The organism is Bacillus sp. FSL K6-2431 (genome assembly GCF_038005165.1).
GTDB classification, from domain to species: Bacteria; Bacillota; Bacilli; order Bacillales; family Bacillaceae; genus Bacillus; species Bacillus pumilus.
In genome coordinates this window covers 2,071,627-2,302,312 of the sequence record NZ_JBBOSQ010000001.1, presented here as the reverse complement: position 1 = coordinate 2,302,312, position 230,686 = coordinate 2,071,627, and the positions used below count along the sequence as shown (strand labels likewise).

206 protein-coding genes, 7 tRNA genes, 4 rRNA genes, 1 other RNA gene, 3 pseudogenes, 3 riboswitches and 2 other annotated features (2 of these 226 running past the window's edge) are annotated in these 230,686 nt (G+C 41.4%); of the genes and pseudogenes, 90 read left to right on the top strand and 131 right to left on the bottom strand.

Annotation, left to right across the window (positions count from 1 at the left end; all coding sequences use genetic code 11):
* The 4 genes from MHH40_RS11430 to MHH40_RS11415 all read right to left on the bottom strand — a co-directional run.
* Window positions 1–208, bottom strand: partial view of a YwqH-like family protein gene (locus MHH40_RS11430; RefSeq protein ID WP_050944558.1) — the start only. It extends 218 nt beyond the left edge of the window; only the first 208 of its 426 coding nucleotides appear in the window; its start codon is at window positions 206–208; its stop codon lies beyond the left edge, outside the window.
* A gap of 297 nt (window positions 209–505) precedes the next feature.
* Window positions 506–1,912, bottom strand: a complete 1,407-nt coding sequence (gene nhaC / locus MHH40_RS11425) for a Na+/H+ antiporter NhaC (protein WP_044140314.1) — start codon at window positions 1,910–1,912, stop codon at window positions 506–508.
* Window positions 1,913–2,055: 143 nt separating this feature from the next.
* Entirely contained in the window at window positions 2,056–3,477 is a 1,422-nt protein-coding gene (gene aspA / locus MHH40_RS11420; protein WP_050944559.1) for an aspartate ammonia-lyase, read from the bottom strand.
* A 28-nt stretch (window positions 3,478–3,505) separates the two neighbouring features.
* Window positions 3,506–4,495 carry an asparaginase gene (locus MHH40_RS11415; protein WP_003215391.1) on the bottom strand — a complete coding sequence of 330 codons (990 nt, stop codon included), beginning with the start codon at window positions 4,493–4,495 and terminating at the stop codon, window positions 3,506–3,508.
* Between the two features lie 207 nt (window positions 4,496–4,702).
* Here MHH40_RS11415 and MHH40_RS11410 point away from each other — a divergent pair, with 207 nt between their 5' ends.
* The gene (locus tag MHH40_RS11410; RefSeq protein WP_003214932.1) at window positions 4,703–5,050 is read left to right on the top strand and encodes a helix-turn-helix domain-containing protein; all 348 of its coding nucleotides are present in this window, start codon (window positions 4,703–4,705) and stop codon (window positions 5,048–5,050) included.
* 57 nt (window positions 5,051–5,107) lie between these two features.
* On the opposite strand, the gene MHH40_RS11405 is transcribed toward MHH40_RS11410, so the two are convergent.
* The 5 genes from MHH40_RS11405 to MHH40_RS11385 all read right to left on the bottom strand — a co-directional run bounded on the left by MHH40_RS11405 (window position 5,108) and on the right by MHH40_RS11385 (window position 8,518).
* Window positions 5,108–5,575, bottom strand: a complete 468-nt coding sequence (locus tag MHH40_RS11405; protein ID WP_003214797.1) for a helix-turn-helix domain-containing protein — start codon at window positions 5,573–5,575, stop codon at window positions 5,108–5,110.
* 98 nt (window positions 5,576–5,673) lie between these two features.
* Entirely contained in the window at window positions 5,674–6,201 is a 528-nt protein-coding gene (locus MHH40_RS11400; RefSeq protein WP_050944560.1) for a YfjD family protein, read from the bottom strand.
* Window positions 6,202–6,222: 21 nt separating this feature from the next.
* Window positions 6,223–6,981, bottom strand: a complete 759-nt coding sequence (locus MHH40_RS11395) for a hypothetical protein (RefSeq protein WP_050944561.1) — start codon at window positions 6,979–6,981, stop codon at window positions 6,223–6,225.
* Window positions 6,982–6,993: 12 nt separating this feature from the next.
* Complete coding sequence (locus tag MHH40_RS11390) at window positions 6,994–8,190, bottom strand: DUF6861 domain-containing protein (RefSeq protein WP_050944562.1); 1,197 nt, start codon at window positions 8,188–8,190, stop codon at window positions 6,994–6,996.
* A gap of 4 nt (window positions 8,191–8,194) precedes the next feature.
* Window positions 8,195–8,518, bottom strand: a complete 324-nt coding sequence (locus MHH40_RS11385; RefSeq protein WP_034321782.1) for a WXG100 family type VII secretion target — start codon at window positions 8,516–8,518, stop codon at window positions 8,195–8,197.
* 226 nt (window positions 8,519–8,744) lie between these two features.
* On the opposite strand from MHH40_RS11385, the gene pepT reads away from it, so the two are divergent.
* Entirely contained in the window at window positions 8,745–9,977 is a 1,233-nt protein-coding gene (pepT, locus tag MHH40_RS11380; protein ID WP_050944563.1) for a peptidase T, read from the top strand.
* Between the two features lie 288 nt (window positions 9,978–10,265).
* Window positions 10,266–10,445: a hypothetical protein gene (locus MHH40_RS11375; protein ID WP_003215411.1), complete on the top strand. Its 180-nt coding sequence runs from the start codon at window positions 10,266–10,268 to the stop codon at window positions 10,443–10,445.
* 80 nt (window positions 10,446–10,525) lie between these two features.
* Here the strand turns inward: MHH40_RS11375 and MHH40_RS11370 are convergent, their stop codons facing one another.
* Window positions 10,526–11,203, bottom strand: coding sequence for a DUF3298 and DUF4163 domain-containing protein (locus MHH40_RS11370; protein WP_050944564.1), 678 nt, complete (start codon window positions 11,201–11,203; stop codon window positions 10,526–10,528).
* Window positions 11,204–11,364: 161 nt separating this feature from the next.
* Between MHH40_RS11370 and MHH40_RS11365 the strand changes: the two genes are divergently transcribed.
* The 5 genes from MHH40_RS11365 (at window position 11,365) to MHH40_RS11345 (ending at window position 17,519) form a co-directional block, all read left to right on the top strand.
* A complete protein-coding gene (locus MHH40_RS11365) occupies window positions 11,365–12,222 on the top strand; it encodes a MurR/RpiR family transcriptional regulator (RefSeq protein WP_170965960.1) in 858 nt (285 codons plus the stop codon).
* A gap of 198 nt (window positions 12,223–12,420) precedes the next feature.
* Window positions 12,421–13,314 carry a 2-hydroxy-3-oxopropionate reductase gene (gene garR / locus MHH40_RS11360; RefSeq protein WP_340901088.1) on the top strand — a complete coding sequence of 298 codons (894 nt, stop codon included), beginning with the start codon at window positions 12,421–12,423 and terminating at the stop codon, window positions 13,312–13,314.
* Window positions 13,315–13,321: 7 nt separating this feature from the next.
* Window positions 13,322–14,743 (top strand): four-carbon acid sugar kinase family protein, encoded by a 1,422-nt coding sequence (locus MHH40_RS11355; RefSeq protein ID WP_340901087.1) that lies wholly within the window; start codon window positions 13,322–13,324, stop codon window positions 14,741–14,743.
* Between the two features lie 51 nt (window positions 14,744–14,794).
* Window positions 14,795–16,114 carry a gluconate:H+ symporter gene (locus tag MHH40_RS11350; RefSeq protein ID WP_340901085.1) on the top strand — a complete coding sequence of 440 codons (1,320 nt, stop codon included), beginning with the start codon at window positions 14,795–14,797 and terminating at the stop codon, window positions 16,112–16,114.
* An 80-nt stretch (window positions 16,115–16,194) separates the two neighbouring features.
* A riboswitch (SAM riboswitch) is annotated at window positions 16,195–16,307 on the top strand.
* A gap of 87 nt (window positions 16,308–16,394) precedes the next feature.
* The gene (locus tag MHH40_RS11345; RefSeq protein WP_050944566.1) at window positions 16,395–17,519 is read left to right on the top strand and encodes a 5-methyltetrahydropteroyltriglutamate--homocysteine S-methyltransferase; all 1,125 of its coding nucleotides are present in this window, start codon (window positions 16,395–16,397) and stop codon (window positions 17,517–17,519) included.
* Between the two features lie 54 nt (window positions 17,520–17,573).
* Here the strand turns inward: MHH40_RS11345 and MHH40_RS11340 are convergent, their stop codons facing one another.
* The 11 genes from MHH40_RS11340 to MHH40_RS11290 all read right to left on the bottom strand — a co-directional run bounded on the left by MHH40_RS11340 (window position 17,574) and on the right by MHH40_RS11290 (window position 29,994).
* Entirely contained in the window at window positions 17,574–18,992 is a 1,419-nt protein-coding gene (locus tag MHH40_RS11340; protein ID WP_050944567.1) for a glycoside hydrolase family 1 protein, read from the bottom strand.
* The gene (locus MHH40_RS11335; RefSeq protein WP_050944568.1) at window positions 18,964–20,871 is read right to left on the bottom strand and encodes a beta-glucoside-specific PTS transporter subunit IIABC; all 1,908 of its coding nucleotides are present in this window, start codon (window positions 20,869–20,871) and stop codon (window positions 18,964–18,966) included. Before MHH40_RS11335 ends, MHH40_RS11340 begins: the two co-directional genes overlap by 29 nt.
* A 326-nt stretch (window positions 20,872–21,197) precedes the next feature.
* A complete protein-coding gene (gene licT / locus MHH40_RS11330; protein ID WP_044140329.1) occupies window positions 21,198–22,031 on the bottom strand; it encodes a BglG family transcription antiterminator LicT in 834 nt (277 codons plus the stop codon).
* 233 nt (window positions 22,032–22,264) lie between these two features.
* Entirely contained in the window at window positions 22,265–23,080 is an 816-nt protein-coding gene (locus tag MHH40_RS11325) for a YwqG family protein (RefSeq protein ID WP_050944569.1), read from the bottom strand.
* A 172-nt stretch (window positions 23,081–23,252) separates the two neighbouring features.
* On the bottom strand, window positions 23,253–23,708 hold the full coding sequence (locus tag MHH40_RS18890) for a methyl-accepting chemotaxis protein (RefSeq protein ID WP_267885144.1): 456 nt from the start codon (window positions 23,706–23,708) through the stop codon (window positions 23,253–23,255).
* 534 nt (window positions 23,709–24,242) lie between these two features.
* Window positions 24,243–24,977 (bottom strand): energy-coupling factor transporter transmembrane component T family protein, encoded by a 735-nt coding sequence (locus MHH40_RS11315; protein ID WP_050944571.1) that lies wholly within the window; start codon window positions 24,975–24,977, stop codon window positions 24,243–24,245.
* Entirely contained in the window at window positions 24,967–26,565 is a 1,599-nt protein-coding gene (locus tag MHH40_RS11310) for an ABC transporter ATP-binding protein (protein ID WP_050944572.1), read from the bottom strand. The genes MHH40_RS11315 and MHH40_RS11310 overlap by 11 nt, the downstream gene beginning before the upstream one ends.
* On the bottom strand, window positions 26,540–27,139 hold the full coding sequence (locus MHH40_RS11305; protein ID WP_050944573.1) for an ECF transporter S component: 600 nt from the start codon (window positions 27,137–27,139) through the stop codon (window positions 26,540–26,542). The genes MHH40_RS11310 and MHH40_RS11305 overlap by 26 nt, the downstream gene beginning before the upstream one ends.
* A complete protein-coding gene (gene tenA / locus MHH40_RS11300; protein WP_050944574.1) occupies window positions 27,136–27,822 on the bottom strand; it encodes a thiaminase II in 687 nt (228 codons plus the stop codon). Before tenA ends, MHH40_RS11305 begins: the two co-directional genes overlap by 4 nt.
* An 87-nt stretch (window positions 27,823–27,909) precedes the next feature.
* Window positions 27,910–28,013, bottom strand: a riboswitch (TPP riboswitch).
* A gap of 56 nt (window positions 28,014–28,069) precedes the next feature.
* Entirely contained in the window at window positions 28,070–29,197 is a 1,128-nt protein-coding gene (locus MHH40_RS11295; RefSeq protein ID WP_050944575.1) for a hypothetical protein, read from the bottom strand.
* 140 nt (window positions 29,198–29,337) lie between these two features.
* Complete coding sequence (locus MHH40_RS11290) at window positions 29,338–29,994, bottom strand: type 1 glutamine amidotransferase domain-containing protein (protein ID WP_003215149.1); 657 nt, start codon at window positions 29,992–29,994, stop codon at window positions 29,338–29,340.
* 253 nt (window positions 29,995–30,247) lie between these two features.
* Here MHH40_RS11290 and MHH40_RS11285 point away from each other — a divergent pair, with 253 nt between their 5' ends.
* A complete protein-coding gene (locus tag MHH40_RS11285) occupies window positions 30,248–30,412 on the top strand; it encodes a hypothetical protein (protein WP_003214630.1) in 165 nt (54 codons plus the stop codon).
* 34 nt (window positions 30,413–30,446) lie between these two features.
* On the opposite strand, the gene MHH40_RS11280 is transcribed toward MHH40_RS11285, so the two are convergent.
* The 12 genes from MHH40_RS11280 to MHH40_RS11225 all read right to left on the bottom strand — a co-directional run bounded on the left by MHH40_RS11280 (window position 30,447) and on the right by MHH40_RS11225 (window position 41,343).
* Window positions 30,447–30,818: a DUF1304 domain-containing protein gene (locus tag MHH40_RS11280; protein WP_050944576.1), complete on the bottom strand. Its 372-nt coding sequence runs from the start codon at window positions 30,816–30,818 to the stop codon at window positions 30,447–30,449.
* A gap of 5 nt (window positions 30,819–30,823) precedes the next feature.
* On the bottom strand, window positions 30,824–31,078 hold the full coding sequence (locus tag MHH40_RS11275) for an ORF6C domain-containing protein (protein WP_012011773.1): 255 nt from the start codon (window positions 31,076–31,078) through the stop codon (window positions 30,824–30,826).
* A gap of 207 nt (window positions 31,079–31,285) precedes the next feature.
* Window positions 31,286–33,667: an immune inhibitor A domain-containing protein gene (locus MHH40_RS11270; protein WP_137054169.1), complete on the bottom strand. Its 2,382-nt coding sequence runs from the start codon at window positions 33,665–33,667 to the stop codon at window positions 31,286–31,288.
* Window positions 33,668–33,856: 189 nt separating this feature from the next.
* Window positions 33,857–34,150, bottom strand: coding sequence for a putative quinol monooxygenase (locus MHH40_RS11265; RefSeq protein ID WP_050944578.1), 294 nt, complete (start codon window positions 34,148–34,150; stop codon window positions 33,857–33,859).
* Window positions 34,151–34,175: 25 nt separating this feature from the next.
* On the bottom strand, window positions 34,176–34,814 hold the full coding sequence (locus MHH40_RS11260; protein WP_003214802.1) for a nitroreductase family protein: 639 nt from the start codon (window positions 34,812–34,814) through the stop codon (window positions 34,176–34,178).
* Between the two features lie 14 nt (window positions 34,815–34,828).
* Window positions 34,829–35,272, bottom strand: coding sequence for a MarR family winged helix-turn-helix transcriptional regulator (locus MHH40_RS11255; protein ID WP_003215380.1), 444 nt, complete (start codon window positions 35,270–35,272; stop codon window positions 34,829–34,831).
* 181 nt (window positions 35,273–35,453) lie between these two features.
* The gene (locus MHH40_RS11250) at window positions 35,454–36,755 is read right to left on the bottom strand and encodes a pyrimidine-nucleoside phosphorylase (RefSeq protein ID WP_050944579.1); all 1,302 of its coding nucleotides are present in this window, start codon (window positions 36,753–36,755) and stop codon (window positions 35,454–35,456) included.
* Between the two features lie 25 nt (window positions 36,756–36,780).
* The gene (locus MHH40_RS11245) at window positions 36,781–37,962 is read right to left on the bottom strand and encodes a NupC/NupG family nucleoside CNT transporter (protein WP_050944580.1); all 1,182 of its coding nucleotides are present in this window, start codon (window positions 37,960–37,962) and stop codon (window positions 36,781–36,783) included.
* 166 nt (window positions 37,963–38,128) lie between these two features.
* Window positions 38,129–38,800 carry a deoxyribose-phosphate aldolase gene (gene deoC / locus MHH40_RS11240; RefSeq protein WP_003215179.1) on the bottom strand — a complete coding sequence of 224 codons (672 nt, stop codon included), beginning with the start codon at window positions 38,798–38,800 and terminating at the stop codon, window positions 38,129–38,131.
* Between the two features lie 83 nt (window positions 38,801–38,883).
* A complete protein-coding gene (locus MHH40_RS11235; RefSeq protein WP_003214694.1) occupies window positions 38,884–39,828 on the bottom strand; it encodes a sugar-binding transcriptional regulator in 945 nt (314 codons plus the stop codon).
* Between the two features lie 60 nt (window positions 39,829–39,888).
* The gene (locus MHH40_RS11230; RefSeq protein ID WP_050944581.1) at window positions 39,889–40,764 is read right to left on the bottom strand and encodes an aldose 1-epimerase family protein; all 876 of its coding nucleotides are present in this window, start codon (window positions 40,762–40,764) and stop codon (window positions 39,889–39,891) included.
* 117 nt (window positions 40,765–40,881) lie between these two features.
* Window positions 40,882–41,343: a hypothetical protein gene (locus MHH40_RS11225; protein ID WP_050944582.1), complete on the bottom strand. Its 462-nt coding sequence runs from the start codon at window positions 41,341–41,343 to the stop codon at window positions 40,882–40,884.
* 260 nt (window positions 41,344–41,603) lie between these two features.
* Here MHH40_RS11225 and MHH40_RS11220 point away from each other — a divergent pair, with 260 nt between their 5' ends.
* Window positions 41,604–43,424, top strand: coding sequence for an acyltransferase family protein (locus MHH40_RS11220; protein WP_226804470.1), 1,821 nt, complete (start codon window positions 41,604–41,606; stop codon window positions 43,422–43,424).
* Window positions 43,425–43,453: 29 nt separating this feature from the next.
* On the opposite strand, the gene MHH40_RS11215 is transcribed toward MHH40_RS11220, so the two are convergent.
* Both MHH40_RS11215 and MHH40_RS11210 read right to left on the bottom strand, forming a co-directional pair.
* Window positions 43,454–44,551 (bottom strand): saccharopine dehydrogenase family protein, encoded by a 1,098-nt coding sequence (locus MHH40_RS11215; protein WP_340901075.1) that lies wholly within the window; start codon window positions 44,549–44,551, stop codon window positions 43,454–43,456.
* On the bottom strand, window positions 44,548–45,255 hold the full coding sequence (locus MHH40_RS11210; RefSeq protein ID WP_226804474.1) for a class I SAM-dependent methyltransferase: 708 nt from the start codon (window positions 45,253–45,255) through the stop codon (window positions 44,548–44,550). Before MHH40_RS11210 ends, MHH40_RS11215 begins: the two co-directional genes overlap by 4 nt.
* A 129-nt stretch (window positions 45,256–45,384) precedes the next feature.
* Here MHH40_RS11210 and MHH40_RS11205 point away from each other — a divergent pair, with 129 nt between their 5' ends.
* Window positions 45,385–46,392 (top strand): helix-turn-helix transcriptional regulator, encoded by a 1,008-nt coding sequence (locus MHH40_RS11205; RefSeq protein WP_106029426.1) that lies wholly within the window; start codon window positions 45,385–45,387, stop codon window positions 46,390–46,392.
* A gap of 36 nt (window positions 46,393–46,428) precedes the next feature.
* On the opposite strand, the gene yidA is transcribed toward MHH40_RS11205, so the two are convergent.
* Window positions 46,429–47,241, bottom strand: a complete 813-nt coding sequence (yidA, locus tag MHH40_RS11200; RefSeq protein WP_003215147.1) for a sugar-phosphatase — start codon at window positions 47,239–47,241, stop codon at window positions 46,429–46,431.
* A gap of 308 nt (window positions 47,242–47,549) precedes the next feature.
* Here yidA and MHH40_RS11195 point away from each other — a divergent pair, with 308 nt between their 5' ends.
* Window positions 47,550–47,909 (top strand): MerR family transcriptional regulator, encoded by a 360-nt coding sequence (locus tag MHH40_RS11195; RefSeq protein ID WP_340901073.1) that lies wholly within the window; start codon window positions 47,550–47,552, stop codon window positions 47,907–47,909.
* Between the two features lie 144 nt (window positions 47,910–48,053).
* Window positions 48,054–49,037, top strand: a complete 984-nt coding sequence (locus tag MHH40_RS11190) for a Gfo/Idh/MocA family protein (RefSeq protein WP_335365493.1) — start codon at window positions 48,054–48,056, stop codon at window positions 49,035–49,037.
* 41 nt (window positions 49,038–49,078) lie between these two features.
* Here MHH40_RS11190 and MHH40_RS11185 read toward each other — a convergent pair whose 3' ends face one another.
* Complete coding sequence (locus MHH40_RS11185) at window positions 49,079–50,593, bottom strand: methyl-accepting chemotaxis protein (protein WP_137054160.1); 1,515 nt, start codon at window positions 50,591–50,593, stop codon at window positions 49,079–49,081.
* A 319-nt stretch (window positions 50,594–50,912) separates the two neighbouring features.
* Between MHH40_RS11185 and MHH40_RS11180 the strand changes: the two genes are divergently transcribed.
* A complete protein-coding gene (locus MHH40_RS11180; RefSeq protein ID WP_003215349.1) occupies window positions 50,913–52,250 on the top strand; it encodes an amino acid permease in 1,338 nt (445 codons plus the stop codon).
* 31 nt (window positions 52,251–52,281) lie between these two features.
* On the opposite strand, the gene MHH40_RS11175 is transcribed toward MHH40_RS11180, so the two are convergent.
* The 7 genes and pseudogenes from MHH40_RS11175 to MHH40_RS11145 all read right to left on the bottom strand — a co-directional run bounded on the left by MHH40_RS11175 (window position 52,282) and on the right by MHH40_RS11145 (window position 59,586).
* Complete coding sequence (locus tag MHH40_RS11175) at window positions 52,282–53,388, bottom strand: DNA alkylation repair protein (protein WP_340901072.1); 1,107 nt, start codon at window positions 53,386–53,388, stop codon at window positions 52,282–52,284.
* An 80-nt stretch (window positions 53,389–53,468) separates the two neighbouring features.
* Window positions 53,469–54,797, bottom strand: a complete 1,329-nt coding sequence (locus tag MHH40_RS11170) for a GntP family permease (protein WP_251190606.1) — start codon at window positions 54,795–54,797, stop codon at window positions 53,469–53,471.
* 24 nt (window positions 54,798–54,821) lie between these two features.
* A complete protein-coding gene (gene gntK, locus MHH40_RS11165; protein WP_340901070.1) occupies window positions 54,822–56,366 on the bottom strand; it encodes a gluconokinase in 1,545 nt (514 codons plus the stop codon).
* 184 nt (window positions 56,367–56,550) lie between these two features.
* Window positions 56,551–57,408 carry a MurR/RpiR family transcriptional regulator gene (locus tag MHH40_RS11160; RefSeq protein ID WP_061410056.1) on the bottom strand — a complete coding sequence of 286 codons (858 nt, stop codon included), beginning with the start codon at window positions 57,406–57,408 and terminating at the stop codon, window positions 56,551–56,553.
* A 92-nt stretch (window positions 57,409–57,500) separates the two neighbouring features.
* Window positions 57,501–58,436: a nucleoside hydrolase gene (locus MHH40_RS11155; protein ID WP_212045735.1), complete on the bottom strand. Its 936-nt coding sequence runs from the start codon at window positions 58,434–58,436 to the stop codon at window positions 57,501–57,503.
* A gap of 98 nt (window positions 58,437–58,534) precedes the next feature.
* Window positions 58,535–59,021, bottom strand: a pseudogene (locus MHH40_RS11150) (DUF1433 domain-containing protein).
* Between the two features lie 58 nt (window positions 59,022–59,079).
* On the bottom strand, window positions 59,080–59,586 hold the full coding sequence (locus MHH40_RS11145; protein WP_050944594.1) for a DUF1433 domain-containing protein: 507 nt from the start codon (window positions 59,584–59,586) through the stop codon (window positions 59,080–59,082).
* Between the two features lie 129 nt (window positions 59,587–59,715).
* Here MHH40_RS11145 and MHH40_RS11140 point away from each other — a divergent pair, with 129 nt between their 5' ends.
* The 3 genes from MHH40_RS11140 (at window position 59,716) to MHH40_RS11130 (ending at window position 63,382) form a co-directional block, all read left to right on the top strand.
* The gene (locus tag MHH40_RS11140) at window positions 59,716–61,200 is read left to right on the top strand and encodes a lipase family protein (protein ID WP_309216100.1); all 1,485 of its coding nucleotides are present in this window, start codon (window positions 59,716–59,718) and stop codon (window positions 61,198–61,200) included.
* 12 nt (window positions 61,201–61,212) lie between these two features.
* A complete protein-coding gene (locus tag MHH40_RS11135; protein ID WP_050944596.1) occupies window positions 61,213–61,623 on the top strand; it encodes a hypothetical protein in 411 nt (136 codons plus the stop codon).
* An 82-nt stretch (window positions 61,624–61,705) separates the two neighbouring features.
* Window positions 61,706–63,382 carry a hypothetical protein gene (locus MHH40_RS11130; RefSeq protein ID WP_050944597.1) on the top strand — a complete coding sequence of 559 codons (1,677 nt, stop codon included), beginning with the start codon at window positions 61,706–61,708 and terminating at the stop codon, window positions 63,380–63,382.
* Between the two features lie 222 nt (window positions 63,383–63,604).
* On the opposite strand, the gene MHH40_RS11125 is transcribed toward MHH40_RS11130, so the two are convergent.
* Window positions 63,605–64,504 (bottom strand): LysR family transcriptional regulator, encoded by a 900-nt coding sequence (locus tag MHH40_RS11125; protein WP_003214942.1) that lies wholly within the window; start codon window positions 64,502–64,504, stop codon window positions 63,605–63,607.
* A gap of 171 nt (window positions 64,505–64,675) precedes the next feature.
* Between MHH40_RS11125 and MHH40_RS11120 the strand changes: the two genes are divergently transcribed.
* The 7 genes from MHH40_RS11120 (at window position 64,676) to MHH40_RS11090 (ending at window position 74,267) form a co-directional block, all read left to right on the top strand.
* Window positions 64,676–65,671, top strand: coding sequence for a LacI family DNA-binding transcriptional regulator (locus MHH40_RS11120; RefSeq protein ID WP_050944598.1), 996 nt, complete (start codon window positions 64,676–64,678; stop codon window positions 65,669–65,671).
* A gap of 172 nt (window positions 65,672–65,843) precedes the next feature.
* Window positions 65,844–67,109, top strand: coding sequence for an extracellular solute-binding protein (locus tag MHH40_RS11115; protein ID WP_050944599.1), 1,266 nt, complete (start codon window positions 65,844–65,846; stop codon window positions 67,107–67,109).
* Between the two features lie 105 nt (window positions 67,110–67,214).
* On the top strand, window positions 67,215–68,486 hold the full coding sequence (locus tag MHH40_RS11110; RefSeq protein ID WP_050944718.1) for a carbohydrate ABC transporter permease: 1,272 nt from the start codon (window positions 67,215–67,217) through the stop codon (window positions 68,484–68,486).
* Between the two features lies 1 nt (window position 68,487).
* Complete coding sequence (locus MHH40_RS11105; protein ID WP_003215217.1) at window positions 68,488–69,330, top strand: sugar ABC transporter permease; 843 nt, start codon at window positions 68,488–68,490, stop codon at window positions 69,328–69,330.
* A gap of 11 nt (window positions 69,331–69,341) precedes the next feature.
* Window positions 69,342–70,550 (top strand): glycoside hydrolase family 53 protein, encoded by a 1,209-nt coding sequence (locus MHH40_RS11100; protein ID WP_050944600.1) that lies wholly within the window; start codon window positions 69,342–69,344, stop codon window positions 70,548–70,550.
* A gap of 23 nt (window positions 70,551–70,573) precedes the next feature.
* Complete coding sequence (locus tag MHH40_RS11095) at window positions 70,574–72,640, top strand: beta-galactosidase (protein WP_050944601.1); 2,067 nt, start codon at window positions 70,574–70,576, stop codon at window positions 72,638–72,640.
* A gap of 298 nt (window positions 72,641–72,938) precedes the next feature.
* Window positions 72,939–74,267: a CitMHS family transporter gene (locus MHH40_RS11090; protein ID WP_003214912.1), complete on the top strand. Its 1,329-nt coding sequence runs from the start codon at window positions 72,939–72,941 to the stop codon at window positions 74,265–74,267.
* A 45-nt stretch (window positions 74,268–74,312) separates the two neighbouring features.
* On the opposite strand, the gene MHH40_RS11085 is transcribed toward MHH40_RS11090, so the two are convergent.
* From MHH40_RS11085 to MHH40_RS11055, 7 genes are all read right to left on the bottom strand, one after another.
* Entirely contained in the window at window positions 74,313–74,741 is a 429-nt protein-coding gene (locus tag MHH40_RS11085) for a DUF4064 domain-containing protein (RefSeq protein ID WP_003214965.1), read from the bottom strand.
* A 28-nt stretch (window positions 74,742–74,769) separates the two neighbouring features.
* Window positions 74,770–75,723: an ABC transporter permease gene (locus tag MHH40_RS11080; RefSeq protein ID WP_050944602.1), complete on the bottom strand. Its 954-nt coding sequence runs from the start codon at window positions 75,721–75,723 to the stop codon at window positions 74,770–74,772.
* Window positions 75,720–76,649: an ABC transporter ATP-binding protein gene (locus tag MHH40_RS11075; RefSeq protein ID WP_080984767.1), complete on the bottom strand. Its 930-nt coding sequence runs from the start codon at window positions 76,647–76,649 to the stop codon at window positions 75,720–75,722. Before MHH40_RS11075 ends, MHH40_RS11080 begins: the two co-directional genes overlap by 4 nt.
* 326 nt (window positions 76,650–76,975) lie before the next feature.
* Window positions 76,976–77,314, bottom strand: a complete 339-nt coding sequence (locus tag MHH40_RS11070) for a zinc ribbon domain-containing protein YjdM (protein WP_003215145.1) — start codon at window positions 77,312–77,314, stop codon at window positions 76,976–76,978.
* A gap of 92 nt (window positions 77,315–77,406) precedes the next feature.
* Window positions 77,407–78,546 carry a glycerate kinase gene (locus tag MHH40_RS11065; protein ID WP_050944604.1) on the bottom strand — a complete coding sequence of 380 codons (1,140 nt, stop codon included), beginning with the start codon at window positions 78,544–78,546 and terminating at the stop codon, window positions 77,407–77,409.
* 31 nt (window positions 78,547–78,577) lie between these two features.
* Window positions 78,578–79,849, bottom strand: coding sequence for a GntP family permease (locus tag MHH40_RS11060; protein WP_050944605.1), 1,272 nt, complete (start codon window positions 79,847–79,849; stop codon window positions 78,578–78,580).
* Window positions 79,850–79,966: 117 nt separating this feature from the next.
* Window positions 79,967–81,079, bottom strand: a complete 1,113-nt coding sequence (locus tag MHH40_RS11055) for a CdaR family transcriptional regulator (protein ID WP_050944606.1) — start codon at window positions 81,077–81,079, stop codon at window positions 79,967–79,969.
* A 161-nt stretch (window positions 81,080–81,240) separates the two neighbouring features.
* Here MHH40_RS11055 and MHH40_RS11050 point away from each other — a divergent pair, with 161 nt between their 5' ends.
* The 5 genes from MHH40_RS11050 (at window position 81,241) to MHH40_RS11030 (ending at window position 88,135) form a co-directional block, all read left to right on the top strand.
* Entirely contained in the window at window positions 81,241–81,891 is a 651-nt protein-coding gene (locus MHH40_RS11050) for a TetR/AcrR family transcriptional regulator (protein WP_050944607.1), read from the top strand.
* A gap of 69 nt (window positions 81,892–81,960) precedes the next feature.
* Window positions 81,961–83,214 carry an MFS transporter gene (locus tag MHH40_RS11045; protein WP_050944608.1) on the top strand — a complete coding sequence of 418 codons (1,254 nt, stop codon included), beginning with the start codon at window positions 81,961–81,963 and terminating at the stop codon, window positions 83,212–83,214.
* The gene (locus tag MHH40_RS11040; RefSeq protein ID WP_050944609.1) at window positions 83,211–85,538 is read left to right on the top strand and encodes an ABC transporter permease; all 2,328 of its coding nucleotides are present in this window, start codon (window positions 83,211–83,213) and stop codon (window positions 85,536–85,538) included. Before MHH40_RS11045 ends, MHH40_RS11040 begins: the two co-directional genes overlap by 4 nt.
* A gap of 13 nt (window positions 85,539–85,551) precedes the next feature.
* Window positions 85,552–86,316 (top strand): ABC transporter ATP-binding protein, encoded by a 765-nt coding sequence (locus MHH40_RS11035; protein WP_050944610.1) that lies wholly within the window; start codon window positions 85,552–85,554, stop codon window positions 86,314–86,316.
* A 640-nt stretch (window positions 86,317–86,956) separates the two neighbouring features.
* Window positions 86,957–88,135 (top strand): Rap family tetratricopeptide repeat protein, encoded by a 1,179-nt coding sequence (locus MHH40_RS11030; RefSeq protein WP_050944612.1) that lies wholly within the window; start codon window positions 86,957–86,959, stop codon window positions 88,133–88,135.
* A 101-nt stretch (window positions 88,136–88,236) separates the two neighbouring features.
* Here MHH40_RS11030 and licT (MHH40_RS11025) read toward each other — a convergent pair whose 3' ends face one another.
* The 4 genes from licT (MHH40_RS11025) to MHH40_RS11010 form a co-directional block, all read right to left on the bottom strand.
* On the bottom strand, window positions 88,237–89,085 hold the full coding sequence (gene licT, locus MHH40_RS11025; RefSeq protein WP_050944613.1) for a BglG family transcription antiterminator LicT: 849 nt from the start codon (window positions 89,083–89,085) through the stop codon (window positions 88,237–88,239).
* Window positions 89,086–89,115: 30 nt separating this feature from the next.
* The gene (locus tag MHH40_RS11020) at window positions 89,116–90,582 is read right to left on the bottom strand and encodes a glycoside hydrolase family 1 protein (RefSeq protein ID WP_050944614.1); all 1,467 of its coding nucleotides are present in this window, start codon (window positions 90,580–90,582) and stop codon (window positions 89,116–89,118) included.
* Window positions 90,583–90,586: 4 nt separating this feature from the next.
* Window positions 90,587–92,446, bottom strand: a complete 1,860-nt coding sequence (locus MHH40_RS11015) for a beta-glucoside-specific PTS transporter subunit IIABC (RefSeq protein ID WP_050944615.1) — start codon at window positions 92,444–92,446, stop codon at window positions 90,587–90,589.
* A gap of 343 nt (window positions 92,447–92,789) precedes the next feature.
* Entirely contained in the window at window positions 92,790–93,668 is an 879-nt protein-coding gene (locus tag MHH40_RS11010; RefSeq protein ID WP_050944616.1) for a hypothetical protein, read from the bottom strand.
* Between the two features lie 175 nt (window positions 93,669–93,843).
* Between MHH40_RS11010 and MHH40_RS11005 the strand changes: the two genes are divergently transcribed.
* Both MHH40_RS11005 and MHH40_RS11000 read left to right on the top strand, forming a co-directional pair.
* Window positions 93,844–94,395 (top strand): PadR family transcriptional regulator, encoded by a 552-nt coding sequence (locus tag MHH40_RS11005; RefSeq protein ID WP_050944617.1) that lies wholly within the window; start codon window positions 93,844–93,846, stop codon window positions 94,393–94,395.
* 4 nt (window positions 94,396–94,399) lie between these two features.
* Window positions 94,400–94,882 carry a DUF4188 domain-containing protein gene (locus MHH40_RS11000; RefSeq protein ID WP_212045756.1) on the top strand — a complete coding sequence of 161 codons (483 nt, stop codon included), beginning with the start codon at window positions 94,400–94,402 and terminating at the stop codon, window positions 94,880–94,882.
* An 11-nt stretch (window positions 94,883–94,893) separates the two neighbouring features.
* Here MHH40_RS11000 and MHH40_RS10995 read toward each other — a convergent pair whose 3' ends face one another.
* Complete coding sequence (locus tag MHH40_RS10995; RefSeq protein WP_003214959.1) at window positions 94,894–95,517, bottom strand: NUDIX hydrolase; 624 nt, start codon at window positions 95,515–95,517, stop codon at window positions 94,894–94,896.
* Between the two features lie 171 nt (window positions 95,518–95,688).
* On the opposite strand from MHH40_RS10995, the gene MHH40_RS10990 reads away from it, so the two are divergent.
* Together MHH40_RS10990 and MHH40_RS10985 are read left to right on the top strand one after the other, a co-directional pair.
* Window positions 95,689–95,895 (top strand): helix-turn-helix transcriptional regulator, encoded by a 207-nt coding sequence (locus MHH40_RS10990; protein WP_003215336.1) that lies wholly within the window; start codon window positions 95,689–95,691, stop codon window positions 95,893–95,895.
* On the top strand, window positions 95,892–96,572 hold the full coding sequence (locus tag MHH40_RS10985; protein WP_003215128.1) for a DUF3169 family protein: 681 nt from the start codon (window positions 95,892–95,894) through the stop codon (window positions 96,570–96,572). Before MHH40_RS10990 ends, MHH40_RS10985 begins: the two co-directional genes overlap by 4 nt.
* A 46-nt stretch (window positions 96,573–96,618) precedes the next feature.
* Here MHH40_RS10985 and MHH40_RS10980 read toward each other — a convergent pair whose 3' ends face one another.
* Complete coding sequence (locus tag MHH40_RS10980) at window positions 96,619–97,965, bottom strand: amino acid permease (protein ID WP_050944619.1); 1,347 nt, start codon at window positions 97,963–97,965, stop codon at window positions 96,619–96,621.
* A gap of 162 nt (window positions 97,966–98,127) precedes the next feature.
* Window positions 98,128–98,207, bottom strand: a riboswitch (glycine riboswitch).
* A gap of 264 nt (window positions 98,208–98,471) precedes the next feature.
* On the opposite strand from MHH40_RS10980, the gene MHH40_RS10975 reads away from it, so the two are divergent.
* The 3 genes from MHH40_RS10975 (at window position 98,472) to MHH40_RS10965 (ending at window position 102,036) form a co-directional block, all read left to right on the top strand.
* A complete protein-coding gene (locus MHH40_RS10975; RefSeq protein WP_050944620.1) occupies window positions 98,472–99,491 on the top strand; it encodes a LacI family DNA-binding transcriptional regulator in 1,020 nt (339 codons plus the stop codon).
* A gap of 442 nt (window positions 99,492–99,933) precedes the next feature.
* Complete coding sequence (locus MHH40_RS10970) at window positions 99,934–101,115, top strand: MFS transporter (protein WP_003215105.1); 1,182 nt, start codon at window positions 99,934–99,936, stop codon at window positions 101,113–101,115.
* 18 nt (window positions 101,116–101,133) lie between these two features.
* The gene (locus MHH40_RS10965; RefSeq protein ID WP_050944622.1) at window positions 101,134–102,036 is read left to right on the top strand and encodes a shikimate dehydrogenase; all 903 of its coding nucleotides are present in this window, start codon (window positions 101,134–101,136) and stop codon (window positions 102,034–102,036) included.
* A gap of 210 nt (window positions 102,037–102,246) precedes the next feature.
* On the opposite strand, the gene MHH40_RS10960 is transcribed toward MHH40_RS10965, so the two are convergent.
* From MHH40_RS10960 to MHH40_RS10940, 5 genes and pseudogenes are all read right to left on the bottom strand, one after another.
* The gene (locus MHH40_RS10960) at window positions 102,247–103,440 is read right to left on the bottom strand and encodes an MFS transporter (RefSeq protein ID WP_050944623.1); all 1,194 of its coding nucleotides are present in this window, start codon (window positions 103,438–103,440) and stop codon (window positions 102,247–102,249) included.
* A 328-nt stretch (window positions 103,441–103,768) separates the two neighbouring features.
* On the bottom strand, window positions 103,769–104,245 hold the full coding sequence (locus MHH40_RS10955) for a YxiF family protein (protein WP_050944624.1): 477 nt from the start codon (window positions 104,243–104,245) through the stop codon (window positions 103,769–103,771).
* A 197-nt stretch (window positions 104,246–104,442) separates the two neighbouring features.
* Window positions 104,443–104,694, bottom strand: a complete 252-nt coding sequence (locus MHH40_RS10950) for a hypothetical protein (protein WP_024427595.1) — start codon at window positions 104,692–104,694, stop codon at window positions 104,443–104,445.
* Between the two features lie 2 nt (window positions 104,695–104,696).
* A pseudogene (locus tag MHH40_RS10945) lies at window positions 104,697–106,288 on the bottom strand (ribonuclease YeeF family protein).
* A 204-nt stretch (window positions 106,289–106,492) separates the two neighbouring features.
* Window positions 106,493–107,728 carry a TerD family protein gene (locus tag MHH40_RS10940; RefSeq protein WP_050944625.1) on the bottom strand — a complete coding sequence of 412 codons (1,236 nt, stop codon included), beginning with the start codon at window positions 107,726–107,728 and terminating at the stop codon, window positions 106,493–106,495.
* Window positions 107,729–107,869: 141 nt separating this feature from the next.
* Here MHH40_RS10940 and MHH40_RS10935 point away from each other — a divergent pair, with 141 nt between their 5' ends.
* Entirely contained in the window at window positions 107,870–108,031 is a 162-nt protein-coding gene (locus tag MHH40_RS10935; protein ID WP_233421717.1) for a hypothetical protein, read from the top strand.
* A 52-nt stretch (window positions 108,032–108,083) separates the two neighbouring features.
* On the opposite strand, the gene bglA is transcribed toward MHH40_RS10935, so the two are convergent.
* Window positions 108,084–109,523: a 6-phospho-beta-glucosidase BglA gene (gene bglA, locus MHH40_RS10930; RefSeq protein WP_340901425.1), complete on the bottom strand. Its 1,440-nt coding sequence runs from the start codon at window positions 109,521–109,523 to the stop codon at window positions 108,084–108,086.
* Between the two features lie 185 nt (window positions 109,524–109,708).
* Between bglA and MHH40_RS10925 the strand changes: the two genes are divergently transcribed.
* On the top strand, window positions 109,709–110,419 hold the full coding sequence (locus tag MHH40_RS10925; RefSeq protein WP_050944627.1) for a GntR family transcriptional regulator: 711 nt from the start codon (window positions 109,709–109,711) through the stop codon (window positions 110,417–110,419).
* Window positions 110,420–110,465: 46 nt separating this feature from the next.
* On the opposite strand, the gene MHH40_RS10920 is transcribed toward MHH40_RS10925, so the two are convergent.
* On the bottom strand, window positions 110,466–111,029 hold the full coding sequence (locus MHH40_RS10920; protein ID WP_050944628.1) for an Imm64 family immunity protein: 564 nt from the start codon (window positions 111,027–111,029) through the stop codon (window positions 110,466–110,468).
* Between the two features lie 200 nt (window positions 111,030–111,229).
* Here MHH40_RS10920 and MHH40_RS10915 point away from each other — a divergent pair, with 200 nt between their 5' ends.
* A complete protein-coding gene (locus MHH40_RS10915) occupies window positions 111,230–112,126 on the top strand; it encodes a PhzF family phenazine biosynthesis protein (protein ID WP_050944629.1) in 897 nt (298 codons plus the stop codon).
* A 40-nt stretch (window positions 112,127–112,166) separates the two neighbouring features.
* On the opposite strand, the gene MHH40_RS10910 is transcribed toward MHH40_RS10915, so the two are convergent.
* The 3 genes from MHH40_RS10910 to MHH40_RS10900 form a co-directional block, all read right to left on the bottom strand.
* A complete protein-coding gene (locus MHH40_RS10910; RefSeq protein ID WP_233421718.1) occupies window positions 112,167–113,039 on the bottom strand; it encodes a LysR family transcriptional regulator in 873 nt (290 codons plus the stop codon).
* A 146-nt stretch (window positions 113,040–113,185) separates the two neighbouring features.
* Window positions 113,186–114,529: a TcaA 3rd/4th domain-containing protein gene (locus tag MHH40_RS10905; protein ID WP_050944630.1), complete on the bottom strand. Its 1,344-nt coding sequence runs from the start codon at window positions 114,527–114,529 to the stop codon at window positions 113,186–113,188.
* Between the two features lie 179 nt (window positions 114,530–114,708).
* On the bottom strand, window positions 114,709–115,215 hold the full coding sequence (locus MHH40_RS10900; RefSeq protein WP_050944631.1) for an LURP-one-related/scramblase family protein: 507 nt from the start codon (window positions 115,213–115,215) through the stop codon (window positions 114,709–114,711).
* Between the two features lie 149 nt (window positions 115,216–115,364).
* Between MHH40_RS10900 and MHH40_RS10895 the strand changes: the two genes are divergently transcribed.
* Entirely contained in the window at window positions 115,365–115,490 is a 126-nt protein-coding gene (locus MHH40_RS10895) for a hypothetical protein (protein WP_267885140.1), read from the top strand.
* 119 nt (window positions 115,491–115,609) lie between these two features.
* On the top strand, window positions 115,610–115,873 hold the full coding sequence (locus tag MHH40_RS10890) for a hypothetical protein (RefSeq protein ID WP_233421719.1): 264 nt from the start codon (window positions 115,610–115,612) through the stop codon (window positions 115,871–115,873).
* 60 nt (window positions 115,874–115,933) lie between these two features.
* On the opposite strand, the gene MHH40_RS10885 is transcribed toward MHH40_RS10890, so the two are convergent.
* The 11 genes from MHH40_RS10885 to MHH40_RS10835 form a co-directional block, all read right to left on the bottom strand.
* Window positions 115,934–116,782, bottom strand: coding sequence for an MBL fold metallo-hydrolase (locus tag MHH40_RS10885; protein ID WP_050944632.1), 849 nt, complete (start codon window positions 116,780–116,782; stop codon window positions 115,934–115,936).
* Between the two features lie 159 nt (window positions 116,783–116,941).
* Complete coding sequence (locus MHH40_RS10880; protein WP_050944633.1) at window positions 116,942–117,604, bottom strand: MAE_28990/MAE_18760 family HEPN-like nuclease; 663 nt, start codon at window positions 117,602–117,604, stop codon at window positions 116,942–116,944.
* Window positions 117,605–118,705, bottom strand: a complete 1,101-nt coding sequence (locus tag MHH40_RS10875) for a DUF262 domain-containing protein (RefSeq protein WP_050944634.1) — start codon at window positions 118,703–118,705, stop codon at window positions 117,605–117,607.
* An 11-nt stretch (window positions 118,706–118,716) separates the two neighbouring features.
* Window positions 118,717–121,203 (bottom strand): BsuBI/PstI family type II restriction endonuclease, encoded by a 2,487-nt coding sequence (locus MHH40_RS10870; RefSeq protein WP_340901066.1) that lies wholly within the window; start codon window positions 121,201–121,203, stop codon window positions 118,717–118,719.
* Window positions 121,204–121,542: 339 nt separating this feature from the next.
* Window positions 121,543–122,637, bottom strand: a complete 1,095-nt coding sequence (locus MHH40_RS10865; RefSeq protein ID WP_050944636.1) for a hypothetical protein — start codon at window positions 122,635–122,637, stop codon at window positions 121,543–121,545.
* A 31-nt stretch (window positions 122,638–122,668) separates the two neighbouring features.
* A complete protein-coding gene (gene rlmH / locus MHH40_RS10860) occupies window positions 122,669–123,148 on the bottom strand; it encodes a 23S rRNA (pseudouridine(1915)-N(3))-methyltransferase RlmH (protein WP_050944637.1) in 480 nt (159 codons plus the stop codon).
* A gap of 80 nt (window positions 123,149–123,228) precedes the next feature.
* Window positions 123,229–123,399: a CxxH/CxxC protein gene (locus tag MHH40_RS10855; protein ID WP_078061753.1), complete on the bottom strand. Its 171-nt coding sequence runs from the start codon at window positions 123,397–123,399 to the stop codon at window positions 123,229–123,231.
* Window positions 123,400–123,561: 162 nt separating this feature from the next.
* Complete coding sequence (locus MHH40_RS10850) at window positions 123,562–124,392, bottom strand: energy-coupling factor transporter transmembrane component T family protein (RefSeq protein WP_050944638.1); 831 nt, start codon at window positions 124,390–124,392, stop codon at window positions 123,562–123,564.
* Window positions 124,383–126,098 (bottom strand): ABC transporter ATP-binding protein, encoded by a 1,716-nt coding sequence (locus MHH40_RS10845; RefSeq protein ID WP_050944639.1) that lies wholly within the window; start codon window positions 126,096–126,098, stop codon window positions 124,383–124,385. Before MHH40_RS10845 ends, MHH40_RS10850 begins: the two co-directional genes overlap by 10 nt.
* 19 nt (window positions 126,099–126,117) lie before the next feature.
* Window positions 126,118–126,675, bottom strand: a complete 558-nt coding sequence (locus MHH40_RS10840) for an ECF-type riboflavin transporter substrate-binding protein (protein ID WP_050944640.1) — start codon at window positions 126,673–126,675, stop codon at window positions 126,118–126,120.
* A gap of 14 nt (window positions 126,676–126,689) precedes the next feature.
* A complete protein-coding gene (locus MHH40_RS10835) occupies window positions 126,690–127,550 on the bottom strand; it encodes an SAM hydrolase/SAM-dependent halogenase family protein (RefSeq protein ID WP_050944641.1) in 861 nt (286 codons plus the stop codon).
* A 109-nt stretch (window positions 127,551–127,659) separates the two neighbouring features.
* Window positions 127,660–127,930: a binding site (T-box leader), on the bottom strand.
* 192 nt (window positions 127,931–128,122) lie between these two features.
* Here MHH40_RS10835 and MHH40_RS10830 point away from each other — a divergent pair.
* Window positions 128,123–128,809: an ABC transporter permease subunit gene (locus MHH40_RS10830; protein ID WP_050944642.1), complete on the top strand. Its 687-nt coding sequence runs from the start codon at window positions 128,123–128,125 to the stop codon at window positions 128,807–128,809.
* Window positions 128,810–129,691, top strand: a complete 882-nt coding sequence (locus tag MHH40_RS10825) for an ABC transporter ATP-binding protein (protein WP_050944643.1) — start codon at window positions 128,810–128,812, stop codon at window positions 129,689–129,691.
* Between the two features lie 38 nt (window positions 129,692–129,729).
* On the opposite strand, the gene MHH40_RS10820 is transcribed toward MHH40_RS10825, so the two are convergent.
* The 11 genes from MHH40_RS10820 to MHH40_RS10770 form a co-directional block, all read right to left on the bottom strand.
* Window positions 129,730–130,194 (bottom strand): GNAT family N-acetyltransferase, encoded by a 465-nt coding sequence (locus tag MHH40_RS10820; RefSeq protein WP_050944644.1) that lies wholly within the window; start codon window positions 130,192–130,194, stop codon window positions 129,730–129,732.
* A 68-nt stretch (window positions 130,195–130,262) separates the two neighbouring features.
* Window positions 130,263–131,453, bottom strand: coding sequence for a S1C family serine protease (locus MHH40_RS10815; protein ID WP_411431631.1), 1,191 nt, complete (start codon window positions 131,451–131,453; stop codon window positions 130,263–130,265).
* A 78-nt stretch (window positions 131,454–131,531) separates the two neighbouring features.
* Entirely contained in the window at window positions 131,532–132,326 is a 795-nt protein-coding gene (locus MHH40_RS10810) for an MBL fold metallo-hydrolase (RefSeq protein WP_034660602.1), read from the bottom strand.
* Between the two features lie 6 nt (window positions 132,327–132,332).
* Window positions 132,333–133,196 (bottom strand): two-component system regulatory protein YycI, encoded by an 864-nt coding sequence (locus tag MHH40_RS10805; protein ID WP_340901062.1) that lies wholly within the window; start codon window positions 133,194–133,196, stop codon window positions 132,333–132,335.
* Window positions 133,183–134,562: a two-component system activity regulator YycH gene (gene yycH, locus MHH40_RS10800; RefSeq protein ID WP_050944647.1), complete on the bottom strand. Its 1,380-nt coding sequence runs from the start codon at window positions 134,560–134,562 to the stop codon at window positions 133,183–133,185. Before yycH ends, MHH40_RS10805 begins: the two co-directional genes overlap by 14 nt.
* Window positions 134,552–136,390 (bottom strand): cell wall metabolism sensor histidine kinase WalK, encoded by a 1,839-nt coding sequence (gene walK / locus MHH40_RS10795; protein ID WP_050944648.1) that lies wholly within the window; start codon window positions 136,388–136,390, stop codon window positions 134,552–134,554. Before walK ends, yycH begins: the two co-directional genes overlap by 11 nt.
* A 7-nt stretch (window positions 136,391–136,397) precedes the next feature.
* Entirely contained in the window at window positions 136,398–137,105 is a 708-nt protein-coding gene (gene yycF / locus MHH40_RS10790; RefSeq protein ID WP_003215017.1) for a response regulator YycF, read from the bottom strand.
* Window positions 137,106–137,455: 350 nt separating this feature from the next.
* Window positions 137,456–137,528, bottom strand: a tRNA-Phe gene (locus MHH40_RS10785).
* 27 nt (window positions 137,529–137,555) lie between these two features.
* A tRNA-Asp gene (locus tag MHH40_RS10780) sits at window positions 137,556–137,632 on the bottom strand.
* Between the two features lie 81 nt (window positions 137,633–137,713).
* Window positions 137,714–137,785, bottom strand: a tRNA-Glu gene (locus MHH40_RS10775).
* Between the two features lie 6 nt (window positions 137,786–137,791).
* Window positions 137,792–137,867: transfer RNA gene (locus MHH40_RS10770), tRNA-Lys, on the bottom strand.
* 342 nt (window positions 137,868–138,209) lie between these two features.
* Here MHH40_RS10770 and MHH40_RS10765 point away from each other — a divergent pair.
* Window positions 138,210–138,734 (top strand): peroxiredoxin family protein, encoded by a 525-nt coding sequence (locus MHH40_RS10765; protein ID WP_012011881.1) that lies wholly within the window; start codon window positions 138,210–138,212, stop codon window positions 138,732–138,734.
* Window positions 138,735–138,763: 29 nt separating this feature from the next.
* Here MHH40_RS10765 and MHH40_RS10760 read toward each other — a convergent pair whose 3' ends face one another.
* The 4 genes from MHH40_RS10760 to MHH40_RS10745 form a co-directional block, all read right to left on the bottom strand.
* The gene (locus MHH40_RS10760) at window positions 138,764–138,973 is read right to left on the bottom strand and encodes a hypothetical protein (RefSeq protein WP_050944649.1); all 210 of its coding nucleotides are present in this window, start codon (window positions 138,971–138,973) and stop codon (window positions 138,764–138,766) included.
* Between the two features lie 15 nt (window positions 138,974–138,988).
* Complete coding sequence (locus MHH40_RS10755) at window positions 138,989–140,122, bottom strand: DUF418 domain-containing protein (protein ID WP_050944650.1); 1,134 nt, start codon at window positions 140,120–140,122, stop codon at window positions 138,989–138,991.
* A 136-nt stretch (window positions 140,123–140,258) separates the two neighbouring features.
* Entirely contained in the window at window positions 140,259–141,548 is a 1,290-nt protein-coding gene (locus MHH40_RS10750) for an adenylosuccinate synthase (protein ID WP_050944651.1), read from the bottom strand.
* A 216-nt stretch (window positions 141,549–141,764) separates the two neighbouring features.
* On the bottom strand, window positions 141,765–142,346 hold the full coding sequence (locus MHH40_RS10745) for a TetR/AcrR family transcriptional regulator (RefSeq protein ID WP_050944652.1): 582 nt from the start codon (window positions 142,344–142,346) through the stop codon (window positions 141,765–141,767).
* Between the two features lie 136 nt (window positions 142,347–142,482).
* On the opposite strand from MHH40_RS10745, the gene MHH40_RS10740 reads away from it, so the two are divergent.
* Complete coding sequence (locus tag MHH40_RS10740; RefSeq protein WP_050944653.1) at window positions 142,483–143,688, top strand: cytochrome P450; 1,206 nt, start codon at window positions 142,483–142,485, stop codon at window positions 143,686–143,688.
* Window positions 143,689–143,720: 32 nt separating this feature from the next.
* Here the strand turns inward: MHH40_RS10740 and MHH40_RS10735 are convergent, their stop codons facing one another.
* The 3 genes from MHH40_RS10735 to MHH40_RS10725 all read right to left on the bottom strand — a co-directional run bounded on the left by MHH40_RS10735 (window position 143,721) and on the right by MHH40_RS10725 (window position 146,806).
* Entirely contained in the window at window positions 143,721–144,134 is a 414-nt protein-coding gene (locus MHH40_RS10735; protein ID WP_003214623.1) for a VOC family protein, read from the bottom strand.
* 129 nt (window positions 144,135–144,263) lie between these two features.
* Entirely contained in the window at window positions 144,264–145,628 is a 1,365-nt protein-coding gene (gene dnaB, locus MHH40_RS10730) for a replicative DNA helicase (RefSeq protein WP_003214779.1), read from the bottom strand.
* A 221-nt stretch (window positions 145,629–145,849) separates the two neighbouring features.
* Complete coding sequence (locus tag MHH40_RS10725; RefSeq protein WP_050944654.1) at window positions 145,850–146,806, bottom strand: DUF4885 family protein; 957 nt, start codon at window positions 146,804–146,806, stop codon at window positions 145,850–145,852.
* Window positions 146,807–146,915: 109 nt separating this feature from the next.
* On the opposite strand from MHH40_RS10725, the gene MHH40_RS10720 reads away from it, so the two are divergent.
* The 13 genes from MHH40_RS10720 to MHH40_RS10660 all read left to right on the top strand — a co-directional run bounded on the left by MHH40_RS10720 (window position 146,916) and on the right by MHH40_RS10660 (window position 166,288).
* On the top strand, window positions 146,916–147,773 hold the full coding sequence (locus MHH40_RS10720) for a hypothetical protein (protein WP_050944655.1): 858 nt from the start codon (window positions 146,916–146,918) through the stop codon (window positions 147,771–147,773).
* A gap of 568 nt (window positions 147,774–148,341) precedes the next feature.
* Complete coding sequence (locus MHH40_RS10715) at window positions 148,342–149,223, top strand: alpha/beta hydrolase (RefSeq protein ID WP_050944656.1); 882 nt, start codon at window positions 148,342–148,344, stop codon at window positions 149,221–149,223.
* A 7-nt stretch (window positions 149,224–149,230) separates the two neighbouring features.
* Complete coding sequence (locus MHH40_RS10710) at window positions 149,231–150,016, top strand: 2,3-dihydro-2,3-dihydroxybenzoate dehydrogenase (RefSeq protein ID WP_226804534.1); 786 nt, start codon at window positions 149,231–149,233, stop codon at window positions 150,014–150,016.
* Window positions 150,017–150,042: 26 nt separating this feature from the next.
* Entirely contained in the window at window positions 150,043–151,224 is a 1,182-nt protein-coding gene (gene dhbC / locus MHH40_RS10705; protein WP_340901058.1) for an isochorismate synthase DhbC, read from the top strand.
* Between the two features lie 24 nt (window positions 151,225–151,248).
* Window positions 151,249–152,868 carry a (2,3-dihydroxybenzoyl)adenylate synthase gene (locus MHH40_RS10700; protein ID WP_340901056.1) on the top strand — a complete coding sequence of 540 codons (1,620 nt, stop codon included), beginning with the start codon at window positions 151,249–151,251 and terminating at the stop codon, window positions 152,866–152,868.
* A gap of 19 nt (window positions 152,869–152,887) precedes the next feature.
* Window positions 152,888–153,796, top strand: coding sequence for an isochorismatase family protein (locus MHH40_RS10695; RefSeq protein WP_212046514.1), 909 nt, complete (start codon window positions 152,888–152,890; stop codon window positions 153,794–153,796).
* Between the two features lie 15 nt (window positions 153,797–153,811).
* Entirely contained in the window at window positions 153,812–160,960 is a 7,149-nt protein-coding gene (locus MHH40_RS10690; protein ID WP_340901055.1) for an amino acid adenylation domain-containing protein, read from the top strand.
* A gap of 20 nt (window positions 160,961–160,980) precedes the next feature.
* Window positions 160,981–161,208, top strand: a complete 228-nt coding sequence (locus MHH40_RS10685) for an MbtH family protein (RefSeq protein WP_003215360.1) — start codon at window positions 160,981–160,983, stop codon at window positions 161,206–161,208.
* Window positions 161,209–161,332: 124 nt separating this feature from the next.
* Complete coding sequence (locus MHH40_RS10680; RefSeq protein ID WP_340901054.1) at window positions 161,333–162,955, top strand: AraC family transcriptional regulator; 1,623 nt, start codon at window positions 161,333–161,335, stop codon at window positions 162,953–162,955.
* A gap of 98 nt (window positions 162,956–163,053) precedes the next feature.
* A complete protein-coding gene (locus MHH40_RS10675) occupies window positions 163,054–164,019 on the top strand; it encodes an ABC transporter substrate-binding protein (protein WP_003215121.1) in 966 nt (321 codons plus the stop codon).
* Between the two features lie 78 nt (window positions 164,020–164,097).
* Window positions 164,098–164,832, top strand: coding sequence for an alpha/beta hydrolase (locus MHH40_RS10670; RefSeq protein WP_050944662.1), 735 nt, complete (start codon window positions 164,098–164,100; stop codon window positions 164,830–164,832).
* Between the two features lie 72 nt (window positions 164,833–164,904).
* A complete protein-coding gene (locus tag MHH40_RS10665; protein ID WP_003214589.1) occupies window positions 164,905–165,051 on the top strand; it encodes a YycC family protein in 147 nt (48 codons plus the stop codon).
* Window positions 165,052–165,073: 22 nt separating this feature from the next.
* Window positions 165,074–166,288 (top strand): CynX/NimT family MFS transporter, encoded by a 1,215-nt coding sequence (locus MHH40_RS10660; RefSeq protein ID WP_050944663.1) that lies wholly within the window; start codon window positions 165,074–165,076, stop codon window positions 166,286–166,288.
* A 40-nt stretch (window positions 166,289–166,328) separates the two neighbouring features.
* Here the strand turns inward: MHH40_RS10660 and rplI are convergent, their stop codons facing one another.
* From rplI to MHH40_RS10645, 3 genes are read right to left on the bottom strand one after another with little or no spacing between them, the layout of a single operon-like run.
* A complete protein-coding gene (rplI, locus tag MHH40_RS10655) occupies window positions 166,329–166,778 on the bottom strand; it encodes a 50S ribosomal protein L9 (protein WP_044139055.1) in 450 nt (149 codons plus the stop codon).
* On the bottom strand, window positions 166,775–168,754 hold the full coding sequence (locus tag MHH40_RS10650; RefSeq protein ID WP_003214961.1) for a DHH family phosphoesterase: 1,980 nt from the start codon (window positions 168,752–168,754) through the stop codon (window positions 166,775–166,777). The genes rplI and MHH40_RS10650 overlap by 4 nt, the downstream gene beginning before the upstream one ends.
* 30 nt (window positions 168,755–168,784) lie before the next feature.
* Entirely contained in the window at window positions 168,785–169,723 is a 939-nt protein-coding gene (locus MHH40_RS10645) for a YybS family protein (protein WP_152908380.1), read from the bottom strand.
* Between the two features lie 302 nt (window positions 169,724–170,025).
* On the opposite strand from MHH40_RS10645, the gene MHH40_RS10640 reads away from it, so the two are divergent.
* Window positions 170,026–170,955 carry a manganese-dependent inorganic pyrophosphatase gene (locus tag MHH40_RS10640; protein WP_050944664.1) on the top strand — a complete coding sequence of 310 codons (930 nt, stop codon included), beginning with the start codon at window positions 170,026–170,028 and terminating at the stop codon, window positions 170,953–170,955.
* Window positions 170,956–170,999: 44 nt separating this feature from the next.
* Here MHH40_RS10640 and MHH40_RS10635 read toward each other — a convergent pair whose 3' ends face one another.
* The 3 genes from MHH40_RS10635 to MHH40_RS10625 form a co-directional block, all read right to left on the bottom strand.
* Window positions 171,000–171,857 carry a DUF3298 and DUF4163 domain-containing protein gene (locus tag MHH40_RS10635; protein ID WP_050944665.1) on the bottom strand — a complete coding sequence of 286 codons (858 nt, stop codon included), beginning with the start codon at window positions 171,855–171,857 and terminating at the stop codon, window positions 171,000–171,002.
* Window positions 171,858–172,352, bottom strand: a complete 495-nt coding sequence (locus tag MHH40_RS10630) for an RNA polymerase sigma factor (RefSeq protein ID WP_050944666.1) — start codon at window positions 172,350–172,352, stop codon at window positions 171,858–171,860.
* Between the two features lie 148 nt (window positions 172,353–172,500).
* A complete protein-coding gene (locus MHH40_RS10625) occupies window positions 172,501–173,157 on the bottom strand; it encodes a hypothetical protein (RefSeq protein ID WP_050944667.1) in 657 nt (218 codons plus the stop codon).
* Window positions 173,158–173,351: 194 nt separating this feature from the next.
* Here MHH40_RS10625 and katX point away from each other — a divergent pair, with 194 nt between their 5' ends.
* Complete coding sequence (gene katX, locus MHH40_RS10620; protein WP_233421725.1) at window positions 173,352–174,851, top strand: catalase KatX; 1,500 nt, start codon at window positions 173,352–173,354, stop codon at window positions 174,849–174,851.
* 48 nt (window positions 174,852–174,899) lie between these two features.
* Here katX and wrbA read toward each other — a convergent pair whose 3' ends face one another.
* The 10 genes from wrbA to MHH40_RS10570 all read right to left on the bottom strand — a co-directional run bounded on the left by wrbA (window position 174,900) and on the right by MHH40_RS10570 (window position 182,824).
* Window positions 174,900–175,568 (bottom strand): NAD(P)H:quinone oxidoreductase, encoded by a 669-nt coding sequence (gene wrbA, locus MHH40_RS10615; protein WP_034620302.1) that lies wholly within the window; start codon window positions 175,566–175,568, stop codon window positions 174,900–174,902.
* Window positions 175,569–175,586: 18 nt separating this feature from the next.
* Complete coding sequence (locus tag MHH40_RS10610; protein ID WP_034620304.1) at window positions 175,587–176,195, bottom strand: alpha/beta hydrolase; 609 nt, start codon at window positions 176,193–176,195, stop codon at window positions 175,587–175,589.
* Window positions 176,192–177,163, bottom strand: a complete 972-nt coding sequence (locus MHH40_RS10605; RefSeq protein ID WP_050944669.1) for a ring-cleaving dioxygenase — start codon at window positions 177,161–177,163, stop codon at window positions 176,192–176,194. Before MHH40_RS10605 ends, MHH40_RS10610 begins: the two co-directional genes overlap by 4 nt.
* Window positions 177,164–177,355: 192 nt before the next feature.
* The gene (gene opuFB / locus MHH40_RS10600) at window positions 177,356–178,873 is read right to left on the bottom strand and encodes an osmoprotectant update ABC transporter permease/substrate-binding subunit OpuFB (protein ID WP_050944670.1); all 1,518 of its coding nucleotides are present in this window, start codon (window positions 178,871–178,873) and stop codon (window positions 177,356–177,358) included.
* A complete protein-coding gene (locus tag MHH40_RS10595; RefSeq protein ID WP_050944671.1) occupies window positions 178,866–179,831 on the bottom strand; it encodes an ABC transporter ATP-binding protein in 966 nt (321 codons plus the stop codon). The genes opuFB and MHH40_RS10595 overlap by 8 nt, the downstream gene beginning before the upstream one ends.
* Window positions 179,832–180,042: 211 nt before the next feature.
* Window positions 180,043–180,282 carry a 30S ribosomal protein S18 gene (gene rpsR / locus MHH40_RS10590; protein WP_008347556.1) on the bottom strand — a complete coding sequence of 80 codons (240 nt, stop codon included), beginning with the start codon at window positions 180,280–180,282 and terminating at the stop codon, window positions 180,043–180,045.
* Between the two features lie 40 nt (window positions 180,283–180,322).
* Complete coding sequence (ssbA, locus tag MHH40_RS10585) at window positions 180,323–180,868, bottom strand: single-stranded DNA-binding protein SsbA (RefSeq protein ID WP_003215157.1); 546 nt, start codon at window positions 180,866–180,868, stop codon at window positions 180,323–180,325.
* Window positions 180,869–180,904: 36 nt separating this feature from the next.
* A complete protein-coding gene (gene rpsF, locus MHH40_RS10580; protein ID WP_003215073.1) occupies window positions 180,905–181,192 on the bottom strand; it encodes a 30S ribosomal protein S6 in 288 nt (95 codons plus the stop codon).
* 108 nt (window positions 181,193–181,300) lie between these two features.
* Window positions 181,301–182,401, bottom strand: coding sequence for a redox-regulated ATPase YchF (ychF, locus tag MHH40_RS10575; protein ID WP_003214682.1), 1,101 nt, complete (start codon window positions 182,399–182,401; stop codon window positions 181,301–181,303).
* Between the two features lie 216 nt (window positions 182,402–182,617).
* The gene (locus MHH40_RS10570; protein ID WP_012011910.1) at window positions 182,618–182,824 is read right to left on the bottom strand and encodes a DUF951 domain-containing protein; all 207 of its coding nucleotides are present in this window, start codon (window positions 182,822–182,824) and stop codon (window positions 182,618–182,620) included.
* 294 nt (window positions 182,825–183,118) lie between these two features.
* Between MHH40_RS10570 and MHH40_RS10565 the strand changes: the two genes are divergently transcribed.
* Together MHH40_RS10565 and MHH40_RS10560 are read left to right on the top strand one after the other, a co-directional pair.
* Entirely contained in the window at window positions 183,119–184,438 is a 1,320-nt protein-coding gene (locus MHH40_RS10565) for a hydrolase (protein ID WP_050944672.1), read from the top strand.
* 15 nt (window positions 184,439–184,453) lie between these two features.
* Window positions 184,454–184,864, top strand: coding sequence for a hypothetical protein (locus MHH40_RS10560; RefSeq protein WP_003215287.1), 411 nt, complete (start codon window positions 184,454–184,456; stop codon window positions 184,862–184,864).
* Between the two features lie 25 nt (window positions 184,865–184,889).
* Here MHH40_RS10560 and MHH40_RS10555 read toward each other — a convergent pair whose 3' ends face one another.
* Entirely contained in the window at window positions 184,890–185,945 is a 1,056-nt protein-coding gene (locus MHH40_RS10555) for a YkvI family membrane protein (RefSeq protein WP_003214632.1), read from the bottom strand.
* 72 nt (window positions 185,946–186,017) lie between these two features.
* Here MHH40_RS10555 and yyaC point away from each other — a divergent pair, with 72 nt between their 5' ends.
* Window positions 186,018–186,644 (top strand): spore protease YyaC, encoded by a 627-nt coding sequence (yyaC, locus tag MHH40_RS10550; protein ID WP_003215235.1) that lies wholly within the window; start codon window positions 186,018–186,020, stop codon window positions 186,642–186,644.
* 25 nt (window positions 186,645–186,669) lie between these two features.
* Here the strand turns inward: yyaC and MHH40_RS10545 are convergent, their stop codons facing one another.
* From MHH40_RS10545 to rpmH, 11 genes are all read right to left on the bottom strand, one after another.
* Window positions 186,670–187,524: a ParB/RepB/Spo0J family partition protein gene (locus MHH40_RS10545; protein WP_050944673.1), complete on the bottom strand. Its 855-nt coding sequence runs from the start codon at window positions 187,522–187,524 to the stop codon at window positions 186,670–186,672.
* A complete protein-coding gene (gene soj, locus MHH40_RS10540; protein WP_034620351.1) occupies window positions 187,517–188,278 on the bottom strand; it encodes a sporulation initiation inhibitor protein Soj in 762 nt (253 codons plus the stop codon). Before soj ends, MHH40_RS10545 begins: the two co-directional genes overlap by 8 nt.
* 236 nt (window positions 188,279–188,514) lie before the next feature.
* Complete coding sequence (locus MHH40_RS10535) at window positions 188,515–189,339, bottom strand: orthopoxovirus pf05708 family protein (protein WP_050944674.1); 825 nt, start codon at window positions 189,337–189,339, stop codon at window positions 188,515–188,517.
* Window positions 189,340–189,457: 118 nt separating this feature from the next.
* Window positions 189,458–190,333, bottom strand: a complete 876-nt coding sequence (gene noc / locus MHH40_RS10530; RefSeq protein WP_003214896.1) for a nucleoid occlusion protein — start codon at window positions 190,331–190,333, stop codon at window positions 189,458–189,460.
* A gap of 105 nt (window positions 190,334–190,438) precedes the next feature.
* Complete coding sequence (rsmG, locus tag MHH40_RS10525; RefSeq protein ID WP_003215161.1) at window positions 190,439–191,158, bottom strand: 16S rRNA (guanine(527)-N(7))-methyltransferase RsmG; 720 nt, start codon at window positions 191,156–191,158, stop codon at window positions 190,439–190,441.
* A 13-nt stretch (window positions 191,159–191,171) separates the two neighbouring features.
* Complete coding sequence (gene mnmG, locus MHH40_RS10520; RefSeq protein WP_050944675.1) at window positions 191,172–193,058, bottom strand: tRNA uridine-5-carboxymethylaminomethyl(34) synthesis enzyme MnmG; 1,887 nt, start codon at window positions 193,056–193,058, stop codon at window positions 191,172–191,174.
* 17 nt (window positions 193,059–193,075) lie between these two features.
* Window positions 193,076–194,455 carry a tRNA uridine-5-carboxymethylaminomethyl(34) synthesis GTPase MnmE gene (gene mnmE, locus MHH40_RS10515; RefSeq protein WP_050944676.1) on the bottom strand — a complete coding sequence of 460 codons (1,380 nt, stop codon included), beginning with the start codon at window positions 194,453–194,455 and terminating at the stop codon, window positions 193,076–193,078.
* A 402-nt stretch (window positions 194,456–194,857) separates the two neighbouring features.
* The gene (gene jag / locus MHH40_RS10510) at window positions 194,858–195,481 is read right to left on the bottom strand and encodes an RNA-binding cell elongation regulator Jag/EloR (RefSeq protein ID WP_003215074.1); all 624 of its coding nucleotides are present in this window, start codon (window positions 195,479–195,481) and stop codon (window positions 194,858–194,860) included.
* The gene (spoIIIJ, locus tag MHH40_RS10505; protein ID WP_095117972.1) at window positions 195,478–196,260 is read right to left on the bottom strand and encodes a YidC family membrane integrase SpoIIIJ; all 783 of its coding nucleotides are present in this window, start codon (window positions 196,258–196,260) and stop codon (window positions 195,478–195,480) included. Before spoIIIJ ends, jag begins: the two co-directional genes overlap by 4 nt.
* Before the next feature lie 158 nt (window positions 196,261–196,418).
* Window positions 196,419–196,778: a ribonuclease P protein component gene (gene rnpA / locus MHH40_RS10500; protein ID WP_003214983.1), complete on the bottom strand. Its 360-nt coding sequence runs from the start codon at window positions 196,776–196,778 to the stop codon at window positions 196,419–196,421.
* A 78-nt stretch (window positions 196,779–196,856) separates the two neighbouring features.
* Complete coding sequence (gene rpmH / locus MHH40_RS10495) at window positions 196,857–196,991, bottom strand: 50S ribosomal protein L34 (protein WP_008360908.1); 135 nt, start codon at window positions 196,989–196,991, stop codon at window positions 196,857–196,859.
* Window positions 196,992–197,611: 620 nt separating this feature from the next.
* Here rpmH and dnaA point away from each other — a divergent pair.
* The 12 genes from dnaA to rrf all read left to right on the top strand — a co-directional run bounded on the left by dnaA (window position 197,612) and on the right by rrf (window position 212,133).
* Complete coding sequence (gene dnaA, locus MHH40_RS10490; RefSeq protein WP_003214781.1) at window positions 197,612–198,952, top strand: chromosomal replication initiator protein DnaA; 1,341 nt, start codon at window positions 197,612–197,614, stop codon at window positions 198,950–198,952.
* A 196-nt stretch (window positions 198,953–199,148) separates the two neighbouring features.
* Window positions 199,149–200,285 (top strand): DNA polymerase III subunit beta, encoded by a 1,137-nt coding sequence (gene dnaN, locus MHH40_RS10485; RefSeq protein WP_050944677.1) that lies wholly within the window; start codon window positions 199,149–199,151, stop codon window positions 200,283–200,285.
* A gap of 150 nt (window positions 200,286–200,435) precedes the next feature.
* Window positions 200,436–200,651 carry a S4 domain-containing protein YaaA gene (yaaA, locus tag MHH40_RS10480; RefSeq protein ID WP_003215257.1) on the top strand — a complete coding sequence of 72 codons (216 nt, stop codon included), beginning with the start codon at window positions 200,436–200,438 and terminating at the stop codon, window positions 200,649–200,651.
* Window positions 200,652–200,667: 16 nt separating this feature from the next.
* Window positions 200,668–201,780, top strand: coding sequence for a DNA replication/repair protein RecF (gene recF / locus MHH40_RS10475; protein WP_003215341.1), 1,113 nt, complete (start codon window positions 200,668–200,670; stop codon window positions 201,778–201,780).
* Window positions 201,781–201,797: 17 nt separating this feature from the next.
* Window positions 201,798–202,043, top strand: coding sequence for an extracellular matrix regulator RemB (remB, locus tag MHH40_RS10470; RefSeq protein WP_050944678.1), 246 nt, complete (start codon window positions 201,798–201,800; stop codon window positions 202,041–202,043).
* Window positions 202,044–202,100: 57 nt separating this feature from the next.
* Window positions 202,101–204,017 carry a DNA topoisomerase (ATP-hydrolyzing) subunit B gene (gene gyrB, locus MHH40_RS10465; RefSeq protein WP_034620352.1) on the top strand — a complete coding sequence of 639 codons (1,917 nt, stop codon included), beginning with the start codon at window positions 202,101–202,103 and terminating at the stop codon, window positions 204,015–204,017.
* A gap of 232 nt (window positions 204,018–204,249) precedes the next feature.
* Entirely contained in the window at window positions 204,250–206,751 is a 2,502-nt protein-coding gene (gene gyrA, locus MHH40_RS10460; RefSeq protein WP_050944679.1) for a DNA gyrase subunit A, read from the top strand.
* Between the two features lie 365 nt (window positions 206,752–207,116).
* Window positions 207,117–208,665: ribosomal RNA gene (locus tag MHH40_RS10455) — 16S ribosomal RNA — on the top strand.
* Window positions 208,666–208,760: 95 nt separating this feature from the next.
* Window positions 208,761–208,837 (top strand) — tRNA-Ile (locus MHH40_RS10450).
* 14 nt (window positions 208,838–208,851) lie between these two features.
* Window positions 208,852–208,927: transfer RNA gene (locus MHH40_RS10445), tRNA-Ala, on the top strand.
* Window positions 208,928–209,025: 98 nt separating this feature from the next.
* Window positions 209,026–211,956 (top strand): 23S ribosomal RNA (locus tag MHH40_RS10440).
* A 61-nt stretch (window positions 211,957–212,017) separates the two neighbouring features.
* A 5S ribosomal RNA gene (rrf, locus tag MHH40_RS10435) occupies window positions 212,018–212,133 on the top strand.
* The 16S, 23S and 5S rRNA genes sit together here with 2 tRNA genes alongside, the layout of an rRNA operon.
* Window positions 212,134–212,144: 11 nt before the next feature.
* Here the strand turns inward: rrf and MHH40_RS10430 are convergent.
* Entirely contained in the window at window positions 212,145–213,113 is a 969-nt protein-coding gene (locus MHH40_RS10430) for a YaaC family protein (protein ID WP_340901045.1), read from the bottom strand.
* Between the two features lie 121 nt (window positions 213,114–213,234).
* On the opposite strand from MHH40_RS10430, the gene guaB reads away from it, so the two are divergent.
* The gene (gene guaB, locus MHH40_RS10425; RefSeq protein WP_003218109.1) at window positions 213,235–214,701 is read left to right on the top strand and encodes an IMP dehydrogenase; all 1,467 of its coding nucleotides are present in this window, start codon (window positions 213,235–213,237) and stop codon (window positions 214,699–214,701) included.
* Between the two features lie 160 nt (window positions 214,702–214,861).
* A complete protein-coding gene (locus MHH40_RS10420) occupies window positions 214,862–216,187 on the top strand; it encodes a D-alanyl-D-alanine carboxypeptidase family protein (RefSeq protein WP_003218098.1) in 1,326 nt (441 codons plus the stop codon).
* Between the two features lie 38 nt (window positions 216,188–216,225).
* Here the strand turns inward: MHH40_RS10420 and pdxR are convergent, their stop codons facing one another.
* A complete protein-coding gene (pdxR, locus tag MHH40_RS10415; RefSeq protein ID WP_340901044.1) occupies window positions 216,226–217,704 on the bottom strand; it encodes a MocR-like pyridoxine biosynthesis transcription factor PdxR in 1,479 nt (492 codons plus the stop codon).
* A 245-nt stretch (window positions 217,705–217,949) separates the two neighbouring features.
* Here pdxR and pdxS point away from each other — a divergent pair, with 245 nt between their 5' ends.
* From pdxS to MHH40_RS10390, 5 genes and pseudogenes are all read left to right on the top strand, one after another.
* A complete protein-coding gene (gene pdxS, locus MHH40_RS10410; protein ID WP_003218112.1) occupies window positions 217,950–218,834 on the top strand; it encodes a pyridoxal 5'-phosphate synthase lyase subunit PdxS in 885 nt (294 codons plus the stop codon).
* 20 nt (window positions 218,835–218,854) lie between these two features.
* A complete protein-coding gene (gene pdxT, locus MHH40_RS10405) occupies window positions 218,855–219,445 on the top strand; it encodes a pyridoxal 5'-phosphate synthase glutaminase subunit PdxT (RefSeq protein ID WP_340901042.1) in 591 nt (196 codons plus the stop codon).
* A 53-nt stretch (window positions 219,446–219,498) separates the two neighbouring features.
* Window positions 219,499–219,715, top strand: a binding site (T-box leader).
* A gap of 49 nt (window positions 219,716–219,764) precedes the next feature.
* The gene (serS, locus tag MHH40_RS10400) at window positions 219,765–221,039 is read left to right on the top strand and encodes a serine--tRNA ligase (protein WP_065097774.1); all 1,275 of its coding nucleotides are present in this window, start codon (window positions 219,765–219,767) and stop codon (window positions 221,037–221,039) included.
* A 597-nt stretch (window positions 221,040–221,636) separates the two neighbouring features.
* A pseudogene (locus MHH40_RS18885) lies at window positions 221,637–221,972 on the top strand (methyl-accepting chemotaxis protein); the annotation flags it as partial.
* A 128-nt stretch (window positions 221,973–222,100) separates the two neighbouring features.
* Window positions 222,101–222,193 (top strand) — tRNA-Ser (locus MHH40_RS10390).
* Between the two features lie 88 nt (window positions 222,194–222,281).
* On the opposite strand, the gene MHH40_RS10385 is transcribed toward MHH40_RS10390, so the two are convergent.
* The 4 genes from MHH40_RS10385 to MHH40_RS10370 all read right to left on the bottom strand — a co-directional run bounded on the left by MHH40_RS10385 (window position 222,282) and on the right by MHH40_RS10370 (window position 225,542).
* On the bottom strand, window positions 222,282–222,941 hold the full coding sequence (locus tag MHH40_RS10385; RefSeq protein ID WP_340901040.1) for a deoxynucleoside kinase: 660 nt from the start codon (window positions 222,939–222,941) through the stop codon (window positions 222,282–222,284).
* Window positions 222,938–223,561 carry a deoxynucleoside kinase gene (locus MHH40_RS10380; protein WP_003218080.1) on the bottom strand — a complete coding sequence of 208 codons (624 nt, stop codon included), beginning with the start codon at window positions 223,559–223,561 and terminating at the stop codon, window positions 222,938–222,940. Before MHH40_RS10380 ends, MHH40_RS10385 begins: the two co-directional genes overlap by 4 nt.
* Window positions 223,562–223,640: 79 nt before the next feature.
* A complete protein-coding gene (locus tag MHH40_RS10375; protein ID WP_229200378.1) occupies window positions 223,641–224,888 on the bottom strand; it encodes a glycosyl hydrolase family 18 protein in 1,248 nt (415 codons plus the stop codon).
* Window positions 224,889–224,987: 99 nt separating this feature from the next.
* A complete protein-coding gene (locus MHH40_RS10370) occupies window positions 224,988–225,542 on the bottom strand; it encodes an isochorismatase family cysteine hydrolase (protein ID WP_003218117.1) in 555 nt (184 codons plus the stop codon).
* Window positions 225,543–225,621: 79 nt separating this feature from the next.
* Here MHH40_RS10370 and tadA point away from each other — a divergent pair, with 79 nt between their 5' ends.
* The 8 genes from tadA to MHH40_RS10330 all read left to right on the top strand — a co-directional run.
* Window positions 225,622–226,098 (top strand): tRNA adenosine(34) deaminase TadA, encoded by a 477-nt coding sequence (tadA, locus tag MHH40_RS10365; RefSeq protein ID WP_003218102.1) that lies wholly within the window; start codon window positions 225,622–225,624, stop codon window positions 226,096–226,098.
* A gap of 76 nt (window positions 226,099–226,174) precedes the next feature.
* Window positions 226,175–226,439: signal recognition particle sRNA large type (ffs, locus tag MHH40_RS10360), an RNA gene on the top strand.
* A 329-nt stretch (window positions 226,440–226,768) separates the two neighbouring features.
* Window positions 226,769–228,481, top strand: a complete 1,713-nt coding sequence (gene dnaX / locus MHH40_RS10355; RefSeq protein ID WP_003218100.1) for a DNA polymerase III subunit gamma/tau — start codon at window positions 226,769–226,771, stop codon at window positions 228,479–228,481.
* A 26-nt stretch (window positions 228,482–228,507) separates the two neighbouring features.
* On the top strand, window positions 228,508–228,831 hold the full coding sequence (locus MHH40_RS10350) for a YbaB/EbfC family nucleoid-associated protein (RefSeq protein ID WP_008342011.1): 324 nt from the start codon (window positions 228,508–228,510) through the stop codon (window positions 228,829–228,831).
* Window positions 228,832–228,846: 15 nt separating this feature from the next.
* On the top strand, window positions 228,847–229,443 hold the full coding sequence (gene recR / locus MHH40_RS10345; RefSeq protein ID WP_050945828.1) for a recombination protein RecR: 597 nt from the start codon (window positions 228,847–228,849) through the stop codon (window positions 229,441–229,443).
* Between the two features lie 18 nt (window positions 229,444–229,461).
* Window positions 229,462–229,686, top strand: a complete 225-nt coding sequence (locus MHH40_RS10340; RefSeq protein WP_003218088.1) for a YaaL family protein — start codon at window positions 229,462–229,464, stop codon at window positions 229,684–229,686.
* Window positions 229,687–229,752: 66 nt separating this feature from the next.
* Window positions 229,753–230,016: a pro-sigmaK processing inhibitor BofA family protein gene (locus MHH40_RS10335; RefSeq protein ID WP_003218084.1), complete on the top strand. Its 264-nt coding sequence runs from the start codon at window positions 229,753–229,755 to the stop codon at window positions 230,014–230,016.
* Window positions 230,017–230,292: 276 nt separating this feature from the next.
* A 16S ribosomal RNA gene (locus MHH40_RS10330) occupies window positions 230,293–230,686 on the top strand; it runs 1,155 nt beyond the window's last position.

Genomic DNA, 230,686 nt, shown 5'->3' with positions numbered 1-230,686 from the left:
GCTCTGATTTGAAATCCTGGCTTCGCTCACCTTTCCAAGAGGTCCCAAGCTTTGGCTGCTTGATTTGCTTCAGGTCTGTCTCTGCCGCATCTTGTTCACGTTCGACCTTACTTTTCGCCTTTTTCAGTCGAGCGATTTTCTCTTCGATTTCTGCTTTTTTACTTGTAATGCCACCGTTTAGGGCAGACAGCATATCCGATAAGCTCATTATGGGTTCCTCCTCCTGACAAAAAATAAAAACGCTGCTTAGAGATCCTCTAAACGAGCGTAAGGTGAATAGCACTTTTTCCAATATTGTTATTATAAGGTTCAAAGACTCATGTTTGAATAGGTATTTGTGCCTTTTTTATGGGATAAATATGCTTTCATTCTGCTTCACATTACCCCTTAAGACCTCTTTTATAAGGGGTCTTAATTCCTGATTCTTGGCTATATGTCACATATAGTTATACAGACCTAGGACAAACAAAAGCCGCCCGGTTGAGGAGCGGCTTTTGTAAACGGCTTATGAAGCTGATTCTTCTGATTCTTGTGGATTCTTAACGTACCAGATGAATTTCCCTGTGTATCCGTAAATAATAGCAAGAGCAATGGCAACAAAGCTCAACCACATAAATGGTAAATAAGAGAATGTCGATACGCCTAGAATTCCCGCCATGTAAATCCCGTTATCTGACCAAGGAACCATTCCTGACGTCAGCGTACCACCGACCTCTGAGTTTCTGGATAAAACTCGTCTGTCTAACTTTAATTTATCATAGCTCTTTTCCATAATTTTCGGTGTAAGAATTAATGATACATACATCGCACAGCCAAAGATATTGGCGAAGAATGCAACAACAAGTGTTGATAGAGTCACATTACCTGCATTATGCAATTTCTTCTCGAATGTAGCGACGATGACTTTTAATACGCCCAAGTATTCAAGTACTCCACCGAAACCAAGTCCGAGAATAATCACCACTAGAGATCCTAACATATTGACAATACCGCCACGATTTAACAGCGTATTTAAGAAATCAACATCTGAATTAATAGAGAAACCATTATAAGCTGTACCAAGTGCATCGGCTGGATTCATTCCCTGGAATGCCATTGCCCAGACAGCGCCAAGAAGTGCACCAATAGCAATAACAGGCATTGAAGGTTTTTTCAAGACAAGTAATAGTACAACAATCAACGCCGGAATAATCATCCAAATATTAATGGTGAATGTGTCCTGCAGTGCTTGTTTCAAAAACTCTACTTTGCCTTGATCAATATTTTTTCCGCCATACATAAATCCGGTGATTGTAAACATAATGGCTGTAATAACAAAGGCAGGAATGGATAAGACCATCATCGCTCTAACATGTGCGAGCACGTCCACTTTTGAAAGTGAGGAAGCGAGCACCGTACTATCAGATAAAGGAGATAACTTATCACCAAAATAGGCTCCAGATAAAACGGCTCCAGCCACGATAGGTAATGGAATTCCCAATCCTTCACCAATTGCAATCATGGCAATACCTGCAGTTCCAACTGTCCCCCATGATGTACCTGTAGCAACAGACATAATGGAACAGATGATCAGCGTAGCTAGTAAGAAAATATTAGGATGAATAAATTCCAGTCCGTAATAAATTAATGTTGGTACCACTCCGCCGGCAATCCATGTTCCAACAAGTGCACCTACTGCAATTAAAATCAAAACAGCCTCTAAACCATTCGATATCCCTTTTGTAATGGCGTTTTGAAGGTCTTTGTATGAATGTCCTAATCGAATACCTAAAGCAATGACCATAAACCATGAGATAAACAATGCCAGTTGAATATCCAATTTGAAATAAAGAGTAAAAGATAAAACAATTGCTAAAAACAAGCCAAGTACAAACACGACTTCTAAAATAGACGGCAGACGTGGTGATTTCATTGTGTTTCCTCCCTTTGTGCGTGCGTTAAGCGTTTTCAAAATATTGTGAAAAAAGTGTGTCAATTCGAAAGAAAGTGAATTGCCTGTTTTTCTCTATTTCACAGGCAATTCTACATATTAATAAAATAAAATTTTTGATATTATTATCGCTCTAGGAGCTCTGCACCCGCAATGCCAGGCTTTGTCATCTCGAATGGATTCAAAATAATATCAAGTTCTTCTTCTGTTAACACATCATTTTGCAAGCAAAGATCTCTGATCGATTGTCCTGTTAAAATGGCTTCCCTAGCGATTCTAGCCGCGGCTTCATAGCCTAAGTGAGGGTTCACAGCAGTGATCACGCCTGCACTTTTTTCGACATATTCTTTCAAACGTATTTCATTTGCTTCAATGTCCACTAAGCAATGATCTGTGAATGAACGGAATCCGTTATTCATTATACTAATAGATTGAAGCAAGTTAAAGACCAAAACAGGCTCCATCACATTTAACTCAAGCTGACCTGCTTCAGAGGCAAGACAGATGGTGTGGTCATTCCCAATGACCTGGAATGCGATTTGGTTAATGAGCTCTGCCATGACTGGATTGACTTTCCCAGGCATAATGGATGATCCTGGCTGACGAGCTGGCAATGCAATTTCAGCAAGACCTGCACGCGGACCAGAAGCCATTAGGCGAAGGTCATTGGCAATCTTAGACATGTTCATCATGCATACTTTTAATGCAGCAGACACTTCTGTGTAAGCATCTGTATTTTGCGTTGCATCCACAAGATGCTCTGCGCCTACAAGCGGAAGACCAGAAATATCGGCTAGCTTCTTCACGACGATCTCAATATAACGAGGATCTGCATTTAGGCCTGTCCCAACAGCTGTTGCACCCATATTGACTTCATATAAATGCTGCTTTGATTGGTTGATCCGCTTAATATCACGGCTGAGCACGCGGCTGTAAGCCTCAAATTCCTGTCCTAAACGAATTGGAACAGCATCCTGTAGGTGCGTACGTCCCATTTTGATCACATGATCAAATTCTTTCGCTTTCTTTTTGAATACGTCCTGCATCGTTTGCATTGTCTCAAGCAGAATGTCTAACTGCTTCAATACAGCAATATGGATAGATGTTGGAAACGAGTCATTCGTTGATTGTGACATGTTTACATGTGTGTTTGGGCTTAAATGGATGTATTCACCCTTTTGATGTCCCATGATTTCTAGCGCTCTGTTTCCAATCACTTCATTGGCATTCATATTCATCGACGTTCCTGCGCCGCCTTGAATTGGGTCTACAATAAAGTACTCATGCAGCTTGCCTTCAATGACTTCATCAGAGGCTTGTACGATGGCATTTCCAATTCCTTCATATAAACGTCCAACTTCCATATTGGCTTGAGCAGCTGCTTTTTTCACGATGGCAAAGGCTCTAATCAGTTCCTCGTGCATACGATATCCAGTTATCGGGAAGTTTTCTTTTGCACGAAGGGTTTGAACCCCATAATACACGTCTGCCGGAATTTCTTTTTCTCCAAGAAAATCCTTCTCATAGCGATAAGTTGCTTGAACCATCTGATATGACCTGCTTTCTATAGAATAGTTAAATCACTAAATCTTCTGCGATTGGCGTTTCCATAATCTTTTTCACTTCTCTTGGGTCTGTTGTTTTACCTAGTGCCCACATGAGTTTCGGCACGATGGCCTCTGTGTTCATGTTTCGTGAACGTGCCACTAGTTCTTGATTGATTTTACGTCCTACTTCGTACACGCTCATGTCTTCTCCTTCTTCAAGACACTGAGTTGTGATGACAACAGAAATGCCTTCTTCGAGCAATTCGTTGATTTTCTCTAAAAGGTTTCTTCCTTCGAAAGGAATTCCGCCACTGCCGTAGCTTTCGATGACGACTCCTTTGTATACACCTTTGATTGCATCTAAGAACTCAGGCTTTAGACCTGGGTGCAATTTCAAGAGACAAACGTCAGTGTTTAAGGATGCATCTAATTTAAGCGGTTTCATTGACGATCTTTTTACTTTGCTATTGTATTCAATTTGATGGTTTTCAATCGATGCAATATATGGATAGTTAATACTTTCAAATGCATCATAGCTTTTCGTTCTTAGTTTGATTGCGCGTGTCCCTTGAATGACTCTGCCATCAAAGACAACATACACGCCGCCTACGCCGTCACATGCAAAGCGAATCGCATCGGTGATGTTTTTCTTCGCATCTGTTTTCTTGAACGTAATCGGGATTTGTGAGCCTGTAATGACAATTGGCTTATCCGGATTTTGCAGCATATAAGATAGTGCTGCTGATGTATAGGCCATTGTATCGGTTCCATGCGTGACGACAAAGCCGTCATATTGATCATAATTTTCATAAATGGCTGTTGCGATATCCACCCAGTATTCAGGCTGCATATTTGTACTATCTATACTCATTAGGGACTTTGTGTCCATTGTGTACTCTGCATTAATTTCGTTTAAATAGCTTAAAAGGTCCTCAGCTTTAACACCTGGAGCCAAACCATTTTCACTCTCTACAGATGCAATCGTCCCACCAGTGGTTAAAAGCAATAATTTCTTCAACAGGTCCACCTCTTTCAGTAAAATTACTTCGTTTGTCACACATATTATAAGCTAGCTTGTGCTATTCTATAATATACGCTTTACGCGTACCTTCATTGCCATTATAGTCACATAACGCGAATTAATCAAGAAATTATTACGCATAACGCGTACATTCTATCACAAAATATGATATACTGTTGTTGTATATAAAGGAGCGTTCATGTAATGATACTCGATCGTTTAACCACTCTTAGAAAAAAGAAAAAATGGTCTCTCCAGCATACGGCAGATCGCCTAGGTATCGCCAAAAGCACCTATGCCGGTTACGAATCTGGGTACCGACGACCTTCGCTTGAAGCAGTGAAGCGCCTGGCTGATTTGTATGATACGTCCATTGATTTTTTACTTGGTAGAACGGACGAGCCAGAGATACAACGTAAAATCTCTGACATCAAAATTGAACTGACGGAAGCAAAAGAAGGAACCATTCTTGTAGACGGCGTTCCCCTAAATGATGAAGAAATCAAACAGCTTGTTGCCTTTATTCGGGCGAAAAACACCCTAAAAGTATAAAAAACAGAAAAGAGAGGCCCCTATTAATCGGGTGCCTCTCTTTCCTTTTTCAGCTGCTTAAGAATAAGGAGAAGACAGCTGACTTAATTCCTCTAACCGCCGCTTCGCTTCTTCTTTATTAAATGAACTATAATAGCGATAATTCTCATCATCTAAGATGCGGTAATGCTGACTGAGCACATTTTGCTGAAGACGAAATGTACCTTTTTTGATAGAAGTCCGCCACCAAACCTTTCCGCCGATTGTCCGTTCCACCGATAGATGCAATTCATCATGTGCCACGACTTCCAGAATCTCAAGCGGATCATCCCCTAGTGTCCCTTTTAAAATGTCACTATCTCTGAATAATGCACATACGGCCGCCGTTTGCGTCCAGTTGAGGCGCAGCCTATTTTTTTCAACCTGATGCAAATGCCGTTTCGATAAACCAAGTACCTCAGCCATGCGGTCCTGCGTATAATTCTTTTCTTTTCGAATCCGTGTCATTTGTTCTGTGACGAGGTCGATTACCATCTCTTTATCCATCTCTCATCACCTCTCCGAGTGTTCAGTCTTTACTGACATCATACACGATTTCTTCGAAAAAGTGGCGCCTCATCCTTTAGAATATTGGCAAATACTATCTAATTGATCTGCTCTTCGACCTGACCATGCTGCTGTCTCCAATTCTCTTGGGCTGCCTGATTTAAATATGGATAGATCTCTTGTTTGACGGTTTGCTCGAATACTTCTTCATCTAAAATACTGTACGCTGGAATCTTGATCAATTTCCCATCCATTTTCCGAATGAGCACATCCATGAAGAGAAATCCCCTTACACTGTACCGATGCCTGCGCATATCAATGGATTGAATGTCATGAAAAGGGATCGTCCGCTCTCGATACAGTACAGCACCATTTTTTCCGCGCTGAATGCGAAAAATCACATTTCCCCTCTTCGTAAAAGCCGGCAGAATCATCAAAAAAGAGATCAAGCCATAGACAATGCCTAATAGTCCGCCTAAAAATAAAAACAATGTATAATTCGATTCAAATGTAAGAGCTTCTGAAAACAACCAAATACCAATGATACCGAAGCCGCCCGTTGCTAAGAATGCCCATACCCTTAAAAAGGCCCTGCTTCTCACTTCTATTACTTCACTTGGATTCAAGCGTCATTCTCCTTTTCTCCATTAGAATATAGAACGTAATCCGTCTCTATGAGCCGTCTCCACGCGAAATTCATTTTCTTTTATTCCCGACACAAGCCACGACTGTTTCTCACCTGGAATGACAAATAACATGGATTCCACATCAGGCGTATTATTTTTGTCGTAGACGACCTTCATGAGGGAGTCCACCTTTCCTTTTCTTGTCTGTACATCAGAAACAAATGCCTGCACGAGTTCTTCGTTCTCTGCTCGATGAAGGAAGGAGGGCCACTCATTCTTCGCCTCACTTGCTTGCTCTAATAGCTTTTCAAATTCCTCTGCTTGCAGTGTGACGACAGGTGCAGGGTGATCACTCATCTGTATATTGAAAAAGGCAGTCACTTGCTCCTCTGCCTGCTGGTCATCTTTCAGTTTTTGAATCTGATGGACTTGTTGATCATAAAGTGTATGGTGTGCATATACGCCCATCTGTGTCGTGTGAAAGGAGGTACTGACTTCTTCATCTTCATCCCCAAATCGAGATGCCTTGACGGTGTGAGATGCATCATTCATCGCCTGGATGAAATGACGGTATTCCGCTTTATAACGATATTGTCTGTTTCGAAATTCAAGTACACCTTTTGCGAGCAAAGAGCGGCATGCAATTTCAAATAAAAACCCTAGGCGCTCGTCCTCTACATCAGGATAATAGGCTTCCTTTAAGGACATGCCCTGTTCAAAATAGCCTTCACTGTAAAAACTAAAGATGAGTTCCTCAATACTTAGACTTAGCTGATCCAACTTGATCTCTCCTTATCCAAAAGAAAATGCACCCTTAAAGAAATCGCCTGCACCTTTTATGAGCGAATCTGCGGTTTCTTTTGTTTTTTCTATCCCTTTATGTATCACCTGATTTGCCTGATCAATGGTGTCATTGACTGCTTTCACACCTTTACCCGCCAGCTCGAATGCTTGTTTCCCTTTATCCACGACTGCATGAATTGGGTCCTTTAATTTCACTGCAACCTGCTCAGCAAAGCCTGATGTCAGCTTGGCAACTTTTTCTCCTATAAATCCACCGACTGCGGAACCAATGGCTCCTCCAACGACAGTTCCAATCGGTCCTGCAAAGCTTCCAAGAGCTCCTCCGACAACGGCACCTGCGACAGACCCGCCAGCGATAAAGACCGTATTGTTCACTGCATTTCCAACAGCCTTCGCATTTTCACGCTTCAGGACTTCTGGCTGATCACCGAATTCTGCATAGTTCTCAGCAATTTTCAAACCACAGCCGACCGTTTCCGTTGCGCCAGTGACAACCGTTGCAATGATGGCATTTCCTTTCGCGAATCTTGATCCATTTTTCAAAACAGACTTGATCGCAGCCGTGTCCTTCCAATTGATACTTCCTTTTGTAAAGTCACGGACACTATTCGTGAATGCAACTGTATCGTCAGGATAAAATTTTGTGAATTTCTTATGGACCAAATCAGCCATCGACCAGTTTGATCGTTTTAATAATTCTTTATTACTCAGCCAAATCCTTGCTAGCCGGTCAAATCTCGTTCCTTCTACCCGGCTGGTCAGATCAAGCAGCAGCTTTGAATGCTGCGCTGCATAACGGCCATTGTCTTTAATGAAAGTCGTCATCCCAAGCCCGTAGTATTTCGCCTGCATCATCACAATACCAGCTAAGCTCGTGAGTGTACCATATTGATCATAGATACTGTACAATTTCCGTAAAATATCATCTGCTTCGACCATTTTATCTTTTGCATGACGAATCGTAATATCATCACTGCTCAATTTACTGATCAATGCTTGTCCTGCTCCCCATGCATCCCCGACGCCTGAAAAACAGCTACTATACCGAGGATCACAGCCTAAAATGAGACCATCCAGTTCACTATGTAAATCGCGGTGCTTCGTTTCAATGGCAGAAAGTTCGCCTACAACATCATTCGCAAGCCCTGTCAGCTGATCTGGATCAACCACTATGTCACGTGCCATCACATCATCTCCCTTCTCGGTTTCTTTCTCTCCGTTCTTCTCGTCTCTTTCGCTCAAGCTCTTCCATTCTGGCTATTTCAGCTTTCCGTTCCTCGATTTTGACCGCTGCATCGCGCAGTTCCTGACTTGTTTCAAGCAAGTCCTTTTCGAATTGATCATAGCGTGCCGTTGTTTCCTCAAAGCTTTGATCAAATTTATTCCTTGCTTCTCCCTGCCAGCCTGATCCTACTGCCTTGAGCCGATTCTCCAGCAGCTGCTTTGACTGCCGAATCTCATCAGCTGCTTCCTGAAACTTTTGAGCGAGTGCCAGCGTTTGACTAGAATCCAACTTTCGCACCCCTTTCTCCCAATTTAACGTACAAATGGATGATTTTATATGTCCTCATTATAAATAAAAAGACACCCAAAAAAATCACCCTAAAGAACCATTCAACACATCACCAAATGAAAGTAGGTCTTTTTCCTCTCTAATTGCCAGAGAAAGCCTTTCTTGTTATGAAGCGCATTCAAGACATGATAAAATGAACGTATTCTACAAAAGGAGTGACGTATACATGAAAGAGGAAATGATTCAGCGTTTCACAAGTTATGTGAAGGTAGATACGCAGTCGGATGCAGATAAGGAAAGTTGCCCATCGACTGAAGGACAGTTGAACTTAGCGAGACAACTAGTTGAAGAAATGAAATCCATCGGGATTCAAGAAGTGACAATGGATGAAAACGGCTATGTCATGGGAACGATCCCATCTAACACAGACAAAGACGTGCCGACCATTGGCTTCCTGGCTCACATCGACACAGCTACTGACTTCACCGGCAAGAATGTGAAACCGCAGCTTCATGAAAACTATCAAGGCGGCGACATCACCTTAAATGAAGAACTACATATCGTTTTATCACCATCACAGTTTCCAAATTTACAAAAGTATCAAGGACATACGCTGATCACAACAGATGGCACAACCTTGCTTGGTGCAGATAACAAAGCTGGTATCGCAGAAATTATGACCGCCATGCATTACTTAATTGAAAATCCAGAAATCAAGCATGGAAAAATTCGCGTCGCCTTTACACCCGATGAAGAGATTGGCAGAGGGCCGCACAAATTTGATGTTGATGCCTTTGGCGCTTCCTATGCGTATACAATTGACGGAGGACCGCTCGGGGAGCTGCAATATGAAAGCTTCAACGCAGCAGGTGCGAAAGTATCCATTAAAGGAAACAACGTCCACCCTGGGACAGCAAAAGACAAAATGGTCAGCGCTGCGAAGATTGGGATGCTCTTCCATAACAAGCTTCCTTCTGATGAATCTCCGGAATACACAGAAGGCTACGAGGGATTTTTCCATCTCACGAAGTTTGTAGGAGAAGTCGAAGAAGCAGAGCTGCAATATATTATTCGTGATTTTGATAAAGACAAATTTAACGAACGCAAAGCACTATTTGAAAAAATAGCAAATGACTTAAAAGCCATTTACGGAGAAAACAGCATCAATCTCAAAATTCAAGATCAATATTATAATATGAGAGAAAAAATTGAGCCGGTGAAACATATTGTGGATATTGCCCATGAAGCAATGGAAAACCGCTCAGTGACACCTGTAATCGAACCGATCCGCGGCGGTACAGATGGCTCCCAGCTTTCATATAAAGGTCTTCCAACGCCAAACATCTTTACTGGCGGGGAAAACTTCCACGGTAAATATGAATTTATTTCTGTCGAGAACATGGTGAAAGCAACAGAAGTCATCGTTGAAATCGCCCGTCTATTTGAAGAAAAAGCATAAATATGTTTACAACCGTTCCTGTTCGGGAACGGTTTTTTAATAAAAGTTTACAATTTTCTGAAACTTTTATGACATTTATTCGTACTAATAGAGACAACCCCAGAAAAATTCTTCTTGACGAGTGCAATAACTGGAAATATAATAGTTAAAAACAACCAGTATTTTAGACCTAAATTAGCAGATCGCCTAAACCTTAAGAACTAAACCGATTCTGCTGCATATTTTCAGTTATAAACATCACTCACCCTGTCTACACTTAAAGAATAGGATGAATTGGAGGAATGTCATATGATGATTTTATTGATTATCGCTTCACTTTGCTGCTACTTACTATTCTCTTTCAAAAAAGATAACCGCACACCAAAACGAAAAAGCGCAGAGCTTTCGGAGTTTGAAATCTTTCGTATGCGCCGCCACTACAACGGAAAACGCCGTCACCCACTAAACGATGCACCTAAACAAGTATAAATCTGAAAAAGAGCCTCATATGGGGCTCTTTTGTGTGAGTACATAAAAAAAACGACCAGATTCATTGGTCGTTTTTCCTTTTATTTATACACCTTCGCAGGAACTTGAATCACAGGAATTCCTACATAGTAAGGTGAAATTTCATATGGCTGGAAGACAACAGCAATTCCCTTTTTCGTGAAGTAATACTGCGTGTTGTAGTTGATTTCAATGTCTCTTTTTTTCAGGTTCGCATAGAATTTACTTTTATGTTTCTTTGTATAGTTATAGACATAATCTCTCACTTTCGTACGCTTTTTCTTCGTTTTCACAACGTCTGTCAAGAACAGCTGCTTTGTCTTTTTCTTTGTCAACACATAGTTCATGCTGGAAACCATCGTATCCCCATGCATTCCACCATCATTCATGTAATCATAGTTTAAGATACTGAGCTTCTTCCCATTGTTAAATTTCGTTTTAAACGATCTCTCGTAAGTGATCTTCCCAAAGCCTTCCTTTTTCGCTTCGTCCTTTAAGAACAAGTACGTAGAATAAGAGAACGCGATGTCTTCTTTTAAATCACGATTGATGGTTTTCATATGCGCCTTGCTTAGGTTTTTCACCTGTGCATATTTGAATGTTTTTTTCTTTTTATAATAGTGTGTGCTTACTTTTGCTTTTTTTGCTTGTTTGGCATCCGCAGATCCAACTGGCGCAAACAACGAAACAATCAGTGAAAAAATGATCAGACTGATCGTTAGGCCTTTTTTCATTGTCATAGTAAAAACCCCCATTTTTGTCTATTACCAATTGAGTATACCATGACAAAAGAACCAAAAAAAGCAGTATTTACATTTTATTCTTTCTTTTCCCACTTCGGGTTTGTTTACCGTTTTCATAAGTTCCTGTATGCTTAATGTAGAATGCTAGATGAAGTGTGGTGTTTATCATAGAAGAGAATATTTTTAGTCACATTCGGACGACGTTTCATAGTTTGTCTCCGACCCAAAAAAAGATTGCCAATTACATTTTAGAAAATCCTCAGAAAGTTGTGCTTCATTCCATTAGTGCACTCGCTGCTGAATGCAATACTAGTGAAACGACGATCTTTCGGTTTCTACGAAAAATTGGCTATGAATCGTACCAAGTGTTTCGTGTCCATGTCGCACAGGATATTGCAACCAATACGCCTCAATCCATATACGGTGAGATCGAGGCATCCGATAGTGTAGCTGACATTAAACATAAGGTCATAGAGTTAACAACAAACTCTATTCAAGATATGAAGCATATATTAGAAGACCAAGCCGTCACACAATTCATTGAACAAATGAAGCAGGCACATAAAACCGTCTTCTTTGGAGCCGGTGCATCCAGCTTTATTGCTGGGGATGCTTATCATAAGTTCCTCCAGCTTGGTTTTGAAGTGAGTCTATGCAGTGATCCGCATATGATGAACATGATTGCTACTCACGCCACGGAACACGATTTTATCGTTGCGATCTCCCATTCAGGAGAGAGTAGAGAAATTCTTGATGCCGTGCAATTTGCTAAAGAAAAGGGAGCAAAGGTTGCCTCTATCACCAGCTATCCGAAATCAGAGCTCGCAAAGCGATCTGACTTTCATCTGCTCAGTTCTTCCAGGGAGACAACCTATCGATCTGACTCTATGATCTCCCGTATTAACCAGCTTGTAATCATTGATGTACTATACGTCGCCGCTGTTTTAGCACTAGGATCAGATGCCATTGAAAACGTGAAACAATCTCGATTAGCCGTAGCTAAAAATAAAACATGAACGCAAAAGGCCGAAGCTGATTCCGGTCTTTTTTTGTGACTTTTCTCATATTTTCCGTTGACACGTTCCTATCACGTCATGTACATTAAATGAACAATAGTTTATTTCCTACTATTAAAACAAAAAGATAGTATATATACTAACAAAAGAAAAAGAAAGCGCTTTTTATAAGGGTTTTCTATATAGGAGGCGTTCAATGTGACAAAGAAAATTGGATTCATTGGATTAGGTATTATGGGAAAGCCTATGGCACTCAACCTATTAAAAGCCGGTCATACTGTGACTGTTTTCGATCTAAATGAGGAAGCGATTCGAGCGTTACAAGAAGCCGGAGCAAAAGGTGCTGTTTCAGCAGCTGATGCCGCTTCTGAAAGCGATATCATCATCACAATGCTTCCTAAAGGAGAGCATGTAGAGGCAGTTGTTGCAGGTGATCATGGCATTTTAACTACAGCTAAACCTGGCACTGTTGTCGTAGATATGAGCTCAATTTCCCCTGTTACTTCTAGAGCTTTAGCTGCTCTTACAAAACAGCATCAGGTGGAATTTATCGACGCACCTGTCAGCGGCGGAGAACCGAAGGCAATAGACGGAACACTTGCCATCATGGCTGGCGGCGAAGAAGTCATCTTTGAGCAAGTGAAGGATGTCCTGCTTGCGATGGGCACAGAGGTCGTATTAGTTGGCACAAATGGAAGCGGAACAACAGCGAAGCTCGCCAATCAAATCATCGTCAACTTAAATATTGCCGCTATGTCCGAGGCGCTCGTTCTTGCCGCTAAATCGGGCATTGCCATTGACAAAATGTATGAAGCCATTCGCGGCGGGCTGGCAGGAAGTGCCGTTCTCGATGCAAAGGTCCCTCTCATCTTAGAACGAAACTTTGAACCAGGCGGACGTATCGACATCAACTTAAAGGATTTAACCAATGTGATGGAAACTGCTCATGATATCGGCGTTCCTCTCCCGCTTTCTAGCCAGCTGCTTGAAATCTTCCACGCCCTCAAAGCGGACGGAAAATCTGGGCTTGACCATGGCGGCATCGTTCAATATTACGAAAAAATGGCTCATGTCGAAGTGAAGAAAGGATGAGATGGTCATGAAGAAAAGCACTGACATACTGAATGCCATTCCGAAAGCGGATGCAAAGATCATTCAATCAGCATACGAACAAGCACTGAACAGCTTTCATCATAAAGTCATTGTATTAGATGATGATCCAACAGGGATTCAAACCGTACATGGCGTCTCTGTTTTCACCGATTGGTCAGAAGAAAGCATCGAAGCCGGTTTTCTTGAAGACAGCCGCATGTTCTTTATTTTGACCAATTCTCGCAGCATGACAGAGAAGAAAACGACTGCTGTGCACGAAACAATCGCTTCAACAATTGTGAAGGTAGCGGAACGGGTTGATCAGAATTTCATCATTGTCAGCCGAGGAGATTCCACTCTTCGTGGACACTTTCCGCTGGAAACTGAAGTACTCAAAACCACAATTGAACAACAAAGCTCACGCCAATTCGATGGAGAAATCCTTCTTCCTTTTTTCCAAGAAGGTGGACGCTTGACGATCAACAATATTCATTACGTCCAAGAAGGACACGAATTAATTCCTGCTGGTGAAACAGAATTTGCACGAGATCGCACATTCGGCTTTCAGTCATCTCATCTCGGAGAATGGATTGAAGAAAAGTCAGACGGTTCGTTCACAAAAGAGAACACCACCTACATTTCGTTAGATGATCTACGGGCTTTACGAATTGATCAAATAAAAAAACAGCTCATGAGTGTGACCGATTTTAAAAAGGTGGTTGTAAACGCTGTGGACTATGACGATGTCAAAGTGTTTGTCACTGCTCTCATTGAGGCCATTCAAGCAGGAAAGCAACTCATGTTCAGAAGTGCGGCGGCACTTACAAAAGTTCTTGGCGGTATAGGGGATCGTGCCTTATTAACAAGACATGACTTGATACAAGAACAAAGCCCGCACGGTGGTCTCATTATGATTGGTTCTCATGTGAAGAAGACAACAGATCAATTAAAAGCGCTTCAACAGAATAAAGAGGTAGCTTTTATTGAGTTTAATACACATCTCGTGCTGGAGCCTGAACTATTTCATCAAGAAATTGACCGCGTGATTCAGCAAACCGAGGCATTATTAGCATCTGGTCAATCTGTGGCGGTTTATACAAGAAGAGAACGGCTTGATCTTGGGGATGATCGTCAGGAGGAAGAATTAAAGCTCTCTGTAAAAATTAGTGATGCTGTGACAAGCATTGTCCAGCGTCTCACAATTCGCCCTAAGTATCTCATTGCCAAAGGTGGCATTACCTCCAGCGATATTGGAACTAGAGGACTTCACGTGAAACGCGCAACTGTGGCAGGGCAGATCAGACCAGGCATTCCCGTTTGGCAAACAGGCGAAGATAGTAAATTCCCTTTCATGTCTTATGTGATTTTCCCGGGAAATGTTGGTTCAAGGGATACGTTAAAAGAAGCTGTAGACATACTAGAAGGATAAGCATAGGGGGTGTTTTCGCGCCCCCTTATGCACCACAAAGGAGGAAAGATCATGTCGTTAGTGTTTATCGGACTTGGCGTTTTATTATTGCTTTTACTCATGGTTGTCTTTAAGTTAAACGCTTTCATATCTTTGATTATTGTTTCTTTAATTGTTGCTGTTTTAGAAGGAATGTCACCACTTGAAGCGATTGCTTCCGTCGAAAAAGGACTCGGCAGTACGCTCGGTCACCTCGCACTCGTTCTCGGTTTTGGGGCGATGCTTGGTAAATTGATGGCTGATTCTGGCGGAGCTCAGCGTATTGCGATGACACTCATTGACCGATTCGGTATTGGAAAAATTCAATGGGCAACGATGCTGACGGGATTTGTGATCGGAATTGCTCTATTTTATGAAACCGGATTCATTATCTTAATTCCACTAGTCTTTACGATCGCACAAGCTGCAAGACTACCTGTGCTTTATGTGGGTATGCCGCTCGTCGCTGCACTCATCACCACACATGGCTTCCTCCCTCCTCACCCAGGGCCGACTGCCATTGCAAATGTCTTTCAAGCAAACATGGGACAAACCTTATTAGTTGGGATTATTTTAGCGATTCCTGCTGTTTTAGTAGGTGGACTTCTCTTTACGAAACTATTTAAAAAAGATCAGTTGCACGCACATATTCCAAAGAACTTATTTAATCCAAAGGAATTTACAGAAGAAGAAATGCCAAGCTTCGGCATTAGCATTTTCACCGCTGTTTTGCCTGTATTGCTCATGACATTCAGAGCAGTTTTAGAAATTTTCTTCCCGTCCTCCCCATTACTGCCAACCGCTGAGTTTTTAGGTGAACCGGCGATTGCACTGTTAATCTCCGTGCTTCTTGCTATCTACACGTTTGGACTTGGCAGAGGCAAGAGCATGCAGGAAGTGATGAAGTCGATCACAGATTCTATCGGTTCTATTGCCATGATTTTATTAATTATTGCAGGTGGCGGCGCCTTTAAACAGGTGCTCATTGATAGCGGGGTTGATCAATACATTGCAGGAATCATGCAAGGAAGCACGCTTTCTCCACTGCTTCTCACTTGGTTGATTGCTGCGGTCCTTCGTATATCTTTAGGATCAGCCACCGTCGCCGGTCTCACAGCGGCTGGCATTTCTGCTCCTTTGATTGGATTGACAGGTGTGAGCCCAGAATTAATGGTGATCGCAACAGGTGCTGGCAGTATTACGTTCTCTCACGTGAATGATGCGGGTTTCTGGATTTACAAAGAATACTTTAACCTGTCCATGGCCCAAACCTTTAAAACGTGGACATTGATGGTGACCGTTCTTTCACTTGTCGGACTAGCGGGTGTTCTCGTCGCTGATTTGTTCATGTAGAAAATTAACTGTAAAAACCATTGACTTTCTCTCGGAAAAGTTGAATAATTATGTTTATTAAGAAAATTGAATTAAAGGTAACCTTATTAAGAGTGGTGGAGGGACTGGCCCTGTGAAACCCGGCAACCGCTGTTCCTCGGAACAGAATGGTGCTAATTCCTTAAGCAAGCAGATGCTTGTTTGAAGATAAGGCAGAGTTCTCTCAGTATATGATGCTCTTCCTTATCCAAGGAAGAGCTTTTTTATTTGATTTTTAACCTGTAGAAAGAAGGGATTCAGCATGACACAAGTACAAACCATTGGAAAGAAAACAACGAAACCGCCATTTCGCGCAGATCAAGTAGGCAGTTTACTTCGTTCAGAACGTATCAAGGAAGCACGCAAGCAAAAAGCAGACGGCACACTGACAGCAGAGCAGCTCCGACAAATTGAAAATGAAGAAATCACTCGTATTGTTGAGAAGCAAAAGGAAATTGGATTAGAGGTTGTCACAGATGGCGAATTCAGACGTGCTTGGTGGCATTTTGACTTTCTTGAGGGGCTCGATGGGGTCGAAGGATTTGAAGCAGATCAAGGTATTCAATTCCACAATACGACGACAAAAGCACGGGGCATCAAGGTAACGGGCAAGATTGATTTTACAGATCATCCAATGCTGGAGGATTATCGATTCCTTCACAGCATCGCTGGGGATCATACGGCTAAAATGACGATTCCAAGTCCGAATATGCTCTTTTTCCGTGGAAAGCTTGAAGAAGGAGTATACGACAGCCTAGAGGCATTCCACCATGATGTGGCACAGGCGTATAAGAAAGCCATCCGTGCTTTTTATGATGCAGGCTGCCGCTACTTGCAGCTGGATGATACAGCATGGGCCGTGTTCTTTTCTGAAAAAGGGCATGAACAAATCAAAGCCTTTGGCCGAGAAGAAGATGAACTGCGTGAGTCATTTGCGAAAACAATCAATGAAGCAGTTGCCGATCGTCCAGAGGATTTGGTGATCACTATGCACATTTGCCGTGGTAACTTTAAATCGACGTGGGCAGCTGAAGGCGGTTATGAAGCAGCGGCAGAAACGATTTTTGCCGGCTTAGATCTGGATGGTCTCTTTTTAGAATTCGACGACGATCGTTCTGGCGGCTTTGAACCCCTTCGCTATGTGAAGAACCCAAATCTCCAAATCGTACTAGGCCTTGTCACTTCAAAGTATGGTGAGCTTGAGCCGGCTGAACAGATTAAAAAACGAATCGAGGAAGCTGCTCAATACGTCGACATTAACCAGATTTGCTTGAGTCCGCAATGCGGGTTCGCCTCAACGGAGGAAGGCAATCTGTTAACAGAAGAGCAGCAATGGGAAAAGCTTCGTCATGTGATTGAGATTGCAGATCAAGTGTGGACTTCATAGTCCCCTTGACGAAAAAAAGACAAACCGCAGTATGAACGGTTTGTCTTTTTTCTTTTATGCATCTAAATGATCACCATTTGTCGCAATCACTTGTTTATACCAATCGAAGCTTTTCTTTTTCTTTCTATCTAATGTTCCTTTTCCTTCGTTATCACGGTCAACATAAATGAAGCCGTATCGTTTTTTCATTTCAGCTGTTGATGCGCTGACAAGGTCAATTGGGCCCCAGCTTGTATAACCCATCAAGTCTACTCCGTCTGCAATGGCTTCTCTCGCCTCTAGCAAATGGCTTCTGAGGTAATCAATTCGGTAATCGTCTTGAATGGAACCGTCTTCTTCTACTTGATCGACAGCTCCCAGTCCATTTTCTACGATAAACAATGGTTTTTGGTAGCGATCATATAGCTGGTTTAGTGTTGTACGAAGTCCTTTTGGATCAATTTGCCAGCCCCAATCACTTGCTTCTAGATAAGGGTTTTTCACGCCTTCGAATAGGTTACCACCAGTCACTTGTCCAAGAACCTCTGGATCTGTACTTGTCACAAAGCTCATATAATAGCTGAAGCCAATATAGTCCACTGTATGGTTTCTTAGGATGTCTTCATCACCATCTTGGATCTCAATATGAATTCCATTTTCGCGGAAGTATCGTTTCATGTAACCTGGGTAGTAGCCTCTTGCCTGTACATCTGAGAAGAACAATGTTTTACGGTCCTGATCCATTGCAGCAAACATATCTTCTGATCTTGAGCTGTACGGATAAGTTGTCATCGCTGCAATCATACAGCCGATTTTCGCATCAGGAATGATTTCGTGTCCTGCTTTGACAGCTAAAGCACTTGCAACAAATTGGTGATGCGCTGCTTGATATTGAATGCTTTTCTCGTCTTCACCCTCTTCAAATACAAGTCCGCCGCCAGTGAAAGGCGCATGTAACACAACGTTGATTTCATTAAAGGTCATCCAATATTTCACTTTGTCTTTATAGCGAGTAAACAACGTTTTCGCATATGTTTCATACAGATCGACAAGCTTACGGTTTTTCCAACCGCCGTAGTTTTTCACAAGTGCAAGCGGCATTTCATAATGAGAAATCGTGACAACTGGTTCAATTCCATGCTTATGCAGTTCATCAAATACTCTGTCATAAAAAGCAAGGCCTGCTTCATTTGGTTCAGCATCATCGCCATTTGGGAAAATACGCGGCCAAGAAATGGATAGTCTGAAGCATTTGAATCCCATTTCTGCAAAGAGTGCAATATCTTCTTTATAGCGATGATAGAAGTCAATCGCATCATGATATAAGTTCAAGTCTTTCATTGATTCATCGAATGGATGCATAATACCGTGCGGTGATACATCAGCTGTCGATAAGCCTTTTCCATCTTTATTATAAGCACCTTCAATTTGGTTGCCCGCAACAGCGCCGCCCCATAAGAAACCTTTAGGAAATGTTTTTTCTAACTTGTTCATGTTGAATGCCCCCCTCATTTTCTTCTACACTGACTGTGAGCAGTGTCTCTTGTACTGAAATCGTGCCTTCTGTTTTCGCATCAACTTGTGCAAAATCGTTTGTGTTGGTCACAATAATTGGTGTGGTGACATCATAGCCTTCTTGCTGAATGCCCTCGATATCAAATTCAACGAGCACATCTCCTGCTTGAACAAGATCACCTGACTCTACATGACTTGTGAAATGTTTTCCGCCGAGCTTCACCGTATCAATTCCAACATGAATGAGAAGCTCAGTGCCATGGTCACTCTTTAAGCCAATGGCATGCTTCGTTTGAAAAATGGTTTCAACCTTGCCGTTGAATGGTGCTACTACACGTCCAACTGCTGGGACAATAGCTGTACCTTTACCCATGATTTCATTAGAGAATGTTGCATCATTTACTTGATTTAGCGGCTTTAGTTGACCTTCAAGTGGGCTTTGTACCACTTCATTTTGAAGTGCTGCTGTGTCTTTCTTTTCTTCTGGTTTGTCTGCTTTTGTATCATCTTTCACTGGTACATCTTTGAATCCTAGGACAAGTGTCATGATCGTTGCTGCGACAAAGGCGATTACTAAGCCGATGATAGAGTAGACAAATGTTGGGCCAATGAATGTTGGGAGACCTGGGAGACCTGCTGATCCAGATATCACATATGATTTTACTTTAAAGATCGACATGAACACGCCGCCTGCTGCTGCACCAATGAGGGCTGCAAGGAACGGTTTTTTCAATCGCATGTTCACACCATACATAGCAGGTTCAGTAATACCCATTAATGCAGTGATACTTGTAGACATCGCCAATGATTTGAATGTTTTGTTTTTTGATCTTAAGAAGACACCGAATGCTGCGCCTGCTTGTGCCATATTCGCTACAAACATCATTGGAAGAATGAAGTCAAAACCGTTTAACGTAATGTTGTTGATCATGATTGGAAGTAGTGCATAGTGCATGCCCGTAATGATCAATGGTGACATGAAGCCGCCGATCAAGAGTCCGGCCAAAATACCTGCATGTTTGAACAATAAATCAATTCCACCTGAAAGGCCATTTCCGATAATCCCACCAAGCGGTCCTACTGCGATAAGCATAATTGGTACTACGACAAGAAGTGTAACCGTTGGAACAAGGATGATCTTCAATGATTTTGGGCTATATTTTTCCGCGAATCTTTCAACATATGAGCCGAGCCAGATGGTGAGTAGAATCGGAATGACCGATGAAGAGTACACAACGGCAACCACTGGTAGCCCTAGAAATTCTGTATTTCCTGCGCCTAGTAAAGCCGTTAACTGCGGGTGCAGTGCGGCGGCTGCAATGGCAGCGGCGATATACTGATTTGTGCCAATTTTTTTGGCGACGCTTACAGCAAGCAGAATCGGTAAGAAGTAAAAGGCTCCGTCGCCGATAGCTGTTAAAATTGCATATGTGCTGCTTTTATCCGATATCCACTGGAACGTAAGCATGAGTGCCAAGATCCCTTTGATCATACCGGCACCAGCAATGGCTGGAAGAATCGGTGTGAAGACACCAGAGATAAAATCGAAAAGCTTAGATATCACATTTTGTTTTGATGCTTCTTCTGTACCGCCTGATTTTACATCTGTTGACAGGCCTGAGTCAGCAATCATCGCTTGATAGACATTTGAAACATCATTGCCAATAATGACATGATATTGACCTCCGCTTTGATTCACACCCATGACCCCGTCTGTTGATTGCAGCTTCTCTTTATCCGCTTTGCCTTCATCGTATAAGTTGAAGCGAAGTCTTGTCATACAATGCGTGACTTGCTTGACATTCTTTTCACCGCCGACAAGCTCTAGAACTTCTTTTGCTGTTTGTTTGTGGTTCATTGTATTACCCTCCAATCGTTGATTACATCTTGATATAGAAAAAACCTAAACATCCATTAATGTCCGAAAAATAGCGATTCAGACATTAATCGATATTTAGGTTTTGCCTGCTTAACCAGTAACAATCCTTCATAGCGATTGATCGTTATTTAATTTTATAACTCTTTGGATACAAAAAAACCTAAATCACGCCTTATCAAAGATAGGGACAATGATTTAGGTTTTGCCTGCTTGACCAGTAACAATCCTAAAAGATTGTGGGTTATGTTGTTTATAGTTATAAAGTATCATGTTAATTTTATGATGTCAACGCTTTCTTTTTAAATTTATTTTCTTTTTATCACTCTGTCGATATGCAAAGTTAAGTATAACATCTCATCTTCTATGAGACTTCGGTTGTATTCTTTTTGAACATAATCATTAATTTTTTCGGCGCATTGGAAAGCTGCTGTGTTTTTTTCTTTTACCACTTCATACAGAAATTCATTTTGATTTTCCATTTGTGTTTCGTTAAACAGACGCTGCCCAAAAAACTTTAAATGCGTGACAAAACGGAAATAATTTAATGATTCCTCGTCTAAATCAATTTGAAAGTGATACTTGACGATATTTAAAATATCTTGAATGAGTTTGGTAATTTGAATCACGTTCGGCATTTCTTCATTTAGCTCTGCATTGACAATGTGCATCGCAATAAAACCGGCTTCATCCTCAGGAAGATGAATGTTGAGCTTGTCCTGAATAATCCGAATCGCTTCTACACCACACATAAACTCATCTTTATACAACCGCTTAATTTCCCAGAGCAAGGCATTTTTGATGTCCATTCCTTTTTGATGACGTTCAATAGCAAAGGTGATATGATCTGTCAGTGTCACATAGATGCTGTCATTCAAATTTTTATTAAGGGTTGTTCTCGCATGATCAATAATCGCCTCACACACTTGCATATACTCGATTGGAATATCATAAAGCAGGGTTTTGAATTTTTCTGATATATCTTTATTTTGAATGGAAAATACTTTTTCAATACGTTCTTCGTCAATCGGGTCTCCACTTTTCTTTTGAAAAGCGATCCCTCTGCCCATAATGACCAGTTCATGCTGCTCGTCATCATACGCACTGACCACATTATTATTGATTACTTTCGAAATGATCAATTAATACCCCCCAGTACATTCCGCTTTTTCGAGCATTTATTGTTGATTGATATGTCATTTTATTATTATTATCAAAAAAGAGGACTTTAAGATGATTTTACATTTTTTTTTGATACGGTCAACTAGAAAGAATGACATATTACCTCTCAAACATGACGAAATAGGGGCAAAAAGTCTAAAAACATACACAAAAACACTCTATAAAGAGAGTATAAAGAGTGTTTTTTACAAAATCAGGAGCAATCCCAATTATAGACGACATTCTCGAAATTTTTTCGTTTGAGGTCTTCTGGTTTGATAAAAAAGTTGGCGATTCCGCAGTCTCCCCACAACATATCCACTTCATCATCTGAGTCGATTTGTAATAGTAGAACGGTATGCTCTTGGTCTTCATAAGTACGCGGATCCTCTTGTGTAAAGCCTGGATATCCACCCAATTTGTGACCAAAACCACTCTCTGTCTCATAAAATTCATCTAGCAAGGCATCCGCTTCATCTCCATCAATACCTTCTACACCTTCGAATAGGTCCCAGCTTCGCTTACCTGTGATTTTCTCAAAACGGAAATCTTCTACACTAATCGTTTCACTTGATCGTTCACCTGTAATCGCGCCTTCTTTCATAACAGGAAAATAAAAATCATCTGGAATTTTTACAAAAGAAAAATCAGTTAATAACTCTTCTTCTGCTAAAAAAGGTTTTTCAATAAATTTGATCCGAAAATCTTTTTGCTCTGTTTTATGGTCAATATTCATCCCATAAAGATCATCATGCACAGAAATAAAAATTTGCAGAAGTCCTGTTTCTGGATAATCCTTCAGCTTCGGTAGCTGGCCAAAATTCATTTGTGCCAAAAGCTTCATAGGGTGTCCTGCGCCATCAACTGGATATTCGTCGTTTTTAGGGAAGTAAGGATCACCTGCTATTTTGCTGTCGTATGGCCCTGTTTTTCCTTGTTTCATATTTAGTTGAATCATTGGTTGTTCAGTTTGATCTAACATTTTACGGTAAGGTGCTATGATTTCTTGCAGCTTCGCTGATTGTGTCACGATGGTCTTCCTCCTTATGAATAGGTCTACTGACCAGGGTAGTATCTCTTTTTCTATCATACAGAAGTGTACACTGCCTGTCAGTGATCAATCGGTCAATATCCTAACAACTTCCCCACCTTAAAACGAAAAAAACCTCCGATTGATCTGGAGGTTTTGGTCGATCTGTTTTTTATTTCACTTGATAATTCACTAAGTCTTCTGCGAGTGATTTCATCGTTTCATTTGTTTCATGAAGACCTTCAATAACTTTTGTGAACGTGCTTACAAGCTCAGCTTGATGCTCAGAAGAAGCGACAATTTGTGCTATTTCTTCTTCCATTCCTTTAATCGATCCCTGCACATCTTTTAGCGCTGTTTCAATATCAGTCGTTGCTTGTTTTGCATGAGTTGACAGCTTTCTCACTTCCGTTGCGACCACTCCGAATCCTGCTCCTGCTTCACCTACTCTTGCAGCCTCAATTGATGCGTTGAGTCCAAGTAAGTTCGTTTGATCAGAGATACCTTTGATAAGATTGGACACTTGATTGATTTTAGAGGAATTTTCTACAGTGGTTTTCGTGTTTTGTAGAATTTGTTCACTTGTCGCTTGTAGTTCCTCTGAATGTGCAGCAACTTGCTGTACCATTGCGACTAGTTTTTCGGAAGCTTCGTTGCTCTCCGTCATGATGTCATCTAATCGTTGTTGATTGGTCTGATCATAGGCCACGCAGAAAGCAGCGACTACCTGACCCGTCTCATCTTTAATTGGAACGGCTACAATATCCATTGGAATTCCGTATACTTCTTTCGGAATTTGGATAAACGATGGCTCTCTCCCATTTTTCAACATCGAAAAGTTTTGAAACCCATCAGCCACTGAATCACCAGCTTTAAATCCTAAGTCAATGTTCCCATGTTGCTGATAATAAAGAACCTTCTCTTTCCCTAAAACAGAAAAGGTTAGTTGCTCTCTCATAGCTAGTCCAATGATTGGTAAAGCGTCTATTATGTTATCAATTCTCTGTGACATTCGCTCACGTTCATCCTCTCTTTTTCTCAGTACATCCTCTTTATCGGTTCGTTATAAGGTCTATTACAGCCTGTAATGTGCACTAATATCAATCAAAGGACCTAAGACATATAAAAAGCCCACATTCTATCAAGAGAATGTGGGGGGTTTTTAAGAAAAGGACATGCATATCAAGACACTGATAACGATGAGCAAAAGATACATATAGTCGATCCATGAAGTACTGATGACATGATAATACGTCCGCTCTCTCTCACCCGTGAAGCCTCTTGCTTCCATCGCAATGGCCAACCGTTCTGATTTTCGTACGCCCTGTGTAAAAAGAGGAAGTGCATAACGCATAAAGGCTTTCCAGCTGTTTTTTTGCTTATAGCCTCTAATTTTATGTGCCGCCTTCATTTGCTTTAATTCACTTTGAAATAACGGAATAAACCGGAAGCCAGCAAGCATCCCATACGCCCATTTTGGCGACATTTTGCACTGATGAATGAGACTCATCATAAATGCTGTCAAATCTGTTGTGGACGTAAACAGGAGACCGAACGTCACAAAGCCAAGCATTCTGAGAGCGATGGTGAGTCCATTTCTTAAACTCTCCTCTGTCATATGGAACCATGCCCATTTCCAAACAGTATGATCCCCCTTGCCAAAGGCCGCCATCATCCAAAACACGAGAATAAAAAAGAGCAGATAAGGGACAAGTCTTGTGAAAAGATACTTCAAATTCCATCCGCCTAAAACAAGTCCAATACCAAGTGCAAACAGCCAGATGATGAAGGTTGTTTTAGGATCAGATATCGCCATGAGACAACACATCGCAAGTAGATGAGTGAGTAATTTGATGACTGGATTCACAGTGGAAAGAAAGGAATGATTACTTTGCAATCGTCAGCACGTCCTTTCTTTCAGCCACATAGCGATAATGCAACGGGGCTCTCAGCTGATAAACATCGACAAGTTCCTGATTTGAAAACAAATCATAAGGCGTGCCATCATACACATGCTTTCCTTGATGAAAAAGAATGACTTGATCGGCACACTCATCGACAAGGTCCATATCATGTGTGACCATCAAAATTGTGGTGCCTTGGCGTTGACGCTCTTTCAAGCGCCTGATTAATTCCTTCGCTGTTCTTTCATCCTGCCCGAAAGTCGGCTCGTCTAACAATAGGACATCCTGATCAAAAAGGAGCATTGTAGCCACACTCAATCTTCTTTTTTGACCTAGGCTTAAAGTGAAAGGATGAGCTTTTGCATGCTTTTCTAAACCGAACTCTTTCAATAGCTGAACTGTTTTTTCTTGCACAACGGATTCTTGCCAATTACGCTGCCTTCCACCAAATGCAATTTCATCGAACACTGTATCTTGTATGAATTGAAGCTCCGGATTTTGAAACACAAAGCCTGCCTTTTCATATAGTTCTCGGTCTGACCACTTTTTAAGGAGTGTCTCTTTTAAAAAAATGTGGCCTTTTTTCGTTGGCTCTAAACGAACCAAATGTTTAAGACATGTGCTTTTCCCGCTTCCATTTTCCCCAATGATCGCCACCCAATCCCCTGCTTTGATATCAAGCTGAAGATCACTCATAATCCTCTTTTTCCCGTAGCTTAATTGAAGATCTTCTGAACGAATGATGGTCTTCCGCTTAGTCGAAGGCACTTTTTCATTCTGCTTCTTTCTTGCTTCAAAGGTTTGCATAAGCTTGTGACTCATTGGATGAAATGGATCTTGAAGGATCGTAGACCATTTCTCGGGAAATAATTTCGGCCTCCAAATTCCTGCCTCTTTCATTTCTTTTTCATATGTCGTCAATACATCTTTTGGAGACCCATCTGCTAAGATGCTGCCTTGATCGTCTAATAAAATCACCCGGTCCATCCATTCAATGACACCATCTAGCACATGCTCTACAAAAATCATGGTTTGTCGCTGATCAGCTGCAAGCTGCTGTAGAAGCTGAAATATCTCCATTCTTCCTGCTGGATCAAGCTGTGCGGTCGGTTCATCAAAGAACAGCACATCTGGCTCTAACGCTAGTAAACAAGCAAGCGCCAATCGCTGCTTCATGCCGCCAGATAATGTGTGGATGTCTGTATTCGGATCGACATCAAGTTGAACTTTTTGCATGAGCTGCTGAATGATGCGATCCATCTCGTCACGAGGGACAGAACGGTTCTCTAAGCTAAAGGCAATTTCTTCATTGACGCGATGCATACAAAACTGGGAATCAGGGTCCTGAAACATGACGCCTGTATGTCTTTGCAATATCACTTCGCCCTGCATGTCCGCTTCTAAATGTTCTGGAATGATGCCAGCCAGAACGGAGATGAGCGTGGATTTACCGCTGCCGCTTGGCCCTAAAATAAGCACCTTTTCTCCTTTTTGAATGGAAAGAGAGATTTGATGCAACACGGGCTGAGGCTGTTCATAAAAACGGACAGTGAGATTATTGCACGCGAGAAATGAATCCATGCTGTTCACCTTTGTTTCGTTTTTCTTTCATGATGGCATATTGATTCAATACACCGGTTTTAGATAATGCGTCCACCACTACTTTTGCTAAACATCCGCCCAGTATCATTCCGCTGATGATTTGAGTCATCAGTGTGATGAGTAAAACTTGAGGCGTGTAATAACCAAAGCCATTCGCAACGAGGCTGTAAGCCATTGCTCCAACAGCTGCAAAGGCACCTGACAGCATCAGTGTCCACATGCGATATCGTTTATAACCAAAAAGAGCAAAAGCAATTTCTGCCCCAAGCCCTTGGCATACACCTATCAGCAGGGCTGCAAGACCGAAGTGGCTGCCTGTTAGTAATTCCACTGCGGCAGCGGCTGTTTCTGCAATCAGGGCAGCTCCCGGCTTTTGGATGATATACGCGACGATTGGACTGGCAATCACCCAAATGCCAAACATGATGTTGCCTCCTGCTGGGCCAACAAGTGCTGTAATGGGTAAGTAAAGTGTGGACCACCCTAAATAGATGACACCACATGCAACGGATAAAATGACAGCAAGGACAACTTCTTTCATCTTCCATGTCATGATGAATGCACCTCCAATGGAACTGGCCAATCTTCCACCGTAAACGCCATATCCCAAAACTTGTACTCAAGCTGACAGCTTAAGATAAAGTGCTGTTTCATTTTTTCCTTTTCTTTCTCACTTGCTGCTTCCGCCAGCTGATCGAGCCGCTTGCAAAGCTCTACTGTAATAGAGTCGGTTAACCCTCCATAAAATGTGATCCACTCATAAAAAGGATGTGATGGGTCAGGCTGCACATCTGCGAGCATTCGTTTCCCGATTTCCCAATATGTCCAAGGGCATGGAAGCAGGACAGCGATGATTTCTCCAAGCGTGCCTTCCTTGGCAACTTGCAGCATATGATGAATATAGTGATGAGCACTCGGAGCAAGCGGGGCACCTTGGAGCTCATCATATGATACACCTGCCACTCGGCAAAGATTTTGATGAGGGTGTGTCTCACTATCTAGTACAAACGCAATCTGCTGATGGAAAAAGGCAATATCTCCTTTGTCTGTACATCTGCTAAGAGCCGCTGCATAAATTTTAATAAAAGCATGTAAATATTCTGCATCTTGTTTGACGTAATGAATGATCTGTTCCTTTTCCAGCTTTCCTGCTGCCAGCCCTCTGACAAACGGATGCTGATAAATGGCTTCAAATAATGGTTCTGTTTCTTCTCTTAATTGCGCTGAAAACGTCATAAAAAAAGCCTCCTCTTCTTCAGTTGAATAAATGAAAAAGCCACCCCAAATGGAGCGGCCTTCTTATCGATTCAATCATGAATAAGACGAGGTCCAGCTCCACTTCCCTCCGCTAGTACAAACTAGATCAGGTTCAAAGGGTCCAAGATTTTCTCTTGTCTCAGTCATACATGACTCCCCTAGTGGACTTTTGTCATTTAATTATCTTTACTCTACACATGTAGAGATTTGCTGTCAACCGCCTTTCTTAATTCAACGTTCTGATCGTAGGCAGCTTTTCGATCCCTGCAGCATAGTAAAAATTAAGGACACTGAAGAAATCAATTGGTTTTCCCGTTTTCAAATCAACAGCTAAAATATGATCGCCGTAATTTGTCATATCATCAATATCTAAACGCCTTGGCGTTGTCTTTCCAAGTGTATCAACAAAGCTACTATGGTAGTATTGCCCGCTAGCAAACGATGATTCATGATACATAAATAACGTCTCCACATCTAAGTAGACGAGAATAGCCTCAGATGAACTCGCATAAGGAGCAGAGTACGATACTGGTGCAGAAATACTTTTCACTTTCACACTTTCAACAGAATGGGTTCTCTGATCATATTTTCCGTCATATGAAAAATAAAATACACGCTCCCATTTATAATCGGCGGTCTTAGATTGTTTGTTATACACTTTTGTACCATTAGCGAAAACATCCCCATTCGCATACTCAGCTACAAAGTATTGCAGGGTGGAAGAGAGGGAAACAGCTCCTGTGAAATTGGGTGGGTTTTTTGCGTTCACTTGTAACGTGTAAGAGTCTCCGAAATTTCCACCGCTTGTGATACCGAATGCGTAGTCACCTGCTGGTAAATTGGTCAAACCAAGGAGACTGCCTGCTGGCTGAATCAAGTCCGTCGGATAAGCTTGTCCAGTTTCATAATCAACAACAAATAATTGTAAGAAATAATCGGGATTTGAAGAGGTAATTCGGCTGATGAGTGCCTGAGGTGAAGTCGTACTTAACAACCATAAATCGACTGGGTCGTCCTCTGATAAGACAACCGATTGGTTGATGGCTAGTCCATCAATGGAGCGAACGGAAGATGTACGCATCTTACCATCTTTAGCGGCTTTTCGTTTGATACTGATTCCATTTTTCTTATCTACTTTAAAAGATTTTTTTAGCTGCTTCTTTTGGATAGCGGTTCCTTCATCCTGTTTCAAAATCGAGTCTTGCACTTGCTGAATGGCTTTTTCCGTCAGTGGTGACAATTTCCCATCTAATTTCGGTGATTCTTCTGCTTTTAATACTGGTGAAAATAAACCTGTTGTGACGAGTAGAATGGATAATAAAGTTGCAGTGATTTTTCCATAAAATGCTCTCACAGGAACATCCCCTTTTTCCTCAATTGGGTTTTTTACCCTGTGAATATTTTACCATATTTCATTCGTTTTTTTGGTCTTTTTTAGGAAATCTTTATGACAAAAAACCAGCCGTATTTGCTACGACTGGTTTTTTGATCACTTTATGAAATGGTTTTAACAAACAGGCGTGCTGTTTCTGCACTAGAACCTGGGTTTTGTCCAGTAATGATTTGTCCGTCAACTACAGCGTATGGTGCAAAGGCATCTCCTTTTTCAAACGCTGCCCCTTGCTCACGAAGTTTTGTTTCCAATAAAAATGGAACTTTTGATGTCAGCTGAACAGCTTCCTCTTCTTCGTTTGTGAAGCCTGTGATTTTTTTACCTTCGATAAATGATTTGCCATCTTGATCCTTCACATCAATGAATGCTGAAACGCCGTGACAAACAGCTCCGACTGCACCATTTTTGTTTGAAATAGCTAAGATTGCATCGGCTACCAGTTGATTAGACGCAAAATCGATCATTGGGCCGTGTCCTCCCGCAAAGAAGATGCCATCATAATCAGCTGGGTTCACATCTGTAAGCGCCTTTGTGTCTTGAAGTAATTCATATACATCTTCATATTGCGCTGGAACACCTTCTGGAATTGAATTTTTATCAATAGGGACAGTTCCACCTTGAATAGAGACAATTTGAACGTCTAGTTCATTTTCTTTAAAAATATGAAATGGCTCTGCCAACTCTTCTAGCCATAAGCCTGTTGGATGTCCGTTCATTTCTGAACTGCTTGTCGATACTAATAACACTTTCTTACTCATCTTGATCATCCTTTCGATTTATCATGTTTTCATTTTACATTTTGCACAATTAAATATCAAGCAATCGAACTTCGGTGCAACTCTTTATGGTATACCCGATTTTCTGAAAAATATGGCATGTCATTAATCTAATCAATATGTCACATTCTATTGGTAGGGAATTTCATGTAAAATTGTCATTGAGTGATATCATATGAGGTAAGATGGATAGACCTCACGGATGTGAGGGGACTTTTAAAGGAGTGGAAAAGAGATGAAAACCTATTCGATTGTGATGATCATCATCACGCTCTGTATCATATTGGCCGTCTTTTTGATGAACTTAACAGGGGTCATGTATGGAAAAATTATTTTGGCTGTTGCCGTTGCGCTATGTCTGACATCCATTATTCGTCTAATGGGTCTTCGAAAAAGATAAAAGCCGCCCTTTACTCGGGCGACTTTATTTATGGTTAAATTGCCAGGATAAGCGCAATTAATGCAAGAAGCGCTGGTACTCCTTGCTTGACGATGATTGATTTATTAGAGGTCACACCGCCAAATACAGCAGCGATGATCACACAAATAATGAAAAATAGCTGAATCATATATCCAACAGTATTCGATCCAAGAATGAGCCCCCAAATCAGTCCTGCTGCTAAAAACCCGTTATAAAGCCCCTGATTGGCAAACATCACTTTTACATTTGGATCCTTTTGCAAGTGTTCTGGCAGCTTAAAGGATCTCTTTGCCATCTTTGATTCCATAAAAAACATTTCTAATAACATAATGACAAGGTGTTCTAATGCGACAATTCCTACTAGTATTATTGCCAAAATATTCAATTTAGTTAATTCCTTTCTGATAGACGATCACGAATCTCTATTTTATCCGTGTATAAATCAAAGTCTTGTATTAATTCAAGCGCTTCAGTAAAGCGGCTTTGTGGAATGTCTTTCATTTTCCTCACACCAAACTCCTTTTTAATAAAAGCCATGATGGTATTGATATGAAGCTTACCGTGACCATCATACTCCAAATGGCTGCAAAAAGTCTGCATCGTCCCTCTAATCACCTTTAATTGCTTAGCAGTGACACAACTCATTGGTAACGCTCATCCTTTCCTTTGTTTTAACAGCTAAAAAGAACCAAGTATGAAAGAAAAACCTTCCAGTCTCTATTATATAATGATTTCATTCGGATATCAAAATAAAAAAGAACAGACATTCGACCAAAAAGCCGCCCTTTTCATCAAAAACAGTTTATTACCATAGCAAAAAGCCGGATTCAATGGTAGAATCCGGCTTTCTGTTTAGTTACTTTTAGAAATTAATACCTTTCCAACAGAACGATCCTTACTTTGTCCAACAACTTTAAAGGATAGACCGTATGTTGGGACATCACGCCCTGCATCTGGATTATTTGGATTCACATAATTCTTTTTATCACTAAATGTACGAGTCGGGCGAATATAGCGATCTACCAACGTTAAGCCAGTTGTCGCTGTATAATCAATATTGAGCTTCGTACTTGGATTCAAAGAAAATGCTGCATCATGTACTTGGAAACCTGTGGCTGCAATGGAGCCGTCACTCCACTTCAATACTTGCTGATCTGCATCTACTACCCCAAGGAAACCGTTCCCTGGGTGTTTTCCTACCCAGTTATCACTGTAGGATTGATCGACATACCACACGACCAAACCGTTATTATAGCTCATGAGGCTTGCCCCTCGTTTGATATGCTTTAACCCTTTATCGACGTCAGCATATGAGCGCCACTCTAGTAAATAGTATTGAGCTGCATATTGTTTTCCATTCGATTTCGAGAATCCGTTAAAGGTGAAAGTAGATGTGCCCTCGGCATCATCTGACCACACTTTCGTCCCATCTGCAGTGATGTTTAAATCATCTACAAATAAGCCTGGCAGTGAATAGCCTGCATCGGTTGTATAGCGGAATTGCAGGTCAATTTTCTTCCCTGCATAAGCAGAAAGATCAAATGCTGCATCTACCCATCCGTCTGATTTTCCGTCAATTCCATTGCCTTCGTTCGCTCCAGCTTCATTTCGATCGTTCGTGATGTTACCAGCAATGGTCTTCCACTGATCAGTTCCTGTTTCACGAACTTCTACATACGCATAATCATAATCTTCTTCGATATCGTACCATGCTTTAAATGTCAGCTCTGCTTTGCTCCCTTTCGACAAATCGATACCTGTTGTCGTCATGGTCGCATTTAAATTGTCACCCGTTCCGCTGAAGTACGAATTTTGTCCTTGAGCAGGTTTTGTGACAACAATCTCTTTATCTGGTAAATCTACCCGAACCGCATCATGGTTCGTTCCTTTTGTTGCTGCTTCATCAATCAGCACTGTTTTGCTTTTCTTTAATGTTTTACCATCGATGGTTTGTCCAGTAAGCCAGTTACCGCCATGCAAGTTTTGAAGCATTTCTTTCGCATATGGACTAAAGCCTGTTGGTTCCGTTCCAGGGACTTTACCTGCCCAGCTTCCGCTTGACATGATCGACCAGTAGGAAACGGGCTCGCCTCCTCCTGTGTACTGTGTATCGTACTCATCAGGAAGACCAAGATCATGTCCGAATTCATGTGTGAATACGCCTGCCGCGCCATCTTCAGGCTCAATGGTGTAATCTAACGCGCCTAATTTCCCACCTTGTCCAACTTCAGATTCAGTGTTTGGAATTTCAAATACATCACCAAGTGACCAGCGGTGCGACCAAATCGCATTAGAGCCAAGTTGTCCGCCGCCAGCTTCTTCACCTACGCCAGCATGAACGACCATCAGATGGTCAATGATGCCGTCTGGTTCGTTATAAACGCCGTCGCCATCCATATCATAGCGGTCCCATTGATCATATTCACCGAGATCAATGTTCGGGTCCTTTGCTGCTGCTTCGAGTGCTTCTTTCACCAATTCACGCGGTCTGCCGTCACTGCCTGATTCATCAGGTACGTTCCCGCCATAATAGGCTGCTTCATGCTTCGCTGTATACCAGCCAGCCACCGTTCCACTGATCGTGTAACTGCCGCCAGACTGTTTCTCATAATATTGCTTCATGGATACTTTTCGTTTCCCATCTGGACCGATGTAGCCATTTTTTCCGAAAAGCATGTCTTGATAGTGCTGCTGATCGTACTTGTCATAGTACATATCAGTCTCTTCTTTTTTAATACTATTATGCTTATAATCTTTAAAATCTACTAATAAAACCAATACCTTATCATTGCGAACTTCGCCTTTATACTTTTCCTTTTTGACCGGTTTTACATGATTGCTTTCTTTTCCATTATGCTTCTTTAACTTTTTCTTTTTGGCTAATTTGTTATGTACCTTTTGTTTGTATTCTTTCAGAAATTCAGGCTCTTCTGTTAAGGTGCTTGCACCTTGTTTCATAGCAGATTCTTCTTTTTTCTTTAGATATTTCTTTAATGCTTTTTGGGTTTCTGCTTCATTGGCATTCTTTTTGATCTTTCCTTGTTTTTTCAAGGCTTTGATGAGACGGTCTTCATTCACAACACTTGCATCGAATGGAATACCTGAATAATGACCGCCGTCTGAGGATGTTGACTTTTCTGTAGTGTGGGCAGATAGTGGGGTGCTGAAAGCTGTCAATGTGCCTAAACCGAGGACAGCCGTTAGTGCTATGCTCGTCCATTTCCCTTTTTTCATTTTGGTTCCTCCCTAATTTGGTAATAAATAATATCTCATTCTAGCATATTCCAATATACTTAAGTCGAAAAACATTTTATTTTCAGAAATTTTGTGGAAAATGCACAATACGGGAATGAAATGGGTGGAACAAGGTGTCGAAAATAAAAGAACCCTAGACGATAAACGCCTAGGGTGTTTGTTGTTTTACTATGAAAGTTGCTGGCCTTGAAAGGCAACAACGTCAAGTGGAGCGGCTAAGAATTCTTTTGCCTTCGCTACGAAAGCTTGGAAATGTGCACTCGCATTATGGCTCTGAACCGCAGCGTCATCTTTCCACACTTCTACCATTAAGAAGGTATGTTCCTTACCTGTATCCTTGAACAGCTTGTAGGATACATTGCCTTCTTCGGCTTGTGAAGCTTTCATTAATGCATTGATTTCTTCTAGAAATACGTTTTCTTTTTCTGGATGAATGGTCATCCCTGCATGAATAATAATCATCTAATCGTCTCCTTTTTAAAAGATATTATTTCCACTCTGTAATGCGTTCAATCGGTAAGCGGTAAGAAGCATAACCTTCGTCAGCAGCTTTCCCAATTGATAACAGCATCACTGGTACATAACGTTCTTTATCCCAGCCAAATGTTTCAGCGATGACTTCTTTATCAAATCCGCCAATTGGATTTGTATCATAGCCGTGTGCACGTGCTGCAAGCATAAGCTGCATAGACACAATTCCACCGTCAATTAAGATTGTTTCGCGATTCACTTGCTCTGGAAGTACCTCAAAGTGTGCAGTTAGTGCAGCAATTTGTCTTTCTTTCACTTCTTGCGGCATGTAGCCATGCTCTACTGCTTTTGAATAAATTTCATCTAAGTATTCATTGCTTTTCATATCTGCAAATACTGCAATGACAGCTGCTGATGTTGACACTTGAGTTTGGTTGAATTTTGCAAGTGGTGCAAGCTTTTCTTTTCCTTCTGGGCTGTCAATGACCATGAAGCGCCAAGGCTGTGCATTCACTGATGATGGTGCAGTTGTTGCTTCTTCTAGAATCTCTGCCATTTCTTCTTTGCTGATTTTCACAGCTGGGTCATAGTTACGAATAGAACGGCGTCCTTTCAAAATTTCCATAAAATCGTTAGTTTTTAATGTTGTAGCCATGTTGAAACACTCCTTTAGGTTGTTTGAATCTTTTCGATGTTTTGTTGTATTCGGCTGAGCACATCAGTGAGAAGCTTTCGTTCTTCGTCACTTACGTTTTCAAGCATTTCTGAGATAAATCGTTCTTTTTCTTTTTTAGAAGCTTCGATTCTTGTTCTGCCTTCTTCTGTAAGACGAACAAGTGTGACTCGATTATCCTCTGGCTTTCTTCTGCGCGTGACCATTCCTTTTGCTTCTAACTGTTTTAAGTGACGCGTCACAGCCGCACTATCAATATTTACTTTTTTCTGCAAATCTGACTGGCTGATTTCGTCTGCTTGGAATAACAGTGATAGCAACTCTAGTCTTGATTGGCTGATGCCCGTGCATGCTTCGAACTTCACGCCCATCATACGGTTCACACACTGCAAACGGTATAATACCTCTGCTTCTTCAGAGCAAAATGCAGTCAATGCCATCCCCTCTTTTCTATTCAGATCAATTAGTTGATATATCAATCATTGACTCGTCAACTAATATACACCCATTATTTAATGAATGCAAGAGGTTTGTTTCATAAAGTGAAATTTTTTATCTCAATAGAAAAAGAAATGAACAAAAAAAGGACAAAAGCGGCGAAGCACTTTTGTCCTTTTTTCTTTATTCTGTGATCACAGTGTGAATGAGAGTTGGTGCATCAGCATGATCTGCGATGCGGATGTTGTCATAAATTTTCTCCACGACATTCGCAACATCTTCACGATTTGCATGAAGTGTCACGAGTGAATCTCCTTTTTCAACACGATCGCCGACTTTTTTGTTCAGCATGATGCCGACAGATAGGTCGATCTCGTCCTCTTTTGTCGCACGTCCTGCTCCAAGAATCATCGCTGCAACACCGATCTCGTCTGCGACGATTTCAGCAACCACACCTGATTCCTTTGCAGGAACGTCGATTTGGTAAGGGGCTTGCGGCAGTTTTTTCGGCTGATCTACAATCGAGCCGTCCCCACCTTGATTTTCTAAGAATTCCTTGAATTTCTCAAGTGCTTTGCCGTTTTTCATGACTTCAATTAGCTTTTCTCTTGCTTCATCAAGCGTTTCTGCTTTTTTCGCAAGAACGACCATTTGACTTCCTAAAGTGAGCACAAGCTCGTTTAAGTCTTCAGGGCCTTCGCCTTTAAGCGTATCAATCGCTTCTTTCACTTCAAGGGAATTTCCAATCGCTAATCCTAGCGGCTGAGACATATCAGAGATGACAGCCATCGTTTGTCTGCCAACGTTGTTTCCGATGCGGACCATGGCTTTTGCAAGCTTCTCAGAGTCTTCAGGTGTTTTCATGAAAGCACCTGCACCTGTTTTCACATCTAGTACGATCGCATCTGCGCCAGCAGCAATTTTCTTACTCATAATAGAGCTTGCAATGAGCGGGATGGAGTTAACGGTTCCTGTCACATCACGAAGGGCATAAAGCTTTTTATCCGCTGGTGTCAGGTTGCCTGATTGACCAATGACCGCTACTTTATGACGGTTCACAAGCTCGATGAATTCGTCTTTTGTAATTTCTACGTGGAAGCCTTTTACCGCTTCAAGCTTGTCCACTGTACCGCCTGTATGTCCAAGGCCGCGGCCAGACATTTTCGCAACAGGTACATCAAGTGCAGCCACAAGAGGAGCAAGTACAAGCGTTGTTGTATCGCCTACACCGCCTGTTGAGTGCTTGTCTACTTTAATACCTTCAATGGCAGAGAGGTCAATCGTGTCTCCCGAGTTCGCCATAGCGAGCGTTAAGTCAGCACGTTCTTGATCCGTCATATCTTGGAAGAAAATCGCCATAGCCAAGGCACTTGCTTGGTAGTCAGGAATTGTTCCGTCCGTATACTCTTTGACAAAGAAAGAAATTTCCTCTGAAGATAATTCTTTTCCGTCACGTTTTTTCGCAATGATATCTACCATTCTCATTGTTTTCACCATTCCTTTTCTTAAATTAGTAAATCAAACCGACAACGCCTGCTGTTAAGAAGCTGACAAGTGTTGCACCAAATAGAAGCTTTAATCCAAAGCGTGCGACAACGTTCCCTTGTTTTTCGTTTAAGCCTTTGACTGCTCCAGCAATGATACCGATAGAAGAGAAGTTCGCAAATGATACAAGGAATACAGAAATGATCGCTTCTGTACGAGCAGTGAAATGGAAAGCATCACCGGACAGGATTTGCATTGCCACAAATTCGTTGGAAACCATTTTAGTTGCCATAATGCTTCCTGCTTGTACTGCTTCGCTCCAAGGTACACCAACAATAAAAGCAAATGGGGCAAATACATAACCAAGTACATCTTGGAAAGAAACACCGATGACAGCTGTAAAGATTCCATTAATCATCGCAATTAATGCAACGAATCCAATCAACATCGCAGCGACAACAATCGCTACTTTGAAACCATCCATAATATATTCGCCAAGCATTTCAAAGAAGGATTGCTTTTCTTCTTCTACAATTTCAATCATGTCTTCGTCCTTAGCCACTTCATAAGGATTGATGATAGACGCAATAATAAACCCACCAAATAGGTTTAACACGAGTGCTGTTACAACATACTCTGGTTTAATCATTTGCATGTATGCACCGACAATGGACATCGATACAGTTGACATCGCAGATGCACACAATGTATAAAGACGTTGCTTAGGTAATAATCCGAGCTGTTTCTTAATGGAAATAAAGACTTCTGATTGACCTAAAATCGCAGACGCTACTGCGTTGTAGGATTCTAGTTTCCCCATTCCATTTACTTTACTAAGCAAATACCCGATTCCGCGTACGATAAGCGGGAGGATACGCCAATGCTGCAGGATACCGATCAATGCCGAAATAAAGACGATCGGCAGTAAGACATTGATGAAGAAAGTTGACGCCTTATCATTCATTAATCCGCCAAATACGAAGTTGATTCCTTCACCGGCATAGCCTAGAAGCATTTGGAATCCCCTTGCAAAGCCCCCGACTAGGAAATTTCCAACACCTGTATTGAGCAGAATATAACCTAAAATAAATTGCAGTACAATCATGACAATTACTGGACGGAATTTTACTCGTTTTTTGCCGTTACTAGCCAGCCATGCAATGGCGAGAATCACCAGCAAACCGATGATACCAATCACGTATTTCATGTTTTTCCTCCTCGAATGAATTCGTTTACATTAATGCGCTTGTATGGAACAAACCCTATTTCGCAAACAAAGTGCGGAAGAAATTCCCAGAAGTGAGATCCTTCCGCATATGACTTTTTCATCATTTATGAGTCACGAATGTTATCCTACCATAGGATCGTATGAATTAATAGTCTTTCGAAGGAGCTGATTGATCCCCTTTGATAATAGAAACGCCTGCACTCGCACCAATTCGGGTAGCGCCTGCAGCTAGCATTGCCTCAACATCTTCTTTTGTTCTCACGCCGCCTGATGCTTTCACACCGATGTCAGGTCCTACTGTTTTACGCATTAATGCGATGTCCTCAGCAGTTGCACCGCCTGTACTAAATCCAGTCGATGTTTTCACAAAATCAGCGCCAGCTTTCACTGAAAGCTCACAAGCTTTGACTTTCTCTTCATCTGTGAGTAAGCACGCTTCAATAATGACTTTCACAAGTGCCTTCCCTTTTGCTGCGTCTACAACTGCACGAATATCTTGCTCAACTGCATCATATTCGCCGTCTTTCAATGCCGCGATATTGATGACCATGTCCACTTCGGTTGCACCGTTCTCAATTGCATCCTTTGTTTCGAATGCTTTTACTGCTGTTGTGTTTGCACCTAGCGGGAAACCGATGACTGTACAAATATCAACGCCTGTTCCTGCTAGTTCTTTCGCCGCAAGAGACACCCATGTTGGATTGACACAAACAGATGCGAACTGATGAGTCTTTGCTTCTTCAAGTAACTGCATGATTGCAGCTTTCGATGTATCTGGTTTTAGTGCTGTATGATCAATAAGATTTGCTATCGTCATGCTTACACTTCCTTTTAATTATGATACTTTCATCATATATGACCGATGAACATTTGTAAACACAGTTATGAAATTTTGTTCATCTATTTTGTGACATTTAAAAGAGCCTTTGCTGTATGCTGATCAATCATCAATACGTTCGCATATTTTCCTCTTAGTGCACCGTGGATAGAAGCAACCTTGCGATGTCCACCAGCAACAAGAATAGAGCGTTCTTTTGTTCTTAAATCATCAAGCTCCACGCCAATCGTACGGTTGTTAATCGCTTCACTGCAAATGCGTCCTTCTTGATCATAAAAGCGCGAACAGATGTCCCCAACGCTGGATGCTTTGAGCAGTGCTTTTTCTTCTTCGCGGAAGTAACCAAGTCTAAACAAAAGGGCTTCATCTCTTACCGTTCCAACAGTGAACACAGCAATATTCGCCTGTTTGCCCATTTCAATGATACGCTGAATATGTCTGTCCTGTTCAACCATCTCCTTGACGGCAGCACTATCAAATACAACAGGAAGCGGTAAATAGCGCGGTGCTGTTTGAAAGGCCTCGGCAAACAGCTGGATGGTTTCCGCAGAATATGTATTCACATGGGAGTGGCTAATCCCACCCTTCAGCTGGACAACCTCTACACCTTTGACCTGTTTAGGTTGCATCTTTTGAGCAATTTGATACATGGTGGTTCCCCAGCTCACACCAACGATATCACCGTCTTTTACTGTGTTTTGCAAGTACTCAGCACCAAATTGGCTCAAGTATTCAGTGATCGTTGGATAATCATCTTTGGGCGAAAACACCACATGAGCTTCGAGCAGGTCATATTTTTCCTTGAGCAATGAAGACAGCTCATTCAAGTCTTCAAACGGGTCCATTACCGTTATCTGGACGTACCCCTTCTCCTTCGCATATTGAAGCAGCCGAGATACAGTTGGTCTCGACAGGTCGAGCTGTTTGGCAATTTCCTGCTGGCTGTAATCCGATAAATAATACAGCCTTGCCGCTTCAATACTCAGTTGTTGTTTCTCCCGATCCATTCGTACGCCTCCTTTTTTCTTCTATCATAACAAATTGTTCAACTTATCATGCACAAATGTTCATTTGAAAAAAATCGTATAGGCGGCTTGGAAGGTCTCATTCTTCTCTAAAGTTTGAATACCGAACTTTTCCTTGTACTGCCCATTCGTCCCTTCAACATCGGCAATACCGTACCAAGGCTCAATACAAACAAAAGGAGCCATTGTGCCCGTTTCTTGATGATAAGGTGACCAAATACCAACGAACGGAAAACCAGTGAGATCAACCTCAACCCCGTGACCTGCCTGAGACACCAATGACACTCGATTGATATGACTAAAGATCATCGCATCATGCTGAAAAAGCTCTGGTCGAAGCTGAATTGGTATAAGCTGAATGCTTTTTTCTTTCTCCCTGACAAGTGAATTTTTCAGTTCATATTGGACAGAAAGATGCTCAGTAGAAGGCGTCAATGTCAGGGAATAATCTGCTGTGCGCTCTCCTTCAATTAGCGGAACTTGAAATGCGGGGTGACCTCCGATGGAGAAATACATCGTGTCATCTCCGACATTATCAATTTCCCAGGAAATCATCAGACCATTTTCCGACAGCTCGTATCGAATACGGGCGGTAAATTCATAGGGATACTGCTCGATGTGGCGGCCTTTTGATTCATATTGAAAGGTCACTGTATGTTTCGTTTCTTCATGTAAATCAAAATCAACATCACGCAAGAATCCATGCTGCGTGAGCTCATAGGTTTGATCATCTATCTTGTATTGGTCATTCTTTAATCGTCCAACAATCGGGAATAAGACAGGCGACACCCTGCCCCAGTATGCAGGATCGCCAGACCACATATATTGACGTCCACTTTCCTTATGAAGCACCTCTCTGACCTCGGCACCCCTCTCATTGATCTGAATCAATAACTGATCATTTTCAATTGTTCTCATTTCACACATCCCCTTTCCATCTTCTTTTATTATGACAGGGATTTTGGTTTTGAGTATAAAAGAGTTATTTAGAATAAAAAAGACTTCTCCCTTCTAGGGAAAAGCCGTTAAAATTACTTATTCATCATCTTCTTGTATAGTCCATTTAAGACCTTTGATTTGTTTTAAACTCTCAATTTCTTCTTCGTTTTCAGGGAAAATATAGCTCTCCTCTTCATGTGAGCTTGAAACCATCCACTCTTTCCCATTTTTGAAGAATGATAAATCCTCCAGTAAATTAGGGTGAACCCACCCGTATAGAGAGTTCGAAAGTTCTTTTAACAAATTTTTTGTGTGTTCATTGGCATAATAATAATAAACATATGCTGTTTGACCATCTCCTAGAATCGTGGTAGCCCATTCAGACTCTTCCTTCATTTCTTTAAGAGATGGTGAAAGTTTATCTAGAATTTCACGATAATCAGCAAAATCAGCAAAATCTTTTCTAAAAACTAATTGGAACTCATCACATACTTTACAACATAAATCGATGAGCTCATTATATTCCTTCTTTTTTGGTTGACGATTTAAAAAAATCATCAAAACCCTCCTATATCTGAGCGTCTAATAAGGTTTACGTAACATATGTGCCCCAGTATCTCTCAATTGATTAATTCGATAGCACTTCCATTTTATATTGATGTAACAATATAATAAAGTGATATATGTTATCCGTTCATCTTAAAATTTTATTAAAAAACTCAAACTAAATGATATGGATACACGTCTATTATATATACTATCTATTAGTTTCCTTAATTTAAATACAGATGCTTGTCATTAATGGGGGATTCATTTTCATGAGCAGCAAGGAGAATCGTTTACGTTATATATTAGGACTAGATGGGCTAAGAGCCGTTGCTGTATTGGCGGTCATTGCTTATCACTTACATATTGGGCCTGCGAGCGGCGGGTTTCTTGGCGTTGATTTGTTTTTTGTGATTTCTGGTTACTTGATTACAACGATCTTGTTACATAAGCAGGATTTGGGTTATCAAGAGCTTTTACCATTTTGGATGGGCCGAATCAGAAGGCTCCTTCCAGCTGCTTACGTGATGATTTTCTTAACCGTCAGCTGGTGTGCAATTGCGGGTTCGAATGCACTATTGTCCATTCGTGGCGATGCCTTATCGTCCTTTTTTTATGTCAGTAACTGGTGGTACATTTTCCATCAGCTGTCTTATTTTGATAGCTTCAACGCTGTATCTCCACTGAAAAATTTGTGGTCTTTGGCGATAGAAGAGCAATTTTATATCATTTGGCCGGTACTATTGATTGCTGGGCTAAAATGGGTGAAAAATAGATCCCATCTGCCAATGATCACCTTTGGCCTTGCACTTGTCTCCGCCTTATGGATGGCAATCCTTTATTCACCCGATACGGACCCAAGCAGGGTTTATTATGGAACAGATACTCGTGCATTTGCGCTTCTGATTGGGTGCAGCCTAGCATTTGTATGGCCCATGCAAAGACTGTCCAGCAAAAAGCTCCTTCCTGTTGGCAGACGTATTTTACATATCGCTGGTTTTGGTTCGTTTGCGGTTTTTCTTCTATGTGTTTATGCAGTGGACGAATTTGACGGTTTCCTCTATCAAGGCGGCATGCTTTTATTCTGTCTTAATGCAGCGATTTTAATTGCGTGCATCTGCCACCCTGCAAGCCTATTGGGAAAATGGCTCTCCTATCAGCCGCTCGTCTGGATTGGAAAGCGTTCTTATGGTATTTACCTGTGGCATTATCCCATCATCGTGCTGACCACCCCTGTCATTGAAATTGGACAGCCTTCTATGGGGCGTGTCGCATTGCAGATCATTGCCATTTTACTTATCGCAGAGGCCTCTTACCGCTTCATCGAACAGCCGATTCGCCGGCTTGGCTTCACACAATATTTTGCCTCTTGGTCTATTTGGAAAAAGGGATTCAAACAATGGTCTACGTCTCATAAAGTGTTCCTTGGAATCACTGCAGCTCTTTTAATCTTATTTACCATTGGCATGTCCAGTTCGTCCCATACGTCTCCACATGCCAAGGAAGTGACACAAATTAAGACGGCACCGAAAAAAGCAGGAGACTCTACGGAATCGAAAACGAAAAAAAAGAAAGAAAAACACGAGAAGAAAGCAGCAGATCAGAAGCAGTTTCACCAAATTCTTGCTATTGGTGATTCCGTCATGCTGGACATAGCGCCGAATCTTGAAAAGACATATGCACAAATCACCATCGATGCAAAGGTTGGCAGACAAATGAACGAAGCCGTCAGCATCGCTCCTCAGTATGCTTCATTTAATCAATCTGATGCCGCTGTTATCATTGAGCTTGGCACGAATGGCTATTTTACTGAGGGCACATTGACAGCATTCATTCAGCAATTTTCAAAGGCGCACATTTTCCTTGTGAACACGAGAGTCCCAAGGTCTTGGGAAAGCGATGTGAATGCAGTCATTCAGCGAGTGGCCGATCAACATTCCAATGTGACCCTGGTCGATTGGCATTCAGCCGCTACTGGACAGCCTTCTTATTTTCAGCCTGATGGTGTTCACCTTTCAACAAAAGGCTCTGATACATTGACACAGCTCATTACAGCTAGCATCAAGAAAAAAGGAGATGTGTCATCGTCATAAAAAAGACTAGCATCCTGCTAGTCTTCTTTTTATGCCGTTAAAAGGCTGGCTTTCAGCGCTAACACACGCTTTTCCTTCGTTTTTTGATCCACCAACGCAAAATCACCATTCTCATACGCTAATGAAAATAATTGTTCGATATGAAACACACCTGTCTGAAACCGCCTGCCCAATAAATGCACTGCCGCAGCAGAGGCGACTTGAGCTGTTGCTTGAGACTCATCATGCCCTTTTATTCCAAGTGCTACGTGATGAATCTTGTTCCTCTCCATTCCTGTCGCCTCCACTTTCACTGCATATTGATCTGTTCCCATTTGAGCAGATTGAATCATAGAAATGGCTCGTTCCTTGATTTTCGGCACAGTGAGAAGGGACGTCATTCCAAGGCTCCTTGTGACAGCAAATGCCCGCGTTGCCGCGCGAGAATCAAAACATAGCCTTGTTGTCACAGAAGGCACGCTGAGCGTCAAAGGCAATGTCTGCTGATCAGAGAAGGGGAACTGATAGGCTTGCCGCTTTCCAAGTTTCACACCAAAATCTATACGCTTGCCTCCAGTAAAGCTTTTGACTCTTTTACGCTGATGATGCTCAGTAACCACATAGTCAGTATGGACATTGTCAAGCGTCCATTCAATGGCGGCTTTTCCATGCTGATCACCCAATCCAAGCATAATCCCTATATCTATTTGATTCACTGATGAGAGCATAGATGCTGCTTTCGCTGCCAATAAATTCGTAAGGCCAGGCGCAAGCCCGACGCTGAGTAAAGCCGTTGCACTGGTGTGCTGGTGATCCAGCTTTGCCATCTGTTCCATGTACGCCCCTTTCGCAGAAATATCTATATAATCAATGCCTGACCGCAGAACTGTTTCAGCAAATGACGGGTCTTCTTGATCAAGGCACATGATCACCAGTTTTGTTTGATCCACCCAGTCCGAAAATAACGGCTCACTGACATCTAGTTGATAGGGAAGAACTTTCCCTTTTGTCTGGCGTGAAAATTTCTCAGCTTTCTCATAGCTTCTGCCTGCCGCTACAATTTGTCCGGGATACACTTCGCTTAGCTCAAGACATATTTGCTGTCCAACATGTCCATAGCCGCCTATCACCATCACCTGTGATCTCATTTCTTATCCGCCTCTCTACGACCTCGCTTGCAAACAAGCCCCTTAATCATTCCTGCCTGAAAATAAGGTCTGATGTCTTCAAATCCTGCTTTGATTAAATGCTCTTTTATCTCTTCCTCGGGAACAGGGTGTGTCGCGCTTCCCAGCCTGTCTTTAAAGGACGTAAACACTTCTTTTTCTAGACCTTGCCGCTGCATGAAAAGAGAAAGCATGTGAAGCTCCTGTTGAAATGCTTGGGACTTCATCTCTCCCTGTATAAATGCCAACATAAACGGCGCATCTGGTTGAAGCCTGCGGGCAATCTCTTCTAAAAAGAGCTGGCGCTTTTCTATAAAATGAATGACAAGCAAGCTCACCGCTGCATCGTAAACAGGTTCAGCTGAAACCTTATCTAATGAGGCCTCATGCCATGTGACACGCGCCTCCATCTCAAGCTGTGCAACTCGCTGTTTCGCCATGTCCAGCATAGAAGGTGACGGATCGACCCCTGTGATGAGCCAGCCTTCTTTTCTTTGAAGCATATTGATGATCTCTTCGCCCCCACCCGCTCCAACAGTCAGGATGCGGGGAGCCGCTCCCTTTAATTCAGTTTCTAATACGTCTATTGTCAACTCATGCAATAGCTGATAGCCGGGTACTTTATGAGCAATCGTCGCTGCATATGACTCAGCAACGGGATCGTGCCAATGCTGGTTTCCTTTCATGTCCTTCTCCTCCAGTTCCTTTCCGCTTTACATCGTTTCCTGTACACTAACGGTATGACCTCTTTATTGTAAAAAGAGACACCAGAAAACACGATCCCTAAAAGTGGGGATTTTTGAGGAGGAGATCATGTGACCAATCCAGCCACTCATTTTCAGCAGCTGAGACAACACATTCGGGACGAGCTTGCTACCGTCCTTGATTTTGATGCCGCCTGTATCACGACCATTGATCCAGCCACTCTCCTCTCGACAGGTTCCTTCACAGATGAACCGATTGAAGACATTCATGACCAGCTGTTTCAAAATGAGTTCTTAAAAAAGGACGTACATCAGCATGAGTCTCTAGCCAAAGGTCCCGTTCATGCTGCGAGCCTAGTCCAAAGCGGAGAATACCTTAGCAGTGAGCGCTACCAAGACATTTTGTTACCTAAAGGATGGTCTGATGAATTGCGGGCAGCTCTTGTGATTCAAGGAGAATGCTGGGGCATTGCCAGCCTCTATCGTCTAAAGAACAAGGAACCTTTTCAAGAACAAGATATTCGAGCGGTCATCGAACAAACGCCTAGACTCGCAGCCAAGCTGAGAGATGAACTTTTCAGGAAAAGAGATACCGAAGAGGACGCGGCGGCGGAGCAGCAGGGCTTCCTCATTCTCTCGCACGATTACAACCTTCTTTATGGAAATGAGACGGGTCTTCATTGGCTTCAGACGTTTCAAGTCTTTGAACAAATCCATGACAGGGCGGTTATGCCGCGCCCGTTTAGAGCATTAGGGGCAAAACTTTTATACGGTGGCATCGACCAAACAGCGGCAAGCATGACGAGATTGCCTACGGGGCTGTTCCTCTCGCTTCAAGCATTTCGATTAGCGCAGGCAGCCGGTCAGGAAGAGGCTGTCATGATTCACATCAAGAGAGCCCAAACCAATGATATTCTTCCTTATGCGGCAAAAACGTACAAGCTGACAGAAAGAGAGATGAACGTCCTCGACTGCTTATTAAAAGGACAGTCTACAAAGGAAATTGCCAGCACTTTATTTATTTCAACCCATACCGTCCATGATCATGTGAAGGCGATGCTGCAAAAGACAAATTTGAGCAGCAGGCGGATGCTTGTTTACTTTTTCTCTCACATATAAAAAAGCGGCTACCTCACTGGTAGACCGCTTTTTCGTTTATTTCCCTAAAACTAACTCATGCAGGACATGTGCAACACCGGCTTCATTATTGGACTTTGTCACAACATCCGCTACTGCTTTGACATCATCAATGGCATTTCCCATGGCAACACCACAGCCCGCAAATTCCAGCATCGATACGTCGTTCCCATTGTCACCAATGGCCATGACCTCTTCACGAGCAATCCCCAGCTCTTTCGCTAGAAGCTTCACGGCATTCCCTTTGCTGACTTCAGGATGCAGGATTTCAAGGAAGAAATCTGTACTTTTCACCATCATGTACTTGTCTTTTACTTCAGATGGAATGGCTTGTATCGTCTTTTCCAACCGTTCTGGCTGATCAATATACATCATCTTCGGAAGTCTCATTGAAGGGTCTGCCTCTTCAACAGGTAAATATTTAAGCGGCAGCTTTGTTAAATAAGATTCAAGTACTGTGTACTCACTAATATCACGATTCGGTGTGTACAAATGAGCGGAATCGAAATAATGCATCGGTGTATCGAGCTCACGGCTCAGCTTATATAAAGAAGTTAAATCCTCATAGGATAACGTCAGTTCTGACACCACTTCATTTGTGTGACTGTTTTGGACGAGCGCCCCATTATAGGCAATCACATAATCTCCCTCTTGATTGAGCTGAAGATCATCTAAATAGCGATTCACTCCGCCAATAGGCCGTCCTGTACATAATACGATTTTAACACCCTCTGCTTTCGCCTGTTGAATGGCTTCAAACACCTCATCCGGCACCATATGTTGATCATTTAATAACGTACCATCCATATCAATTGCAACTAATTTATACATTCACTGGTCCCCTTTTCTCAGCAAAAAACGTGCTGCACTATTTTGAGCCATCATCTATATGATGACAGGTTATATCATTACTATTTACCTATTTTAGCCTATCGTTTTTTCATCACGCTGTCTACTTGTTCTCACTTTAACAAAATTGTCATATGTCTTCTCTATTATATCGCATTCTATTCATCCTGCTTTAAATAGAGTTTCTGCCCTTTTCAAATGAGGAAAATAAAACAAATGTTCACCACTGAACATTTTGAAACTAACAAATCTAATTGTATGATGGATAGCAAAGAAAGGAGGTGCAGGGAATGCTTACGTTTACTAGAGGTAAATTGTCAAAAATGTCTGGTGTGCATATTGAAACCATTCGTTTTTATGAAAATGAGGGTGTGCTCCCCGAACCAAAGAGAGCACATAACGGCTATCGTTTATATGATAAAAAATATGTACTCATGCTATCCTTTATCACAGAAGCAAGAAAGCTAGATTTCTCACTCAAAGAAATTCGTGAAATTATTAAATCGCTATTTGAAAAACAATCAAAGACAGAAGCTGAACAGCTGCTCGAACAAAAAGTTGAGGATATTCAACACTCCATTCAAGAGTTAAAGAAGAGGAAAGCTGCCATTCAATTATTAACAAAACAAACATTAGCGAACATCAACTAATTGTAAGGGTTGCCAAAGATGTGCCAGTGTTTGCCACTGGCGCCCCTCTACGCCCAGGTCTCAAGTGCGCGTACGATTCAAACATCAGTTATACTAGAGACAGCTTTACTTGATATCAAACGAGTGGAAGGGGTTTTGAATAGAATGAACATTGCAACCATTGGAACAGGTGTGATTGTGGAAAGCTTCTTGCAAGCGATTGAACAGCTTGATGGCGCTTCTTGTCACGCCGTCTATTCAAGAAAGGAAGCAACGGCAAAGAAGCTCGCAGACCAATTTGGTGTAAAAACGACTTATACGGATTTAACGGCTATGCTAGAAGATCCAAACATTGACGCTGTTTATATTGCGTCACCGAATCGATTACATAGCGAGCATGCCACGGCTGCATTAAGAAACGGAAAACATGTGATTTGCGAAAAGCCTTTCACCTCTAATGTCAAAGAGCTGGAAGCCTTAATCGCACTCGCAAAGGAAAAACAGCTTCTCCTCTTTGAAGCCATTACGACCGTTCATATGCCAAACTATCATTTAATCAAAAAACACCTTCATCAATTAGGTAAAATCAAACTGGTTCAATGCAACTATAGTCAATATTCAAGCAAATACAATCAGCTGCTAGCTGGCGAAACGCCAAATGTCTTTAACCCTGAATTCTCAGGAGGAGCGTTGATGGATATTAATATCTATAATGTCCATTTCATCATGAATCTCTTCGGATCACCGGAGCAGGTCCGCTACCAGGCAAACCGTCATCCCAATGGCATCGATACATCTGGTGTTTTGACTTTCACCTACAATGATTTCATTGCGACAAGTGTCGGCAGTAAGGATACAAGCAGCATGAATTTTGCATTGATTCAAGGAGAAAAGGGCTTCATTCATGTGAAAAATGGGGCGAATGGCTGTGAGGAAGTGCTGCTTCATGTGAATGACCAGGTGATCTCACTTAATGCACAAACAAATTCAAACCGCCTGTTTTATGAAGCAGAGGCTTTTCAGCACATCATTGAAACAAATAATCATGAACAGTGCTATGCATGGCTTGATGAGAGTCTTTCTGTGATGAAAGTCCTTGATGCTGCAAGAAAAGATGCAGAGATTGTTTTCCCAGCAGATCAATTTTAATGAAAAAACCGCCTTCTACACGAGAGGGCGGTTTCTGACGATTAAATACTCTTTGAATACGCCACAAGACGCTGAGACATGTGATTCACTTCATCGACTGCAGCATTTACTTGCTCTGTTAAAGCAGCCTGTGTTTGCGTAAGAGCTGTCATATTCGAGATATTTTCAAGAATTTCATCAATTTGCGTTTTCATTTCCGTCAAGCTAGATTCGATATTCTCCGTTGCATTGGCACTATGAAGCGCCAGCTTACGCACTTCATCTGCAACGACCGAGAATCCTCGTCCCTGCTCACCAGCTCTGGCCGCTTCAATCGCAGCATTTAGACCAAGCAGGTTCGTTTGGTTCGCTACTTCTTTAATCAAGTCAGAAATATTTTTCGTCTCATCTGCACTATTTTTTGCTAGATGGGCAGCAGATGTTGACTGTTCTTGTGCAACAGCCAGCTCCTGCGCTTGATTTGTCACAGAGCTAATGCCTGATACCATTTCGCTGATTGAACTTGAAAGCTGTTCTACTTGTGAAGCCATTTCATCGGCTGTTTTCTCTTTGTTTTTTTCTAACGTGATGTCACGAATGGTTCCTGCCACACGAAGAGGTACACCTTTTTCATCCCGAATGGTTTCACCACCAGCATGATACCAGCGATACTCGCCATTTTTACTCTGCAATCTGTAATCAATATCAAATGGTGTGCGTCCAGAGTGATCATTTAAATGATCTGCAAAAGCTTGTAGAGCTTTTTCTTGATCCTCAGGATGCAGGCGGTCGCTCCAGCTGCTTAATACGTTCGGGAAATCCTTTTCGTCTGTAAAACCAAGCGTTTTTCTGAACTGCGGGGACCACCAGAACTCATTGTATGGATTGACTGGATCGCCGGCCTCTACGACCATGTCCCAAGGAGCTTCCACAAGCGCACGGTTGATCAAATCATATCTCGTCACGAATGCTTGCAGTTCTTCTTCTTTTAATTTCTGATCATGAATATCAAAAAGAGCTCCCGCCACACGAAGAGGGACACCATTTCGATCACGAATGGTCGTGCCAGTTGCTTTGAACCAGCGATAATCTCCGTTTTTCAACTTCAAGCGATATTCGATATCATATGGTGTACGTCCCGAATGATCCGATAAATGCGAAGAGAATGCATTTAAGGTATATTCTTGTTCATCCGGATGAATTCGAGATGCCCAGCTGTCTAAAACGTTCGGAAAATCGTGCTCGTTTTGAAAGCCGATCATTTTGCGGAAATCATCCGTCCATGTGAATTCATTTTTTGGATTGACCGGATCTCCAGCGATCACGACCATATCCCATAAACCAACTTGAATGGCTTTTGTCACTAGATTCATCCGCATTTGAATATCTTCATTAACTTCCTGCATCTTTTGCAAAGCTTCATTTATTTGGGCTACTGCTTCAATCGTTTGACTTGAAGAGAATGCAGCAGTATCTATTCTTGCTGAAAGGTCTCCCTTCTCAATTCGTTCTACTAATCGACTGCTCTCATTTAAAAGGGTTCCCGACGATGAATCATTTGCTTTTCTCATAAACATCTTTCATAACTCCTTTCATTTCTTCATGCTTTTTTGAAATATTTTACAGTTATAAACAATTCTTTATTAGGACTTTAGTAATACAGTTGATATATCGACAAAAACTGAAAATTGTTTATGTCAGAATGAAGGCAAATGTTCATTTTTTCACGAAGTTTCAGATTTTGGGGATGGGTCATAGAAAGGACTTATGGAAGAAAACGGCTCATTTGATAGAATCAACCGACTTTTTTGTCTGAAAAATCTCTTTTTTTATATTGACACTGACGTCCCGAAAAAAGAAAATGGAACATAAGCATTTTTAAAAAAGGAGAACGTCATGAGCGCGAATCAGGAACAACAAGAATTAAAAAAGCTTTTATCACCGCGTCACATTCGCATGATTGCATTGGGCGGGGTCATTGGTACAGGAATCTTTAAAGGAAGTGCCGATACAATCGGTTTAGCAGGTCCTGGGGTCATCTTTTCCTATGTATTTGCCGGATTATTATTGCTCATCGTGATGGCAGCCTTAGCTGAAATGGCGATTGTCTATCCGGGAAATAACCTTCGCGACCTGATACAGATTGCGCTTGGTCAACGTTTTTCATTTGTCGTCGGCTGGGTTTACTGTTTCATGTGGCTCACTGTGTGTGTCATCGAGATTATTGCGGCAGGCAGCCTGCTTCAATACTGGTTACCGAACGTGCCACTATGGGCACTATGTTTACTCTGCTCACTCTTAGTCATTGGAATTAACTTAAATAATGTAAAATACTTTGGTGAAATTGAGTTTTGGTTCGCTGGAATGAAGATTTTCGTTATTATTGTGTTTATTATTCTTGGTGCAGCTCTATTATTTGGGATCATTCCGAACGAACAAAGCACATCTGCACTCACCAACTATCAAAACTTCGTCCCGAACGGATGGGGTGCGATCTTTGCCTCTTTATTAGTTGTTATTTTCTCTTATGGGGGCTCTGAATTGATCGGGCTGACTATTACAGAAACAAAGGATGCCGAAAAGGTCTTGCCTGGTGTTGTTAAAAGTATGATGTGGCGTATTATCTTATTTTACACTTTGCCGATTTTGATCATCTGTGGACTCATTCCTTGGAATCAAATTGATCCAAATAACAGCCCATTTGTTCAAGTCTTTTCAGCAGCCGGTATGCAAGGCGCCTCTCACTTCATTAATTTCGTATTGATTACAGCCGTTCTATCGGCGGCCAATTCTGGCATTTATGGCACGACGAGAATGATGCATTCTCTCTCTAAATCAGATGGCGGTCCGAAAAAACTGGCACAGGTCAATAAAAGAGGCGTACCCATTTTGAGTTTATGGGTGACCGTTCTGTTTCTTCTCATCGGGACATTCTTTGCTTACTTATACCCAGAGCAAATTTTCAGTTATATGCTAGCCATTCCTGGTTTTGCTGTTTCACTCATTTGGATTAGCATTTGCATGGCACATCTGAAACTTCGCCCAAAATATCCACAGGAGCCTTATTTTAAGGTGTGGCTGTTTCCGTATTTGACTTTATTTGCAGGTCTTGTACTAAGTGTGAGTTTTGTGATGTTTCTATTCAGACAAGAAAACTTGCCTAGCTCGATTATCAGCATCGGTTTCTTAGTCGCAGCCATCATCGCTTCATTCTTAATGAAAAAGAAGGCTTAAACGCTAAAACCCGCCAATGAGGCGGGTTTTTTCATGAGCTGCTGTCTTCTGTCACTTCAAAATCAACTGACGCTTTCGGGATGCCGTTGATGATGATTGTTAATGTATGGGTTCCTTCATAGTGTTTTCTTGTCGTCATATTTTGAAAAGACTGTGACCTGACGAATTCTCTATGTAACGTTGCGTCTGTTTCAAACTCTGTGATTTTAAATACCTTTTGATTGCGGGTCCCCCGAGCTTTGACGTAGTCTATGGCATACTCTACACGCAGCTTTAGCGGCTTATCGGCTTGTAGGGTAAAATGAAATGTCATTTTCTCACCGATCCGAATAGGATTTTGTATGATCTTCAAATCCGTTACCTGAACGGATGGATCGTCCCCATAGCCAAATAACGCCATAATATCTGGATCTCCTTTTTTGAGTAAGGTACGAGATGCATGTTTGACAATCCAGTTCGTATGTTTGTTGGTTCCATACCAGCTTTGAACCGTCTGTTTCATCATATCTGGCTGAATTGCAGAAATATCATTTAGATGATTCGCTACACTTTTTTGCACATACCGCGACGGGTCTGCCTTCAAGTTTTCCAAAATGGGCAGCGTGACCGAAGGATTCTTTTTTAGTGAAGGAACAGATAAGCCCCATGGCAGACGCGGTCTGCAGCCTTCACTAGCCAGCCTCCGCAAATGCTCATTTTGATCCTGAGACCATACGAGCATTTGCGCCAGCATTTTGTCCTGATCTTGAATCAGAAATGGCCGAACGGCAAATTCAGAAGTGGAAAAGGGTGTGAAGAATTCGAGCGCCTTGATCGAGAGGTCCCAGTGTGCAAGGCCGTACGTCTCGACGTAGTCTGGAAATACGAGCGCACTAAGTCCTGAAAAATGCGGGGCTGCCTGACGCAGTACCTCAATTGCCTCCTCATAATCCTCTGGTAGACAGGCATGCATCGATTCAGTGACTCGTCTCATCCGTCCTTTTAACTCAAGCTGCTGCCAATCCTCTTGAAATACGAGCCGCTGGAATGGCTCAGCATCAAATCCAGATGAAGCCTGCGTAAGTTTCTCCGCTAATTCTTGGATAAATAATTCATTGTACACATATTTTAATGGTTCGATCGTGTCCACCTCCCACATTTCAATATCATTATTTTACCCCAATCTGAAGAAAGTGGTATTAAAAAGAGCCCAATTCCAAAGAACTAGGCTGTTGTTCCCTATATAAACATATTAATGATCATAATAAATGCAATGGCACTAACGGAAATGATCGTCTCCATAGCCGTCCATGTCAAAAACGTCTCTTTAATGGTCATACCAAAATACTCCTTGATCAGCCAAAAACCAGAGTCATTGACGTGAGATAAAATTAATGAACCTGCTCCTGTTGCTAACACAAGCAGCTCCCTGCTCACATCAGGCATAGTTGCAGCTATTGGTGCTACAATACCTGCTGCCGTCATCATGGATACCGTCGCAGATCCTGTTGCCACACGAATCACTGCAGCAATCAGCCAGCTAAGCAAAATCGGTGAAATCGGCGAGTGTTTGGCTACATCTGCAATATAATCACCGACACCTGAATCAATAAGCACATTATTGAAAGCTCCTCCTGCTCCAATGACAAGCAAGATGGAAGCGATCGGACCTAAGCACTCATTACTAAAGGAAAGCACCCGGTCACGGCTCATTCCTTGCATAAAGCCAAGACTGAAAAATGAATAAACTGTTGCAATCAGCAGTGCTGTTATTGGATCTCCGATGTACTTGAATACCTGGAACCACATATTGTCCTCTGGTAAGATAATGTCCGCCAATGTGGCAAGAAGCATCAGAATCACCGGCACCAATATGGTAAACATCGTATTCGCAAAGCCGGGGAGCCTTCGATCTTCATTTCGTTCAGTGAATTGCTTTCTCAGCATCTCCGGAACGGGTTTATGTATCCGTTTTCCAATCCACTTACCGTACAGCGGGCCAGCAATAATCGCTGTCGGCAATCCCACAATAATAGAGAAGAAAATGGTTTTCCCCACGTTGGCATGATAGATGCCAACGGCTGCCATTGCCGCTGGATGAGGCGGGACTAGCCCATGCACGACAGACAAGCCAGCGATTAACGAGATCCCAATGGTCACGAGCGAGATGCCTGTTTCAATGGCAATTGTAAAAAGTAAAGGAATGAGAAGAACGAAACCGACCTGGAAAAAGACAGGTATCCCCACGATAAAAGCAACAAACATCATTGCCCAATGCACATTCTTCGTCCCAAACCGGCCGATTAAAGTTTGAGCTATTCGCTCTGCTCCCCCTGATTCAGCCATCATTTTCCCAAGCATGGTACCAAGCGCTAGAACAATGGCCAGCAATGATAACGTATTGCCTAATCCCGTTTTAATCGATTGAATGATTTCCTGCAAATCCATCCCCGTCGCAAAGCCCACTAGCATCGAAGTAATAATTAAGCTCACAAATGGATTCAACTTAACGACTGTAATGAGAATGAGTAAAAGGACAATCGCCGCAATCACGATGAATAAAAGCATGTTCTCCCACCTTTCCCCTGATGTTTAACGATTTTGTTTTAATTGCAGCGCACTAATGACATCAAATTCATCCTTCAGTTTGTCGTAGAGGCGCTCATATAAATAAAACAGCTCTATGTAAGTTTCATTGTTCTTCATATTAGGTTCATGACGAGCAGAGATTCGAATCCACTCTTGAACCTCTTCTATCTCTTCCATATGACCTAAACTATGAAGTGCAAGGACAGCAGCCCCCAGTGCTGACGCCTCGTAGCTTTCTGGAACAAGCACTTCTCTACCCATCGTATCCGCTAAAATTTGCCGCCACAGTGGAGATCGTGCAAATCCGCCCGAAGCTCTGACATCCTTTGCTGAACCGGTTAAATCTCTTAAGGCAACACCGATCGAGAAAACACTCATAATGACGCCTTCTAACACAGCTCTAATAAAATGCTCCCGCTTATGCTGAAGACCGATTCCAAAGAAGGTGCCTCTCGCATTTGGATTCCAATAAGGTGCCCGCTCACCTGATAAAAATGGCAGAAACAGCAGACCCTCAGAACCAGCTGGAACCTTTTCCGCGATGTCCATCATCAGATCGTAAGGGTCCACACCTAGACGCTTTGCTACCTCCACCTCTGATGACCCGAATTCATCCTTCAGCCATCTCAGCATGATCCCGCCATTATTGGTCGGTCCTCCTACAACCCAATGCTTATCTGTCAGGGCATAGCAGAACGTTCTTGATTGCTCATCTGTAATTGGTTTGTCTACAACCGTACGGACAGCACCGCTTGTCCCAATCGTAACAGCCACCTCTCCTTTGCCAATCGCGCCCACACCTAAATTCGCTAGAACGCCATCATTCGCACCAATGACAAATGGTGTATCTTCTTTAATGCCCATGCGCAGTGCAATCTCTGGCTGAAGTCCTTTCAGTTGATATGTCGTTGGGACAAGTTCAGATAGTTGACAGGCTTCAATTCCAGCAATACGAAGCGCCTTCTCATCCCATCGAAGCGTTTCCAATTGGAACAGTCCCGTTGCTGAAGCGATTGAATAATCGACGACATACTGACCGAAAAAATGATAAAGAATATATTCTTTGATCGAAATAAATTTTGCTGCCTTCTTGAAGACTTCAGGTGCCATTTCCTTGATCCAACGTATTTTTGAAAGCGGTGACATTGGATGGATCGGTGTACCTGTCCTTTTATAAATGTGGAAGCCATCCATATCTGATTTGATTCGTTTCGCTTGTTCTGCACTTCTGTTATCTGCCCAAATGATACTGTTCGTTAGCGTCTTTCCATCCTGATCCATCACAATTAAGGAATGCATCGCTGTGCTTATCCCGATGCCTATAAGATTTTTTTCATCAAATGCTGCTTTCGTCAATGCACCTCTTACACTCGCAATGACGGCTTCTAATATCTTCTCAGGGTCCTGCTCAACCCATGCTGGCTGGGGCTGAATGAGCTCGTAAGGAACTGAATGCTTCGATAATACCTTCCCCTGAGGTCCAAACAGAACCGCCTTTGTACTTGTTGTTCCTATATCCAAACCAATTACCGCCTGGTTCCCCTTCATCTGTATCACGCCCAATCATTGATTTGAAGTCACATATGTAGTTTTTGAATGCCTGCTAAATCCCATTATAAAAATAATTTTTTCGACATTCAACGACCGAAAAGAAAATTATTTTCAATAAAAAGCTCACAATCGTTACCACATCAGCATTTTTCATTATCAGAAAAATTTATTTTTGGAATCATTACACCCTTTTTTGTGAAATGGTTTCTCGCATTTGTTTTAAATTCGTTATTGTTTCCTGCTGCCTTAAATGAGCAAGTGCAAAATATAGAACGTCAATGACCGTCAGCTGAGCAAGTCTTGCGGACATTGCTTCTGTTCGAAAAGCCGTTTCTTGCGTTGCTGTATACAACGTGACATCTGCAAGCTGGCTCAATGGAGAGCGCTGATAGCTTGTAATGCCAATGGTTTTGGCTCCTTTTTCCTTTGCAGTTTTCATCGCATCAAGCAAATCTTTATTACGTCCAGAATGAGAAATACCGATCACTGTACTGTGCCGGTCAAGAAGACCAGCAGACATCGCTTGAAAGTGAGAATCTGTGTGAACAATACAGTTGATGCCTGTCCTCATAAATTTATGAAAAGCGTCAGTCGCAATGAGGCCAGACCCACCACTCCCATAAAACTCTAAGCGTTTTGCTTCATGAATGATTTGGATAGCCTTTTCTACATCCCCTGGATTCAATAATTGAAAGCTATCCTTTAATGCAGATATATTCGTCTGAAAAACCTTTTGCATAAAAACAGCCATATCATCATCAAGACTCATTTCTTCATCTACATAATTAGGCTTTGTTTGGTCTATTTCCTGGGCAATAGCAATCTTCAAATCTTGAAAGCCCTCAAATCCAAGCCTTTTACAAAGACGAAAAATCGTTGCCTCTGAGCTTGCGGTCTTTTTCGCAAGTTCCACGATAGACAAATGGATGATGTCGCGGGGCTCACTCGTAATATGCTCTGCAATTGCTTTCAGCTTTGGCGGCAACCCTCTGCTTGCTGCTCGTATTTTTTCAATACTACTTAAACTAACAGAAGCCAATTGACTTCACTCCTCCCTTATTCATGTGAACGCATACATTTCCTCATGTTCCCATCTTATAAAAAAGAAGCCTGTTTGCACAGACTTCTTTTTTAAGCGCTCATTGTTTTGATCAATAAATCAAAGAAAGCGTCAGCATCTACATCCGTACACACTTGAACGTTTCGCTCTTTCTCCCATTGATGCTGAAAATCACAGATCATCTGTCCATCACAAAACTCACTCTTCGTCTCGACATCCACATGAAAGGCCTGTGTGCTCACGAGCTGCTTGTCAATGGCAAGACTGACAGCAAGCGGATCATGCATGGCACACGCCCATACACCATTCCGCTCAAAATAGCGCTGACGGTAAATGCTTGTGCTCTCTCTAATATAATGGGCTACTGTTTCATTCTGAATCGCATCGATTCTTTCATCCGTAAGCAAGACCTGTCTCGTGACATCTAATCCCACTTGAGTTAATGTAGGGAACCCTGCATTCAGCACTAACTTTGCCGCTTCTGGGTCTGCATATGTATTAAATTCCGCAACCGGCGTGACATTCCCCTGTCCTTCAACGACACCACCCATAAAAATGACTTCTTTCACGTGATGAATCAGCTCAGGACATTTTTTCACTGCAAGGGCTAAATTCGTTAAAGGTCCTGTCAACACAAGCGTAACCTGCTTCGAATACTGCATCACCCGGTCGATGATAAAATCAGGCGCAAAACCAGCATCTGCTTTTTTCATAGGCTGAGCATCCTTTAAAGCACCGCCAATCCCATCCTCTCCGTGCACCCGATGTTCATAATGGGGCGCTCTTAAAAGAGGCGTTGCTGCACCTTTGATGACAGGAATATCATCTGCCTCAACCAGCTCAAGCACTTTACACGTATTCAATGTAGCCGCATCGACAGACACATTCCCACACACCGTTGTAATCCCCAACATATCAAACCGATTACTTTTCACTGCCAGCAATATCCCGATGGCATCATCTATTCCAGTGTCTACGTCCAAGATCAATTTCTTTTTATTTGCCATGGTTGAAATCTCTCCCTTATTTGAAAGTGTTGTTAGGGGAATGATAGCATATACCTTTTTCAACGATTTGAAGATAATCAGAAGTTGAACACTTGTAATTACTCTTTTTTTCCGATGTCTTTGAGATACTGTTCGCGTTCTTTTTCAGAGAGTCTCTTAAGATAGTTTTCCTTTATTTCAGGCTCATCTTTATATTTATCCCAGTCTTTAAATCGATAAGACAACTCTGGAGAATAGCTCATTGAACCAATTTCCTTAGATTTATGCATTAATGATGCTGAGAAATAAAATTTTTAAGGCTCATCATTTATATAACCATCAACTGTTACATATCCCATTGGACTTATGACTACCTTTTTTTTTGAATGTTATTTTCTCTATAAAATGATGGATATCTTTATTTTGTAATCGTTCTTCTATTTTGGATTTCATCTTCTCTGCATACTCTTCTGCTTTTTCTTGATCGCTTTTCTCTTGCACCGCATCATTCGATTGACTTTGCTTATTATGCTCAACGATTAATGAAGTTACTGAAAAAAAGATGATCACAATCAATACAGATACAAGTTTTATTGTATTTTTCATATCTAGCACTTCCACCTTTTTATGAATGAAACATAAAAAAGGCACGTAAATACCTGTTTTACTCTTTTTCTCCAATGTCTTTCAGATACTGTTCACGTTCCTTCTTGGTGAAACTTTTAAGGTAATTTTCTTTTATTTCCGGCTCATCTTTATATTCTTCCCAATCTATAAAGCGGTCGGATAAATCAGAGTCAAAACTCATTGAGCCTATTTTTTTAGCTCTATATTGTAAAGAAGCTGAGAATCCGTACTTCTCCGGTTCATCATTTACATATCCATCAATCGTAATATCTCCCATAGGGTTGATGGTCACATCTTTTTCAAATGTTATGGTTTTGATAAAATGATGAATATCTCTTTTCTGTAAGTGTTCTTCAATCTTGGGTTTCATCTTCTCTGCAAACTCTTCTGCTAATTCTTGATCACTCTTTACTCTTTCTTCCACGCTATTTTCACCCCCCACTTCGTTTGATCCTTTTCTTTTATCAAATTGTAGAATAATTAAAATCACAGAGATAACTATGATGAGAACTAGAATACATATAATTCTAATTACATTTTTCATTTATACAATATCCACCTTTTATTGATATAATACAGCTGTTTTTTGTATAATAAGCTATGGATTTATAATAGCTATTTATACCACTCTATAATATAATTACCAAAGATAAATATTACAGGAGTGTTAATATTGACCACAAAGTCAACTGGATTTAAGCTTACTGACGAAGACTATAAAGAAATATCATCAAAATCTTATGCTATTAAAAATTATAAGAACTATAAAGAGATAGAAATTAGCAATGGTAGAAAAATGTATGTCGTTGACTATAAAGAAACAGGAAAAGGGCTTAACTCACTAACTCTGGTATCAAAAGATGACTTTATTCGATCCGGTAAAGGCAAAGACCTCACCAAAATCAAAAACGCAGTCATCGCCTACCGCGGGTCAGAACCGATTGGCGCTGGCCAATATAAAGATACCATTAAAAAACATGGAAAAAAAGAGTCAGATGATCTTCTTTCTACCATTTTGACGAAGCTGCCTCCTTTTCGTCAGTCACAGACGTCAAAGGAAGTCACGACGAAGGTGGCGACAGGGACAACGACCTATACAAATGAGATTGTGCAAGATTGGCTGATATCAGATACAAAGTATTTGATTAAGAATATTCCCTTTGAACATGGTGCAGAGAATCAAATGGTTCAAGCGGATCGTTATGCGAAAGAAATACATAAGAAAATGCCAAATGCCAAGATGTATGTGACAGGGCATTCACTTGGCGGATCGAATGCGTCCTATGTTCTTGTTAAAAATGATTTTATTAAAGGCGGGGTCACCTTTGAGAATCCGAATATTTACCCCAATCTATCGGATGGCCTCCAAGCCAAAGCATTAAAAGGTGATTACCGCAGTAGATTAACAGAATATATCAATCTCAATGACGGGCTTTCTCTTTTAAATCGACATACGACAGAAATCGGTCGTGTGAAAGTGATGTATGATGCCGCTTTACCTGAAGGCGTCGATTACTCCGAGGATTCCTCCAAAGCCGTCCAATTCATGAAAGATCTCCTCAATCGGGCAATGAGTGTGAATCCTTCACTGGATGCGAATTTATTCCTTGAAGCCCTCGCCGGCAGCCATGGCTTAGATCGGTATGCCTTTTCATCAGATGGCTCCGTTGAAACCATTGATGATATGTTGAAAAAAAACCCTTCTCTCACTGCCGCCATGTTACATCAATTGAGTCAGTCGAATGTTCACCCGCAAAGTGTGGTGGCGATTTTAATCAAGTCGCATGTTCTCATGAACACAGGTCGTAAATTCTCGACATATGCCGAGCACCATATACAGCAAATCATTCGCAAAATCGAGAAACTCGATGACAAAGTGGATCAATCGGTAGAACGAGTTCGTTCGAGATACAAACAAATTGTCGGTTTTGGTTCGTATGACCAGCTGACGGCATCAGATGTGGATGCTGTAATTCGCCACTTAAAAACAGAGGGACTTGAGAATGAGTTCTATTCCGTCAAAGAGTATGATACAGCGATTGATAGCGCGATGAATATAAAAAGGTGGCTGGACTCAATATCAGATGATATGAGCCAGCTAGGAAAAGAATACCATGATGCAGATACAGCCCTGGCAAAGAATATGGGCATTTCTTAAGGAGAACGAGGAATGGAATTTTCAAAGAAACAACCAACAGATGCAGACCGTTTTTTGCAACGAATGACAGATACGCATACATCAAGCTCCGTCTTTTCTCAAACAAACTTTCGCACTGAAGACATGACACCAGCAGAGCTGGCTGCTTTGAAAGCAAAGATCAAAGAAGAACAGAAAACAGCGCTAATCAGAGCCATCCGGCATCAGCTTCAACATGAATTTGCAGAAGACCGCCAAGAAGCGGGAAAAATTTTAGATCTAATTGTTGAACTTCAGAACAAAGTGTATAAACATCAAAAGCGCATCCATACGCATATGTCAGGACAAGCCATTGACGCCTTAACAGAGAAAATCGAGCAAAGACTCAAGTTTTACGAACTGAAAGAAGATGTTCAATCCGCCATCGACTCGATTGGCATTTAGATGAACCTTCCGTCCGATGAATCTTTTCCTCGTCTCACTCGTATATACTAAAAGAGTGATTGATTTGAAAGGAGATCTGTTTGTGGGATATATTTTGTTGTTTTCGGTTGTGATCGGTCTTGTCTTGACCCTCTTGCTCACACCACTCAAGTTGATCGTTAGAAAGAAAGGGACAGAACAGCAGGTTCCGCTAATGTGGATTGCAGGCCTTGCTTTGCTGTTCATGGTCGGTATTTTTGTTTTCTATTATATGACCAATTTGGATCGTAACCCTTCATCCCTCTGGTTGATTGGACTTGTTGTGACAGCAGCAGGCGCCTTTTTGTCAGTTGGATTGGAGCGTAAGATCAAAGGCGTGCTGTTTCTTATTTTATTACTGCTCGGTGTTTATATGGCGACAGCTTTTCTATTCAATGCGAATGAGAAATTTGATGTCTCCAAAATGGATCAAAAGGTCGAAATCAAAGCGTTTGATGAGACGGAAACACCTGCAAGTGTCCCGCCTCAATTTGCTCGGAACAAAATGAAGAAATCGTTCGGACAGGTTCCGAACACAAGCTACTATGAGCTTGGCAGCCTGCAAATCCAGAAGGTCAACGGTGAGTATGTGTACATCGCCCCAGTGGAATTCTCGGATTTCTTTAAATGGATTCGTTCAGGGAGTACGCCGGGTTACTTTACATTAAGTGCGACCGACTCATCTGCCAATCCAAAGTTTGTGAAAACAGAGATGGTTTACACACCTTCCTCTTATTTCAACAAAGAAATTGAACGTCATATTCGCCTTCAATACCCTGATTTGATTTTCTACGGCGACACACAGCTGGAAATCAATGATGATGGAAAGCCTTATTACATTCGCACGTATGGCGATTTTATCTCTGCCCGAAACGGCTTTAAAGCTTCCGGTGTGGTCGTTGTTGATGCCAAAACAGGTGCAACGAAGAAATATGCTCTAGATCAAGTACCTGCTTTTATTGATGGGGCTGTTTCACCAGAAGCGGTCAGTCTGCAAAACAGTTATTTCGGAAACTATATTCACGGTTTCTGGAACAGTATGTTTGGAAAATCAGATGTGAAGCTGCCTTCAGATGAAGGAACAGAAGCCAATGTGAGTCCAGTGTTTGATTCAAAAGGAGATATGTACTACTTCACAGATTTCACAAGTCCGAAAGAGGGCGTTGATTCGATGCTTGGATATGCCCTGACAAATGCCCGAACAGGAAAAGCGACTTATTATACCGGAAATCTTGAAGCGTCCTACATGGATTCTCAAGGCGCTCTGCAAATTATCGAGAAACGTTTCATCGAGAAGAAATGGAAAGGTCGCATGCCGATTCTGTACAATTTCTATGGAGAAGCCAGCTGGCTCACGCCGGTTCTCGATTCAAATGGATTCCTGCAAAACTACTTTATCGTGTCTGCAGCCAATCCTGAAATCGCTGCGTACGCTTCTACACCAAACGAAGCACTGAGAGCCTATAAGACAGCTCTGCAAAAAGGCGGCGGTACCGTTAACAGTTCCTCTAAGCAGGAAAAGAAAGAAACTACAGGGAAAGTCAAACGAGTCTACAAAGAAAAGACCGGTGATTATACAACCGTTACCTTCCTGCTAGACGATGGGAAAAGCTACACCATGTCATCTGAAAAAGAACCTCTCGTCATTTATTTAAAAGAAGGCGATCAGGTCACCATGAAATACACAGATACGGGTGAAATCTTCCTTCCAGTTGATGAGATAAGCATTAAAGGGTTATAAAAAAGATGCTTCTCCTACTGAGGAGAAGCGTCTTTTCAGATTATTGACAAAGGGCTAAAATGATCTTGATTTTAGCCCTTTGTCTTCTTTTCAGCGTGATAGAAAACCTTTGCAGTCTAGGAAGGGCGAGTACCGGAGCGGAGCGAATTGGACATTCGTGAGCACCGGAGCGAAGACCTGACACCGAATGCGAGGGTTTGTCTACACGCTGAGATGCTTCTCCTACTGAGGAGAAGCGTCTTTTCTCTCTTTCCTTAACAATTCAACAAGCAATTCCTTATTTTTATTTCCCCCTGTCATCGGTGACTCGACATAGGAGAATTTACGTTTGAAATCCATTCCTCTCACAGAAATGACAGCCAATTCACCGCCAATGCTGCCTCGCTGGAGGACATATTTAGATAAAACAGAAAGCCCCATTCCATGAATCACAGCCTCTTTAATCGCTTGATTGCTGCTAAACGTCACAAATGTCCGTGCTTTCAGTCCATTTGATTTCAGGACGTGCTGTAAGTATTCTCCGGTACCTGATCCCTCTTCTCTCGTGATCCATGTTTCGTTTTGCAATTGATCAATCGTGACATCCTTTTTCTTAGCAAAGGGGTGATCTAATGGCGCGACGATATAGAGCTCGTCTTCTAGAAAAGTTTCTACTGTCAGTTCTTTGTCATTCGTCTGTCCTTCGATCAAACCGATGTCGACATGGAATAAGCGGACATGACTGGCGATCGCCTCTGTGTTATCAATGACCACCTCAATGTCCACATGCGGATAGAGCTGATGAAACTCTGCCAATATTTGCGGCAGCACGTACTCTCCAATGGTAAAACTCGCCCCGATTGTCAGCTTCCCTCTTGCCAGATGATGATGCTCATAAATATCCTGCTTCGCCTGTTCATATAAACGAATGATTTGTTTTGATCGATGGTACAGCATATCCCCAGTTGGTGTAACAGTTAATTGCTTTGGCGAACGATTCAGCAGAACGGTCTGGAATTCCTGCTCCAAGTTCTTAATATGAAGACTGACACTTGGCTGAGAAATCCGCAGCTTTTGGGCTGCCTTTGTAAAGTTTTTCTCTTCCACAACTGTCACAAATGTCTTCAGTGCATCGTAATACATCGGTCCCTCTCCTATCAGAAATCTTAATCCAAAACCTTTCATATATATATCTTACTAATTCCTTCCCAGTGCGTAAAGAAGCGCTCAACTGAAAAAATTTAATAAAAATATTTACTAATTTTTTTAAAGACTCTATACTAGAAGGAGATATTTTCTATAGGAGGTGCTGATTTGGCAGCTAAAATAAAGGACATTGCTGAAAAAGCTGGATTATCCATTGCGACTGTATCTCGCGTACTGAACCAAGATCCTAACCTATCTGTCACGGATCAAACACGCGAGAAAGTATACGCCGCCGCTGAAGCTTTGTCCTATCAAAAGAAAACATTCAAACATTCATTAAAAAAAATCGCCTTTCTCTATTGGATGACCGAAAAGGAAGAGCTTGAAGATATTTATTTTAAATCCATTCGTCTAGGCATTGAGGAACTTACCAATACTCGGAGTTTAAATGTCACCGCTTACAATCCATCTGATGGGCTTCACTCCATTGATCCTTCTACAGAAGGGATCATTGCCATCGGCCGATTTAAAACGTCAGAGCTTGACCAATTATATGAGATCACCCAGCATATCGTTTTTATTGATACGTCGCCAGATGAAGACCGTTTTGATTCTGTAAAGCCAAACCTGAAACGAATTGTTGAAAAGATCATCGATTCTTTTATTGAAAAAGAGCACACATCCATTGGATTCATTGGCGGCACAGACCTTGATCTGAATACGAATATGCATATTCCAGATATTCGAGAAACGACTTTCCGTGAATATATGATGGCTCACAATGTCCTTGATGAACGATTTGTCTATGTCGGTCACCATTTCTCAGTAGATGAAGGTTATGCGCTGATGATGAAGGCGATTGATGAGCTTGGTGATGACCTGCCTTCCGCTTTTTGTGTCGCTAGTGATCCTCTTGCCATCGGCTGCTTACAAGCATTAAACGAGCGCGGATTTTCTCTGCCGAACCGCGTGAGCGTCTTTAGTATCAACGATATTCATGTGTCTCAATATGTGTCACCACCGCTCACCACGTATCATATCCACACGTCTTTACTTTGTGAAACAGCAGTTGATTTACTGTTAGAAAGACTTGTAGACGGCAGAACATTACCGAAAACTGTGCTGATTGCCTCAGAACCTGTCTTTCGAAAAAGTACAATCTAAACAACTGGAAGCCCCATCCAATGTGGAGGGCTTCTTTTCTCTCTACATCAGTAAAAAATTTTACTTAATAAATTTAATAAAATATGTTTACTTTTTTTACTCAAGTTGATATTCTCACATTAAGAAAGCGTTTTCTTATCATCTGTGAAAAAAGAACGAGAGGGGATTACTAATGAAAAAGGGAAAATGGGCGACATTATCAGCAGTCGTTGGGACTGCTGTGCTTCTGCTTTCAGCTTGCGGACCGGGAGATGACAATTCAAGCGGAACACAGCCAGCATCTACAGGTACAAAGACCTTACTAGTGTGGGAGGATGTCAAAAAAACTGAGGGGATTCAAGACGCTGTAAAAGAATTCGAAAAACAACATGATGTGAAAATCAAAGTGGTCGAAAAAGCTTATGCCGACCAAATCGAAGCTCTCCGTCTAGATGGAGCAGCTGGGACAGGTCCAGACGTCATCACGATGCCTCACAATCAAATTGGATCTGCTGTCACTGAGGGGCTATTACAAGAAATCAAGCCAGATCAAAAAGTGATCAACTCCTTCACAGACGAATCGATTCAATCACAAACGGTAGATGGAAAACTGTATGGTCTGCCAAAATCCGTTGAAACCACTGTCCTTTTTTATAACAAAGATCTTGTCAAAAAGGCACCAACGACACTTGATGGCTGGTATAACCTTTCGAAAAAGCTGACAAAAGACGGAAAGTACGGTTTTGTTGCGAAATGGGATGAAATTTACTATGCACAAAGTGTTTTAGGCGGGTCTGGGGGCTATATTTTCAAGCAGAAAAGCGACGGCTCTTATGATGTTAATGACATTGGTTTGAACAACGATGGCGCCATCCAAGGCGGAGAATACATTCAAAAATTCTTTAGCGAAGGACTTTTCCCGAAAGGCATCATTGGTGAACAAGGAATCAATGTCCTCAACTCCTTATTTACAGAGAAAAAAGCAGCAGCCGTCATTTCTGGTCCTTGGTCATTTGGTCCATATAAAGAGGCGGGTATTGACTATGGTGTGGCCGAGCTGCCAACACTCCCTAACGGAAAACATATGAGCTCATTTTTAGGTGTAAAAAGCTACAACGTCTCCTCTTATTCTAAAAATAAAGAACTTGCTGAGAAATTTGTTGAATTTATCACGAACGAAAAAAATTCAAAGAAGCGCTTTGAATTAACAGAGGAAATTCCACCAGTGAAAAAACTGATGAAAGATCCAATCATTACGGAAAACGCAAATGCGGATGCTGTTTCTAAACAAACGAAATACGCCACACTGACACCGAACAATCCTGAAATGGAAGAGGTGTGGAAGCCGATTGATAGTGCATTAGGACTGATTGCAACTGGTCGTACAGATGTGAAAAAGGCACTTGATGATGCGGTCAATCAAATCGACTCTCAAATTAAAGCAAATCACTCCAAATAACCATCAAATGCGGGTAGTCTATCAAACTGCCCGTAGTTGATCTAATTTTATATGAAGTAGGTGTTAGACGTGACGGGTAACCTTGAACTAGACCGCACACACATAATGGAATCAAAGACACACCGGAGACGGGCGCTAATGTTCTCCTTTATACCCGGGATGGGGCAGATATACAACAAACAGTACGGCAAAGGGGCACTCTTTTTCCTGTTCGGCGCCGCTTTTTTGATTGTATTTTATGATTTATTCAATATTGGCTTCTGGGGACTGTTCACTCTTGGGACAATGCTGCCTCGTGACAACTCTGTTTTTCTTTTAGCAAAGGGGATTATTGCGCTGTTAACAGCTGGTTTTGGTATCGGCTTTTATGTACTCATGATGCGTGATGCTTTTATGAATGGAAAGAAACGGGATCAAGGGGTACCACTTCATTCCATCCGTGCTCAATATCATCAGCTCATCGATCAAGGCTTTCCTTACTTAATGAGCACTCCTGCTTTCTTTTTACTTCTATTTTCTGTTGTCTTTCCTATTATGTTCAGCTTTGCGCTTGCCTTTACGAACTATGATTTATATCACTCGCCTCCTGCCAATCTGATCGACTGGGTAGGAATCAAGAACTTTCAAAATATCTTTTCCATTGATATTTGGAGAGACACCTTCATTGATGTACTTGGCTGGACCGTCGTATGGACTTTGGCCGCGTCGACCCTTCAATGTGCCCTCGGCATCTTTTTAGCGGTTCTGCTCAATCAGAAGGATTTAAAGGGAAAACGGTTTTTTAGAACCATTTTGATTCTCCCTTGGGCTGTTCCGGGCTTTGTGACCATTTTGGTGTTTGCTGGACTGTTCAATGATACATTTGGGGCCATTAACAATACACTTTTTGCATCGATAGGGATTGATCCAAAACCATGGCTAACAGATCCATTTTGGAGCAAAATTGCCCTCATTGCGATGCAGACTTGGCTTGGATTTCCTTTCGTTTTCATTATGACAACAGGCGTTTTGCAGGCGATTCCCGAGGATTTATATGAGGCTGCGACCATTGATGGAGCCAATTTTTTTCAGAAATTCCGGTCCATCACGTTACCGCTTGTTCTCTATTCCATTGCACCCATCCTCATCACACAATATACGTTTAATTTTAACAACTTTAATATCATCTACTTATTTAATGGCGGGGGACCGCCTGTTGCGGGGTCAACCGCTGGGGGAACGGACATCTTGGTGTCTTGGATTTATAAACTCACGATGCAGTCCTCTCAATATGCACTCGCTGCGGCTGTCACGATTTTACTTTCAATCTTTGTCATCGCCATTGCACTCTGGCAGTTTAAGAGAACGAATTCATTCAAAGAGGAGGACATGATGTGATATGGGATCAAAACAAAACAAGCTCATTCGCCTGAGCATTACTTATTTTATCCTTTTCATTGCCTCCATTTGTATTCTATATCCACTGCTTTGGACGATCGGTGCTTCCTTTAATCCTGGAAACAGCCTTATGAGCACAAGTATGTTTCCGAAGAATCCAACGTTCAGTCACTTTACCGAGCTCTTCTTTGGCCCGGGAGCACTTTATGCAAAATGGTATTGGAACTCCATGAAGATCAGTATTGCCACAATGCTGTTAACGCTGATTCTTGTTAGCTTTACAGGCTATGCCTTTTCTAGATTCCGTTTCAAAGGACGGAAAAATGGGCTGATGCTCTTTTTACTGCTGCAAATGATTCCTCAATTTTCAGCGCTGATTGCGATTTTCGTTTTGGCTCAAATGCTTGGGCTGATTAACAGCCATCTTGCATTGATTTTGATTTATGCAGGCGGACAAATTCCGATGAATACGTATTTAATGAAAGGCTATCTTGATGCGATTCCGAAGGATCTTGATGAATCAGCCAGAATGGATGGCGCAGGGCATTTCCGAATTTTCATCCAAATTATTATGCCGCTTGCTAAACCTATTTTGGCGGTTGTCGCCATCAACTCATTTACAGGACCACTGGGTGATTTCATCATCTCCAGTGTCATTGTCCGCTCACCCGAAATGTATACACTCCCGATCGGTCTGTACAATCTTGTGTCAGACAAAATGGGGGCCAGCTACACGACCTTTGCAGCCGGGGCTTTACTCATTGCGATTCCAGTCGCTTTATTGTTTCTTGTGTTACAAAAACAATTTGTGTCCGGCCTCACACAAGGCGGGACAAAAGGATAAGGGGAGATTTGATGAAGAAATGGATGCTCGTCACGGTTGTCGTTTTCTTTTTGATGGGATTAGGGATTTTACCTGAAGCAAAAGCGGATGCAATTTCCGTTCAGCCGATCAATGGACTGCAAGGTGATTTCATTAAAGGAGCCGATATCTCCATGCTTGCGGAAGTGGAGAGAAGCGGCGGCAGATACTTCGACCAAAATGGAAAACAGGTGGACCCGCTCAAGCTATTAAAGGAAAAAGGCGTCAACTATGTGCGTATTAGACTGTGGAACCACCCATACGACAATCAAGGCCGTGCCTATAATGGCGGGACAAATGATCTCAATACAGCCATCGCTTTATCGAAACGCGCAAAAGCACAAAATATGAAAGTGCTGCTTGATTTTCACTACAGTGATTTCTGGACTGATCCTGGTAAACAGTTCAAACCGAAAGCATGGGCATCTCTTTCACAAAACGATTTAGTAAAAGCGGTTGGCACTTACACAGGGGATGTACTCAAAGCGATGAGAGCCCAAAATGCACTGCCGAACATGGTACAGGTCGGAAACGAATTGAACTCAGGCATGCTGTGGCCGAACGGCAAAAGCTGGGGTGAAGGCGGCGGTGAATTTGACCGGCTCGCCGCTTTGCTAAAGGCTGGCACAAATGCAGTCCGCTCTGTCGATTCAAATATCAAAATTATGCTTCACCTTGCCCATGGTGGGGACAATGGCGCCTCCCGCTGGTGGTTTGATGAAATCAACAAACGAGGCGTCTCATTCGATACGATCGGTCTATCTTATTACCCGTATTGGGACGGCGGATTTAGCGGTCTTACTAACAATATGAATGATATTAGCGTCCGCTATAACAAAGACGTCATCGTGGTAGAAACCGCCTACGGTTTTACAACAGCAAATGGCGACAACCTAGAAAACTCATTTAACCAAGATTCAGTCAATACTGCCGGCTACCCAGCTTCACCTCAAGGCCAGGCATCTTTTATACGAGATCTATCAGAAAAAATTTCACAAGTGAAAAACAATCGCGGGAAAGGTTTCTTTTATTGGGAGCCGCTTTGGATCCCAGCGAAAGGCGCCCCGTGGTCAAGTCAATATGGGCTGGCTTATATCCAAACAACCGGTACGGTCGGAAATGCTTGGGAAAATCAAGCGATGTTTGATTTCAACGGAAAAGCACTGCCTTCTCTAGACGTATTTAAACAAATGACACCGTAATTAATAGGATAGGACGTGACAAAATGGGAAAGCGTTACCCACTCGTTCACCCAAATGTAAACGGATTCTTACATGGTGGCGATTATAATCCAGATCAATGGCTTCATATGCCGGAGATCATTGACGAAGATTTTCGATTAATGAAGCTTGCACATTGTCAAACATTCTCCATCAACATTTTCGCATGGAGTAAGCTAGAGCCAAAAGAAGGTCAATATGATTTTACATGGCTGGATGACATCATGGACCGCTTGGCAGCACAGGGGGCACACGCCATTCTTGCAACGCCAAGCGGGGCACGACCTGCATGGCTCTCGCAAGCATATCCAGAGGTATTGCGCGTCGAAGCGAACCGTCAGCGTAACTTACATGGACTTCGCCATAATCATTGCTTCACCTCACCGGTTTATCGAGAAAAAACGAATACACTCAATCGTTTGCTCGCTGAACGCTACAAGGATCACCCAGCACTGATCATGTGGCACATTTCGAATGAGTACGGTGGCGAATGTCATTGTGATCTCTGCCAGGAAGCATTTCGAGACTTTTTGAAAGACAAGTACAATCATGACCTTGAAGCTTTGAATCAAGCATGGTGGACAGGATTTTGGAGCCACACGTATAGTGATTGGTCACAAATCGAGTCACCTGCACCGCACGGGGAGCACATGATTCACGGGATGAACCTAGATTGGAAACGCTTTGTCACAGCGCAAACGATCAATTTTTATCAAAATGAAATTGAACCGCTGCGGGAATTGACACCCCATATTCCAGTGACCACCAACTTTATGGGCGACTACCCGCATATGCGCCCATTTCTTGGACTGGATTATCATCAATTTGCAAAAGAGGTCGACGTAATTTCATGGGATAGCTATCCAGCATGGCATAGCGGCAGGGAAACAACCGCTGAATTAGCGTCAAACGTTGCCTTCGTTCACGACTTATATCGTTCATTAAAGGACGGTCAGCCATTTCTCGTGATGGAAAGCACGCCTAGCCTCGTGAATTGGCATGATGTGAATAAAGTCAAACATCAAGGAATGGCTCATCTGTCTGCTATGCAGGCGATTGCCCACGGATCAGACTCAGTGCTTTATTTCCAGTGGAGACAGGGTCGAGGTGCCTCTGAGAAATTCCATGGCGCGGTAGTCGATCATTCCGGACATGAACATACGCGAGTGTTTCAAGAGGTCGCTGATCTAGGGAAACAGCTGGAGCAGCTGCAACCCATCGCGGGGACATCCGTTCAACCAGAAGTCGCCATCATATACGATTGGGAAAACCACTGGGCCATTGATGATGCACAAGGCTTAAATAATACAAACAAACGCTATGTAGAGGCTTGTCAAACTCACTATCGAAGCTTTTGGAAAAAAGGCATTCCTGTTGACATTGTCGGCATGGAAAAGGATTTCTCATCCTATCGTGTGCTCGTTGGTCCAATGCTCTACATGATCAAACCAGGCGTGGCAGAAAAGATCGAAGCATTTGTCAAAGAGGGCGGCATTTTTGTGGCAACGTACTGGAGCGGCATGGTCGATGAAAACGACCTCTGTTTCCTCGGCGGTTTCCCCGGTCCTCTCCGCCATGTACTTGGCATTTGGGCTGAGGAAATCAACACATTGATGCCAGATGAACATGTATTAATGACCACAGGAAATGGACGCACCTACCATGTCGGGCAATATTGCGAATCCATTCATCCTGAAACGGCCTCTGTGTTAGGACATTTTGAGAACGGCTGCTACGAAGGACAGCCAGCCCTGACTGTCCATCCTTTTGGAGATGGAAAAGCATACTATATGGCTTCCGAAAATGAGGAGATTTTTTATGATGAGTTTTACGAGGAACTCATCGCAGAAATGGAGATACAGCCCGTCCTATCAGCGGTGATTCCAGAGGGAGTCAGTGTACAAAAACGAACAGATGGCACTCAGGAATATGTGTTTATGATGAATTTTACAGAAGAGCAGCAGAACATATCACTAGATTCAGCGGAAAGCTATGAAAATATCCTGACTGATGAGCAGGTGCCAGAGAAGCTTCAGCTTGATCCTTACGAGTACATCATCTTGAAAAAATAATTTAAAAGAAGTGTTCATTCATTGGACGCTTCTTTTTATTTAGATAATTCTAAATACCTATATAAATATATTTATTAGTAGAAATGTATATGAACCTTTATATTTTATCTAAATTTTTTGACATGTTTGATACCGCACCACGAATGGATTCACCATCCTTTTTTACCATTGTATAGGTATGAAAGCGGTTGCCTAATGCTCATATTTTTGATACCCTTTTTTTCAATGCAGCTGTGGGACTGCATTGTGATAAAAAGAGCAAACAAATGTAAACGGTTTATTGTAGGGGGAGGGTCTTATGTTAACGCTTGTTGGATTGTTGATTATTTTAACGATTGTTGTATTGCTGATTTGGGGGAAAGCAAGTCCAATTGTCGCCATGGTCATGGTGCCTTTAATAGGAGCACTGATTGCAGGATTTGGGATAAATGACATTCAAACCTTTTTTGAAGAAGGAATTATCAAAGTATTGCCGGTGGCGACCATGTTTATCTTCGCCATTTTATTTTTCGGCATTTTACAAGATACAGGGTTCTTTGAACCTGTAATTAAAGCATTAATTAAGCTGACAAAAGGAAATGTTGTCACAGTTGCAATGGGAACTGCTTTAATTGGGATCATTGCTCATTTAGATGGAGCAGGGGCTACAACCTTTTTATTAACTGTACCTGCACTGCTGCCGCTTTATAAAAAATTACATATGAGTCCTTACTTGCTGCTGTTATTAATTGGGACGAGTGCTGGATTAACCAATATGATTCCTTGGGCTGGTCCGACTGGACGGGCAGCAAGCGTCTTGAATATGGATCCATCTGAACTCTGGGTGCCGCTTATTCCGATCCAGCTCATTGGGGTGGTGCTCGTGTTAGGAATGGCGTTCTTTTTAGGAAAGAGAGAAGAAAAACGAATTCGGGTGAAAATTGCTGCAAACGAAGTAGCTGCTGTTCAACTAGAAGGCGCCGATTGGGATCGTGCCATTCAGTCTATTAGCGAAACAGGTGACGCTTCTTTAAAGCGTTATCATCTCATCTGGGTGAACCTTATTCTATTTGTCTGTGTTGTGGTACTTCTCGTGTTAAACGTGATTCCTGCTAGTTATATGTTTATGATTGGCCTGTCACTAGCACTGTTGATTAACTTTCCGAATGTGAATTTACAGATGGAAAGAATCAAGGCGCACGCACCTAGTGCACTGATGATGGCGGCTGTTATTTTCTCCGCAGGTTCATTTTTAGGAATTCTTGAAGGTACAGGGATGCTGAAAGCCATTGCGGTCGACAGTATTCATATTTTACCAGCTTTCTTACTGCCATTTTTACATATTATTGTCGGGATGCTTGGAGTGCCGCTCGATATGCTGACTAGTACAGACGCCTATTATTACGCCCTTCTGCCAATTGTTGAATCCATTACATCTGAGGTTGGCGTATCTGGTACTTCAGCGGCATATGCCATGATGATTGGGAATATTATCGGAACCTTTGTCAGTCCGCTTGCGCCTGCTGTTTGGCTCGCTGTAGGCCTGGCAGGGGTGGATATGGGGAAACATATCCGCTACTCCTTCTTTTGGATGTGGGGATTCAGTATTATCCTTCTGTTCGTGGCGATGCTAATCGGTATCATTTAAAAAAAGAAAGACATGCGTACAACGACGCATGTCTTTTTCTTTGTATTATGAAGGATATTCACTTGTGTGAATGTCTGTATTCGGCTTTCTAATAAGAGACATTAATCCAATGATAAACAATAGAACCATTGGAGCGAATGCAAGACCGATTGTTCCAATTAAAAGAGTCACAGCAGACACCAAGAAAAGAACACCTGAAATCACGGCACGGCGGTCTGTTTTCAAGAGAATAACACCGACAATCGATAGCACTGCTGCAATTCCAGAAACGACCATAAACTGCGTACCAAATGCATTAACTGAAGCTTGAAGCGTTTCAATCGGTAATGTTTCGCCTTCCTCTTGTAGCACTTCATTAATTTCATTATAAAATGATGGACCTACCGAGAGGATTAATGCTCCAAATCCAACACCAATGGCATTGAGGACAATACTAATAATCCCCATAATTTTTTCACCTTTACGACTAATCATGTGTAAACCTCCTAAAAATTTTTAAAATTTAACTGCCTGTTTTCACTTCTCGTTTTTGGAAGACAATTAAGGCAATGGCCAAGAAAATAGCCCAATAGATGACTAGGACGATTAATGAGAATCCTAGAGACATACCTTCGATAAGAGTAACCTGTTCCATAAAGTATTGGGATGGATCGTTTGCAAATAACAAATATTTTGACCAATCAAAGAAGAGCATTAAAATACCTGTAACTGATCCACCCACAATATAAGCTAACACACTAATGGCAATGGAGATGGCTTCACTTCTAAATACTGTAGAAATGGCGAACGAAAGGGTTCCCAAAACGACAAACATTGCACAATGAGCAAGATAATAATAGATCATATTTGCAAACTGCGAACGTTCAATCACTTCACCATTGTGATACACCAAATTCACATAATCAGTGCTAAGTCCAAAGAAAATAGCACCCAATATGAAGGACAAGATAAATAGCACCACAACAAGTAAAAGAGCATACAGCTGTACTGTAATATATTTAGATATTAGGATCTTTAGCCTTGATGGTGGACGAATCAATAATAATTTGATTGTACCATGCTTGTATTCAGCCGACACAATAGTGGAAGCAATAATGATCACAAACACACCTACTAGCTGAAGTAAATTGGCGTTTGTTTTCACATAATCCCATACACTGTGGCTAAACTGATCAGCTGGCGGCAAGTTATGCTTGATTCGATAATCATTAATAGCGATCTCTTTTTCAAGGTTTCTTTTAAAGAAACCAGTCTCTGTTTCTTTGAGCTCTTTCTTGTTTTCCGTATTCATCATTTCTAGCTGGGTTTTCCATTCACCTGAAGCTTGATCTTTGTCATTTGTTTTCACTACAAAGATCAGTGTAGCAATCATACCTAAAACAAGAAGTCCAACCATAATCCAAGTTCCAACACGATAACTGATCTTCATCCACTCGTTTTGAATGAGGCGTATCATACGTCTGCCTCCTTTTTACCTGTTAAGCTTAAGAACTTATCTTCTAAGGTTTGTTTTTCTATTTTGATTTCGTACAAATGAATGGACGCGCCGCTCAAATGACGAATCAATTCCGGCATTTTCTCTTCTGGCAAGGAGAAGAATAAATACTGCTCCTCTTCTCTTACAGTCGTGCCTTCCTCAAATGCGCCGATGAGCTTCTGCGCTTCTGCCAGCTCACCAGATGCGACCTTCATTCGGTAATTGACCAAATCGTCTTGATTCGTCTCTGCACGCTGATCCTCAATCGCAATCAGCTTTCCTTTTTGGATAATCGCAAAACGATCACACATCAGTTCCATTTCTGACATGAGGTGACTTGAAACAATGACAGCTAGCCCTTCTTCCTTTGCAAGCCTTCTCAAGTAATCTCGTATCATGCGAATTCCCTCTGGATCAAGTCCATTGGTCGGCTCATCTAATATCAGTAGTTTCGGTCTATGTATAAGTGCTTGCGCAATGCCTAAACGCTGCTTCATGCCTAATGAAAACGTTCGGACACGCTTATGTTTCACGTGCTGTAAGCTGACCAGCTCTAGCAGCTCATCAATTCGCCCTTCATCCACTTTCCCATTCATTCTGGCAAAGTGAACAAGATTTTGTCTTGCCGTTAAATGATTATACATTTCTGGGTTTTCAATAATGGCACCAACATCTTGGATGGCATGCTGATATGAGGATTGAATACTATGGCCATTAATCAGAATGTCACCAGATGTAATTGGAGAAAGACCGACCATCATACGAATGGTTGTTGTTTTCCCTGCGCCGTTTGGTCCTAAGAAGCCAAAGACTTCGCCCGCTTGGACAGAAAAGCTCAAGTCTTGAACGATCTTTTTCCCGTGAATATGCCTAGATACATTATGCAGTTCTAAAACGTTCGTCACGTTACCTCTCCTTCTTTGTCTAAGTATCATCTATCATCTATTTCCTGATAAACACCATGATCCGTTAAAAATAGAAGAACACTTCCATATGGTACAGCAATGCCCAAAAGTTGTGAAGGGGATTAGGCAAAATTTAGAGAATCCTCTGCCTTTTTTAAGGTAGGGTTAAGAAAACAACAATCTTTTATGTGAAAAGAGGCTTGATTTTTTTAAAATGAACCTTTTTTCAACAGGTATATATGTATGGAATTTTTTTTAAGATTATTCCTTTCACCTATAAATAAAGAAATGAAAAAGAGGCCTCTACTGACAGCCTCTTTTCGTTATTATACCTTTTTCACAAACTCTGATTTTAACTTCATTGCGCCAAAGCTAGGAATTTTACAATCAATGTTATGATCGCCTTCCACTAAACGAATGCCTTTGACCTTCGTTCCTATTTTTAAAACGGAAGAAGAGCCTTTTACTTTTAAATCTTTAATGACAGTGACCGTATCCCCATCACTTAATAGATTTCCATTCGCATCTTTGACCACAAGCTGCTCCTCTGCCGCTTGTTCTTGTTCAAGTGACCATTCATGCGCACATTCAGGACAAACCAGCAGACTGCCATCCTCATAAGTATACGTTGAACTGCATGAAGGACAATTTGGTAGATTAGACATTTGTGTTTCCTCCAACTTTCTATAGCATTTCATACAATTTTACCACATTTCTATAGAAAGAATGTGATAGAAAAGGAAACATTTTTCATCGTTTACTTATTTCTTCCAATTGATATAGCAGCCGCAATATTTCGAGCGGTTCTTTCTACATGAATAGCCCCATCTCTCATTGCCTCAGAAAGAGAAGTTACACCTGGAACGATACTAAAAAGTGCATCAATGCCATGCTCATGTACGACAGCACTGTCTTTTGAGAGGGAGCCCGCGATACCAATCACAGGCAGGTGATACTGCTTTGCTGCTTTGGCTACACCGATTGGGGTTTTTCCATAAATGGTCTGCTGGTCAATTCGGCCTTCCCCAGTAATGACTAGGTCTGCCTCCTTGATGACATCATCAAACCGAACAGCCTTCAGCACAATGTCAATTCCTCTTTGCAAATCGGCGTGTAAAAAGCCTAATAAACTCGCACCAAGTCCTCCTGCCGCTCCTGCCCCTGCTGCATCTTCAAAGGATACAGTAAACTGCTTTTCTGCTATGTGAGCAAAATGAGCTAAATTCTTGTCTAACACTTGAACCATTTCTTCATCTGCACCTTTTTGAGGACCAAATACGACAGACGCTCCTCTCTTACCTGTTAAAGGATTATCCACATCACAGGCTGCCTCCAGCCGAACGGATTGCAGTCTTGGGTCAAGTCCAGATAGATCAATAGAAGCTAGTTGATGAAGGGCTCCACCGCCTGGCGATAGCTCCTGTCCTGCTTGATCAAGAAAAGCCGCACCTAATCCTTGCATCATTCCAACGCCGCCATCATTTGTTGCACTCCCGCCAAGCCCAATGATGACATGCTTTGCTCCTTGATCTAGTGCCGCAATCATTAATTCCCCAGTTCCTTTCGATGTCGTAAATAACGGATTGCGTTTTTCTTGCGGAACAAGGTGTAACCCAGAGGCTGCGGCCATCTCTATAACGGCCGTCTCACCGTCTCCTAACATGCCAAAAAAGGCATCGACAGGGTCACCAAGCGGGCCTGTGACTACTTGATTGATCATGTACCCGCCGGTCGCATCAACTAGTGATTGAACAGTTCCCTCTCCTCCATCTGCCATGGGAAGTTTAATATATTCAGCGTCTGGCAAAATCGCATGAAATCCTCGTTCGATGGCACATGATACCTCATATGCAGATAAACTTTCTTTAAATGAATCTGGTGCAATCACAATTTTCATCCTAAAGTCCCTCGTTTCTTATCAAATGTCATCAGCCAAACAACTGAAAAACGCCGAAAATAATGGTCGACACGACAGTTAATGTCAAACCAATTAACGATTCAAAAGGCATGAGTTTCAACCGCTCTTTGATGTCCATTTGAACACTTCCTGCTGTTGCATGAAAAAAGCTCCCATGCGGCATATGATCAAGCACAGTTGCACCAGCATGAATCATGGCTGCTCCTGAAAGAGCCGATACACCAAGCCCAATGAGTGTACCGCTAAATACGCCACTCGCTACCGCCGTTCCTGCTGTTGTCGAAGCAGTGGCGGCTGACATAAATATCCCTGAAGCTGGTGCAAGTAAATACGGTGGTAATCCCGAAGCATCGAGTGCTTGAATAAACACATCTTTTAAGGAAGAATTCGATACAATTCCTGCTAGTGTGCCTGTCCCTAATAACATAATCGCTACACCCGACATTTTATGAAGCCCCGACATCGCATAATCATTGAGAAACTTCCCTTTTTTCATGAAAAGAGCGCCTATAATGCCTCCGATCGGTAAGGCGATCATTGGGTCTATATTGATTTGAAAAAGCGGTCTTAAAGCCAACAATAAAATGGTGACAAGCGGACCCGCAAGTGCTTGAAAAAAAGCTGGCACTTCACCTTTGCTTAACGCGGTTTCCTCTTCAAGAACAGGTGTCCCTTTTTTTGCAAGCTTTTTAGCTAACACATATGTAACAGCCAATCCAAACACAGCCGGAATGACACCCGCAGCCATCATTGAAGTAAGCGGTACACCAAAAACATCAGAAGCGGCAATGGCATTTGGATTCGGTGACATGATATTCCCTGCCTTCCCGCCTCCAATCATGGCGAGTAAAATCCCCGTTTTTGACAGCTTTGCCCGTTTGGCAATGGCAAGTGCGATAGGCGCTACCGTGATAACAGCTACATCTACAAAAACACCCACTGTTGTTAAAATCATGGTTGCCAGTGCAAGTGCTAATAACGCCCTCGCCTCTCCAAGCTTCTTCACGATCGCCTCGGCGATAGATAAAGCTGCACCCGACTCAATTAAAACGCCAGCCAGTACACCTGCCGCCATAATTCTGAGGACAGCTGGAATCATATCCTTAGCGCCTTCCATCATGACGTTGACGGTCTGAACAATATCTACACCGCCTACCAAGCCGCCTATGAAAGCACCTGCCAGCATGCCATATGCAGGTGATACTTTTTTTAGAATAAGAACAATCGCAACCACAAGTGCCGTCATGGCTCCTAGTGTACTTACTGTCACATCTCCACTCATTTTCGATCCCCCCAAAATGTCTTTCTTTAATTGTAAGCGTTTACTAACTGGGATCGGGTTGTGAATCTAGATGAACTTTTTTCATTTATCCCTTTATTCAATTGTGCATATGCACAATTAAGATAGTTGACTCATCAACTGCGCCATATAAAGCTCCATCAACTGTTTCACATGACGGGGATCTTTTCCGGTCAAAGCTTGTATTTTATCTAAACGATATCGCAATGTATTCCTGTGAATAAATAAACGATCAACAATTCTTTGTAAATCACCGCCTTCTTCAATGTAAATTCTTAATGTGTGGGCAAGCTCCGCTTCTTGTATTATTGGCTTGTAAAAGTCAACCCAACTACTGTTTTCTTCAACAGCTCCTGCAGTAATCAATAGCCTTTCCAGCTGATAAGATTCAAAAAAATAAATACTTTCCTTCGGATCAAGAGCCTTCCCCAACCTCAAGGAATCTCTTGCGTGCTCAAAGGACAATGACAGCTGGCTTATGTCGGCGGCGACAGTCCCTATCCCCACCAGCACCTGGCCTCCTACTGCTTTTTCCATTGTTCTTTGCAGTTGCCCAACCACATGCTTTAAAAAATGATCAGAAATCGGCTGCCTTAAAAGAACCAATTCATGACGAAAGGTCATGCCAAGCAAATCATCCACATTCTTATCGTATTGAATCGCATGAATCATTTTATGCACAGCGTCTTCTGAGGATGGAACTGGCTGAAAAATGATGGCCATTCGGCGTTTATCTAAATCCATTCCCAGCCATGCAGCTCGGTTCTTTAGCTGATGATCACCAACGTCCGAATCAGAAATTAACTGATTGACAATTTCACTCTCTATTCGCTGCCGCCACTGAACTCGTTCAAGCAGAAAAGACTGCTCTAACACCAGCTCAGCCGCCATTTTCACCAGCTCGGCATGATGCCGAATGTCCTCTGGCTCACCAGTAATGCCAATCACACCAACTACTTGTTCACGAAAGCAAATAGGCAAATTGATTCCTGGTCTCACTCCTTCTAAGTGTAAGGACGCCTCGTGGTCAATTTCCACACTGACCCCGCTTGTCAGAACAAGTCGTGCACCATCATGTTTCTGACCAATCCTGTTTCGTTCACCAGAACCAATGATGACACCATCCGCATTCATCACATTGATGTTTTTATCTAAAATACGCATCGTACGTTCAACCATTTCTTGTGCCAATTCAGTGGTTAAAAATTGCATGAGGCATCTCTCCTGAAGGTATTTTCATTCAATGTATCATAGTGTCATTGCACAATAAATGCAAAGTGTTTAAAAATGAGGCATTGACAAAGATACATTGAAAAGTGTTTAATCAAATCAAGAGACCGACCGACAGTCTAGTCAAAAGAAAGGATGGCTTTATGAGAACAGTTAAACATCCTGAAGAACGTAAAAATGACATCTTAAACGCAGCCGAAGAGCTTTTTTCTACCAAAGGCTATCAGCAAACAACGATTATCGACATTCTGAAAGCTGTTGGCATTGCAAAAGGCACTTTTTATTATTACTTTTCATCCAAAGAAGAAGTGATGGATGCCATTATTGACAGGATTATCAAAGCAGATATCATCGTGGCGAAGCGTATTGCGGCTGAGCCAGACCTTCCAGTCGTCGACAAACTATTTCGCATTATCATGGCGCAATCGCCTCAGCAAGGAAGCAATAAACAGGGCATGATTGAACAATTCCATCAGCCTTCTAATGCTGAGATGCACCAAAAAAGCTTAATCAAAGCGATTAAAGAACTATCACCCGTTTTAGCTGATGTCATTCAGCAAGGGGTGGAAGAAGGGACATTCAAAACAAAGTACCCGCAAGAAACGGTGGAATTCCTTCTTGCTTCTGCACAGGTCATATTTGATGAGGGCCTTTTTCAATGGACAGCCGAAGAGAGTATGCAGCGCGCGCTAGCTTTTATCGATATCCTCGAATCCTCATTACATGCAGAAAAGGGGAGCTTCTCCTTTCTTCTGAAACGTTTATCTGGAGAACTTGATGAACATAATCAGTGATTGGTCACTTCAATACCAATCCTGCATACACTATAGACTGACGGTCGGTCTAGAAGGAGAGTGATACCCATGGCTTTATTATCTAAAAGAGGTTCATCCCACTTTATTTACCTCGTGCTTGGACAGATTATTTCCGTTTTTGGGTCTTCCTTAATTCGGTTTGTTCTATCTTTACACGTGCTGGATATGACTCAGCGTGTTGACTTATATGCCTTACTGTTCGCTTTATCCAATGTCCCGCTCCTTCTTTCCCCCTTAGCAGGCGCAATCGCTGACCGGTTTAACAGAAGGAACTTAATGATTTTATTTGATGTTCTCACCGGCATCATGATTCTGGCTTTTTATTTTTGGTTATTCTCAGGCAATGATTCACTCTTTATGATCGGAGCGGTCATGGTGCTTCTTGGTGTGATGAGTACGTTCTATGCTCCCGCTGTGATGTCCAGCATTCCACAGTTAGTAAAACAGGAACAATTAGAACAAGCAAACGGGATCGTCAATGGCGTGCAGGCACTTTCAGGTGTTCTCGCTCCTATTATCGGCGGGGTTCTGTACGGACTGATTGGAAGTCAATCCATTATAGGTGCCAGTGCCATCGTGTTTTTTCTATCAGCATGCATGCTTTTACGGTTAAACATATCCTTCTCACCTAGCCCCCTAACGGAAACTATGGGCAAAGTGCTTGTAAAAGATATGAAACAGGGATTTTCCTATATTGGCAGTCAGCCATTTTTAAAAAGAGCCATGTTGCTTGCTGCAATGTTAAATTTCATCCTCACGCCCTTTTTTATCGTAGGTGGTCCAATCATTTTAAGGGTCACAATGAAAAGCAGTGACATCATGTATGGTGTAGGCATGGGCTTGATTGAGTTCGCTGTCATCGCAGGAGCTCTGCTAGTTGGACTTGTAGCAAAGCATTGGCGCATCCCTACTTTATATCGCTGGCTGATCGTCATCGCGATCATCTTGCTACCTGTGGCATTCTCTACATCCAACACAGCTCTTCAATTTGGCACTTATCCAGCTTATTTTCTCTTTCTAGCAGGATGTCTTCCGATTGCTATGCTGCTTACAATGATTTCAATCGTTGTGATTTCACATGTTCAAAAGAAAACGCCAAATAGTCAATTAGGAAAAGTGATGGCCAATCTGACAATGGTTTCTCAATGTGCTGCCCCGCTTGGTCAAATGATGTATGGGTTCTTGTTCAATACGTTTTCAGCAAACATGTATGTGACAGTACTAATAGTCAGTACTTTCATGTTTGCCCTTGCCTATTTAACAAAAAATATGCTGCAACATGAAGGAGAATCAGCCTCATGAGACTGACGTTTATAAAGAAGGACTTAACCCGCCACCGTCTCATTTCCATCGGTTTAACCATATGCATTATGATGACATCATTTCTAGCAACAAGTGCCGCTCAAATGACAGTACAACTGAATGGTTCCATTTCTAATCTGCTCCATTCAGCCAAGGCACCAGACTTTGTCCAAATGCATGACGGCAGCCTAAAGGAAAAAGATATTGAGGCATTTTCAAGCAAGCAGTCCATGGTAAAAGCACATCAAATCGTCCCAATGATTCCAATTGAACATGCAAATATCAAATTCGGAAACGAACCCGCCAAAGCAGGTGTGATGGATCATTTATTTGTGAAACAAAATCGTTATTTTGATTTTCTTTTAAATGAACAAAATGAAAAGCTCACTGTCAGTAAAGGTGAAGTGGCTGTCCCTATCTATTTTCAGCAAAGATATCATCTCAAAATAGGAGAAACGTTACTGATTGGGAAAGGGTCTAATCAATTCTCTTTCCGTATTAAAGCATTCTTGCGAGATGCACAAATGAACCCCAGTCTTGTTAGTTCGAAAAGATTCCTTCTTCATCACAAGGATTGGGACGCAATGAATCAAGTGTTTCATAAAAAGGAATATTTAATTGAATTTTTACTGCATGATGCCGCGCAGGCAGATGCCTTTCAAGCAATCTACCAGTCATCACAGCTTCCACAACAAGGTCCAGCTGTCACATTACCTTTGCTGCGTATGCTGAACGCATTGACAGATGGAATGGTGATTGCCATTCTCCTACTTGTTTGCATGCTGCTCATCGGTATAGCTCTTCTCTCTCTTCATCTTGCTATGACGGCTTCTATAGAAGAGGACGAACGTGAAATTGGAATATTGAAGGTGCTTGGGATTCCTTTAACAAAAATCAAGCAATTATACGTTGGAAAGTATGCCTTCCTTGCTGGTATAGGGTGTATAGCAGGATATGGGTTAACTCTTATATTTGGTGATATGTTTACAGCCAATATTCAGCGATACATGGGGAATCAGCCTTCTTTTACTTATTGGTTCATCCCGCTTTGTGTTTCTATTGTGATGGCAATGATCATCATTTCTTGCAGCTATACTGTCCTAAGGAAGTTTGGTCGAGTATCAGCCGCTCAAGCACTTCAAGGTAGCGTTATTTCAACGAATGATAAAAAACAAATACCCTTGCATCTCAAGAAAAACAGGTTCATATCAGTCAATATTTGGCTTGGTTTAAAAGATCTGTTATCACGAAAGAAGTTGTACACAACGATTACTTGTATTATGGCCCTTTGTACATTTTTGATGCTGCTGCCTATTCAGCTATGGTACACCTTACAATCGCCGGATTTCATCACATATCTTGGCTCTGGTCAAAGTGACCTTCGAATTGATATACGACAAGGAAATCATCTAAAGGAAAATACTAATAAAATAGAATCAATGATCCGTGAAGATCGAGATATTCATGCATCAGCCATATATGAAACAACTTCTCTTCAGGCAAAATCAAAGGAGAATTCATTAGAAACACTCTATTTAGAAACAGGTAATCTCTCAGTATTTCCTCTCACCTATTTACAAGGGAGACAGCCTTTAAAGAAAAAAGAAATTGCCTTATCAGTGCTCAGCTCAGATTCACTCCAGAAAAAGGTTGGAGAAAAAATTACTCTCGTAACAAACGGGCAGGAAATTCAAAAAACTGTGACTGGCATTTATCAGGATGTCACCAACGGCGGGAAAACAGCAAAAGCAATATCACAGCCATTTCCTCAAACAGCTCTTTGGAAAACTATTCAAATCCAACTAAACCAAGGAGTAGAAATTGCGAAGAAAAAGACAGTATTTGAAAAAGAGATATCTCCTGCAAAAGTGACAGATATGAAAGAATACGTTCATCAAACAATCGGCAGCACAGCATCTTTAGTAAAAGTCGTTGCATTTTTGTCTACATTAGCTGCTTTTGGAACCGCCAGTTTGATGTTATTCATGTTTCTGCACATGTTAAAAGCAAAAGATTCAAGCCGAAACCATTTATTACGAACGATTGGATTTTCTAAAAAAGATGGAACAGTACAATATATCACAAGTTTTATCGTCGTTATCTCTTTGGGCACATTTATTGGCACGATCGCTGTCCACACGATTGGGCCAGCTTTAATGAGTGTAGGTGGCGCATCCTTAGGGGCATCAAGCCTACAGTGGCTAGCACCACAATGGGTGTCAGTTGTGTACCCAATCACACTATTGATTGTCAGCTTAGCTTTAACTGCTTCGTTATTGAAGACGTTTTTTACTAGTCAAACTACACGTCATACACTTTCATAAGGAGATGTTTCACATGGAACACTTGATTGAAACAAAGCGATTGTCTTTGCAAATTGATTCTTTAAAAGGACAGAAACAAATCATTCTTAAAGATATCCATCTATCGATAAATCCTGGGGAGTTTGTGACCATTATGGGACCTTCCGGATGCGGGAAAACCTCCTTGCTTTATCAGCTTAGCGGGATAGAATCAGCCTCAACAGGAGAGATCAAATATAAAGGCAGTTTATTATCAGAAATGACAGATAAACAGTTAACTGCTCTGCGTTTAACAGATATGGGATTTGTCTTTCAACACAGCCACTTACTAAAAAATCTTACTCTATTTGATAACATCATTGCTGCAGCTTACTTAACAAAGAAAAAGCCAAGAAAAGAAGTGAATGAGCGAGCTAGATATTTAATGGAGAAACTTGATATTGATCATTTAGCAGATAGATATTTGTCAGAAGTATCAGGAGGTCAGCTTCAAAGAGCCTCTATCTGTCGAGCACTTATGAATGAACCAGACATTCTTTTCGCTGATGAACCAACAGGTGCTCTTAACTCCCATGCAACGAAGGAAGTGATGAATATATTTTCGAAAATCCATTCTGAAGGAGCGACACTACTGCTTGTCACACATGACCCAAAGGTTGCTCTTCGTTCTGAAAGAATCATGTTTATGAATGACGGAGAAATAACGGCTAGCTTACATTTAGGGAGATATGATGATGAGTCAACTGCCGAGAAACGGGAGACCAGATTAAATCAATGGCTTCAAGATTTAGGGTTTTAAGTTGGAATAAAACAGGCAGCCTTTCTGCCTGTTTTACTTTTCCTGGCACTCAAATGAATAATCCATAAACATACTATTAGTCTCTAGTATGATTTTGCCGCCTACTTGTTGACAAGATTCTGTCAGCAATTCGATTTCTTTGCTATAAAAGTATCTCTTTGACATATACAGAGTCACTAAAACAAGTAACAGCGTCGCCATAATCACTGTGATTTGCCAATCTAAGTTTTTAAATCTTTTTTTCATATCAACATCCTTTCCAACAGACTAATTTTTGTCTGCTTCTATCCGTTTCTATTCCAAATTTGATCTAGCATCATCATAACTGATTTTCTTTAATAGATCGACCTTCCAACTACCTAGCGATTAACTAAAATCTCTTTATTTGTAATATACCAGTGATATTTTTGATCATAATCATAAAATCCATTGTATATATTTCTTTTTTAGACGATTAAAAAAAGATTTTAATCATTTGTATAAACATTCAATCACCATTACAATTTCGTACATCACATGACCATAGGTCCTTTTTATTACCTCTTGGCAATCACCTCACAGAAATGATTATATTCTTCCAAAAATTGTGATATCGTTTTTTAGTGAAACAGGTGAAAGGATCTTAAAGAGGTGAAATTTCATGGCTATCATTTCTGCTGAACAGGTGGGGAACCGTTTAAATGATTGGCGAATTGCGATTCGCAAACATGATGTACAAAGTGCTAACGCAATGTACACAGAATTAAAGCAATTGCTTCAAGAAATGGAAGAGAATCAGGAGGTATTGACTTATTATTCATTGCTAGAAGGCAAGTATAAACTCATGATATATGAACGAAGAGGTAAAAAACTGAATGAACAGACAGAGCTAGATTGCCCCTCTAAAACAAACGACTTAATTGAATACTATTTTTACCTATACAAAGCCCTTTACGCTTCATATAACAGAAACTATGCATCAGCCATTGGACTGTTTAAAATTGCCGAGAAAAAACTGCAAAACATTCCGGATGAAATAGAAGTAGCTGAATTCCATACGAAAATCGCAAACTTATATATGCTACTTCGTCAAAGCCTAATTTCTCTTCACTATATTCAGAATGCTATAGATATTTTCAAAAGTCATGAAGGATATGAAAGAAGATTAGCGACAGCCATTGTCATCGCCGCTGCTAATTATATGGATATTGGCGACTTCACAAGAGCAGAAAACTACTACAAAAAAGCATTACACATCGCTGACAATCTAAATGATCATTTTCTAACTTCACAGCTTTTTCATAATATCAGTATTCTGTATGCCGAAGCTGGAGAATCGAAAAAATGTATCGATGCTCTAGAAAAGGCTCTAAGTGATGAAAACTACCTCTCATCGTGCTATTTCCATCACACCATGTTTATGTTAGTCAAAGAGCTGCTCTCTATTGATGAAAGAACACAAGCTCTCTATTACTTCGAATTGGTCAACCAAAAACACCAATCAGAGAAATGCCCCATCTATACAGCAAAAATGAATTTGCTTTACCATCTATATTTTACTGAGGATATGTCTCAAAAAGCTCAAGCCTGTTTCGAGGAAATCAGCATTCTAAAAGAATTAAAGGATGCTGAAGGTGCCTGTGAATTAAGTGCACTAGCTGCAAAACACTTTGAAGATTTAGGTGCCATTCATCAAGCCTATCTCTTTTTGAAGGAAGCCTATCACATGAACCATCCTATATTTGAATGGAGGAATTCTAATGAAAAAAATGAGTTTATTGATCCTCGCTTTAACCATCGTTGTTTTCGGACAAACAGTGTCTTTCAATTCGTTAAATGAGACGAATCCTGGCACAACAGAACGACCTATCGGAACTTAATATTAAAAATTGATCACAGCAAAGAACCACTTGCCTGATCACAAGGCAAGTGGTTCCACCATTATTTTAATTGCTGATAAGATATGAGGCGGTGTATATGTACCGCAAGATAAGTAAGCTCATCATTAGGAATGACGATACTATGCACCTGTTTAATATAATCTTTGATTTTAAAAGCAACATCCATCGCCTGAGGATACAAGTGTGCAATTTGTTCAAACAACTCATTTTCTTGATCCGACAGTAATTTATTTGCATACAACCTCTCTACAAAGAATTTCACATGTGTAATGAACCGACTGTAATGAATATTATCTTGGTCCATTTTCATATTCAATGTATAGCGCACAAGATTGACAATGCTCCCGATCATTTTGGCATATTTCATGCTATCTTTTGAATCGGATTCTTCACCTAATGCATTGATTAGGTGAAAGGCGATATTGGCAGCTTCTTCTTTTGGTAATTGTATGCCCAATGTATCATTTACTAACTCAAGAGCGTACTTCCCTACTTCAAATTCTTCAGTATAGTAATTTTTGATTTCCCAGTACACGCGATTCGTAATATTAATATTCTTTTTATGGCGTTCAACAGCAAAATTCAAATGATCCATTAAGGTAAAATAAACGCCTGAATTTAGATTTGAATTTAACCGTTTTTCTGCATATTGGACGATGCGCTGAGTTAAATCGATAAACTCTTGAGGCATAGAATCTAACAATTGAAGAAATTCTTTTGCTCTCATGTTATCGACTGACATAAAGACTTGGTCCGCTTTTTTCTCTTCTATCATTTGACCCGGTTTCTGTCCATAGCCAATCCCACGGCCAAACAAAACCATCTCCTGTTGGTTCTGATCTTCAGCCAGGACCACACTCGAGTTTAAAACTTTTTTGATTTTAAACATCGTCATCACCTATTTTCATGATTGTGGTGTTCAATCAAGCGCTTCACCATTTGTCTCAATGACTTTTTGGTACCAATAAAATGAGTCTTTTCGAGATCGTTTTAATGTTCCGTTCCCATCATCATCTTGATCTACGTGAATAAAGCCATAGCGTTTTGACATTTGTGATGTACCTGCACTAATAATATCAATGGAGCCCCAACTCGTATATCCAAAGAGATCGACGCCCTCTTCAATCGCTTCTCTCATCTGACGGAAATGCTCTTTAAAATAGTTAATCCGATAGTCGTCATGGATAGAGCCATCACTTTCAACTACATCCTTTGCACCCATTCCATTTTCGACAATGATAAGAGGTTTTTGATAGCGATCATACAGTTCGATTAAAGAAATTTTCAGACCAACCGGATCAATTTGCCAGCCCCAGTCAGTTGAAGGCAGATAAGGGTTTTTGACTCCTCGAATCGTATTTCCTTCTGTCTGTTCTAACCCTTCTTGAGCTGATTCAGTTAAAGACATATAGTAGCTAAATGAGATGAAATCGACTGTGTTTTCTTTTAGAATGTTGAGATCATCTGCTTCCATTTGAATATGAATATTTTTTCTCTCAAGCATCCGTGTAATCAGTGGCGGATATTCGCCAAACACCTGAACATCTGCATAGAAATAGTTTTCTAAGTTTTGTTTTAAGGCTTGTTCCACATCATTCGGGTGACACGTATGCGGATACGTTGTCAATTTTGTCAGCATACACCCAACTTGGCTGCCTGGAATAATACGATGGCAATCAGCTGTTACAAGAGCAGATGCAACAAATTGATGATGAAGCGCTTGATACACCGTCTCTTCTACTTTACCTTCTGGGCAACGATCAGGAATAATTCCTGCTGTAATAAATGAGTGGCGGTGAATACTATCAATTTCATTAAAGGTGAGCCAATATTTCACATCATGTTGATAACGTTCGAAACAAACATTGGCGAACTTCACAAAGAGATCGACCACTTTTCTTTCCACCCAGCCGTTATATTTCACACTAAGGGCTAAAGGCATTTCATAATGAGAGAGTGTCACAATTGGTTCTATATTGAGTTTTTTCATTTCGGCAAATACACGATCATAGAATTGCAGCCCTTTTTCATTTGGTTCAGCTTCTTCTCCAGTAGGGAAGATCCGACTCCACGCAATAGAAATGCGAAGTGTTTTAAAGCCCATTTCAGCAAATAGAGCCAAATCCTCTTTATAGTGGTGATAGAAATCAACACCTCTGCGTTTAGGGTACTTTTTATCATCTGGGTCTTTTATTGCACGTTCTATATTTTCAGAAGTCACAGCAAGATGTCCTTCATAATCTTCTACACTTAAATTGGAACGATACATTGCAATATCTGCAACTGATGGTCCCTTTCCATCTATATTCCAAGCGCCTTCTGCCTGGTTGGCGGCAATTGCGCCGCCCCATAAAAACCCTTTTGGAAAACCTTTAATTGTTGTCATATGTTTAGCCTCCTAATTGTGTGACAACCATCAATGTATCTTGACGATTGACCTCTTGTAATGGCTGTACCTTTATATCATATTGATCTGTATTTGTGATGACAGCAAGTGTAACTGGATCATAACCTGCAGCTATGATTTTTTCTACATCAAATTCAATCAGTAAATCTCCTGCTTGAACACGTTCTCCTGCCTGCACTTTTGGATGAAAATACTGTCCTTGCAGTTGAACGGTATCAATGCCAATGTGGAATAGTACTTCAACCCCTTGGTCCGTTTTCATACCAAGTGCATGATTTGTTTCGAACAGCATGGTCACCTCACCATCAACTGGTGCGTAAAGCGCTCCTTCTGAAGGGACAATGGCAATTCCGTCTCCCATGACCTTTGAAGAGAAAATATCATCTTTTACTTCAGATAGAGAGATCATTTGACCAATCACAGGACTTTTGAATGTTTCACCTGCTCCAATTTGTTCAGCAAATGCCGCTTGATCATTTGTCTTTTCTTCTACTGTTTTATCCTTACCTAATACAAAAGCAGCGATAAAGGCGACAATAAAGGAAATGACTGCTCCAATGACAGCAAACATTAGATTTCGTGGGAGCTCATCTGATATAAACATCGACATACTTGCTAATCCAGGGCCAACAAGTACAAAGGCTTGTATACCAACTAATCCAATGAAGATCCCGCCAACAAACGAACCAATCATGACACTTCCAAGGACTCGCTTATTTTGAAGTGTCACACCATACAAAGCAGGCTCTGTGATACCAAAAAATGCTGAAATCCCTGCCGAAATGGCTGTTGATCTGAGTACCTTGTCTTTTGTGCGTAGTGCTACAGCGAAACACGCTCCACTTTCCGCAATATTATGCGCAAGTGATGCTGGCAAATAAAGTGCTTCTTTCCCAAGGGTACCCATCGTTGTGACTGCATAAGGGACCATCGCTTTGTGCATACCTGATGCGACCATGAATGGAAGGACTGCTGCTAAAATCGCGACAGCTACCCATCCTACTGTATTAAACATTGCAAGAATGATGGATGAAAAACCTTGTCCTGCTGTAAAACCAATCGGTCCTAATAAAAGTAATGTAACTGGTACAGTAATGACTAATGACATCATTGGAACAAAGAAAATCCGAATTGGTTTTGGTGAAAATCGTGTGAAGAATTTTTCCATTTGAGCGTACAGCAATACAGAAAGGATTGCTGGGAACACTTGATACGCATAAGCTATATTTTTCACGTCGAATGACAGCAATTGCGCACCTTCAGTAAGCATAGCCGTCATGTTCGGAAGAAGAAGCGCACCGACTGCTGATAATGCGACCAATGGGTTTACCTTTAGTTTATTCGCCGTCGTTACAGCGACTAGTAAAGGCAGGAAGTAAAGAGGTGCGTCCCCTACCATGTTCAATATTTGATAGGTTTGACCCTTTGCATCCATCCAGCCTAATAGAGAGAAAAGGAGAAGAAATGATTTTAAAATCCCTCCGCCTGCGATAGCTGGAACAAGCGGCTGGAAGACACCGACAATGAAATCTAACAGAACTGTGCCTATTTTTCTTTTTTCTTTTGGCTGATTAGATGGCACGACTTGCCCCGATGAGCTGCTGCCCATTAGTCTTGTTACCTCTTGATACACTTCAATCACGTCATTCCCAATCACCACTTGGCATTGTCCTGACATTCTGACAGCTATGACACCTGGTGTTTTTTCTAGTGCTTGTACATCTGCTTTTTTCTGATCAATTAGTGTGAAGCGAAGTCTTGTGGAACAGTGCTCAAGATGCGCAATGTTTTCTTTACCACCAACATGCTTTAAAACGTCTTTGGCAACCTGTGTGTAATCCATTGTTTCTCCCCCTTTTCTCATACATGAGACCTATATTTCAGCAATAAAAAAAGGACCTAAAACGACAAATTAAAGAAATTCATCGTTTTTAGATCCTGCCTGCATGACCAGTCACATGTCTAATTTATTTATATTGGATTTGTTTTTAGTATATATCGATTATATGAAAGCGTCAACATTTATTTTTTGAAATTTATTAAGGTCTATATACCTAAATTGATTTTCTTTAATTTAATTGAAACAACCTTTCTCGCTTGTTTATACATCGATATCCTTTTATCATCAATAAGAACTATCTCCATGATAAAAAACCAGATAAGTTTACTCATCTGGTTTCCACCATCTATTTTTTTCTTTCTTCCGCCTGCTTTTTGAAAGCATTCGCTTGTTTTTGATATTCCTTTTTCGTGACCGCTTTTAACTCTACGGTACCGCCTGTCATTTTAAATGGAAGTTTGATTGATTTTACATCTCGATCAGTGGAACCTTGAATTATTCCATCTTCAATTGAGGGCTCATAGCCCATAAAAAAATTTCTTCCATCCGTTTCACCCGAAACTTCTAATCTCATTTCTTTATAAGGCTTACACTCTTTTTCAGGAACAGTTGTTATTAGAAGGGAGCCGGTCCATCCAAGCTCAATATGCATCGTTTTCACCTGTAAAAATAGTTGTTTGTCCTTTGCCGTATAGAGAAAACCATAGATCTTCGCCACTTTCTCCTTGAAGTTTCTCATACTATCATAAAACCTATTTTCCGCGGTATCGAATAGATAATCATATCGTTTTTGAATATCTTTATGATATTTATCTAGCTTTTTTTGATTGATTGCCTTATAAATCGTGCTTTTCTTTTCGCCTTGTTTTTTCACTGAAAGGTCTTTTCCTGAAAAATGAACTTCGTATACGATCGTTTCTTTACCTTGTGTGACTTTGAATTCATACCCGTTTTCTTTTGAACTGCCGGATAAGACAAATTGTTTTTTATAGATATGCGGATCCCATCTCACTTCTTCTACATACTTTTCATTCAAATGCCCAGTTACTTTCCCTTTACTCTCAGATACCTTAAACCAGCTCATTCTATCTTTCGTTTTATACGCAAATGCATAGGAATGGTTCAATGAATTTTTTTGTGCAATTGCTTGATATGCTGTCCAGCTGCCTCCACCAATGACTAGCACTGTTAGGATAGACACGATCCACATTTTCAATTTGCTCATACGTACCTCCTCTGTTAACATGTGTATTTTTTCTCCATTATCATGTCAAAACACAATGAACAAAATCTGTTATCTCATCACCTCCTTTATAAAATTTTAAAACCTGCTTGTATTTTCCACTGAATATCAATTATTATATATCTAAATGATATATCTTTTAGATAGGTGTGCTGATATGAAAAAATACAATGATACGACGTATGCGATTTTAGGTATTTTAACGACAGATTGTAAGTCTGGGTATGAAGTGAAGCAATTAATTGATAAGAGCTTGCATCATTTTTGGAAAATTAGTTATGGACAAATTTATCCAGCTTTAAAGTTAATAGTCGAGGAAGGCCTTGCTGAGGTTTCACCTACTTCTACGTCAGGTCGCTCCGACAAGCGGGAATATCATTTGACTGAAAAAGGGCTGGAGACGTTAAGAGAGTGGCTGGCAAAGCCTCTCGATCAGTTACCAACGGAACGAAATGAAGTGTTATTAAAGTTATTCTTCGGTCAATATCTTTCGATTGAGAAAAAGCTGGTACTGCTACAGGATTATGAAAGGCAGCTTCGTATCCGTTATGAGACCTATGTTTCGATTGAAGAAAACATTCAAGAGCTTTATCCAGATGAAGCAGATGCGAAGTATTGGCTGTTTACTTTAGATTACGGAAAAAGAGTGGCTCAAGCAGGAATTGATTGGTGCGTGGAAACATCCCACTTGATGAAGAAGGAAGGGTAAATGAATGAAAAAAGAGATACGTGCTGGCAGATTTACAACAGAGAATTCTGACTCGATTGTTGTGTTTATTATCGGCATGCGGATCAACAAACGCTGGGCGGTTCATCAATGGATGCCTGTGTTCATGGCGATGCCTGGCATGATCAAAGAGCTGTATACCCATCAAGATGAGCTTGGTTTCCTCGGAACAGAGAATTACTTTGGCTTACGTACGACAGCGATGATCCAATATTGGAAATCAACAGATGACCTTCTGGCTTATGCGAAGATGGAAAAACATTTGGCAGCTTGGAAGAACTTTCATCAGAGGGCTCAGAACAATGACGCAGTGGGTATTTATCATGAAACCTATCAAATTCAAGCCGGCTCGTATGAATCTGTCTATGTGAATATGCCTTCTTATGGATTGAGCCAAGCGAGAGCGCCTATTCCAATTGGTAAAGGAAAACAAACAGCGAAAGAACGGCTGAAAACAACAAATTCCTAGAGAGCGAATCTCTAGGAATTTCTTTTTGCAACGGTCACAAAATGTTTTAATATGCGGGCTGTTAATCCCCAAATGGTGTAGTTTTCATAATCATAAAACCATTCCTCTATCGAACGGCTTCCCCAGCGGTACTTCTCACCATTCATGATTTTTTCATAAGGGAAATCCTCAGCAGGAGTTGGCTGAACGGATACATGATGTAGGTACGGCTCATATTGACTTAGCCATGATAGAGGCACAGTAAAAGTCTCTTCTACTTCTTCTTGATTGAAGGAGTGTTTCACTTTTTGTTCATCAATGATCCCGACATATGGGTAGACCACGAAGGATGGAGACGCAATGTAAGGACTAAGCTGTCCAAGAATCTCCACCGATTCTGGCGGAATGCCCAGCTCTTCATGTGTTTCTCGCAATGCAGCTTCCTGTGCTGTTTCGCTGCCGTCGAGTTTGCCACCAGGGAAGCTAATATCTCCCGGCTGTTTTCTCATGATGAGCGATCGCACCTCAAATAAAATATGCCATTCTCCGTTTACTTGCACCAAAGGGACAAGGACTGCAGCTTTGAACGCTGTTTCTTCTCCAATAAATAACGGTTGAGATTGATGTAAGTCATTTTTTAATTGGTCAATGAACACGGGCATCACCTATTTTCTGTTTCTCTTTCTTTTAGCGTATCATGGTTCACCTTTTGAAGAAAGATGATCTTATCTGACAATTATTTTTATCAAATTGACAACTTTACTTGTCAATTTGAATAACATGTTTTACAATCAAAGAAAGATTCAGATCAAAATTGAGGTGACAGAATGAAAAATCGGCTAAAAGAGCTTCGTGCACGTGATGGTTTGAACCAAACTGAGCTTGCCAAGCGTGCAAAGGTTTCTCGTCAGACCATCAGCTTAATGGAACGCGATGAATTAATGCCGTCTCTCTTGCTCGCTGTTAAGCTTTCACGAATTTTTCAGGAACCCATTGAACGTATTTTTCTATTCGAGGAGGATGAACTATCATGAAAACTGTATACAAACTGCTCTCAGGTGCTCTCCTTGGCTTTCTTGGCGCTTACTGTCTGCTGGCTGCCGAATTTGAAATGACACTTCTTGATATTGCATTCGAAGCGACACTTGTCATCAGTGGATTGACGATTGTATTGATTGTTTATTGTTTTTCAGGGATTTCACGTATGAAGAAAAGAGTATCTCTTTCGGTATCTGGAGATGAAGAGGATGAACTCGAAGCAAAACAGTATCGCACCTTTACTGATTCGACTTTATCCAATACGGTGAGTACCATTTTGTCCATAATTGCCACCGGTATGGCTATCGTTACCGAACAGCCTATTTGGCTTATTCTCGTCAATGTTGCTTTATTTATCGTCACCATTATCAGTTCTTATGTAGCGATATCCGTTCTACAACTTGTCTACCCTAATCGCAATCTCCCAAGCCCGTCTGACAAAGATTATAGTAAAAAGCTGCTCGCTATTTCTGACGAAGGTGAAAAGCATGTGATGCTTGGCGGACTGTTTCACACGTATCAAATGATGAACATCTTATTGACCAGTGCCATGTTTATTCTGATTGTGTATTCCCTTGGAGCCAATCACTCTCAACTCTTCTCAATCATCGTGATTGGACTTGTTTTAATCATTTTGAATGCAAATTATATGTTCAGGATTAGAAATCGTTAAATGAACAAAAGCACAGCCTACTGCAAAGGCTGTGCTTTTCTGTCAGTTATGATGCACGGCGTTTCTTTCGTGCATAAATCAATAATAAGAAACCAAACCAAACCGGTGTTAACAAGAGCGCCGGGCGTGTTGCATCCGCAAACAGCATGATCACAAGAATGGCAGCAAAAAGGACAAGAACACAAATGTTTACAAAAGGTGTGAACGGTGCTTTAAAGGTAGATGCTGCATGCAGTTCAGGCTTTGTTTTTTTATATTTCAAATGGCAAATTAAAATAATACTCCATACCCAAATGAAACAAATGGCACTGATGGTTGTGACAATACCAAAGGCTTGTTCCGGAATTAACTTGCTTAAGAGAGCACCGACCGATACCACAATTGTTGAAACGAATAGTGCATTACTTGGAACAGCGTGCTTATTCAGACGTCCAAAGGAAGATGGGCCCTGTTTTTGATGACTGAGATTATACAAAATTCGGCTCGTCGAGAACATACCGCTATTACAAGCCGAAGCCGCAGACGTCAAGACAACAAAATTAATGAGTCCCGCTGCTACTGGAATTCCAATCAGCCCAAAGGTTTTTACAAAAGGACTTTCTGATGCACTGAGCTCAGTCCATGGGTTGATACATAGTAAGACAAAAATGGCGCCCACATAGAAAAATAGAATTCTTAATGGAATTTTATTAATCGCAGACGGGATGTTTTTTTGCGGATTGGCTGTTTCTGCTGCGGACACACCGACCAGTTCCACTCCCACATACGCAAAGATGACCATTTGGAATGACAGTAAGAAGCCTGTGACACCATGAGGGAATAATCCGCCGTGTGACCAAAGATTTGTTACCGTCACAGGCCCTGTATCTGTTTGAAAACCAATGATTAAAAGGACAATTCCAACGCCGATCAATAATAGAATCGTAATCACTTTAATGAGTGCGAACCAAAATTCCATTTCTCCGAAAAGCTTCACCGTTAATAAATTAAATCCTAGTAAAATCAACAAACAAATGATGGCAGGAATCCATTGCGGGATATCAAACCAATACTGCACATACACTCCGACAGCAATAACATCCGCCATCGCGGTCATAATCCAGCAAAACCAATACGTCCATCCTGTCACAAAGGATGCCCACGGACCAAGGTAGTCCTCTGCAATATCGGTTAATGACTGATAGCCTGTCTTCGATAAGAGCAGTTCACCAAGTGCCCTCATGACAAAAAAGATCGCCATCCCCACAATTAAATAAGCAAAAATGATCGATGGACCTGCCAATTGAATGGCCTTTCCAGAGCCTAAAAATAGCCCAGTTCCAATGGTTCCGCCAATTGCAATCAACTGAACATGGCGGTTTGATAAATCTCGTTTCAATTCTTGTTGTTCCAATGCTAACGCCCTCCTACGACACGATCTTATACTGAAATAATGAACTCTCAAAAAGTCCATAAAAAAAGAGATTGGATGCGCTCCAATCTCTCGGTCATAAAAGAATAGCAAAATAGCGAAAAGCAATACACGGCGTCATCCATGCATTACAAATACAATATTTCGTACTCTTCTGTCCTTTTGCCTGAGATTGTGAACCCTTCGGCGCCGCACATTCATGCGGTCTCTCCAGAAGCTGCTCCTGCCATAGTGTGACCCACAGCATTCATAGCCTTCGTTATTTAATTAAAATGTTGCTATTTCTGAATAATTTCATATTTTACGCCTCTAAAAGAAAGCTGTCAATGGAAATCTTTTATGATTGACGGTGGTAGCCATATAACTTCACTTCATCAATCCCTCTTGATTCATGTATAATAAATCAAAAGATGTTCGGCTCGTTTGCTGGAGAAATCCCTCTTGATCAAGAACAAAGTTAGGAAATCCATGGAAGTTGGTGAAAACAAATGAAAAAAATGAACAAACAGCGTGTCACATTACAGGAAGTCGCCAAGCATGCCGGTGTTTCGACTTCAACGGCATCACTTGTTGTTCGAAATAATCCTAGAATCTCTGAAGCCACTCGAAAAAAAGTACTGCAATCCATGGAGGACTTAGGATACGTATACGACCGCGTTGCTGCCAACATGCGGTCAAAAAGCTCAAATATCGTTGGTGTGATTGTCACGGATATTTCTAACACCTTTATTTCTGAGTTTTTAATTGGCGTGCAAACCACGCTTGAATCACTGGGCTATACTGTTTTACTTGGTACGACCTTTGACAGTGTCGATAAACAGGAGCGGCTCATTTCCACAATGGTAGAGCACCGAGTGGGCGGGATTATTTTAAACCCAGCTTCAAAAAGCTCTGCACGAACGGTCAAACAATTAAATCAAATTCGCACCCCAAAAGTACTGGCAAATCGTGAATTATCAGATGTGCAATGTGACTATGTCGGCGTTGATTATGAACAAGGTGCTTGGATGGCGATTCGTCATCTTCTTCAAAAGGGACATCGGCGTATCGCCTTCTTAGGCGGCATCAAGACCTCATCGACTTGGATTGAGCGGATGAAAGGTTTCAAAAAAGCCCATGACGAAAAAAATCTGACGATTGATGATTCTCTTATTATTGACATAGAACCTACTCGTGAAGGCGGGAAAGAAGCGCTTGCCCAAGTGATTGATCAGCCTGAGCCTCCTACTGCTATTTTTTGTTTTAGTGATCTAGTCGCATTTGGAGTCATTCAAGAACTGTCAGCACGGGACATCAAGCCTGGTGAAGATATCGATGTGGTTGGATTCGATAATGTTCCTGAAGCGGAGATGTACCACCCGCCGCTCACCACTGTTTCCTCCTTCCCCCGATCCATCGGGGTAAAAGCAGCGAACCTTTTATATCATAAAATGAACGAGCAGGATGAAGAGCTGCAGAGATTGATATTAAAGCCTCAACTTCATATTAGAGAAACCGCTCCCTCATGATGAAAAAGAGAATTGCATGCAGCAATTCTCTTTTTTTATTGATCAAGTCAACCATTTCTTTATTTCATTTTTCTTTTTTTAAATCACAAAGTCATAAACTTGACACATTTAAAACGCAGGAGTATATTTATCTCGTTGCTTCTTTTAGTATATCGTTATACCTATCTCGTCAGCTCGTTATTTTTCATTCAACAACAGTTAAATTGATCATTTCTGATTCTGATCAAATCATGAAGATCCACTTTCTTATTAAGACTGTCATTATTTTTTATATTTCAGTAGAACGATGTACTTAATTGAAAAACAGATGAATATTCATTATTTTTTTCATCAATTACACAAGGGGTGTTGTGATGGGCATCATATTATTTACTTTTAAGGAAATAACAAAGGGTGTACAAAGAATTTGACCCTAAAGGGTTTCAAATATAGGAGTGGGAACATGAAAAATCCTTATATTAAATCGTCTGTTGGCATGTATTTAAACTACTTCATGCTCGGCATGATCAATATTATTGTAGCTTCCAACATGGACAGCTTATCTGAACGCTACCATGTGGATATTCCGAAAATCAGCTTGCTTGTATCGGCGATCGGAATTGGTAAACTGGTTGCTCTCTTTTTCTCAGGCCGGTTAGCCGACCGCTGGGGACGTAAGCCTGTCATTATTACAGGAAACTTTCTTTACTTATTATTCTTAATCGGTATTCCAACGACAACGAGTTATACACTAGCATTTATCTTTGCGATTTCTGCTGGGATTGCAAACTCGTTACTTGATTCGGGAACATATCCTGCTTTGACAGAATCGTTTCCTAAAAAGGCAAGTTCAGCTTCTGTTTTAGTGAAGGCGTCCGTTTCAATTGGAGCGACTGTTCTTCCATTTATCCTGGCATTCCTTATTGCACATGACATCTTCTGGGGCTGGGCGTTCTTTGGACTAGGGCTTCTTTATTTACTTGTTGGGATTTACTTAATCTTTATGCCGTTCCCGAACCATAAGCAAGTCTCTTCACAAGGTGACCTTCCAGTACAGGAACAAATGAAGGAAGAACCTAAAATGCTTGGTGAAGGCTTAGCTGTTGTGCTCATGGGGTTCACGTCGACTGCATTGTTTGTCGTATGGCAGACATGGCTTCCGCAGCTCGGGTTAAAATTAATCGGACTTGGCACAGAACAAGCCACACAGCTTCTATCTTATTTTAGTATCGGTGCACTGGTGTCTGTTCTCTTGCTGTCGATCGTCTTAGATAAATTCATTTCACCTATTATGGTGGCAATTATTTATCCAATTGGAGCATTCCTTGCGATGCTTTCATTATTCCAAATTGAAACGTACAGCATTGTGATTGTCAGCACCTTTTTCTTAGGGCTATTTACAGCGGGAATCTTCCAGCTGGCGATGAGTATCATGATGAAACTATTCCCGACAAACAAAGCAACGGCTTCATCCTACGTCAACATTGCGGCAAGCTCCGCGTTTATTCTCGTGCCGCTCATTACAAGTGGGTTGGTCAGCACGTACGATATTAAAATGACGTTATTTTTCGATATGATCATTGCGGTTATGAGCGTATTGCTAGCGGTCTTTGTTCTTGGACGCATGAAAAAATTATTTAGATAATTAAAGGAGATGTCAATCATGACAAACATACATGAACGAAATATTGATGGGAAAACAAAATTAGTCGGTCTTCTTGCTACACCAATCGGGCACAGCCTATCACCACGGATGCATAACCTTGGCTATACACTAACAGGGATCAACTATGCTTACCTCGCATTTGAAGTAGGGAATGATGAACTAGAAGCAGCCGTATACGGTATGAAAGCAATGGGTGCTGCTGGATTTAACGTCTCTATGCCGAACAAAATGAAAGTATTGGATTACTTAGATGAACTAGACGATTCTGCAAGATACACACGTGCAAGCAACACCGTTGTGAACAAGGATAGCAAGCTGATTGGCTACAACACAGATGGTCTTGGCTACGTGAGAAACTTGATTGAGCATGGCGTTGAATTAGCTGGACAAAAGGTCACACTCGTTGGCTCAGGCGGTGCCGCTACTCCGATTGCGATTCAGCTTGCACAATCTGGTATTCGTGAAATTAGTATTTTTGCTCGTAATGATCAATATTTTGTTCAAGCTGAAGAAAATGTGACGTACATCAACGAAGAAATGAAATCATTTGGTGTCAAAGCGAACATTTTCCCACTTGAAGACAAAGACGCGTTCCGCCGTGAAGTAGCAGAAAGTGCAATCTTAGCAAACGGGACAAGCCTTGGCATGAAACCACTAGATCAGCTCAGCATCATCGATGATACGCTTGATGTTCTGCGTGAAGATTTAATCGTGACAGATGTCGTATACAATCCGCAAAAAACAAAGCTCCTTGCTCAAGCACAGGAAGCTGGCGCCAAAACCATTAACGGTCTTGGCATGATGCTATGGCAAGGTGCACTTGCTTACAAACTCTTTACTGGTGAAGATATGCCAGTTGATCAAGTGAAACAGATTCTTTTTGAAAACGACCGTTTCTAATACAAAAGAAAGACGACTTCCTAAGCGGAGGTCGTCTTAAATTATTGACAAAGGGCTAAAATGATCTTCATTTTAGCCCTTTGTCTTCTTTTCAGCGTGATAGAAAACCTTTGCAGTCTAGGAAGGGCGAGCACAGGAGCACAGCCCTGACAAAGAATGCGAGGGTTTGTCTACACGCTGAGACGACTTCCAGCGGAGGTCGTCTTTTTTTTAATCATGTACCATGATTTGGCGGTATCGATACAGGATATACAGTGCGCCGATAATGGCCCCAACAGCCACCACTGCATCGAACATAAAGATTTGTAAAATGGACAAGTGACTCTGAATTAAACCTGTTACGACCGGAATGACGATAGCCGACACACCGCCCGCTGTGGAGATAATTCCTGTCATCGTCCCTTTGTTTTTCCAGAAGAATTCAGCCATCACAGTTAACGTCAGCTGAAAAACTCCTGCTGTTGAAAATCCTAATACAAAAGCATTGACGGTTCCGATGACTGGGGATTTCACGACCAAGAGCACACAAATGGAAACAAGCGTAATGATTGGATAGATCAGCAGTACAGTGACCGGACGGACAAAACGGCGCAACAGAAATGCGAGCATCACGACAGACAGCAGCCCGCCCATGCTATAGTAACTGAGCAGTTTCACAGCACTGCCCGATGCCATCCCTAAGATGGCCTCACCGTACGTAGGAAGCCAAATTTGCGGCAACGCATACAGTCCATTTGACGTAAAGCTGATCACAATGAGTGCGATCCCTTCTCTCCAAAATGTAGGCTCTGTCGAGAAGCGCGGAAGTCCGTCATTCTCCGTTACCTGAACTTGCTCTACCTTGCGATGATTCGGAAACGGCAAGGTCCACAGCATCAAGACATTCACAAGATAGATCAGAGCAGGAACAAAAAATGCTATTCCATAAAACAAATCATGCTCTGCTAAAAAGAAAATCGCCAATGGCAAGATGGTTGCCCCAATGGATATAAAGGCCTTCACCATCACATTCGCAGATCCCGAGTTTTGCGGAAAAGCCTCCATTAATGCAGGATACGTCCCTGCATCCATCGCTGAATTCGCGACCCCTGCCAAAATCGCAAACGCAAACGCGATTTGGTAATTTGGAGACAACGGAATTCCGATGAGGAACACCGCCATCAGCACACCCGAAACCAAAATGACCGGCTTTCGCCCAAAACGATCTGACAGCACACCCGATAAACCATACGTGAGTACCCTACCAATGCCAAGCGCCGAAATCATATAACTAATTCCTGCACTATTGGTATTTAACTGTTTGATTAAAAATGGCATATTGGAAGCCAATATAATATTGACCATCCCTAATAAAAAATAATTGATATAAAGACTAGAAGCCGTTCTCACATACGGATTCCTCATCCTGACACACCCCTCAACACCATCGCAATGAAGTGATAAATAATGGTTACGCTTATAAGATCTCATATGTGAGAAAGAACAGCTTTGCAGCCTTCACGTTCATACATCTCATCATGTCATGCAGCTCACCGCTTACATGCCCTTCATGTATCAAGCATTTCTTCAATTTTTCACTGCTTTTATTTTATATGAATGTGAAAGGTAATGATAGTGAATTGCTTAAATTTGAGAGAAAATCATCGATCAAGCGTATGACTCCATCGTTAGAAAAAAAGAGTGGCTCATTCCACTCCCTAAAAGATGTGTCAACTCTATTCATCGTTAATTATTATAACCCCCAAATACCTAGCTCATAATAATATTCCGTTCGCTCTATGCATAAACCAAAACGAAAATCCTCTGCCACTAAAATAAAATCCCCATACCCACTTAAAAATTTTGTTTGCTCAAGAAGGCGATTTAAATGAATAAAGACTTCATTCACATTCACTTCAAGTGCTTCAATTTCATGCTCTCGAAAAAACATGAATCGCGCTTGTGCAGGAGTTACTTTCACCTGGCTGACCCATTCCTTTAACATTTGTACAGACTTTTCAATATGCTCTTGATAGTGTTCTCCATGTATTTGGATTTTATGTTCTCTCGATTGAAGGAAAGCAAACACCTTCTGACAAAACAATTGATTTTCTTCGATGTCTAAAAAGGGGTGTTGTGGAAGTGTCATATAGCTTAATTCGTTTATTAAGTGTTTTCTTCTGCTTTTTCTTTTTAAGGTTTCGATTTTTGATTTTCTGTTGTTATTCATACTAGTTACCTTTCTTTTTAAATCAAACAAAATGTTTACGTTTAAATTTGATCTTTTAAAATGTCTCCTTTCAAGTATCAAACAATTAAATAAAGTACGATCTTTTTTATTTAATTACCCTTTCAACCAAGATGAATTTTGTTTTTCTTAATAAAAAAACCTTGAAAGGATACTATCCATCAAGGTTTTTGTGGGTACTAAGATTCAAAAGCCGTTTTTTCTGGAAATATGCCACCTTCTCTTACAAGGCATACTGCCAACCTTTGAGCCGCTCGATCAAAATAAAACTCATTGGGAATATTTTGATCTGGCAAGCTCTCTAACTCTCTAAACTTCCTAGTTATTTTACTTAACTCTATTTTACCCATAACCTCTTCATTAGGTCCAAATTTGTAAACTACAGTTTCTTCATCCTCATATTCCTTTAATAATAAAACATACGAAGCCAATTTTATTCCTCCTTTGGTGGATACCATGGACGCCCAGATTCAACTGTTTTATCATGTGCGGTCCTGTAATCTGTCTTGAATATCCCTTCAAACTTTGATTCAAAAAGTTCGTGATTTAACAAGTCAATATCATTCTTTTTATAAGTACCTTTTTGTAATCTATCCCAGGCTTGTGCTATTTGATAATCTGAGTCAAAACGCCCAACCCCATGTTCTTTTATATGCTCTTTTATAAATAAATGCTCCTTTATTCTTTGTATCCTGTGTTCGGGCATTCCAGTATTCTTAGATATAGACTTTATATCAGCTTTTGTCTTTCTAAAAGACTCATACATTTCTTCTGCTTTATCAAGTTGTTTTAGATATGCATCTATTGAAAGTTCCCTGCCACCAGTTTGAACTCTATCAGCACTCTTAAATCCCATTTTACCATGAAACCCTTTCGCCCCAAACGGCAAAAGCATTCCCAACGCCGCGTTCATACTCGCTTCCTGCTGTTCTTTCGAGATCTTATTTCCAAACATGTCTCGGCCTGTAATCGCTTCGCTGAAGCCGTTGGTGGCGGTGAGGCCATATAGTCCTTTTTGCGATGTTTTTAAGGCGTCAAAGGATTTTTGTGATGTTTTGTAGATATCGACCGCCCTGACTGCGGCTGATGTGACTTGGGTCGTTTTATAGACGGCCTTCCCGCCTTTGAAAATGCGTCCTGCCCAGCCGACGATTGGGATGTAGCCTGCGGCCGCCATACCGCCTGCGGCGACGCGCTGACCTGCGGTGAGTTCTTCCCCTGTGATTGGATCAACGCCTGTTGCGGCACGTTTTGCATCGTTCACACCTGTCAGTTCATTCACGATGTTTCCGCCATAATCGAGTGCTTTTTCATACCAAGGGCGGTTGGCGAGGGCTTCTTGTTCCTTTGCGATCTCGCGGGCATCTTCTTGTTCTTTTTTGATTTTCAGATATTCAGAAGTTTGCTTTTCAATTTCGCTTTTTGCCTTGTAGATTTCGCTATTTTGATACGCTTTCTTGTCAAAATTCATAGGTGAAATCGCTTTTCCGTCATTTGTCGCATTCATCATTTCAGCGTACAATGCCATTGTAGCTTGCTGCTCCGTCTCTGACAAAGCATATTCATCTTTTAAATTTTGATCAAGCTCGCTTAGATCTTTAACCGTCTTTTTCCACTCGTCTTCTGCATCTGCGATTTTATCATCAAAGGTTTGACTATCAAATACTTCTAGCGAAATGAGGTCGTCAATGTCTTGAAAAATGGTTTTGAGTGCCTTTTTTTGATCCTTCACAATGCTTTTGGCGTTTTTGATGCCCATATGTACAGCGTTGTCTAAAAAGTGTTCTTCTACAAAGGTATCGCCACCAAAGTTTGTATCATCCAGTGTCCCAGAAACACCTTCATGAAAGGCTTTTTGCTTATCAATGAAGCTGATAAACATGTCTACATTTCCAGCCAGCTCTTTATAGAAACTTTTAATGTTATAGTGAAGTCATCACCGAGGTTGGCAACACCTTGTAATGCTTTTTTTAAATCTACCATTTGTTCACGGAGTTCCTGGTAGTGTTTTGCCCTTGCATTCATGGCACTTGTTAGTGCTTTTGCATCAAGTATCTTCCCCAGAAGAAGTCACTCCCTCTATTATTGATCATAAAGTCTATTTTACCGTGTCCACCAAAACGGAAAAATAGGTTAATTGACATAAAAAACGGAATAGACTCTCTATTTAACGGGCTAAATAAAATAAGCTAGACAAAGCACTTTGCTCTGTCTAGCCATACATCCGTTTTATTTATAATCATTGACAGGTCCTTTATCCATCAATACCTCAATTTCATTAGAAGACTTCATTTTTAATTTAGGTCTCCGCTCAGAGTTTGGTTTGCTATAAAGCTCAAGTGGGCGGATGATCACACCATCATTTGTATTTTGAAGCATACCTGGCACACAAGAATAAATACGATCATTGTCATTGGCATGTTTGGAATGAATCGTCACAGACGTTCCTTGATGATTATCGATACTCATAGATACTCTATATCTATAAAAAGAACCTGTCCCGTTTGATTGAGCAGAATAAACAACCGGAACGACAGCAAGGATATCATCATTTAACCGTAGTTTAATAACTTCTGTTTTCATTGATTCATGGTCTCTACCGACATCTCCCATATGCTCAACAGCTCCGTTGCCGTAACTTTTGAGAGCAGAAATTCCTTTCGCACCAAACATAGCCACATCTACTTGCTTTCCTGACTTTGTGTAGACCAATGCATAAATATCATAATCGGTGCCGGACTCCCAAGATACTGTCGCTGTGATCTCAGGCGTTTTCTCTATTATGATCGGTTTATGACCTTTGTCTAGACTAATTTTACCTTGAACTTTTTCTAAACTGATAGGTGCAACAACTTTCTCTTTAGTCATTGTCTTCGTTTGAGCAGGGCCATCAATTGGTTGTTTTTCAGGAGCCATTTGAGGTGTAGAAATATCCTGTTCATCAGGTTCAACCTCCACACCATAAAGCTTGCATAGCCCTTCCAGTCCAGAATCGAAACCTCGCCAGATTGATCGTGCTTTCGTATCACCATTTCTTATATACAGCTCTACCACGACAATGCCCTTTTCATTTGTAAAGTTTACTGGTGTTAGATAAAACACCTCGTCACCTGTTCGAATTTCTGCTTGCAAATGCTTCACTTGAGAAAAGCCCGTTCCTTGATCTTCTGTTAATGTAATAGCCATCTTTGTGATTCCAGCAGGCACTTTGCTCATATCAAAATTCAATTGATGCCTTTTCAATTGACCTGATACCTCTGCTGGTAAAAGTGCCGCTGCACCCGAAGCACTCTCTGGTTGATTGTAGAAAATAATGCCATGATCTCCTTCAACCTGATCCGAATCTGTTAAAAGAAACGCCGTTAAAGAAATATCAATTTCAGATGACACTTCATAGCTGATGGATACCTGTCCCTTTGGAGAGTTTAGTACGGTATTGGCTCCCATTTGCAAAGTATGATTCATTACAACAACTCCTATTCTTCATCTACCATTTAACGTTTTTATAGATCAATTATACCAAATCATGTAATGAAACCTATTCATATCTTTATCTCTTTTCAACCTCTGCTGCGATACCTAAAAACAAACCACTCTCGAAACAATGTGTATAAAAGAATCATTCCTGCTATTATGGTGATGTTCGGCCTTTGGATCCTTCTTCAAATATCCTTGAACATCAAGGTCTTTCACAATCCAACGAACTATTGTGTGGCCATTACTCTCTTTTTTCTTTGTATTCAGGCACTAATAAAACTTAAACGATGAAAAACCCGAACAAGCATATACCACGCTCATCCGGGCTTCTATTTTTTCTTTATTACACTTCTTCACCATTCGTGGCAATGACGTTTTGGTACCAAGAAAACGAATCTTTTTTAAGTCTCTTCATTGAGCCGTTGCCTTCGTTGTCGCGGTCAACATAGATCATGCCGTAGCGTTTTTTCATTTCGCCTGTTGTGAATGACACGATGTCAATGATCCCCCAAGGTGTGTAGCCAATCAGGTCAACACCGTCGTATTCGATGGCTTTTTTCAGTGCTTCAATATGAGAAGCGAGATATTGAATTCGTTCTGGGTCATGAATGGAACCGTCTTCCTCCACTTGATCTATAGCACCAAACCCATTTTCAACGATGAAGAGCGGGATTTGATAACGATCGTAAAAACGATTCAACGTATATCTTAAGCCAGTCGGGTCAATGGACCAGCCCCAGTCACTTGATTTGATATAAGGATTGTCTACACCATGCGGAAGGGCTCCGTTGACAATATCTCCGTCGTTATCAGACACTGCATCACTTTTAACTGTTGTCGACATGTAGTAGCTAAAGCCAAGATAATCTACTTTTCCTTTTCTTAAGCTTTCTTCATCGCCTTCTTCAAACGGAATATGATAGCCTTCGCGTTCGAATTCTTTCAGTGCATAGCTCGGATAGTAGCCTCGAACTTGTACATCTGGGAAGAAATAGCGTTGTCTCATATATTCTTCAGCAAGCATGACATCCTCTGGATTTGAGGAATACGGATAGATTGGTACGTGAGATACCATTGCACCAATTTGAAAAGCAGGATTGATTTCTTTGCCTTTTGCTACTACCCATGCACTTGCAAGTAATTCATGATGTCCTGCTTGATACATGATTTCTTTGGCATTTTCGCCTTCTTTGACTGATACCCCTGAGTTTGTCCATAGAAACAGCGGGTTGTTGACATCCATTTTGTTATTGATTTCATTAAATGTCATCCAGTATGTGACTTTGTCCTTGTAACGATTGAAGCACACTTCAGCGAATTTCGCGAAGTATTCAGCGACTTTTCGGCTTCTGAATCCGCCGTATTCTCTTGCCAAATGAAGCGGCATCTCAAAGTGAGACAGTGTAATCACAGGCTCGATGCCATGCTTGAGCAGTTCATCAAATACATCATCATAGAATTGTAAACCAGCTTCATTCGGTTCCGCTTCATCTCCCTTTGGGAAAATTCGGCTCCAGCCGATCGATGTACGCAAGCATTTTAACCCCATTTCGGCAAACATCGCGATATCTTCCTTGTAACGATGGTAGAAATCGATTGCTTCATGATTCGGATAAAATTTGCTGTCTTCTATCGACTCCGTAATTTGTCTCGGTACTCCGTGGGCACCAGCTGTCATTACATCCACAACACTTGGGCCTTTTCCTGCTTCATTCCATCCACCTTCGAATTGATGTGCAGCTAATGCTCCGCCCCATAGAAAATCTTTTGGTAATGTCATTATATATTCCTCCTATTTCACAATTGTGATCATGACGTCCGTTGGCTGTATCACCACTAGTATATGTACATTATAATTATACCGTTACAATTTATAAATACATATATAATTTTAATCAACATATCAAAGAAAAATCGGTATGTGCTATAATCAAAGAAAATAAATCGTGAAAACAAAGAGGAATGGCTATGTTAAAGTATCAACAAATTGCGAGCGATATTGAAAAATATATTGTCACCCATGAGCTGCAGCAAGGGGACAAGCTTCCTGTACTTGAAACCCTCATGAGCCAATTTGCTGTGAGCAAAAGCACCATTATCAAATCATTAGACCTACTCGAAAGAAAAGGAATTATCTATCAAGTGAGGGGCAGCGGCATCTTTGTTCGAAGACACAGACGCAAGGGCTACATCAGCCTTTTATCCAATCAAGGGTTTAAAAAAGATTTAGAGGAATTTCAACTGACTTCAGAGGTTTTAATGCTAGACACCATCAAACCGCCTGAAGAAGCAGCGCTTAATTTGAATATTGAACAAGATGAGGATGTTTTTTACCTCAAACGCATCCGTTACATCAATGGACAAACCTTATGTCTAGAAGAATCCTATTACAGAAAAACCATCATTCCCTATCTCAACACAGAAATTGCCGCCGATTCTGTTTTTAAATTCATCAGTGAAGGCCTTGGGCTCAAAGTCGGCTTTTCCGATATGTACTTACAAGTGGGCAAACTGAATGAAACCGAAGCAAAACACCTCGGCCTCAAACAAGACGATCCCGCTCTCCGCGTCGAAACCGTCTTTCATCTCACAAACGGCCAGCCTTTCGATTTCTCGAAAATCACATATAACTACATGCAATCCCAATTTTTTATTCAGGCGAATAATTATTATGGGTGATGGATGGAAAAAGCCTCCTGAGACAATCAGGAGGCTTTCTTACGATTTACCTTTCAATCTTTACACATTCCCTCCTTCTTTCTTGAGAAGAAATGCCGTCAATCGCCACATCACCATAATAAATGTCTATATGATCTCTTTTGCCAATTAGAGCAACCGGAAAAGCATGCTGTTCTTGCAGGCACTTTTCGAACTCATCTGGATGAATCTCTACTTCAATTTCATGTCCAGTGAAAGCATATTCAAACGTAAGCGTATGATAAAGATCCACAAGACAGCGTTTGATCCCCTGTTGAAGACGAATGACATCATGAGAAACAACCTCTGTCCACTTTAAAGAGATAACGAACCCTACGTAACCTGCTTCTTTTTGTATGTTGATGGTCATATCATTTAGCTTCGATCCCGACAATACAAACTCCATATAATAACCATCAAAGACATCGTCTTTGATGGTATTTTCTTTTATTCTGTGTTCAATCCACATTTCGCCATCAGGATCCTGACTAAACTTTACTTTGGTAATAGACATTTCTTTTTGAGCTAGATAATCAGACAATTGGCGAAAAGTATTTGGTAAATGAATGGCCTCATAAAAAACGATTCCCATATTGATGTATCCACCCATAGCTATCATGCATCCCTCGCTTTATTTTTTCTTTCATTATACTTTACTCAAACCTGTATTCTGAGAAAACTCATCCCCTTACATGAACACCTCCGATTTAAAGTATCAAAAAGATTCATTTTACGAATGCATTGAACAAACTTATGATAAACGTAACAAGAATGTACAGGAGGATTCATTATATGAGAGACATTAGAGTGTACCATGTCGATGCATTTACAACTGAGAAATTTGGAGGAAATGCTGCTGGGGTCGTGTTGGATGGTGATCTTTTAACGGAGGATGAGATGCAGAATATCGCCAAAGAGTTGAATTTACCGGAATCTGTCTTCTTGCTGCCTGCACATGATAAAGAAGCTGATTATCGGGTCAAATACTTCACACCGACGGAAGAGGTTAATTTCTGCGGGCATGCGACTGTTGGATTGACTTGGCTTTTGGCGACGGAGCTTGGGCTGGCAAAAGAGAAAACAGGGGTCGTGTTAGAAACGAAGATTGGCAATGTTCCTGTTGTATGGCACGAAGAAAATGACAAGGTCGTTGATGTAGAAATGACGCAGGTGACACCGAAGACGCGAGATTTTGTCATCGATTTAGAAGAGCTGAGTGACATGCTTGGTGTCAGCAGTGACCGCATTGATCCATCTTATCCTATCAAATTAGCAAACACCGGAAACTGGCATCTTCTCGTTCCGATGAAGCACCAACAGGACATTGACCAAACGGCACCGAACTTAGCCGCTTTAGGGAAAATGAATAAAGAACAAAATATCACGACGACTCACCTTTATTCATTTCACACCACAAAAGAGGTTGATCTTTACACGAGGGATTTTGCACCTGGGATCGGTATACCCGAAGATCCGGTGACGGGGGCAGCAAACGGAGCATTGGCTGGCTATCTTTATTTGGAAGGTATCATTTCTCAGCAAGAAACCACTCTCCTGCACATTGCCCAAGGGGATGCCATCGGCAGACCTGGCATCCTTCGTATCACGGTCATTCCGAATGAATCAAAGCCTGAGATCAAAGTGGCAGGCGCGGCGGTTATCACTATTCGCGGTGTGTTGACCTTATAAACCATCAGCTTGAATGGGAGGCATCTCGTTCAAGCTGATTTTACTTGAAATGATCTTTGACCACTTCGATCCATCTTTTAGCCGATGGGGATGCTGCTTTGAATGATTTGAACGCCAAGTTGATCTCACGATAGACGCTTGTCTCAAGTGGAATGACTTTCGTATGAGACATTTGCGGCGGCAAAATGAATGTCGGAATGATGGTCACTCCGAGCCCTTCTTGAACCATAGAAATGAGCGTATTGTTGTCTCCAATTTCAAACAAAACTTGAGGCTTCACGCCTCTTTCTTTTAATAATTTCTTAATGAGCAGATCACAGCCCGCTTTTGGCATAATGAATGATTCATCATGTAACGAGTCAACTTCTATCACTTTCTTCGTATGGAAGCGATGATCCTCTTGCATGAGCACCACCAATTCATCTTGGAAAAGTGGAACAGTTTCAAATTCTCTTGATGGCTGCGTTAAAAAACCGACATCAACCGTGCCAGACGCAATCCATTCCTCAATCTCCTCATAACCACCTTCATATAACTCTACCTGGATATTGGGATACCCTTTGGTAAAACGGTGAATCAGCTGCGGAAGCATTTTTGAAGAAAAACTAGAGAACGTTCCGATCTTGATAATCCCCACTTCCATCCCTTGAATCAACGCCGCCTCCTGCTCAAGCAATGCCGCATGGTGGATGATTTGCCGAATATGCGGCATCACCCGCTCACCTGCGTCCGTTAACGCCAGCCCATTTCGATTCCGCCGAAGCAGCACTACCCCTAACTCTGACTCAAGCTTCGCAATATTATGACTGACCCCAGACTGCGTTAGTCCTAGCTTCTCCCCAGCTTTTGTAAAACTGCCGCATTCGACGGCTGTTAGAAATACTTTGTATTGGAATGTGATCAGTTTGGTCACCTCTTTTATATTTATTTAGGCTTAATTAATTTTTGTAAGAACAATTATGATTTGTTCTAAAAGAACGGAAAAAGAGTGCTTTGAAGCACTCTTCTTCCGTTAAATAACCACAGAATGACTCTCTGTATATATTACAACTATCCATACTAAAAAGTTGTTTTTTCTACTTCTGTGCTAGTCATATATTCATCATTAGTTGAATAATCATCTTCAACACTACTTATTAACCATGTTTTTTTATCTTCCATATATTCCAAAGTAAGTTCAACTTCCGAAAATCCCTCTTCGCTTTCACTGTCAACGTATTCAAAAACTTCTCTTTCTTTAACATGAAACTCTACTGGAATATGTACCAAATGGGAACCGCCACTTCCTAATTCATAGGTGGCATTTGAAAAATCAATTCTCGTACCCAGTGCCTTTCCTTCATAATAATTATTTGCATCATAATCAGCAATTACTTTTATATATTCTTTTTTAAGATTATCAGACACGTTTTTTAACTTATTTGCATCCTTCGAATTTTTAGCCTCAACCCTCTGTTTTGCGAAATCATTTATCTCTTGTTTTATATTTTCTTTAAACGTTTTATCAATAATTGGATTGGGTGTTAAATCATACTGCTCCTTTGATCCACCAAAAAAAGAAGATGAGTCAGTATCTTCCTCAACTTTTACTTCGTATTCTTTACTCTTGCCCTCTCCCCAAGGAAATTCAGCCCTACCTTGTAGTGTAATACCATCTTTCACAGGACCAAATGTAGTACCTTTCTCTATTTTCTCTCCTGTTCCTTTACCATTTACTATTATTTCAGTATTAGGTATAGATGAAGAAACACCTACATTATCACCTGAAAAACTAAGGCTCACTTTTTTTTCAAAAGAATTCGCATCAAAAAGTGTGAATTCCTCTTCATCCTTTACTGTTGTATAGTTAAACTTCTTTTCTCCTTTTACTTCATACACACCTGGTCCATAATAGCCTAGAAGTTTAGAATGATTGTCTTCTAAATTGATTTTCTTGCCATTAAAAGAGAGCTCTGCGCCTTTCGTAGCTTCGACTTCTACCTTATAGGCTCTTGCTTTAAGAGTATATTTCTCTCGCCCAAATAGACCCTTCTCTTTATCTATAAAAAATGGCCCCATAGACAAGAAGGCTTTTCCAAATAGACTCTCAGTAAATGTACTATCTTCACCGTCTGAATTATAATACTTTGCTTGATACTCTAATAACTCTACTTGGTTTTCAAATTCTTTATTTTCATCTTTTAGATAGTTAATAATGCTCTCGGCATTCTTTTTATCCCATGACATCTCTTTTTTCTGAAGCTTTACTAATTTAACTAAGCCATTTGCATCTCCATTTTCTACTTTTTCCTTAAATTCTTTTGCCAAATCTGCTGGATTTGTTGAACGTCCAGCCACCAAAAAGATCATAATAAGTAAAAGAACTGCACTACTACCGATAATGAATAACGTCTTTTTCTTCATTTTTCAAACTCCTTAATCAATTTATTTGATTATTATAACACTAAAGTTAAATAATAGAGAATAACCTAAAAAATTCATTATATATGAATCATAAGGTTTATTAATTTTGACTCGTAAAAAATAAAATCCTCGATTGGCTTTAAGCTTATCGAGGATTTTATTTTTTTCCATATTCTCTTCTAATTCGTCGTTGTCGACGACGAAGACCTAGACGCTGCTTCATCAGCCTTCACACAATCAATCGCAACAACGAGCGCAATCATCACAGGCTCCATTTCTTCTTTCAAAATATCGACCTTATAACTATCTCCCCATGTAAACCATTCCTTCTTCACCTGGCCGATCACTTCGCCGCTTTGCAGCACTTGGAAATTCATATCCCACCAGTTACCCTGCACTTCTACACCCGCAGCATCAATAGAATATTTTGCTTTAAAGAACGTAAACTCTTTTTTGATCGTCAATACTTCTTGACCACCAACTTCTACTAAAAACTTCGGTAAAAAGCTAAACATTTTCTTCGTAATCACAGCAATTTCTTCTCGTTCTGTATTCAGAATGGTGAACGTCTTCGGCACCTTCATAAAGCTGCCCTCGACTACATACACATCGTTCTCCTGCTGATCCTTTACCGTAAACCTGCCGGTTAGACTGAATACTTTCTGCTTCATATATAGTTGCTTCATACGTACCTCCGATTAAATTCAAATTTTTATCAGTCATTTATCCATTCTTTATTTACATCTAATTATACCAAAAAATAGAATGATCAAATAACATGTCCGAACTCATGCAAGTTATAATGGAAATATAAACAAAATTGAGAGGGGAACTCATGAAAAAAATCACGTTTTTTGATTGGACCATTCAATTACAAGCAAACTTAACGGCAATAACAGATCATAATGAAAAGAAGATGGTCATTTTAGAGCCATCCATTGAATTAAACGGTGTGATCTGAATTGATGAAAACAACGAGCTACAAATCAAACCGACTTGGGATTGTGTCATTGCAATTGATCCAACCAACAAATCACTGACAATCCGGCAAACAGAAGAAGTATTTGGAGAATTGTACGAATGAAAACAACAGGAGGAACTATGAAGAAAACCACTTTTTATGATTGGACGGTTCACTATCCTGAACATTTAACAGCAGTCAAAGATGATACAGAAAAGAAAATGGTTTTTCTAGAACAGACCGTTGAATTTAAAGGAATTATCCGTATTGATGAGAATGATGAACTGCAAATGAAGCCGACATGGGATTGTGTCATTATTATTAATGCTAAGAATATGTCTGTCACAGTTTGTGATGCAGAAGATGTTGTAGGTTTGCCGTAGAAATTTAAAAGTCTCATTTGAGATGCATAACTCAAATGAGACTTTTTTTAGCGCATTTATTTAATAACCATTTACAAAATAAGCGATCGTCTCTAACTCATCTTCCTTCAGTTCTCTGTTCACATATGCTTGATATTCACTCACGATTCTCTGCCGATCTCCACCATAAAGATCAGTGTATTTCGCTATCATCCGAAGCTTGACTGTTTCCTGACGAAACTCCTCTTTTGTCCATGGCCTTTGGTGTGACGGAATATACGTATCTGCATCAAAAGCTTCTAACTCATCTAAAAGACGCAAAATTTCTTTCACCGTATAATGTACTTTTTCGGCATACATTTTCGGATAAATGCAATCACCAAGAAAAAGGATTTTTTCCTCTTTCACATATACGATCACTGAATCTACGGCATGATCGCCCCCAACATGTTGCACGACACAAGTAACCCCGCCAAGATCAATCTCCATCCGACGGTAAAACGTGACATCCGGTAAAACCACCTGAATATCTCGATGATCCTGATATTCTTCCTTGATGGCCTTCGCGCAGAACTCAATCTCCGTTCCTTCCCTCACCCGCTCATCAATCGCTTCATCTGACCAAGAAAACGGAAGAAGCTTCTCCATTTCCTTTCTGGTCTTTGCAGAAGCAATTGAAACCGTATCAGGCAGCGCAGACAGACCAAAAATATGATCCCAATGCCAGTGCGTGAGGACCACGAGATCTGGCTTGGCGTTCTCTTGTTTTAAGGTCTTTTGGATGAAATAGTTTGCATGATCTTCAGAATTGCCGGCATCGATCATTAATGATTTGTTATTGCCTACGACCATGCCTAGGATGGGGCGGTCGGTGAGTGATACTGGTGTGATGTAGGAGAAGGTTTTGCCTATTTTTTTGATTGTGTGCATGGTGTGCCTGCTTTCTATAATTGCGTATAAGATTTTATTAGGATGTAAATATCTATTCTAAAAAAGTTAATTTATAATTTAAGAAAGAAAACAACTTTTTAATTGATAAGTACTTTTTCTCCTTACATATCCGCTCGAATTATATGTTGAATCTCAAACTTATTTTAAATATGCCTTATTACGACCAGCCTTTATAATTTCTTCTTTGAATTCATCCATTAGTGCTAGAACTATATGGTATAATTCTTTGAATTCATTTTTGGCATCTTGCTCATTACCTTTATATGGTTCAAGATATTCTCCATGTGAAATCTTATTTCTTTGCTCTAATAGCTTTTGATTTATAAAAGCTTTTTTCAATTCGAAATTTTTTTTAGGAAGCGCTAAACTATAAAGTATCTCTTCTAATACTTCATACTTAAGATTACTCTCCGTGGTAATAATAATTTTATCTTTTTCCTTGACTTTAAAAATTTGCTCTTCGTTAGTTATTTTTTCAAATAATAATCCAAATTTAGTTGTGTTATTCGACGCTCTTGCGTCTATAATAGATTTTTTATGATGTAAGACAACAAAATTTTGCTTCAAATCAACCAATTTACATTCTAAACCATTTAAATATTTTAAATACTCTCTAGCTGCCATTTTTATATACCCTTCCCAATGAGCATATAGCAAGGTTATTCCTGACCTAAGTAAGGTCTTTAACATTGCCCCGTTAGAATTCTGTATCTGGCTCTGCAACAACGTAAGTTCTTGTTTTCTCCACGATATCTTACTATTTAACTTATCTTGAAGTCTCTCCAAATTAGATTCCAACATTTAGAAAATAACCTGACCAAAATCAACCATCTTTTTGAATCTATTTAGGGGTTTGGTACCTGGTCTAGTTGCTTGAGCAAATTCTTCTTTTTCATAAATACCTTTTAATATCTCTCTAACATCTTCCTCTGACTCAGCTTTAACTTGTTCAAGTTTATTACTAATACTTGTAATTAAAAGCTCAAACGATCCAATTAATAATGGTCCTACAAATTTTTGTTTATTTATATCATATTTCTTAAATACATCATCAGCTAATAAATTGTTCAAATAACTGAAAGTCTCTTTAAATACTTTTCCTTCCAACTCTCTATCAAAAGTACTATCATCAATAATCTCAATCATTTGTTCGGTAAGATATTCCCCGATATCATCTTGACCGTTTATTAAGGTAACATCACAATATCTGTATACTAAGAATCTAATGACATATTCCATATATTCTTGTTGTGAAGCTTGCTTTTCTGTAAGAGGTAAACAAGTTTTAAAGTTCTCATCCTCTTTTAAACCCGCTACCCATTCATAAAACTCTTTGTCTAACATAATCATTAAACAATTTCGAATCTCTTGAGGACTTAAAGCTGTTCCACCTGTATTCAATCTTTGAAATAACTCATACTTAGCATCTGCATCGCTGCTACGTTTTATAATATTTATATCCAACTTTGCTCTTTTAAAGTCTATTCTTTGTTCACTTGTAAAAGAGTTATCTGATACTTCAGTGTTGTTCCACATTTTCCCTTCAAGTGATGGGAGAAACTTAGTCTTTCCTAACACATTGGGAGGTTCTAGAATACCATCTTCATTTTTTAAGACACCTACAAACTCTAATATTGTAGACAGTCTCTGAAGCCCATCTATCACATCCCAGATTCCACCTTCTCCTTGTGCTACAAAAATAGGTGGAATAGGAATACCCAATAATATTGATTCAATTAATCTAGTCTTTTGATTATCATTCCATCTAAAAAATCTTTGGAAATCAGGTTGAACTTGTAGTTCGTTGTCCTTGTACATATTTATTAGCTCACCGATAGACATAGAATAACTATCCGTTTGAATCTCTTTTGATTTTTTTTCTATCTCATCTTTAAGAGTCATATTTTCACCCCTTAATTATTGTTTCTAGGTCCAAAAAATCTGTCACCATTTAAATGCATCATATGCTCTGGATTATCCGCAAACCATACCTCTGTCTCCCAGGCAATATCTGTTGCATACTTTTTAAAAACAGACATATCTGGAAAAGCAGTAACATATATACGACCAGATTTACAGTTTTCCAATATTTTTTCCAATTCGTAAACCCTTTTGTTAGAAATAGGACCATGAGAAGTTACGGCTTCGATAAGATATATCCAATCTTTAGATTGAGAATACAAGACAACATCTGGTAGCTTATCATGTAATAATGTGGGAATATTTAATTGTTCCGTTCTTTGCTCATCTAAGTACAATTTTTTGTTACTGGTATCTCCTACATACAACAGTTCTGATCCAGGAGCAAAAATTGCAGCAAAATCTTCTATAATGTGTTTTTGCAGTACATTATGTTCTCCTGATGACATGTATAAAGTATTATTTCTAGAAACTTTTACTGGAACCCTGTGGATCTCTTTTGTCTTTTTATATCTATCGGTCAATGTAGAAAATTGATTTTTAAATACAGATAAATTCTCTGCCCACTTTTCTGTATTATATGATTTAATAAGATGAAGAAATTCATCGGTTACTGCATATACAGTATTTCCACTGTTAGTAGGGCGTGTGGGATCATCGGGATTTCGATCAATAATTCTCGCTTGTTCAAATTGATGAATTGTTTGTCTTCTGATAGTTTCGCGACTATTGGGTGCATAAACCTTACCATACTGATTAGCCATAAACTCCATGATGTCTACAATTCTTAAGTGATACTTACCTGCATCTTCCCAAGAATCTTCCTCTTTTACTCCTAATAGAGCCAATAATGTTAGTGCTGAGCGAGTATTCTGCTGCTTAACAGGTAAACCTAAATCTTTTAATGCTTGTATAGCTTGTTGTTCTTTATTTTTATTTCCTTTTTCAGATATATCTGCTTTTTCCATTTTCTCACCTTCATACGTTTCCTTTATTAGAGAATCTATGTCACTGTATTTTATTTCTTCCTCAAGAATTTTTCTACCTATTTCCAATATAAATTCGTAGTTAGGAAAAGGTAACGGTCTAATATCAGAAGCATTGACTTGAGTATTACCATTAATTATACGAAAGAATTTATCTACATAAGAAGAATTTAAAAAAGCACAAATTCCCATAGCCTCTTCCTCACTTAAATCATCATTATATTTGTGTATATAATTCAAGTGATTTTCAATCCCTAAAAATTTGTAATCATAATGCTTTTTAAGATAAGATGCACAAACTATACGTTTAGTCTGTTCTTTAGAAGTAAACCTTTTCAATAGCACATAGTTTTTTGATGGAACCAGAACATTATGTCCACTATCCTTAACACCTAAATCTTTACCATTATCGGAAGGGAAATGCACTTTTTGATTTTTCAAATGCTGCATAAAGATTAAAGGATGATTCCTTTTAGGATTGTATTCCTCGATATTATCTTTATTTCTGAATGTAACTACACGGCCTGTGGAAATTTCCATGTCCATTAATGTAAGATTATTATTCCAACTATCAAACATGTGTAGAATCTCCTCGTCTTCTTCATTTACTGGAAGACGTATAAGATTAATTTGATCCGATGAGTCAATAATTAATTCTTTTTCAAAAGAGTGATGCTGATAACTATCAATTATATTTAAATCATCCGATGAACTTATTGTTATAAACAGAGGCCTTCTATCACGTTTGAAACCACTCAAAATTATACTTTCTTGAAGTACACTTTCACCCTTGAAATTACCTTTACGTTTATTGAATAGATGAAAGTGATCTGGATCAATATAATCAAAAAATTTTGTGCGAAACCTTTCAAAGTAGGCTCCTGAACAATAACTACGTGGAGTAATAAATATAAGTTGTCCTTCGTTAATTAAAAGTTTTGACGCAATAATCATAAACATGAAATACACATTAGGTTGACCATGTATATAATCTGCTAAAATCCTTGAATATACGTGATCTTTCTTAACTTTATAGTATGGAGGATTACTAATGATTACATCATATTTTTCATAATTCAATGATTCATTAAATAAGTCATTTTCAACCGTAAGTCTATTATCAAGAATAAAATCCTCTTCTAGGATTGTATATTCAAATTCATTACCACATTCATGCATCTTTTTTTTACATAATTCCATAACTGATCTTAAATGTGGAGTTACTTTCTTATCTTTTTCGTATAACACTAAATCAATATCTACTCTTATTCTCTGAGTGATAATTCTTTGAATTAAAGCCCCACTCAATGCTCCTAATCCACTACCAGGATCTAACACTCGCAACTTATCCTTTTTAATATTAACGTTTGAAGCTATAAAAGTTGCTATAGAGCTAGAAGTAAAATATTGACCCTTTTCTTTTTTTTCTGATGAAGAAAGAGACAAATTAACTTCACTTGTTAGATTTTCTATATATTCCATGATTTCATTCATAATGAACACACCTTGTATGATTTTTTGCAGTTAGAACAGCATTATAGTAATTTCAAGATTGTACCCCACCTTTTGTCATTCAATATCTTGACCTGCAAATTTTGTATTTATAACATAAAAATTCGAAGTGGAATTTCAACTTTTTAAACGAATTAAAAATTTACAATATTTTATATTCCGTATATATGAAATGTAATTTAACTTACTATTTAATTAGAATAAAAATAGTAATTTTAGAATAAATCTATAATTTCCCTATAAAAGATTATCTTTTATATCATGTTATTATTAATTAAGTATAGACTATTCATCTGCTTTTCTTCAATAGATAACAAATGTTTATTCATCTTTATGCACGTTATTTATGAAGAGTGGTAATCTTGAGAATTTATCCAATTCATTACGAAGTTTTTCCCAGTTTTTTTGAGTTGCTGTTACAAATTGTTTGTAATCTTCACTATTAATAGTTTCTTCTATACAATTATAATTTGTATAAAAACTTTCATTATAGCACCTCTCAGCATAACTAAACCCACTCATTAAGGATTGTAATAATTTATCTTTACTGTCTTTATCCCTATAGTTTATCTTATATATATCATTTTCTATACTATCTAAAATTGACTCTATTATTAGAATCCAGCGTGCTACACTTGGCAAATGAGTTTTATCGACTTCATATTCTTCATCTTTTAAAATTCTTTGCGTAATTAAAAAATTGCTTCTTACCGCAAATGACCACCAATAGAATAACTCAATCGGTTTAATATTTAAGTCACTATCTACCCTTTCTTCAAAAAGGTCGTAAAGTATTATTAAATTTCTGAAATTATCTGTGGCAGCAAAAGCATCTGCATCCATTTCTAAAGTTCTTAAGTCTAATGGAGAGATACTTCGTGATTTTTTATTATTATTTTTTTCAAACATCGAAATAAATTGGATGGAATTTCTATCTTTTGAATTTAGGTATTCGCAATGTCCATTGAGTAAATGTCCTAATTCATGTGTTATTATAAACCTTGATACAAATATAGTAAGCAATCCAGCTAATTTAGTATCTATAACTTTACTATCAAAAACATTAGCTTTTCCATTATCATCAAATTTAACCATTTCATAAGATAAATCATCAGTGACCTCCTCTTGGTTAAAATGTAGTTGTTTTATTAAAAGGTCGCTTCTCATCTTTGTAATACTATATAAATAATCAAAAAAATTATCTATAACACCTTTATTTATTATAATATTATCAGTAAATTTTTCAGACCATGCTTTTCCACCTAAATTTACATCTTCCTTAAGATAAAAATTTAGTTTATATTTAAAAGTGTTGGTTTTGTTCTTTGAAATTTCTTTTATAATAAATTGATACTGTTCATAAATAGCCAATGCTCTATTTTTAATATCAACGTAAAAATCTTCTTTATTCCTCAAATTACCACCTCATTAATTTCATAACCTACAATTACTTATGATAAGGCTCCCCCCGCACAATCCGAAACGCCCGATAAACCTGCTCAACCAACACCAGCCTCATCAACTGATGCGGGAACGTCATTTTCGAAAATGACAGTTTCTCATTTGCACGCTGCATCACAGCATCGCTTAATCCAAGGGATCCGCCTATGATGAAACACACCTTGCTTTTTCCGTATGTTGCCAGCTTATCTATTGTATCGGCTAATTCTTCGGAACTTTTCATTTTTCCTTCGATGGCGAGGGCGATGACATGGGCGTCTGGGTTGATTTTGCTTAGGATGCGTTCGCCTTCTTTGTCTTTGATGATTTTCATGTCTTGCTCGCTGAGGTGTTCGGGTGCTTTTTCGTCCGCGAGCTCAATGATCTCAAGTTTCGCATAGGCCTGTAATCGTTTTGTGTATTCGGCTATGCCTTGCTTTAAATATTTCTCTTTTAATTTTCCTACTGTGATAATTGATATATTCACAGGTCATCCCCACCTTAAGAACAAGTTATTCATATATGTTATCAACAATTGTGGATAAAATTTGTGTATTTTGTGTCCGATCATTCGTTCCCCACTATATATATTGCAGGTTCATCGCACAATTCACAGGTTGTGGATAAACTGTGTGTATGTTCGATTTTTCTGAATTCTGGCGGCGTTTCGTGATCATCTATGTACATGTCTAGTACGGTTTCTATATGTTCTGCACAAGCATAAAATATTTTGTTCATAAGTTTCTTATTCCTCCAATATGTTCTCCGGTTATTCACATTATTTCGCTCATTGTTCAATATAACCGATTTATTCACATGTTAATAGTCTTTTACTATTTTCCACACCTTTTATCCACAAACAAAACAAAGAAGCCTCCACTCCTGTGTGAAGGCTTCTTTCTATATAAACGGATTATAAAATCTCGTTCCTCTAACAAATGTAATCACTAACGACACGATCAGCACCACGCCAACAAACAATAACGCAGCATAATCTGCTTTTTGAAAGTCTTTCGCCGTAAACCATGTGCGTTTTTTATGCTTTCCAAAACCGCGCAGCTCCATCGCATTGCTGATGGTCTCAATCCGCTCTAGGCTAGAAAATATCAACGGCATCACAATCGACAGCGCATTTTTGATCCGTTTCCCCAGTTTTTCATTCTTCGATAAATCAATGCCTCTTGCTTGCTGAGAAATTGCGATCGTTCGAAAATCACGCTGAATATCTGGAATGTAGCGTAGAGCAATCGCAACCGCATACGAAATCCGGTAGCTGACCCCGATTCGGCTGAGCGATGAGGCAAATTCACTTGGATTTGTTGTCACGATAAATAAAAGCGCTGCTGGCATGACCGTCACATATTTGAGTGTAATATTCAACTGATAGAAAAGCTGTTCAAGTGTGACGTTGTACCAGCCGGCAATATGAAATAGTTCATGCTTTGCTCCGTAGATCGCGACTCCTTGCTGCGGCGCAAAGATGTAAATGGCGATGTTGTTAATCACTAGGAAAATCGCCAGGACAATCACCACGAAGGAGATATCACGAAATCGCACGTTCGACAATTGAAAGAACACGATACTGGCAACTAGCATAAACACTAAAACACCTGTATCATACGTGAGCATCGCTGCGGATGACCAGAGGATAAAGCAAATGAGTTTGGTTGCCCCTGTCAGCCGGTGAATCGGCGACGGGCGATCGATATAGGACAGCATGTCTACAGCCATGTCATTCGTTCCTTTCTGTCAACCTCAATGAAGCGATCCACGAGTTCATTTGGATTTGGCCAGTCTGCTTTAAGCGCCAGTTCATACAGCGATGTTTCCTTTAAGCTCGCCTTTTGGACAAGCAGTTGATCTGTCAGCACTTTGGCTGGTGTATCATCTGCGATTTTTTCTCCATCAGAAATGACAATGGTTCTTGTCGTATATTCGAGCATTAGATGCATATCATGGGTGATCATCAAAATCGTGACACCCTGCTGATTTAATTGCTCTAAAAACGTCATCATCTCTGTGTAATGTCTAAAATCCTGGCCGGCGGTTGGCTCATCTAAAATCATGATTTCTGGCTCTAATACAAGAATTGATGCGATCGTGACGCGCTTTTTCTGTCCAAAGCTGAGAGCAGAAATCGGCCAGTTCCGAAATGGGTATAAGCCGCATACTTTTAAGACTCGCTCCACCCGTTCCTTGATGTCTTCTTCCTTTACGCCTCTTAAAACGAGACCGAGTGCCACCTCATCAAAGATCATTTGTTTTGAAATCATTTGATTTGGGTTTTGCATGACGACTCCGATTCGTTCGGAGCGCTGTTTGATCGTATCTCCTGTGATGTCATCGCCATTTAGATGAATGGTCCCTTTTGTTGGCTTTTCGAATGCACAGAGCACCTTGGATAGTGTCGTCTTGCCTGCCCCATTGGCTCCAGCGATGCTGATCATTTCTCCTTTTTTGACGGTAAAAGAGATGTTGCTCAGCGTGTTTGGTCTTGTCGGATAGTCAAAGCTCAGTTCACGTACTTCTAGTAAATCCTGCGCTGCATTTTGCTCGACTGATGGCTCAGACGCTTCCATCCACTGCTCGATTTTCATTTTTTCCTCATCATTTAATGTAAGTTGCTGTAAATTTGCAATCTGATCTCCGGGTGTAACTGAAATACCTGCATATTTCATGGCTTTTACATATAAAGGCTCACGTAAATACGCCGCTTCTAATACATTTGAGGCAAGCAATTCATCTGGTGTCATATCCGCTGCTATCGTGCCGTCATTGACGACGATGATGCGGTCCACCTGGCGGAAGAGGACGTCCTCTAACCGGTGCTCAACCATCACGACGGTTTTTTTCGTTTGTTTTTGCAGTCGATCAATAAGATCGATTACTTCTTTGCCTGTAGCGGGATCAAGGCTTGCGAGTGGTTCGTCAAACAGCAAAATGTCGACTTCGTTGACAAGTACGCCTGCGATGGCGACACGTTGTTTTTGACCGCCTGACAGCTCATGTACAGACGATGCCAGCTTGCCATCTACCTCTGTTAATTTTGCCGCTTCTTCGACACGTGCTATCATTTCTTCGCGTGTGACTTGATCATTTTCAAGTGTAAATGCGATGTCTTCTCCAACGGTCAGCCCGATAAATTGTCCATCAGGGTCCTGAAGTACCGTTCCGACGAGCTGTGAGAGGGAGAAAATGTTCTCTTTCTCTGCATTCTTCCCTCCGATGTGAAGACTTCCTTCCATAGAACCTTTATAAGACGCAGGAACTAGCCCATTGATACAATGGGCTAGTGTGCTTTTTCCCGATCCAGACGGGCCTGCGATGAGGACTTTTTCGCCTTCATAGATGGTCAGGTTAATATCTTTCAATGTCGGTTCTGCCTGACTGCGATATTGGAATCCGAAATGTTCGAATTGAATCATCGGTTTCTTCATTTATGTGTTCCACCTTGCTTCATGATGTTTCTTTCGATAGACTGCCGCTTTTGCTTCTCGTTTTCGCATAAGCCGCAATGATGATGGTTCCTAGTACACCAACTGTGATGATGTTTGAGATTCCTGCGGTAAAGCCTTGGAAAAATACCTTTTTTGCTGGCTCAGCATAAATTGCTATGTCGAGTAATGGTGCAATAACAAACCAGCCAATTGCCTGCACACTGATTTGCACTACATTGAAGAACACGATTTTTTTCCAACCAAAGTCGCCCTCTTCTACTTTTAAACGGTTCGAAATGAAGCCGATCAATAACCCAACAACACCTGAAACGATAATCCAGCTCCACCAAGGGCCGAATGTGGTGGCATCTTTAATGAGATGCCCAATAAACCCAATCAGTGCGCCTGCAACAGGACCAAATAGCACGGCCATTAATGCAAGGAATGCATACGATGTTTCAATTTGTGTATTCGGAATCCCAGTTGGAATGGAGACGAAGCGTCCTAAAATGACAAAGACGGCTGCGCCAATTCCGATGGCAACGACAGTTTTCGTTGAAAGTTGTTTACCTGCCATGATGTATCCTCCTCTTATTCGTATATAATGCGCGGAGCTTTGCGAATCGAAAGGCGCCAGCCTGTGCCTGTACCGATGTTATAAGCCTTTGCAAATGACCCTTGATTGATCGCCACGCCTAAATGATCGAGTGAATTGACATATACGAGTGGTTCGCCTACCTTTAAATCGGCAAAAGATCGTCCATAGGTCATGATATTTTTATACACATTTTTTGGCCCGTTGGCAATGGTAACTTCTATTGCATCACCGTAATTAATTGAAAGTTGTTCAAATAACGTGTGATGAATGTTTGTCCAGAGGTTTCCGAATCTCACGTCTAAAATATCAATCGTCCCTGTGATGACTTCTTCTTTCGCATAAGCCTGTACGACTGGAAGGTGAATAATATCATCAATATCCGCCTTTGGCCCAACCTCTTCAAAAGAAATCACACCTGAAGCAATTCTCGCCCCTGTATACGCGTAAATATCTCTCCCATGGAAAGTATGTGATTTTCCCGACTTTGCCAGCCGGTTAATGGTTTCATCTAAATAACGGGCTTCCACTATGCCAATATCCTGTGCGACGTGCGTAAGTGTCCCGTTATCTGGGGTAATGATGTAGTGCGAGCTTGTGGTTTTGACGACAAGACTCTTTCTTTCTGACCCAACGCCTGGGTCAACGACGGATACGAATACCGTCTCTTCCGGCCAGTACGTGACGGTTTGGAGCAGGCGGTAAGATGCCTCCCAAATGTCATACTGCGGTATATTGTGTGTTAGATCAAATAGGCGGATGCTGCTGCTGACCGTATTTGCCACTCCGTACATGGCGCTGACTGCTCCATCATCAATACCGAAATCTGATTGTAAAACCAATGCATGTTCACTCATGTCAATCTCCCTTTCATTTGAAAAAATGGATGTGGTGTTTCACGTGGAACATTTGAACATTTGTATGAAAAAAGTGGACAATAAAAAATACCCCATCCTTATCTTGAATCATAAGGACGAGGTATTTGTCTCGTGGTACCACCTTTATTTACTGTTTGCTCGCGCTAAACAGCCTCTACAAGTACAAAGCTCCAATCTGGCTCATATACTGTGGTTTTGATAACGAGTACCAACTCTCGTCGTGTCCTACTAATATCATAGATATGTTCAGCACGAGGCTCAGAGACCATTTTTCGAATCATTATTTTTGCTTCTTTTCAGCTGCCGAAGCTCTCTGTGGAAAAATTGATGATTGTACTTTCTCTCGTCATTGCCTGTTTAACTATCTTGAATTAAAGCTATCATACATGATGTTTTTTGATAAATCAAGATATTTTTCTGAACATTTTCAAAAATGAGTCAACTGGTGTTGAAAGAGTCTTCTTTTGATAAAATTTAAACAAATGTTAAAGAGCAAGATATGGTGTCTTTCCTTTCTAGCGGTATAATAAAGATGAAGGGAGGTACAGCGTGTGTGGACCATCTGTATGAATGAGTTTAAGCAGCTCTTCAAAAGCACAAAATCCATTTTAACAATTGTTATTATTTTCATTTTATCTACTTTTGTTTCAACTCTACCGTTTATTGCTGCTCATCAGGACAAATGGGAGGCAAAGGATCCTTATTCCATTGGGAATGAACTGGTGATGTCGTTATTTGGTTTCTTCCTTATTTTCTTATTGTCTCACGATATTTTAAGCCGAGAAATTCATTTGAAAACCATTCGTTTTCTCGTCAGTAAAACCACTCGTTTGAACATTATTATCGGGAAATATCTTGGACTGATGCTGTTTTGGCTTAGCTGTATCATGACGACATACGTACTGAATATGGTGATTTCACATCGTTTCCTGTTCTCTGATGCGTTAAAAATCTTAACCTTTATCAGTGTCGGTATCTCATGTGCTTTATTTTTGTCCATGCTCTTTCCAACCCCACAGAAATCAATGTTTGTTGGGATGTTGTTTTCCTTTCTTTTCCCAATCGTCAGTATGATATCTGTTCTTTCTTCAGAACGATTGATTCATTGGTTCCAATATATGACGCCTTATTATTATGTGCGCTTGAGTGAGCCGCTGACCTATGTACTCTTGAATACAGCATTGACCGTTATCTTACTCATTGGAACAGCACTCCTATTTCAAAGGAGGGATGTCTAAATGCTACATACAAAAGAACTCACAAAAAAATATAGGACAAAAGTCGCGATAGATCACATTACCCTTGATGTCAATCAAGGTGATATTTTCGGGCTCATTGGACCGAAGGGTTCTGGTAAGACGACGTTTTTCAATATCATTACGGGAATTTCCCGGCCAACCTCTGGGACGTTTACGATGATGAATATGCCTTCATTAAAAAAGGTGAGGCAGCATATCGGTGTTCTGCCTGAATATACGGATTTATATGAAGGGCTTACGGCACTTGAACATATTGCCTACTTATCAAAAATCACCGGAACGCGCCAGAAAACGAGTGATTATGAAGAACTGCTCGAATTTGTCGGCTTAGATCGCTATCATCAGGAAAAGGTCGGTTCCTTCACACCTGGTATGAAGAAACGGCTCGGCATGGCGCAGGCTATCGCCCATCGACCCGAATTTATTTTACTCGACGAGCCTTTTGCTGATATTGACGCAGATTCGATCTTGCACATCCAGCAGGTCATTGACACGTTAAAACATGAAGGGAAAACCGTCTTATTAACGGCTGACCACCCAAGGTTCACAAATAGTATTTGTACAAAAACTGCTTTTATTTCTGAAGGAAAATTAGTGTCCCCCCATACACATCCTCAAGAGAAAACCATCACATCCTCAAACATACGTGCAACCTTCAAGCATGCGTGGATTGATGATGAGGTGAAGCCTGTTCTCACGCAGTACTTACAAACTGTTGGAACAGATCTTGTGATCAGTGATGACGAGACCTCATTGTTGATTCGTTCAGAAGCCCAAGTCCCATCGATCATCCGCGCTTTCGTGAAATGCAAAGTTGATTTATACAGAGTCACGGCTCAGGATGCCATGAGCACCTCATAAAAAAGTACCGTAGCGATCCGCACGGTACTTCTTCTTTTTTATAAAGGTTTACTCATATAGATTCCGGTTTCTGCAAATCCGGTCTTCTCGTACAGTGAACGGGCAATTTGATTATGAGCAAAGACATGAAGCGAGAGTTTCTGCACGCCTAATGCCATTGCTTGCTCCTCTAATGCAGCAATGGCCTGCTTTGCAAAGCCTTTGCCTCGATAAGCTTCGAATAAGAAAAAGTTATAAATGAATCCTTCCTTCTGCGGATGATTGGGGTCATAACAAAGCCAAACCCAGCCAATCGCTTCTTCCCCATTTAAGAAATCCCAGAGCTCATGATGCTCTGTCTGCAGACCTTCAGGAAGGAGCCGATCAAATTGTTCTTCGGCGTTTGCAAGTGATTCTTCCTTCTCCCAAGTCCCTGCGAGTACCTTTTCTTCTGCGTACCGCTGAATGGCCTTCTCCATCAATACATCGTAATCTGTTTGTGACATTGGTTGTAGTGTAACCAATCGTACCGCCCCCTTTCCTCCATCATATGATGAGCATGCAAAAAAAACCAGTCCCATCAATGAACTGGTTAGTCGCCGAATCGGTCGGTTTGAGAAAGTTTGATCTCTACTGATTTTTTCTTTCCACTTCGGTAAAACTGCACCTTTACCTTGTCGCCGACTTTCTTTTGATATAAATACTTACGAAGGTCTACGATATTCTGTACACTCTTGCCATCAAAGGAAGTGACGACATCCAGCTCTTTTAGTCCCGCTTTTCCTGCCGGAGACAAAGGCTCGACACTCATCACGACAACCCCTGATGTGACGTTAGACGGCAGCTTCAGCGTTTCCTGCCAGTGATAGCTCGCAATATCAGCTAATGATTTCATGCCAACGCCTAGATACGGACGCTTTACCTCTCCGTAGCGCTCTAAATCCTCTATGACAGGGATAACGAGATTCGCCGGGATAGACAGTCCAATACCTTCTACCTCTGATTCAGCAATCTTCATTGAGTTGATGCCGATCACTTTTCCGTCCATATTGATCAAGGCACCACCGCTGTTGCCTGGATTGATGGCGGCATCTGTTTGCAGTACCTCCGCATTCCAATCCGCCTGTCCGTCTCCATTCGAGTCCACAGGAATTGCACGTTCCGTTCCTGAAATGACACCTTGTGTGACAGAACCAGCGAATTCAAGCCCTAAAGGATTTCCAATGGCGATAACTGGCTCACCGGGCTTCACATGATCTGAATTGCCAAAGGCGGCGGTCTTCTTGATCTTATCACTTTTGACGGTGAGAACCGCTAAATCCATAAGTTGATCGCTTCCGACAAGATTGGCGCCAATTCTTGTCCCATCCTGAAGGCTCACTTCAAGCTGGTTGGCGCCTTTGATGACGTGGTGGTTGGTCACGATATAAAAGGTGTCACCCTTTTTCTTATAAATCACACCTGACCCGCTGCCTGCCTCTCCGCCTTCTTCCCAAAAGCTCGACTTTTGGATATTAATAACGCCGACAACCGTATCCGACATATGAGATACGACTTTTGTGACGGCATCATTGACGTTCACATTGACGGTCTTTAAAGGGCCCTGTGCTGCTTGCCCATCTCCGTTCTGCTGCCACCCAAAGGGACTGCCGCTCTGTCCTGACACATAGGGGAAAAAGAATCCCATTAAAAAAGCTCCTACCAATACACCGATCAGACCAGATAGGAAATATCCTTTTCTGCTTCGTCTCGGCTTCCACTCTACATCGCGATAATCCACTATGTTTCCTTCCTTTCAGTGAATAGATGATGTATATAGTGTTGGTAAGAAGCTCTTATCTTAATCATACGATTGTAAAAATCATACGGCGCAAAGCGGGGTTGCTTTTTTCGGGTCCGTATCATATAAATCAAAGCCATCCCCGACAACAAAGCCTTTCATCTCAAGCGTCTGCTGGACCGCCATACGGGCTAAATCCTTCATGTTGTTGTCTTGACTCAAATGAGCCAAGTAAATGCGTGAGGTGGCATCTCCAATGACATCTGTCATCGCAAGAGCGGCATCTTCATTTGAAACATGTCCGACATCGCTCAAAATTCTACGCTTAATACTCCACGGGTATCGGCCCATTTGCAGCATACCGACATCATGATTGCTCTCAAATACAAATGTATTGGCTGACTGAATGATCCCTTTCATACGGTCACTCACATAGCCTGTATCCGTCATTAGGGCAAGTTTGCGCCCGCCATAATGGAACACGTAAAACATGGGTTCAGCCGCATCATGTGAGACACCAAAGGACTCAACATCGAGACCGCCGAAAGATTGGACGGTTTCCATATCAAAATGGAATTTTTGCTCTGTATCAATCTTCCCGATATGAGACTCCATCGCCTTCCATGTTTTCGCATTTGCATAGACAGGGAGCTTGTACTTTCTTGCCATGACACCGAGCCCTTTAATATGATCTGAGTGCTCGTGTGTCACAAAAATGCCGTCCAAGTCCTCAGGCTTGCGGTCGATTTGACCAAGCAGCTCGACCATCTGTTTGCCGCTTAACCCAGCATCCACTAAAAAGGCATGCTCGTCTGTTTCTAAATAAAAAGCGTTCCCCGTACTTCCGCTCGCTAGTACACTGAACTGCAAGCTCATGTTCTCTCACTCCATTGAGGATTTGTCATCTTTCTCTATATGATCAAGTGTTGAGCCATCAATGGCATTGATCAAATATTCTTCTTCTGTCTTTTTCTTTGAACTAGCTGATACGCCTTCAAGCTCGACTCGCCATACAGGCACCATGACCTGCGTGCTTGCACCTGGGTATTGCGTATAGTAGCCCAGCTCTACCTTTTTCACGATCGTGTTTTGGCTCAGCATGTTTTGCGTATATAAATCCTTCACAGTTTCAAGCGCTGGCACTAGGGTTTCTTTTCTCACTTCATTAATCGATGTCACCATCGACTGCTGATACGATACGACCTCGTTTTTATCATTTAGATCTAAGGTGATTTTTCCGATGGTTTCGGAGTCATCAAGCCCCTCTTGGAAAATGTATTTCCCTTTATACGTTTGGAAAAAGACGATCTTCCCTGTCTCTTCATCAATACTCCACAGCTTATAATTCTTCCCATCCAGCAAACGCTGGTTTACAAGGTTTGCCGCCGCTGTTTTCATATCTTTTTTCGGCAAGGCCACTGGTTTAGTGAAGGTCATTTCAAGCAGCGTGACCGGATCATCTTTGTCTGTTTTCGGGAATGTGCTTTTCGCCTTTTGATCTGCTAATCCGTCGACATCCTTTTTCGTATATTGCTTCTTTTCAGCTGTAATGCGGTAGCCAATCTTCGCTTCATCTGATAGATTGCCATATTTGATCCCGTCTGCCTTCATTTCTTCCAGCGTATCCGTTTTTTCGATAATCGCAAAATGATCGGTTGATCGTTTTTCAAAGTATTGAAAACCTAGAAAGATATCGAGAACGAGAAAGGCTAGGATAAAGATCGTTTTGGTCTTATTCCACTCCATGATTCTCGCTCCCCTCTGTCAACAAATCATGCGATAGAATCACGGTTTTGCCATTGTATTTCATGCACCATACTGGCTCCAGCCAGACAAACATCGCTTGATCTTGATCTGATGCGGTGGAAACAGCTTGATAGGCCGGGAAAATTTGTTCAATTTTCTCAAGGTCATCATATTTCGTCTGCTTGACGATTAAGTCCTTCAGCTCTGTCCCGTTCATCAGCTTGACTTGTTCACTCTGACTCGCTTTGTTGCCTAGAATATAGTTTGGACGCTTGTAATTCAAGATGTCGTCATTCGCCCACTGTACTTCAAGAGAGGTCATCCCAAATGGGTGCTTTGTACTGTTGACGATCGGCAGGCCATCCATAAACATATTAAAGGAAAGCTGCTGGTTGCTATTGATACCAAAGTATTGAAAGTCATCGGTAAAGCTCCCCGTATCATTGAAATACTTCACACTTCGTTTGATCAAATCACCCGTTTGGAAAACGGTGCTGCTATTGATATTGCGATGTTGATATTGGATGCGGTGGTCTTTTTGATTGGCTTCAAGGCGACTTGTGCCATCTGTGTACACCGTTCGGTTTAAATTAGACTCCTCGCCGACTAGACTCGGATCCGTAAACAAAGCGTCCTTGAATTTGCTTGTCTTAATCGTTTCGATAAAGAACATTTTCGCTTCAAGCTGCTTTTGCTTTCTCGGAAGGAGGAAATCTCGTTTCGAATTCGCTGAGAATGTATAGAGATCATAGTGCGGCATCTCGTTTTGAGCGGCTGCGATACTGTCCATGAGATTCCGATAGTTAGCGGATTCTATTGTCAGCTCTAGCACCGTTTCCTTGCTGTATGAAACCAAATAAACTTTCTTATTGGCCTTGTCCTGCTGGGAGAACGGCACAATCATCCGGTCAAACGAGTTGTATTCAATGGACTTGTTCGGCCATTTAAACAGTGCTTGGAAAATATCAATCGGAATCGGGTCATTGAACACAAGATCCAATGTCTTCCCCTGTCCTCCGCTTCCATAGAAGAAATTCTTAAATTTCTGCTCCGAATATTGATCTGACACATCCGAAATCTCTTTCACATCCCAAAGGCTCACATCATTCCAGAAGTTTTGAAAGAGTTCCTTTTGATCCACTTTAAAATGCTCCCCATTTGAATGGATGAACATCTCGCGCGGCTTCACGACATCAATGAGGCTTCTAGGCTCATCGCTTGATATCTTCTTCGTTTCCACGACCTGAGTGCCGGCATCTGCCTGGTCCTGCATGACGGGCTGGAACATCCAGATATTCCACGTAAACACAAGACTGATCGCAATTAGGATTGTCAATATTATGGTTTTAAAGGTCTCACGCTTCATCCCAATCATCCTCTTGTTCTTCATTGTACGGAAGGGTAAAGGTCACTGTTGTTCCTTTTCCTTCAATGCTGTCAGCCCAAATATCTCCGCCATGAGCCTGAACCATTTCTTTTGCAATCGCAAGGCCTAGGCCGGTTCCGCCAAGTTTTCTTGTTCTCGCCTTATCCACTCGATAAAAACGTTCAAAGATTTTATCCATATCCTTCTTCGGAATACCGATCCCTTCATCTTTGACGCTGAATAATACAAGGCCATTCTCCTCATCCAGATCAACGGTAAACGTGATATGTCCACCCTCTGGCGAGTATTTCATAGCATTGGAAATGATATTATCGAGCACTTGTGTGATTTTATCTTGATCAATTTCCACGTATATTTCACGTTGCGGAAGATTGCGAATAAACTCGACATGCTGCTCCTTTGTCATTTCAAAACGATCAATGACCAATGAGATAAATCTGATAAAATTCGTCCACTCACGGTTGAATTGATAATCCTTGCTGTCAAACTTAGACAGCTGCAGCAGGTCATTAACAAGCCTGATCATGCGCTCTGTTTCATTTTGCGTAACACTGAGGAACCTTGGCGCAAGCTCTTTATCACCAATTGCGCCTTCAGCCAGAGCCTCAAGATAGCTTCGCATCGTCGTTAGCGGTGTGCGCAGCTCATGTGATACGTTTGCGACAAATTCACGGCGTTCTGCATCGATTTTCTCCTGCTCTGTGACGTCATAAATGACCGCAATTAAACCATCAATCTTCCCATGCTCTTTCTGAATCACTGAGAAATTGACACGCAAAACAGACAACTGATCTTCGCGTTCGATTTCTATCAGCATGGAATCTTGATTTTCGACTAAATCTTCAAAGGTATGCGTGTCCTCGAGGCCCAGTAAGGACGTGATCGGCATCTCTAGTGCTGTTTCACGTGAAACATTTAACAGCTCTAATGCTGGGCTGTTTAATAGAATAATCGCACCGTTTTGATTCGTTGCGATGACGCCATCCGTCATATAGGCAATGACCGAAGAAAGTTTTTTCCGCTCACCCTCCGTCATCAGCTGCGCTTCCTCCAGCTCTCTCGTCAGATGGTTAAAGGTTGTCGCAAGCTGGCCAATCTCGTCATGTCCATACTTTCGAACCTTTCTGGAAAAGTTCCCTTTGGCGAGCTCGATCGCTTGCTTTCTCATATCCGAAATAGGATGAGTGATTGTTCTAAAGATGAAAATTCCAAGTAGTGCGGTCGTCCCAAGGGCGATCAGTGTGCCAGTTGCCAAAATGGTGTTAATGGTTCGCATTTGGTTAAACACGCTCTCCATCGAAGACACAACATAAATCACACCGACAGTTTCTTGGTTTTCATTTTTCACGGCTGTCGCAGAGATACGCACCCGTTTATTTGATTCTGGGTCATAGAATTTCTTTTCATAGTCTTTGCCTACTGCGAAAATACGGCTAATGATTTGATCTGTGATTTTCTTGCCGGCAATCTCCTGACTGCCGTTATTCACAGAGGCAATCACCTCTCTGCTTTCATCAATATAGCTGACTTCAGAAATTTCATTAGACTCATCTTTGTTGTTAAAGTCGTTTAATATCTTTTGAGCATCCTCTTTTAATTCTGCCTTGCTTTTCGATGAATCTTGTTCTAGGTAATACGATAACGAGTAGATTCGCTGATTCAAGGAATTATCATATGAATTAATTAAGGACTGCTCTAGCTGCTTCACAAAGTACACGCCAATGATCTGCATGGCGACGATGATCAGCAGCACGTAAATTAAGGTCAATTTAAAGTGAATCGAGCGAAAAAAACCTACTTTATTCATAAGAATCTTAGTCCTGCTCTGGGTTTCTTAAATAGTAGCCGACGCCTCGTCTTGTCACGATCCAGCTCGGGTGGCTAGGGTTGTCTTCAATTTTCTCACGAAGACGGCGGACGGTGACGTCTACTGTACGGACATCCCCGAAGTAATCGTAGCCCCATACGGTTTGCAGCAAGTGCTCACGTGTCATAACCTGTCCGATATGTTTCGCTAAGTAATGAAGCAATTCGAACTCACGGTGCGTCAATTCAATCGTTTCCTCGCGCTTAGACACCACATATGCATCTGGATAAATGACAAGTGATCCAATTTCAATATCATTTGATTCAGATTCTTCCTCTGTCTGCGGCGTAGCAATTTGTCTTCTCAAATTCGCTTTCACACGGGCAAGCAGTTCGCGCGTGCTAAATGGCTTCGTCACATAATCATCTGCGCCAAGCTCAAGACCGATGACTTTATCAATTTCAGAGTCTTTTGCTGTCAGCATGATAATCGGCATGTCATATTTCTTTCTCACTTCACGGCATACCTCAACGCCATCTTTGTTCGGTAGCATAATGTCGAGCAGAATAATGTCCGGTTTGATTTCTTCTACCATTTCAAGGGCTTCATTGCCGTCATATGCACAATGAACCTCATAGCCCTCTTTTCTTAAGTTAAACTCCAATATATCAGCAATCGGTTTTTCATCATCTACGACAAGAATCTTTTTTTCCATTGTGATTTCCTCCTGCATTTTTAGCATCTATGTCATTCCATTTTTGCATGTCTCATCAGACCTTTTTGATTTGAGCAAAAAAGGTTCACTGTCTATTATAACGTTTTACGTGGCAAAGATAAAAATAATAACGGCTTTCTTTTCTAGCAATCGTTGGATAGGAAGACGATACTCAAAAAAATGATGGTTTTTTTCCTTTTTTATTGAAACTTTTCCAGTCACTGATCGTCTATATAGATGTAACGTCTTCTTCTTATGGAGCCGGGCCCTACCTAGGTCCGGCTTCTCCCTTTTTATGCCTTCTTTTCATAAAATAAAAACGCACCTGCGATTGCAGATGCGTTTGGAAGTGGCTCGGGACGGAATCGAACCGCCGACACACGGATTTTCAGTCCGTTGCTCTACCAACTGAGCTACCGAGCCATCATCAAAAAGATGAATAAGTATAAATGGCGGTCCGGACGGGACTCGAACCCGCGACCTCCTGCGTGACAGGCAGGCATTCTAACCAACTGAACTACCGGACCTCAGTAACTTGCCTGAAAAAGCAATCGTGGTGCTCTTCCAAGCAAGTGAGGAAAAATTAGCTTAACGCTAAAGTAAATCAATGACCCGTACGGGATTCGAACCCGTGTTACCGCCGTGAAAGGGCGGTGTCTTAACCGCTTGACCAACGGGCCAATACATGGTGAGCCATGAAGGACTCGAACCTTCGACCCTCTGATTAAAAGTCAGATGCTCTACCAACTGAGCTAATGGCTCTCGGTTTGTGAAAAGTAATTCTGAAGAAGTTGTATTGCGTCAAACCAATCGCTTTAAAAAAGCTGGAACATCGCATCCTAACAAGTTTCAGAGACCTTTGCAACAACGAGATTTATAATATCATAGAGTAATTACATATGGCAATACGTTTTTCGACATTTTTTTAAAAAAAGTGTCGGATTTGAAATCTCCTGCCAAATCCCTTCTACTTGCAACCGCCTTCATTTTTGCTGCCTCTTTTCATGATCACTACCTATTCAAGCACATAGAAACGTTTTAGACCTCCCGGAATTGGTTATACATGAAACAAGTGACATTGTGATTGAAAAAGGAGGAAGCAGTATGAGTTCATTCAAATTAGGAGATAAAATGCCCAATTTTTCACTTCCAACCATTCAGGGCGAACATATTGATTTTCACAAACATTTAGAGGAGCATCAAAGCTGGCACCTCATCGTCTTCTTTAGAGGCTCATGGTGCCCAGTATGTGTAGAAGAATTGAAAGAGCTCGAACAGCAGCAGTCATACTTTCAAGACAAGGATATCCACTTAATGGCGATTTCAACGGATCATTCTGATGACTTGAAGGAATTTGCCGATAAAGAAGGACTATCCTTCCCAATCATGTCTGACAAGGACCTCACTTCATTAAAAGCATATGAAGTCCACTATCACGGAGAAGATGCTCCTTATGAAGATCACGGAGTGCACGGGGAACCTGCCTATTTCTTACTAAACGAAAAGGGCCAAGTCCTCTATCAGCAAAGACAAACAAGTCCGTTTGGCAGACCGCATGCCAACGAACTGCGCAAAATCATTCAGTACATCCGCAAAAACTTAAAAGGCCAATATAAAAGCGTGAAATAAGAAAGAAGCCCTCATGACGAGGGCTTCTTTTATGAATTCCTTTTATGATATATCCAGTCTGCGACGAAAAACACAAGAAGACCCGACATGAGAATCACAAAAGTGACGGGTGGTTTATCACCCTGGAAATAAGAGTAAAGCGAATGTCCTCCTAATGCGAGAAGATAAAAGATAAATGCCGGCCCTGCTGCTTTATGTGCATTCGCTTGTTCTTTTTTCGTACTTTTTTTGAAAAACATTGTAACGATTCCCCTTTATGCTGCTTTCTTCTTCGTCACCCGGCGAAGTGCCCGCGAACGAATAAATTCCATCGGACCAATTCTCCAAACCTTTAGACAACATGCTGATATGGCGATTTGCAGAAGAGAAATGAGCAGCCATGCCAATACGATAAGAGGGGCGTTGATTTGCCCGCCAAGACCCAATCCCCAGCTATAAAAAAGAACCGAGCAGATGACATTTTGCAGGATGTAACAGCTGAGCGCCATTTTCCCTACATATTCAAACCAATTCCACATGAACCATGACTCCGTGTGAGCCAAGAGCTTCGCAATAACAGCGATATAGAAAAGAGAGAGGAATGGCGAAAACGCATAGCGCACAACGAATTCCACTAGTTCGTTCGGAACGAAGACAAGTGCATTCAGCGGCAAACCCACCCACAGACCGATTCGGAATAATCTTTTCCGTAGAGATTGCCCGCGTTCGTTTGCATAAAAAACACCGGCTCTCATCATCCGCACACCTAATAAAAACAGAAATGTGTTCATTGGAATGATAAAGATCGCTTCCCCCCGGTACATGAAAAAGTGTTGTAATCGTTCTTGAACCTGTGAGATCCATGTGTCTGGCAGCTGCTCTTCCAGCGCCGGTTCACTGCTTTGATCATACGATTCTGTTTCCATTTCAGAGAGGGCGAACACCATCAGACAGGACAGAACAAGCAGATGAATGACTCCAGAGAAGAGCATGCCTCTTTTGATACGCTTGCTCCCTCCTCGCACAATAAATGCCACAAGCAAACCGGTGACAGCGTAACTCATGAGCACATCATATTCCATCACAAGTGCAAAATGGACAAAGCCTTCGATAAATAAAAATAAAAGAATCCATAAATATGTACCCGGCCAAGGCGTGTTTTTTCTTTTGGCCTGCTGGTATTTGAGTTCTAGCCCTACACCGAACATGATAGTAAGCAGCGAGAGCATTTTCCCATAGACGAACATGGAAACAAGGCTTTCTAGAAAACTGCCATTCTCATATTCATCTGCAATCTGATCTGTCGCAAAGATATCCCCTGCATAGGCAAAAAACCAGACGTTCGTTCCCAATGTGCCTAATATGGCGAAACCTCTTAAAATATCTAATAATCTTATTCTTTCTTTCACTAGAACGCTCCTTCCCCCTATACAGTTATCATATTTTGGTAATGATCGGAAGCTTGTTCTACTGAAATTAAGAAATTTTTAAACAAAAAGACACCAGTAAAATGTGCAATTTTACTGGTGTCTGATCAGTCTATGATTATGGACGGTACACGCTGCGGACAACGTTCGTTTGTGAACGATCTGGTCCGACTGAGAAAATGGAAAGTGGAATACCTGTTAATTGTGAAATACGCTCTAAATAATGACGGGCATTTTCAGGCAGTTCGCTTAAATTCTTCACGCCTGTAATATCCTCTGTCCATCCTGGCATTTCTTCGTAGACAGGCTCACATTTCGCTAATTCTTTTAGACTTGCTGGGAATTCTTCTGTGATTTCTCCGTTCAATTTATAAGCGACACAGATTTTCAATGTTTCAATCCCTGTCAATACATCAATTGAGTTAAGAGATAGATCTGTAATCCCGCTCACACGGCGAGCATGTCGGACAACCACACTGTCAAACCAGCCAACACGGCGCGGGCGTCCAGTTGTTGTACCGTATTCACGGCCAACCTCACGGATTTGATCGCCAATGTCATCATGGAGTTCTGTCGGGAATGGGCCATCTCCAACACGTGTTGTGTACGCTTTTGACACGCCGACCACATGTTGAATTTTCGTTGGTCCTACACCAGAACCAATCGTCACTCCTCCAGCCACTGGATTAGATGACGTAACAAATGGATATGTCCCTTGATCGATATCAAGCATCACACCTTGTGCTCCTTCAAATAGCACGCGGCGGCCTTCATCTAGTGCGTCATTCAAGACAACAGATGTGTCCACGACATATTTTTTCACTTGCTGACCATAGTCATAATACTCGTCTAAAATATCTTCAATCTTGAAGCCTTCTGCGTCGTACATTTTCTCTAAAAGACGATTTTTCTCTTCTAGATTACGTGCAAGCTTCTCTTCAAATACTTCACGATCTAATAGATCTGCGACACGGATACCGATACGAGCTGCTTTGTCCATATAAGCTGGTCCGATTCCTTTTTTCGTCGTACCGATCTTGTTAGCCCCTTTCCGCTCTTCTTCTACCTCGTCCAATTTTAAATGGTAAGGCAAAATCACATGGGCTCTATTGCTGATTCTGAGGTTATCTGTACTCACATTCCGTTCGTGAAGATACGCAAGCTCAGTGACCAACGCTTTAGGATCAACCACCATTCCATTACCGATGACACAAGTTTTTTCTTTATAAAAAATACCGGACGGAATGAGGTGTAGCTTGTAAGTCACTCCATCAAATTTGATCGTGTGACCTGCATTGTTTCCCCCTTGATAACGGGCAATCACCTCTGCATTTTCTGAAAGGAAATCGGTAATTTTCCCTTTCCCTTCGTCACCCCACTGCGTACCTACTACGACTACTGAAGACATATCGTGCACCTCCGTTAACCTTTCAAAACGTTATCTCTTTCAAACACATTTATTTTATCAATGCAAAACGAAAAAGTCAACGCTAAATCCGAACATTAATATCTCGAAATCAAATTTTGTTCGTTTTAAATATGAGAAAAAGCGCTTTAATCACTTCTTCAGCGCTTAAAAAGGGAGATTTTGAGTAAAAACAACGATTTTGATTATTCTTACTTTCTATTGATTTTCAATTAAATGAATCATCGAGCTTGCCATAAAATCAGGTGAGTACGGTCTCCCTGTCCTCAGCCACCATTCAGCTGTTCCAACGTAAGCTGAAATGACGAATTGCTTCTGCATGTCGATAGGAACGAGATGCGGATCAGGTTTTGAGCCTGCAACCCCCTTTACCCCCAAAGAAAAGCTTTCTTCAAAAAAAGCACGAACCGTTTCATGAATATTGAGCTCTCGTCCTCGTTTCAAGAGAATTTGATACTCCTCTTCGTGTTCTTGCAAATGCTGATAAAATCGAAAAATATATACATATGCTGCATGTTCTTTTTCCAAATCACCTTCTTGTACAGGCGCAAAAATGGCACATTTCATCACATCAAACATCTCATCCATCACCTGCTGGGCAAGATCAAATTTATCCTCATAATGCTGATAAAAGGTCGTGCGGTGGATGCCCGCCACTTTCGTCAAATCCTGTACAGAAATCTTCCCCCATTCTTTCTCGCTTAATAACTGAAATAATGCTTTTCTTAATTGCTGCTTTGATTCCGTTGCGCGCTTATCCTCTCTGTAGCAGTCCGCCACAAGCCGCTCTCCCCTTCCTATTTTCTTCAACAGATTTCGCTTTTCTGTTGGTTGAATCCTCCAGGCTGATGAATTAACTTTAATCTAACACAATGAAAAAAAGGAAGCATCTGACAACCTATAAGGAGTGATGATCATGGAAACAACGACCCCAAGTGCCGTGCAAAAAACGTTATTAAGAGGAAAAAACAAGCAGGACCCGTATCACCCATTTGATTGGTATGCCAACATGCGCCAGACATCACCTGTTCATTTTGACGAAGCCAGCCGAACGTGGAGTGTATTCACCTACGAGGAAGCAAAACGTGTGACAATCGATAAAGATACCTTTTCGAGTCAGCCTCCTAAAAACCAGCGGAAGCATTCACTGATGAAAACAATGGTGATGATGGACCCTCCCAATCACACTCGTATCCGCTCCATTGTCAGCAAAGCCTTTACTCCTCGAGTCATGAAATTGTGGGAGCCTCGTATTCAAGAATTGATGGATGAACTCATGGCACAACTTGAAGGAAAAAAAGAGATTGACCTAGTGCAAGACATCTCTTATCCGCTTCCTGTCATTGTCATTGCAGAGCTTTTAGGTGTGCCGTCAGAGCATAAACAATCCTTTAAAGAATGGTCAGATATTCTCGTCAGCATGCCTAAAAGTGAAAATGAGGAGGATGTAGCTGAATGGCAGAAAACACGTGACAAAGGAGAAGCTGACATGATGGCGTTTTTTGCAGACACCATTAAAAAGAAACGTCACAACCTCGGTGATGATTTGATTTCCCTCATTATTCAAGCAGAGGAGAATGGAGAAAAACTGTCAGCGGATGAACTAATACCATTCTGTAATCTTCTTCTTTTAGCCGGCAACGAAACAACCACCAACTTGATCTCCAATATGATCTTCAGCTTGTTAGAACAGCCGGGTGCGTATGAAGCGCTCTCCCAATCACCTGAACTCATCCCACGTGCGGTGGAAGAGGCCGTCCGTTTTCGTGCACCAGCTCCTACGATCGTCCGTTATGTCACAAAAGATACAGAGCTTGGAGGGGAAGTGTTGAAAAAGGGGGACAATGTGATTGTGTTTCTTGCTTCTGCCAACCGAGATGAGCGTCAATTTTCAAGCGCACATGAATTCGATATACACCGCCACCCTAACCCTCATATTGGTTTCGGGCACGGCATCCATTTCTGTCTTGGCGCACCACTCGCACGTCTTGAAGCATGTACAGCTATAAAGATTTTAATCGAACGATATGAGGCGTTAGAGCTCCTTTCTTACGTTCCGATGACAAGCAGCAGCATGTATGGACTGAAAGAGCTGAAACTGCGTGTCACGCCTCGTTCATAACAGAAAAGACTCCCGGGCAAGGGAGTCTTTTTTTAAACGGGGGTGATTCCATCTGTGTTCATGAGCACAATGCGATACCCATCTGGATCTTCAATGGTTGCTCCTCCCCGTTCCCAATATGGATTTGTAGAGGTGACTTGCCGTCCGCCAAATGAGATCAACCTCTCTTTCATTTGCTGAAATTCCTCAGCATTTGGAATATAGAACACAAGAAGCTGTTCTGGATGCGGGGAGGGCAGACTTTCTTCTTCTTCATGCTTCGTGATTTCTAAATGAACATGCTGATGAGGAAGTCCCAGCATGACGCCGTCATATCCTTCATGCTGATCAAACGAGCCTATTCGTTTGAGCCCTAAGCCTTCTTCATAAAAGGACACAACCTCTTCCATGTTGACGGTTGGGCGTGCGATGCGTAATTGAGCGGCTTCGAACTGTTGAAATTTCATCAGTCATCACTCCTTTTCTCCTTTTAGTATACGATTTCTCTGTCTTTCTCTCCTCCTCATTTCGACCGTTTTTCAATCATTCTTTCGATGTAGATCCATCAAAAAAAGCCCAGCTTCTTGAGCTGGGCTTTAAGCACCGGGCGGAACACCCGCATCGTCAAATCTTCTTTCCAGGTTGACGAATTTGTTATATTCTTTGACGAACGCCAGTGATACTGTACCAACTGGACCGTTACGTTGTTTGGCAATAATGATTTCAATAATGTTCTTATTCTCTGATTCTTTGTCGTAGTAATCATCACGATAAAGGAATGCCACGATATCGGCATCCTGCTCAATACTTCCTGATTCACGAATATCAGACATCATCGGACGTTTGTCCTGACGCTGCTCTACTCCACGTGAAAGCTGAGACAAAGCAATAACTGGAACTTCAAGCTCCCTTGCCAGTGATTTTAATGCCCTAGAGATTTCAGAAACCTCTTGCTGACGGTTATCGCTTGATCGTCCGCTCCCTTGAATGAGCTGTAAGTAGTCAATCAGGATCATGCCAAGACCGTTTTCTTGCTTCAAGCGGCGGCATTTCGAACGAATTTCACTTACTCTGATTCCAGGCGTATCATCTATGAAAATCCCACTATTTGATAGCGAGCCCATCGCCATTGTCAGCTTGCCCCAGTCCTCTTCTGTCAGATTACCGGTTCTTAGGTTCTGTGCATTGATATTCCCCTCTGCACAAAGCATACGCATGACGAGCTGCTCAGCCCCCATCTCTAAACTAAAGATGGCGACACTTTCGTCCGTTTTGGTCGCAACATTTTGTGCGATGTTCAATGCGAAGGCTGTTTTCCCTACTGATGGACGAGCCGCTACAATAATTAAGTCATTTCGCTGGAATCCAGCTGTCATCCGGTCAAGCTCGGAGAAACCTGTTGGAATCCCTGTGATATCGCCTTTTCGGTTATGAAGCTGTTCAATATTATCATATGTCTGAACAAGCACGTCCTTAATGTTTTGGAAGGCTCCTGAGTTTTTACGCTGCGCCACTTCCATAATGGTCTTTTCAGCATCACTCAACAGATCCTCTACTTCATCCTCACGCGTGTACCCATCCTGTGCAATGGTTGTCGCCGTGCGGATCAGACGTCTTAAAATTGATTTCTCTTCTACAATTTTTGCATAGTATTCAATGTTTGCGGCAGTTGGGACAGAATTCGCAATATCGGTTAAATACGAAATCCCGCCTACCTCTTCTAGTAAATCTGTATTGGCCAGTTCAGAAGTCACCGTAACAAGATCGACCGGTTCCCCTCTATCACCAAGTACAAGCATCGCATTGTAAATCTTTTGATGCGACATTCTATAGAAATCCTCTGGAATTAATACCTCAGAAGCGAGCGTGAGCGCAGATGGTTCTAAAAAAACAGCACCTAATACGGCCTGCTCGGCTTCTATATTTTGCGGCGGCAGCCGGTCATCGAGAAGTTCCGTCATGCCAAGCACCGTCCTTTCATAAAAAAAATACGCTACTCATCATTTTAACATTTTCATCAATAAAAAAGTGAAAAACATCGACTATAGTCAAAATTACCATGAGGATGTTTCGCTGAACAGCCAACCAACGCATCTCAATAGAAAAGACCCTGTAACATCAATTGTTATAGAGTCCTTCATTGCCGCTAATGGGATTTGTATCTGTTACCGTTCACATGTTGTTAATCGATCGTTTTCTTCACTCCATAATTTTCTTTTTGCCCAATGTCATGTAAAGACCCGTTTTGATAACCAATTGATAACACCAAATCGGGAATAGAATCAAACCCGTTTTTCGCTAGATCAAACAGCTGTGCTCCGTAATGTGAAGCGGCAATTCGTGCATGTTCTGCTGTGTATGGGTTTTTCAGGAGATCTTCTTTGTATATATCAAAAATATTCGTCCCTTTATCCGTTACAAATTGACCATTTACAATGCTTAAATCCTTTAAATTGTAGCCTGTGACCGTTTTGATTTGATTCACAAGATGGAACTTTGCAAGAGAATCAGGCGTGAATTGAGTAGAATCATCATTTCTACTTTTCATAATATGGAAAAACAATTCTCTTGTATTGTTGCTTGTATTTAATAGGTCTTCTATTTGTTTGGTCAGCGATTCATCTGTTGATCCACTCACCACTAATTTGAAATGATTTGGGTCAATGGTAAAAGTTAAATTTGTGTTTTTAGGAATGGTTATACCGTTTTTAGAGAATAAATCTTGCAATTGTTCGTTGACTTTTTGTCGATTGAATATTTTCTTTTCTACGCTTTCTTGGGTGGGATCGTACCGTTTTTCGTTACGGAAGATGGCGTCATTAAAGTCATATTGACCTCCTTTTCCAGAATTAGCCCAGCCAATCTCCATCGTATATGCAGCTTCTCTTTCTACTTTAGTTAGATCACTCCTGAAATAAGGAGAGCGTGGATTTCGATACTTATCGTGTATATGGCCATGGGGATTTTCAAAACGTTTATTTTGTTCATTTATTTTTTCGTATTTTTCATCTAATATTTTCATTCGTCTATCAGCTTCGGTCATTACATCATTTGTACTTTTGATAGCTGATTGACCCTTATAGTCTATTCGGTTCTGATTGTTTGAAGCACCTGCCATGTATGACGTATTAATATTCATTTTGATTCTCCTTTTTAAAAAAATTAGTGATTATTAAATATATCGGCAATTCAGTTAAATTTTGTTAGTTTTGATCCGATATAGTAATTATTACAAGGAGGGTTAAAATATGACAAATACTATCTTCAAACGTTTTTTATTACCTGCATTGGTATTAGTGCTTGTTACTAGTTTTTTTGCACCTAATTCAGCAGAAGCAGCAATTACGGGGAATAACAGTCCTACCACAGCAAGCTCAATGGGATATTGGAAATATAGTCGTCCAGATACGACAATCTTACCTGAAGGTGAAAATGAAGCGTATTATCAGTTCACGATCAATAAGGGTGAAAGGGTTTATGTGCGAAGTTCATATGATAAGCAATATACAGGGATGAAAATCGAGGTGTATAATTCGAAGAGTTCTAAGCCAGGATCAAGAGTAATTAATCCCGATTCAGTAACACCCTTTATATTCGCAAATACTGGTGACGTTACTTCTACTTCAGAAACTTATTTTGTAAAAGTGACCCGTGGTACATATACGGGGAATATGTATTTTACTGTCTCCATTCAAGATCGCATCAAATCTGGAAATGGAACATTCAATTTTACGGGAGCCGCTACCAACATGGGGAACACTTCTTTGAATTTTTTAGGAGTTGATTCTTCTATCATTACAATGGATTTAACGAGCAATTCTTCTATCCCTATAAATGCAATCGTTAAATCGATTTCAACAACAAGTACACAATCACCTAACCAAGGAAATGTTACTCACAAGCTGATGGCTGATGAAAACAAGATTTGGAACGAATCCATTTTTTCATCTGCAACAAGTGGTTCTTACCGTATTTCTCTTGAAGATCAATTAAAAGTCGCGCAAAAATGGAGCTTTAAGTACAACGCAAAGGCTACAGCGAGATCTACTATGAGCAATGTCAAAGCCGATATCCGTTACGAATATGATGTCACAGATGGATTCTAATTGAATGGTGTTTACAGAATTAAAAAGTAAGGGTACATCCCTTACTTTTTTTTATTGTTATTATTCGCCACTCTTAAAAAAGCTGTGCATACTATTGAATCAGTTTTGAGATATGAGATCACCTACTTTTCGCGAAATCCTCCTCAATGTCCCTAAAAATACAAATGAGTCTATAGACTTATTTTTCCTCAAAATCATTTCAAGAAGAAAAGCCCATATTTATTCCTGTATCAAACAGAAGAAAATGGTAAAAATTCCGAGGCAGTCAAGGTCTTTTGACATTTCTCCTATTTTTAAATGACAAGGTCCGATATTCCCTATTTCAAATCATTTGTTAGTGAGTTAGTCCTTTATTTTCTGAATATTATAATAAAAAAAATCAAGTACACAACTTGATGAACATTTGACTTCATAATTGATAACCATTATCATTTGTTTTGCTTGCGGATAGTTGAGAATCATTTTCATTTGGAGAAGCCATTCTTCAAGTACTACACTCATCCAATAGCTACAAGCCTGCTTTTATCATCGTATGAGAGTCGAATTTGAGGAAGGAGATTTGTCACATATGTCCAAACGCCCTGAAGGAATGGGTACTGAGGATTCTTTTTTCGGAGAAAGCCGGCCTTTTTTTATACCCGGGACGGAGCAACTAGATATCACAGCACACCCATACAGACTTTTTATATTTAAACCGAATACTACTCCTCCAGCGGCTGGTTTTCCAGTCATGTACGTGCTTGATGGGAATTCACTTTTTGGCACAATGGTCGAAGCCATTCGTTTACAGTCAAGAAGACCTGAAAAAACAGGTGTTGTACCTGCCATCATTGTTGGAATTGGCTATCAGACAGAAGCGCCCTATCATCCGCTCAGGCATTATGATCTCACTCTTACCAGCCCTGACGCTTCCATCGGGGGCAAAAGAAAAGACTTCTCCATCCATACATATGGTGGGGCCTCTGCTTTCTTTTCTTTTTTAGAAAAGACTGTGAAGCCTTATATCGAGCAACGCTTTCCGATCAACCTAAGTCGTCAAACACTGTTTGGGCATTCTCTTGGCGGTCTTTTTGTATTACACACACTATTTGAGCACCCTGATGCTTATCAGATATATATTGCAGGCAGTCCTTCTATCCACTGGAACAAAAAATTATTTCTAGAAAAAGAATACCAATTCACCAACCGCATACGTCAGGTGCCTATGAATGGCAGGCTGCTTGTAGGTGTAGGTGAGTTAGAAAAACATCATCCATGTCAAATGAATGCTCATGCAAAGTCACTAGCAAATCGTATGCAGCCTTTATCCACATATGGCTTACATACGGCCTATCACGAGTTCCCTGAAGAAGGACATACGTCCGTTTTACCGGTGCTGATGAATTACGCTTTTCGTTTTGCGCTCTATCATGATGATCTTTTAACAACCACAGACATGAAAGAAAGGTAGTGAACGTATGAAACATAGTGGTCTATCTCAAAAGATTGCCCTTGTCACAGGCGCAGGGCAAGGTATCGGGCAAGCAGTCGCAAAAAGACTAGCCGACGAAGGTGCGATCATTGCAGCAGTTGACGCAAATGAGGATCAGCTTCAAAGCACCGTCCATCAAATGAATGATGAAGGCTTACGTGCCTTTGCCTATCCAGGTGATATTACCGATCAAGCATCTGTTCAGCACATTATCAATCAAATTGAAAAACAGCTTGGACCCATTTATTTACTAGTTAATGTAGCAGGCATTCTTCGAATCAGTTCTATTGACCAGCTTAGTGCAGATGACTGGCAACAAACCTTCGCAGTCAACACACATGGTGTCTTTTATGTATCACAAGCTGTCTCCAAATACATGATGAAAAGATCAGCAGGGGTCATTGTGACCGTCAGCTCTAACGCAGGTGCCATTCCTAGAATGAATATGGCTGCCTATGCCGCTTCAAAGGCAGCAGCTACTTCCTTTACAAAAACGCTTGGATTAGAGCTGGCAGACTATGGAATCAGATGCAATGTTGTCTCTCCTGGCTCTACCACAACACCTATGCAATGGGCTTTATGGTCTGATGAACAAGGCGCAGACCATGTGATCAAAGGGTCATTAGAGACGTATAAAACCGGTATTCCTTTACAAAAAATCGCTGATCCTCAAAACATCGCTGATGCAGTCATCTTCTTTGCATCTGAACAATCCAGTCATATTACGATGCAGAATCTCACGATCGATGGTGGCGCAACACTCGGAATCTAGCATTTCATCAAAAAGGAGGCCTTTTCATGAAACATTCATTATTGCCGTCAGAAGAAAAAGTACAGTTGATTCAAGACTATCAGCCAGGCGCTTTTTTCCTTGCTTCCCCTAAACGTACAATACTTGCAGAAGGGATTTTCCAGCATATTGAAACCAATCAGCTCAATGAACTCTCCACAAGGGTAGCGCACGTATTTGACACTGCCAAACAAGCTGGTATTCAATCACCAATTATTGCTGGTGCTGTTCCGTTTGATCCGGCGCAACCCGTTCGTTTAAATGTGCCAATCCATGTACAGTTTAGTGATCCACTCGAATTTCATCAAGGTGATGAGGAATCGGAAGTGACATCGCCATCCTATGAGGTGACACCTGTCCCTTCTCCTGAAGTCTACATGAATGGTGTGAACGAAGGGTTAGCTAAAATTGAAAAAGGAGAGCTTAGCAAAATCGTCATTTCTCGATCTCTCCATCTCAAATCAAATCAAGACATTCATACGAAAGCAATACTCGAACGGCTGGCTCGTCACAATACGACTGGCTATACGTTTGCTGCAAATGTAGCTGATCCGAAATCTCCCCAAAAGCGCACACTTCTTGGGGCAAGTCCTGAGCTGCTTCTTTCAAAAACGGGTTCATCTGTGATTTCCAATCCGCTCGCTGGTTCTCGGCCGCGTAGTTCAGATCCAGTAGAAGACCAGCGCCGTCACGATGAACTCCTTACTTCAGCGAAGGATTTACACGAGCATGCAGTGGTTGTCGACGCTGTCACTAAAGCGCTTGCTCCTTACTGTCGTAAGTTAGATGTGCCTGTATCACCATCCGTCATACAAACAGAAACGATGTGGCATTTATCTACTGTCGTAAAAGGTGAATTAGTAGATTCCAGTGTATCCTCAATTGATTTAGCGCTGAGCCTTCATCCAACACCCGCAGTATGCGGAACACCTACAGCAGATGCACGTGAAGCAATCCAAGCAATTGAACCCTTCGATCGAGGATTTTTCACAGGAATGATCGGCTGGGCAGATGCAAATGGTGATGGTGATTGGATTGTCACCATTCGTTGTGCAGAAGCTGAGGGTCAATCCCTTCGCCTCTTTGCTGGTGCAGGAGTGGTCAAAGGATCTAAGGCAGAAGAAGAGCTAGCCGAAACATCTGCAAAATTTAACACGATGCTTCGTGCGATGGGCATCCATCAGCTATAAAAATACATAGGAGATGACAAAAACATGTTTGTTCAACCACCTACATGGCCAGAAGAATTTGCAAAACGCTACCGTGAAAACGGCTGTTGGCGTGGAGAAACCTTTGGCGGTATGCTTCGTGAACGCGCCGTATCGTTAAGGAATAAAACTGCGATTACATACGCTGATACGCACATGAGCTACCAAGAACTTGATGAGCGCGTCAGCAGTCTTGCCGCCGGTTTCCATCAGCTTGGAATTCAAAAGGGCAGTCGAGTTGTCGTGCAGCTTCCTAACATTCCTGCTTTTTTTGAAGTCATTTTCGCTTTATTTCGAATCGGTGCTTTACCCGTCTTCTCACTGCCATCTCATAGAAGCAGCGAAATCACTTATTTTATTGATTTTGCCGAAGCAGACGCATATGTCATACCAGATATCCATGATGGCTTTGATTATCGATCACTCGCACGTCAAGTGAAAGAAAAGCTTCCCTCATTACCTCATGTCATTGTTGCAGGGAAGGCTGAGGAATTCCTTGACTTGGATGATCTGCGCAAGGACCCAGTACTTGATCCTCAAATTCATGTAGAGGCAAGCGATATTGCATTTCTTCAGTTATCAGGAGGAAGCACAGGCCTTTCGAAGCTCATACCTCGTACACATGATGACTATATGTATAGTCTTTGGAAAAGCAATGAGGTGTGCGAGCTCACAAAAGATAGTGTGTATTTAGCTACACTTCCAGTTGCGCACAACTATCCATTAAGCTCGCCTGGAGTCCTTGGGACGTTATACGCAGGTGGAAGAGTCGTTCTTGCACCGGGATCAAGTCCTGATGTCGTCTTTCCACTCATTGAAAAAGAACGGGCAACAATTACCGCAGTCGTTCCGCCTATTGCATTGATCTGGCTAGAAGCCGCTCCACATCGATCAGATGACTTATCGAGTCTTGAGGTTTTACAAGTCGGTGGTGCTAAATTAAGCGCCGAGGCAGCAAAACGAGTGATGCCTGCCCTTGGGTGTAAGTTACAGCAAGTTTTTGGCATGGCCGAAGGTCTGGTCAACTATACCAGATTGAATGATCCTGAACATGTCATTATCCACACACAAGGACGCCCGATGTCTGAATATGATGAGGTACTAGTGGTAGATGAGGAGGACAAGCCCGTCCCGAATGAAGTGGCTGGACACCTTTTAACAAGAGGACCTTATACGATTCGCGGCTACTATAAAGCCGATGAACAAAACAAGAAAGCATTTACAGCCGATGGCTTTTACAGAACAGGTGACATCGTGCGATTAACAAAAGAAGGCAATGTGGTAGTAGAAGGCAGAGACAAGGATCAAATCAATCGTGGCGGCGAAAAGGTTGCCGCTGAAGAAGTTGAAAATCATTTACTTGCGCATCCTGACATTCATGATGCCGCCATGGTGTCCATGCCAGATCCGTTTCTTGGCGAACGCTCATGTGCCTTTGTTATTGCGAAAGGAAACAACAAGCCAGCACCACACGCCTTAAAGTCATTTCTAAGAAAACGCGGGCTCGCTGCCTATAAAATTCCCGACCGCATTGAATGGATCGATGCGTTCCCGCAAACAGGTGTAGGCAAAGTCAGTAAAAAAGCATTAAGAGAATTAGCTTCAATCCATACTGCCAACGTATAAAAAAAGAGGAGTGACAACCATGGCAATCCCTACTATTCCTGCGTATCCAATGCCAAGCATACAAGATTTACCCGAAAATAAAGTGAACTGGATCCCTGATCCGAAACGTGCTGTCCTGCTAATACATGACATGCAGCAATATTTTTTAAATGCATTTCAACAAGATACTTCACCGATCACAGAGTTAGTGCAGCATATTGAACAATTACGTGATACATGCAAAGAACTTGGCATTCCTGTCGTCTATACAGCTCAACCTGGTGACCAAGACCCGAAGGATCGTGCCTTATTAACAGATTTTTGGGGGCCTGGACTTGGTGATGATGAAGCATTGACAAAAATCATTGATCAGCTTGCTCCATCTGAAGCAGATACAATGCTGACAAAATGGCGTTATAGCGCATTCAAAAAATCCAATTTTTTAGATATTCTTCACGAAGGCGGGCGTGATCAACTGATCATTACTGGCGTATATGCACATATTGGCTGTATGCTGACAGCCGCAGAAGCATTCATGCTCGATATTGAAACCTTTTTTGTCGCCGATGCCGTCGCTGACTTTTCACTTAAGCATCACAAAATGGCAATGACCTATGCAGCTGAACGCTGTGCAGTAACCACAACGACAAGCCAAATCATTCGTCGTTTAACAGGACAGGAAGCAGACGGTGATGATCTATCCTTTGATGCTATCGTTCACCAAGTAGCTGAGTATCTCCAAATCGAGCCGAATGAAATACCGTTTGACGAGAATCTCGTCTATCTTGGACTTGATTCTATTCGAATGATGAGTCTAGCGGAAAAATGGAGACAGCAAGGAGCGACAGTCAATTTCGTTGAGCTTGCAGCTAATCCAACGCTCACGTCTTGGCGGACTCTTCTCTTCCCAGAAAAACAGCCATCTATCCCAAATATCGATTACTTGTAAAGGAGGTATAGACCCTTGTCGATCCAGTCAGTCGATTCATTCCCACTAACCGGTGCCCAATCAGGCATTTGGTATGCGCAGCAGCTTGATCCATCTAACCCTATTTTCAATACAGCTGAGTATATAGATATTAAAGGTCCTATTGATCCCGTACACTTTGAAGCAGCCATTAGAAAGACTGTCTTAGAAGCAGATTCCTTGTATATGCGCTTCGTTGAGGATACTGACGGTCCAAAGCAATGGTTGATATCTAAGAAAGAGATTCCATTTCAATCTATCAATTTACAAAATGAAAAACAGCCGCTTGATGCGGCTATAGCATGGATGAAGACAGACCTTGCAACACCAGTCTCTTTAGAGAAAGATGTATTATTCCGTGAAGTACTTTTTCAACTTGCTGACGACCGTTTTATCTGGTATCAGCGCATTCATCACATTGCCATTGATGGATTCGCCTTTTCGCTCATTGCACGTCGTGTTGCTGAGGTCTATTCAGCCCTATCGAAAGGGACACCTGTGCCTCCTCAAACATTTGAAGCCTTACTTGACGTAGTCCAAGAGGAGATCACCTATCAACAGTCCAATCGGTATGAAGATGATCGAGTTTTTTGGAAAAATCGCTTTGCTGATCAACCTGAAATTGTCAGCCTTGCTGAGCTTGCCCCAAGAACGTCGGATCATTTTATCCGCAAAACGGCTAGCTTCGATGCCGAAAAGGTAAGCAAAATGAAAAAAAATGCTCAATTTTTCGGTGGTACGTGGCATGAAATGATTCTTGCGGCATCCGCTCTATATATGCATCGTATGACTGGTGCACATGATATTGTTTTAGGATTACCTGTTATGATGCGCCTTGGATCGTGCGCCTTGCAAACACCCGGAATGGTCATGAACCTGGTACCGCTTCGTTTAACATGCAAACCAGAAATGACGCTCTCAGCACTTGTTCGCCAAGTATCTGATGAACTGAAAGCCATTCGTCCTCATCAAAGATATCGTCATGAAGACATGCGGAGAGACTTTAAACTCATCGGAAGAAATCAACGATTATTCGGCCCGCAGATCAATATCATGCCATTTGATTACGATCTCAAGTTCGATCAGAGCATTGGTCAAGCACATAATCTTTCAGCAGGCCCGGTAGATGATTTATCGATCAACATATACGACCGCGCAGATGGGAACGGATTTCAAATCGACTTTGATGCAAACCCTGCCGTTTACAAAGAGCAAACAATTGACGCTCATCAGCAGCGTTTTCTTCAATTGCTGGAGGAAATAACCGGACTAGAGCAAGATCAGACGATCAGTCAATTCAACCTTCTTTTGTCTGAAGAAAAAGAGAACATTCTCAAGCACTGGAATGATACAAAACGAGAATTACCAAAAGAATCTTTACGGGAACTATTTGAAATACAAGTCAGCAAAATACCACATGCAAAAGCATTACAGTTTGAAGAAATCACTTTGACCTACGAAGAGTTGAATCAGCGGGCAAATCAATTGGCTCATTATTTGAAAAAGCGCGGCATTGGACCAGAACAATTTGTCGCAATTGCTCTGCCTCGTTCCATCGATATGGTCGTAAGTCTATTAGCCGTTATCAAGACAGGAGCCGCCTATCTGCCAATAGACCCTGATTACCCTAACGATCGTGTCGCCTATATGCTAGAAGATGCCAAACCGGCGTGCTTGCTCACAGTCAAAGAGACAGCAGACGGTTTGGAGCATCCGCACATCGTTCAACTGGATGATTCAATTGTTCATCAGGAGATAGCAGGCAGCCCGCATCTCAATCCGACTTGGAGCGAAGGCTCCCCGCATCACCCGGCTTACACCCTCTACACGTCAGGATCGACAGGCAAACCAAAGGGTGTTGTTGTAACAAAACGAAATGTGATCAACTTTATATTGTCCATGCAAGATTCATTTTTATTAGATCAAGGGGACCAGCTTTTAGCGGTAACGACCATTGCCTTTGATATTTCCGGGCTGGAAATGTTCCTCCCGCTTTTACATGGTGCCGCTATATTATTAGCAAAAAAAGAAACGATACAAGAACCAGCAAAGCTTTCAGACATGATTCGTTCTCATCATGTCACAATCATGCAGGCAACACCAACGTTGTGGCATGCGTTAGCAGATGATTACCCTGACGTGATAACAGGTATGCGTGTTCTTGTTGGAGGAGAAGCACTCCCTGCCTCCCTTTTGCACACATTACAATCTCTTCAATGCGACATTACCAATTTGTACGGACCTACAGAAACGACGATCTGGTCTACCATGGAAAATGTCACAGCACATCGAGAGAATAGTGGACCGGCGATTGGCAAACCCATTTGGAATACGAGCATTTACATTTTAGATGAAGGACTAAACCCAGTCCCAGCAGGATCAATCGGTGAACTTTATATTGCAGGTGAAGGAGTATCCAGAGGATATCTTGGACGATATGACTTAACGGCTGAACGATTTGTCGCTGATCCATTCGGCACAAAAGGCACGAGAATGTATCGCACTGGTGATTTAGCCAGATGGCGTGAGAATGGCTCGATTGATTATATTAGCCGTGCTGATCATCAAATTAAAATTCGCGGCTTCCGTATTGAACTAGGTGAAATTGAAACAGTTATTATGCAGCACCCAGCCATAAAGCATACATCTGTTATCGTTCGGGAGGATCAACCTGGACAACAGCTGCTTTGTGCGTATGTTGTACTGACAGACGACTCTTCTCTTCACCCTTCAGAGCTTAGGCAGTTTTTGGCTGCGTTACTTCCAGACTACATGGTGCCTTCTGCTGTTGTCTTTTTGTCGGAACTTCCACTTACACCAAACGGCAAAATCGATCGCAAAGCATTGCCAGTGCCAAATATGTCTTTAGTTAGTTCTGAGCGTACACCTAGAACACCCCAAGAAGACATGTTATGTAGTTTATTTGCAGAAACCCTTGGTCTATCTCAAATTGGCATAGATGATAGTTTCTTTGATTTAGGCGGACATTCTTTACTTGCCGCTCGTCTGCTTAGACGTATACGCGATACATTCGGTGCAGACCTAAGCATGAGCACCATTTTTGAATCACCTCGAGTCGCTGAACTTGCACAGCACTTAGACAAAGCAAAGGACATTCGGCCGCCGCTGCAGGTAGAAAAAAAGCCAGATGAAATTCCATTATCCTTTGCCCAAAAACGGCTCTGGTTCCTTCATTGCCTTGAAGGTCCAAGTCCAACTTATAATATTCCACTTGTCATTCAGCTGACAGGTACATTAGATCAAAAAGCTCTCAGTGGTGCTTTAGCAGATATCACTGAAAAACATGAAACCCTTAGAACCATCTTTCCAAATAAGAACGGCATGCCAAGACAGGTTATTTTACACCCGAAAAGTGTTCAGCCTGAACTCCACGTCACAGCTTCAAGTGATCAACAAATTGATAATCAGTTAAATGAAGCCATTCGCTATAGCTTTAATATTGAAGAAGAACCTGCACTTCGAGCTGAATTATTCATACTTGATGCAAATCGATCCGTGCTGCTTTTATTGCTGCATCATATCGCTGGTGACGGCTGGTCACTTGCACCATTGACACGAGACTTAGCTGCTGCTTACGAAGCCCGTATACAAGGAAAATCAATCTCCTTGCCAGCCGAACCTGTTCAATATGCTGACTATGCTATTTGGCAGCAGAAGCTGTTGGGCAGTGAGGAAGAGACGGATAGTCTATTTGCCAAGCAGCTTACCTATTGGACAGGTGCCTTACATGACCTGCCTGAAGAACTGGAGCTTCCCTATGACTACCCGCGTCCACAGGAAGGAAGCTTCAACGGTGCTACGATCGACTTTACGATTGAGCCCGCTTTACACCAGCTGCTCCTTGAACTTGCAAAGCAGCATCAGGTGAGCTTGTTCATGGTGCTTCAAGCATCACTTGCAGCATTACTGACACGTCTTGGAGCGGGAACAGATATCCCTATTGGCAGTCCAATTGCTGGGCGGAATGACGATGCACTTGACGACATTGTGGGATTGTTTGTGAATACACTAGTATTACGTACAAATACAGCTGGTAATCCAACCTTTAGTGAGCTATTGAAGCGAGTGCGAGACGTTGACTTAGCAGCCTATGAGCATCAGGATCTGCCATTTGAACGGCTAGTGGAAATTCTAAATCCAAACCGCTCCAGATCACGCAATCCATTGTTCCAGGTCATGCTTGCCTTCCAAAATACACCGAAGGCGGAAATGAAGCTGACACAACTTGACTCAGACCTCTACGTGAAACCAGTAGGATCAGCTAAATTTGATCTGACCATCGAATTAACAGAACAAAGAACTGAAACTGGGTCAGCAGCAGGATTAACAGGATTGTTTGAATTCAGCACAGATGTATTTAAACAAAGTACCATTCAAGCAATCGCTGCCAGAATGAAGCGCTTTTTAACAGAGATAGCTGAGCGCCCACATCTGCCGATTGGTCAAGTGAACATTTTATCAGATAAAGAGCGGCAAACATTTCTACCTGACAAAAAGACATTCGCTCAGTTAGACCAAGCACTTCGTCTCCCGACCTTATTTGAAAAAACGGTGCAGCAATATCCTGATCGAGTGGCAGTAACGGATGGCAAGTGGCAGCTTACCTATGAAGAGTTAAACAACAAAGCCAATCGTCTTGCTCATTTATTAATAGAAAGAGGCGTTGGACCAGAACAGTTCGTTGCACTTGCCCTGCCTAGATCAATCGATATGCTCGTCAGCCTATTAGCCGTTCATAAAGCAGGCGCAGCCTATGTTCCGCTTGATCCTGATTATCCAGCAGACAGGCTGGCATACATGATACAAGATGCCAAACCAGTTTGCAGCATCACAACAAAAGCAGCTGCATTGCATCTCCCTGCTGATTGCGATTTGATTTTGTTAGACGAAAAAGAAACAAATGATCAATTACAGATTACGCCAAATCACAATCCGGCTGATATAGACAGAATTGAGCCGCTATCTCCTCTGCATCCGGCCTATATTATTTATACATCCGGATCTACAGGGAAACCAAAAGGAGTGGTCATCCCACACCAAAATGTCATCCGTCTTCTGACATCTACTGAACATTGGTTCCATTTCGATGAAGAGGATGTTTGGACAATGTTCCATTCGTATGCCTTTGACTTTTCAGTTTGGGAAATATGGGGGCCCCTTTTATATGGCGGTCGGCTTGTCATTGTTCCTCATACCATCTCTCGTTCTCCAGAAGAGATGCTGCAGCTTCTAGTCGATGAAGGTGTGACTGTGCTTAATCAAACACCTTCTGCCTTCTATCAGCTCATGCAGATAGACAAGGAACAACAAACACTTGGTCAAGCATTATCACTCCGCTATGTCATCTTTGGCGGTGAAGCATTAGAGCTTAGCAGATTAGAAGATTGGTACAGCCGTCACTCAGACTGCAAGCCAAAGCTAATTAACATGTACGGCATTACAGAAACCACCGTACACGTTACGTACAATGTACTCAATCGAGACATGATCGCAAAGAAATCCAGCAGCTTAATAGGCAAACCGATTCCTGATTTACACGTGTACATACTTGATGAATACCTACAGCCTGTTCCACCTGGGACGACAGGTGAAATGTATGTAGCTGGAGCTGGTTTGGCTAGAGGTTATCTAGGCAGGCCTGACCTGACATCAGATCGATTCCCTGCCGATCCTTATGGAGCATCTGGCACAAGGATGTATCGAACTGGCGACCTCGCTCGCTGGACAGAAGAAGGGGCACTTGATTACATTGGCAGAGCTGATCATCAAATTAAAATACGCGGGTTTAGAATTGAACTTGGAGAAATCGAAGCCGTTCTATCACGCCACGATGCAGTTGCACAAGTTGCAGTCATTATGCGAGAGGATCAGCCTGGCGACAAACGCTTAGTCGCATACATCGTCACAACTGAAGAAGACCGTTTCGATACAGAGACTCTTCGCCATTTTGCGTCAGCCAGTCTTCCTGATTACATGGTGCCTGCGGCTTATGTACAGATTGATACGATGCCACTTACAGCAAACGGGAAGCTTGATCAAAAATCACTACCGGCACCTCAATTGCATATACAGCAAACGGATGGCCGCGGCCCAAGAAACCCGAAAGAGGAAGTTCTATGCCACCTCTTTGAAGAGGTGCTTGATTTGCCAAAAATCAGCATTGACGATCGCTTTTTTGATATTGGCGGGCACTCATTACTTGCGGTTCGTTTAATCAGCCGCATTCGTGATGCACTTGGTGTCAAACTAAGCATCGGAACGTTGTTTGAAGCACCAAATGTTGCAAGTTTGGCAGAGAAACTAGAAACAGGAAGCGATGAAAACGCACTAGAAATCCTGCTGCCGCTACGAACAAATGGAGAAAGATATCCTCTCTTCTGTGTTCACCCAGCTGGTGGTCTTAGCTGGTGCTATGCAGGTCTCTTGAATACATTAGAGAAAGACATTCCTATTTATGGATTACAGGCAAGAGGAATCGCAAGAAAAGATGACTACCCGCACACACTAGATGATATGGCTGCGGATTACATCAAGCACATCCAAACGATTCAGCCAAAAGGTCCTTATCATCTTCTTGGCTGGTCACTAGGCGGAAACGTTGTACAGGCAATGGCTACACAGCTCCAGCAGCAAGGTGAAGAAATCGCTCTCGTTGCGATGCTAGATGCCTATCCAAACCATTTCTTACCGATTAAAGAAGCACCCGATGAAGAAGAAGCACTAATCGCTCTTCTTGCACTCGGGGGTTATGATCCAGATACCTTAACAGGTGAACCGCTCACGATGAAAAGTGCTGTCGACATCTTGAAGAAAGACGGCAGTGCACTAGCAAGCTTAAATGAAGATGCCATTAGAAATCTAAAGGAAACCTATGTCAATTCAGTTCGATTGCTCGGAGAATATCAGCCAAAAACTTATCATGGGGACATATTATTCTTTAGATCTACCATTATCCCAGATTGGTTTACACCAATTGATCCCGAAGCATGGGCACCTTATATCAACGGAACCATTGAACAGCACGACATTCATTGCCGGCACAAAGACATGTGCCAGCCTAAACCCCTAGCAGAAATTGGTGTCATCTTAGACAACTCTCTGCATCGGGTCAAACAAAAGCACTAAGAATAAAGGAGAGATGACAAATGACAAATCCCTTTGATCGTGAAGACGGTGTATTTCTTGTGCTTGTCAATGAACAAGGACAGCATTCACTTTGGCCATCATTTGCACCAGTGCCAGATGGGTGGGAAAAGGTCTTTGGTGAAGACACTAGAAATGCCTGCATCGATTATATCCAGACACACTGGCAGGACTTACGGCCATTAAGCTTAACAAAAGAACCTGCGCTAGCACATGGAAAAACAGACTAAATCATCGCGCCCTGATCTGACTCAGGGTGCTTTTTTGACAGAATAAACATCACCATCTTTCCAGCTCTTTCTGCTACAATTTAATTGAGAATGTTTATCAATCAATAAAAGATCAGGTGGTTTTATGGGAAATAATCAATTACGTACAATGGCAAAGGCAGAACAATTCATCTATCGATTGACATTTGCTGAAAAAATAAAGAATGCAGAGCTTCCGCATAAGGAGCAGCAATTATCAGATACATTTTGCCTCCTCGTTAGCATAAGCAGCAGCGGCTTACTCACGCTGAACGATCAAAAATGGCGATTGAAAAATCTAACGCTCTATACAATTCTGTCTGATGAGACATTTATGTTAAAAACAAAGCCTTATCAAAAACACGAGCTCTATCTGCTTCGCTTTCAAATGTACACGCCGCAAGGTCAACACATAGAAGAAGTATCAACTGAACATGCCCGGTCTTTACTGAATGTATGGCAATTTATCGATATTAGCTCAATTGAACAAATTCATTCTTTACTGTCCGAAATGACAGAGGAATGGAAAAGACATGAATCCGTTAGCTTTTTTAGAAGCCAAACCCTTTTTCAACAGCTCATCCTGCAGCTTTTCACACTGCATAATGAAGATATTTGTGACACGACACATGCCCTTTTCAAAACAAAACAATATATTGATCAACATTCCGAAGAACCCCTCAGCCTTACAAGTCTATCTCAAATGGCTGGCATCAGCGCCAATCATTACAGTGAGCTATTTAAAAAGCATTTTAATGTGAGTGTCACTGATTATATCACCAAGAAAAGGATGGCTAGAGCCAAACAGCTAATGGCAAAAGGCAACGCAAAGCTCAAAGACATTGCACTGGAAATCGGCTATCAAGATCCCTATTACTTTAGCCGCATCTTTAAGAAAAAAACGGGCATGACCCCTTCTACTTATATGAAAAGCCGTCAGCGGAAAATTGCAGCCTATGGCCATTCCATACTCGGTCAGCTCACACCCATTCATATCATCCCGTATGCTGCCCCTCTTCACCCTAAATGGACAGCACATGATTTTGAGCATCATGCAGAAGAAATCCCGATTCACCTGAGTGCACATCGGATCAATGAGCACGCTGAAGCCAATTTACAGCAATTAAAGGAAACAAAACCTGAGCTGATCATTGCCAATGATCATGTGACAGAGGAAGAAAAACAAGTGTTGAAAACCATCTGTCCTGTTCACTTTGTTCCATTCACCCATTTGGATTGGCGCACTCAATTCAGACAAACAGCTATGTTCCTAAACGAAGCGAAGGAAGCAGAAGAATGGTTGATTCATTATGAGGAGCTCGTCATTCAGGCGAAAAAGAAATGCCTTTTTAATCATTCACCAAAAACCGTCCTGCCTCTTCGTATCTTTCAAGATCAACTCTACTTGTCTGTAAATCGCACCATGTCAGAAGTGATTTTTCATGATATTGGTCTTCTGCCAGCTTTTCAGAATGATGGACAGCTAATAGAAAAGAAAATCACCATTCGCTTCATACAACAGCTAGATCCAGACGCCATCTTCCTCTACTTGCATAAGGAGCCAAAAACCCTTGCTTTTTATCAAAAGTTAAAGCAACAGGAAGATTGGCAAAATCTCAAAGCTGTGACGCAACAAGCAGTCTATCCACTAGCATCTGACCCTTGGCGTGAATACACAGCAGCCAGTCATAAACGAGTCATTCAGGACCTTTTATCTTTTTTTCCGTAAAAAGTCCATCATTTGAAAGAGAATTGTCTATGGATAAAAGGACAAAAGCCTAATACAATCTTTAATTGAGAACAATTATCAGTTAAAGGAGAAAACAAATGAAAAAATGGTTAGCATTGCTTATCCTTTGTATCATGACGATCACCACAGCTGCCTGTGGTGCTGCAGAAAATAAACCTGCTTCAAACACAACCAAAAGCAAGTCAGCTGAAATAGCAGAAACAAACATCAATTACTTAGATCAAACGTACAAACTCAAAACGCCAGTGAAACGAATTGTCATTGCTGGAAGCCTAGAATCAATGGAAGATGCCAAATTACTTAATATCGAGCCTATTGGTGCTTCTACAGTAGGCGGCACATTCCCTGAATTATTTAAAGACATCACAGCGAAAACAGAAGGCATCGGTGAAAAAACAGAACCGAATCTAGAAAAAATCTTAAAACTAAAACCAGACGTGATACTCGGATCAACAAAGTTTCCACCTGCAACAATTAAAAAATTGGATAAAGTCCAAACAACGATCCCAGTATCCCATGTCTCTTCTGACTGGGAAAGCAATCTTTTATTGCTCGGTACACTTACTGGAAAAAGTGAAGAAGCGAAAAACATCATTTCTGATTATCAGAAAGACCTCAAACAAGCGAAAGAAACCCTGAAAGACAAAAGCAGCAACAAAACAGCTGTCATTTTACGCATTAGACAAGGCGACCTGTACGTGTACCCTGAAGACGTATACTTCAACTCTACCTTATATGGGGACTTAGGATTTACAGCACCAAGTGATATCAAAAAAGCCAAAGCACAAGCATTGATTTCATTGGAGCGCCTAGGCGAACTCAATCCTGACTATATTTTCGTTCAGTTCTCTAAAGAGGAAAACTCATCGAAACCTAACGCATTAAAGGACTTAGAGGAAAATAAAATTTGGACAAGCCTAAAAGCTGTGAAAAATGGGCACATCAATGAAAATGTCGTTGATCCTATGCTTCAAGGAGGAACTGCACTAAGCAAAACAACCTTCCTTGATAAGGCCGTCAAATGGTTAGAGAAAAACAACTAAAAAAAGAAGACAAAGGGTTAATGTTTAGCCCTATGTCTTCTTTTCAGCTTATTTGAGAATCTTGAGGAGTGAATACATATGAACGGAACGTTTCTATATGACGAGTTTAACGGGCGTCAGCTTGATATTTACGTTCCACAGGACACCTCTATTAATGTTCCAGCTGTCTTTGTACAAGATGGCTCTTCTTTGTTTAGAACACACCTGATAGAGATCGAAAGACTGATCGAAGCCAAAACCATCTCTCCAATCATCATTGTCGGCATACACCCCTTCAATCGACTTGACGAGTATACACCATGGAAGGCGTCATCACTGCACTCTGGGTTTCCTGACTTTAAAGGCGAGGCACAGACGTATGTGTCATTTTTAGCGAATGACTTGCTCCCATATATCAAAAGAAAATATCCAGTCAAACAGACCTTTCATGAACATAGTCACATAGGTGCTTCATTAGGTGGGCTATTTGCAATTTATACTTTATTGATGTACCCTGCTCTTTTTAAAAACATCGCATCTATCTCTGGGTCATTTTGGTATCAAGATTTTCTGCCGTTTGCTAAACAACAAAGCATTCAGTATGTGGATCACCTGATTTATTTGTCTGTGGGCAGTGAAGAAGGTAAAGGCAAAACATCTGCTCAACAGCATATGCCTTTATTCAATAAACAACTACATGATCTTTTATTACAGAAAGGGATGCAGGAATGGCAGCTGCACTATCACATCGAACAAGGGGAGGGCCATCATCTGAAACAATTTCAAAAAAATTTCTTATCAGCCCTAAAGTGGTTTTATCAAAGAGAACTCTAATTTTTTATCTGCATGGCACAAAGCCGATATGATATATTGGAACCTATAGATTGAAAGAGGAGGGATTTGCGTATGAGACCATTACAAATCTCAGCCGATACGGCACAAAAACTTGCGGCATCACTTAATGTACCCATTGAACAAATCATGCATATGCCGCAGCATATCTTAATCGCTAAACTAGCAGAACTTGAACAGAAGAAAGATCGTTCTTCTTAAAGAAATAAAGGAGCTTACATTCATGGAACAACAACTAGAACAATCAACATTACATCCCCGCAGCAAGGGACAAACCATCCTGCTGATTGCTGGGATTTTACTTATTGCATTTAACCTGCGGCCTGCCATTACGTCCGTGGGACCTCTCATCGGCGCCATTCGTTCCGATTTGCAGCTTTCAAATGGACTTGCGGGTTTTCTCACCACTTTACCACTGCTCTCATTCGCATTGCTTTCTCCAATTGCACCTAAAATCGGAAAGCGTCTTGGCAATGAACGAACCCTTTGGCTTGGGCTTGCTGTCCTTCTATTTGGGATTGTGATTCGCTCGTTTGGCTCGATCACCTTCTTAATGGTGGGAACCGCGCTTGTCGGTGTCGGGATTGCGATATGTAATGTGCTTTTACCAGGGCTTGTGAAGCATAAATTTCCTGCACATGCTGGTTTGATGACGAGCGTGTATACGACTTCGATGTCCGTCTTTGCGGCACTTGCATCAGGTGTCAGTGTTCCGCTCAGCCATGCAATGCCTGGCGGCTGGAATACTTCATTCCTCGTATGGGCTGGCCTTGCACTTCTCGCGATGATGGTCTGGGCGCCGCAGCTTCTTCATCAGAACACAGCGGCCGTCAAAAGCATTTCGCTCACAGAGCAGCCGATATGGCGTTCGCGTGTCGCATGGCAGGTGACCTTTTTTATGGGCTTGCAGTCATTCCTTTTTTATAGCAGCATCGCCTGGTTTCCTGATATTTTAACATCACATGGAATGAACCTGTCGACAGCCGGCTGGATGCTGTCCATTATGCAGTTTGCTGGGCTGCCATCCACCTTTTTAACGCCTGTTTTCGCGGAAAAATTAAAAACACAAAGACCGCTTGTCTTGGGCCTTGTCCTTATGTATTTACTTGGCATGATTGGGCTTCTTCTCGGAGGATCGACGCCTATTCTTGTGATCTCTGTTTTATTGATCGGCATTGGACAAGGTGCCAGCATCAGTCTGGCGCTCACTTTTATCGGATTACGGACGACCAATATGGAGCAAGCCGCTGCCCTTTCCGGAATGGCGCAGTCTCTCGGTTATTTATTAGCCGCCGTTGGTCCTTTCATGATCGGTATCCTTTTTGATCTCACACATACATGGACGCCATCCATTATCATCTTTATCATCATCCTATTTTTCATGTTTATATCCGGTATGCGAGCCGGACGAAGCGTCTATATTTCAGATCCATCATAAAAAAAGAACCCGCCTCCTCATGAGACGGGTTCTTTTCGGTTTATGCTTGTTCTGTCACGTGTACCTTTAATGTTGCTTGTACCTCTGGATGAAGCTTCACCGGTACATTTGTGTAACCTAATGCACGGATGGCGTCATTCAGCTCGATTTTGCGCTTATCGACTTTGATTTGATGATCTTTTTGCAATTTATCAGCAATTTGTTTGCTTGTAATAGATCCAAACAGACGGCCGCCTTCACCTGATTTTGCTGTTAGTTCCACTGTTAGCGCCTCAAGTGTTTCTTTTAATTGTTTCGCTTGTTCAAGCTCTTGGATGGCATTCTTTTTCTCTTTGTTCTTCTGCCCTTCCAATGCGCTTAGGTTCGTTGGGTTTGCTTCAACTGCTAACCCTTGTTTGATGAGAAAGTTGTGAGCGTATCCGTCAGCTACATTCTTGACTTCGCCTTTTTTCCCTTTGCCTTTTACGTCTTTTAGAAAGATGACTTTCATCTTTGAACCCCTCCTTCGAAATATTCATCAATGGCAGCTTTTAACTGCTCTACCGCTTCTTCAATGGTTATACCATACATTTGGGTGGCAGCGTTAGTTAAATGACCGCCGCCATCTAACGCTTCCATGATAATTTGGACGTTGATATCTCCTAATGATCTCGCACTAATGCACACCGTGTTGTCATCTCGTCTAGCGACAGCAAAGGACGCTTCTACCTCACTCATTGACAACAGGGAATCTGCCGTCTGGGCAATCGTGATTTGATCATAATACTCCGAGCTGTCTGACGGTAATGAAGCAATCGCCACCTGATTTTGATACAGATCTGTATGCTGAATGAGCTTTGCCCGTTTGATGTAATGATCGACGGTCTCTTTTAGGAATTTTTGGACAAGGACAGGATCTGCCCCCTTCGCACGAAGATAGGATGCTGCATCAAACGTTCTTGATCCCGTTCTCAGGGAGAAACTCTTCGTATCAACGATGATCCCTGCGAGAAGCGCAGTAGCTTCAATCATGTTAATGCGCAATTTCTTCGGCTGATACTCTAAAAGCTCTGTCACAAGCTCTGCTGTGGATGAAGCATACGGCTCCATATAGACAAGTAATGGGTCACGGATAAACTCCTCGCCGCGTCTATGATGGTCAATGACCACGATATTTTCAATTTTATTGAGTAGTCGTTCTTCCATGACGAGAGACGGTTTATGTGTATCCACGACCACAAGCAGCGTGTCATCCTTCGCAAGCTCCATGGCTTCCTCTGGGGTGATAAAACGTGACCAAAGATCTTCATAATTCTTAATTTCACTAATCAAACGTTGAACACTGTCCCCAATCTGGTTGGCATCAATGACAATATAGCCTTCTTTCCCATTAGCCTGGGCGACCTTTAAAATCCCAATGGATGCACCGATTGAGTCCATGTCTGGGAACTTATGCCCCATAATCATGACATTTCCGCTTTCAGAAACAATTTCTTTTAAAGCATGAGAAATGACTCGTGCGCGTACACGTGTCCGTTTCTCCATTGGATTCGTTTTTCCGCCGTAGAATTTCACTTTTCCATTCGGCTGCTTAATGGCTACCTGATCCCCGCCTCGTCCGAGAGCAAGATCAAGACTCGACTGCGCAAGTGCCCCAAGCTCTTTTAAAGAAGGTACGGATGCACCGATCCCGATACTCAAGGTAAGCGTCGCACTATGCGCTCCTGTTTTCTCACGGACCTCGTCTAGAATAGAGAATTTCGACGCTTCCAGCTCTGCTAAAATGCTTTCATTTAGAACCGCCATAAATCGTTCGGACGAAATTCGCTTCAGGAAAATGCCATATTCCTGTGCCCAATTGTTTAACAGAGACGTCACTTCACTATTAATGGTGCTGCGCACCTGATCGTCAAGACCCTGCGTGACATCATCGTAATTGTCTAAAAAGATATAAGATAACACCGTTCGTTCATTTTCGTACTGTCTTTCAATTTGTACCTGTTCTGTGACATCAAAGAAATATAAAAGGCGCTCTGACCGTTTAATAATGACTTTGAATTTTCGGTCATTCAGCGTCACATTTTCTGTCTCGACCTCTTGTTTAATAAGAGGCACAATGGACTCGAATGTATCATACAAGGATCTGCCGACAAGCGTGCTTTCATGAAAACACGAAGCGAGAAATGGATTTGTCCATTCGATATAATACTGGTCATTAAACAGCATAATACCAATTGGCATTTCCATTAATGCTTCTTCTCCAACCTTTTTGACTCGATAGGATAATGTTGAAATATATGAATCAATCTCTTTTTGCACTTGCGTATCTGCCCACTTTAAGAAGTAGAGCACACCTGCAAGGACTAAAAGACCAACCGCTCCTATGATCCAATTATAATAAAGGTTGAGGAGGACTGTGACCACCGCAAGGAAAATCAAAGCGATGATCGGATACTTGATGACAGGTTTTCTATAGAAGCTTGGCACTGATATCAACTCCTCAACATTCAGAGTGAATTATTTGTTTTTTACTTTTTCTCTTAAATCAAAGCCTATGTCAGCAATCCCTATAATACGCACAATCACAGCGACTGGCGGATAGAGAACCCCTAACACGATAGCGAAAATGGGCACCGCTTTTGAGATGCTTTTTTCGTGGCAATAATAGAAGATAAAAGAAAATCCCTGAATAAGCACCAGTATAAATAAAATTTGAAACGCACTCGTTTGAACGAGCGATAAAAAGCTGCCTTTTTCCGTCTGAATCAGCATCAAAAGCAGTGTGAGTAAATAATACCATACCATGCTTTTTGGCAGCCGCATATCCTTAAATTTCTTCAAGGCTGGCATGTCTTTGACAAACCGTTTGATCAGAGGCTTCACAAACCAGTGGTTCACGAACGCCGTCAGCGTAACTAACATTAACAGCGCGACAGGTAAAGCACTCAATGCGGAATCCTTTATCTCTCTGAACTGCTTCAGCTGCTTCGCAATGTCCTGCTCAGAAGCGCCGGATTGCTTTAAGACACTCTCTAACATCGGAATCATTTGCTCAATCGACTCTTTCGCGATACCCATGATATCGACTTGAAAAAGCTGAACACTGACAACAAAGGAGATAAGAAAACTAAATAAATAGATCAGCGCACCTGTAATGATGGCATTCCCAGGCTGCCGTCTGCTGTAGAAAACACCCATGCCTAATCCGACAGCAATCAGAATTGGCGCCGTCATGAGTCCATTAATAGATCCAATTAAAAAGCTGATCACTATCCCAATAGCGCCAGCAGCAATTCCTTTTTTCAAGCCGTGCCTGATTGTATAGAGGATGATCGGAATCGGAGCAGCTAGAAAGAAAATAATGGATAATAGCGGCACATACAAATAAAACAGCGTCATGACAGAGAAAATACTGATCATGATAGCGCCCTCTACTAACGCTTTTGTTTGTTTCACACCTTCACCTCTATCCAATCCTTTTACTATATCTTGCTCAATGTGTCCTTCTATGTATACGTACGATGTAAGCTAAACCATGTCTTACCCCAACCTTTATTTTACCATAGCGGTAAATCTCAAGTAAAATGCAGGCTATCTTAGGAGCGTTTCACGTGGAACACTGATATCGATTCGTACATGCAACTTTTCAAACAGCATGTTACAATTTTTTAGATTATTCTTAGCTATAAACCCTGAATTCAAGGTCAAAAGCTGTTAGAATAGAAACATCATCAATAAATGTAAGAAGGAGAATTCACATGGGAAAAACACTCGTATTCGGACACAAAAACCCTGACACAGACACGATTTGCTCTGCTATCGCTTACGCTGATCTAAAAAACAAAATCGGCGTCGAAGCAGAAGCGGTCAGACTTGGAGAAATCAATGGAGAAACACAATACGCATTAGATTTCTTTAAACAAGAAGCACCTCGTTTCATTGAAACGGCTGCAAACGAAACAAAGCAAGTCATTCTTGTCGATCATAACGAATTCCAACAAAGTGTAAGCGATATTGATCAAGTACAAGTGACTGAGGTCATTGACCATCACCGTATTGCCAACTTTGAAACAAGTGAACCTCTATACTATCGTGCTGAGCCTGTTGGCTGTACAGCAACAATCTTAAACAAAATGTACAAAGAGAACCACGTGAAGATTGAAAAAGAAATCGCTGGTTTGCTTTTATCTGCAATCATTTCTGATTCCTTGCTATTCAAATCACCAACATGCACACAACAAGACATTGATGCTGCGCATGAGCTAGCTGAAATTGCAGGGGTAGATCCAGAAGTTTACGGCCTAGACATGCTAAAAGCTGGCGCTGACCTAAGCCAAAAAACGGTTCAAGAACTAATTACAATTGATGCAAAAGAATTCGCACTAGGAAATAGCAAAGTGGAAATTGCGCAAGTCAATACAGTAGATATCGCAGAAGTTACAGCAAGACAGGCTGATATTGAAGCGAAAATCAATGAAGTCATCGCAGCGAAAGGTCTTGATCTATTCGTTCTAGTGATCACAGACATCCTAGAAAATGACTCTCTTGCACTTGCACTCGGTGCCGAAGCTGCAAAAGTAGAAAAAGCATTTAACGTCACACTTGAAAACAACACCGCTTTACTAAAAGGTGTTGTATCAAGAAAGAAACAAGTCGTACCTGCACTGACAGACGCACTTTCTTCATAAACACAACAAGACTGCTGACATGTTCAGCAGTCTTGTTTCTTCTTTTAATGAATGTACATATCACTTACAAGGACATCCTTTAACACACTTGTTGGAATCGTAAATTCCACTACACCCATGTAACCAGGCGCCACATCATATTCATTAAAGGAAATCACCAGTTTGCCTTTTGAATTGATATAGAAGCTTTGATCTGGCTGAATCTTCTTAAACGGATCAACCGTATCTTGCTTGGTAATCCAATAAATCTTATTTGAATCCTCTTTCATCTGTTTCTTCATTTGGTCTTTAATATTTTCACTAATCACATCAATATAACGGTCATCTTTAAACAAGCTTGGTAATGTAATGAGTACATGATTTTTCTTATCCACCGTATCATACGTCATTTCCTCTGCCGCAGAAGCTTGAGTCGTCACCTTGTATCGACCTAGTGAAAGAATTTGATCATTGTTTGTTCTCACTTCATATCCGCTCTCTACACTTAAATGACCATTTTTATAACCCTTTGTTTCCTTCTCAAAATCTTGATACAGCTTTTTATTTTCAGCTAAATATTTTTGATTCAGGCTGTCTTGTAATTTTCCGTCCCCAAGCCCTGAAACGTGTGGTGTTTTAAGGTCAATATTCGTTCCTTGATCGCTCTTTTTAAATTCTGTGAATGTCACGACTTTCACCAGCTCGCCAATGACAGGTATTTCCGAAATCGCTCTTGCCGCCTGTGGACTGACATTCACAGTCGTGACAAATAGAGCAGCCGCAGCAACAAGTCCGATCGTCCATTGCTGAAAATGAGGTTTTTTGTTTTTTCGTTTTAATGTCCGTTCAACCATAGCATCATATTCCGGCGGAATAGGGATTTCTAAATATTCCTCTTTTAACTGTTCCAAATGCTTATCCATTTATATTTCCTCCTGCGATAATTCTACTTTTAAAAGCCGCAACGCCTTATATAATCTTGTTTTGATGGTGTTTTCGTTTTCTTCGAGAATGTGGGCGATGTCCTCTAGTTTTAAATCTTCAAAGAATCTCAAGATAATGATGACCCGGTACATGTCAGGCAAATCCTCTATGGCTCGTCTGACATCTTGATCTTCATATACATCTGATTCACCCTGTGATAAGAATTCAAGCGTATCATCGTCTGTCACCTGCACCCGCTTCTTCTTTCGTAAAAAGTCTAGGGCAGCATTGACCACGATTTTATAAAACCAGCTATGCATCTTGGTCGCATCCTCTAATCGGTGAACAGATTTGAGTGCTTTATGAATCGCCTCTTGAACGACATCCATCGCATCTTCTGGGTTTTTGACATAACTATAGGACAATCGATAAAAACTGTGTTTATGCTCCATTACGTAATCAGCAAATTGATCCTCAATTTTTCGTTTCTTCATTTTACAAAGAGCTCCTTTATCTTAAATGCGCATCGGTTATTTCTTACAATGGATAGACGCGCACCTTTTGAAAATAGTTTGCGCTCGATTATTTTTTAACATGTCATCCCATTTCCGTTTCTATACAAAAAGAGCGAACCAGACAGGTTCACTCCTTCAAAGCGGATATTGTTTGATGGACAAACTGTTTAAGTGGGGAAAGCGGATGAATGATCGGAATGCCTGTCTCCTTTTCTATCTGCTGTGCCGCATAAACCATCGATAGCTGCATCACGCAAATGTCTCCACTTTTTTTCATACATCTTCTGAGCTGCTTTTTAATTTGCTCCTCATAAGCATGCATGTCACCGTTTAGGCAAAGGTGAAAGATATCCTCCATCACCATAACCTCTGCATCAATCTGTTTGCCGTGCTCTTTTGCATATGATTCAAGCCGCTCCATTGTCCCATCCACTGTATCCGGGTTTGAAAACACAAGTTGAAGAGGCCCTTTTCTCTGACAAATCAGTTCAAATAACGGTTCATCAATCGGAACAATCGGTTGCTTAAAGAGATACTGCTGATCACCCAAGGCGGCAATGTATTGTGTACACGTGAGCAGAATGATGTCGGCTTCATCTTCTTTCATCAATTTGTTGATGGCATAGGTTTGCTGCTTGTGAGGATTAAAATCGGGATCTTGTGTAGCACGTTCTATAAATGATGAATCGACCGTGTGATGCAGCTCAACATCGGTATCACCAAACACCTCTTCTATATAGGACTGATTAGACGGATGGGCATGAAGGCAGTGTAATCGAATCATCAGGTTCGCTCCTCGTGAAAGTTTTCAATCATTATATCAATCCTTGTATGAAATAGGGAGAAAGATGACCATATTGTTAGGGAGATATTGAAGGAGGGATTTAATTGAAAGAAGATCAACACCCTAAACCATCTTCAGAGTCAGAAGACACTTTAACAAATCGTCAAGGTCATCCCGTAACAGACAATCAAAATATGAGAACCGTTGGGAATAGAGGACCCACTACGCTTGAAAACTACGATTTCCTAGAGAAAATCAGTCATTTTGATCGCGAACGTATTCCTGAACGTGTCGTCCATGCGCGCGGGGCCGGAGCTCACGGTTATTTTGAAGCCTATGGCACATTCGGTGATGAACCTATTTCTACTTATACAAGAGCAAAGTTATTTCAGGAAAAAGGGAAAAAGACACCTGTTTTCGTCCGTTTTTCTTCTGTCATTCACGGCGGTCATTCGCCAGAAACGTTGCGCGATCCGAGAGGGTTTGCGATTAAATTTTATACAGAAGAAGGCAACTGGGACCTCGTTGGAAACAACCTGAAAATTTTCTTTATCCGAGATGCTTTGAAGTTTCCAGATTTGGTTCATGCCTTTAAGCCTGATCCTGTCACCAATCGGCAGGACGGCGAGCGTATTTTTGATTTCGTTTCGCAATCTCCTGAAGCGACGCATATGGTGACATTTCTCTTCTCACCTTGGGGCATCCCAGCAACCTATCGCCACATGCAAGGCTCAGGTGTCCATGCGTACAAATGGGTGAACCATGAAGGAAAAGCAGTGCTGGTCAAATATCACTTTGAACCGAAGCAAGGGATTCGCAACCTGACGCAAGAACAGGCTCAAGCGATACAAGGTGAAAACTTTAATCATGCCACACAGGATTTATATGAAGCCATTGAGCAAGGAGATCATCCTGAATGGGAGGTCTATGCGCAGATCATGGAAGATGATGCCCACCCTCACCTCGATTTTGATCCGCTTGATCCAACAAAGCTTTGGTACAAGGATGACTATCCATGGAAACCGATCGGACGGATGGTATTAAATAAAAATCCAGAAAATTATTTCGCAGAAGTTGAGCAGGTTGCCTTTGGGACTGGCGTTCTCGTAGACGGTTTGGATTTCTCAGATGATAAGTTGCTTCAAGGGCGCACCTTCTCTTACTCTGATACGCAGCGATATCGTGTGGGACCGAACTATTTACAGCTGCCGATCAATGCACCGAAAAAGCATGTCGCCACGAATCAAAGAGATGGGCAAATGGAATACCAGGTCGATCAAGGCAAAGGACAAAATCCTCATGTGAATTATGAACCATCGATCCTCGGCGGATTAAAAGAAGCAAAGCAGGCTGGAGAGGATCATACGCCTTTTGTAGAGGGTGACGTCAAACGGGAAGCCATTGACCGCCCGAACAACTTCGGACAAGCCGGAGAAACGTATCGCCGCTTCAATGATTGGGAACGTGAGGAATTGATTAAGAACTTAGTCAACACCCTTGCGACCTGTCAAACAGACATTCAAGAGCAAATGATCGAAAACTTTACAAAGGCTGACCCTGATTACGGAAAGCGTGTCGCTGACGGCTTAAAAGCCTTCAAACAAGAACAGCCAAGCGGACCTATAGGATCTACAGGCGCCGCACAAGCTGTAGACGAAGCGATCAACAACAGCACACCATCAGATCCTTATTAAATAAAAAAGAATGCAGCGCCTAGGCTGCATTCTTTTTGTATTCATTGATTAAGCGTTTTGACCTTTTTTGATCCATTCTGCTACATTGACTGTACGTTTTGCTTGATGTTTTGCAGCAGCTTCTGCGTCCTCTTGGATCTTTCCATTTTGATCAACAGTGACACTCACGCCGTAAGGGTTGCCCCCTGCACCGTATAATGAGTCATCTGTGTATCCAGGAGCGGCAATAATCGCTCCCCAGTGGAACATCGTTGTGTAAAGACTGAGAATGGTCTGCTCCTGCCCACCATTTGGGTTTTGTGCAGAGGTCATCGCACTCACTGCTTTGTTTGCCAATTTCCCTTGGAACCATAAGCCGCCAGTTGTGTCTAAGAATTGCTTCATTTGAGCCGGTAGGTTACCAAAACGTGTTGGCATGCTAAAGATGATGGCATCTGCCCACTCTAAATCACTTAATTGAACCTCTGGGACATCCTTTGTTTCGTCTAAATGTGCTTTCCATGCTGGATTTGATGCTACAACTGCTTCTGGTGCCAATTCAGCAACCTTTAATACTTTCACTTCAGCGCCAGCTTCTTTCGCTCCAGCCTCTGCCCATTTTGCCATCTGATAGTTTGTACCTGTTGAACTATAATAAATAATTGCTAATTTTACGTTTTCCATTTGTTCCATCTCCTTTTGTTTGGTTTGCCCAAAAAGCTTCTGTAAAAATCCCATCTATATTCCCTACCTTCATTAAAATTGACGACGATACCATAATGCCGCAGCATCGACTTCTTCTCTCGTTAGCTGATGTCCGCGATTTTCCCAATGTAGTGTGACCGAAGCGCCTGCGCCTTGCAGCAATTGCTCAAGCTCCTGTGATTCCTCTGGACGGCACATTGGGTCATTTTCACCAGCTGCGATAAAGACTTGTTTCCCCGCCAATGAAGGCAATGAAACTCCGCGTCTTGGAACCATTGGATGATGCAGGATCGCTCCTTTTAACGCATCCTCGTAATGGAATAAAAGACTTCCTGCAATGTTCGCCCCATTGGAATATCCGAGAGCGACGACATTGTGACGATCGAACCCATATTCATCTGCTGCTTCTCCGATAAATGTATACAGTTCCTCTGTCCGCTCAATTAAATCCTGCTCATCGAAAACACCCTCTGCTAAACGTCTGAAAAAGCGCGGCATACCGTTTTCCAACACATTCCCTCTCACACTAAGAACGGATGCGTCAGCATCTACTAAATCGGCAAGCGGCAATAAATCTTCTTCCGTCCCGCCAGTACCATGCAGTAATAACAAAACAGGTCTTTGTTCATTCTTTCCTTTTCGAAAAAGATGTTTCATCATAAATCTCCTTTCCCTTTGATTTCTCTTACCTCAATAGGCAGCACAATTTGTTCAATCTGACTGCGCTGCGCTTCATATTGCGGTGGCAGTTTCAATGCTTCACCCATAGTTTCCACTGATTCATCGTGTGCAAACCCTGGAGGATCAGTCGCAATTTCAAATAATATACCGCCAAGCTCTCTAAAATAAATGGCATTGAAGTAATTTCGATCTTGCACAGGTGTCACTTGATACCCGCTTTGCGCAATATGTCTTTGCCAATCTAATTGATCCTGATCATCTGTCGCTCTCCATGCAATATGATGCACAACCCCAACACCCATACGTCCGCGTGCAACAGGTGTCTTGTTCACATCAATGACATTGCCTATCTCACCAAACGAACGAAATCTCACATAGTCCTCTTCTGCTCCGACTCGTTCAAAACCCATTGTTTGTTCGAGCAGCTGCATCGTTTGCACAGGCTGTGATGTTAACAAAACAGCTCCGCCAAATCCTTTGATCGCGACATCTGGTGTAACTCCGTTAAATGTCCAATCATTTTGTTTCCCTTCCGCACGCTCTACAAGCTCAATCAACAAGCCGTGTGGATCTTCAAGTGAGAGAAAGGCTTCACCAAAGCGTTCAACCATTTCATAAGAAATATCAAACTGCTCAAGACGTTCCTTCCAGAAAGAGAAAGCGCCTGGCGGTACGACATATGTCGTCACGCCCACTTGACCTGCGCCAATTTGTCCCTTTTGAGCACCTGGCCAAGGGAAAAACGTGATAATCGTTCCCGGAGATCCTCCTTCATTTCCAAAATATAAATGGTAAGTACCTGGATCATCAAAATTCACGGTCTTCTTCACGAGACGAAGTCCTAAAACACCTGCATAAAAATCAACGTTCTCCTGAGGATGCCCTACAATTGCAGTGATATGGTGAATTCCTTCTGTTTTCTTCACTTCTAATGACCTCCTAATCATGAAGTAACAAGCCTCTATTTCATTATGTCTTTACTGACGTTTTTATATTATCTCGAATTCGAGATATTAAACCAAAAAAATATATTTATCTCGAATTAAGGATATGATGTTTTTAAATAAAAGTCAACGATTTTTGTTTTTCCTTTTAAAAAAGCAGGTCTGCTTTTGCATAACAGACCTGCTCTTCCATGATTATCGCAGTAATTTTTTCTTTTTTAAATAGGCTTTCGCTACCTGAAATGCATCCTTACCTTTCACATTCACTTCATAATTCATTTCTCTCATCTCATCGTCTGTGATTTGACCACTGAGCTTATTGAGAGAAGCCTCAATCTCAGGGTACTCCGTTAATGTCTCCTGCCTTAACAGCGGTGCTCCTTGATATGGCGGGAAAACATGCTGATCATCATCAAGCACCTTTAATTTGTATTGCCTCAATTCACTGTCTGTCGAATACGCATCGACTAAATTGATATCTCCTTTTTGAATCGCTCGATACCGAAGCTTCGGTTCCATCGTCACTACATCATCAAAGGAAAATTGATAGGTTTTTTGAATACCTCGATACCCGTCCTGTCGATCAGAAAATTCTAAGGTGAATCCAGCCTTTATGCGATTCTTGATTTTAGCTAGATCAGAAATATTGGATACATCATATTGATCAGCTAGCGACTGAGGCACGGCTAAAGCATACGTATTGTTGTAAGCCATCGGCTCAAGAAGGCGGAGCTGAAAGGATGATTCCAAACCGCGCCGCGCTTGCTCATACACTTTTTCTTTATCTGTGCTTTTCGCTGTTTGTTTAAGGAACTCAGAAATTGCAGTACCCGTAAACTCAGGATAAATGTCAATATCACCAGAACGTAAAGCTTGAAAAACAAAAGACGTCTTGCCAAGACCAGGCTTAAGATTGACTTGAATATCCGTATCCTGTTCAATTAAAAGCTTATACATCGAGATCAGAATTTCAGGCTCTGATCCTAGCTTTCCACCGATGGTGATTTCCTTCTTTTCTTGTTGAAATAGTAATGGGCCCGCGACAATAGCTCCTGCAATCACAGCAAAAACCGTCACAGAAATCACAGTCTTTTTAAAAGAAATTTTCTCAAACGTACGCAGCACCACATCAAATAAGAGTGCGAGTAAGGCTGCTGGTATAGCGCCAATGACAATGAGTGACATATCATTTCGGTCAATTCCCAGCAAAATCAGACTTCCTAATCCCCCAGCTCCGATCAGTGCGGCAAGAGTGGCAGTTCCCACAATGAGAACCATCCCGGTTCGGATACCTGCCATGATAACTGGCATGGCCAGAGGTAGTTCCACCTTTAATAACCGTTTACGATGATTCATTCCCATGGCAAGCGCCGCTTCCCTCAGGGAAGGATCGACCTCCTGAATACCTGTATATGTATTTCTTAAAATAGGGAGTAGGGCATAAACGACAAGCGCAATAATCGCAGGCACTTGCCCAATCCCAACGAGAGGAATCAGCAAGCCAAGCAGCGCAAGCGACGGGATTGTTTGCAAGACCGCCGTCACCCCAATCACCCATTCTGCAAGCTTTGGCACCCTCGTTAAATAGATACCTAAGGGAATGGCAATCAAAATGGCTAAAAATAAAGCAATAAACGAAATTTGAATATGCTCAAGCAAGGCGTGTCCCAATTGTTCTTTTCGATCCAATAACACACTGATCCAATCATTCATGTGACTCGCCCCTCTCTCTAGGAGAATCGGCTAAAAACTGAATCATCGCTTGACGATTCACTAGTCCAATTCGCTCCCCATCCTTTTCCACAGCCAATTCCTCATGCTTTGCCAATTGGGATAAGACCTCATCCAGCGTGGCATGTGCTGTGATCGCTTCATAGCCTAAAAGAGACTCATGAGGCATTGGTCTAGCCATGGCCTCTAGCTCAAACGCTTGTTGTCCTACATGGCGAGCAGCACCTGAGACAAACTCCCGAACAAAAGCATTGACTGGGTGTTGAACCAATTCCTCTGGACGACCAATCTGCACCACTTTCCCTTCCTTCATGATACAAATTCGATCACCAAGCCTCATCGCCTCCTGCATATCATGCGTCACGAAAACAATGGTCTTTTGAATACGGCGCTGCAAATCAAGCAGATCATCCTGCAATTTCTCCCTTGTTAATGGATCTAACGCACTAAAGGGTTCATCCATTAGGACAATCTCAGGATCAGCTGCAAGTGCACGTGCCACACCGACACGCTGCTGCTGTCCACCAGATAGCTCTGACGGCTTCCGATGTCGATACATAGCTGGATCAAGCCCAACCATCTGCATCAATTCATCCACTCGCTTATTGATCTCATACCGGCTCCATTGTTTGAGCTCTGGCACCACAGCGATATTTTCTTCAATGGTCATATGAGGAAAAAGAGCAATTTGCTGCAGAACATACCCAATATCCCAGCGCAGTTCATACATATCATAATCGTTTATTTTTTGACCCTTTATGTAAATCTCACCTTCTGTTGAAGAAATGAGACGATTGATCATTTTCAATGTTGTCGTTTTCCCGCTTCCACTAGGTCCAATGAAAACAAAAAACTCACCTTTCTGAATCTCTAAATCAACCGATTGAACGGCATAGCGCTCATCAGAAAATTGCATCGATACCTTCTTAAATTCAATCATCATCCCACGCCCTGACTGCAATTATTTTCTAGACTACCAATATGACAGATCGACCCCGTATTTGTATAGAACAAACTGTCACTTTTACTCTCTTTTACATACTTCCCCTAAGGTGCCCGCCAAAAACAGCTCTAGCCAATTCGGATGAGATTCTTCGTGAGACAATAAAAAAAGCGAAGAGCTCGAGGCTCTCCGCTTTTAAGTCAACGACTTACTCACCAGTAACGTATGGAAGTAATGCCATTTGACGTGATTTTTTAATCGCTAATGTCAATTTACGTTGATACTTAGCGCTAGTTCCTGTTACACGACGAGGTAAAATTTTACCACGCTCAGAAACAAACTTTCTAAGAAGATCAACATCTTTGTAATCGATGTGCGTGATACCGTTAGAAGTAAAGAAACATACCTTACGACGTTTCGCACGACCGCCTCTGCGTCCACCTGCCATTTGTTTTCACACCTTTCCTTTAGTCAATTTTTCAGATCAATTAGAATGGCAAATCATCATCGGAGATGTCAATCGGTTTACCATCATTCGCAAATGGGTCATCATTGAAGCTATTTCCCTGATTACGATTTTGTTGGTTGCTTTGATTGCCATATGGATTTTGACTTGGTTCATTTCCGAATGGATTCTGATCGTTTTGGCTACCGCCATAATACTGGCCTCCGCTATTGCCACCGCCGCTGTATCCACCTGAACCAGCACCGCCGCTCTTAGGCTCAAGAAATTGAACACTCTCAGCTTGAACTTCTGTCACGAAGACACGCTGTCCTTGCTGATTTTCATAGTTTCTTGTCTGCAAACGACCGTCTACACCGGCAAGACTTCCTTTTTTCAAGAAATTAGCCACGTTCTCGGCTTGTCTTCTCCAAGTAACACAGTTAATGAAATCGGCTTCACGCTCTCCAGATTGATTCGTAAACGTACGATTCACAGCTAGAGTAAACGTGGCTACAGCCGCACCATTAGGCGTGTAGCGAAGCTCAGGGTCTTTTGTTAGTCTTCCGACCAATACAACACGGTTTAGCATATTGAAAGACCACCTTTAAATATATATTTCAATGATTTATACTTCTTCTTTAACAACAATGTGGCGAATGATATCGTCACTGATCTTAGCTAAGCGGTCAAATTCTTGAACTGCTGCAGCGTCAGATTGAACGTTTACGATTTGGTAGAAGCCTTCACGGAAATCGTTGATTTCGTATGCAAGACGACGTTTACCCCAATCCTTTGTTCCAGTGATCTCCGCACCGTTTGAAGTTAACACGTTATTGAAACGCTCGATAACTGCTTTTTTAGCCTCATCGTCAACTGTTGGGCGGATGATGTACATAACTTCGTACTTTCTCATCTGATTGCACCTCCTTTTGGTCTAAGCGGCCCTATACGGGCAAGGAGCAATAAATTATATTACTCACAATTGTATATTATAACAAATTACTTGGCCTATGACAAGAACCTATACATTAAAACGGAAATGAATGACGTCTCCATCTTTCACTACATATTCTTTACCTTCTAGACGGACTTTTCCAGCCTCTTTTGCAGCAGACATGCTTCCACCAGCAAGTAAATCTTCATATGCAACCGTTTCAGCACGAATAAACCCACGTTCAAAGTCCGTATGAATGATTCCAGCACATTCCGGTGCCTTCATTCCCTTTTTAAACGTCCAAGCGCGTACTTCCTGCTCTCCTGCTGTGAAATAAGTAGCTAAACCAAGAAGTGAATAAGATGCTTGAATCAGCTGATCTAGACCTGACTCTTTGATGCCAAGCTCTTCAAGGAACATCTGCTTCTCTTCTCCTTCAAGCTCTGCAATTTCAGACTCGATCTTCGCACATACGACGATGACTTCAGCATTTTCACTAGAAGCAAACTCACGGATTTGCTGCACATATTCGTTGCCGTCATGATCTGCTACTTCATCCTCACTCACATTTGCTACATAAAGAACTGGTTTAGATGTGAGTAAATGAAGCTGTTTCACAAGCTTTTGCTGCTCATCTGTAAATTCTACAGATCTTGCCGATTTCCCAGCTTCAAATGCGTTCATTAGCTTCGACAAAATATCAAATTCAGCTACCGCTTCCTTATCCTTTTGTTTTGCAAGCTTACTCACACGAGCCAAACGTTTTTCAACTGTTTCTAAATCAGCCAAAATCAACTCTAAATTAATGGTTTCGATATCTGACACAGGGTCAACCTTACCTGATACGTGTGTGATGTTATCATCTGCAAAAGCTCTCACCACGTGACAGATCGCATCTACTTGACGAATGTGAGAAAGGAATTTATTCCCTAAACCTTCACCTTTTGAAGCTCCTTTGACAATACCGGCAATATCAGTGAATTCAAAAGCAGTCGGAACTGTCTTTTTCGGCTGCACCAATTCTGTTAGTTTTTGCAAACGTTCGTCTGGAACTTCTACAATTCCGACGTTTGGATCAATGGTACAAAACGGATAGTTAGCAGACTCCGCTCCAGCCTGTGTAATTGCATTAAATAGCGTTGACTTCCCGACGTTAGGTAAGCCAACAATACCAGCTGTTAAAGCCATTCTTTCATCTCCTCTATATCAAACGTGCTCGTTATACTGCGTAATATGAACCTAGAGCAATTATAAGTAGGTTTACATGAAAAGACAAGCTAACCGTTATGCATTATCAATAGAAGAAAAATTGCCAAAAAGAATAAATCAATCCTTCAAAACGGGAATTTGCATCTAATTCTTCTACACAAAAGACGAATTTCATCAAAAAAGCATGAGGCCTACTTAAGCAGTTGGCTCCTCATGCTTGACGAGAATTTTCTTCATTTTTCGTTCAAAGTCTCTTCTTGGGATCATGACGCTATGCCCGCAGCCTTCACATTTAATGCGAATATCCATGCCCAACCGAATCACTTTCCACCGATTGACACCACATGGATGGGGTTTCTTCATTTCAACGACGTCATGCAACCCAAACGCTTTATCTGCCATCAGCTTTCACCTCTCTTGCTCACTTCATTGAATCTATTGTACAAAAAAACGGCGATGAAGAGCAATGCACAAAACAAAGGCCCTCTTTCAATCGTTCATCCTATTCTTTTTTATAGAAAAAACCCTTCTTTTAGATCATTTTATTTGTGACCAATAGTTACTTAAACTCCGCTTTTTTTCAATATTGTCACAAACACCGTAGGTCAAAAGGTTTTTATTGGTAGAACGCTGTGGTTTTTCCATATTTTTTGATTTATGATATCTGCATAAATGTTATGTGAGGGAGCAGGTACGATGGTCAATCGAAAGGATAGATTAACTGATAAAGAATATAAAATCATATCCGATCATGCTGGAAACATAGACAATTACCAGCAGCACCATACGATAGAAATAGGTCAGCAAACGCTCACTGTCCATGATTTTCTCAAGGTCGATCATCAATTATATGGTTTAACGATGCAGCCTGAACAATCAGACGAGTTCATCGTCGCTTTTCACTGTCCGATGCCAAAGCAAATGCCGGTGACCTCGCCACAAGATGTACACACCGCGGCACAGTCATTGCTCAAAACGGATTATGCCTATCCCATTGAAAGGAAGTCCCTTGATAGCAATCAAGATCATGTCTTTTTTAAAGGGAAGGAATACATAGAGCAAGTCAGCCAGAAGCATCCCAATGCAGGTATCTATCTCACTGGACAAGCCCTTGCCGGTGCTGTTTGTGCTTATGTTGCGACAGAACAGCCCGCTGTCAAAAAAGCCGTCACCTTTGATAGCCCAAATATATGGAGCAGTTTGGCGCCTTCGATTCAGCAGAAAGCGCAGCAAGGTCAATATAAACGGATCTTGACTGAATATATTCAACCTAGTCATTATGTAGGTTTACTCAATCGCCATGATCATGGAGTTGGTCAAGTGAAGTACACCGTACCGCCAAGGCAGCAAGGCGACGCCCAAGAATCCGTTAAATATAAACAAAGAGAAATTGACACCTTTTTAAAATCAGCTTTTGCGTCTATGAATATAGAATGGAACGAATCCTTTGATACAAATGCCTTTTTAGCTCTTATTTCTGGGAGTTTAAAAGGAAATGGGTATTCATTCCACAAAGATGGATCTGCCCGGATTTTAGATGAACAGCTTGATCATAATACAAGTTTTACAGCCTTGCTGTTGCAAGAAATCCATTCTGGACGTGCATATGCACAAAGCGGTCTAGAAATTATCATAAAATCCCATTTACTGAAAAATTCATCCTACGATCTCCAAAGTGTGATTGAACATGAAGTACACACTATATTTGATAAAATCGATGGGATCGATGAAAGTGTAAAAGACGCCGTCCAGCATGTAAAACAAGAGCTCAAAGGACTCGTCGGCTTTGGCCACTATGATTTATTAAGTTCAAGTGATGTGGAAGCATTGGTAGAAGAAGTGAGGATGGAACAACATCATTCCTCCTTTTATTCACACGAAAAACAACTGAATGCCCTGTACACCTTGAGAGATTACGAACAAGAACTTTCTTCCCTTTCAAGACATATGTACACAATGGGTGATGATTACGCCAAGGCAGATAGGCGCCTTGCGATGCAAATGGGTATTCATTAAGAAAGGAGTCGCCGCATGATCAATCAAAATAAACCTCCTAGTGACGCCCAGCGTTTCTTGCAAAATGTGAGTACCCGCCGATCCATGTCTGTATTTGAAAATCAATCGGCACCACAAACGCAAACGCAGTCCCCAGAAGAAATAGCCGCAATTCAGGCCCTACGAAGAGAAGGACAGCGAAAAGATCTAAAACGGCTGCTCAAAATGCGACTGCATGACGAATTAGCAAACACTCGCGTGCACTTGGAGTATCAATTGTCTAAAACCGAAGACATGATCAACCAGACGACCATTGTCAAGCAACACATCTCCCAGCATTTAAAGGGACAAGCCATTTCAGAATTAGAGGAACGCCTTCAGCGTCTCAAGCAAATGCCAGTCTATGATGATATCAAAGACGCCATTGACTCTATTCGGATAAAATAAGCACAGCTCTGACAAAGAGAGGTGCTTATTTTATTTTATCAATATAATTTTTAGGGCGAGAAAATATCTTTTTACTTAAAATCGGATATAGCATTAAACAGACAAGCAAATAAAGATTCAGCAAGCTGTATATCGGATACAAGAAAGCAATTAAATCGGCAAACCCAAGAGATGTTAAAGGCGCCATCAACAGAAGCATCACGAGCACAACCAGCCAGCGAGGCAATGGTACAAAAGAGAGCATTCGGCTGGATAAACCAAATAAACCTGCCGCTGTCGTCGTATAAATAGCTAGACAAAGGACAACCGTCATAAACACAAACAATGATGTCGGCGCTCCTTCTAATACTGTAAACAAAGGAATGCCTTCTGCTGATAGGCTCCCAGAAATATCAACCAGTATTTCGTTATACACGTACGAGATGACCCCAAAAATCAGGCCGCTTAATATACTCGCCACTTTTGCCTCGCCAAGCCCCTTCATTTCTTTTCCAACCGAAGACAGCACTGCGACTACAGATAATATATTCAAAGAAGCAAAGACAATGCTGGCAGGCCAATTGTACTGCTGCCCAAAATCAATCCGCCACATATGATCATGGTTCATATAATAAAAAACAAATGCATAGATGAGCCCCGCCACCAAAATTGGTATAATGAAAGCATTCACAGATAAAAGCCCTTTCACATCCCAGAAAAAAATCATAAATGAAAACAGACAAAATGCACCGATGCCAATCCAAAATGGCACATGATACATCTCGAGTGTCACCCCGCCACCGGCAATCATGACTGTCGTTGTCGTGAATAAATAAAGGACAATTAAAACATCATACACTTTAGCCAGCCATGGACCGACAAGCCGCTCTAGCACTGGCACAAAGTGATCGGCACGTACCTCATAACTGATTTTCAACACCACATAGGTAGACAGCATAAACATCAATGTAAACAGTAGAATGGCTAGTCCACTATCAATGCCAAAAAACTGCCAAATTTCTTGGCCGGAAGCATACCCCGCTCCTATTAAGCTTCCTAAAATTAAAAGCGTCCACCTTGAACCAGCCTTCCACACAATCATCACCTCATAGGTATAGAATTAAGCTTGTTTCCGTATACTGTTACTAACTACTATGACAAGGAAGTGAGACCTATGAATAGCAAGAACGGTCTTTTTTTTAGAAATAGGGTGAAAGAATACGTGTCCCATACGGATACAAACGCCATTCAACAGCTTAAAAGTATTTTATTCTCGCATCTTCAGAAAGCAGGAAAAAGACCCGTTGCCATCGTTTGTATTGGAACAGACCGCTCAACTGGCGACTCTCTAGGTCCACTTGTTGGTACAAAGCTTTCAGGTCTTGATTTGAAAAAGCTTCATGTATATGGCACGCTCTCTGACCCAGTTCATGCGGTCAATTTAAAAGAAAAGCTCGCCGAAATTGAACAAGCTCATAAACATCCGTTTATTGTAGCGATTGATGCCTGTTTAGGAAGAGTGAAAAGTGTAGGCTCCTTCCAAATTGGAGATGGACCGTTAAAGCCTGGAGCAGGTGTACAAAAGGAACTGCCAGAGGTAGGAGATATTCATATTAATGGGATCGTCAATGTGAGCGGCTTTATGGAATACTTCGTTCTCCAAAACACACGCCTTCATCTTGTCATGTCTATGGCCAATACACTTTCTGAAAGTCTATCTCATATTGATCAAATGGATTGGACAAGAGAAAAAAGCCGGTCTCTCTTCGCTCCTATTCAAAATATCACTGGGAGAATATAAAAAAGACCATCTCGTATCAAGATGGTCACTCTGATGATTCTCTCGTAGAAAGCAATTCGAGAATTCTTTCTAAATCTTCGTTGGAGAGAAATTCAATCTCTATTTTTCCTTTTTTCTTCTGTTTCTTGATCGACACTGAAGTGCCAAAGTAGTTTTGTAAGAAAGACTCTCTTTCTTTCAACACTCGATCCTTTGGTGCTTCTTTTTTCTTTGTTTCACGTGGAACATTTTCGTTTAATTGCTGAACAAGTTTCTCAACCTGACGGACGTTTAACCCCTCGTCCACAATTTTCTTTACCAATGGCGCCAGCTTATTTTTGTTTTTCAAGCTAAGCAATGTTCTTCCATGACCCATCGATAACTTTCCATCTGCAATCAGCTTTTGTACTTCATCCGGTAAAGTCAAAAGACGGAGATGGTTCGCAATATGCGGTCTGCTCTTCCCTAATCGCTTCGCTAATTCCTCTTGCGTCACACTTAAGTGATCTAGTAAGGAAGCATAGGCTTCCGCTTCTTCTAATGGAGTTAAATCCTCGCGTTGCAGATTTTCTAAAAGGGCAATCTCTCTCATCAGCGTTTCTGAAAATTCTCTGACGATCGCAGGAATCGTTGTCAGACCAGCTTGTTGTGCTGCACGGAAACGACGTTCACCTGCTACAATGTCATATCCTTTAATCGATTTACGGACAATGATTGGCTGTAAAACACCGTGCTGCTGAATGGATTCTTTGAGATCAGACAATGCATCTTCATCAAACGTTTTCCTTGGCTGATACGGGTTTGGACGCAAATCCTTTATTTTGATTTCTTCAACCGTTTCTTCATTTGAGTCTACAGTGTTAAATAGTGCATTAATACCCTTTCCAAGACCTTTAGCCATTCGCATCCACTTCCTTTGCTAAGTCTAAATAGACATCTGCACCTCTTGAACGTGGATCATACAAGATAATCGGTTTCCCATGACTAGGCGCTTCACTCAGTCTTACATTTCGCGGAATCACGGTCTGATAGACTTTATCTCTGAAGTATTTCTTCACTTCTTCGATGACTTGAATCCCAAGATTTGTTCGTGCATCAAGCATTGTCAGCAGGACACCTTCAATGGCGAGATCCGTATTTAAATGTTTCTGCACGAGACGAACGGTGTTTAACAACTGGCTCAATCCTTCAAGCGCATAATATTCGCACTGTACCGGGATTAAAACGGAATCGGATGCTGTTAACGCATTAATCGTCAGTAATCCGAGTGATGGCGGGCAGTCAATAATCATATAATCATAATTTTGCTTAACAGATTCAAGTGCTCTCTTCAATCTCACTTCACGTGAAATCGTAGGCACAAGCTCTATTTCAGCCCCTGCAAGCTGTATCGTCGCAGGAATGACATCAAGATTTTCGACCTCTGTCGTCTTAATCACATCAAGAACATCTGCATCATCAACTAAAATATCGTACACGCACTTCTCTACGTCGGCCTTCTCAATCCCAATACCACTCGTGGCATTGCCCTGCGGATCAATATCAACTAACAACACTCGTTTACCTATGTATGCTAAACACGCACTCAAATTAACAGAAGTTGTCGTCTTCCCGACGCCGCCCTTCTGGTTGGTAATCGCTATGATTTTTCCCACGATGTCACCCACTTTCAACTTAACAAGTTTCTCATTCATTCATACTTCCTATTCTATCAAAAAAAGTATGAAACGTTTGCTTTTTTTGTTTCTCCATTATATATTCGTCAGCAAATGTCTATTTTCGTACATGAAAAGACGAACTTAAACGTAGTAAAAAATATATCGATATATCTTTTTGAAGAAAAAGATATGCATAAAAAACCCTCACTTCCATCATAAGTGAGGGGCACTTGTCAAAAATGTAATCCACCAATTGTACGGCCTTCGTTCACAATAATCTTAGGGGTCACCGTTTTATAGTTTCTCTTTTTTAAGAATCCATAGGGGGTCTTAATGGTAAATGTCGCATGTCCTACAGCATCGCCTGTTTTGGCATAGGCCTGCCACACAATCTTTGAACAATAAGTCGGGTCCAGTGATTGAATAGACATGGTGATGGAGTATCGAGCCTTTGGATGAGCTTTCACATAATCGCGCGCCCATTCCCCAGCTAGGTCTGCTGTTTTCTCTTGATTAATACGAATGACCTTTGTATTGGCATTATAGCGAAACCAGTTAAGAATGGAATCAAGCTGAGGATGCTGTCGAAACCCTGGAATAGAAGCAAAGCTCTTCTCATTAATGACGATACCTGCATGTCCAACGATGCCCTTCAAAGCATCAGTGTTTGTCACCAATATATCCCCTTTTTTAGGCAAAATATCGGTACCAGGATACGGCTTTCCTAAAAGGCGCTTGATGGTGTGCGGCTTTTCATCCGTCACAAACTCATCCTGCTTGTTTTGTTGTAAGCCATAATCCTTCAAATGATCGCCAGCTGAAATCAGGTCTATTGTGTCGTCCTGAGACTCATGCTCATGATTTAATTGATCTAAAGTGATCTCCTTCGAAACAACACCTTGTTTCTTCAGGACGTTCAGTTCTTTTTTGGTCAGCGGACTTTCTTCTGCAGGAACCGTTGACGAATTCACAGCAAATGTGGTTGTTTCATTTGTAAAAAGCGAAAAAGAAAATAGTAAATAACAAATAATAACAAAATTCGTCTTTTTCATTTTCATCGAGTCATGTCACCTCCTTTCCTCTATGAAAATCATATTTTACCAATTTGTGAATAATAAGTAAATATAAAGTAGAACCAATAAAAAAAGCTGACGAGTGGCTCTCATCAGCTTTTTTCTATTTAGGAATCCGAATTGTTAATTGGATATATTCCTCAAATTCTTCTTCCTCGGTATTTATTTTAAGCCCGCTGTCTTCTACCATATGGAGAGACTGGCGAATGGTATTCATCGCAATTCGTGTATCACGACTAAACGCCTTACGTTTTGGCTTCGGTTTGCGATCTGTTTTTTGTTCAAGCATTTTCACTACACGCTCTTCAGTCTGTTTTACATTCAGCTGCTTTTCGATGATTTCCTGCAATAGCGCGATTTGTAATTCTGGAAGCTTTAGGGGTACAAGTGAACGTGCATGCCTTTCAGAGATTTTTTTCTCTAGGATGGCCTGTTGTACCTCTTCAGGCAACTTTAAAAGTCTTAATTTGTTTGCAACAGTTGATTGTCCCTTACCTAAACGCTGAGCAAGCGCTTCCTGTGTTAAATCATGAAGCTCTAAAAGACGTGCATAGGCATGAGCCTCTTCAATAGCAGACAGCTCTTCTCTTTGCAAATTTTCAATCAATGCCACAGATGCCGTTTCCGTATCAGTAAAATCTTTTATAATAGCGGGGATTTTCTCCCAGTGAAGAGTCTGTACCGCTCTCCAACGTCTTTCGCCGGCGATCAGTTCATATTTTCCTTCTTCTTCTGTCGGTCTGACAACAATAGGTTGGATAATGCCATGGGTATGAATCGTCGTGGCCAGCTCATGTATCTTTTCTTCTGAAAAAATGGTGCGTGGCTGAAAACGGTTTGGCATAATTGTGTCGACCGGGAGCTCCTGTATCTCTTCCTTTAATGTATCATGCTCAGCAATCTCTGCCTCTATTTCGGTTTCACGCTCAGGATGTTCTTTGTCACCAAGCCCGAAGAAGCGTGAGAGTGAATGCTTCATGAACCTACACCACCTTTAAAAACTACCTTTTTATAATTCTATTTTCTCATGTTTTTTCCTTCTGTAAAATCTTAAATATTGAAGAAAAACCGACCTTTTACATGATCAACCTTCTATTGGTGATTTATTAGGTGTTCCTGGTTTTCTAGGATATTTTTTTGGTGTTTGCTTTTTCTTTTCAATGACAATGATGTTCCGTTCGCTTTCTTCTAAAGGAAGGACAAAGGAATGCTTTTCAACAACCTCTCCTCCGAGGACAGTAACGGCTTTCTTCCCTGCTTGCATTTCTTCATCAGCAGCAGATGCTTTTAATGCCACAAACAATCCTTCCTTTTTTACAAGGGGCAGACATAGTTCGCTCAAGACGGATAAACGCGCAACCGCTCTAGCAGTGACAAGATCATAGCTTTCACGCTTTTCCTTACGTTGTCCAAATGTCTCCGCACGATCATGATAAAAAGTAGTATCTTGTAAGTTTAACCCTTTTGCTAACTCATTGAGAAACGTAATTCGTTTCTGAAGAGAATCAACAATGGTCACATGTAGATGAGGGAAGCAAATTTTAAGAGGAATGCTTGGGAAACCAGCACCAGCTCCTATATCGCAAATCGTCGTTACTTTGTGAAAATCAATGAAAAATGATGCGGAAATTGAATCATAAAAATGCTTTAAATACACTTCTTCCTTTTCAGTAATGGACGTCAAATTCATTTTCTCGTTCCATTCTACAAGCATGCGGAAGTAAGTTTCAAATTGTTCAAGCTGCACAGGAGAAAGAGTCATCCCTTTCTCCTCTAGTGCTGCTGTAAATTGTTCAATGTTCATGCCGACATCCTTTCTATTCTGCTATCTTCGCAATACGTCCCTGCTCTAAATATACTAAAAGGATAGAAATATCAGCAGGGTTAACGCCTGAAATACGAGAAGCCTGTGCAACAGAAAGCGGTCGGACTTCTTTCAGCTTTTGTTTCGCTTCAGTTGCAATCCCTTTGATGGCATCATAATCAATACGATCAGGAATCTTTTTATTCTCCATCTTTTTCAGCTTTTCAACTTGTTGGAGTGACTTTTCAATATAACCTTCGTATTTAATTTGAATCTCTACCTGCTCACACACATCAGAAGGAAGCGGTGTTTCAGCAGGAGCTAACGTCACAACAGATTCATAGTTCATTTCTGGACGCTTCAACAAATCACTTGCACGAATACCGTCCTTCAGCTCACTTCCACCAAGTGAACGAATAAATTCTTGTGTCTCTGCTGTGGGTTTAATGATGACAGAATATAAACGTTTTTTCTCTGCTTCAATGGCTTCTTTTTTCTGCTGGTATGCCTGGAATCTTTCTTGAGAAATTAATCCAATATGATAGCCAAGTTCAGTTAATCTTAAATCCGCATTGTCATGACGAAGAAGCAAACGATACTCTGCACGGGATGTCAAAAGACGGTAAGGTTCATTTGTTCCCTTTGTGACAAGGTCATCAATGAGAACACCGATATATGCATCAGATCGGCTTAAAATGACTTCTTCTTTACCCAATGCTTTTCTTCCTGCATTAATACCTGCCATAATCCCTTGACCTGCTGCTTCCTCATAGCCTGACGTACCATTAATTTGGCCGGCTGTATATAATCCAGAAATTTTCTTCGTCTCAAGTGTAGGCCACAACTGAGTAGGCACAATTGCATCATACTCAATGGCATAACCCGCTCTCATCATTTGTACATTTTCGAGCCCTGGGATGGTGGAAAGCATGCGCTGCTGTACATCCTCTGGAAGACTTGTAGATAATCCTTGAACATACACTTCCTGCGTATTACGACCTTCTGGCTCTAAGAAAATTTGATGTCTTGGTTTGTCATTGAAACGAACCACTTTATCTTCAATGGAAGGGCAGTATCTAGGACCAGTTCCTTTAATCATACCTGAATACATTGGAGAACGGTGAAGATTCTCATCAATAATTTGATGTGTTTCTAAACTCGTATAAGTTAACCAGCATGGCAGTTGATCAGTAATATATTCAACCGTTTCATAGGAAAACGCCCGCGGAACGTCATCACCTGGTTGAATTTCTGTTTTACTATAGTCAATCGAGTGACTATTCACTCGAGGAGGTGTTCCTGTTTTAAAGCGAACCAAATCGAATCCTAACTCTGCTAGGTGATCCGATAATTTGATGGATGGCTGCTGGTTATTTGGACCACTTGAATAAGATAGATCCCCTAAAATAATGCGGCCTTTTAAGAAAGTCCCAGTCGTTAATACAACAGACTTCGCACGATAGTTTGCTCCTGTTTGGGTAACGACACCTTTACATTCATCATCTTCTACAATTAAATGATCCACCATCCCTTGAAGCATTGTCAGGTTCGGTTCATTTTCCATTGTTTTTTTCATTTCATGCTGATATTGGAACTTATCTGCTTGCGCTCTTAACGCACGGACAGCAGGTCCTTTCCCCGTATTCAGCATGCGCATTTGGATATGCGTCTTATCTATATTTCGTGCCATTTCTCCGCCCAGTGCATCAATTTCTCTAACGACAATCCCTTTTGCAGGACCGCCTACGGACGGATTACATGGCATAAAAGCAACCATATCGAGGTTGATAGTCAATACAAGTGTTTTGGCGCCCTGTCTTGCAGAAGCAAGAGCAGCCTCAACCCCAGCATGACCGGCACCCACGACGATGACGTCATAATTGCCAGCTTCATAACCCATTTCTTATGTTCCTCCCTTTACTTTCCTAAACAGAATTGAGAGAATAACTGATCAATCAAGCTTTCATGAACAGCATCTCCTATAATTTCACCGAGCTGTTCCCAGCAGCGTGTTAAATCTATTTGAACAATGTCGATCGGTACGTCCATTGCAATTCCTTCAAGAGCATCCTCAATTGACTGTTTTGCTGCCTGAAGTAAGGCAATATGCCTTGTATTACTTACATACGTTAAATCTCCACTTTCAATTGATCCAGTGAAGAACAGTGATTGAATCGCCATTTCTAGCTCATCAATGCCCTTTTCTTGTAATAATGATGTAGTGACCACCGGACGATCCTTCGCTAACTGCTTGACCTTTTCTACATCAAGCTTAGGCTCAAGGTCTGTCTTATTCACAATTACGATGATATCCATACCTGAGACAGCCTCAAAAAGCTTAATATCTTCTTCTGATAATTCTTCGCTATAATTGAGCACAAGTAAAATCAGGTCAGCTTCTTTTAAGACCTGTCTAGATCGTTCAACCCCTATACGCTCAACAATGTCCTCAGTCTCACGTATACCCGCAGTATCGACTAGACGGAGGGGTACACCTCTTACATTCACATATTCCTCAATGACATCTCTCGTAGTTCCAGGAATATCTGTGACAATCGCCTTTGTTTCCTGTACAAGACTATTCAGCAAGGAAGACTTACCAACATTCGGCCTTCCTATAATTACAGTGGATAAGCCCTCTCGAAGGATTTTCCCCTGCTGAGAGGTCGAGAGCAGCGACTCAATTTCTTTTTTGACCGATGTCGCTTTTTCCACTAAAACGCGATGTGTCATTTCTTCAACATCGTCATACTCTGGGTAGTCAATATTGACTTCAATATGCGCCAGTGTTTCTAGGATCTCGCCGCGCAGTCGCTGAACCAAACCGGAGAGTCGTCCCTCCATTTGAGTGATTGCTACATTCATCGCACGATCCGTCTTTGCCCGAATCAAATCCATGACAGCCTCTGCTTGCGATAGATCTATTCTTCCATTTAAGAAAGCACGCTTTGTGAACTCACCTGGCTCCGCTAATCTTGCTCCTTCTCTTAAAGCAAGCTGCAATACTTTATTGACCGTTACAATTCCGCCATGGCAGTTAATCTCAATAACGTCTTCTCTCGTAAATGTTTTTGGCGCTCGAAGTACTGACACCATGACCTCTTCTATTACTTGATCAGTCTTTGAATCCACGATATGACCATAATGAATGGTATGAGAATCCACTGATACAAGTTTTTTCTCCTTAGACCCTTTATACATCCGATCAGCGATCTGTACCGCTTCAGGCCCACTTAAACGAATAATCGCAATTGCTCCTTCACCCATCGGTGTCGAAATGGCTGCAATTGTATCCATCGCTCAATCACCTCTTTCTCTACTTAATAGACAGTCTTTTATCTATTAAATGGACGTTGTCCATCTCTATATCAAAAACGCTTAATCCAAAATTTAAAGATACCATAAATGAAAGCGAAGTGAAAGTATCTTCCATCTAATTATCCACAGCTTGGCATCCTATCTATTTTAACACTTAACTTATCCACATGTGAATAACGACGTTCTCAACTTATCTTCACATCTTACACCGAAACCCAATAAATTTAAACGCCCCGATGCCTTTGTTTACTTGTGAAAATGGCATTTTCCACTCAAATTACACCCTAACTTTTTAGAAATAAAGGATGAATCTTCTATAGAAACACAATTTTTCAATAAAAAAAGACTAAAATCCAGCTTTGCTGAATTCTAGCCTTTCTGTTATTTTTTATACAGCACCACAACATGACGCTTGCTGCCTGTATCTTCTGATGCCGTTGCTAGTTCTTTAGAAAAAGCAGCGATCGTATCATGAATTACTTTTCGTTCGTTCGAAGGCATTGGTTCTAAATGAACCTTTCTCTTCGTTTTTAAAACTTTGTTTGCTGTCTTGACGGCATATTGTTCAAGTGCTTCTTGTCGCTTCTTCCTATAATCTCCAATATCAATGGTAATATGATGATACTGATCAGAATAGCGATTAAACACTAACTGTACCAAGGTTTCTAAAGAGTACAAAGTTTGACCTCTTTTTCCAATCATTAATGACGTTTTATCTCCATCAATGTGGAAAGAAATCTTTTTCGGTTCCTGTTTGGAAACAATCTTCGCTTTAGGATCAATTGATTTAACAATATTATCTAAATACTGTGTAGCTAATTTAAGAGCATTTCTCTTTTCTATCAATTTGACTACAGCTTGTCTTTTGCCAAATAATCCTAAGAACCCTTTATTTCCTTCATCAACTATTGTGATATCTACTTCTTCTTTTAGAAGCTGCATTTGTTTAAGTCCGGAATCTACTGCTTCTTCGATTGTGCGACCGACAGCAGTTATTTCCTTCATTTTTTATTCCCGCCAGCTTTTTCTTTTGTATCTAATTTTACTTGAGGAGTTTTAATCACTAATGTTTGGATGATCATGAAAATGTTACCTACAACCCAGTACAATGAAAGTGCTGCTGGGAAACTAATAGCAAATACAATGATCATAATCGGCATAACCCACAGCATGATCGCCATTTGAGGGTTGTCCGAAGGATTTCCAGCCATCATCAGTTTTTGCTGAATGAAAGTAGCTACCCCCGCAATGATCGGTAATAGGAACAATGGATCTGGACTGCCTAAGTCAAACCATAAGAATGTATGCTTTTTAATTTCTGCTGTTCTCATAATCGCATGATAAAAACCGATTAGGATTGGCATCTGAATTAAAATTGGGAAACAGCCAGCCAATGGATTGACGCCATTCTTTTGGAAAAGGGCCATTGTTTCCTGCTGAAGCTGCTGCTGAGTTTTTTGATCTTTAGAGCTATATTTTTCACGAAGTTTTTTCAATTCAGGCTGCAATGCTTGCATTGCTTTTGTACTTCTTAACTGCTTAATCATTAATGGTAAAATGAGCAAACGGATTAACAGTGTCACAATAATGATCGCAACCCCGTAGTTTTCACCAGTCAAATTTGCCATGTACGTGATTAATTGAGATAGCGGGTAAACAATATATGAGTTCCAGAATCCCTTACTATCTGATGTGATTGGTTCATTAATCTGTGTACATCCTGCCAATAGAACCAATGCGCCAATCAAGCTAAATATTAGTAATAATCGCCTTTTCAACAAGATTCCTCCCATTACTTCAAACTTTATTTAAGTTGGAATTGATTACGAAAGTGACTCACCTAATCAGTATGGTAACATTTTTTCATTACAAAGTGGTGGTTTCATTTTAATTCACTAGATGAAGGAAGCGCTTTTAAAAATTGATTCAACGAAAGTTTCTATTACGAAGACTTTTTCGGTTGTTGTTGATAAACAGCGGATTTTCTAAATAAATGTTGGAGAGACTTTTTTGTTTCTTCAAAGGTCAATTCACTTGCTGGTTTTCTTGCAATGACAATGTAGTCTTTTTCTTGCTTTAACTTATGACCTTCCTCTAAAAACACCTGGCGGATCAGTCGTTTAATACGATTTCTCATCACTGCATTACCAATCTTCTTACTGACAGACAATCCTAAACGCAGTTCATCTTGATTTGGTTGATCCAGCTGGTAAATAACGAATTGGCGGTTCGCCATTGATTGACCTTTTTTGAACACCTTTTGAAACTCTTCATTTTTTTTTAGCCTGTTTCGCTTCTTCATGTTTTCTTCCACTCCGATAAAAACTGACAGTTCAATTACGATTTTATGTAAAAAAGACCACTGACATTATTCAGTGGCCTAAGCTGATAATTTTTTTCTACCTTTGCTGCGGCGTCGCTTTAAAACTAGACGTCCGTTTTTAGAACTCATACGGCTGCGGAAGCCATGAACTTTACTACGCTTACGGTTATTTGGTTGAAACGTTCTTTTCATTTATGACACCTCCCTGAGGAATAGCTGTTTAAGACAGTCTAACTCATTATATTTGTGTAACCCATCGATTGTCAATATCAATGATAAAACTCTTATTATCAACCTTATAAGCATAACATAATTTATCAAACGAAGAAACCTTCTTTTTCAGTTTCCAACATTTTATTCTTTTTTTCCTCCTAAAAAGCCTCCAAAACAAGGGTGTGGATATTTTTCCGGCATATTTAGACTATCCACATCCATTATCGACATTTTTTTCACACAAATAACCGATGTGGATAATTATTTTTCAACAGGATGTAAAGTGTGTGGATAAGTTTGTGACACCCATTGCACCATCTCGTTTATTTTGATATTATATTTGTGTTTTAACTCTTAATTACTTATCTGACCTATTTGCGTTATCCACAATCTGTGGATAAGCTGTGGAAAGATATTACACAGGTTGTTGAATTGTTTATCCACAGGCTGTGTAATTTGTCGAAAAGACGTTTTTCTACTATATTATTTGTTTTCAACAATGTATGTGCACGAATGGTGATGACCATTTGCTCTTTTTCGTGTTCTATAACAGTTTGATACTGGTCATTTTAAAAAGAAAAGGAGGGGGGAGAAGCCTTATGGAAAATATTTTGGATCTGTGGAATAAAGCACTTCAAAAAATAGAGACAAAGTTGAGCAAGCCCAGTTTTGAGACATGGATGAAATCGACAAAAGCCCATTCTCTTCAAGGTGATACGCTTACAATTACCGCACCAAATGAATTTGCTAGAGACTGGCTGGAATCAAGATATCTTCATTTAATTGCTGATACCATCTACGAACTGACAGGTGAAGAGCTCAGTATTAAATTTATTATTCCTCAAAATCAGGATGAAGTGGAAGCTATGCCAAAGTCTCCAATTAAAAAAATGTCTAAAGAAGATCCCGTCGATATTCCACAAAATATGCTGAATCCAAAATATACATTTGATACTTTTGTTATTGGTTCAGGCAACCGATTTGCGCATGCCGCTTCACTTGCAGTTGCGGAAGCACCAGCAAAAGCATATAATCCGCTCTTTATTTATGGGGGCGTTGGTTTAGGAAAGACTCACTTGATGCATGCGATTGGTCATTATGTCATCGACCATAATCCATCAGCCAAAGTGGTCTATCTATCATCTGAAAAATTTACAAATGAATTTATCAACTCAATCCGAGACAACAAAGCTGTCGATTTCCGTAATCGCTATCGGAATGTCGATGTGCTTTTGATAGATGATATTCAATTTTTAGCAGGAAAAGAACAAACACAAGAAGAATTTTTCCATACATTCAACACACTTCACGAAGAAAGTAAGCAAATCGTCATTTCTAGTGATCGGCCGCCGAAAGAAATTCCGACACTTGAAGACAGATTACGCTCTCGATTCGAATGGGGCTTAATCACAGACATTACCCCGCCCGATTTAGAAACGCGTATTGCGATTTTACGAAAAAAGGCAAAAGCAGAGGGATTAGACATTCCGAATGAAGTCATGCTTTATATTGCCAATCAAATCGACAGCAACATTCGTGAACTGGAGGGTGCTTTGATTCGTGTCGTTGCTTATTCTTCTTTAATTAATAAAGATATCAATGCGGATCTAGCAGCTGAGGCGCTAAAGGACATCATTCCTTCATCGAAGCCAAGGATCATTACAATTAAAGATATTCAAAGAATTGTAGGGCAGCAATTTAATATTCGCTTAGAGGATTTCAAAGCGAAGAAACGTACGAAGTCAGTTGCTTATCCAAGACAAATTGCCATGTATCTCTCTAGAGAAATGACTGATTCCTCTCTGCCTAAAATAGGAGAAGAATTTGGAGGTCGTGATCATACGACTGTCATTCATGCTCATGAGAAGATTTCGAAATTAATCGTTGAAGATGAACAGCTTCAGCAGCATGTGAAAGAAATCAAAGAACAATTAAAATAACCTAGCTGATATAATAAGTACGGGAAAATGTGAATAACTAGAGCATAGTCATACACAGTCTGTCCACATGTGGATAGGCTGTCTTTCCTTTCTTATTACCGACTTATCCACATATTCACAAGCCCTACTATTACTTCTACGATTTTTATTAATAAAATATATATACATGTCATTAAGAAAATTTAGGAGGACCACTATGAAATTCACGATTCAAAAAGATCGTCTTGTCGAAAGTGTCCAAGATGTATTAAAGGCCGTATCCTCTAGAACAACGATACCTATTTTGACAGGGATAAAAATTGTTGCATCTGATGAGGGGGTTTCTCTCACAGGAAGCGACTCTGATATCTCAATTGAATCCTTTATTTCTCAAAGAGATGGAGATTTAGAAGTGATCACGATTGATCGTCCAGGGAGTATTGTGCTTCAGGCCCGCTTCTTTAGTGAAATTGTGAAGAAACTGCCAATGGCTACTGTCGAAATTGAAGTAGAACAAAATCACCTCACCATCATCCGTTCTGGTTCAGCGGAATTTAACTTAAACGGCTTAGATGCTGAGGAATATCCGCATCTTCCGCAAATTGAAGAGCATCATGCATTTCAAATTCCGACAGACCTGCTTAAAAACTTAATTCGTCAAACTGTTTTCGCAGTGTCCACCTCAGAAACACGACCTATCTTGACAGGTGTAAACTGGAGGGTAGAAAAAGGTGAATTAATATGCACAGCGACGGATAGCCACCGTCTTGCTTTAAGAAAAGCGAAGTTGGATATTGACGAGGAAAGCTCATACAATGTCGTGATTCCAGGGAAAAGTTTAACAGAGCTAAGTAGAATCCTTGATGATGGACAAGATCTTGTGAGCATCGTAATTACAGAAACACAAGTTCTCTTTAAAGCACAAAACGTGTTGTTCTTCTCAAGATTGCTGGATGGTAATTATCCAGATACAGCTCGTCTGATCCCGCAGGAAAGTAAAACGGATGTCGTGGTCAACACGAAGGAATTCCTTCAAGCTATTGATCGTGCATCACTTTTGGCAAGAGAAGGACGCAATAACGTCGTAAAGCTGTCAGCTGATCCTGAACAAAGCCTTGAGATTTCTTCTAATTCACCTGAGATCGGTAAAGTAGTCGAAACGGTTCAAGCAGATGACATTAAAGGGGAGGACCTTAAAATCTCCTTCAGTCCAAAATATATGCTGGATGCGTTAAAAGTATTAGAGGGAACTGAAATTCATGTAAGCTTCACTGGTGCCATGAGACCTTTCCTGTTGCGCACGCCAAATGATGATTCAATCTTGCAGTTGATTCTTCCAGTCAGAACATATTAATTCAATCTAAAATAGCTGCTGTGAGAGTGCACAGCAGCTTTTCTTCTCGTTTACCATGCTTTCTTTCATCCCAGTTCGCTTTCCCCCTTTCCTTCTTGTCTTGTTTTTTAGTACAATTAGATATTAGTGATATTGAAAGAGGTCGATACAATGCCTAATCTTATAACCATTGAGAAAGAAATGATTACATTAGGGCAGTTTTTGAAATTAGCCGAAGTCATCCAATCTGGCGGAATGGCGAAATGGTTTTTAAGTGAACATGAGGTGTTCATTAATCAAGAGCCGGATAATAGACGGGGACGCAAACTATACCCAGGAGATGTTGTCGAGATAGAAGGTTATGGCACATTTCAAGTTGTGAATTAGAAACGGGTGACAATACATGTACATTCAAAGTCTGGCGTTAACTTCATACCGAAACTATGAACACACCGAGCTTCAATTCGACAACAAGGTGAATGTCATGATCGGTGAGAATGCCCAAGGTAAAACGAACTTGATGGAAGCGATCTATGTATTGTCGATGGCAAAGTCGCATCGTACGTCAAATGATAAAGAACTTATCCGATGGGACCAAGACTATGCTAAAATAGAAGGTAGAGTCATCAAAAAAAATGGTCCACTCCCAATGCAGCTCGTGATCTCAAAAAAAGGGAAAAAGGGCAAGGTCAATCACATTGAACAACAGAAGCTCAGTCATTATGTTGGTGCGTTAAACACCATCATGTTTGCACCAGAGGACTTAAGTCTTGTGAAGGGCAGCCCGCAAATCCGCAGAAGATTTCTCGATATGGAGATTGGACAAGTTTCTGCTGTCTACTTGCATGATTTATCGCTCTATCAAAAAATTCTCTCTCAGCGGAATCATTACTTGAAACAATTGCAGACAAGAAAGCAAAAGGATCAAGCGATGCTGGAGGTTTTAACAGAGCAGTTGATTGATGCGGCAGCGAAAGTTGTCAAAAGACGACTGACTTTTACGAAACAGCTCGAGAAATGGGCGCAGCCGTTGCATTTTGGCATTTCTAGAGAGCTAGAAACACTCACGCTCCAATACCACACGGCGATAGAGGTATCAGAAGCGTCAGACTTGTCGAAAATAAAGAATAGCTATGAAGAATCGTTTCAGAAACTAAGAGACAGAGAAATAGACCGAGGAGTGACGCTGTGGGGACCTCACAGAGATGACCTTCTTTTCTTTGTGAATGGTCGGGATGTTCAGACATATGGCTCTCAAGGGCAGCAAAGAACAACAGCTCTTTCACTAAAGCTGGCAGAAATCGACTTGATACACGAAGAGATTGGAGAATATCCCATTCTTCTACTCGATGATGTTTTATCTGAACTTGATGATTACAGACAGTCTCATTTGCTCCATACCATTCAGGGACGTGTACAGACCTTCGTCACCACAACAAGTGTTGAGGGCATCGATCACGCCACCTTGAAAGAAGCGGAAATTTTCAGAGTAGCCAGTGGAAAAGTAATTGACTGATAAATGAGGTGTGGGTCTTGTATATTCATTTAGGTGATGATTGTGTTGTTTCTACACGAGAGATTGTCGCAATTGTTGATTACAAAATGAGGTCGTCTTCTGTTGTGGAAGAGTTTCTCCTAAAACACGAAAGACAAATCATTTTGTTATCACAAGGGACACCCAAATCCATCGTCGTCACAACTAAATCTGTTTATTACTCTCCTCTTTCCTCAAGCACGCTCAAAAAACGTGCTTCATTTGTGATTGAAATTGAAGTCTAAAAGCTCAATTCATATAAATATATCGTTTAAGAAAAGTGTAGGTGAATGTACGTGGCAATGGAACAGCAACATAATAGTTATGATGAAAATCAGATACAGGTGCTTGAAGGACTAGAAGCTGTTAGAAAACGTCCAGGAATGTACATTGGGTCAACCAGTGCAAAAGGACTTCACCATCTTGTATGGGAAATTGTCGACAACAGTATTGATGAGGCTTTAGCTGGATATTGCACAGATATTACGGTGCAAATTGAAAAGGATAATAGCATTACAGTGAAAGATAATGGCCGCGGAATTCCTGTTGGGATTCATGAGAAAATGGGACGTCCTGCTGTAGAGGTTATTATGACTGTTCTTCACGCTGGCGGTAAATTTGACGGCAGCGGTTATAAAGTATCTGGCGGTCTGCATGGCGTAGGGGCATCTGTTGTTAATGCGTTATCTACGACCTTAGACGTGACCGTATATCGTGATGGGAAAATTCATTATCAACAATTCAAACGTGGTGTTCCAGTTGGAGATTTAGAGATCATTGGTGAAACAGATGTTACAGGGACAACCACTCATTTTGTGCCAGATACAGAAATTTTTACTGAAACCATTGAATTTGATTACGACACACTTGCCAACCGTGTACGTGAGTTAGCTTTCTTAACAAAAGGTGTCAACATCGTTATTGAAGATTTACGTGAGGGGAAAGAACGACGAAATGAATACTGCTATGAAGGCGGTATTAAGAGCTATGTAGAACATTTAAATCGCTCAAAAGAAGTCGTTCATGAAGAACCCGTTTACATCGAAGGTGAAAAAGATGGAATCACGGTTGAAGTGGCATTACAATATAACGATTCCTATACAAGCAACATCTATTCCTTCGCCAACAATATCAACACGTATGAAGGCGGAACACACGAAGCAGGCTTTAAAACAGGTCTGACACGTGTCATCAATGATTATGCTCGTAAAAATGGCGTATTCAAAGATGGAGACTCGAATTTGAGCGGTGAAGATGTGCGAGAAGGCTTAACAGCCATTATCTCCATCAAACATCCAGATCCTCAATTCGAAGGACAAACGAAAACAAAGCTCGGTAACTCAGAAGCAAGAACCATTACCGACTCCCTTTTCTCTGAAGCACTTGAGAAATTCCTCTTAGAGAACCCTGATGCTGCAAAGAAAATTGTGGAGAAAGGCGTGATGGCAGCTCGTGCAAGAATGGCTGCCAAAAAGGCACGTGAGCTGACAAGACGTAAAAGTGCACTGGAAGTCTCCAGCTTACCGGGGAAACTGGCGGATTGTTCTTCTAAAGACCCTTCCATCTCTGAACTTTATATCGTAGAGGGAGATTCTGCGGGTGGATCTGCTAAGCAAGGTCGTGATCGTCACTTCCAAGCAATCTTACCGTTAAGAGGGAAGATCCTAAACGTAGAAAAAGCGCGACTAGATAAAATTCTATCGAACAACGAGGTTCGTTCAATGATTACAGCGTTAGGGACTGGAATCGGAGAAGACTTTAATTTAGAGAAAGCTCGCTATCACAAAGTTGTGATCATGACGGATGCGGATGTCGATGGAGCGCACATTCGAACGCTGCTTTTAACATTCTTCTATCGCTACATGCGTGAAATCATTGAAAACGGTTATGTGTATATTGCGCAGCCACCTTTATTTAAAGTGCAGCAAGGTAAACGTGTTGAGTATGTGTATAACGATAAACAGCTAGATGAGCTGCTAAAGACATTGCCTCAAACACCAAAACCTGGACTTCAGCGCTATAAAGGTCTTGGAGAAATGAACGCAACTCAGCTTTGGGAAACAACAATGGACCCTGATGCGAGAACACTTCTTCAAGTCACACTTGAGGATGCGATCGATGCTGATGAGACATTTGAAATGCTCATGGGAGATAAAGTAGAGCCGAGAAGAAACTTTATCGAAGAAAATGCGCAATACGTGAAAAACCTCGATATTTAGATAGATCCCTACTGAGAACAACCTTATTTCTTGTTTGGAATAAGGTTGTTTTTCAAGAAATAGGGGCGTGTAACCAATGTCCTGTTTTTCCGTGTTTTCGCTGATTTTCTAGTAAATAAATGTGTATAAAGACGAGATTATTGATATAATGGAGAATAGTCTTGTGAAGATAAATACATATTTTACTCCCACATAATTTATTTCATGTGATACGTAAAGGGAGGTTCTTATAGTGAGTGAACAACATACACCAAATGTACGCGAAGTGAATATTAGTCAGGAAATGCGTACGTCTTTTTTAGATTATGCAATGAGTGTGATTGTGTCGCGTGCATTACCAGATGTGCGTGACGGATTAAAGCCCGTGCATCGAAGAATTTTGTATGCGATGAATGACCTAGGTATGACAAGTGATAAACCATTTAAGAAATCTGCACGTATCGTCGGGGAAGTTATCGGTAAGTATCACCCTCATGGTGACAGTGCTGTATACGAAGCGATGGTTCGTATGGCGCAAGACTTCAACTATCGTTATATGTTAGTAGATGGTCATGGAAACTTTGGTTCAGTCGATGGAGACGGAGCAGCGGCGATGCGTTACACCGAGGCACGTCTATCGAAGATTTCTATGGAAATCCTCCGTGATATCACTAAGGATACCATTGATTATCAGGATAACTATGACGGCAGTGAAAGAGAGCCAATGGTGATGCCTGCAAGGTTCCCGAACTTATTGGTAAACGGAGCGACAGGAATTGCTGTAGGAATGGCGACCAATATTCCGCCACACCAATTAGGTGAAGTGATTGATGGAGTATTGGCTATCAGTCAAAACCCTGAAATGACTACACAGGAACTTATGGACATCATCCCAGGCCCAGATTTCCCAACAGCAGGTCAAATCATTGGCCGAAGTGGTATTCGGAAGGCGTATGAGACAGGGCGCGGCTCTATTACATTAAGAGCAAAATCGGATATTGAGGAAACATCTAGTGGTAAACAGCGCATTGTTATCAATGAGATCCCTTACCAAGTCAACAAAGCCCGTTTAATTGAAAAAATTGCTGATCTTGTGCGTGATAAAAAGATTGATGGCATTACAGACTTGCGTGATGAATCAGATCGTAATGGTATGCGTATTGTCATTGAACTGCGTAGAGATGCAAACGTTCATGTTCTATTAAACAATCTTTATAAACAAACGACACTTCAAACGTCTTTTGGTATCAACTTATTAGCACTTGTTGATGGACAGCCGAAAGTCTTGTCCCTCAAACAATGTCTTGAGTATTATCTAGAGCATCAAAAAGTGATCATTCGCAGAAGAACAGCATATGAGCTGCGTAAAGCAGAAGCAAGAGCACACATTTTAGAAGGTCTGAGAATTGCACTTGATCACTTAGATGAAGTCATTGCTTTAATTAGAGGCTCTCAAACTGCAGAAATTGCGAGAAATGGTTTGATGGAGAACTATAGCTTGTCTGAAAAACAGGCACAGGCCATTCTTGATATGCGACTTCAGCGTTTGACTGGTCTAGAACGAGAAAAGATAGAAGATGAATATAAAGGACTTGTTGATTTGATTGCTGAATTAAAAGCCATTTTAGCAGACAATGAGAAAGTACTTGAAATCATTAGAGAAGAATTAATAGAAATTAAAGAACGCTTCAATGATACGCGCCGTACTGAAATTGTGACAGCGGGTATTGAAACAATTGAAGACGAAGATTTGATTCCTGTTGAGAACATCGTGATTACGCTGACGCATAATGGTTATATCAAGCGTCTCCCTGCATCAACATACCGCAGTCAAAAAAGAGGCGGTAAAGGTGTCCAAGGAATGGGAACCAACGAAGATGATTTCGTTGAACAGTTGATTTCAACATCGACCCACGATACGATTCTTTTCTTCTCTAATAAAGGGAAGGTATATCGTGCGAAAGGGTATGAGATTCCTGAATTCGGACGGACAGCGAAAGGGATTCCGATCATTAACCTTCTTGAAGTAGAAAAGGGAGAATGGATTAACGCCATTATTCCAGTAAGCGAATTTGATGAAAATTCGTACCTCTTCTTTACAACAAGACACGGTGTATCAAAACGGACGACATTGTCTCAGTTCGCTAACATTCGAAACAACGGTCTTATTGCACTTAGCCTTCGTGACGAAGATGAACTGATGGCTGTTCGTTTAACCAATGGAGAAAAACAAATCATCATTGGGACGAAAAAGGGGATGCTGATTCGTTTCGCCGAGACAGATGTTCGTGAAATGGGACGTACGGCAGCTGGGGTCAAAGGGATTACACTTTCTGAGGATGACATCGTCGTTGGAATGGAAATCCTTGAGCCAGATGCAAACGTATTGATCGTAACCGAAAGAGGTTATGGTAAATTAACGCCTGAAAAAGAATATCGTGTTCAAACTCGAGGCGGTAAAGGTCTTAAAACATGCAAGATCACTGACAACAATGGTCCGCTTGTCACAGTGAAGGCGACCAATGCTGAAGCTGAAGAAGATTTGATGATTATTACAGGGAGCGGTGTCATCATTCGTATGGCCGTTTCAGACATTTCGACAACAGGCCGTGTCACTCAAGGTGTCCGCCTAATCCGTCTTGGTGATGAGGAACATGTCGCAACAGTGGCATTAGTTGAACAATCACAAGAAGACGATGAAGATAATGAAGAGAACGTAGAGAATATAGATTCAGATCAAGAGCAATCTGAGTAAAAATAAAGCCGGTTTTTCACCGGCTTTATTTTTTTTGAAAAAACATCACTTTTTTTGAAATTTATAATGCTTTTTTCATAGATATGTGTTAATCTTTCAAAGGAGCAAAAAGAGGCTCTATTTTTTATCTCATTCCCCAGTAAAAACTTCTTAGAAAAACAAAATGTTTTTTAAGAAAAATGTTGACTGTTGATAGAGATATATGATATATTTAAGTGGTCGCTTTAAGAGAGTGACACACAAGTTCTTTGAAAACTAAACAAGACAAAACGTACCTGTTAATTCGAGTTTTTATAAAAAATCCTATGTTATATCATAGGTAGTCAGTCAAACGCTGACGAAAAACAAAACTTCGGTTTTGTACTTTTTCGGAGAGTTTGATCCTGGCTCAGGACGAACGCTGGCGGCGTGCCTAATACATGCAAGTCGAGCGGACAGAAGGGAGCTTGCTCCCGGATGTTAGCGGCGGACGGGTGAGTAACACGTGGGTAACCTGCCTGTAAGACTGGGATAACTCCGGGAAACCGGAGCTAATACCGGATAGTTCCTTGAACCGCATGGTTCAAGGATGAAAGACGGTTTCGGCTGTCACTTACAGATGGACCCGCGGCGCATTAGCTAGTTGGTGGGGTAATGGCTCACCAAGGCGACGATGCGTAGCCGACCTGAGAGGGTGATCGGCCACACTGGGACTGAGACACGGCCCAGACTCCTACGGGAGGCAGCAGTAGGGAATCTTCCGCAATGGACGAAAGTCTGACGGAGCAACGCCGCGTGAGTGATGAAGGTTTTCGGATCGTAAAGCTCTGTTGTTAGGGAAGAACAAGTGCGAGAGTAACTGCTCGCACCTTGACGGTACCTAACCAGAAAGCCACGGCTAACTACGTGCCAGCAGCCGCGGTAATACGTAGGTGGCAAGCGTTGTCCGGAATTATTGGGCGTAAAGGGCTCGCAGGCGGTTTCTTAAGTCTGATGTGAAAGCCCCCGGCTCAACCGGGGAGGGTCATTGGAAACTGGGAAACTTGAGTGCAGAAGAGGAGAGTGGAATTCCACGTGTAGCGGTGAAATGCGTAGAGATGTGGAGGAACACCAGTGGCGAAGGCGACTCTCTGGTCTGTAACTGACGCTGAGGAGCGAAAGCGTGGGGAGCGAACAGGATTAGATACCCTGGTAGTCCACGCCGTAAACGATGAGTGCTAAGTGTTAGGGGGTTTCCGCCCCTTAGTGCTGCAGCTAACGCATTAAGCACTCCGCCTGGGGAGTACGGTCGCAAGACTGAAACTCAAAGGAATTGACGGGGGCCCGCACAAGCGGTGGAGCATGTGGTTTAATTCGAAGCAACGCGAAGAACCTTACCAGGTCTTGACATCCTCTGACAACCCTAGAGATAGGGCTTTCCCTTCGGGGACAGAGTGACAGGTGGTGCATGGTTGTCGTCAGCTCGTGTCGTGAGATGTTGGGTTAAGTCCCGCAACGAGCGCAACCCTTGATCTTAGTTGCCAGCATTTAGTTGGGCACTCTAAGGTGACTGCCGGTGACAAACCGGAGGAAGGTGGGGATGACGTCAAATCATCATGCCCCTTATGACCTGGGCTACACACGTGCTACAATGGACAGAACAAAGGGCTGCGAGACCGCAAGGTTTAGCCAATCCCATAAATCTGTTCTCAGTTCGGATCGCAGTCTGCAACTCGACTGCGTGAAGCTGGAATCGCTAGTAATCGCGGATCAGCATGCCGCGGTGAATACGTTCCCGGGCCTTGTACACACCGCCCGTCACACCACGAGAGTTTGCAACACCCGAAGTCGGTGAGGTAACCTTTATGGAGCCAGCCGCCGAAGGTGGGGCAGATGATTGGGGTGAAGTCGTAACAAGGTAGCCGTATCGGAAGGTGCGGCTGGATCACCTCCTTTCTAAGGATATATGGAGCAGTGTGCGTTTTCGTCTTGTTTAGTTTTGAAGGAACTTGCAAAAGATCCTACAACATCATATCTTCGATATGAAAGATGGGCCTGTAGCTCAGCTGGTTAGAGCGCACGCCTGATAAGCGTGAGGTCGGTGGTTCGAGTCCACTCAGGCCCACCATCTTCTATTAAATCGGGGCCTTAGCTCAGCTGGGAGAGCGCCTGCCTTGCACGCAGGAGGTCAGCGGTTCGATCCCGCTAGGCTCCACCAACGTGTTCTTTGAAAACTAGATAACAATAAGTAATACATTCACATTGAATGCAATGCAAAGTTCATCACACATAGTGATTCTTTCTAAAGTAAGAAATGGTTAAGTTAGAAAGGGCGCACGGTGGATGCCTTGGCACTAGGAGCCGATGAAGGACGGGACGAACACCGATATGCTTCGGGGAGCTGTAAGCAAGCTTTGATCCGGAGATTTCCGAATGGGGAAACCCACTGCTCGTAATGGAGTAGTATCCATACTTGAATACATAGAGTATGAGAAGGCATACCCGGGGAACTGAAACATCTAAGTACCCGGAGGAAGAGAAAGCAAATGCGATTCCCTGAGTAGCGGCGAGCGAAACGGGAACAGCCCAAACCAAGAGGCTTGCCTCTTGGGGTTGTAGGACACTCTATACGGAGTTACAAAGGAACGATATAAGCGAAGAGGTCTGGAAAGGCCCGCCAAAGAAGGTAACAGCCCTGTAACTGAAATGTTGTTCTCTCCAGAGTGGATCCTGAGTACGGCGGAACACGTGAAATTCCGTCGGAATCCGGGAGGACCATCTCCCAAGGCTAAATACTCCCTAGTGACCGATAGTGAACCAGTACCGTGAGGGAAAGGTGAAAAGCACCCCGGAAGGGGAGTGAAATAGATCCTGAAACCGTGTGCCTACAAGTAGTCAGAGCCCGTTAAAGGGTGATGGCGTGCCTTTTGTAGAATGAACCGGCGAGTTACGATCCCGTGCAAGGTTAAGCAGAAGATGCGGAGCCGCAGCGAAAGCGAGTCTGAATAGGGCGCATGAGTACGTGGTCGTAGACCCGAAACCAGGTGATCTACCCATGTCCAGGGTGAAGTTCAGGTAACACTGAATGGAGGCCCGAACCCACGCACGTTGAAAAGTGCGGGGATGAGGTGTGGGTAGGGGTGAAATGCCAATCGAACCTGGAGATAGCTGGTTCTCTCCGAAATAGCTTTAGGGCTAGCCTCAAGGTAAGAGTCTCGGAGGTAGAGCACTGATTGGACTAGGGGCCCCTACCGGGTTACCGAATTCAGTCAAACTCCGAATGCCGATGACTTATCCTTGGGAGTCAGACTGCGAGTGATAAGATCCGTAGTCGAAAGGGAAACAGCCCAGACCGCCAGCTAAGGTCCCAAAGTATACGTTAAGTGGAAAAGGATGTGGAGTTGCTTAGACAACCAGGATGTTGGCTTAGAAGCAGCCACCATTTAAAGAGTGCGTAATAGCTCACTGGTCGAGTGACTCTGCGCCGAAAATGTACCGGGGCTAAACGTATCACCGAAGCTGCGGACTGTTCTTACGAACAGTGGTAGGAGAGCGTTCTAAGTGCTGTGAAGTCAGACCGGAAGGACTGGTGGAGCGCTTAGAAGTGAGAATGCCGGTATGAGTAGCGAAAGACGGGTGAGAATCCCGTCCACCGAATGCCTAAGGTTTCCTGAGGAAGGCTCGTCCGCTCAGGGTTAGTCGGGACCTAAGCCGAGGCCGAAAGGCGTAGGCGATGGACAACAGGTTGATATTCCTGTACCACCTCCTCACCATTTGAGCAATGGGGGGACGCAGGAGGATAGGGTAAGCGCGGTATTGGATATCCGCGTCCAAGCAGTTAGGCTGGGAAATAGGCAAATCCGTTTCCCGTAAAGGCTGAGCTGTGATGGCGAGCGAAATTTAGTAGCGAAGTTCCTGATTCCACACTGCCAAGAAAAGCCTCTAGCGAGGTGAGAGGTGCCCGTACCGCAAACCGACACAGGTAGGCGAGGAGAGAATCCTAAGGTGATCGAGAGAACTCTCGTTAAGGAACTCGGCAAAATGACCCCGTAACTTCGGGAGAAGGGGTGCTTCTTAGGGTGTTAAAGCCCCGAGAAGCCGCAGTGAATAGGCCCAGGCGACTGTTTAGCAAAAACACAGGTCTCTGCGAAGCCGTAAGGCGAAGTATAGGGGCTGACGCCTGCCCGGTGCTGGAAGGTTAAGAGGAGCGCTTAGCGTAAGCGAAGGTGCGAATTGAAGCCCCAGTAAACGGCGGCCGTAACTATAACGGTCCTAAGGTAGCGAAATTCCTTGTCGGGTAAGTTCCGACCCGCACGAAAGGCGCAACGATCTGGGCACTGTCTCAACGAGAGACTCGGTGAAATTATAGTACCTGTGAAGATGCAGGTTACCCGCGACAGGACGGAAAGACCCCGTGGAGCTTTACTGCAGCCTGATATTGAATGTTGGTACAGCTTGTACAGGATAGGTAGGAGCCTTGGAAACCGGAGCGCTAGCTTCGGTGGAGGCATCGGTGGGATACTACCCTGGCTGTATTGACCTTCTAACCCGCTGCCCTTATCGGGCAGGGAGACAGTGTCAGGTGGGCAGTTTGACTGGGGCGGTCGCCTCCTAAAATGTAACGGAGGCGCCCAAAGGTTCCCTCAGAATGGTTGGAAATCATTCGCAGAGTGTAAAGGCACAAGGGAGCTTGACTGCGAGACCTACAAGTCGAGCAGGGACGAAAGTCGGGCTTAGTGATCCGGTGGTTCCGCATGGAAGGGCCATCGCTCAACGGATAAAAGCTACCCCGGGGATAACAGGCTTATCTCCCCCAAGAGTCCACATCGACGGGGAGGTTTGGCACCTCGATGTCGGCTCATCGCATCCTGGGGCTGTAGTCGGTCCCAAGGGTTGGGCTGTTCGCCCATTAAAGCGGTACGCGAGCTGGGTTCAGAACGTCGTGAGACAGTTCGGTCCCTATCCGTCGCGGGCGCAGGAAATTTGAGAGGAGCTGTCCTTAGTACGAGAGGACCGGGATGGACGCACCGCTGGTGTACCAGTTGTTCTGCCAAGGGCATCGCTGGGTAGCTATGTGCGGACGGGATAAGTGCTGAAAGCATCTAAGCATGAAGCCCCCCTCAAGATGAGATTTCCCATTCCGCAAGGAAGTAAGATCCCTGAAAGATGATCAGGTTGATAGGTCTGAGGTGGAAGCGTGGTGACACGTGGAGCTGACAGATACTAATAGATCGAGGACTTAACCTATATTCTAATGTGAAGTTTGAACATTGTTATCTAGTTTTGAGAGAACATTCTCTCCATCAGGTTTGGTGGCGATAGCGAAGAGGTCACACCCGTTCCCATACCGAACACGGAAGTTAAGCTCTTCAGCGCCGATGGTAGTTGGGGGTCTCCCCCTGTGAGAGTAGGACGCCGCCAAGCTTGTATAAGGATCAGTTCCATACGGAACTGGTCTTTTTTGTTTTTTCTTCTAATAGCATCATGATATAAGCTGGGAACTTCTCTTCGGCAATCTCCATGTAGCGTTCAATCATGACGTAATCATCACTAATGTATTGAGACAGCAGCTCGTACCACCATTCAGTTTCGTAGCGGGCAATCATACTGAGGTTATACATTAATAAGTAATGACTGATGATCTCAGGAATCCCTAAAAAGGAATCACGCGTTGACGGAATATACCATTGATCCATTTCTAAATCATAATGAAGATGAGTAGCCAGCGCTGGGTTTTCTTCTAGAGATACATCAAACGTCAGCTTTTTCGCTTCTCTCTGTCTGAGTTTCCAACTTGTATGAAACTCAAAGTATTCAATAAAGCGTTCAGCAGACATGTTATAAAGCAATGGAATATGATCTTGAATCATCATCCCATTGGCCTTTTCCACTTTGACTAATGCTGAGGGCTGTTTTTGAAAATCTAGAATATGACTCATTTCCGGTACCTTTGAAAGGAGATGAATCATCGTAAATCGCTCATCTTCAAGTCCATTTAAATGAAATAGATGCTTTAACACATGCATGCATAGTCCATTTCGTTGAATTTTCACCTCATCTTCACTAAAACGGTAGTGCTGCTTCTTTCTCTTTCTCGATGTTACACCATGGGCCAAAACAGAGGTTTGAGAAGGATAGTGAGGATCAACTGTCAGTAAACAGGCCTTTAGTAACTGAGCCATTCCATAAAACAATAAAATGGGCTTCAGTTCGAGTGGAGCGATAGCTGCCTGTTCATAGAACGTATGGCCATGCTTTAAAAAATAAATAAACCGTTCACAGTTTTTATAGGCTTGCTGGTTTGCATCATGAATGTTCCGTTTCTCATATTGTTGATATAGAAACTTTTGGGAAGTTTCGAGTGAGTAAAAACGTTTTAAATCCTTCCATCCTGAACTTTTCATCTTCTTCCTCAACTCTCTTTATATTTTCTAAAAATTGCAACTGTTTGTTGCTTCCTTGACATGCTGTTTGCTAGTTGATAATCTACATATAATATTTTGCCGAAAAGAGGGGGATTTACTAATGTGGGAAAGTAAATTTTCAAAAGAAGGTTTGACGTTTGACGATGTTTTGCTTGTTCCAGCTAAGTCTGAAGTACTTCCGCGAGATGTCGATCTATCAGTTGAGTTAACAAGCACATTAAAACTAAACATTCCAATTATCAGTGCAGGAATGGACACGGTGACTGAATCACAAATGGCGATTGCAATGGCACGTCAAGGTGGTCTTGGTATCATTCATAAGAACATGTCTATTGAGCAGCAAGCAGAGCAAGTGGATAAAGTAAAACGTTCAGAGCGCGGCGTTATTACAAATCCATTCTTCTTAACACCTGAGCATCAAGTGTTTGATGCAGAGCACCTAATGGGTAAGTACCGTATTTCAGGTGTACCGATTGTAAATAACATAGAAGATCAAAAGCTTGTCGGTATTATTACGAACCGTGACCTTCGATTTATTTCGGATTATTCAATGAAGATTAGCGATGTGATGACAAAAGAGGAACTTGTGACAGCTTCTGTCGGTACGACGTTAGAAGAAGCTGAAAAAATCCTACAGCAATACAAAATTGAAAAATTACCTCTTTTAGATGACGAAGGAACGTTAAAAGGTCTCATCACCATCAAAGATATTGAAAAAGTGATCGAATTCCCTAACTCCTCTAAAGATGCACATGGTCGTTTAATTGTTGGTGCCGCTGTTGGTGTCACTGGCGATACAATGACTCGTGTGAGAAAATTAGTCGAAGCCAATGTGGATGTCGTTGTCATTGATACGGCACATGGTCATTCACAAGGTGTTCTAAACACTGTATCGAAAATCCGTGAAACGTATCCTTCTCTTAATATCATTGCTGGTAATGTGGCAACAGCCGAAGCAACTAAAGCATTGTTTGAAGCAGGAGCCGATATTGTGAAAGTCGGTATCGGACCAGGATCTATTTGTACAACACGTGTTGTTGCAGGCGTTGGTGTACCACAAATCACAGCGATCTATGACTGTGCAACAGAAGCAAGAAAACATGGTAAAGCTATTATTGCAGATGGTGGAATTAAATATTCAGGTGATATCGTAAAAGCTCTAGCATCTGGTGGACATGCTGTAATGCTTGGAAGCCTTCTAGCTGGTACATCTGAAAGCCCAGGAGACACAGAAATTTTCCAAGGTAGACGCTTCAAAGTTTATCGCGGTATGGGTTCAGTCGCTGCAATGGAAAAAGGAAGTAAAGATCGTTACTTCCAAGAAGATAATAAAAAATTCGTTCCAGAAGGTATTGAAGGCCGTACACCATACAAAGGACCAGTCGTTGATACAGTGTATCAACTCGTTGGCGGTATCCGTTCTGGTATGGGCTATTGTGGAACACAGGACTTACGCTCTCTTAGAGAAGATGCACAGTTCATTCGTATGACTGGTGCAGGACTTCGTGAGAGTCATCCACATGATGTACAAATTACAAAAGAATCACCAAACTACACAATTTCTTGATAAATTGTGACAGTTAAATTACATTTGACAGGGTCTATGACTCTGTCTATTTTTTTTGTCTTTATTGTGATAAAATTTATACTGTTGTGTTGAAATAAGCCCTTGTGGATTAAATATATATGAAATATGTCGAAAAAAGATGATAACGGAGGTATGACGATTGAACAGCAAGATATTGAAACAGCTTATGGTCTCTATCCTTGCACTGGCATTGATTGTGACAGCATTTACACCAATGTCCAAAGCAAAAGCAGCTGAAGATCCATTCAATGTGAATGCGAAAGCAGCGATCCTAATTGAAGCTTCTACAGGTAAGATCCTTTATAGTAAAAACGCAGAGCAAAGACTACCTATTGCAAGTATGGCAAAGATGATGACAGAGTATCTTTTACTAGAAGCGATTGCTGAAGGCAAAGTGAAATGGGATCAAACGTATACGCCAGATGATTATGTATACGAAATTTCTCAGGACCGCAGTTTATCAAACGTTCCTTTGAGAAAAGATGGCTCGTATACAGTGAAAGAACTTTATCAAGCAACGGCTATTTATTCGGCAAATGCAGCAGCAATTGGCTTAGCAGAAGTGATTGCTGGATCAGAATCGAAGTTCGTTGAAAAAATGAACGCAAAAGCAAAAGAATTAGGTTTAACAAACTACAAATTCGTGAATGCAACTGGACTAGAAAATAAAGACTTACATGGCAAACAGCCAAAAGGTACAGGTCCTGATGAAGAAAGTGAAGTATCTGCGAAAGATATGGCATTGCTTGCACAGCATCTCATCAAAGACCACCCAGAAATTCTTGAAACATCAAGTATTGCGAAAACAAAGTTCAGAGAAGGCACAGACGATGAAATGGACATGCCTAACTGGAACTTCATGCTTAAAGGACTTGTGAAGGAATATAAGGGTGTAGACGGTCTGAAAACAGGTTCTACAGATTCAGCTGGTTCTAGCTTCACAGGTACCGCTAAACAAGGTGACATGCGTGTCATCGCAGTGATCTTGAATGCAAAAGGTAATCTTCATACAGCTCGTTTTGACGTGGCGAAAAAACTGTTCGATTATGCGTTTAAAAACTTCACGATGAAAGAAATGTACAAAAAAGGTCAACAGATCAAAGGACATGAAAACATCGAAGTCGACAAAGGTAAAGACAAAGAAGTACCCGTCGTTACGAAAGAAGCTTTCTCTGTGCCGGTAAAAAATGGCGACGAAAAGAGCTTTAAAGCAAAAGTAAATATCGAGAAAACGAAACTAGAAGCTCCTATTAAAAAAGGAACGAAGGTTGGCATGCTGACGACTTCTTATTCAGGTGATGAGAAGGACTACGGCTATTTGAATAAAGATCAATCAGGTGTTGAGCTTATAACGAAAACAGGCGATGAAAAAGCAAACTGGTTCATCCTTGCAATGCGTGGTGTAGGTGGATTCTTTGCTGGCATTTGGGGCGGAATCGTTGACACAGTTAAAGGTTGGTTCTAATAAAAAACTGCTCTCTATGCATGAGAGCAGTTTTTTTATTAAAAGAAAAGCGATTGTTTGTGATTTTGAGGAGTGGACAAGGCTTGCTGAAAAATACCACATAACTTTTCCACTCCCTCGGTCAGTGCCTTTTCATTCACATAAGAAAAGCTGAGGCGGATATAGTTTTGTTTCGGCTCTCCAGGATAGCACACAGAGCCAGGCAGAAAGGTGATTTGCTGTTTACGTGCCTCATGCAGCAGTGCACGCGTATCAACCCAGGAAGGAAAGCTAAGCCACAAATTGAGCCCACCCTGAGGAATTTGCCACGTCACATCTTTTGGTGCGTGCTTCGTTAACACATCTATCATTAAATCACGTCTCACCTTCAAGGCGGTTCTCAGCTTTTTCGTATGATCAATCATTTTCTTTGAAGTCAGAAATGGCAGAATGGCTTTTTGTGTGAGAAGAGGGCTGCCTAAATCATTATTGGCCTTTGCAGCTAATAAACGATTAAATATCGAGCCTGAAGCAGTGATAATCCCAATTCTGCATCCTGGAGCAAGTGTTTTACTTAAACCTCGTAAATAAATGACGTGTCCATCATGATCCAGACTTTTGATAGGTGCAGGCGGCTTCTTTTCGAAATAAAGCTCACGATAAGGATCATCCTCTACAATCAGACAATCAATACTTTGAGCCAGTAAGAGAAGTTGTTTTCTGCGTTTCATTGACATACTGGCGCCTGTTGGACTGTGAAAAGTAGGAATCGTGTAGATGAGCTTTGGTTTATATTTATCACAAATGCTTTGAAGCTGCTTCATGTTCATTCCTTCATGATCAACAGGGACTGTAATAATTCTTGCCCCTCTGCCCATAAAGACATCAATGGCGCCTGGATAGGTTGGTGCTTCCATGACAACTACATCATCAGGACCGATAAACGCACGTGCGACCAGATCAAGCCCTTGCTGAGAACCACTAGTTACTAGGATATTCTCAGAAGTTGAAGGCACATCCAGCTTTTCTAAAAAAGACTGAATGACCTGCCGAAGCTGAAGATCCCCTTGAATTTCCCCATACTTTGACATGATTTGAGGATGTCTGGCTAGGACATGCTGCATTTCTTTTTCTAAATAACGGTTTGGCAAAAGCCCTGGATCGATCATAGAGGAAGAAAGGTTGATCGCTTCTTCGACATAGTGATACTGCGCAAATTGAGACCGTGGTAAATAATCCGGAATGGATAACTGCCAATCAAAAGAGGTAGATGACGGAATCGGAATCTCTGACTGCTTTTGAAGCTCATCCACAAACGTTCCTTTTCCTTGCACAGTCGTTAAATATCCGTCGTCCTTCAGCCGAGTGTATGCCTTTGCTGCCGTGACAAGACTCACATTCAACTGCTTTGCCAAATCACGTACAGTTGGCAGCTTATCTCCCTGTTGAAGCAAACCCGATTGGATATGATCAATGATTGAAAAGTAAATCTGATTTGAAAGCGATGTATCAGAATGTCGATGGATATCAATATGCATGAGAAACCTCCATTGAGTGCAAAATTGTTATACATGAATTTGAATTGTTATAGTTGCATTATAGCATGTAAATGACACTTCAAAGAAAGAATGACATATTTTTAGCAGGTAATCGTTTATATACAAGGGTTTAAGCTATTTTTTCGGCTGATTGAATTGTTATACTATTCTCTTTATTGTTATACTGTCTCGCTTGTATGATAAAGGGGTAAATCAATCGAATTGACAAATGGGAGGAAACTATTGTGAGCAATAAGGGAACTGAACGAGTGAAACGTGGAATGGCAGAAATGCAAAAGGGTGGCGTCATTATGGATGTCGTCAATGCTGAACAGGCGAAGATCGCAGAAGAAGCAGGTGCGGTGGCAGTTATGGCACTAGAACGAGTACCAGCTGATATCCGTGCAGCCGGCGGTGTTGCCCGTATGGCAGACCCAAGAATCGTAGAAGAAGTACAAAATGCAGTAACGATTCCAGTCATGGCAAAAGCACGTATCGGCCATATCGTCGAGGCTCGTGTTCTTGAAGCACTTGGTGTTGATTATATCGATGAGAGTGAAGTGCTGACGCCCGCAGATGAGGAATTCCATTTAAATAAAAATGAATACACAGTACCTTTTGTCTGTGGTTGCCGTGATTTAGGTGAAGCAACCCGTCGTATCGCAGAAGGCGCTTCTATGCTTCGTACAAAAGGGGAGCCTGGAACAGGCAACATTGTAGAAGCTGTCCGTCATATGAGAAAGGTCAATGCTCAGATTCGTAAAGTAGCATCAATGAATGAAGATGAACTGATGACAGAAGCGAAGAACCTAGGAGCACCGTATGAATTATTGCTTCAAATCAAAAAAGATGGCAAGCTCCCTGTTGTTAACTTTGCAGCGGGAGGCGTTGCGACACCAGCAGATGCTGCGTTAATGATGCAGCTTGGAGCAGACGGTGTATTTGTTGGATCTGGTATTTTTAAATCAGACAATCCAGCGAAATTTGCAAAAGCAATTGTTGAAGCAACGACTCACTTCACAGATTACCGTCTCATTGCAGAGCTTTCAAAAGAGCTTGGAACAGCCATGAAAGGAATTGAAATCTCAAATCTACTGCCAGAAGAGCGTATGCAAGAGCGTGGCTGGTAATTAAGGGAGCGCAAACGAACATGCTAACAATTGGTGTACTAGGGCTTCAAGGAGCCGTGAGAGAGCATATTCAATCGATTGAAGCTTGCGCTGCAGAAGGGAAGATCATCAAACGAGCAGAAGAGCTAGCATCTGTGGACGGTCTTATTATCCCTGGTGGAGAAAGCACGACGATGAGAAGACTGATGGATACGTACCAATTCATTGAACCGATCAAAGCGTTCGCTGCAGAAGGGAAACCGATTTTCGGAACATGTGCCGGTTTGATTATGCTGGCAAAGCATATAGAAGATCGCGACGATGCTCATCTTGGACTGTTAAATGTATCTGTTGCACGGAATTCATTTGGCAGACAGGTAGACAGCTTTGAAGCAGAATTAGAAGTAAAAGGACTGGATGCGCCGTTTACAGGAGTGTTCATCCGTGCGCCTCATATCATCAGCGCAGATGAGAGCATAGACATCATGGCTGAATATGATGGCAGGATTGTGATGGCGAAGAAAAACAATATCTTAGGCTGTTCTTTTCATCCAGAGCTGACAGACGACCACCGGTTAACACAGCTGTTTGTTGAAATGGTGAAGTCCTATAAAACGAAGCTCGCTGTATAAAACGGTTGAAAAGAGATAAAACTTATAGTACATTAAAATCACAATCAAAGATCGAAAAAGCGTTGACGGGAAATAGTAAGAAGCCCCTCTTTCTCAGAGAGCCGATGGTTGGTGCGAATCGGTGAAAGATGCAGTCTGAATCCATCCTTGAGCGAAATGCTGAAACACGTGAAGTAAGCATTTACGGTGATACCGTTACAGAGGAAAGAGGAAAGCATGCTTCTGCATGTTTTCAATCAGGGTGGCAACGCGAGAGCTCTCGTCCCTTTCATGGGATGAGGGCTCTTTTTATTTTTCGATAAAAAAAGGAGTGTTATACATGCTGGATATTAAACAACTGCGCACGGACTTTGATCAAATCAAAGAAAAATTAGCACACCGAGGCGAAGATTTAGCGGATTTTGATAAGTTTGGTGAGTTGGATCAAAAAAGAAGAGAACTAATCGGAAAAACAGAAGAATTAAAGAGCCGAAGAAATGAAGTATCACAGCAAGTGGCTGTTCTAAAAAGAGAAAAGAAAGACGCCGATCACATTATTCAAGAAATGCGTGAGGTAGGAGATGAGATTAAGAAGCTGGATGATGAGCTACGGACAGTAGAAGAAAGCTTGCAGCACATCCTATTCTCTATTCCGAATATCCCTCATGACACTGTACCAGTTGGGGAAACAGAAGATGACAACGTGGAAGTGAGAAAATGGGGCGAACAGCCGGCATTCTCATTTGAGCCAAAGCCACATTGGGACGTAGCGGATGAACTAAACATTCTCGATTTTGAACGTGCAGGAAAAGTCACAGGAAGCCGTTTCGTTTTTTATAAAGGGCTTGGCGCACGCTTAGAGCGCGCACTATATAACTTTATGCTCGATTTGCACGTAGATGAGTTTGGTTTTACTGAAGTGCTTCCACCTTACATGGTCAATAGAGCGAGCATGACAGGAACTGGGCAGCTTCCAAAATTCGAAGAGGATGCTTTTAAAATCCGTGAAGAAGATTATTTCCTCATTCCAACAGCTGAAGTACCTATTACTAACATGCACCGTGACGAAATAATTGAAGGGGAACAGCTGCCAATCAATTATGCAGCGTTCAGTGCTTGCTTTAGATCAGAGGCTGGATCTGCCGGCAGAGATACACGCGGACTCATCCGTCAACATCAGTTTAATAAGGTAGAGCTTGTGAAATTTGTAAGACCTGAAGATTCTTATGAAGAATTAGAGAAACTAACAAACCAAGCAGAAAAAGTCCTACAGCTATTAAACCTGCCATACCGTGTCATGAGCATGTGTACCGGAGATTTAGGCTTCACGGCTGCGAAAAAATACGACATCGAAGTATGGATTCCGAGCCAAGATACGTATCGTGAAATTTCTTCTTGCAGTAACTTCGAAGCGTTCCAAGCAAGACGTGCAAACATTCGATTCCGTCCAGAGCCTAAAGCCAAGCCAGAACATGTGCACACATTAAATGGATCTGGTTTAGCAGTAGGAAGAACCGTGGCGGCCATTTTAGAAAACTATCAACAAGAGGACGGTACTGTGATTATTCCTGAAGTACTGCGTCCTTATATGGGAAATAAAGAAGTCATGAAATAAGATGCCGTTATGGCATCTTATTTCTTTTTCCCAAAAGTCCTACAGTTTTCCTAAATTTAGCCGATAGAAATACTAAAAGCTTCTAGGAAAGAAGGAATAACCTTGAATAGGCTTGACTATTATGTTGAAATGGCTCAATTAATTAGAAAAGTTCTAGATGAAAGTATCCTTTTCGGCATCACTGATACAGAGAAGGTGCTTTGTTACTATCCGTCTAAAACAATAGATTTTGGCATGAAGGTTGGGGACCCATTGAACCCAGAAGACCAAAACGTGGCGACGACATTAAGAGGACAAGAATATGACGGTCATTTACCAGAGTCTTTATATGGTTATGAAATTGCAGTAAAAGGTTACCCGATTTTTGATGAAAATAGAAAAGTAATTGGCTCTTTTTTAGTGGCATTTTCACATCATCGTGAAAAGAAATTAAGTGGTTACATGGAGCATATCAATGATGTAGCGAAAGAACTTCAAAGTGGAATTGAGCAAATTGCTGCGCATTCACAAGAGCTGGCTGCCACAAGTTTAGAAATAAGCGAACAGGCAGGAAGAGCGGAAGAGAAATCTGCAAATATTGAAGAAGTCGTCAAAACCATTGGCGGGATTGCTAGACAAACAAACTTGCTAGGCCTAAATGCTGCAATTGAAGCAGCAAGAGCAGGAGAGAATGGAAAAGGGTTTGCTGTCGTAGCTGATGAAGTTCGTAAATTATCAGATGGCTCAAAGGAAGCGGCTGAAACCATTAATACCTTCTTAAAAGAGATCCAAGACAGCATTGGCACTTTGTCTGAAAACATCTCACAAATCAGCAGTTCAACAAATGAACAAGCAAAACAAGTGACAGACTTTACGAAAATTATTGAATCATTAAATGAGTTTAAAGAAGAGATGAATCATTTTATTGAAGAGATTAGACAGGATACAAAATAGATCAAGAGCAGCCGTCGATGGCTGCTTTTTATGGGCAGATTCTCATGCCAAAATAACTTATTGAAATTTTTTTCGAAAAGATGTTGACTTGAAATAAATCGATATGGTATATTAATTCTTGTCGATACGGAGGAATACCCAAGTCCGGCTGAAGGGATCGGTCTTGAAAACCGACAGGGGTGTCAAAGCCCGCGGGGGTTCGAATCCCTCTTCCTCCGCCATATTGATTTTTTACCTTAGTTGAATTGAAACGCAAGCATAAAAATTGGAATTGTCAAACCGCTGCATTTGCGAAATGCAGCGGTTTTTTTATTTTGTTTTAGAGCGATTTTTTTGAATAACAGAAGCTATTTCATGAAGAATGGGATCAAGTGAGCTTTCATCATGAAGTAAGTCGTAATCTTCAATGTTAATTTTAATCACTGGGCATAAATCGAATTGTTCAATCCATTCCGTGTATCGAGAGTACATTTCTTCCCAATAGGCTCGATCCGTTTGAGTTTCCATCTCTCTGCCGCGTTCCTCAATACGATGTAAAATGTGATTTAAATCCCCGTGCAAATAGATGAGAACATCAGGGTGAGGGAAGTAAGGTGTCATCACCATCGCCTCGAATAGACTTGTATACGTTTCATAATCTACTTCAGACATCGTACCTTTGTCCGCATGCATTTTTGCGAAAATGCCAGTGTCCTCATAAATTGAACGATCTTGCACATACCCTCCACCAGATTCAAAAATCCGCTTTTGCTCCTTAAAACGCTCAGCTAGGAAATAGACCTGTAAATGGAAGCTCCATCTTTGGAAATCTGAATAAAAGGGCTCTAAATATGGGTTATCATCTACTTTTTCAAGAGAGGTTTGAAAGCCTAGCTTGTCCGCTATTGTTTTAGTCATAGTTGATTTTCCGACACCAACAGTCCCGGCGATTGTGATCACTGCATCCTTTGGTATTTCGATATTGTTCATAGCACTTGCTCCTTTATGTTCTGTACAATTTGCTGGTAATCTTGCTGTGAGGAAACGAAGTCTGTATGATCTCCTTCAATTGTAATGATAGGAAGCCCTGGATCAGTCTGTTTTAAATGTTCAATGGCCAGCTCATAATCTTCAATGAGTGTTTTTAAATAAGCCGGTTCAATATCTTCTTCAAAAGAGCGTCCTCTCATCTGTATTCTTTCAAGTAAGGTAGGAAGGCTCGCTTTTATATAGATGATGGCATTTGGTTTAGGAAGATCATCTGTTAGTAGGTGATAGATCTTTCTATATTTGTCCATGTGCTTTTTTGATAATGTTCTTTCTGCAAATATCATATTTTTATAGACATGATAATCAGTGACAATCGGCTGCTGTTGATTCACATAGTTTTCTTGAATAGATTCTAATTGTTTGAACCGATTGCATAAAAAGAACATCTCAAGCTGAAAGCTCCATTGTTCCATATCTTCATAAAATTTATCTAAGAATGGATTTTCTTCTACAATCTCTTTTACTAAAGGAAATTGAAATTCCTTTGCAAGCATTGTAGCCAAAGTTGTTTTTCCGGCTCCAATTGGGCCTTCCACTGCAATAAAAGGGGCAGGATACATAGGCGTTCTCCTCTATCTATAAAGTTGTCAAACCAATGTATATTGTACCATACCCCTTCCGAGAGATAGAGCGAACGGATTACGATGTCGTTCTTTTTTCAATATTGAATTGATCTGATAATAAGAGCCAATTTTGAGGGAAGGATAGACCTAATTTCCAATAAGCAATTCCGTTCAAGTTTAACTCTTTGATGAGGTTGAACTTTGCTTGAATTGATCTAGCGTCTTCGAACCATACCTCATGCTCTTTATTATTGGCATCTGTATAACGAAAATAAGGTGCTTGTGCTGTTTCGTCATATAGAATGGAGGCATTATTATTTCTAGCAATTGCAATCGCTTGTTGGGGACTGACAGCTTTAGCAATAGGGCCGCCTTGAACGTAAGGAAGCGTCCAATCATAGCCGTATAAGTTCTGGCCCATAACAATTTTATTTGCTGGAATAACGGTCAGTGCATATTCAATGACTTGGCGGACAGGTCCAATGGGAGAGACTGCTTGCGCAGGGCCGCCGCTGTATCCCCATTCGTAGGTCATTAATACAACATGATCGACGATTTTCCCAATGGCTTCATAGTCATGAGCTTCATACCATTTTCCCTTTTGCTGACTACTTGTTTTAGGGGCAAGTGCAACAGATATTGTCCATCCTTCTTGATGGAAGCGGGTTGTTGCCTCTCTTAAAAATTGAATGTAGGCATCTTTATCAGCGGGACGTAAATATTCAAAATCAAAATGGATTTCTTTTAATTGATACTTTTTTGCAACACGAACGATTTCATTTAAAAATGTGGCTTTGACAGATTGGTTATTCAAAAGAATTTGCCCAAGTTCATCACTGAATTTATCATTCTCTAGGTTAGTCACCACCATGGATAAAACGGTTCTGCTCTGAGCGGCTATTTGAGGTAGCTGATCTATCGGTGGTTCTTTCAGTGTTCCATCTCTTTGCGCTTGAAAACTAAAGGCGCCTAAATGCGTTAAATATGGAGAGGCCTCTCTAGCTGCTTGTTTTAAGTTTTCACTGACTTGATTTCCCCGTGGTTCAATGTAAGCATTCGAGTTAATGTTCCTTTTCGGTCTTTGAGGGATATAGAGCAAGAAGCGAATAGGAAGTATCGCTTCAGGCCGTATTCTATTCACACGTGCCAACTCTTCCACTGAAATTCGAAATCGTCTTCCAATTTGATAAAGTGTGTCATTTTGTTTGACCTCATAAAATTGACCTCTAATTGGAATGACAATTGTTTGTCCAATGACGAGTTGATTTGGTGTTTCAATATCGTTGGTACGGATGATTTCATTGACTGTTGTTTTAAAACGCATGGCAATTTCGTTTAAAGTATCTCCTCTTTTGACAACATAAATTTGAATAGTCAACGCCCCCTTTGTTATTGCTAACAATTTATGAGGGTTATGGATAAATCATGTTTGATTTTCATTCGTGATCTCTTTAGCAGTGGTGATTTTTGCTAGTAGAACGTTCTCCATCATCGTTAAAGCATATTCGTTGTCTCTGTCGTCATTTGATGCGATACAATCTTCAGGAACAATTAAGTTGTATTCTCGCATGTATGCGTCATTTGCAGTGAACAGAACGCAAATGTTTCCTGCAATTCCGGTCAAAATGATGTCTTGTACACCTAATTCATTTAAGAGTGTCTCTAATGCAGTTCCATAGAAGGCAGAATGCTTCGGTTTAATTAAGAAGTAATCATCTTTAGATGGTGCCATTTTCTCTAAAATAGGGGCGCTTCTTTCATTTTTGCATGTTTCCATCACAGCTTGAATATCAGCCTTCCAGAGACCATAGTGGTCGTTGATATAGATGATCGGCCAATTTTCCTTGAAAGCATGATCTTTAAGAGCTAAAATCTTATTGGTCATTTGCTCTGTTTTATCAGCGAGCACATGTCCCATTTCAAAATCAAAATTATTAATCATGTCGATAATAAGCAGTGCCTTTTGGTGCTTTGACAAAGTAAGACCCCCTTTAAAAGATTGTGCTAATATGTTAACCTCAATATCCTTTTAAAAAACATGAAAAGAGAGCCGAGCTATGACGAGAGATGAACAGTTTATGCAAGAAGCTATTTCTGAAGCCTTAAAAGCAGAACAAATAGGAGAAGTACCAATCGGTGCCATCATCGTTGTTGATGACCAAATTGTGAGCCGAGCTCATAATTTAAGGGAAACAGAGCAGCGTTCAATTGCACATGCAGAATTACTTGCCATTGATGAAGCGTGTAAAACGACTGGAAGCTGGCGTTTAGAGGATGCTGTACTTTATGTGACGCTTGAACCATGTCCTATGTGTGCGGGAGCGATTGTCCTTTCTAGAGTGAAAAAGGTCGTTTTTGGTGCATACGATCCAAAAGGTGGATGTGCAGGTACTTTAATGAATTTACTGGATGATGAACGGTTCAATCATCAGTCTGAAGTCATTGGTGGTGTACTTGAAAATGAGTGTGGTGAGCTGTTAAGTCAGTTCTTCCGAAATCTCCGTCAGCGAAAGAAACAAGCCAAAAGTAAATGAATGGATGTCGTTTGCAATTTCGGCTATAAGAAGGTATACTTATGTCTGCGTCACTAACAATTTAATATTCATTTTGCCGTGCTAAGCGGGGAGGTAGCGGTGCCCTGTACTCGCAATCCGCTCTAGCGAGGCCGAATCCCTTCTCAAGGTTCGTTTACTTCAAGGTCTGCCTTAAATAAGTGGTGTTGACGTCTGGGTCCTGCGCAATGGGAATTCATGAACCATGTCAGGTCCGGAAGGAAGCAGCATTAAGTGAAACCTCTCATGTGCCGCAGGGTTGCCTGGGCCGAGCTAACTGTTTAAGTAACGCTTGGGGTAGCGAATCGACAGAAGGTGCACGGTAAATCAATATTAAATGTAACTCATCTAGTTAATCTAGGTGAGTTTTTTGTTGCTGTTTAAAGAATAGTTCAGCTGCTTTGTTTATACAAATAGCCAAAAAATCTTTTTAGAGTTTTTTTGTTTTTTATTAATCGCAGCAGGAACTAGTGTTCCTCGTGGTGTGGCAGATCAATTCGAAAATCTAGAAAACAGGTTTTTGGTTCATAGAAAGTAGAAAAACTATAGTTGAAATCATCATTTTCGTTTATTAGAAAATAAAGGTGTGCTTTTGAATTGATCGGTGCATCATGTATAATAAAAAAGATGATAAATGGAGGAGGGCGTATTTGTGAGTTATCAAGCTTTGTATCGAGTGTTCAGACCTCAAGTTTTTGAGGATGTTGTTGGACAAGAACACATCACAAAAACGTTGCAAAATGCCCTTTTGCAGAAGAAGTTTTCTCATGCTTACTTATTTTCAGGTCCTAGAGGAACAGGTAAAACAAGCGCAGCTAAAATCTTTGCGAAGGCAGTGAACTGTGAAAAGTCACCTGTGAGTGAACCTTGTAATGAATGTGATGCCTGTAAAGGGATTACAAACGGCTCGATTTCAGATGTGATCGAAATAGATGCTGCCTCAAACAACGGAGTAGATGAAATCCGTGATATACGTGATAAAGTGAAATTTGCTCCTTCGGCGGTTACATATAAGGTTTATATTATAGATGAAGTACATATGCTCTCTATCGGGGCGTTTAATGCCCTCCTTAAAACGTTAGAGGAGCCGCCCGCTCATTGTATCTTTATTTTGGCTACCACAGAGCCTCATAAGATTCCTCTTACCATCATATCTCGTTGTCAGAGATTTGATTTTAAACGAATCACGACAAAAGATATTGTTGGAAGAATGCAGAAAATTGTAGATGCAGAAAGCCTAAATGTCCAAGAGGGCTCGCTCGAGATTATCGCTAGTGCAGCTGATGGTGGTATGCGTGATGCACTAAGCCTCTTAGATCAAGCAATTTCATTTAGTGGTGAGCAACTGACAATTGATGATGCGCTGCTCATTACAGGAGCTGTTTCTCAGCAATTCATTAGTCAGCTAGCCGAAGCAATTTTTGATCAAAATATTGCCGTGGCGTTAGATACCTTAAATGAATTACTTCAGCAGGGGAAAGATGCTGCTAAATTAATAGAGGACATGATTTTTTACTTTAGAGATATGCTGCTTTATAAAACAGCACCAGATCTGGAAGGGGTCCTTGAAAAGGTAAAGGTCGATGAAAATTTCGTGACGCTTTCGGATCGTGTGACACCTCAATTTCTATATGAAACAATTGAAGTGCTGAATAAAAGTCACCAAGAAATGAAATGGACGAATCATCCAAGGATTTTCTTTGAGGTAGCTGTTGTTAAGCTATGTCAGTCAACGGCTGGAATACCACAAGCTCATGCTAACGCTGATTTAACGACGCTAACGGATAAAATAGACAGGTTGGAACAGGAGCTATCTAGGATAAGAGCTGAGGGTGTGCCAATGTCTCATTCTCATCATCCTCAAGAAAAAAAGGAAGCACCTCGACCACAAACAAGTAACAAAAATGGATACCGTGCACCTGTCGGTCGAATTCACGAAATTCTAAAAGAGGCAAAACGTCCAGAGCTAGAAAAAATTAAAGGTAAGTGGGGAGAACTCCTTGCCCACTTGAAACAGCAGAATAAGGTGTCTCACGCTGCACTATTAACGGATAGTGAACCAGTTGCTGCTGCTACTCATGCCTTTGTTTTAAAATTCAAGTTTGAAATACACTGTAAAATGGTTGCTGAAGATAAAAGTGGTGTTCGAACCAACCTTGAGCAGCTATTAGAGTCTATGTTAGGGAAAAGAGTGGAATTAGTTGGCGTTCCTGACGCTCAATGGGGTAAAATAAGAGAAGAATTTTTAAGAGATCATCAGCCGGATGAACAGGCAGATGGTCAGGGGACTTCTGCTGAAGAGGATCCATTGATTGCAGAAGCAAAGAAGTTAGTAGGAACCGATTTAATAGAAATTAAAGATTAATAAAAATGAAAGAGAGTGGTGTTCATATGCGCGGTGGAATGGGAAATATGCAAAAAATGATGAAACAAATGCAAAAAATGCAAAAGGATATGGCTAAGGCTCAAGAAGAGCTTGCAGAAAAAGTCCTTGAAGGTACAGCAGGTGGCGGTATGGTCACTGTAAAAGTAAATGGACAAAAAGAAGTTGTTGATGTAGCAATCAATGAAGAAGTTGTTGATCCAGAAGATATCGATATGCTTCAAGATCTTGTACTTGCAGCGACAAACGATGCATTGAAAAAAGTTGATGAGTTAACAAATGAAACAATGGGTCAATTCACAAAAGGAATGAACATGCCAGGTTTATTCTAGGAGGAATAACTGAAGATGCAATATCCTGAACCAATATCAAAGCTGATAGACAGCTTTATGAAATTGCCAGGAATCGGACCGAAAACCGCGGTCCGTCTGGCTTTTTTTGTTCTTAGTATGCAGGAAGATGTCGTACTAGATTTCGCGAAGGCGCTTGTTAACGCAAAGCGTAATTTAACTAATTGCTCGGTATGCGGCCATATCACAGATCAAGATCCTTGCTATATTTGTGAAGATACAAGAAGAGATCAATCTGTTATCTGTGTAGTACAAGATCCAAAAGATGTGATCGCAATGGAAAAGATGAAAGAATACAACGGCTTATATCATGTGCTTCATGGTGCCATTTCGCCAATGGATGGCATTGGCCCAGAGGACATTAAAATTCCTGACCTGTTAAAAAGATTGCAAGACGATCAAGTGACAGAGGTAATCCTTGCAACGAATCCAAACATTGAAGGAGAGGCTACAGCCATGTATATCTCTAGATTGTTGAAACCATCAGGAATTAAACTCTCTCGTATTGCTCACGGACTACCAGTAGGTGGAGACTTAGAGTATGCGGATGAAGTCACACTGTCTAAAGCTCTAGAGGGCAGACGTGAGATGTAGGAAGGAGAAGTACGGTACATGGGTTTTCTTCGCAGAAAATCAATTCGAAAAGAATTCGATGAGAAATTAATTCAACAGCTTTTTAAGCAAAAGGAAGAATGGAACAGACAAAAAAAGCTTGTCGCAAATAGCGTTGAGCCTTCACCGGACATTCTATTCGAATTAAAGCTTGCTCAAGCGAAGTACTTTTTCTATCTAAGAGAAGCGAAAAAGAGGAATTTACGTTTAAACAACTGGAGATAGCAGGTCTATTTTACATAGTCCTCTCATATGCTTGTACTATTCATATGAAGAGGAGATGAGAGGATTATGGAACCTGTTATTGTGATCGGGTCAATTTTGCTTGCTGTATTATTGTTGTTTATGTCAGGTGTTCAAGCGAACCCCATCAAATGGTTAGGGCTGATCGGAATAAAGTTTGTGGCAGGTGCTCTTTTTTTATTTTGCCTCAATCTATTTGGTGAGAGTCTAGGATTACATGTCTCTATTAACCCTGTAACAAGTGGAATCAGTGGTCTATTGGGCATCCCAGGCGTAGCAGCTTTAGTCGTAATTGAAAAATTTATTATTTAATGAGAAATATTGTTGACTTTGATCCCTTATGGTGGTAAATTAATATACGTCGCTGATGACGAAGAAACGAAATAACATGATAACAAAAAAGTTGTTGACATCAACAATTTAAATATGGTATGATGTTCTAGTCGCTTCTGAAGCGGTAAACAAGTTCTTTGAAAACTAAACAAGACAAAACGTACCTGTTAATTCGAGTTTTTATAAAAAAATCCTATGTTATATCATAGGTAGTCAGTCAAACGCTGACGAAAAACAAAACTTCGGTTTTGTACTTTTTCGGAGAGTTTGATCCTGGCTCAGGACGAACGCTGGCGGCGTGCCTAATACATGCAAGTCGAGCGGACAGAAGGGAGCTTGCTCCCGGATGTTAGCGGCGGACGGGTGAGTAACACGTGGGTAACCTGCCTGTAAGACTGGGATAACTCCGGGAAACCGGAGCTAATACCGGATAGTTCCTTGAACCGCATGGTTCAAGGATGAAAGACGGTTTCGGCTGTCACTTACAGATGGACCCGCGGCGCATTAGCTAGTTGGTGGGGTAATGGCTCACCAAGGCGACGATGCGTAGCCGACCTGAGAGGGTGATCGGCCACACTGGGACTGAGACACGGCCCAGACTCCTACGGGAGGCAGCAGTAGGGAATCTTCCGCAATGGACGAAAGTCTG

Excerpts from the sequence above, each read along its gene's own strand:
- nhaC (WP_044140314.1), bottom strand. The coding sequence starts at position 1,912 with ATGAAATCACCACGTCTGCCGTCTATTTTAGAAGTCGTGTTTGTACTT.
- aspA (WP_050944559.1), bottom strand. The coding sequence starts at position 3,477 with ATGGTTCAAGCAACTTATCGCTATGAGAAGGATTTTCTTGGAGAAAAA.
- MHH40_RS11410 (WP_003214932.1), top strand. The coding sequence starts at position 4,703 with ATGATACTCGATCGTTTAACCACTCTTAGAAAAAAGAAAAAATGGTCT.
- MHH40_RS11405 (WP_003214797.1), bottom strand. The coding sequence starts at position 5,575 with ATGGATAAAGAGATGGTAATCGACCTCGTCACAGAACAAATGACACGG.
- MHH40_RS11390 (WP_050944562.1), bottom strand. The coding sequence starts at position 8,190 with ATGGCACGTGACATAGTGGTTGATCCAGATCAGCTGACAGGGCTTGCG.
- pepT (WP_050944563.1), top strand. The coding sequence starts at position 8,745 with ATGAAAGAGGAAATGATTCAGCGTTTCACAAGTTATGTGAAGGTAGAT.
- MHH40_RS11375 (WP_003215411.1), top strand. The coding sequence starts at position 10,266 with ATGATGATTTTATTGATTATCGCTTCACTTTGCTGCTACTTACTATTC.
- MHH40_RS11370 (WP_050944564.1), bottom strand. The coding sequence starts at position 11,203 with ATGACAATGAAAAAAGGCCTAACGATCAGTCTGATCATTTTTTCACTG.
- MHH40_RS11355 (WP_340901087.1), top strand. The coding sequence starts at position 13,322 with ATGAAGAAAAGCACTGACATACTGAATGCCATTCCGAAAGCGGATGCA.
- MHH40_RS11350 (WP_340901085.1), top strand. The coding sequence starts at position 14,795 with ATGTCGTTAGTGTTTATCGGACTTGGCGTTTTATTATTGCTTTTACTC.
- MHH40_RS11345 (WP_050944566.1), top strand. The coding sequence starts at position 16,395 with ATGACACAAGTACAAACCATTGGAAAGAAAACAACGAAACCGCCATTT.
- MHH40_RS11340 (WP_050944567.1), bottom strand. The coding sequence starts at position 18,992 with ATGAACAAGTTAGAAAAAACATTTCCTAAAGGTTTCTTATGGGGCGGC.
- MHH40_RS11335 (WP_050944568.1), bottom strand. The coding sequence starts at position 20,871 with ATGAACCACAAACAAACAGCAAAAGAAGTTCTAGAGCTTGTCGGCGGT.
- MHH40_RS18890 (WP_267885144.1), bottom strand. The coding sequence starts at position 23,708 with ATGGTACAGCAAGTTGCTGCACATTCAGAGGAACTACAAGCGACAAGT.
- MHH40_RS11310 (WP_050944572.1), bottom strand. The coding sequence starts at position 26,565 with ATGGATTCATTTCTCGCGTGCAATAATCTCACTGTCCGTTTTTATGAA.
- MHH40_RS11305 (WP_050944573.1), bottom strand. The coding sequence starts at position 27,139 with ATGACATGGAAGATGAAAGAAGTTGTCCTTGCTGTCATTTTATCCGTT.
- tenA (WP_050944574.1), bottom strand. The coding sequence starts at position 27,822 with ATGACGTTTTCAGCGCAATTAAGAGAAGAAACAGAACCATTATTTGAA.
- MHH40_RS11290 (WP_003215149.1), bottom strand. The coding sequence starts at position 29,994 with ATGAGTAAGAAAGTGTTATTAGTATCGACAAGCAGTTCAGAAATGAAC.
- MHH40_RS11285 (WP_003214630.1), top strand. The coding sequence starts at position 30,248 with ATGAAAACCTATTCGATTGTGATGATCATCATCACGCTCTGTATCATA.
- MHH40_RS11275 (WP_012011773.1), bottom strand. The coding sequence starts at position 31,078 with ATGAGTTGTGTCACTGCTAAGCAATTAAAGGTGATTAGAGGGACGATG.
- MHH40_RS11270 (WP_137054169.1), bottom strand. The coding sequence starts at position 33,667 with ATGAAAAAAGGGAAATGGACGAGCATAGCACTAACGGCTGTCCTCGGT.
- MHH40_RS11265 (WP_050944578.1), bottom strand. The coding sequence starts at position 34,150 with ATGATTATTATTCATGCAGGGATGACCATTCATCCAGAAAAAGAAAAC.
- MHH40_RS11260 (WP_003214802.1), bottom strand. The coding sequence starts at position 34,814 with ATGGCTACAACATTAAAAACTAACGATTTTATGGAAATTTTGAAAGGA.
- MHH40_RS11255 (WP_003215380.1), bottom strand. The coding sequence starts at position 35,272 with ATGGCATTGACTGCATTTTGCTCTGAAGAAGCAGAGGTATTATACCGT.
- MHH40_RS11250 (WP_050944579.1), bottom strand. The coding sequence starts at position 36,755 with ATGAGAATGGTAGATATCATTGCGAAAAAACGTGACGGAAAAGAATTA.
- MHH40_RS11245 (WP_050944580.1), bottom strand. The coding sequence starts at position 37,962 with ATGAAATACGTGATTGGTATCATCGGTTTGCTGGTGATTCTCGCCATT.
- deoC (WP_003215179.1), bottom strand. The coding sequence starts at position 38,800 with ATGACGATAGCAAATCTTATTGATCATACAGCACTAAAACCAGATACA.
- MHH40_RS11235 (WP_003214694.1), bottom strand. The coding sequence starts at position 39,828 with ATGGATCGGGAGAAACAACAACTGAGTATTGAAGCGGCAAGGCTGTAT.
- MHH40_RS11230 (WP_050944581.1), bottom strand. The coding sequence starts at position 40,764 with ATGAGAACAATTGAAAATGATCAGTTATTGATTCAGATCAATGAGAGG.
- MHH40_RS11225 (WP_050944582.1), bottom strand. The coding sequence starts at position 41,343 with ATGATTTTTTTAAATCGTCAACCAAAAAAGAAGGAATATAATGAGCTC.
- MHH40_RS11220 (WP_226804470.1), top strand. The coding sequence starts at position 41,604 with ATGAGCAGCAAGGAGAATCGTTTACGTTATATATTAGGACTAGATGGG.
- MHH40_RS11215 (WP_340901075.1), bottom strand. The coding sequence starts at position 44,551 with ATGAGATCACAGGTGATGGTGATAGGCGGCTATGGACATGTTGGACAG.
- MHH40_RS11210 (WP_226804474.1), bottom strand. The coding sequence starts at position 45,255 with ATGAAAGGAAACCAGCATTGGCACGATCCCGTTGCTGAGTCATATGCA.
- yidA (WP_003215147.1), bottom strand. The coding sequence starts at position 47,241 with ATGTATAAATTAGTTGCAATTGATATGGATGGTACGTTATTAAATGAT.
- MHH40_RS11195 (WP_340901073.1), top strand. The coding sequence starts at position 47,550 with ATGCTTACGTTTACTAGAGGTAAATTGTCAAAAATGTCTGGTGTGCAT.
- MHH40_RS11190 (WP_335365493.1), top strand. The coding sequence starts at position 48,054 with ATGAACATTGCAACCATTGGAACAGGTGTGATTGTGGAAAGCTTCTTG.
- MHH40_RS11185 (WP_137054160.1), bottom strand. The coding sequence starts at position 50,593 with ATGTTTATGAGAAAAGCAAATGATTCATCGTCGGGAACCCTTTTAAAT.
- MHH40_RS11180 (WP_003215349.1), top strand. The coding sequence starts at position 50,913 with ATGAGCGCGAATCAGGAACAACAAGAATTAAAAAAGCTTTTATCACCG.
- MHH40_RS11175 (WP_340901072.1), bottom strand. The coding sequence starts at position 53,388 with ATGTGGGAGGTGGACACGATCGAACCATTAAAATATGTGTACAATGAA.
- MHH40_RS11170 (WP_251190606.1), bottom strand. The coding sequence starts at position 54,797 with ATGCTTTTATTCATCGTGATTGCGGCGATTGTCCTTTTACTCATTCTC.
- gntK (WP_340901070.1), bottom strand. The coding sequence starts at position 56,366 with ATGAAGGGGAACCAGGCGGTAATTGGTTTGGATATAGGAACAACAAGT.
- MHH40_RS11155 (WP_212045735.1), bottom strand. The coding sequence starts at position 58,436 with ATGGCAAATAAAAAGAAATTGATCTTGGACGTAGACACTGGAATAGAT.
- MHH40_RS11145 (WP_050944594.1), bottom strand. The coding sequence starts at position 59,586 with ATGAAAAATGTAATTAGAATTATATGTATTCTAGTTCTCATCATAGTT.
- MHH40_RS11135 (WP_050944596.1), top strand. The coding sequence starts at position 61,213 with ATGGAATTTTCAAAGAAACAACCAACAGATGCAGACCGTTTTTTGCAA.
- MHH40_RS11125 (WP_003214942.1), bottom strand. The coding sequence starts at position 64,504 with ATGTATTACGATGCACTGAAGACATTTGTGACAGTTGTGGAAGAGAAA.
- MHH40_RS11115 (WP_050944599.1), top strand. The coding sequence starts at position 65,844 with ATGAAAAAGGGAAAATGGGCGACATTATCAGCAGTCGTTGGGACTGCT.
- MHH40_RS11110 (WP_050944718.1), top strand. The coding sequence starts at position 67,215 with ATGGAATCAAAGACACACCGGAGACGGGCGCTAATGTTCTCCTTTATA.
- MHH40_RS11105 (WP_003215217.1), top strand. The coding sequence starts at position 68,488 with ATGGGATCAAAACAAAACAAGCTCATTCGCCTGAGCATTACTTATTTT.
- MHH40_RS11100 (WP_050944600.1), top strand. The coding sequence starts at position 69,342 with ATGAAGAAATGGATGCTCGTCACGGTTGTCGTTTTCTTTTTGATGGGA.
- MHH40_RS11095 (WP_050944601.1), top strand. The coding sequence starts at position 70,574 with ATGGGAAAGCGTTACCCACTCGTTCACCCAAATGTAAACGGATTCTTA.
- MHH40_RS11090 (WP_003214912.1), top strand. The coding sequence starts at position 72,939 with ATGTTAACGCTTGTTGGATTGTTGATTATTTTAACGATTGTTGTATTG.
- MHH40_RS11085 (WP_003214965.1), bottom strand. The coding sequence starts at position 74,741 with ATGATTAGTCGTAAAGGTGAAAAAATTATGGGGATTATTAGTATTGTC.
- MHH40_RS11080 (WP_050944602.1), bottom strand. The coding sequence starts at position 75,723 with ATGATACGCCTCATTCAAAACGAGTGGATGAAGATCAGTTATCGTGTT.
- MHH40_RS11070 (WP_003215145.1), bottom strand. The coding sequence starts at position 77,314 with ATGTCTAATCTACCAAATTGTCCTTCATGCAGTTCAACGTATACTTAT.
- MHH40_RS11065 (WP_050944604.1), bottom strand. The coding sequence starts at position 78,546 with ATGAAAATTGTGATTGCACCAGATTCATTTAAAGAAAGTTTATCTGCA.
- MHH40_RS11060 (WP_050944605.1), bottom strand. The coding sequence starts at position 79,849 with ATGAGTGGAGATGTGACAGTAAGTACACTAGGAGCCATGACGGCACTT.
- MHH40_RS11055 (WP_050944606.1), bottom strand. The coding sequence starts at position 81,079 with ATGCAATTTTTAACCACTGAATTGGCACAAGAAATGGTTGAACGTACG.
- MHH40_RS11050 (WP_050944607.1), top strand. The coding sequence starts at position 81,241 with ATGAGAACAGTTAAACATCCTGAAGAACGTAAAAATGACATCTTAAAC.
- MHH40_RS11045 (WP_050944608.1), top strand. The coding sequence starts at position 81,961 with ATGGCTTTATTATCTAAAAGAGGTTCATCCCACTTTATTTACCTCGTG.
- MHH40_RS11040 (WP_050944609.1), top strand. The coding sequence starts at position 83,211 with ATGAGACTGACGTTTATAAAGAAGGACTTAACCCGCCACCGTCTCATT.
- MHH40_RS11035 (WP_050944610.1), top strand. The coding sequence starts at position 85,552 with ATGGAACACTTGATTGAAACAAAGCGATTGTCTTTGCAAATTGATTCT.
- MHH40_RS11030 (WP_050944612.1), top strand. The coding sequence starts at position 86,957 with ATGGCTATCATTTCTGCTGAACAGGTGGGGAACCGTTTAAATGATTGG.
- licT (WP_050944613.1), bottom strand. The coding sequence starts at position 89,085 with ATGTTTAAAATCAAAAAAGTTTTAAACTCGAGTGTGGTCCTGGCTGAA.
- MHH40_RS11020 (WP_050944614.1), bottom strand. The coding sequence starts at position 90,582 with ATGACAACAATTAAAGGTTTTCCAAAAGGGTTTTTATGGGGCGGCGCA.
- MHH40_RS11015 (WP_050944615.1), bottom strand. The coding sequence starts at position 92,446 with ATGGATTACACACAGGTTGCCAAAGACGTTTTAAAGCATGTTGGTGGT.
- MHH40_RS11010 (WP_050944616.1), bottom strand. The coding sequence starts at position 93,668 with ATGAGCAAATTGAAAATGTGGATCGTGTCTATCCTAACAGTGCTAGTC.
- MHH40_RS11005 (WP_050944617.1), top strand. The coding sequence starts at position 93,844 with ATGAAAAAATACAATGATACGACGTATGCGATTTTAGGTATTTTAACG.
- MHH40_RS11000 (WP_212045756.1), top strand. The coding sequence starts at position 94,400 with ATGAAAAAAGAGATACGTGCTGGCAGATTTACAACAGAGAATTCTGAC.
- MHH40_RS10990 (WP_003215336.1), top strand. The coding sequence starts at position 95,689 with ATGAAAAATCGGCTAAAAGAGCTTCGTGCACGTGATGGTTTGAACCAA.
- MHH40_RS10985 (WP_003215128.1), top strand. The coding sequence starts at position 95,892 with ATGAAAACTGTATACAAACTGCTCTCAGGTGCTCTCCTTGGCTTTCTT.
- MHH40_RS10975 (WP_050944620.1), top strand. The coding sequence starts at position 98,472 with ATGAAAAAAATGAACAAACAGCGTGTCACATTACAGGAAGTCGCCAAG.
- MHH40_RS10970 (WP_003215105.1), top strand. The coding sequence starts at position 99,934 with ATGAAAAATCCTTATATTAAATCGTCTGTTGGCATGTATTTAAACTAC.
- MHH40_RS10965 (WP_050944622.1), top strand. The coding sequence starts at position 101,134 with ATGACAAACATACATGAACGAAATATTGATGGGAAAACAAAATTAGTC.
- MHH40_RS10960 (WP_050944623.1), bottom strand. The coding sequence starts at position 103,440 with ATGAGGAATCCGTATGTGAGAACGGCTTCTAGTCTTTATATCAATTAT.
- MHH40_RS10955 (WP_050944624.1), bottom strand. The coding sequence starts at position 104,245 with ATGAATAACAACAGAAAATCAAAAATCGAAACCTTAAAAAGAAAAAGC.
- MHH40_RS10940 (WP_050944625.1), bottom strand. The coding sequence starts at position 107,728 with ATGAATCATACTTTGCAAATGGGAGCCAATACCGTACTAAACTCTCCA.
- MHH40_RS10925 (WP_050944627.1), top strand. The coding sequence starts at position 109,709 with ATGTTAAAGTATCAACAAATTGCGAGCGATATTGAAAAATATATTGTC.
- MHH40_RS10920 (WP_050944628.1), bottom strand. The coding sequence starts at position 111,029 with ATGGGAATCGTTTTTTATGAGGCCATTCATTTACCAAATACTTTTCGC.
- MHH40_RS10915 (WP_050944629.1), top strand. The coding sequence starts at position 111,230 with ATGAGAGACATTAGAGTGTACCATGTCGATGCATTTACAACTGAGAAA.
- MHH40_RS10905 (WP_050944630.1), bottom strand. The coding sequence starts at position 114,529 with ATGAAGAAAAAGACGTTATTCATTATCGGTAGTAGTGCAGTTCTTTTA.
- MHH40_RS10900 (WP_050944631.1), bottom strand. The coding sequence starts at position 115,215 with ATGAAGCAACTATATATGAAGCAGAAAGTATTCAGTCTAACCGGCAGG.
- MHH40_RS10895 (WP_267885140.1), top strand. The coding sequence starts at position 115,365 with ATGAAAAAAATCACGTTTTTTGATTGGACCATTCAATTACAAGCAAAC.
- MHH40_RS10890 (WP_233421719.1), top strand. The coding sequence starts at position 115,610 with ATGAAAACAACAGGAGGAACTATGAAGAAAACCACTTTTTATGATTGG.
- MHH40_RS10885 (WP_050944632.1), bottom strand. The coding sequence starts at position 116,782 with ATGCACACAATCAAAAAAATAGGCAAAACCTTCTCCTACATCACACCA.
- MHH40_RS10880 (WP_050944633.1), bottom strand. The coding sequence starts at position 117,604 with ATGTTGGAATCTAATTTGGAGAGACTTCAAGATAAGTTAAATAGTAAG.
- MHH40_RS10875 (WP_050944634.1), bottom strand. The coding sequence starts at position 118,705 with ATGACTCTTAAAGATGAGATAGAAAAAAAATCAAAAGAGATTCAAACG.
- MHH40_RS10870 (WP_340901066.1), bottom strand. The coding sequence starts at position 121,203 with ATGAATGAAATCATGGAATATATAGAAAATCTAACAAGTGAAGTTAAT.
- MHH40_RS10855 (WP_078061753.1), bottom strand. The coding sequence starts at position 123,399 with ATGAACAAAATATTTTATGCTTGTGCAGAACATATAGAAACCGTACTA.
- MHH40_RS10850 (WP_050944638.1), bottom strand. The coding sequence starts at position 124,392 with ATGGCTGTAGACATGCTGTCCTATATCGATCGCCCGTCGCCGATTCAC.
- MHH40_RS10845 (WP_050944639.1), bottom strand. The coding sequence starts at position 126,098 with ATGAAGAAACCGATGATTCAATTCGAACATTTCGGATTCCAATATCGC.
- MHH40_RS10840 (WP_050944640.1), bottom strand. The coding sequence starts at position 126,675 with ATGGCAGGTAAACAACTTTCAACGAAAACTGTCGTTGCCATCGGAATT.
- MHH40_RS10835 (WP_050944641.1), bottom strand. The coding sequence starts at position 127,550 with ATGAGTGAACATGCATTGGTTTTACAATCAGATTTCGGTATTGATGAT.
- MHH40_RS10825 (WP_050944643.1), top strand. The coding sequence starts at position 128,810 with ATGCTACATACAAAAGAACTCACAAAAAAATATAGGACAAAAGTCGCG.
- MHH40_RS10810 (WP_034660602.1), bottom strand. The coding sequence starts at position 132,326 with ATGAGCTTGCAGTTCAGTGTACTAGCGAGCGGAAGTACGGGGAACGCT.
- MHH40_RS10805 (WP_340901062.1), bottom strand. The coding sequence starts at position 133,196 with ATGGAGTGGAATAAGACCAAAACGATCTTTATCCTAGCCTTTCTCGTT.
- yycH (WP_050944647.1), bottom strand. The coding sequence starts at position 134,562 with ATGAAGCGTGAGACCTTTAAAACCATAATATTGACAATCCTAATTGCG.
- walK (WP_050944648.1), bottom strand. The coding sequence starts at position 136,390 with ATGAATAAAGTAGGTTTTTTTCGCTCGATTCACTTTAAATTGACCTTA.
- yycF (WP_003215017.1), bottom strand. The coding sequence starts at position 137,105 with ATGGAAAAAAAGATTCTTGTCGTAGATGATGAAAAACCGATTGCTGAT.
- MHH40_RS10765 (WP_012011881.1), top strand. The coding sequence starts at position 138,210 with ATGAGTTCATTCAAATTAGGAGATAAAATGCCCAATTTTTCACTTCCA.
- MHH40_RS10760 (WP_050944649.1), bottom strand. The coding sequence starts at position 138,973 with ATGTTTTTCAAAAAAAGTACGAAAAAAGAACAAGCGAATGCACATAAA.
- MHH40_RS10750 (WP_050944651.1), bottom strand. The coding sequence starts at position 141,548 with ATGTCTTCAGTAGTCGTAGTAGGTACGCAGTGGGGTGACGAAGGGAAA.
- MHH40_RS10740 (WP_050944653.1), top strand. The coding sequence starts at position 142,483 with ATGGAAACAACGACCCCAAGTGCCGTGCAAAAAACGTTATTAAGAGGA.
- MHH40_RS10735 (WP_003214623.1), bottom strand. The coding sequence starts at position 144,134 with ATGAAATTTCAACAGTTCGAAGCCGCTCAATTACGCATCGCACGCCCA.
- dnaB (WP_003214779.1), bottom strand. The coding sequence starts at position 145,628 with ATGACGGAACTTCTCGATGACCGGCTGCCGCCGCAAAATATAGAAGCC.
- MHH40_RS10725 (WP_050944654.1), bottom strand. The coding sequence starts at position 146,806 with ATGAATATTAATACGTCATACATGGCAGGTGCTTCAAACAATCAGAAC.
- MHH40_RS10720 (WP_050944655.1), top strand. The coding sequence starts at position 146,916 with ATGACAAATACTATCTTCAAACGTTTTTTATTACCTGCATTGGTATTA.
- MHH40_RS10715 (WP_050944656.1), top strand. The coding sequence starts at position 148,342 with ATGTCCAAACGCCCTGAAGGAATGGGTACTGAGGATTCTTTTTTCGGA.
- MHH40_RS10710 (WP_226804534.1), top strand. The coding sequence starts at position 149,231 with ATGAAACATAGTGGTCTATCTCAAAAGATTGCCCTTGTCACAGGCGCA.
- dhbC (WP_340901058.1), top strand. The coding sequence starts at position 150,043 with ATGAAACATTCATTATTGCCGTCAGAAGAAAAAGTACAGTTGATTCAA.
- MHH40_RS10700 (WP_340901056.1), top strand. The coding sequence starts at position 151,249 with ATGTTTGTTCAACCACCTACATGGCCAGAAGAATTTGCAAAACGCTAC.
- MHH40_RS10695 (WP_212046514.1), top strand. The coding sequence starts at position 152,888 with ATGGCAATCCCTACTATTCCTGCGTATCCAATGCCAAGCATACAAGAT.
- MHH40_RS10685 (WP_003215360.1), top strand. The coding sequence starts at position 160,981 with ATGACAAATCCCTTTGATCGTGAAGACGGTGTATTTCTTGTGCTTGTC.
- MHH40_RS10680 (WP_340901054.1), top strand. The coding sequence starts at position 161,333 with ATGGGAAATAATCAATTACGTACAATGGCAAAGGCAGAACAATTCATC.
- MHH40_RS10675 (WP_003215121.1), top strand. The coding sequence starts at position 163,054 with ATGAAAAAATGGTTAGCATTGCTTATCCTTTGTATCATGACGATCACC.
- MHH40_RS10670 (WP_050944662.1), top strand. The coding sequence starts at position 164,098 with ATGAACGGAACGTTTCTATATGACGAGTTTAACGGGCGTCAGCTTGAT.
- MHH40_RS10665 (WP_003214589.1), top strand. The coding sequence starts at position 164,905 with ATGAGACCATTACAAATCTCAGCCGATACGGCACAAAAACTTGCGGCA.
- MHH40_RS10660 (WP_050944663.1), top strand. The coding sequence starts at position 165,074 with ATGGAACAACAACTAGAACAATCAACATTACATCCCCGCAGCAAGGGA.
- rplI (WP_044139055.1), bottom strand. The coding sequence starts at position 166,778 with ATGAAAGTCATCTTTCTAAAAGACGTAAAAGGCAAAGGGAAAAAAGGC.
- MHH40_RS10640 (WP_050944664.1), top strand. The coding sequence starts at position 170,026 with ATGGGAAAAACACTCGTATTCGGACACAAAAACCCTGACACAGACACG.
- MHH40_RS10635 (WP_050944665.1), bottom strand. The coding sequence starts at position 171,857 with ATGGATAAGCATTTGGAACAGTTAAAAGAGGAATATTTAGAAATCCCT.
- MHH40_RS10630 (WP_050944666.1), bottom strand. The coding sequence starts at position 172,352 with ATGAAGAAACGAAAAATTGAGGATCAATTTGCTGATTACGTAATGGAG.
- MHH40_RS10625 (WP_050944667.1), bottom strand. The coding sequence starts at position 173,157 with ATGATTCGATTACACTGCCTTCATGCCCATCCGTCTAATCAGTCCTAT.
- katX (WP_233421725.1), top strand. The coding sequence starts at position 173,352 with ATGAGAACCGTTGGGAATAGAGGACCCACTACGCTTGAAAACTACGAT.
- wrbA (WP_034620302.1), bottom strand. The coding sequence starts at position 175,568 with ATGGGATTTTTACAGAAGCTTTTTGGGCAAACCAAACAAAAGGAGATG.
- MHH40_RS10610 (WP_034620304.1), bottom strand. The coding sequence starts at position 176,195 with ATGATGAAACATCTTTTTCGAAAAGGAAAGAATGAACAAAGACCTGTT.
- MHH40_RS10605 (WP_050944669.1), bottom strand. The coding sequence starts at position 177,163 with ATGATTAGGAGGTCATTAGAAGTGAAGAAAACAGAAGGAATTCACCAT.
- opuFB (WP_050944670.1), bottom strand. The coding sequence starts at position 178,873 with ATGAATGATTGGATCAGTGTGTTATTGGATCGAAAAGAACAATTGGGA.
- MHH40_RS10595 (WP_050944671.1), bottom strand. The coding sequence starts at position 179,831 with ATGATTGAATTTAAGAAGGTATCGATGCAATTTTCTGATGAGCGCTAT.
- rpsR (WP_008347556.1), bottom strand. The coding sequence starts at position 180,282 with ATGGCAGGTGGACGCAGAGGCGGTCGTGCGAAACGTCGTAAGGTATGT.
- ssbA (WP_003215157.1), bottom strand. The coding sequence starts at position 180,868 with ATGCTAAACCGTGTTGTATTGGTCGGAAGACTAACAAAAGACCCTGAG.
- rpsF (WP_003215073.1), bottom strand. The coding sequence starts at position 181,192 with ATGAGAAAGTACGAAGTTATGTACATCATCCGCCCAACAGTTGACGAT.
- ychF (WP_003214682.1), bottom strand. The coding sequence starts at position 182,401 with ATGGCTTTAACAGCTGGTATTGTTGGCTTACCTAACGTCGGGAAGTCA.
- MHH40_RS10570 (WP_012011910.1), bottom strand. The coding sequence starts at position 182,824 with ATGGCAGATAAAGCGTTTGGGTTGCATGACGTCGTTGAAATGAAGAAA.
- MHH40_RS10565 (WP_050944672.1), top strand. The coding sequence starts at position 183,119 with ATGGTCAATCGAAAGGATAGATTAACTGATAAAGAATATAAAATCATA.
- MHH40_RS10560 (WP_003215287.1), top strand. The coding sequence starts at position 184,454 with ATGATCAATCAAAATAAACCTCCTAGTGACGCCCAGCGTTTCTTGCAA.
- MHH40_RS10555 (WP_003214632.1), bottom strand. The coding sequence starts at position 185,945 with ATGATTGTGTGGAAGGCTGGTTCAAGGTGGACGCTTTTAATTTTAGGA.
- yyaC (WP_003215235.1), top strand. The coding sequence starts at position 186,018 with ATGAATAGCAAGAACGGTCTTTTTTTTAGAAATAGGGTGAAAGAATAC.
- MHH40_RS10545 (WP_050944673.1), bottom strand. The coding sequence starts at position 187,524 with ATGGCTAAAGGTCTTGGAAAGGGTATTAATGCACTATTTAACACTGTA.
- MHH40_RS10535 (WP_050944674.1), bottom strand. The coding sequence starts at position 189,339 with ATGAAAATGAAAAAGACGAATTTTGTTATTATTTGTTATTTACTATTT.
- noc (WP_003214896.1), bottom strand. The coding sequence starts at position 190,333 with ATGAAGCATTCACTCTCACGCTTCTTCGGGCTTGGTGACAAAGAACAT.
- rsmG (WP_003215161.1), bottom strand. The coding sequence starts at position 191,158 with ATGAACATTGAACAATTTACAGCAGCACTAGAGGAGAAAGGGATGACT.
- mnmG (WP_050944675.1), bottom strand. The coding sequence starts at position 193,058 with ATGGGTTATGAAGCTGGCAATTATGACGTCATCGTCGTGGGTGCCGGT.
- mnmE (WP_050944676.1), bottom strand. The coding sequence starts at position 194,455 with ATGGATACAATTGCAGCCATTTCGACACCGATGGGTGAAGGAGCAATT.
- jag (WP_003215074.1), bottom strand. The coding sequence starts at position 195,481 with ATGAAGGAAATAACTGCTGTCGGTCGCACAATCGAAGAAGCAGTAGAT.
- rnpA (WP_003214983.1), bottom strand. The coding sequence starts at position 196,778 with ATGAAGAAGCGAAACAGGCTAAAAAAAAATGAAGAGTTTCAAAAGGTG.
- rpmH (WP_008360908.1), bottom strand. The coding sequence starts at position 196,991 with ATGAAAAGAACGTTTCAACCAAATAACCGTAAGCGTAGTAAAGTTCAT.
- dnaA (WP_003214781.1), top strand. The coding sequence starts at position 197,612 with ATGGAAAATATTTTGGATCTGTGGAATAAAGCACTTCAAAAAATAGAG.
- dnaN (WP_050944677.1), top strand. The coding sequence starts at position 199,149 with ATGAAATTCACGATTCAAAAAGATCGTCTTGTCGAAAGTGTCCAAGAT.
- yaaA (WP_003215257.1), top strand. The coding sequence starts at position 200,436 with ATGCCTAATCTTATAACCATTGAGAAAGAAATGATTACATTAGGGCAG.
- recF (WP_003215341.1), top strand. The coding sequence starts at position 200,668 with ATGTACATTCAAAGTCTGGCGTTAACTTCATACCGAAACTATGAACAC.
- gyrB (WP_034620352.1), top strand. The coding sequence starts at position 202,101 with ATGGAACAGCAACATAATAGTTATGATGAAAATCAGATACAGGTGCTT.
- MHH40_RS10430 (WP_340901045.1), bottom strand. The coding sequence starts at position 213,113 with ATGAAAAGTTCAGGATGGAAGGATTTAAAACGTTTTTACTCACTCGAA.
- guaB (WP_003218109.1), top strand. The coding sequence starts at position 213,235 with ATGTGGGAAAGTAAATTTTCAAAAGAAGGTTTGACGTTTGACGATGTT.
- pdxR (WP_340901044.1), bottom strand. The coding sequence starts at position 217,704 with ATGCATATTGATATCCATCGACATTCTGATACATCGCTTTCAAATCAG.
- pdxT (WP_340901042.1), top strand. The coding sequence starts at position 218,855 with ATGCTAACAATTGGTGTACTAGGGCTTCAAGGAGCCGTGAGAGAGCAT.
- serS (WP_065097774.1), top strand. The coding sequence starts at position 219,765 with ATGCTGGATATTAAACAACTGCGCACGGACTTTGATCAAATCAAAGAA.
- MHH40_RS10385 (WP_340901040.1), bottom strand. The coding sequence starts at position 222,941 with ATGAACAATATCGAAATACCAAAGGATGCAGTGATCACAATCGCCGGG.
- MHH40_RS10380 (WP_003218080.1), bottom strand. The coding sequence starts at position 223,561 with ATGTATCCTGCCCCTTTTATTGCAGTGGAAGGCCCAATTGGAGCCGGA.
- MHH40_RS10375 (WP_229200378.1), bottom strand. The coding sequence starts at position 224,888 with ATGCGTTTTAAAACAACAGTCAATGAAATCATCCGTACCAACGATATT.
- tadA (WP_003218102.1), top strand. The coding sequence starts at position 225,622 with ATGACGAGAGATGAACAGTTTATGCAAGAAGCTATTTCTGAAGCCTTA.
- MHH40_RS10350 (WP_008342011.1), top strand. The coding sequence starts at position 228,508 with ATGCGCGGTGGAATGGGAAATATGCAAAAAATGATGAAACAAATGCAA.
- recR (WP_050945828.1), top strand. The coding sequence starts at position 228,847 with ATGCAATATCCTGAACCAATATCAAAGCTGATAGACAGCTTTATGAAA.
- MHH40_RS10340 (WP_003218088.1), top strand. The coding sequence starts at position 229,462 with ATGGGTTTTCTTCGCAGAAAATCAATTCGAAAAGAATTCGATGAGAAA.
- MHH40_RS10335 (WP_003218084.1), top strand. The coding sequence starts at position 229,753 with ATGGAACCTGTTATTGTGATCGGGTCAATTTTGCTTGCTGTATTATTG.